Raw genomic sequence first — 230686 nt, forward strand, 5'->3', positions numbered from 1 at the left:
GGTCCTGCAACGTGTACTGATACTGCGCGGCGCTGATACGGCCGCCCACCTGAATATCCTGCCGGACCTGCATCGACAACGAGATGCCCATGACCTTCGCCAACTGCGGCTTTAAACGATTGAGCACCTGCGCAGCACTGTCCTTGCGCTGAGCGAACGGTTTCAGGTTGATCATGACGCGCCCCTGGCTCACGGTCGGGTTAGGACCCATCCAGTAGTAAACGTTGTCGACGGCGGGGTCGGCCTCGATGATATGGCCCACCTGCTGCATCTTCTGCGACATCGAGCGGGGCGAAATATCCGGCGCGGCCTGGGCGACGCCCATGATCAGACCGGAGTCCTCCTGCGGGAAAAATCCCTTGGGGATCACGGCGAACAACGCGCCGGTGGCGACGATCGTCGCCACCGTGACAGCCAGCATCATCTTCTGGCGGTCCAGCACCCTATCGAGGCCACGCTCGTAGCGCCGCTCTACTGCGCTAAACACGGCTTCAAGCCATGCTTCGAGCCTGCGCATCCGGCCGCCGCCATCCGGCTCGGGCAAACGGATCAGCCAGCCGCACAGCATCGGCGTAACGGTCAGCGATACCAGCGCCGACATCACTATCGCGGCGCTCACCGTCACTGCGAATTCGCGGAACAGCCGGCCGACGATGCCGCCCATCAACAGGATCGGGATGAACACGGCGATCAGCGAGATGGTCATCGAAATGATCGTGAAGCGCACTTCCATCGCGCCAAGCAAGGCGGCCTTCATTCTCGGCACGCCCTCTTCGATATGCCGCATGACGTTTTCGATCACGACGATCGCATCGTCCACCACGAAGCCTACCGCGATGGTCAAGCCCATCAGCGACAGATTGTCGAGGCTATAGCCGAGCAGATACATGACGCCGAACGTGGCGACCAGCGACAGCGGAATCGTCAGGCTCGGAATGATGGTCGCCCATACGTTGCGCAGGAACGAGAAGATCACCATGACGACGAGCGCGATCGTCAGCATCAGCGTGAACTGCACGTCGTGCACCGACGCATTGATGGTCTGCGTGCGATCGCCCACCACATGCAGATGCGCGGCCGCGGGCAGCATCGCTTCGAGCGCGGGCAGCTTCGCCTTGATGTTGGCGATCGTCTGCACGACGTTATAGCCGGGCTGCTTGTGAACATCGAGGATGATCGCGCGTTCGTGCTGAAGCCATGCGGCCTGCTGGTTGTCCTCGGCGGCGTTCAGCACGGTGCCGAGATCGGACATGCGAATCGGCGCGCCATTCTTGTACGCGACCACCAGATCGCGATACTGCGAGGCGGTCGTGATCTGGTCGGTCGCGTTGAAGATCACCGAGCGATCCGGGCCGTTCAGGCTGCCCTTCGGTGCATTGACCGTCTGCACGTCGCCGACGATCGAGCGCACGTCTTCCAGCGTCAGACCACGCGCGGTGAGCTTGTCGGGGTCGAGCTGAATACGCACTGCGGGCCGCTGCTGGCCGTGGAAATCAACGAGACCGACGCCGGGCATCTGCGAGATCTGTTGCGCCAGATAGTCTTCGGCGTAGCTGTCGAGTTGCGTGAGCGTGAGTGATGGCGAAGTCAGCGCCAGTGACAACAACGTGAAGTCGGCCGGGTTGACTTTCTGATAGGTCGGCGGGTTCGGCAGGTTCTTCGGCAACGTGCCGCCGGCTGCGTTGATCGCCGTCTGCACATCCTGCGCCGCGCCATTGATGTCGCGCGAGAGATCGAATTGCACGGCAATGCTGGTGTTGCCGAGCGAGCTCGACGACGTCATCTGCGTCACGCCCGCAATCAGCGAAAGTTGCCGCTCCAGTGGTGTCGCCACCGAGGTCGCCATGGTTTCCGCGCTCGCGCCGGGCAACTTGGCGACAACCTGGATGGTCGGAAAATCGACCTGCGGCAGCGGCGCGACCGGCAGCAGAAAATACGCCACCGCGCCGACCAGCAGCACCGCGATCGCCAGAAAACTGGTCGCGATGCGCCGCTTGATGAACAATTCCATGAGGCTCATGACGGATCGTCCTCATTAGTCTGGCTGCCTGCCAAATTCGCGTTGGGCGGCGCTTCGGAACGGGCGGGAACCGGGGTCGCCGTCACATGCACGCCCGGGTTCAAGCGGCTTTGGCCATCGAACACGACGAGATCCGCGGGCGCAATGCCGCTGCGTATCTCCGTCATGCCGTCGACGGTGACCCCGCTTTGCACCGGGCGCATCTGCGCCGTGCCGTTCGCGGCGATCACATAGAGCTGCGTGCCGTTCTGCGAGTTCACCACCGCGCGGCTCGGCACCGCGAGCCGCTGCGTATCGGTGCGCACCAGCACGCGCGCATTCACCAGCTCGCCGGGCCACAGCTTGCGGTCCTGGTTGGTGAACGAAGCCTTGAGCCTGATCTGGCCGGTCGTGGGGTCGACCGTGCTATCGATGAACACCAGCGTGCCGTCGGCGAGCGGCGTGCTGCCGGAACCCGTGGTCACGTTCACCGCCAGCGGCGCTTTCGCCTGATTCGCGAGCAGTTCGGGCAGCACGTCCTGCGGCACGGAGAACAGCACGGTGATCGGCTCCATCTGCGTGACGGTGACGATGCCGGTGGTGTCGGCCGGATGCACGATCGCGCCGATATCGGCTTCGCGTGCGCCGACGCGTCCGGTGAACGGCGCGCTCAACGTGGTGAAGCTCAATTGCAGCCGGTCGCTTTGCACCAGCGCGGCGTCCGCAGCGACGGTCGCGGAGAGCGCTTCGACTTGCGCCTTCGCGGTGTCCACCGCCTGAGTCGTCGCCGCGCCGATGCCGACCAGCTTCGAGTAGCGCGCGAGATCGAGGCGCGCGTTATTGAGCGATGCCTGGTCTTTGCGCTGCGCCGCTTCCGCTTGATGCAGCTGCGCGGTGAGCGGTCCCTGATCGAGTTGCGCGAGCAACTGGCCGGCTTTCACGTCCTGTCCTTCGGTGAATGCGACGCGCTGCAATTGCCCGTCGACACGTACTTTGACGTCCACGGTATTGAGCGCGAGCACCGTGCCCACCGCGGCGACGCGAATCGGAAAGTCGCGGCTCACCGGATGACCGGCGTTGACCGGCACGGCGGTCGCCGCCTTGACCGCCGGGTGCCGCGGCCAGAACCACACCGCCAACATCGCGACAAGGACGGCGAACGCCAGGATGAGCGGCGCGCGGCCGCGTCCGCGGGGCGCCTCGTGGTTCGGAAGGTCTGCAGATTTCATGAGCGGGATGACGTAGAGGTGGAGGCGGTGCTGCTATCACTATCGTTGGTCACGCCGAAGCCGCCGCCGAACGCGCGAAACAGGCTCACGGACGCTTGCAGGCGCGCGAGCCGCGCCTGCACCAGCGTGTCTTCAGACTGATACAGCGTGCGTTGCGCGTCGAGCACGGTCAGAAAGTCGACGGTGCCGAGCTTGTACTGGGCTTGCGCGAGCGTGGCGGCTTTGCGGGCGGCGTCGGCGGCGTTCTGGTCAGCGACTTCCGCGAGCTGCTGCTGTTGCGCCGCCGTGAGCGAGTCCTCCACGTCCTGCAGCGCGGTTATTACGGATTGCCGGTAATCCGCGACGCCCTTCGCTTCGGCCGCCTGGCTCGCGTGCAACTGGCCACGTAGCGCGCCGCCATCGAAGATTGGCGCCGCCAGCGAGGTGGCGAGACTGGCGAACGGGCTCGACAGGAAATGCGACAGCGACTTGCTGCTCAGCCCGCCGTCCGCGGTCAGTACGATGTTCGGCAGAAAGGCCGCGCGCGCCGCGCCGACACTCTGATTCGCCGACTGCAACTGCGCCTCCTTCGAACGGATGTCGGGGCGCGTTTCCAGCAAGCTCGCGGGCAGATTGGGGCGCGGTTGGGGAATCGGGATGTCGGCGAGCGCGGCGTCGCTGACCGTGAATTGTTCAGGCGCGGTGCCCGCCAGCACCGCAAGCGCATGGATGTTGGTATCGAGCTGCTGTTGCAGCGCCGGCACGGCCGCCTGGAAGGTGGCGAGCGCGTTGCGCTGCTGCTGCACCTGCAATTCGGTCGCGACGCCCGCCTGCTGTTGCGCGAGCAGCAGTTGCAGAATGTGCGCGGCATCGTCGGAAATGGAACGCGCAATCACGAGCCGGCGGCGCAGGCTCTGCACCTGAAAATATGTGTCGGTGACCGATGCGGTCAGCGTCAGCGCCACCGTATCGCGATCGAACCCGGAGGCGCGCGCGAGCAGGTCGGCGGCGCTGGCGTTGGCGGCGTTGAAGCCCCAGAAGTCCACCTCGTAACTGGCTTCGGCGAACAGGCTCTGGGTCTTCGTGGTCGAACCACGTCCCTGATGGCTGCGATCGAAGGTGGCGCCGAGCGATAGCGACGGATACTGCGGCGCACCGGCTCTCTCGGCGTTGCCGCGCGCCTGTTCGACGCTCGCAATCGCGGACGCCAGCGTGAAGTTGTTGCGCAGGCTGCGATCGATCAGCGCGTCGAGCGCGGGGTCGTGATACTCGCGCCACCAGCCGCTTCTGACTGGCACGGTAGCGGCGAGCGACTCTCCGGCCGCCCCATCGAAGGATTGCGCCAGCGGCGCGCCCGGCCGTTGATAGGCAGGCACAAGCGAACACCCGGCCAGCAACGCGAGGCCGAGCGCACATAAGGCGGCGCGCAGGCACGATACGCGCGCAGGTGGACTGACGGCGCGCGAAAGCGGCGCCCAACGGGACAGTCCTGACATTGGAGAACGCTCCGGCAACTAGAAGTGTCGCCAGATTAGCCAGCGGGTCCTGTCGGCGCTTTCGCCCATTAATTAAAAAAATTTAATGCGGCGCAACATGACGCGTCGGCGCGCCCGAGCCGGGGCTTACAAGGCTTTCCGCGCGTGTCAGGGCGCCGGGTTCAACACGTATCCCGCGCCGACCACCGTATGAATCAGCGCCATGGGAAAATCACGATCGACCTTTGCCCGCAGCCGATGCATGTGCATATCAATGATGTTGCCTCGCGGCTCGAAATCGTAATTCCAGGCCGCCTCGAGCAGCATGCTGCGTGTCACGACCTGTCCCTCGCGGCGCACCAAACATTCGAGCAAAAGGAATTCGCGGTGCTGCAGGCGCAGATCACGACCGCCGCGGTTTGCGGTCCGCGCCCGCGTGTCGAGTACCAGATCCGCACATTCGAGCCGCTCGCTCATCCTGCTGCGATCGGCGCGCCGCGCGAGCGCCTCGATTCTTGCCAGTGCTTCGACGAACGCATACGGCTTCACGAGATAGTCGTCGCAACCTGCGCGAATCGCCTCCACGCGTTCGTTCAGGCCGCCGACCGCCGACAGCATCAGTACCGGCGTCGTATTCCCACCGGCGCGCAACTGCTGGACGAGGGCCAGGCCGGCGAGTGCCGGTAAGCGCCGATCAGTCACAATCACGTCATAGATGCCCTCGCGCGCATAGGCGAGCCCGGTCGCACCATCGGCCACCGTGTCGACAATCAGACCGCTCTCGCTCAGGCCACGCGCCAGGAACTGGCTGGCGCGCGTATCGTCTTCAATTAGCAGGATTCGCATACGCAATCGGGGCTTACATTAAAATTTTTTCATGTTGGCGCGAAACGCCTGTGCAGCTTCGCGCGGCATACTGCGGACATCGTAGGTACGAGCGTAGTGTAAATCGGCCGGCTAGCGCAGGTTCGACGCTCGCTCATTTCCGGAAAAAAGCATGTCGAACGTATTGGTCGTCGAGGACGACGGGCAGACTCTCGCAGAGATCGTTGAAGCGCTCACCGATCACGGCTGCAATGTCGAAACCGCGAGCACCGGCCGCGACGGTTTGATGCTCGCGGTCGCCAACAGTTATGACGCGATCGTGCTCGATCGCATGTTGCCGGGCGGCCTCGAAGGGCTCGGCATGCTGTCGGCGTTGCGCAGCGCCGGCGTCCTCACGCCGGTGCTGATCCTGAGCGCGCTGTCCGCGGTCAACGAACGTGTGCGCGGTTTGCGCGCCGGCGGAGACGACTATCTGACCAAACCGTTCGAGTTCATCGAACTGACCGCGCGGCTCGATGCATTGATGCGCCGTCGCGAGGCGGCGCCCGGTGTGCAGGAGTACCTCGTCGGCCCGTTGCGTCTGGACCCGCTCAAACGCGAAGTGACCTGCGCCGGCCGCCCGGTACCGCTGCTGCCGCGCGAGTACCGGCTGCTCGAATACCTGATGCAGCACGAAGGCCAGGTGGTGAGCCGCACCATGCTGTTCGAAGCGGTATGGGACTACCGGCTCGACGAGCGGACCAACGTGATCGACGTGCACATCAGCCGTCTCAGAAAGAAGCTCGACCCGGACGGGACGGCTCCGATGATCGATACCGTGCGCGGCTCGGGGTACACGCTACATGCGCCTGACTGAACTGCACCGCACTACCGGCTTTCGCCTCGCCACGCTGTTTCTGATGCTGTTCGGCGTGATCGCGATGCTGCTGTTCGGTTATCTGTACCGCGAGATCACCGGCTTCGAACAGGAGCGCATCGACGACTGGCTGATTCGCGAGCACGCACAATTGAAACGCGAAGCGCCGGACGAACTGGTCGCGCGATTCGAACATCAGAACCGGTTCGATCCGCGCCGCCAGCGCCCGTTCGGCCTGTTCGAAGCCAGCGGCAAACATCTTGCTGGCGGCTATGCGGGCGATCTGCCGGCGATCCCCGTCTTTGACAAGCCGTTTTCGACGCGCCTCGCAAATGTGCCGGGCCACCCGCCTGGTCGATGCATCGCCGCGCACGTGACCGATAGCCGCATCGCTTTGCAATGCCAGAACACCCTCGAGCTCGACCACTTCGACGACGAACTGGTGCAAGCGCTGCTTTCCACCGCAATGATCACGCTCTTGATCGGCCTGATCGGGGCGAGCCTGATTGGCATTTCGGCGATGCGGCGGCTCGATGCGGTGACGGCGTCGATCGAGGAAATCGTCGCCGGCAATCTCAGCAGGCGTTTGCCGGTGCATTCGAAACGCGACGACGTGGATCGCCTGGTCGGCGTCGTGAACGGGATGCTCGACGAAATCGAGCGCCTGATGAACGAGGTCAAAGGCGTGTGCGATGCGATTGCGCACGATCTACGCACGCCGCTCACGCGGGTGCTCGGCCGACTCGAACGTGCGCAACGGCGCGCCAGAACCGAGGCAGAGTATCGCGCGGCCATTGATGAAACCATCGTGGAAACCAGCGGCCTGCTACGCACTTTCAACGCACTGCTGCGCATTTCGGAAATCGAAAGCGGCGTGCGCCGCGCCGGCTTCACCAGCTTCGATCTGGCCGCCGTCGCCGACGACGTGTTCGAGTTCTACGAGCCGACCGCCGAAGACAAGCAGATTGCATTCGAACTGGAGCGCACCGTGTCCGGCCCGCTGGAAATCCAGGGCGATCCGAATCTGCTATTCGAGGCGCTGGCGAATCTGGTGGAGAACGCCGTCAAGTTCGCACCGCATGGCGGAGCCGTGCACATGACGCTGTGGCACGACGGACGAGGGGCCGGCGTGACGGTACGCGACAATGGACCGGGCATCGCACCGACCGAGCGCGATGCCGTCCTGCGCCGTTTCTATCGTGGAGAGGCGAGCCGCCATACGCCCGGCAGCGGCCTGGGGCTCAGTCTTGCCACCGCCGTAGCCGGCATGCACGGCATGATGCTGGCGTTCCACGACACGAACGTCGGTTGCGAGATCAGCCTGTTCAAACCCGCCCAACGTACCCAACGTCATATTGCGGATAGCCGATGATCGATAACCTGCCGGTGCATTGACCTCGCTCCGTAAGGTTCTCGGCGGGCCTAAGCTTCTGCTTCGCGCACTGTTTTTTGTCACATACAGTCTTGCGCGAAAAAAACGCTCAGATTGGCGCCCCATGCACACGCTCACCCTAACCGTCACACGCCAGAGCGCGCAATCTGGAATTCGGCGGGAGCTTTCGTGTGCAGATCATGTGACTCGAGCCGTCGGTCTTATGGAAAGAATTGCACAGGCCGATCATGCTGAGGCAGGGGCTTGCTACCGGATGAGATCCTGGACCCGATGCCGGGTGAGCAAACCTCATAGCGATTGATCCGTTGATGCCGGTGTGGGGCGGATTTCAACGATGTCGGCGGTGACTGCGCTTTTACGTTTATCCACTGTCTGGTCGCCTGGCGCACCGGGCGAAATCTTTATTTGCTCAAGTTCCGCTGGCGTTTGCCGTAATCGTGTCATTGCGAACGGTGAGCGTGAAACCACGACCGGCCCGACGGGGAAACGGATCTGGCATGCGACCCGACGCTCGAGAGATGAGCCGATCTGCCAGGCAGGCAATCAGGTTGCCGCCAGTGGCAGGTTTGAGTGAACTGACGGACCCCATCTGTGAGACTGGCATAAATGAAGCGTTTGACCTTGAACCAGAAGCTCTGGAGCATCCTGGCTCTTCTCTGGTTTGGCCTTGGTGTGCTCGTCGTCACGAGCGCGTGGATGAACCGATCCGATATGCTCGAACAGCGCAAGAGCATGCTGTCGCAGCAGATAGATACCGCGCTGGGCGTGATTTCCTATTACCAGAAGAAGGTCGCCGACAATACTTTATCGATCGCCGAAGCGAAACATCAGGCGCTTGAGAACCTGCGCGGACTTCGCTATGGCGCGCACCGTAGCGGCTATTTTGGCATCTACGACTCGAATGTCACGGCACTCCTCTTGCCGTCCAAGCCACAACTTGAAAGCAAGTCCCTGGCAGACCTGGTTGATTCGAACGGCACCCACATTGCGGTCGAGATCGTCAAAAGCTCATCGCCCGGCGGCAACCACTTCAGCGAATATGTGTGGCCAAAGCCCGGCAGTGACACGCCAGTTCGCAAGATTACCTGCAGTGACTTTGTCGCCGACTGGGACTGGCACGTGTATACGGGTGTCTACGTGGACGATATCGACCATCTGTTCTATGTGACGCTCCTGCGCGATCTGTTGCTCGCAGCGATAGTGACCGCGGTTCTGACAGTCGGGATGCTATTACTGGCGCGCAGTATCCGGACGAGCCTCGGTGGCGAACCTGACTACGCGGCGGGGCTATGCAAGCGGATTGCCAACGGCGATCTCGGTGTGAACGTCGACCTTCGGCCAGGTGACACAAGCAGCCTGATGGCTTCTCTGCGGGCGATGCGTGACAGTCTGTCACGAGTCGTTCTGGAAGTGCGGGAGAACGCCGAAGGGGTGGCGACCGCAAGTGGACAGATTGCGCAGGGCAATCTCGATCTGTCGAGCCGCACCGAAGAGCAGGCAGCGTCGCTCGAGGAAACAGCTTCCAGCATGGAAGAACTGACGGCCACGGTCCGTCACAATACGGACAACGCCCGGCAGGCAGCGACGCTGGCCGGCACGGCATCTGGCGTTGCACGGCGCGGCGGCGAGGTGGTAGGGCGCGTGGTCGAGACGATGCAGGAGATCTCCGGCAGTTCGGCAAAAATGTCCGAGATCATTACTGTGATTGAAGGCATTGCATTCCAGACAAACATTCTTGCGCTCAACGCAGCGGTCGAGGCGGCCCGCGCTGGCGAGCAGGGCCGTGGGTTTGCTGTCGTGGCCGGCGAGGTCCGTACGCTCGCGCAGCGTAGCGCCACCGCTGCAAAGGAGATCAAGGATCTGATCGGCGACTCGGTAAGTCGTGTGGACGCCGGCTCGAAGCTCGTAGGGGAAGCGGGCCGCACCATCAATGAGATCGTCGAGTCGGTCAAACGGGTGGCCGACATCGTTGGTGAAATCTCGTCGGCTTCGGTAGAGCAGAGCACTGGCATCGAGCAGGTGAGTCAGGCGGTCAGCCAGATGGACCAGGTGACCCAGCAAAACGCCGCGCTGGTTGAAGAAGCCTCGGCAGCAGCGCAGTCGATGGCTCAGCAAGCCCGGGCCTTGCGTGAAACGGTGGCCTTTTTCAAGGTTGACGATGCGCGGCCATCAGCGTAACGCGTGATTGACCGGCAGAGCAAGCCGCGCAGGCCGGTCCCGGCACCGAAGGTTCGCACGCCCTGTCTCTAACGCGCGTACCAGCAACTCGCCGCGGTCAGGTTGCTACCGGGGGCACGCGTTGCGATACCGTTCTTACCGTCGACGCATGGGCGGCATGGACGGCATGGGCGGCAATGCTCGGCAATGCACGGCGCGGCAAGCCTGATCGCAGCAGGCCGAGGCGCTCAGATCGATCCGAAATTCCTGCTACCCGGCTGATTAAACGGACCGTTCAATTGGTGCTTGAAGGGCTGTCGCATTGCCCTTGACGATGCGGAGATCCAACGGCGTATCTGTCTCCCACGTGCGACTGGCAGCACTTAGATAGTCGACGCTTGCACGTCGCAGTCGCCTCCTTGTTGATGGCGGCGTAAAACGTACATATGTGACTGCGCCGGGTGCTGCGTGCTTCCAGCGCCCCAGCCTGTCGATGCTGTCGAAGCGAGCATCTGTCGATTCCAATGCTCTTACCGCGACAGAGCGCGACAAAAGCGCGCCGTGCGGGTTCGTCTTGCGAATAGCTAATTACGCAGCGCCTCATCAACGAATGCGTTGGTATAGGTGTGATCGACTTTCACCGCCTCGTAGGCCGGATCGAATTTGGCCAACACGTTCCACTCCTTCACTGCGCCATCGTCCGGCATGCGGCCGTCGGTCGCAAACATCGGTATCTCTTCCTTCAGCACTTTCAGGTAGGCGGCACGGTCCTTACCGGTGATCTCCGGTGGAATGACCGCCAGAATCTCCTCGGGCGTATGAGAATTGATGTATTTGAGGGTTCTGACGAATGCGCTCGCCAAATGCCTCGCGATTTCCGGATGAGAGTTGACGCGCTCGCTCGACATATAGATTGTGCTGGATGGGAAAAGCGCGCCCAATTGCTGACGCGTGCCTTGCACCGTCGTCAGGTCGGCAAACACGGTAGCGACACCTTTCGACTCGTAAAAATCACCATCAGGTGTGGGCGCGACAACAAAATCGGCCGCCCCTTCGCGCAGCGCCGCCACGTTTTTCTCTTTTCCGTCCGTCCCCAACCGTGCATAGTCGCCTACTTCGTGCCCTCCTTCGAGCACCAGAGCGTTCGCCACCGCGCTCTTCGAGGAGCCCGCGCCGCCGGCAATGAAGCGGCTTCCCTTAAGGTCGGCTAGAGTCTTGTATTTCTCCTTGACCTGATTCGCCACGAGGACTTTAGCCCCTGGCGTCACCCCGAGCGTGACGATTGCCTCCGTGTTGATCCCATTTGCCTGATTCACAACGTTGTGGTGATAGTAGGCCACCACTGCATCGACCCGTCCGTCCTTCAGCATATTGACAGTCGGCACGTCGTCGCGGACGTTCATCATGGTCACGGTCATCTTGCCGTCATTCAGATAGCCGAGGCGTTCGGCCAGAACCACCGGAAAATTGCGAATCGCCTTGATCTCGTCGACCAGCAGAACGATACGATGCGTCGACGGGTCGCCGGCGGGGGGAGCGGGCGCAGGCTCGGCCGCCTGCGCATGCCCCGCGAGAGAGAGAACCGATGCAAGAGCAAATGCTAGCGTATTCATAGGAGACCTCATGATGATCAGTTGTTCAGGGATTTGCTGAGACGGCGTCGGCGATGACCACTTGTTCCTCAGTGCGCACACTTTTCTTGCTGTCGCTGATCGCTTTCCAGTCCGGATTGGTCTTCAACCGCTCACGGACCTTCGTCACCACCGCCTCTCGCTCACTAAGTGCGGCTTCATCCTTGTATTGAAGGATCACCATGGCGGTCCATGGCCGCCCAGCCGGAAACTTGCTCGTATACAGCGTATAGCCGGACAGCACGCCCTCTTCCATCCATCCTTTGAATTGCGGAATTACATAGCCGTCGACATATTTCTCATAGTCACTGTCCGAGACGAGCGTCTTATAGGGAATGACCACGTACACGGCATTCGGTGACGGTGTTCCAAGCGCTTCCGCGCGCTTTGCCTCGACCGGGGTCGTATGGACTGCGGTGGTCAGTGCCAAGGCCTTTTCGGATAACGCTGCGGGCTTTGTCCGCTCGACCATGCGCCAGCGAAACAGATCGTCGGGCGTCGAGAATGTCAGCACTGCCATGGCATCCCAGTTGTCGGAATCGGCATAGCGATTGAACAGCAGGCTGTAGTGTTTGACGCGTCCATCGCGCTTCCAACGGTCGAATTCGCGCGTTGCCGACTGCACCAATTCGCGGCGCAAAGCACTCCGGTTAGCCGGCACCGTGTGATAAGTGATGACCAGCGACAAGGCATCCCCGACGGGCGGCTCGGCGGCATCTGTGGTGCCGGCCAGGAGTGCGCTCGCCAATGCGAGAAAGAGCGCGATCGTTGCGCAGAGTGATCGAAGCGAGATTTGTTTCATGTCTGGCATCCGTGACTAACATTTGAGAAAAATATCTGCGAGGTCATTCAAAAATCGATCTTGGCGGCCATTCTCACGCTGCGATCCATCCCCGTGCCGAGCGTCCCGGTCTGCACCGAGTTCCAATAGCGCTTGTTGAACAGGTTGTCCACGCTCACCCTGAGATCGACGCGCTTGCCGGCGATTCGCGTGGCATAGCCGGCTCCGAGCGAATACACGGTATAGCCTGGAATGAACCCCTGATTTTGCGGGTTGACCGGACGTTTGGTGACGAACGACGCGCGCGCCGAAAGCGACAGCCCAGGCAGCCACAGCGGTCGGTACGACACCGAGACGTTGCCGATCCACTTGGGCGTGTTCTCCGGCGGCAGGCCTTTGATCGTCTTGTCGATAGCCGGATTCTGTTCAGCGTGCATGTACTGGACAGCTTCCGAAATCGACCACTGACGTGTGATCTCCTGCGTCAGCACGGCTTCCATGCCCTTGTACTCGATGGTGCCGTCGTTGCCGAAGATCTGGGTGACGGAGTTCGTCACGGCGTTGGCACGGGTAATGTCGAATACCGAGGCGCTGATCGAAAGCCCCTTGAAGTAATGGTCGCGTATGCCTACCTCGACTTGCGTCGAAATGGCCGGCGGCAGTATCTGGTAAGCGTTCTTCGCGTTGACCGGTGCCACACCGCCATCCTCCAAACCCTTCATATAGCTCGCAAAGAGTGTGGTTGTCGGCAGAACGTCATACATGATGCCGAAAGCGGGCGACTTCACCCAGGTCGTGGATTGCTGAACGCCATCGCTCGTTTCCGACTTGCTTTCGCGAAAGCCGACCAGCACTTTCCACTTGGGGCCGAGGCCAACGATGTCGTAGGTATAGACCGCGGTGTCCGCATTGGACTGCTTGGGCAGTGACGTGTTCGGCCTGGTAAACACCGGAGCGGGCAGCGCAATGGGATCGAAGATGTTGACCCTCACCGGCAACACGGTCGAGTTTTGCGCCGGCGTCTCCGCGATCCGTTCGCTGCGCGAAATGCCGATAGTCAAATCGTGCGTGAGGGGTCCCGTATCGAACTTGCCGAGCAACTCCGCGCGCTTGTACTTGTTGAAATAGACCTGGGTGACCGAATTGACGGTAGCAATGCCGTTGGCCCCGGTGGCAACGTTGTAATTTCCGATGCGCGTCGTCAAGCGGGAACGATCGGAGTCGGACTGGCCAATTTCCGCCAGAACCTTCCAATTAGGTGTGAAGGCGTAGTCGGCCCGCGCCTGCACGTTCGTTGTCTTCGCAGAGAACACGGCCCATGGCCCCGATAACAGGTTTCGCGGATTGGGCACGCGCGGCACGGTAATATGCCCGTTCACGGCCGCGGGAAGACTGAGACTGCCTTGCTCAACCACCTCCTTGCGATACGTCTCCACGTCGAACTGGAAGTTCAGGCGGTCCGTGATCTTCCAGTCAGCGCCCACGCTGCCGATCCAGCCGCGCCCGTTCGCGCCTCTCACGCCGTTTTCGAGGTGCGTCTCGGCTGCGTTGACGCGAATCCCGACCTGCTTTTCGCTGCCGAACCGGTGACTGACATCGACCGCGCCGCCGTACTGTCCAAACGAATTTCCCAGCGCCGTCAGTGAAACGATATCTGTCTCCGGCGCGCGCTTGGTCACCATGTTGATGATGCCTGCGGGGCTGGCGACACCGAACATCAACGCGTTCGCTCCCTTCAGCGTCTCCACGCGCTGTTTGTCCTCCGTGGGCACGGTCATCACATTAGCGATCGGCAACCCGCCGTTGAGCCGGTAGTTGGCAAACAGGTTGACCTTGATGCCGCGAATGCTGGCCGCATCGGCAGGACTGCCCGCCGAATTGGTAGGCGCCACGCCGGCCTGGTTCTTGACCGCATCCGTCACGCCATCCTGCGCGCCCTGCAACGCCGAGCTCGACATCACCTCCTTGGTCATCGGCAGCGATTGCTTGTTGCCGAGCGCTTCCTTGTTGAGCCTTGACTCGACCACCGACGTGGCCGGCTGCAACTGGGTTGGCTCGTAGAGCGCACGGGCGTCAGGGATTCGTTTGCTTAGTTCATCCCTCAGTGCTTCGGCCTTTTTCTGCAGCGCGGCCTGGTCTTCGCCGTTCTTGAACGGCAAGACAACCGCCAGCGCGCCAACGGTCTGGCCTGCGGCGTCCTGCAACGGAAGCTCGACTTCCAGGCGATCGCCGTACTTGCCCACTACGATGTTGGGCTTGCCGCTTTCGATGACGCGAAGATCGTCCGCATCCGCGGGCTTACCGATACGCCCGATATTGGACGCGACAATCGGGTAGTCGACTCCCCCGCTGGGGCGCCTGACGTGCATCGCGAGGGCCATCACCTCGGGGTGCCTTGCGATCATGTCGTCGACGAGGGTCTGCGCATAAGGATTGGCAGGTATTCCGGTATTGACGAGCACGGGATCGAACATCTCGTTGCCGTATCTGATCTGACGGCTCAACTCGTCGCGGATCACATCTCCCGCGCGAATCAACGCCTCTTTGTCGAGCCCGGACCCCGGCGGATACGGAAATGTCAGCTCTACTACCCCGATTACCTTGCGTGTCACGTCGAGCAAAGGCAGATGAACTTCGACGTTCTGATCGCCCGTTCGGTTGACCTCGACGAACGGCGTACCGCTCTTGAGCACCCCCAGGTCGTCGGGGTCCGTTTTTTTGCCAATCCTATTGGCGGACTTCGAGGCCACGATCACGCTCTCAGTGGCACCGGGAGCTCGCATGTGAAGGTCCAGCTGAACGAGTTCCGGATGCCTCGCCACGGTCCGTTCCACCAGTTCCTGCGCGTAGATCTTCGCCGACTGGGCTTGCGGCGTTTGTGCGTCGGCGCTGCGTCCCGTCTCCGCTTGCGCATGGAGCGCAGGGGAAAACAAGGCCACGGCAGCCAACGTCACCACCGATTCTTTGAACACAGTCTCCTCCCTGCTTTTATATGGATAACTAATTCCCTTCACGATCGTCGCTTGCGGCCTCGGATCGTCCGGACCTCTTCCGTCTTAAAGGTCCAGCACCAGCAAATCGCTCTTTGCGCGCGAACAGCACGGCGTGAAATGCTTTCCTTGCTCTCGTTGCGCGGAAGTCAGAAAACAGTCGAGGTGCTCGACTTCGCCCGCGATGACTCGCGTGACGCAAGTGCCGCAAACGCCCTGTTCGCACGAAAGCGGAATCCTGATGCCGTGCTCGGCCAGCGATGCGGCGATAGTCTTGTGCTCCGGGATTCGAAAAACCTCGCCCGTACTGGCGAGCTTGACGTTGAAGGCGCGCACGGTCGCCGGGTTCGGACCGTTCGATAAGAAATGCTCACGATGCAATTGATGCTCCGGCCATCCCCGCTGGCGTGCACCGCAGATGGCTGCATTTATGAAGCCGGCGGGTCCGCAGACGTAGAGATGTGTCCCAGGAGGCTGGCGATCGAGCACGGTTTGGAGATCGAATCTCTGAAAAATGGGCCCGTCGCTGAGGTGATGCGCGACACGGCTGGCGTAACGTGCGCGGCCAATGCGCTCGACAAACGCGGTGCGCACAAACGTGCGCGTGCAATAGTGCACTTCGAAATCGGCGTTGATCCGGGCAAGTTGCTCCGCCATGGCGAGAATCGGTGTTATGCCGATTCCGCCCGCCAATAGGAGCGAGCGCGGCGCCGTGCTATCCAGTGCGAAATTATTTCTGGGCGGGCTGATCTCGAGCAGGTCGCCTTCGAGGACGGTATCGTGCAACGCGGTCGAACCGCCGCGCGATGACTCGGTGCGCAATACGCAGATCAAATAGCGATGTCGCTCGCGTGGATCGTTGCAGAGCGAGTATTGGCGTATCAAGCCATTGGCGAGAAACACGTCGATCCGCGCGCCGGCGGTAAACGGCGGCAGCCTCCCGCCAGGACGCACCAGCTCAAAACTGCAAATGCCTTCGGCCTCGGTCGATTTCCTTGCGACGCGCACCCTCAAGCGCCCATCGTTCATCATTGTGCGGCGGCTACGGCGAAGGTAATCGGCGATGCCGGTGTACGCGAGCACCGGCACCGAAAGAGCGCCCAGCAGCAGCAACAATTGCCCGAAGATGCCGCCCACTGCGCCGGTATGCCAGGAAAGTGCCCAGAAATAAAGCTTATGACCCAGGCTGCTTTCGGCATAGGGCGTGAAACGCAGGACTTTGCCTGTGTAGGCATCGAGGAAAAGCATCGTGCGGGCATTCGCATGCGGGGCATCTCGCCCGATCAGGTACATCTCGACCGGACTCCTGCTCTTTTCAGGAATATGCAGCAATGCATCCTGTGGATCAGGCACGAGCGATTGGGCAGTGCGCCAGAAAGTCTCCAGGGGCAGACGCTTCAGCCCACCGGCCGGTACGCTCGACTTGGGAGGAGTGACTGGCGCAGGAGAAGCCGTGATCGTATAGATGCCGTGCGCGTACCAATCGAATGCCCACGGCAGTCCGGTGAGCACGCTTGATAATAGAATCACGCTCGCATAGGGGCCCACTGTGCGATGCAGGTTTCGCGGTTTCGCCGCACTGCGCTTGAGCATGCGTTTCATATCGGCCTTGAGGCCGCCCCGCAACGTACGGGGCCACCAGAGCACGACGCCGCCGATAATCAGCAGGAATCCAAATAAAATTGCGCTCGTGCCCGTTATGAGGCTGCCATGATTCATGAACCGGAAGCGATGGATCTGTTCGATCGTGCCGAGGAGCCCGCCATAGCGAGAGCGCTCACCTAATACCGCACCGGTGCAAGGATTGACGTAGACGGAATATTGGTCAGTGAAACGGACCATGGCAGCCGGCGTCAGTACCGCATCGGGGTTAGCCGCGACGATTCGGATGTAATCAAGCACAGCAGCCGGCCGCGTGGAGGCGGCGTTGGTCACAAGGGTGTCCAGCGGCATACGTTCGGTGCACGCCGGTACGGTCAACAGATCTCGATTGACGACTGGTTCGAGATTCGGGCGGAAGACGATAGCGGCACCGGTAACCGCCATCAGGACGATCACTAGCCCAACGGTCATACCGGTCCAGCGATGAGCCTTCAATACCAGAGTGCGAAAGGCCGGTTTCATGATTTTATCCACGCGACGGCTGATGACGGCCTATTGTTGGTGGATGAACCTGAACGAAAGCTGAATTCAGGCGGTCTGTCGGGTAAGTACCAACGCGACCGGCCTAACGGTATGAGTGCCTCGGGAGCCTACTCAATCGGCAAGCAACGCACGGGAGTGGCTGACTTGCTCCGCCCGCAGCGGTATATAGAGCGCATGATCGAGCACGGTTTGCTGCCCTTCCTTGCTCAGGATATATCGAAGAAACTCGGCCAATACCGGATTCAACGGTTTGCCCGGTGGCTTGTTCGTATTGAAGTAGATGAGTCGGCTCAGCGGATAAGTGGCGAATGCTACGTTCTCGTAGCTGGGCGCGTAGTATGGGCCGGCCGGCTTTTCCGCAAGCGGCAGCATCTTCACCGGCGCATCGATGAAAGCGAGCCCCGCATAGCCAATCCCGTAGCGATCTTTCGCCACGTTCCCCGCAATCGGAAATACGAGCTTGTCGTAATGAATATCGTCCCTCCATTCGCCGCGCTCACCATCGACGCTCAAAATTCTCTGGCGAATGAATTCCTCGAACCCATTCCATGGTTTGATGGCATACACGTGAACGGGCTTGTCCGCCCACTTCCCGGTCAACCCGAGGTCCCCCCACGTCTTTGCCTCTTTGTTGCTGCGCAGGTGGGTCCTGGAGAACAACGCGTCAATCTGCTGATAATCAAGCTGTTCGATCGGATTGCTTTTATTGACGAAGAATCCAATGGCATCGAGAAAGCCGAAGTGACGATACGAGCCGCCGGAAACGGGCACGCTCAAGGGTCCATAGCCGAACTTCGCCTTGAAATCGCTTACGTCGTCGGGCTTCAGCTCCCGCGAAACGAACGCGAAGTCGAGGTCCTGCTTGACCAGTTCCTTCGCACCCAGACTGCCCGCATAGGGCGGTGAGACATCGATGTCCGCATCGGGGTAGTACTTCCTGAATCCGGCCACCCAGCGTTTGACCAGTGCAGGCAGTACGTCGGAGCAGGCGCCCTTGAACGTGCCTGAAAGCTTGATATCCCTGCGCGGCTCATAGTCCGACAGCGCCGGGTCGAGCCGGGGCTGCAAAATTTCAGGCTCCGGCAATGGCCGGCCAGCCTTCATTCCTTCTTTCGCTTCGGCATCGGTTTGTGGCTTCGCTGCAGCCGGCGCCGGTGCGAGCCATTCGACCATCGGCGCGCGGTCTTTTTCAATGACTTGAGCGAGTGGGCCGCCGGACGACATGATGGCAGCCATCACTAGACCGACGCCAAGCGGTGCACGCATCAAACGCGCGGGTAGCCGCCCGGCTCCGGCAACCGCTCGTACCGCACCGCATGACTTAGCGGGCTGCATCATGTGTCTCCTCATCGATGTTCTACGAGCGCGCGCTCTCGATGATCGCATGCGCCAATGTGGGCGCCATGCGGGTTTTCACTATGTCTTTATTCGCACGGCGACAACCTTTCCTGAAGGGAAGTTAACGATCGCTTCAGGATGCGTTTAGCCAGGCGCTTTAGATTGTTCACACTCGCAATCAATGCGCGTACTAGCGAAAAACCTGGGCGGAGGAGACATGCGGATGTTCGGCGGCGAAGTCCTTACCCCAAATCGCAAACCGACAGGCCATTCACGAGCGACGGCGACGGCGCTAAAAGCCCGCGCGCTATGGCACTGTGCATTCCTGGCAGGGTGCCTCGCCGCATCCGCGATTCAGGCGGACGATGCCTGTGCCGCGCCGGCACTCGATGCATCCCTCCCCCCTTACCGCCCCGAACAGAAGGTCGACGGAACGATCAGCAGCATCGGCGATGATGCGATGAAACAGCTCATGGATGCATGGCTGACTGCGTTTGAGCAACGCCAGCCCGGCATTCGCCGAGGACGACATTGGAATCACATAAGCAGCGCCAAAGCATTCGGCGCCTTGATGTTCGGCAAGGCCGACATCGCCCCCCTCGCACGCGAGCCATGGCCAACTGAATTGCAGCCGTATGCACACCAGTTCGCCGGTGACATGATGAGCTCGCCGCTGCTCGTGCGCGTCGTGAACCGGGCGGGACAGCCCGCGTACATCGCCGTGAACAAGCGCGCCGGCGCGCCGCTGCCTCAAAAGACGAAGGAATTCCTGATGTTCGTGCTAAGCCTTGAAGGCCAGGCGATCGCCGGCCGGCAAACGCCGTTCGAACCGCTCGATGCCGACGCGTCAGCGGCCGAGCGACTGAGGCTGCAAGGATTCCTCGCGCCGCTCGATCCAGCGCTGCCCGTTTATCAGCCGCGCCATCGCGTCCATGGCGCGATCGACAGCATCGGCAGTGACGGCATGAAATCGCTGATGGATACCTGGATGGAGGATTTCCAACGGTGGCAGCCCGGCGTGCTTAAAGGTTCGCGCTGGGAGCATCTCGGTACGTTGAACGGCTTCCATGCCTTACTCGTCGACGATACCGACATCGCGCCGATGGGCCGCGAACTCTGGCCGCAAGAGCGTGACGCGTATGCGGCTACTCATGAGAGGCCAATGCTGGAGATTCGGGTTGCGCGCGGCGGGTTCAACACACCGCAACGCACCACGGCGCAGGCGGTTTTTGTCAATGAAAGCAATCCGCTCGCGCAGATTACGGTCAAGCAACTGGCGGCCATGCTCGGCCATGCGCCGGGGACGCCGTCCATCACGCGCTGGGGGCAACTCGGACTGACAGGCGACTGGGCCGATCGCCCTATCAAGATCTACATTCCTCCGCATGTCGCGCCGAATGCCATGTCGATGCAAATCATGGTGCTCGGCGGTGGCGAGTGGAATAGCGCCATTCACGAAGGCACCATCGCCGAGACCGCAGCGGCCATTGCGCGTGAGCCTGACGCGATCGGCTTCGGCGGTCTCGAGGAAGGCGGCCCCAGGCTCAAAGCTCTAGCGGTCGGCAAGACGGATGGCGGCCCGTTCTACATGCTCAACGCCGAAAACGCCGCAAGCGGCCGCTATCCGCTCACACGCTACATGTACATACGCTTGAGGCAGCCAGTATCGGCACCGGTGAAAGAATTCTTGCGCTACATTCTGAGCCGCGCCGGCCAGGATCCCATCCGCTGTTCCGGCTATTTCCCGCTGAGCGCCGCAGAGGCCCGGCAGGAGCTATCGAAGCTGCAGTGAGACCCGGCGGCGCACCTGTACAAGGCCTTCGTACAGTCGATTCATGTTCGATTCAGCCTGGCTTTAAGGTTGCCGTTTATCACTCGGCTCCGGCGTTCGTTGCGGCAGCCAAAGCGCGGTAATCCGAAGCCTGTGGGAGTCAGGGAACGGAGCGGCATGCGTGTAATGGAAAACCCTCTCCCGCGACTGGCGGAATTGCGTTGTTACCGCTGGCCTGCTGCACTAAGCTGGATTGCGGCGTTGAGCCGAAGCGACGGAACTCCTGTGCCATGAAAATACTCATCGTCGAAGACCAGCGCAAGCTTGGACAATTCCTGAAACAGGCGCTCACGGAGCGCTCCTATACCGCCACCTGGGTGGCCACCTGCGCTGAAGCTCGCCACGCACTCTGTGAAACGAGCTACGACGTGATCGTGCTGGACCTTGGCCTGCCTGATGGCGACGGCCTCGACCTGCTGCGGGAATGGCGCAGCAGCGGCTTCAATGAACCGGTGATGATCCTGAGCGCGCGCGATGCCGTGCAAGATCGCGTCAAGGGGCTCGACGTCGGCGCGGACGATTATCTGCCTAAACCATTCAGCATCGAGGAGTTGCTCGCGCGCATGCGCTCGCTGCTGCGGCGCCAATCGTCCGTCAAGGAAACGACCTTGCAGCACGACGGTATCAAGCTTGATCTGCTGAACCGTACCGTCCATCTGAACGGACGGGCGATCGACCTCACGAGCCGCGAGTTCGCCCTGCTCGAAATCTTCATGCAGAACCCCGGCCGCATCATGACGCGCACGCTGATCTCCGAAAAGATCTGGGAATCGCACTACGATGTCGACACCAATCTACTCGACGTCTACATGAGCCGGTTGCGCGGCAAGCTCGAGACCGCATTGGGCAAGCCGCTCTTTAAGACCGTGCGCGGCGTCGGCTACCAACTCCTATGAAATCGATCGGCGTGCGGCTCGCCGTCTGGTACATGGTCGCCTCGACTGCAACGTTTGCGGCGCTATTTCTGGTAGGCCGCTACTTTGTTGAACGGCACGCTATCCAGGCACTCGAGTTGCTCAACGAATCGGAATTCGAGCAAATCAAGGCACGCCTTGGTCCCATCGTGGCCACGCCGTCGCCCGATGCACTGCGCGAGCGGGTGCGCGACTCAAGGCTTGATGAGCTGAGCCTTGGTTACGTCGAAGTCCGGGCAAACGGTGAAGCGCTGTTCCTTTCGCCTGGCCTGTACGGACACTCGATCATGCCGGCCGTACCCGGCAAGAAAATCTACAACGTGAGCATACCCGGACTCGATGAATTGCGAGTGGGGAGGTTTCAGGACGGAATATTGGATATCGCAGTCGGCACGTCAAAGCGCCACGTGCGCGACGTCATGGTCGGCTATGAGCATACCTTTTACGGCTTGCTAGTCGTGATGATCGGCATCAGCAGTGTGCTCGGCTATGGCTTCAGCCGCATGGCATTGCATCCGGTTCGACTCATCCAGGAAACGGCCAACCGGATTCGCTCGGACAACTTGAGCGAACGCATCCCTGTGGCCGCGGAGAAAGACGAAATTTCGGACCTCTCACGATTGCTGAATAGTGTGTTCGATCGTCTCGAGTACGCGTTTGATCAGATACGCCGTTTCACCGCGGAGGCTTCGCATGAGTTGAAGACACCGCTCACGCTCGTGCGCTTGCAGGCCGAAAAACTGCTGGTCGAGGGCAATCTCACGCCCGCTCAGGAGCAGGCGGTTCAGATGCAGATCAATGAGCTCGGTCAACTGAACAGAATCATCGACGAACTGCTGTTTTTGTCGCGCGCCGATGCGCAAGCGATCAAGCTAGAGCTCAAGCCTCAGGACCCCGCGGCGTTCCTCGAGAACTTCTCGCAAGACGCTCAGGTGCTCGCGGACCATCACGGGCGTCGATTTTCCTATACGCATGACGGCGTTGGGTACGTGGCCTTTGAGCAGAAATGGCTGCGTCAGGTACTGCTCAATCTATTGGCCAATGCCATCAACGCGTCGCCTCCCGATGGGCGCATCGTGCTTGGCTCCGAAGTGTTCGACACCGTCTGGCGGGTAAGCGTGGAAGACGAGGGCCCGGGCGTGCCGTCCGAGCAACGCGAGCGCATCTTCGAGCGGTTCGTGCGCATCGTTCGGCCCGGCACGGAAGGCAAAGGCAGCGGCCTTGGTCTCGCGATCTGCCGAAGCATCATCGAATTGCACGGTGGGCGCATCTTCGCGGAAGCCGGAGTCACTGGCCGAGGGCTGCGCGTGGTCTTCGAGATCCCAGCAGTTGAGGCACCACCCGCGAAACTGGCCGCCTGAAGCGGCTCAATCACACACCGAGGCACGGCTAAAACCGCGTCTGCAAGCCGAGAAAATACGACAACACGTTTGTCTCGCGCGCATGAGTAATGCCCCGCCCCGCCGCGGCAAGAATGCTCATATTTTTCGCCACGTCGTAAACAGCGCCGATGTTCATGCCGACCGATGAAGGCTCTGTAGTGCTCACGGCCCCGTTGTAAAACAGTTCACCGCCCACTTGCAGCTTGTCCGAGACCTTGCGTAGCAGTGCCCAACCGGCAATCCAGAAATTTTTGTCTGCACCGTGTTTGTGGAGCACGTAGCCGCCGCCGCCGTACGTCGTCCATTCCCCGAACGATTTCTCCAGCCATAACGGCAGAACAAAGCGCTTATGCCCATCGCCGAGGCCGCGCCTCGCGTCGCCGCTTGCCAGTGTCACGCTCGGGGCAAAGCTCGCCTGCGGTCGCCATCCCGCTTCGTCTTCCGACATGAACCGATATTTGATGCCCAGTTCGGTATCGCCGAAGCCGTAGTGAAGCCCGTCGCCTGCTTGATGATCGAACGCCATGGCGGCTTTAACGCCTACCTGCAGATCGGGGAGCAGGCCGTAATTGAGCTCGGCGCTCGGCAATGCGCCGCTCTGCTCGCCATGACGATGTTGCCCTTCCAACGCGGGGATGAATTCGAAATGCCGATATTCAACGGGCTCGGGATCGTCCGTCACGAACGGCGGACCCGCGAAAACCGGGGTTGCGGCGGCTGTGGCACAAACGACGACGAACGCGTGGGCCGCACGCATTGGGCGTCTCCACATCAAAAACCTCCTCTTTTCGTATATGCACGTGTTTAGGTATGCAAGCTATATTGCCTATCTCGGCGGCGGGCAGCAGGCCTGCATTTTGTCAACCGTTCACGCGAACCGCATCAAGCGACAAACCGGCATTGCGACACTGGCGTCCGCGTGTCCATATTACGTCCGCGATTCAGGTGGTCGTCGATTTCCGCGGCGCAGCCGATCATGCGGGGGTAAAGGAAAATCGTGAACGCGGCGGTCTCGAGCTCTGCCTCGCTGACCTGCCCTCGGCGAAGCGGCTGCCACAACATCTTGAGCAGCAGAGCGGCGATCACCGCATCGACGTTTACGCAATAGATGTTGCGGGAGACGCCCGCTTCGAAAAGAGCCTGCACCAGGGCGCGGTAATACGCATGAAACGCGTTGTACTCGCCGCGCTTTTCGTACAGATCAGCGACGAACAGCTCGCGTGGATCATGGTTGACAGGCCTGCCCTTGAATACCGGGTGATTCACGCCAGGCAACTTGATGATGTCCAGGCTCCCCGCTTTCTTTTGCCGCGACTTGTACTGCGCATACTGCTGCGCGGAGCGCTCGGCGAGCCATTGCAAGTCCACGCCATGGTTGGGATTCGATGGGTCATCAAGGCCACTGTCCCGGAACGCGTCATTGAGCAATGCAATGCCTTCGTAGCCGTTGCCGCCGTGTGTATAGCCGGTGTGCGAAAGGAACCCGATAAGCGCCTTGTTCAACTGGACCCGTTCGGGGCTTTCCGGACCGTCGGCCGATACGGCGCCTTTGGCACCCTGCGCTGAAATGGCACCCGGGCCATTGGTGAGCAACAAGCCGGCGAGGGTCTTGAAAGCGAAGAGGTCATCAGCACCAGGCCTCACCTTGAACAATGCGGCAAAACCTATCTCCGTCAGGCTTCGCTCGCCAAGCAGTTCTTCGACGGCCAAGCCGCAGAACCCGTCAGGTCCGTGGCACGACGCGTCCGTCGATGCACCAATCAGCGTGCCGAAGAGCTTCGTCCACCACGGCAAACACTCCGCTGTCAGCCGTGATATCCGCTTGCGTTTCAATGGTCCCCAGGCGAGCGTCGTGGTGATTGCGGCAAGAACTGCCTCAGCCGTGGGGTGGCCCGCGTGCGAGAGCAGCCATCGGACGAACGTGGATTGGGCACCACGCGCACCGAGGCCGGCAAGCATCGCTTCGGCCCGGGGATCGCGAGAGCTGGCGCGCAGCGATTCGCACCCCTTGGCATCGACCCGAAAGACATCGAACGTGTCGTCAAATGCATCGGCCAGGTCCACATCAGCGAACCGATCGATCAGCAACTTCACAGCCTCGCGCGCCGCTTGCTGGCGAATAGGGCCGACAATTGCAACCGCCGCCGACACCACTGCATTCGGTGCGTTCCCCGCCTCCCTGGCGGCCTGCGCGGCTGCGAGTTCGGGGGTCCCGTAAAGGTTGACGTGTGCTGCAATCGCGACGTTGATCAGCTTTTCTTCGTTCGCACCGCCGAACTCACGCAACAACGCGAGACTGACGTTGGCTTCGAGCGAGTGCGTTGCCGCATCGAGCATCGATGTACCGTGCAGACTGCTGACTTGCGTTTTCGCGTTCATCTGCGACACGCCCGATGCATCCTTTAACGGCTGCCGAGGAGGGATTGCTCCAATCTGGCGATTGACCTGCGACACTTGCTCGTTATACGGAGCAACCGCTTCCACGACGGGTATGGCGAGGTCAGTGGGCAGTGTGATGCCCTGATCGGATCCGAACCACGGCTTGAGCGCAAGGCTGCCCTCCGGAGCAAAATCCGGCATGGTCGCATTGACGCGCATGACGGCAGTAAGGGCGGCCGGAATGTGAGCGATGTTCGTGACGACAGCGCCTTTTGCCGAGCAACACGGCTCGTTCGGGGTGAAAAGAGCGTCCACGCCGAATTTGTCCATGAACCAGCGTTCCTTGGCACGCGCATCATCGGCGCCGCCAGCCATCGCACCCGCGTGCCCCACCGCGCGCGTCAGTTGGCTCTTCCAGCGGCCCACTACGCAAGCGACGACCGGTTTGGTAAACGTCGCGTCGCACTCGTAGTAGCCGCCCGGTTCGCAATACAGTACCGCGCCCTTGCTCCGCGCATCGTTTTCGAGTGCGAACGCGAATTCCGGCGCGGCGTAATGAATATAGATGTCCTTTCCGCTCGAGATGACGGTCGATGTCCCCCATCCGCTCATCCGCAAATATTGCGCAATGGTGGTGCTAAAGCCGCCGGAATTGGAGAAGATGGCAATCGAGCCTTTGCGCAAAGCGTCCCCCGGATTGTCGCCGCCAAGCGCGCCGCCAATTCTCACGCGATTCCACGAATCGATGACGCCAAGCCCGTTCGCCCCGAAAACGTCGATTCCCGCTTGCTGACCCATGGCGCGGATTTCCCGGGCGTCGTGAACGGCGATCTTTTCGGTGACGATGAAGACCTTTTTGAGATCGGGGTTGACACGAATCAACTCCGCCACGCCGTCACGCGCCGCGGGGGGCGGTAGATACACGACGCCGCACGTGAACCGGTGTCCCGCTTCGAGGCCCTCGCGGACGTTGTTGTAGACGGGAATATCGCCTATCGGCGTGGCAAGAACCTGTCCCCGCTTGCCCGGTGCCGTGCCGAATACGATATTGCCTCCAGAAAACGTATGGCTGACCGGTGTCACATCCGACGATTCCCCACCCAGTATATTAAGCACACAGACACGATCTTCACGCGTGGCAATCTGAGCGAGAGACTTGATGCCGACAAAATATTTAAACGGGCCGCTGCCTTGTTTATGCATGGTGCTCTCCTGATGCCCCGACCGTTGCGCGCGCACCCATTCGCGCGGCAACTTCGGCCCGGCCGCTCGTCTTCATCCATAGGTCAGCCCGCTTCGCGTATTGAATGACCTCACTGATGTCGGAGTCGAAACCGAAGAGCCGATAGGGCAGACCGAGTGAGTCGCATGTGTCTCTCAGGGCGGCCATGCCTCGCACGAGGTTGGGCCCTCCGCGGCCGAGCACCACATAGAGCGGCGTGGGACCGTGCTCGCTGAAATGTTCGCGCAGGGCATCCGCCATCGCACGCAGCGTCTCGAAGATGTCGGTATTGTTGGACTTTCCGCCGATGATGAAAAGCACGTTCGCCTGCTTCAGCCAGTGCCCGAAGCAGATGCGCGCGACCTCTTTCATTTTTTGGTAAGGCGGGTTCCCGCCGAAATCGGAGGAAATGATTGCTGCGTCTCCAAGCATTTCGGTGACGAGAGAATTGGCACCTCCGCCGAAGGTGGGCGCGAGAATCGTTCCTTTCTCGTTGATCACATAGACATCGCTCTGCCCTTGATGCGTGCGCAATTGATTGATCTCCTGCTCGAAATCGGAGTAATCGGCAGCAAACAGATGAGACGGCAGTCCAAGACGCGCCCAGCGCGGATCATCGCGATCGAAGCCGCACTTGAAGTCGCAGGCAACCGGTGTGAGGCGTCCTGTCTTGTCCTCGCGCATGCGAAGCGGATTCAACTCGAGTGTCGTCATGCCGAAGTCATGGAACAGTTCCCAAAGTTTCGGCAACTGCTGGACGAGGGGAGAAATGATTTCTTTGGGCGCGCCGATCTCGCTTAGCGCATTCGCTACGACAAAGGCTTTGAGTCCCGTCAAAGCATCGAACGGCACCATCGCCACGTGCTTCGGGTCCACTTCCTCGATATCCATGCCGCCTCTATGTGAGAGCGTCATGGTCGGCGCACGGAAGCGGGTGGAGTCGGTAATCGAAAAGTAGACCTCATGTTTGGCGGGAACGCCGGCCTCGAACGTCACGCCGTTTGCCTTGGCCTTGATGTGGCCAACGGTGTGCTCGGCAAAATACAGGCGTTCCTTTTCCGCAAGCGCGGTCTTCAGATCGGTCGCTCGTCCGAGCAGACCTGCCTTGCCCTTTTTGCCGACTCCGCCTTTGAAGACTGGCTTGATGAAAATCTGACCGTGGCGATCGATCAGGGCCCTGATTTCCTCCTCGCTGGCGCTCGGTCCGAGTATCTCGCTGGCCTGGAATCCGACGAATTCCAACAAGCGCGCGCCGTGCAACATGCCCGTGATCTGCATGGGACTGCCTCCTGAAGGCGATGCGACGTAAAGAGAGGGTGACAGCCACGCACTGCCGGCCGCCAATGCGCCGCCTATTGCCTGGCGATTGCACCGGCCGCCGCGTTCGGCAGCAGTTCGAAGTGCAACAGCGCGCCGCCCGTGCGGCCTTCGCCCGGTGATACGGCTACATACAGCCGGTTCAACTGCGGCACGAGAATCGCCGTCTTGGCACCCTTCGCAGTCGGCACGGGCGCGAGTTGCTCATAATGGTCGGCATCTATCTGTTGAATCACGCCGAGATAATCATCACCGGCCAGATAGACCCGATGGTTGGCCTCATCAAAGACAACCTCGTTAGTGCGTTGAGGCGCGTTGAAGCTGGCCAGTGTTGCGCCGTTTTCGGTACTGAGCACAAGCAGCTTGAATGGTTTGCGCGTGCCGACAAACAAGCGTTGGTGAGCTTCGTCGAATGCCATCGGCGCATTGAGTTGCGCGCCTTGAATCGGCCATCTCGCGATGATGTTGCGCGTCGGTTTGTCCACCACGGCGATGGTGCTCTGGCCGGTCAGGTTGACGAACAGACGATGGCCGTGCTGCTCAGCGGCCATCGACTCTATAAAGTCGGTATCGAAGGTCATGTCGCCGATCAGGCAGCCGGTCGCCGGATCGATCTCCGAGACGATTGTCTTCGGCAGCTTGGGCTCGGCGTTCTTCCCGCCGGCGACGACGTAGAGGTGCTTGCGCGACGCATCGTAACGAATCGAGTCCGCGCCCCGCGTAAGCGGAATCGAACCGATGATCCGGTAATGGGCGGCGTCGACGATCTTTGTCATGGTCGCGCCGCTGTCGGACACGATCAGCCGGTCGAGTTCGGGCAGGTACAGGATGCCGTGGGGCTGATCAAAGCCTTTGATGGTCTGCAAATGGCGATCGTTGACCAGGTCGAATACTTCAACGGTGCCCTGGTCCTCCCCTGCGAGAAACAGCCGCTTGCCTGCCAGGTCGACCGCAAAGTGATCGAAATCCCCGCTGTACGCAGGCAGTTCGGTGCGGCCGACGAGATGCAGCGCCGCGTTCGAACGAGCAATTGCAACGGATGCTGGCTGGGATCCGGCGGCGGTGACAGCCGAAGGCAATGTCGCGCATTGCACGGCGGCGGCAAACGCTGTCAACGAAAGGATCGTGGAAATTCGCAAACGCATTTGATGTTTCCCGAGTTGAATGAATTCATGCGTAGGAGAAGCCCGCCGCCCCAAGGAAAGCTTGGTGGTCGTCAGCTACCGGACGCCCAAAGGCCGTCAGGCACTTCAACGTCGGACCCTCGTCCGCAGGCGGGAACACACACCAGACACCGTCGTCATGGAGGAAGAAATAAATGGCCAAGGGGCCTTCCGGCCGCCGTGTCTCGACGCGTACATAACGTCGCTGATTCGAGGGCATGCGACCGAACCGGGTTACCCGGGCCGGCATCGAGGGGGTCGGCGCAAGCCATTTGTCGACCAGCCAATGCAAAGAACTGTTTACCGTACCCATCGATGTCTCCTTCCACTTCGCTTCTCGCTTCAAGCATCCAGCGCCAGCTAACGATGACTGCCGCGGCGAAAAGCTCCGTACGCGAGTCGATGACTCGTATGCTTAGTGAGCCGGCGCGAACAGCGCGGCATAGCTCGGGATCTGGCGTTGCAATGAATCGCGCAAGGCGGTCGAGGCCATGAAAAAGTCCTTCTCGCCCTTCGCGTCGGTGCCGTCGTTCTTGTATGCCAGTACTATTTCGCCGACGTTTTCGCCTGCTGCATTACGCAGCGGCAGCATCATCACGAACTTCTTCACCGTGTCATGCGGTCGATGCCAGCGCGGGTCGACGATGGTGATGCCCTTTGTCGAAATGTCGATGTCGTCCGGGTCGTCGGCGTTGCCGATGCGATCGAGGTAAGAACCGGCAAACATCGTATAGGCATCCTTCATTCCCGGAGGGACCCCATGGAAAGTCACGCTTAGCAGTTCGGGGTGCTGTGCCATGATCTGCTCCGAAAGAACTTGTGCGTAGATCTTCTCGCTCGGAGGTGTCCAATTCCTGGGATGGGGCGGCGCGGCAGGGGTCGCGGCGTCGGCCACGTTCAATGACGCCACGGACACGACGCTCAGCGTCGCGACGAGCAAGGTCTTGGTCAAGGTTCTCATGTCTCTCCTCTGATTGCCCTATGGGCGTTGTGATGCTGCCTTGTATTGAATGTACGCGCCGTATCTTGAACGAGCGTGAACGGATGCTGAAAATCCGTTCAGCCAACGGCGCACGATCGAGTTGCGCTGTCAGTCGGCGTTCTCCAGCTTCGCCAGTTCCTGCTTGACGACGTCCGGCGTCAGAGGAATGTAGACTCCCTCCTTCGCCACCACATCCTGGCCCTGCGCGCTCAATACCGCCTTCAGGAATTCTTTCACCTTGGGCTGCAGCGGTTCACCTGGCTTCTTGTTCACGAAGATGTAGACGTACCGCGACAACGGGTATTTGTGCGTGTAGACGTTCTGCACCGTTGGCATCAGGAATGGCTCGCCCTCCTTCTCCGCCAGCGGTAAAACTTTCACATTGGGTGTGACATTGGCGAGCAGGGCATAGGTCAGCCCGCCCGGGTGCGTCGCCATATCTTCGGCCGCCACCGTGAATGCGTGCGTAAATCCCTTGCCCTTTACGAATTCGATGTTGTCCTTGTAGGCACCGCCTTCCAGTACGTTCAGCTTCAGGTAATACTCGATGCCGTTGACGGGCTTCAGGCCATAAAGGTGGATCGGGCGATCGGCCCAATCGCCCCCAAGTCCCAGGTCGCCCCACCTGGTGATATCGGCGTGGCCGCGGTTGCGCGTCTTCGAATAAATCGCGTCGAGCTGTGCAAGCGTCAACCCTTTGAGCGGATTGTCCTTGTCGACAAGCACGACAGAAGCCGCTGTCTTGCCGAGCGAGCCGACACTGCCCGTCGCCACGCGAATCGCCATCGGCTTGTAGCCGAACTTATCGACGAACGCCTTCTCTTCGGCCGGCAACAGTTCGCGTCCGACGGGTGCAAGGTCAGCCGCGCCATTCGTCAGGGCCGGTCCGCCCGTTCCCGATGCCTTCGCCTCCATCGTCACGCTCATGCGCGGGTAGGCCTTGCGGTACAGCTTGATCCAGCCAAGCGTGATCTCATCCATCACATCGGCACCAACGAGGCGCAACTGCTCTTCGGGCTCAACCTGCACCTCACCGGGCTTCCACGCGGAAATCGACGGGTCGATCCTGAGATGATGTTCCACGGGCGCATACTTCAGTGCAAACGCCGGCATGGACGTCAGCGCCCCCACCGACAAGACGGCCATCATTGTCGCGGCCATCGCCGTAGCTTTGCGCGTTGAGCGAACCTGCTGTCTTCCTTTCATGGGTGTCTCCTGGTTGAAACTGGTGATGGCTTGCTATCCGATGCCTTCTCGCCGGATGCCCGCTCCGGTACGACTACTTTGCGTTCCCAAACAAAGCCGCAAGCGAAGGTATGCCCGCGGCAAGCTCGTCATGGACTCGTTGAGACTCGCGCATGAGCCGCTCACGGTCGGCTCCAACCGGCGCGCGGAAAGTCGATCCGATCACGCCAATCGGCCTGCCGAGCGCGTCATGCATGACAACCTCCACCGACATGTCACCGGTCTTCGTCGATTCCACACGGGGCTTGCCGCTCATGAGTACGGCCAGATCGTCGGCGTCAGCCGGCTTGCCGATGCGCCCGATATTCGACGCGATGATGATGTTGTCGGGGAAGTTCGGCGGCGTTACGTGCAATGCGAGCACGGTCAACTCGGGGTGAGCCGCGAGCGTCGTATCGACCAGATGCTGGGCGTACGGTGCTGCCGGCGTTTGGGCGCACAGGGTCCTCGCCGCCAGCGCCAGTAGCGCTGCGGCAAACATGGTCCGTTTCATGTTCTCCTCTCTACTCGGCGCGTGTCCGAAGGACTGGGTATCAGTTGGCGAGCATCACCCGCGAAGTGTCCACCTGCGATGCACGCAGCGGCACATACATGCCATGGTCGATGACCGACTGCTGCCCTTGCTTGCTGAGGATGTAGCGCAAGAATTCGCCGATGACCGGGTCGAGCGGCTTGCGGGGATCTTTGTTGGTGTTGAAGTAGATCAGGCGGCTCAGCGGATACCTGGCGAGCGCGACATTCTCATAGGTAGGTGCGATGAATGGGCCAGCGCTGGATTCTCCGAGCGGCAGCATCTTGACGGGCGCGTCGATGTAGGCAATCCCCGAGAAGCCGATGCCGTATGGGTCGTCCGCCACACGCCTGGCGAGCGGGAATACCAGCTTGTCATAGTGAAGATCGTCGCGCCATTCGCCGCGCCGGCCGTCGGCACTCAATACACGCTGCCGGATGAACTCCTCGAAGCCGTTCCAAGGCTTGATCGCGTAGACGTGTATCGGCTTGTCGGCCCATTCCCCCTTGAGCCCGAGGTCGCCCCACGTCTTGGCTGGCTTGCCGCCGCGCAAGTGCGTACTTGAAAAGAGCGCGTCGATCTGAGCAAAACTCAGCTTGTCGGCGGGGTTCGCCTTGTTGACGAAAAAGCCGATTGCATCGAGGAATCCGAAATGACGGTATGACCCACCGGAAATCGGTACGCTCAGCGGCTCATAGCCGAATTTAGCCTTGAAGTCCGTCACGTCGTCAGGCTTGAGTTCACGGGAAACGAACACGAAGGAGAGCTTTTCCTTGACCAGCTCCTTGGCACCGAGGCTCCCTGCGTAAGGCGGGGAAATCCGAATATCGACGTCCGGATAGTATTTCTTGAACCCCGCGATCCAGCGATTGACCAGCGACGGCAACACATCGGAGGCAGCCCCGTCGAAAGTGCCTGACAGCTTGAGATCGTTTCGTGGCTGGTAGTCCGGCAACGCCGCGTCGAGTGTCGGCTGAAGCACTTCAGGCTCGATGAGCGGGCGACCGAGCTTCATGCCCTCATCGGCCTGCTCCTTGGTCTGCGGTGCGACAGTTGGCAGCGAGGGCACGAGCCATTCAACCATCGCCGCATTGGCGCCGGGTGTCGTGTCAGCCAATGCCACGCCGCCCCCCCCTAACGCCGCGGTGACCAAGGCAACAGCCGTAGGCAAGCGCATCCATTTCGGCCCGCCACATCTCCTGGCCGAACTGACAATGAAACGTGATTCGATCTGGTTCACGAAATGTCTCCTTCCTGTTTTTTGACGGCAAATCGAAAGGCCTGCTCTCGATGAGGTCTTCGCGCCTGTCTGCCCTTCCTTTCTCCCTTGCACCGCTAAGTCGGACTCCCACGCCACGAACAGTAAGCTCGCCGGATGAATGCAATCTGAAGCCTTCGTTAAAAATAATTCAGGGATGGTTCAGGGTAGTTTTAATGCGCACGCGTACCGTGGACCCGTTGGCTGCTCGAAACTGGTATCTCCCCTGAACATAGATTCATTTTCCGTTCAGCCTGGTTTTAAAGTCACCCCGTATAACGGAAACCATTCCGAATGGGCGAACAGTCCACCGACGGAAGTCGATGCTGCCCGCACTGGAAGGGGCAAGCCGTTCACACCAATACATGAGGAGATAGTCTGATGAAAACCACAGCCGTGCGTGTTGCTATCGGTGCGTTGATGTTTGGCAGCTTGCTTTCAGCCGCCCATGCTGGCGAGAAAATCACGCTGATGGTCGGCGGCATGGAAAAGCAGATTTACCTGCCCGCGAAGCTCGCCGAGCGGCTCGGCTATTTCAAGGAGCAAGGCCTCGATGTTGAACTGGTCAACGAAGCCGCCGGGGTGGATGCCGAAAATGAACTGATCGCGGGCGCGGTTCAAGGCGTCGTCGGCTTCTACGATCACACCATCGATCTGCAGGCCAAGGGCAAATACATCGAGTCCGTCGTGCAGTTCAGCCATACGCCCGGAGAGGTCGAACTGATCTCGTCAAAGCTGGCCGACAAGATCAAGACGCCGGCCGATTTCGGCGGCAAGACGCTGGGCGTCACCGGCCTTGGGTCGTCAACCAATTTCCTCACGCAGTATCTGGCCGTGTCGCATGGCGTGCCTGTCAGCGAAGTCACATCGTTAGCGGTCGGCGCAGGCAACACGTTCATCGCGGCGCTCAAGCAGGGCAAGATCGACGGCGGCATGACGACAGAGCCCACCGTGTCACGCCTGATCGATACGGGCGCCGCCAAGGTGCTCGTCGATCTGCGCTCGCCCGCAAGTACGCAGAAGTGGCTAGGTGGGCTTTATCCGGCCGCCAGCCTCTACATGCAGAACGACTGGGTGAATTCGCACAAGGCGACCGTTCAAAAGCTCAGCAATGCATTCGTCAAGACGCTGCGCTACGTCTGCACGCACAGTGCCGATGAAATCGCGGCGCAGATGCCCGCCGACTACTACGCCGGCGACAAAGCGATGTACGTCAAGGCGCTCAGCGTCGGCAAGGTGTCCTTCATTGCCGACGGCCGCATGCCGGAATCCGGCCCGGCCACTGTGCTGAAAGTGTTGTCGTCGTTCGACAAGGCAGTCACCGGCCACAAGATCGACCTGTCGAAAACCTATACCACTGAGTTCGTCTCCGCGGCACAAGTCAAATAACACCGCCCGCCGCCGCATGGCCACAAGGTCGGAAACTTTCAACCCGGATTCAGGAGGTAGCATCCTATGACATTAGAACCGGCAACCACGCCAATTCCGATCCGCGCCCAGAAGCCGGAAACGGCGATCCAACTCGATCGTGTCAGCCGCCGCTTCGTGAGCCCGGAAGGCAAGGCGATCATGGCGCTGCAAAACTTCTCGATGAGCATTGCGAAAGGCGAGTTCTGTGCGGTAGTCGGGCCGACCGGCTGCGGCAAGTCAACAACACTGAGCCTCATCACCGGTCTTGCGAAGCCTAGCGCGGGTACAGTCAGGATCTGGGGCAAGCCGGTTGACGGCATCGACCGGCGCATCGGCTTTGTGTTTCAGAGCGATGCGGTCTTTCCATGGAAGAGCGTGCTTGCGAACGTGGCGGCGGGCCCCTTGTACCGCGGGGTGCCTAAAGCGGAAGCGAACGAGCGCGCCATGGAATGGATACGCCGCGTCGGGCTTGCCCGCTTCGAGCATCACTACCCTCACCAACTCTCCGGCGGTATGCGCAAGCGAGTCGCGCTTGCACAAACGTTCATCAACGAGCCCGAGATCTTGCTCATGGACGAACCGTTTTCCGCACTCGATGTTCAGACGCGAACACTGATGCAGGATGAGCTCCTGCGCCTGTGGAGCGTCAATGGCGCGTCGGTCGTATTCGTGACGCACGATATCGAAGAAGCCATTGCGTTGGCCGATAGAGTCTTCGTCCTCACGGCGGGCCCTGCGACTGTCAAGAAAAGCTATGAAATAGACCTGCCACGCCCGCGCGATGTGTCAGAAGCGCGCTACAGCCCCCGCTTTATCGAACTGTCCCGGCAGATCTGGAACGATCTGCGCGACGAAGTCCATATTTGAGCGCCGGTTGGCGCCTCGAGGCATCCCATGAATACTTCCATGACTGGTACTGCGGCGCAGGAAATGGAGCTGCGCCACGTAGAACAAAAAGCGCATGCGCGTATGCGCCGGAGACAAACGCTTGTGCATGCGCTGCGCTTGTCGGTCTTGATCCTTACGCTGGGCGGCTGGGAATTGGCCGGCCGCGTCGGATTGATCGATCCATTCTTCTTTTCGACGCCTTCGATGATCGCAGTCCAGCTTTGGCAATGGCTGACCGAGGGAACGTCTCAAGGCCCATTATGGGTACAGGTACTCGTGACGCTGGAAGAAACCGGGCTCGGCTTCCTGATCGGCGGTGTCGGTGGTGTTATCGCCGGGATCGCGCTGGGACGCAATAGGCTGCTCGCCGATGTGTTCAGTGTATACATCAAGATTGCCAACTCGATACCGCGGGTGGTGCTCGGTTCTGTATTCATCATTGCGCTTGGGCTTGGCATGGCGTCGAAGGTAGCGCTGGCTGTCGTCATGGTCTTCTTCGTGGTGTTCGCCAATGCATTCCAGGGCGTACGCGAGGCCGACCGGAACCTCATCGCCAATGCGCATATCCTCGGCGCATCGAAGCGTCAGGTGACACTGACCGTCGTGCTGCCCGCGGCAATGACGTGGATTCTGGCCAGCTTGCATGTCAGTTTTGGCTTTGCGCTGGTGGGCGCTGTCGTCGGCGAGTTCCTCGGCTCCCGGCAAGGCATCGGACTGCTGATCTCGACCGCGCAAGGCGCCTTCAATGCGGCCGGCGTATTCGCCGCGATGATCGTGCTTGCCGTCGTCGCACTTGGTGCTGAGTTCCTGCTCACTCAGTTGGAGAACAGTCTGCTTAAGTGGCGGCCGCCGCAGTTCTCCGATGGCGGCCATTGACGGCTCTTTGACTGCTTTAGGGCACTGCAAGAAGGGGCGCGGAAAGCGCCTCTTCATTTTGTGCAATAAGTGTTCACGAGAAATTGATTCGAAATTCGGACCCGTAGGCGTTGTGAGCCTATGGCCGAGCTAAGTCAGCCTGGTCAGACTGATGGGCAATCCCTTTCACTTCGGCAGGAGAACGCCATGAACAAATTGCCCGCGCCCCGATTAAGTGACTGTCTCAACAAAGTCCCGGAAGTCACACTGTCGTTCTGGATCATCAAGATCATGTCCACAACGGTGGGCGAAACGGGGGCCGACTTCCTGGCGGTCAATGCGGGGTGGGGCCAGGGAATTACCCGCTCGGTCATGGCCACCCTGCTGGCGGTCGCCTTGCTCGCGCAGGTGCGCACCCGCCGCTACACCCCATGGATTTACTGGCTGACGGTCGTGCTGGTCAGCGTAGTCGGCACCCAGATCACTGACCTGCTAACCGATGCCTTGGGGGTCAGTCTGTATGTCAGTACCGCCGTGTTCGCGGTGGCGCTCGTCGCGATCTTCTCCGTCTGGTATCGGGTCGAACGCACCCTGTCTATGCACGACATCGTGACGCGCAGCCGGGAGCTGTTTTACTGGGCCGCCATCCTATGCACCTTCGCGCTGGGGACGGCGGCCGGTGATCTGGCGACCGAGGCGTTGCGCCTGGGCTTCACCTGGGGCGCGGTCGCGTTCGGTGCGTTGATCGGCGTTACCTATGCCGCCTGGCGCTTGGGCGGCAACGCCGTGCTGACCTTCTGGATCGGCTACATCCTGACTCGCCCGTTCGGTGCCGCGCTGGGCGATCTACTGACGCAGGCCAAGACTTACGGCGGCCTCGGCATGGGAGCCATGGGGACCAGCGCCCTGTTCCTCGTGGTGATCGTCATGCTGGTGGCCGTCGCGCAGTTCGGCGTGAATGCAGGCCGATCCGCACAAGTTACCGAGTAACCCTCTTTCCACTTCTCAAGGAGAAACCATGCCCACTCAGCACCCAGTCGCCCGTCCTGGCGCCGCCGTATCGGCGGCCGTTCTCCTGGCCCTGGCAGCCGGTTGTTCCAGGTCCGCCGACCAAGGTGGCCCGGGCACAGCGCCGGCCGCATCTGCGCAGACTCCCACGGCATCGCCGGGCAAAGTCGTCTCCAAGCTCGGCGACCTGTCGGCGTTGCGCAGCATCGCCACCGACGTGGCAGCCATCGTGAACAAGGGCGATCTGCCCGCAGCCAAGGTCCGCATCAAGGATTTGGAGGTGGCCTGGGACTCGGCGGAGGCTGGGCTGAAATCACGGGCTGCGGATGACTGGCACGTTCTCGACAAGGCCATCGACAAGGCCTTGGCAGTACTGCGCGCCGATACGCCGAGCCGGGAGGATTGCAAGGCAGCCATGGGCAACCTGCTGAAAACGTTTGACACACTCCAAGCTAAGGTCTGACCAGCGAGCACATCCCATGAAAACATCCACTGAACACGCGCTGGCCAAAGTCCCCGAAGTAACGCTGGGGTTCTGGCTCATCAAGATCGCCGCTACGACGCTCGGCGAAACCGGTGGCGATGCCGTCTCGATGTCCATGAATCTGGGCTATCTGGTCGGAACCGGCATCTTCGCGGCAATCTTCCTGGTCGCCGTGATCGCGCAGATCAAGGCCAAAGGGTTCCATCCCTTCCTTTACTGGACCACCATCATCGCCACCACCACGGTTGGCACGACGCTAGCCGATTTTGCGGATCGCTCGCTCGGAATCGGGTACGCTGGCGGTTCGAGTTTGCTGCTAGCCATGCTGCTCGGGTCGCTCTTTGTTTGGCATCGCACCCTGGGCTCCGTGTCGGTGAGCACCATCAGTTCGCCCAAAGCTGAAGCCTTCTACTGGGTGACGATTATGTTCTCCCAGACCCTGGGCACGGCGCTGGGCGACTGGACGGCCGATACGGCGGGTCTGGGCTACACCGGCGCGGCCATCGTGTTCGGCGGGCTGCTTGCCTTGGTCGTGACCGCCTACTACCGGACCAGCGTGTCCCGCACGCTGCTATTCTGGGCTGCGTTCATCTTGACCCGCCCGTTGGGCGCTGTGGTCGGTGATCTTCTGGACAAGCCGCTGAGCGCTGGTGGTCTGGCCTTGAGTCGCTATTCGGCGTCGGCCGCACTGCTTGCCTTCATGCTGACGGCTATCCTGCTCTTCAGACAGCGGGCAGCCAGGACGGCACATTGAACGACGATTGAACGAAGGGGGAATGCGGGTATTGCTGGTCGAAGACGACCCCATGATCGGTGAAGCGATCCAAGGTGCATTCAACTGGTTGCGAGTTTCGGTTGAAGCGATCTGGCGGCGGTCAACGGAATCAGCAAGCGGGCGAGACCAGGCGCGTCGAGGTCGGCGACGAGGCAGTTTTGCGTTGTCATGGATGTACTTCGGCAGGGTGAGGACGAAGGGGATCACGGCGCGCTGCGCCGGACATGAAACATGGGCCTCGACTGCCAGATCAACTATCGCAATAGTGCCGTAGATTGATCATCGTGTAGGCTATGGTCTTGAATGCGTAGTGCAACTGACTGATACGTTCGAAGCGAAGTAATAGGCGGTGGAATTTGTCCTCCCACGCGAACACGTGCTCGATCGTACGAAACCGCTCGTTAAAAATGGTCCGATCGAACAGCGGCTTGCGACCTCGCTTCGTGCGTTTCCTGCCGCGCGGGTTCGGATTGATGTTGGGCACCATCGCGCGGTTGAATATCGCCTTGCGGTTGGCGCGACAATCGTAGACGCCGTCCAGGCTGACCACGCCGTCACGCAGGTCCAGGTTTGCTTCACGGGCAATCTGTATCACCCGCGGCAGCGCGTCACGCAGCAGTGGCGATTCGTTGCGATTGCCTGGTGCCGGCACGAACGGGGCAATCACATTGCAGTTCCGGTCGCGGAAGGCAACGACCTTGTCACCCTTCATGTGCTTGTGGCCGCTGAAGCCAATGTTGTCACCGCCTTTTTTCGCCGCCGTCGTGGTACCGTCGCCATGGATGATGCTGGTGTCCAGCAACTGGTCGTGGCTAAGCCGTACGACCGACGCGAGGAAGACAGCGTCAAAACATTCGCATGCCTGCCAGCGGCGAAAGGCCCGATAGATGCTCGTGTAGTGGATCTCCGGCCTGCCGTGCCGATCCATTGCAATCGGCAGCGCCTTCCATTGGCAACCCAGGTAAAGCAGTTTCAGGATGTAGTTGAAGATCGCGTGCGCGGTCAGTTTGGATGCCGGTCCCCGGCTTCCTGCCGTGAGGTGCGGCAAGACAAATTGTTCGAACTGGCCGAGGCTCAATTCCGTTGGAATCCGTTGCCATTGCTGGCTTTGCGCCATTATCGACCACCAAAGATCGGGAATTCTAGCGGATCCGGCAGAAATCGGCGAAAGTCATACCCACAAAGGACTTCAGACAAATTCAGCAGCCTTGAGAAACCCGCAACCAGTTGCCAGTGACTTTCATTTGACGTCGGCGCGTCGCTCGAAGCGAAACTCGATTGCACCGGCTTCACACTGACCGCCGCGACGACGCCGCGCAAACGCCTGGTCTCGCGCCCGGCAACCGGTGGTGGCAGAAATGCCGGCGTACGCGTGAAATGTGATCGTTGCGCATACGCCTCACGCAACGCATTAAAAACAATGTCGGTGATGACTTCATTTTTGAAAAACGCCCACTACGGCTTGACGAATGAGAGCGTACAGCGCTTCAGGTTGTTACAAAAAATTCACGCAACGTCCTTTGCTACGATCTAAAGTGGATTGCATCCATCTCATAAATGATCGTCATCGCAAAGAGTCTGGGTCATTAAAAGAGTGGCGAAAATTCCGACGGGCACTACAGTAAAGAACTGGCTGGTAATCCGTAATGAAGTCGTGACCGACGCGCTGGCGGTGATCAGCGCTGGCGGTCTGTGGCAGTCAAAGCGGTAGTGAGTGTGGCGAGCGGATAATGGCGGAAAGAAGGCGCGCCGACGATGCCATCGTTGAGCCCTCGGGCGAGAAGGTGCAATGCCGCTCCTGTACTTTCGCAACTGCCAGCACGCTATTGTGGGCTGTTGCAGGCCGCAATGGAGAAGGAGCCTTCCATGCGTTGCAACAAGCCTCGCGCACTTTTGAGCGGCATTCCGCTCGCTGTTGTCCTCGCAACAAGCATTACAACCAGTCGGGCTGCGCCCGTCCTGGTCTCCGGTCCTAGTCTCTTTGCCGCTTGCACCATAGGCGGCCCCGGCACGAACTATGTGAATGCCGAGGTGGAACCTTGGGTCGCCGTGAACCCGAAAAATCCTTCGAACCTTATCGGCGTATGGCAGCAGGACCGATGGGACAACGGCGGCGCCCACGGCCTAGTTGGCGCCTCGTCGTTCGATGGCGGTTTAACGTGGACCACGCCAACGGCACTGCCTTTTAGTGCATGCGCAGGCGCGCTCGGCTACGAACGCGCCTCCGATCCGTGGGTGTCGATCGGCCCCGATGGCACGGCGTACGCTGTGTCTATCTCCTTCAATCAATCTAACAACAGCAATGCGGTGGCCGCTGCGGTTTCGAACGACGGCGGCCAGACGTGGGGGAAGCCGAGCATCGTCATCGCCAACAACGAACCGACGCTGCAATTCTTCAACGACAAGGAATCGGTGACGGCGAATCCTATCAAGGCAGGTGCCGCCTATGCCGTGTGGGACAGGCTGGAACTGCCGAACGGCAATCCGTACGCCAACAGGCATACGGCCGCATTCCGAGGGCCATCGATGTTCTCAAGGACCATCGACGGCGGCAAGACATGGAGTCCGCCATCCGTCATCGTGACGGTGCCTTCGCGGCAGCAGACGATCGGCAATCAGATCGTGGTCAACTCGCAGGACGGAACGCTCTATGACTTCTTCAACCTGATCACTCCGCCGTTCTCCAAAGCGGCCGGCAAGGTGGCGTTCATCAAATCGACCGATGACGGCGCAACGTGGACGGAGCCGAAAATCATCTCGGGTCTGCAGACTGTATCGGTCACGGATCCGAACACCGGCGAAGCGGTGCGTTCCGGAGACATCATTCCCGAGCCCGCGATCGATCCGGCGACCGGGCAGCTCTATGTCGTGTGGCAGGATTCGCGCTTCAACGGTGGGCACTACGATGAGATCGCGCTTTCCACTTCAAAAGACGGTGGCAAGACCTGGAGCGCACCGATCCGAGTCAATAAGCCCACGGGACGGCCGGCATTCAATCCGAGCATTAGCGTCAATTCGTCGAAGATCGTTGCAGTAACGTACTACGATTTCCGCAATCTAGCGGATGGTATCACCGCGACACTACCGACGGATATCTGGCAAACGACATCGACGGACACGGGAATGACGTTCGCCAATGAAGTACATCTGGCGGGGTCGTTCGACCTCAAGACCGCGCCGAAAGCCGAGGGTTTCTTCGTCGGGGACTATCAAGGGTTGGGCGCGATCGGCTCGACGTTCGTGCCGTTCTTCGTGCAAACGAACTCGGGAAATCTGATAAATCGCACGGACGTATTCGCTCAGCCGTAATTGGCATTCATTCAGTCGACGTTTGCCTCTTTCCAGAGGTTCTGGTGCAAATAGGGAAAGCGAGTCGGTCAACGTATTGGGGTTGACCGATTCGAGAACCCACTATGAGCTAGCGAGAGAACCTCGAGGGGCTTTGTCAGGTTAGCGCGACTGCGGCGCGCGTAAAATGAACTGATGAAGAAGACGAAGAAATCGCTCTTCTATGGGGTATTGAAAGTCAAGCCCTGTTGAATGGAAAAATTCTGTTATGTGAAAGAAATCTCCCAGGACTGCCGGTTGTCTACTGGCCGGCCTGCGGCGTCGCCTGCTACAACCAGACGTAGGCCGGCCAGTAGACAACCCGGAAAGCGCAGAGGCCGGGCTGATGGCATACACCCTTTTGCAAGTTAGCATGTCGATGTTATGTCATGTCATTCAGGTCAGAGTGTCTGGCGGACCCGGCCTGTGAGCTAAAGTCGAAAGTAATGGGATGGACGCCCCCACCCGAAGCGGCATCAATGTGCCAAAGTGGAAGTGTCGAAGCAACCACCTGACCGAGGGGAGCGTCCATCATGAAGATTACGACAGTTGGCATCGATCTGGCGAAGAACGTTTTTGCCGTTCATGGTGTAAATGAGCATGGCCGAACGGTGCTGAAGAAAGTGCTCAAGCGGAATCACGTTGCGGAGTTCTTCGCCAACCTCCCCGCTTGCGTGATCGGGATGGAAGCGTGCGCCAGCGCGCACTATTGGGCCCGCAAGCTGCAGGCCATGGGCCATACGGTCCGACTGATTGCACCGCAGTTTGTCAAACCGTACGTCAAGACGAACAAGAATGACGCGGCGGATGCCGAAGCAATCTGCGAGGCAGTCGCGCGCCCGAACATGCGCTTTGTGCCGGTCAAGAGCATCGAGCAGCAATCGGTGTTGTCGCTGCATCGCGTACGCGAGGGTTTTGTGCGGGCGCGAACCGCGCAGGCCAACCAGATTCGCGGACTGCTGGCCGAATTCGGGATCGTTATTCCCAAGGGAATTGGGCATCTCGAGCGCCAGGTACCCGAACTGATCGAAGATGCAGAGAACGAACTAACGTCAAGACACACCGCGCCGCGTCGCTCTATTGGGGCAGCCGCTGTCGTCAGTCATTCTGCCTGCACCCAGCAGCCATGAAAGCTCAATGGGAGCGTGTGCGTGAGCCACACCTTTGCAATGGGGCCGTCCTCGATGCGGTTTGCGTGAAACACTGCCAGGCAGTTCTGCTGAAGCCGGCTATCGAGAACCTCGACGAGCAGCCAGCCCTCATCCTGCAGCGAGTCGGCCTTGTCCGGCCCTGCGGCGAAAATGGGCTCCGCGCAGTACTGCCCCGGCTGGAACGTGAACTGTTGGCGCCTGCCACCCAGCATATCCATGCGGACGATTGCATTCCAGAAGCCGGTATCGTCGGTGCCCAAACCGAAATAGCCGTACCGGTTCTGTCGCAACGCGTGCGCGGGATTGATGGTGGGAAACTCGTGGCTCCCAGTGTCCAGCGTTTCCATACGCGCCCGCCGCTGGTCTGGCGCAATGACGAAGCGTCGTATGGCGCCCGGCGCGCCTACCACTCCCTGCTGGTCGTTCATGACCGCGCGCCAGCTCGCCTCCGGACCCACAAAAGTACTGGGATTGTCGTACGCGACGCAGTCTGCAACGATTTCGCCGCCCCGCTCGTAAGCGTTGACGCCATGCCACATCCATACCGCTTCGGTCTCGATTTGTATGGGGTTTTCGCTGCCGCCCCGGTGCACGACGAGCAGCAGGCCGCCTGCTTCGAGTCGCCACTGAATGCATCCCAATAGACTGGTTTGACCAGCCTGCCAGCTTGCCACGTCCATGAAAGCCGGATGCAGGTGCAGCACGATGTAGCGCTCAGTCACGAAGAAGTCATGCACGTACACGTAGCGCGGCGCTTGCAGTACCCGGTGCCAGTTCAGCTTGCCCTCCCGATCAAATTCCGTCAGGTGTATCTGCAGCGTCGGCCCGTACTGCGTACCGAAATGGATCCATGCACCACTCACAGGATCTTCCTTGGGATGTGCCGAATAAACAGTCAGTCCGCTCGGCAGCCCCAGCAGCGTTACGCCGCGCGTCAACAGCGATTGCGGCTCGAGTTGGTAGGGTTGAAATGACTCGTCGAACGCATAGAGCTGGTTGTTACGCCACCGTACCGATATGCCTGCCTGGCCGCCGTGAAAGTCGGGACGCGCGTTACGAGCCGGTCCGCCCGGAAGCTGGGAGGCCCACGTCGAGTAGAGGTATTGTCCGGCCTTCGATTCGTCGAGATATTTGGTGGTGCGGACAAAACGATTCTGAAACGTCACCCCGTCTGAAGCGATCCGGTAGCAGCGAATCATCCCGTCGCCGTCCAGGATGTGTTGCTTGCGCCAACCCGCTCGCTCGAACCGACCTGGTCCGTCGCGAAACAGCGTGCCTCGCAGGTTGTGTGGCATCTGCCCCTCGACTCGTGCGGCGTAGTTCAACTCCTGGTCCATCGAGTTCGCCAGTGCAAACCAGGGAAGCGGTGGCGCCGATGCAACGGTCTGAGCGAGGCCACGCGCGCCGGTGAAAGCGTCGAGCGTGCTTAAGACGCCCAGCTTGAGCAGGTCCCTTCTTTGCATGTCGTTCCTCCGGTGAGTGATGGCCGCGCGATGCGAGACCTTCTGGAGACACCGTAGGAGCTCAGCGGCGCAGATCCCAGACTGACCGGCGCGAACGCGGGAATTGGCGTGCGAACGGTGCAATTGCGGCGGCGAACGCGCAGCGCAAAACGGCCGCGTGCGAAACAGCCGGCCGCTTCGTTCGCAACCCACGTTTACGCGTTCGACGCCAAAATCCGGCGCTCAGCCCGACGAGCATGCAAACCGTAACGGTTTGGCGCAAACTTGAGCGGCAGCACGCGAGGCAGCCTCGAATCTGGACACTCATGGACGCACAGCTCAATCCGGCGACGCTATTGGGACAGCTCATCGGCTACGGACTCAGCTTGATGCTGGCGGTTTTGCTGGCAGCGCTCGCGTGGCGGTCTCCTGGCGAAGGCCGTCATGCACGTGCGCTCAACGCCGCGTGCGGAGCCGTATGGAGCATGGGCGGGCTGACTCGATTCAGCCTGCTCGCTGCAGGTGTTCCTTCGCAGTCGACGGCCGTACTGTGGGTCAACAGCCTGTCTTTCTGTGCCCCTGCCGCGTGGCCGATCTGCCTGTTGCTGTTCTGGAACACCAGCCCCGCGACCACGTCGCGCAGGAAAGCAGGAGACTGGCTCGTACGCTGCACACTCGCCCTGGCCGTACTCCAGATGATCGGTCTCGCAGTTGCGCCACGCGCGTTTCCCCAATGGCTCGATGCACTGCACTGGATGACCGGATATAGCGCGCTGGCTGTCCTGTTCTGCGCACTCGTCCTGCTTCGTCCGCACATTTCGTCGGCTGCAGAGCGGGTCGGGCTCGCGCTGATCCTGTTGGGTCCGTCGCTGAGCATGGCCGCGCACTGGATGCGAATGTTGAGCGTCTTGTCCACGCGTTGGGATCCGCCGCTCGATATATTGGCGAAGCAGAGCATCGTCCTGACCATGCTCGGTGGGCTGCTCTATCTCGGCCAATTCCGGGCTGCCGACTGTTTCGCCAAACTTGGCTTGCGCGTCGTACTCGCGTGCACGCTGGGCGTGTCGCTCGCATGGATCGCCATGTGGTCGTCGGGCGGAGGCTTCGCGCTGCGCACTGCGTCCGACGCGGCGGGCGCCGCCCTCTTCTGCGCGGCGGCGACCGCTGCGCTGCTGCTAACAGGCTGGATCGCAAGCGCAGGTGACCGCCTTGTCGACCAGCGCGTCTTCGGTCGTGACGATCCGCAGGCGGCACTCGCCGAATTGCGCGAGCGCCTCGCCCAGCAGGAGACACAAGCGGCCGTTTTTCACTGCGCCGAGCACTTTCTGCACGACATGCTGAACATCGAAGTGCGCGTGTCGCGACGCACGGCAGAAGCGGTCCCATCAAATGATCTTGTCGCGGTCCCCGTGGGCGATGTCGAGCTCTTCGAGCTATCGGCGCGCCATGACATGCGCCGCCGAGCACTGCTGAGCGGGGAACTGGACATTCTTCGGCAGGCGGGATATGTGGTCGGGCGACGGCTCGAAGCGCTCGAACGCGAACGAGAGCGCATCGAGACAGCGCAGCGCGAGGCGAGTCTGTTGCACCAGGTGGTCGAGGCTGAACTACGGACGCTGCGCGCACAGATCAATCCGCATTTCCTGTTCAATTCGCTCAATACCATCGCCGCCATGGTGCATCAGGCGCCCGAGATCGCTGAAACGATGACGCTGCGTCTGGCCGGTATTTTTCGTCACGTTCTGCACCAAAGCGCGCAATCATTCGTCCCGCTGCACGAGGAGACTGCGTTCCTGAAGGCCTATCTGGAGATCGAGCAAATCCGCTTCGGACAGCGCCTGCGAGTGGACTTCCGCATCGCCGACCAGACAGCCGACTGTCCGATTCCTTCGCTCATCCTGCAGCCGCTTGTGGAGAATGCGATCAAGCACGGCTTTGCACCGAAGCTCGGCGAGTGCCAACTGGTGGTCAGCGCGGAACGGGTAGGAGCCGAGCTCATACTGAGCGTCGCGGACAACGGAGGCGGAACACGTATTGCCAGTGCGAACGACGCGTCGAACGAAGGGGTCGGGATGCGCAACGTGCGTGATCGGCTGAAAGCAGCCTATGGTAGCCACGCACGTTTTACGTTCAATAGCGAACCACGGCGAGGCAGCCGTGCGACAGTGACAATCCCGCTGCAGGCGGAGCAGGTATGAGCGTCGAGTTGCGCACACTGCTGATCGACGACGAGCAGGCCTCGCGGCTGCGTTTGCGCAGGCTGCTGGAGAGCCGGCCGGAAGTCGACATCATCGGCGAGGCGCGCGACGGGCTTGAAGCGACAGAACTCATCGAGCGCTTGCGGCCCGACCTAACTTTCCTCGACGTGCAGATGCCCGGGCTCGACGGATTCGAAGTGCTGCGCGCCATTGAGCCGACTACGCCTCTTCCGTTGGTGATCTTCGTCACCGGCTATGATGAACATGCGCTGCGCGCTTTCCAGGCCCAGGCGCTGGCCTATCTGCTCAAGCCGGTAGAAGCGGAGGTTCTCGATGCGATGGTCGAGCGTGCGTATGGAATTCAAAGCTATCGCGAGCGGCGCGCCGAGCATGACGACAAGGTGCGCGGCGCGTTGAACCAGATGCCGCGTGCGGCCCGGCACATCGTTGCCCGCAAGGCCGGGCACCTGCTGTTGCTGGAACCGTCGGATATCTGCTACTTCTGGATGGATGCGGGCATTCTGCGCGTTCAGACGGAAGCCGGGCACTACTGGGTCAACTATGCGATTGGAGAACTGGAAGCGACACTATCCGAGAGCGGTTTCTTTCGCGCCCATCGCGGCGTGCTGGTGAATCTGCACAAGGTTCTGGAGATTCGCCCGACCGCCCGCAGTTCGTTCCAGTTCGTCATGAACGACCGTAATCGGACAGTGATCGATGTCAGCGAGCGCCAGGGGCGGGCCCTGAGGTCCCGCATTCCCGGTCTTTGACAGCCTGTTGAGCCGACTGAAAAATTGCGGTTCTGTCGCGATAACGATTACAGCTTGAACAAAGCGTGATATCAGTAGGACTACTTACGCAGCCAACGAATTGAATTGCTCGGCTGCAGTTTTGATGCCGCGCTCGTCCTGCATCTGCCCTTTGCGAATCATGTGCATCAACTCGATGCAGGACAAAATAATGCGCGCGCACCGGAAACTCTTGAAACCCATCATCGGCTTGACAATGCGTTTGACGGCACCCCTGGCGAACGCAGCCACGGTAGACTCCCAGTCACTGACATTCCCTTCGGAAGCGGCAAAGGAAAAGCCAAGCGCCTCCTGCTCCTTCAGCCATCTTTCCCGCCGGGGAGAGTTGGGTCCACAACCGGCGACGACCGTGAATCCGTCCTTGAACAACCGCTGAGAAATTTCTGTACCAATTCCACCCATGCCGCCGGTGACATAAGCGATTCGCTTTGACATGTTCTTCCCTCGGTGTTATTGCGGTTAAGGATTGGAAACTTGTGGTTCGCCTGCAGGTATGCGGCTCACGCTGCTTGACGCGCGTTGGCCGCCAGTAAGGCCGTACCTTTCAGCTTCCGGGCGGCAGGTTTGCGAGCAGACACAGGTACTGGCGGCGCGCTGGGTACCTCCTCTGGCAAACGGCCGCGCTCAATAAAGTGCTGGAGCACCTTGCCCGCCAGCGGCCTCCCGCGCTGCTCCAGTCTTCTGAGAAGGGCGTGCGCAAATGCCTTCAGGTCGTCGCGTCCGTGCGAGGCCTCGAACTCCAGAATGGTTTCCGAGACCGCAGCGAGCATGCTTTCCTCGTACAGCGTGCTCGCGATATGCGAGGCGCCTCGCGACAACTCCATCTCGTACTGATTGAGGCGCGGTGCCTGGCCGAACGCCGCATCTTGTTTAACTGCCTTCACATCGATTCCCTCCGGATTTGCGGAAGAGACGCCTGCTGTGCCGCATCCGAAATGCGTACAACTGCATCATTGCGAGTGCGATGCCGACGGGGCTGCGAACTTCAGAACGTACGGGAATCCACGGAGGACAAACGCCCCTGGCCCGCGATTCCCGCGAACTGCGAATCAGGTGACCGGAGGCTGCCCCGTGCAAAGCCAGTGAACATCGAGATGGAGGGCGGCGGCGAGGCGCGTACAAGCGTTCAGCGGCGGCACGGTGATTCCGCGTCGCCAATATTGCACGTCATATTCGCTCACACCCAGCCACTTCGCTGCGCGTGCCGAACTGATGCCGGCGCGTGTCAATGCCCTGTCGAGGCGTGCGGCCAAGGCGCGCGTCAGGCGGTCATTGCCGACACTGCGCTCGAGATGACCGATACTATGTCGATTCATTTGTCTAACTTCTCTCAGATTATATTTTTTGCAATTCAACACCGGTTATTTCGGTGCCGGCCGAATCTACGTACTTGTCATGACGGCCTCATGACGCCATGTTGCCTTTTCGACGGCACGCCGGATGCCACTGTGGTTGGCGTTGTAGTTGCGAGTACAACTATTCCTTCGCGTGTGCAGTGGCGCCAACCAATAAGTAAATGTTCACGTTTGCCGTTGCACACGTACGACAAAAATGTCGTCCAGACCATCCGGACGAGCACAACCCTGGCTTGCGTTAAGCTCGGGTATTGGGGTGAGCGCATCTGACAGCAAAGCGATGCCTAGGCGGCCAGGAGAGCGCTCACGTCACCATTGCTTTGAGCATCCTCAATCACTTGCAAAAGTGCCTCGAGGGAGAATGGCTTCTGCAGACAGACATCGAAAAGCCGCGTGAATTCGGTGTCCTCACTGTCTCCAGTCATGGAGACAATGAAGGGCCGGTCAGCGAAAGTATTGACAATCGACAGTGCGACCGCACTTCCTTTAATTCCGGGCAGGTTCTCGTCAAGCAGGACAAGTTCGAAAGCGCGGCAGCACAGCAGCGAGAGCGCGCTTTCTCCGTCTTCCACCACGGTGGCGCGGTGACCGTAGCAGTCAAGCAGGAAAGCCAGACTGTCCGCGACTACCTCATTATCTTCGACGACCAGCACGTCCATTCAATGTCTCCTTAAATTCCAAAACCTCGGGTTAACATTGGTTCGTATTATTATATTATCCTAATTGATTTGGATGGCTTACGTATGTTAAATGGTTAAGCCCAACTGCACTAGGTGTTTAGTTTAAAAATAGCAGCACGAACGTCCGTGAGTTTGACGACTGCCCTGCCCGAATTATTATGTATGCGTCGTTGACGCGCGTCTGTAACCAGCACTATTTAGGCGCGCGCACTGATGACACGCCTTTCACATGATGGAAACTTCATTCGACGAACCGTCTCTTTCTGCTGAACAACCGCTATCATTCAGGTTTCCTCGCCCCGGCGGACGGTGGAACGCGTACGCGCGGTGCGAAGGTGTAGCCATCGTAACGACGGAGCAATGCGATGGAGAACACCAGTGCTCAGCGCGACAAAGGACGCGGCGAGTGCCCGCACGCATGCGCACCCGGCGCGGTGGCCGCTTCATCTTCCGGCTCCGCGGACAGATCCCGCTTGAAAGTCTCGGCGAGGAAAAACGCGCACACCAGGCTCAGCAACCCCGTCGCCGCGATATAGATCGAAATGGGCAGCGTCTGGCCATATGTGGCGAACAGATAAGTGGCGATCAATGGCGTCGGCCCTGACGTGATGATGCCGGCGATCTGATAGGGCAGCGACGCACCCGTATAGCGCACCCGCGTACCGAACAGCTCCGCAAACCACGTCGATTGCACGCCGTACACGGACGCCTGGCTTAACGCGATACCGCAGACGTACGCCACGAGAATCAAGGTCGGATTGCGTGTCTCGAGCAACGGAAAGAACGCGAATCCGTAGATCGCCACGAACACCGCCCCGAACATGAAGACGGTCCGGCGACCGATCAGATCCGACAGTTTGCCGAACAATGGCAGCGTGATCAGCGCGAGGGCGCAGCCGAGAATGATGGCGTTCAGCAGGAGTCCGCGCGGCAGGCCGAGCCGCGTCGTGCCATAGACCAGCACAAACACATTGATCACGTTGAAGGTGATGTCGACCGCGAAGCGCGTGCCGATCGTCAGCACGAGGTCTTTCGGATGCCGGCGCAGCAATTCGATCAGCGGCGCCTTGACGACCCGCTTGCTCGCCTTGATCTGTTCGAATACCGGCGATTCCATGACGCGCAGCCGGATAAACAGGCCGATCGCGATCAGCGCGACGCTCAGCAGGAACGGCAGGCGCCATCCCCAGGAATAGAACGCGTCCGACGGCAGACTCGACACGGCTTTGAACACCGCGGTCGAGAGCATCAGCCCGAGCGGCACGCCCAATTGCGGGAACGCGCCGAAGAAGCCACGCTTGCTGGCCGGCGCCGTTTCGACCACCATCAGCACCGCGCCACCCCATTCACCGCCGACGCCGAGCCCTTGCAGGAAGCGCATCGCCACCAGCAGGATCGGCGCCCAGACGCCGATCGAAGCGTAAGTCGGCAGCAAACCGATCACGAAGGTGCCGACGCCCATGATTGTCAGCGTCGCGACGAGCGTCGCCTTACGTCCGATGCGGTCGCCAAAGTGCCCGAAAAACACCGCGCCGAAAGGCCGTGCGAGATAGCCGACCGCAAAACTCCCGAACGCCGCGATGGTGCCGACCACCGGATCGAACGAGGGGAAGAACAGTTTTGCGAAGACCAGCGCCGAAGCGGTGGCATAGAGAAAAAAGTCGTACCACTCGATGGCGGTCCCGACCACCGAAGCGACCAGCACACGGTTGACGGCCGAGCGGCTGATAACCGGCGAGTTGCCGGCTGAAACGGGCGATGTATTCATGTCTCCTCCCTTCTCTGGGAATCCATGTTTTGAACTGCTGCGTGTCAGCGGCGCGGGTGCGCCGGCACGTTACGATAAATTCACTGTGCTCACCAGTGCAGTTCCATCGGGAACTGGTCGAGCGTTTCGACGCCGCCCGAGGTCAACCGCACGATACGTTCCGTGCGCAAGCCACCGACGTTCGGTACCGTGATGGTCGCCTTCAGGGTAAAGACCATGTTTTCCTGCAGCACGGTCCTGTTGCCCGGCCCGATCCATGGCGCTTCTTCTTCCGGGTCCATGCCGGTGCCGTGACCGGTGCCATGGCCGCGCGCTTCGCTCGAGTATTGCTCGTAGTTCGATTTCACCAGCGCCTGCTGGATCACCGCGTTCAGTTCCATGGCGGCCATGCCGAGACGCGCGGCGGCAAGCCCCGCTTCGACCGCGCGCGCCGCCGCCGCGACGATCGCCATCTTCTCGGGATTCGCCGGACCGTAGGTAAAACCGCGTCCGCCATCGGCCACGTACCCACGATAACGCGCGCCGATGTCGGTCATGATCAGGTCGCCCGGTTGCAGGATGCGGTCGGTGGGGCGCGCCAGGTTATACGCCGAGCGCGGACCGGATTGCACCATCGAATCAAACGCGGTCCGGTCCGCTCCTCCTGCGAGCATCGCGCGGTCAGCGATTAGAGCGAGTTCACGCTCGGTGTAGGGACGGCGGTCGGCGAGCGCGTCGCGAATCGCTGCCATCGCCGAATCGGTCAAGGCGGCGGCTTTGCGCATCAGCGCCACTTCGGCGTCGCTCTTGATCGCCTTGATTTCGGCCAGCACCATCGTCGGTTCAAGTTTCAGTTCGCCGAGACCGGCGTTCAGGCGCTGCAACAGGTCCGCGGGGATATAGGCGGCGCCGGCGAGGCCCACCGTGCCGCTGCGATGCCGCGCCGAAAATGCCTGCACCTGCTGCGTGACTTCACGTAGGCTGCGCACTTCGAAGGCGGTCACGCTCGTCGCGTAGTCGAAGCATTGATCCGACACGAACAGCACGGGGTCGCCGTCCACGGGCAGCAGCAGGATCGCGTTGGCGATGTCCGATACGCCGTCGAGCGGACGGAATTCGGTAAAGTAGCCGATGTTCGCGCCACGCCAGCAATCGCCGAAGGCAAGCAGGCCGACCAGTTCCGCCTTGTCGAGTGCGCTGCGGACCTTGGCGACGCGGCCGAGGAACTCGTCGGTGGTGATGCCTTCCGGCGGGATGTCTGTGGTACGAGTGTTCATTACTTCTTCGTCTCCTGTGTGGCTGCAGAATGCAGCGCGCCTCGATGCCCATGAAGGGAATTCGCCCCGCCTTGGAATGCAGGCCGTCCTCTGCATAGTAGAATCGATCGATATGCTTTTATAATGAAAAATAACGCAAAACCTATATCGATACGGAATACATGGAGGCAACATCGTGACCTCGGCAATTCATCCGGACAACGGCGCGGCGGCCATCGCGACGGGCCGCTTCGACCCCACGCGCCTGAAGACGCGCCAATTGGCCCTGATCGTTCAGCTCGACACCCATCGCTCGGTATTGCGCGCGGCGGACGCCGCGCACATGACCCAACCCGGGGCGACCAAGTTGCTGCGGGAACTGGAAGAGACGATGGGTGTGCCATTGTTCGAACGGCATCCGCGCGGTGTCGAGCCCACCTGGTACGGCGAGGTGCTGGTCCGCCATGCGCGCAGCGTGCTGGAGGAGTTGCGGCACGCGTACGACGAAGTGTCCGCGCTCAAAGCCGGCCTGACCGGGCAGGCGATGATCGGCACCGAGGTCACGGCGGCCACCAACCTCGTGCCGCAAGCCGTGGCGCTACTCAAGAAGCGCTTTCCGCAGATTCGCGTCAGCATCGAGATGGAGTTCAGCGAGGTGCTCGTGCAGCGTCTGCAGGAAGGCAAGCTGGATATGATCGTCGCGCGAATCCGCAATCCGGACGATCTGGCGGAACTGCACTACGCCCCGCTCGCAGAAGCACAGCACGCGCTGTTCGCACGCGTTGGCCATCCGCTCGTCAAGTGCAAGACTCTGAGCTGGAACGAACTGGCGCCGCAAACGTGGATCTTGCCGCCGAAAGGCAACGTGATGCGCAATCAGTTCACGCAACTTTTTCTCGAACGGCAGCTCGCGTTGCCGACGGATGTGGTCGAGAGCTCATCGCTGCCTGTCATCACGAGTCTGCTGCAAATGAGCGATATGATCGCGCCGCTTGCGCGCGAGCCGGTGCGGCCGTATTGCATTGCCGGCGCGCTCGAACCGCTACCGTTCGAACTCGATCTGAAGCTCGGACCGGCGGGCATCGTCACACGGCGCGGCGACAGGCTCTCGCCGGGCGCGCGGGCGATGCTGCAAGCGCTGCGCGAGGCCGCCGGATTCGACACCCAAGGCCCCGACGCCGACAGCGATTGACTTACCGCAACGGGACTCAGCGCGCGCCGTCCACCGCGACCCTTGCGCCGGGTTGTAGTAGCCATTCATGAGCCGGCTCGTTATGCACGTGCCAGGCGCGGCGCGGACCGGCCATCACATTCAGGTAGTAGAGGTCATAGCCGTGCGCGGCGGCAACCGGGTGATAGCCGCGCGGCACCAGCACGACATGCTTGTCGTACGCCGCGAGCGTTTCGTCGAGACTGCGGTCGTCGGTATAGACGCGCTGAATCGCGAAGCCCTGCGGCGGCGAGACGCGGTGGTAATAGGTTTCCTCGAGATAGGTCTGCTGCTCGCCATTGTCGGTATCGTGCCGATGCGGCGGGTAGCTCGACCAGTTGCCTGCGGGCGTCACCGATTCCACCACCAGCAAGCTCTCCGCCGGCTCGGTTTCCGGAAGGATGTGGCGCACGTGACGCAGATTGGCGCCAGCGCCACGGGTTTCCTGCCTGACCTCGTCAGGTGCAATGAAGCGCGGCGGCAGGCCGACCTTCGCGGGCGCGGAGCAGATGCCGAGTTCGACGTCGTCCGTGGCCACGATCGTGTAGCGCGTATGCGGCGGCACATACATGGACCACGGCGCGCCATCGAACGGCGACATCCGTGCACCGATCGCGCGGCTCGCGAGCCCTTCGCAACCGGCTGTTGCGTGCCCCTTGACAAGCACGACCACGACTTCGCGATCGCCCGTCTCCCGAGTGACCGTGGCGCCGACCCTCAGGTCGAAAACATCGAAGCCGACGTATTTCCAGCCGGCGCTCGCCGGCGTGATATGGATGATCTGGCCGTCTTCGGCATGCTTTGACGGTCTGACGAGCAGGTCGCTCATGTCTTCCTCCAGTTATTCAGGGCTGCTCTCTGCAGAACGTGGCGATCGCTGCGGCTAGGTGCATGGCCGTGAAGCGGTACAAGCGTCCATGGCTTTGACGACGCCTTGTGCGCGAATCGCCTCCAGATGGCGTGCGACCTGCGCGACGAAGCGCGGCTGTGCGCGCAGATCGCATCCGAAAATCGACTCGATTTTGAACAGTGTTTGTACCGCATCAACGGCATCCGCGTGCAAGGTCGAGCGAACCGCCTCGGCCAGTGTGTCGGCGAGCGGATCCGCGATGGCGTAGGTGCGGCCTGTCTCGTCCTGACCGCTGAGGTACGCGATCCAGCCGGCCAGCGCAAACGCGAGACGTTCGGTCGGCGCGCCGCTTTTCAGGTTGGCGCGCACGCTTTCCAGCCAGCGCTGCGGCAGTTTCTGCGAGCCGTCGGTCGCGATCTGTTGCAAGCGGTGATCGAGCGCAGTGTTGCGAAAACGCGTGAACAGTTCAGCGCGATAGCTGGCCAAAGCGGGGCGCGACAGCGTCGGCTCCACCTCGTCGCGCAACATGCTTTCGACAAAGTTCAGCACGGCCGGCGCGCCGATCGCCTGATCAACGGTGTCATAGCCGATCAGCGACCCGAGGTATGCGAGCGCCGAATGCGCGCCGTTCAACATCCGCAATTTGGCCTGCTCATAGGGACGCGCGTCATCCACGAGCGTCGCGCCTGCGCGCTCCCACGCCGGCCGTGGTCCCGCGAAGCAGTCCTCGATTACCCATTGCGAGAACGGCTCGGTCATCACCGGCCAGGCATCGTCGGCACCGAGTTGCTTCGCTACGCGCATGCGATCGGCGTCGGTGGTGAGCGGCACGATCCGATCTACCATCGTGTTGGGAAACGCGCCCTCTCGCTCGATCCAGTCGGCCAGCGCAGGATCCGCTTCGCGCGCGAACGCCAGCGTCAACGCGCGCATCGTGTCGCCGTTGCACGGCAGGTTGTCGCACGACAGCACGGTAAACGGGCGCAAACCGGCCGCGCGGCGCAGCGCCAGCGCGCGCAGGACGAAGCCGATCGCACTACGCGGCGCGGCGGCGTCGTGCAGATCATGGGCAATCTCGGGATGATCGAACTGCAATGCGCCGCTGGCCGGATTGCGGCAATAGCCTTTCTCGGTGATCGTCAGGCTGACGATATGGCAGCGCGGATCGGTCATTGCATCGAGCACGGCGGCGGGCGACTGCGGCGCGACCAGCGAAGTGATCAGCGCACCGACCACCTGGAACGAATCCGCGGTGCCGTCGCGCACATCTACGGCATACAGATGGTCCTGCGCAGTGAGTGCCTCCGACGTGTCCGCACGCCGCAACGAAACGCCGACGATGCCCCAGCGGTGATCGCCAGCGCGCAATGTGTGCTCGGTGTACACGGCCTGGTGCGCGCGATGAAACGCCCCGAGGCCCAGATGGACGATGCCTGGTGCAAGGCTCGCGCGATCGTAGGCGGGAACGACGACTTCGCCAGCGGCGCGCGCCGCGAGCGAAGCCAGGGCGGCATTACTCAGCCGCATGATAGGCCGGATGTTTGGCGAGGCCTTCCCAGATGCCGTTCAGATAGACCGCACCCAGCGCGCGGTCGAACAGCCCATAGCCGGCGCGGCCCGTTTCGCCCCAGATCATTCGCCCATGGTCCGGCCTTGCATAGCCTTCAAAGCCGGTTTCGAAATAGGCTTTGACGATTTCCGCCATGTCGAGCGAGCCGTCGGCCGAACGATGCGAGGTCTCATGAAAGTCGCCCGCCGCATTGGTTTGCACGTTACGCAGGTGTGCAAAATGAATCCGGCCACGCGCGCCGAACTCGCGCACCAGTGCCGGAATATCGTTCTGCAGGTCCGCGCCCAGGGACCCGGAACACAGCGTCAGGCCGTTGGCGGGATCGTCGACGATCGCCAGCACGCGCTGCAGGTCCGCGCGATTCTTCACGATGCGCGGCAGGCCGAAAATCGGCCGCGGCGGATCGTCGGGGTGGATCGCCATCTTGAGGCCGGCTTCTTTGGCGACCGGAATGATCGCGCGCAGGAAGTAGTCGAGATGGGCCCAGAGACCGGCCTCGTCAAGCGCTTCGTAGTCGCGCAGCAGGGCTCTCAACTGCTCGGGCCGATAGCTCGCGTCCCAGCCGGGCAGTTGGATACCCTGGCTGACGTCGAGCTCGCGGATCGCTCGCGTGTCGAACGCGAGCGTCGTCGATCCATCGGGCAGGTGCATTTCCAGCGAGGTGCGGGTCCAGTCGAAAACCGGCATGAAGTTGTAGCAGACCACCTTTACGCCGCAGGCGCCGAGGTTACGCAGTGTCTGGCCGTAGCTGGCGATGAGCCTGTCGCGCGTCGGCTTGCCGAGCTTGATGTCCTCGTGCACCGGCACGCTTTCGATCACTTCCAGCGTCAGCCCGTGAGCCTCTATCTTCTCCTTCAGCGACAGGATCCTGTCGATCGGCCACACCTCGCCCACAGGCACGTCATAGATCGCCGAGACGATCCCGACCATGCCGGGGATCTGGCGGATATAAGCGAGCGGCACGGGGTCTGCGTCGCCATACCAGCGGAAGGTCATTTTCACGATCGAGTCTCCTCCTCGTACGCTCGCCTCGCCTTCAACGCAGGCGGCGCATCAATGAATGGTCGGTTCGGCCCTTCCGTATTGGCCCAGGGCGGCGAGGCGGCGTCTGGACGCCTTGCGCCTGTCGGGTTCACGCGTCGGGGCGCAGCCAGGAGTCTGCATACTAGCGGCGATCGACATGCCTTTATAATGAAAAATAACGCTTGATCTATACCATTGTGGAATACATTCGGCTGCGCGGGGTTGCTGGCTCTCTGATCGAACGGCGCAAGGTGATTAGCTCGCTACCGACTCACGACGACAGATCCGCCAGCCGCCCTAACCACAGACCTTCAGGCACGTTCCGCTCGAGGAATATGTTGCAGGCGAACTCCGCGCTGCGCTCGGGAAAGTCTTCGCGGTAGTGACCGCCGCGACTCTCACGCCTGGCCAGCGATGCCGAAGCCATCAATTCACCAACCCGGATCAGGTTCGCCAATTCGATGCCCCGCATGAGTTCAGCCGGTGTGCCGATCACCGTGTCCTGAAACAACTGGTCTCGCGTCTCCCTGCAGACCCGCCTGAAAGTCTGAAGTCCGGCTTCCTCGCGCACGATCAGCAAATACCGGTTTGCACACTGCTGAATCCGTGCTTTCAGTTCGTCCAGCGTGTGCCTGCCCTTTCGGCGGAATTGCGTGGCGACCGTGCAGTGGTCGTCCACGGCCCCGGTAGTCGCGCGGTGCGTCATCTTTTTCGCGCGTTCGGCCGCGCCGAGGCCCGCCCGGCGGCCGAAGACCTGGCACGTCAAAGCCATATTGCCGCCGAGACGGTCGGCGCCATGTGGACCCGCTGCCACCTCACCCGCAGCGAACAGACCCTTCAGATTGGACTCAGCGTTTTCGTCGATATATAAACCGCCGTTGATCGCATGCGCGGAACAGGTGATCTGCACTCGGTCCCGATAAAGGTCGACGCCGTGCTCCTTATACCATTGGCAGGTTAGCGGCCACATCCTTGCGATGCTTCGGCTCTTGTCGGCCAGTATCGATTCGAGATCGCACCCGGCGAAGTCGAGAAATACGCCTCCTTCAGCCGTGCCGCGGCCATCGTTGAGTGCCTTCTGAATCGAAATTTCGACGTAGCGTGAGATGTCGCTCGAGCTGAACGGAAAGTGCCGCTCTTTTTGCCTAATGACATCAGCCTGAGCGAGCCCCGCCGGCAGATAGTCAGGGACGAACGCCCTGCCATCGCGGTCGGTAAGATTCGGGTGCGCGTCCCACAGGTAGTTGCCGAACAGGTTGACGAAAGGCGTCAGCACGCTCACCCCGGCCTGCATGAACTCCATGTTGACCAGTCGCGCGCCCGCGCGATAAGCCATTGCATAGCCGTCGCCGGTAATGTCCGATGGATACAGGTTTTGGGCGAACAGCTGACTTGCACCGCCGGTGGTAAGAATAGTCGACTTGGCACGGATCAGCACCGGGTTTCCATCCGAATCGATCGCGTATGCGCCCAGACATTCGCCGTCCTGCGATAGCAGGTCGACGAGCATCAACCGGTCCATGACCTTGATGCCTCGCCGGGACGCTTCGGTCCCCAGCGATTTCACGATTGGTTTGAAGTGCTCGTGAATCACATGCGAGCGCGCCCTGGAAGAAAAGCATGCGCGAAAAACCAGGTAATGGTCGTCCTCGCGCTCAAACTTTACGCCGTACTGTTCGAGGTACCGCAGGGAGTCCTGCGCTTCGTTCGCGAGAATCGCGCTCAAGCGCGGGTCGCCCACGCCTTGAGCGGCATGCAGGATATCGGCGAGAAAAACATCAGGATTATCGCTGGGATCCCCTGCTCCGTCCGGCACATTGAAGGCGCCTACTTCAGCTACGCTATGAAACGTCGCGCCGCTTTTGCGAAATTGGCCTTTGATCACGATCAGCACGTCAGCGCCGCTGGAATCTGCCTCGAGCGCAGCCCGCAGCGCAGCGCCGCCGCTGCCAACGACCAGCACATCCGTAATGACTTCCCTGTATCTGTCACTCATGCCTGCTTCTCCTGTTTCCATCGACACGTGCGGCACGCTCGCCGCATGGACGGCTTCACCCTCGCCTCACGCAACTCCGCCTTTTGCCTCGTCCTCGGCAACAGCCGCGGCGTCCTCGGCAACGCCGATTACGCCGTCCGCCAGCAGCGAGTCGATCATCGGTCGGTTCATTCCCAACCCTGACATGATCTCGATCGTGTGCGCGCCCAATCGTGGCGGCGGCGTGCGGATAGCCGGCGCGCTGCCGTTATAGCGCACCGGGTGATTGACGAGCGTCACGGGGCTGCCGGTTGCACCTTCGACTGTCTCGAAGCTCTTCAAGTGGCGCACCTGCGGATCGGCGACCACCTGCGCATAATCGTTGACGCGCGTGTGCCAGACATGATGCCGTTCGAATAGTGGCAACCAGTGCGCCGTCGTGTCCTGCGCAAGCCGGTCGGAGATTTCCTGCTGCTCGTCGAATGCGCGCTTCGCGGGAATCCGTTCCTTTTCCGGGATCTCGAGGATCTGATAGATGACGTCGAGAGGACTCAGCGACAATGCGATGAAACCGTCCGCAGTTGCGTATATGCCGTACGGTGCGGGGAAGTACCAACCTGATACACGCCCTGCCTGTCGCACGTCGTCATGGCCGTCGCCGTTCAGGAAGCACGTGAGAGACTCCTGTTGCAGATCGAGCGCAGCCGCCAGCAAGCTAACGTCGACCCGGCAACCCTCGCCCGTACGCTCACGGTTGAGCAGTGCTGTCAGGATGCCGTTCGCATAGAGCGCAGCGCCGTGATGATCGACGACGGACACGCCCACCGCGCGCGGACCGTCCTGCCGGGTTCCGGTGATTGTCGCGATACCCGACATGGCCTGAATGATCAGGTCCTGCCCTGGCCGGCTGGCATAGGGGCCGTCCGGACCGAATCCCGAGCCCGACGCATAGATGATGTCCGGCTTGACTGTCCTGAGTGCCTCATAACCCAATCCCAGCTGTTCCATCACACCGGGACGGTAGTTTTCGGCGACGACGTCGACTTGTGGCAGCAATCTCATGACGATATCGATCGCCCGCGCGTCCTTGAGATTGAGCGCCAGACTGCGTTTATTGCGATTACCCATCAGAAGCAGCATCGTCTGTCCATCGATGGCGCGGTTCGCGCCGCCCCATTTGCGCTGAAATGCGCCGTCGACAGGTTCGACCGATATGACTTCGGCCCCGCAATCGGCGAGGTGCTGCACGCCCAAAGGCCCCATCAGAAAATGATTGAAGCTGAGAATGCGGATACCGTTCAGCCCGTTCATGCAATCTCCGTTACGTGGTGAGTCCGGCTATCTGGCGAGGTGGACCAAGGCCCTGCTGAACTCCGCGTTCACCCTGAACGTTCGAGCGACCGCGGCGTGGATACCTGGGTCGACGCCCGTCAAAACTAGAGGTAAGCGTTGCTCATCGCCGTCGAAAGGCGCATGTGCGACGCACCAGTGATCAGCGACCCTTGAAGTGCGGCGGCCGCTTCTCGACGAATGCGCGGTGGCCTTCGGCGCGATCCTCGGTCTTGAACACGTCGAGATTCGCCTGATGCTCCCGCTCCAGGCCTCGTTGAAGGTCGGTCTCGAATGAATCGAGCACCGCGCGCTTGGCCAGTCGGACCGCAAGCGGCGCGCGGGCGGCGATCAGCGACGCGATCTCGATAGCGCGCGCGATGCTGCGTGCCGGTACGACGACCTCGGTCACCAGTCCGTGGCGCTCGGCCTCGGCTGCCGTCAGCGGTTCGCCGGTAAGCACGAGTTTCATCGCCAGTGTCTTGCCGAGCACCCGCGGCAGGCGCTGGGTGGCGCCATCGCCCGGTAGCGCGCCGATGATGATCTCTCGCTGCGAGAAGGTCGCGTCGTCCGCCGCGACGACGATATCGGCCAGCATCACCAGCTCGTGGCCACCCCCGATGGCGAAGCCGTTGACCGCCGCGATCAGCGGCTTCGGAAACGTTTCAATCGCCTTCCAGCTCGCGAGGCGCACCGGGTCCGCGTACGCTGCGACCCCGCGTGCCGCCATGTCGGCAATATCCGCCCCCGCGCTGAAGAAACGTTCGCCGCCGGTGAGCACGACAGCCCTGACGTCGTCGCTGACTTCGGCTGCCGCGAGGACGCGTGCCAGTTCCGCCAGCAGCGGCACGCACAGCGCATTGCGCTTATCGTGATGATTCAACGTGATCGCCCAGACGAACTCAAGTGGTTGTTCCAGCTTCAGGTACTGCAGGTCCTCCCATGCGGCTAGCGGGATCGGCGCCGCGCCGCTTCGGTCGATGTGAGCCGTGTTCATGATGAGCCTCTCGGTAATTCGATCGCCTTGCGCGTGCGAACGATCGACGCATACGGGATCGTGGAGATTGGGCTAATGGCGTGCAGCCGGCGGCCCATCGTCCTCGTGTTATTTGATTGCCAGCAGGTTCGGCAGGAAGCGTGGGATATGCGGGAAGACAATGATCAACAGCAGGTCGACCGCCAGCGCGAAGATGAACGGCAGGATCGCCCGAGTCGCTTTTTCGACGGACACACCGCCGATCGACGCAGCCGTAAAAAGGCAAAAACCGATCGGTGGCAGGTTGATGCCGATGGCCGAGTTGACCAGCACGATGACGCCGAACACCACCGGGTCGATATGCATCTGCACGACGAGCGGCAGGAACACAGGGATCACCACCGCGATACTCGAGATCGTTTCCAGTACCGTATGGGCTACGAGAAGGAAGAGATTGATCAGGATCAGCAACACGAACACGCTGGTCGTCACGGCCAGGAAGCTGTTGGCGACGTGCAACGGGATCTGCGCCTCAATCAGATAGCGGCCGAGCACGAACGCGAGCCCGAGAAGAAACGATACCCGCGTGGTATTGATGGCCGTGCGCGTGAGTATTTCCCTGAATTGCGACAGCTTGAGCGACTTGAAGATGAAGACGCTCACCAGCGTCACGTAGAGCGCCGCGACGACGCCTGCTTCAACCGGCGTGAAGACGCCGCCGAGGATGCCGCCCAGAATGATCACGGGAGTCAGCAATGCCCAGATCGCCTGTCTGAACGTGGTCCACAGCCGCCTGGCGGAGAACGCTTCGACCGCCGTATAGTTCTGGCGCACGGCAGTCACATAGTTCACGAGCATGAAGGAAACGACCACCAGCAGCATCGGCACGATCCCCGCGACGAACATCGTTCCGACCGAAACGTTGGCGGTGTAGGCGTACACCAGCATGCTCATCGACACGGGCGAAAGCAGTCCGAGTGAGCCCGCTGCCGACTGCAGCGCCACTGCGAACGCGCGTGAATATCCCTGCTTGACCATCCCGGGAATCATGACCGAGCCGATCGCTGCGGTGTCAGCAGTCGCCGAGCCGGAGAGGTCGGCGAAGAACATGCTTGCGACGATCGTCACCTGCCCGATGCCGCCGCGCATAAAGCCGACAAGCGCCTGCGAAAAGTCGATGATGCGGCGCGAGACGCCGCCCGCATCCATGATGGCGCCTGTCAACATGAAGAACGGGATAGCCAGCAGGCTGACGTTATTCAGGTTCGAAAACAGCTGCTGCGGAATCACCAGCAGCGGGGTTCCATTCAGCGTCAATGCAATCGTCGCCGCAATGCCGATGCAAATGGCCACCGGTACACCCAAGCCGAGAAACCCGGCCCCTAGAGCGAGTGCCCACATGTTGATTCACCTCAGATATGTTCGGAGACGCCCTGCAACAGAGAGGGCCTCGTTTGCGCGCCGGGCGCGAGATGGGAAACCGCGATTCGCACCGCGGAATGAAAGACCAGCAACGCGCCGCCGACGGGAATCGAGAGGTACGGGTACACCATCGAGATCGGCAGAGAGGTCGCGGTTTCGGTGCCCATCAGTTCCAGCATGTCGCCACCGTACATAACGAACACCACGCCGAGCGCGAGGACTACGCAGTCGGTAAGGTCCGCCAGTGTCTGCGCGAAGGGGGGCGGACAACGGTCGGCCAGTACCCGCACCTCCGGATGCACCCGCAGCTTGGCTCCTGCCGCCGCACCGAGGCACGTGAGCCACACGAACAGATAAGCCGCGAGCTCGTCGGACCACGACAGCGAGTTGTGCAGGATGAAGCGAAAGACCACCCCGAGGCCAGCGACGAGCACCATCATGAGAAGCAGTCCACCGCAGAGGAACAGCGTGGTCTTCAGGACCAGGTCGTCGATAAACAGGAGATTACGGGCAAGCTTTTCCATCGCACTCTCCCTTCATTTCGAAGCGACAGCGGACTTGTCGGCCGCCTTGATTTCCTGGTAAAGCGCCTGGCCATCGGGAATGTCGCTGAGCAGGCCCTGGCGCGCCCTTTCGGTCGCGGCCGCCCACGGCGCCGTGTTTATCTCGGTCACCTGGGTGCCATTCTTCTTCATCGTTGCGAGCGCGTCGTCGTACTCGTGCTTGTATTCCTTCATGTCGTAATCCGCGGCGACGGCGGCGGCGGCCTGAAACGCCTTCTGTTCGTCAGGCGAAAGACGCGTCCAGGCGCTTTTGCTCATTGCCAGCACCACGGGCAAGTAGTTCACGTGGGTCAGGTAGTAATGCTTGGCGACATCGGAAAATTTGTCCTGGATGAACTGCTCCGGTGAGGTATCGCCGCCGTCGACCAGGCCTTGCGAAAGCGCCAGAAATAACTGGTTATAAGGCAGCGGCGTCGGGTTTGCGCCCAGTGCCTTATATCCCGCGATATAGCCGCTGCTCTGCATCACTCGCACTTTCATATCCTTCATGTCACCGAGCGAAGCAACGGGCTTTTTAGCCGTGAACAAATTGCGTTCGCCCACCGACAGCCACGTCAGGCCGATCATATTGACCGCCGGCATCATGTCGAGGAACTTGCGGCCGACCGGTCCTTGCAGAACCCGGTTGGCGTCGTCGATGCTGTTAAAGAGATAAGGCGTATCGAAGATCTGCCACTGCTTGATCGTGTTTCCAATCGGCGCCTGTGCGGAAATCATGAGCTCCTGCGTGCCGGTGCGCAGCGCTTGCGCCATCTGCACTTCGCCGCCGAGCTGTGACTGCGGGAAGATCTCGATCTTGACCTTGCCGTGGGTTCGCTGCGCGACCTCCTTCGCGAACACCTGGGCAGTCAGCTGATAGTGGTTGTCGGGAGCGAGGGTATGCCCCAGCTTCATGACGATCGGGTCGTCGGCACGGGCAACGCTGGCGACAACGACGCCTGCTGCGAGCAGCGTACCTACCATCATGGCGCGTCCTGCGCGGCGCGCGTTAAAGAATGATTTCATTTCGTCTCCTTCCGTACTGGAATGTAATTTTCGCGCCGCGTCAGGTCGATCCGTCTGCAGGCGCTTCAAGTATTCGTGAGTGCACGCAACGGGCGTTAGGACCGGTCGCCCGATTTCTTGTACTTTTTTACGGCGTCCTCGATAGCAAGCGCCTCACAAACTGTGTGGCGACTTATCCAGCGCACACGAGGAAAACCCTTGGCGATATTGACTAATGACTGACCGGAGTCAATTCGCAGGCCGCTTGCGGATCGGCCGAAGACTGCAATCACTGCGTGCGTGCAGTCAAAAAAGTCCAAGCATTCGCCCAAACCGTCCTAACGGTCAGCAACCCGCACTCATTAAATTTGAGTCACGCCCGCCGGCCCCAATCAACAAGGAACAGGCCGGCTCCACAACCGACACTCACCTTCAGAACCACCATGGCCAAACGCCCGCACATGGATTGTTACGCGGTCGGCGACACCGCCGATTTCGCCAAGACCGTAACTGAATTCGATATTTACGGCTTCGCCGGGATCGTCGGCGATTTCTATGCCGTGCATTTGAACGAGGAATTCGCCAAAACCACGCGCTTCGAGAAGCGCATCGCGCAAGGATGTCTGTCGGTCGGCTTCTTATCGACTGTGATGGGCTATATGGCGCAAAAGGCGCCGAGCCCCGGTGCGGTTTCTTACCGCTACGACATCACGTTCAACGCGCCGGTATTTATCGGCGACACGGTCACTGCCCGGCTCACGCTGCGCGAGAAGGACGACGATCGCAACATATGCGTGTTCGGAGCAGAGGTCACGCGCCAGGACGGCACGGTGGTCGCATCTGGCGATACCTATCTGAAGGTGCTGTAACACAGCGCCCCGCCTTCAACCCATCTACCGCTTTTTCACAGAGTCGAACATGCCGCATTGGTTAAACGAACAACACACCGCGATACGCGACGCCGTGCGCCGTTTCGCGGAAAACGAAATCGCTCCTGTCTCGGAAGAGCTTTGGGAAGCGGAAGCCTTTCCTTATGACATCTGGCAACGTGCCGGCGAGCTCGGCTTCGCCGGCCTGCCCTATCCGGAGAGTTGGGGTGGCGGCGGTGGCGAATGGCTTTCCTATGTGATCGTGTTAGAAGAACTGGCACGGGTAGATTGTGCGATCGCCAACTCGCTCATGGCCAATTCGACGGTCGCGAGCCTGCTCTCCAACTATGGCACCGATGAGCAAAAGGACCGCTATTTGCGCCCGATCCTCGACGGCCGCAAGGTCGGCGCGATCGGATTATCGGAGCCCAACGCAGGCTCCGACGCGGCCAACATCGCGACACGTGCGACGCTGGAAGGCGACCGATGGATCATCGATGGATCAAAGACCTTCATTAGCAATTCCGGCACGGAAGTAACCGGACCGGTCGTCATCGCCGCGGTAACGGGCACGCGCCCTGACGGCCGCAGGGAAATTTCCAACTTCATCGTGCCTAACGGCACCCCCGGTTTCAGCTACGGACGCAAGCTGCGCAAGATCGGCTGGCGCGCATCGAGCACCTACGAGTTGTACTTCGAGCGCTGCGCGATCCCGGCCGCCAACCTGCTCGGCGAACGCGGTGCGGGCTTGCGACAGACGCTCGCCCAGATCAGCACGGGCCGAATCCTGATCGGCGCGCTCGCGCTAGGCATCCTGCAGGGCTCACTGGATCGGTCGATAGCGTACATGAAGGAGCGGCGCGCATTCGGCAAGCCAATCGCCGAATTCCAGGCGCTGCAGTTCAAGATCGCTGACATGGCGGCCCACGCGCACGCCGCGCGGCTGATGCTCTACGATGCCGCCGCGCTGAAAGATGCGGGCGTTCGCTTCGATCAGCCAGCGTCGATGGCCAAGCTCTTCGCCACCGAGCGCGCGATGGAGGCGGCTCATCAGGCGTTGCAGATACATGGCGGTTACGGCGTGATGAGCGAGTACCCGGTGTCGCGCGCATTCGGCGACGCCAAGGTGTTGGAGATCGTCGAGGGGACCTCGGAGATTCAAAGAATGATCATTTCGCGAAACCTGCTTGCCTGAGCCCTCAGTCAAACAGATACGGACACGCGGTCAGGAGACAAGTCATGCTAGAAGGCATCAAGGTGCTAAGTTTTACTCACTTCTTGCAGGGCCCCGCCGCCGTGCAGATGTTGGCTGACGTCGGCGCGGACGTAATCAAGATCGAACCGCCGGGCGGCGCGTTCGAGCGCAGTTGGACCGGCTTCGATGCGTATGTCGAAGGGGTGAGCATGTTTTTCCTGCTCGGCAATCGCAATCAGCGCAGCATCTCGCTGGATCTGCGCGACGAGCGCGCGAGAGAGATCGTCTGGCGGCTGATCAAGGAAGCCGATGTCCTGATCGAAAACTACCGCCCAGGCGTCCTGCAGCGCATGGGCTTCGGTTACGACGATGTCCGCGAGATCAATCCGCGGCTCGTGTACTGTTCGTGCACCGGCTACGGGTCATCGGGACCCTATCTCAAGCGGCCAGGGCAGGACCTGCTGCTGCAGGCCATGAGCGGCATGACGATGCTCTCCGGCGAAGCCGATTCCCCGCCCACGCCAGTCGGATCCGCGATCGTCGACCAGCACGCGGCGGCGTTGGCAGCCTTCGGCGTCGTCGCGGCCTTGCAGGCGCGTGAACGTACCGGCAAAGGCACGCTGGTCGAAAGCAACCTGCTCAACGCGGCGCTCGATCTTCAGATCGAGCCGTTCACCTACTACCTGAACAAGGGACCACTCTGGCCGCGCACAAACCCGTCGACCGGCAGCCGGTTCCATCCGGCGCCCTACGGGATTTACCGGACTCTCGACGGCTGGATCGCCGTTTCGCTCACGCCGACCGAGAAGCTGGCGGCGGCCTTGTCTCAACCCATGCTGTCCGCGTTTTCGCACCCAAAGGACAATGTGCGCCGCCGCGACGAATTGAACCGCATCGTGTACGACGCGCTGACCACGCGCACGACGGCCGACTGGATGACGACCTTCGACGAGCACGACATCTGGTACGCGCCCGTGAACGACTACGATCAGGTCGAGGCCGACCCGCAAGTGGCGCACAACCGCATCATCATGGAGGTCGACCATCCGCAGGCCGGGCCGGTTCGTTTGCTCGCGCATCCGGTTCGATACGACGGCGCAGCACCACCGCTCACCCGTCAGCCGCCGCGGCAAGGGGAGCACACCCGCGAGGTGCTCGCCGAACTCGGCTACGAGCCGCACGAAATCAATACGCTGGTCGAAGCCGGCGCGGCGCTGACCGAGCGGAGAACCGCATGAACACTTATCCGAATCAGTGCCACGAGATGCTGCGCTTTGACGATATCCAGATTGGCCGCTGCCAGATCCTGGTGCGTACGATCGCGGAAAGTGACGTGAACGCTTTCGGCCATCTGTCGGGCGACCTGAATCCGTTGCACATGGATCGGCACTTCGCGGCACGCACGCCATTCGGCCAGCGCGTGGCGCACGGGCTGCTGACCGCGGCATTGGTGTCGACGACGCATACCGGGTTGACCGGTCCCGGCTTCGTCTACGTTGGGCAGGAGTTGCGCTTTCTCGGACCCGTCTTCATCGACGATACGATCAAAATCCATGTGACCGTAGTCGAGAAAAAACCCGCCAAGCGCATCCTCGTGATGGACACGATGATTCGCAATCAGGACGGCAAGACGGTGCTGACCGGCCTGTCGGCGCTGAAGGAATTGCGTTTCCAATGAGCTGACAATTAGCAGGCGAGGCCAAACCCGTGCGGGTTTTCGACAACAGCCGTCACGCCGCTTTGCTAATTACAATTACGCCACGTTCGATGCCGAATCGGCGAAGGAGAAACAGCACGCTTGACTTAGCCAGGGAGTGAGCTGGCTGAGCGAGCCAGATAAGTGCGCTGGATGCAGGAGACAAATCAAATGCCTAGCGGTTGTGGATGTGAGTTGCCGGTCTTCAAGATCGCCCACTATGAGTATGGGTCGCGAATCAAGTCGATCGATTTTCATCTCGCGCCTCTCGAAGATATGAAATCGACGTTGCCGTATCCTCATCGGCACGAGTTCTATCACATCGTCTGGGTCGAGTTGGGCAGCGGCCACCACATCATCGACTCGATTCGCTACGAGGTGCGGCCCAATACGCTTTTTTTCATGGCCCCGGGCCAGATCCACGATTTCGCGTTGTCCGAAGACACCGTCGGGCACGCGATCAGTTTCTCGTCCGAATTTTTCGCGTTCAAGGTGCAGAACCGCCATTCGCAGACCGAGATTCCCGTCTACGATTTCGAGCGAATTCCTAACACGGTTTATATGAGCGACGCACAAGCTCAGGACCTTCATCGTGTGCTGGATGGAATCAATGCGGAATATCAGGGTGAAGAGGCAGGCTACGAGGACGTGATCTGGTCATATCTGCGGGTTCTGCTAATCAAGTCCGCGCGCCTGGGCGGCGACGCCGTCACCGAGGTCAATTCGTCGCGTAGCGTGCTGTTGTCCCGACGCTTCAAAAGCCTGCTGGAAAAACATTTCGCCACAATCCACGACGTCGCTCGCTACGCATGCCTGCTGAACGTCACGGAACGCGCGTTGAACGATGCAACGCGCCAGGCGCTCGGCAGCACAGCGGCCAAGCTGATTCGTGAACGCGTGATGCTGGAAGCGAAGCGTCTGTTGCTGCATTCCGAGGTCAATGTGGCGGAGATCGCAACACAGCTTGCCTTCGACGACCCGGCCTACTTCAGCCGATGTTTCCGCAAGCACACGGGCCGCTCGCCAATCGACTTCCGGCGCAGCCTGGAGAAACTGAGCATTTGAAGCAGTGGGACGATAGGAGTCCGGGTGCGACGTAGGAAAGTCCAATATAAGCCGCGCTTCGTCCTAACCGCTGGAACCGCCGCGCTCCTAGAATTTGCGTGCCCCCGTCACTCGGGAAACGCGAAAGTCATTAGGAGACAAAGCCGTGAATGCTTCGTACCAAGACCAAGGACTGTCCTCTGACCGGTCCGCCCTCTTCACCGATATCCTCGATCGCATTGCGACCAAAGTTGCAGAGGACGAGCCGACGCTCGGCGTCGAATTCCCCCAGATCACAGCGCCCGACGGAAAGTGGGTCCGGCTTCCGGCGTCGCTGTCCGCAGGCTACAGCGGTTCAGCGTGGAGCCACGGCAATTGGTTTTGTGGGTTCTGGGTCGGACTTTTGCTGACGTCGTATTTGCACACCGGCAACGACAAATACCTCTCGTGGGCCCGCGAGCGCATGCGTCTCGTCGCGCAGCGCGCGCTGGATCCTAACACGCACGACATCGGCTTTATCTTCGACAGCAGCGCCGTCCCCGGCTACGAAATCACCCGCGACTCGTGGTACGCGCAAATTGCGATGGAAGCCGCGGACAAACTGCGCGCGCGTCTTGTCACCACGCGCAGCGGCGCCTATCTCGCTTCCTGGGGTCCGCTTGACGATCCGCGCGGACGCAGCGCCTCGGCTATCGACACGATGGCTAATCTATCGTTGCTTTACTGGGCGGCGAACCATTCCGGGGACGGCAGTTATCGCCTCGCCGCCGAAGCGCACTCCGTCATGACCGCCAAGGCGTTTATCCGCCCCGACGGTTCGACTTATCACGCGGTGGAGTACGACGTGACAACCGGTGCGCGTCAGCGCGGCTACACGTTTCAAGGCGCATTCGACGAATCGGCGTGGAGCCGGGGCCAGGCGTGGGCCGTCTATGGCTACGTGAACACGGCGCGTGAGACCGGGAAGCGCAACTGGCTAGACCTTGCCGGGCGGCTAGCGGCGTACTATCTGCGCCGGCTCGATGGACGTCCTGTGCCACCGTGGGATTTCGACGCCACTGGCGCGGACGCGGAAATCAAGGACACTGCCGCAGCAGCGGTGATGGCGTCAGCGCTGATCGAGATGGGCCGTCTGCATCCCGACCCTGCTGATGCGGTTCGCTGGCGCGAACACGGACTCGCGATGCTCGAAGCTCTATGTCGTGACGAGTTTGCCTACGAACCTGCGCAGCGGGGACTTTTGAGGAATTCCTGCTATTCGAAGCCGCACAATGAAGGCGTCGATGGCGCGACGATGTTCGGCGATTTCTTCTTCGCGGAAGCACTGAGTCGCGTGATGCTGCCAGGCAGGCTTCGGCCGGCCGACACGCGACGCGTATCGCTCGCTTGAAGCGTGTCTCCCTCGCGGTTCCCAACTCTCGCTAGCCAGGCCGTCCATGATATCGAACGATCTTCCGCATTTTGTACCTACTGACCTATCCGATGCCCTGCTGGTCGGACGCATCTGGCGAAACGCGCCGATAGACGGGCCGTCGGTCGTCGTTGTTCGTGCCGGTCAGGCCTTCGACATCACGGCGTCGGCGCCGACGACCTCCGATCTGTTCGAGCACGTGGACCTCGTTAAGTTTGTGCATCACGTCGAGGGCGAGGCGCTTGGTCCCGTCGAGAACATCGGCCGCGCATTGCTGGCGCCGTGCGATCTTCAGGCCATCAAGGCATGCGGCGTGACCTTTGCCGCGAGCCTGCTCGAACGGGTCATTGAAGAACAGGCTAACGGCGACGCGACTCAAGCCGGCACGGTCCGGGCGACGATCGCGCAACTGATCGGCACTGATCTCTCCAGGATTCGCCCCGGCACGGCAGTTGCCGACTGTCTGAAGCGGGAACTGGAACGGCGCGGCACATGGTCGCAATATATGGAGGTCGGCATTGGGCCGCACGCAGAGGTGTTCACCAAGTCTCAACCGATGTCGGCGGTCGGCTACGGCGCGGACGTTGGGCTGCACCCGGCCTCCCGCTGGAACAATCCCGAGCCAGAAATTGTGCTGGCGGTAAACAGCCGCGGAACGATCGTCGGCGCAACCCTCGGCAACGACGTCAACCTCCGCGACATCGAGGGCCGCAGTGCGTTGCTGCTCGGCAAAGCGAAAGACAACAACGGCTCATGCGCGATCGGTCCTTTTATCCGGTTGTTCGATGAACGCTTCACCATGGACTCGGTGCGGGCGGCCAGCGTGTCGCTCAGGATAGAAGGCGCGGACGACGGATTTATTCTCGAAGGCGTGAGCCACATGCGCGAGATCAGCCGTGACCCAGAGGAACTTGTGGCCCAGACTGCCGGGCCGCATCACCAGTATCCAGACGGCTTCATGCTGTTCCTCGGCACGATGTTCTCTCCAATTGAAGACCGGCATGCTCCGGGCAGCGGCTTCACGCATCACCTCGGGGACAAGGTGACGATTGCAACGCCGGAGCTCGGCGCACTTGTCAACACCGTGCAGTCGTCAACCGAAATCGCGCCCTGGCGATTCGGCGTACGCGCTCTTTACGAGACCCTTGCAAAACGGCGGGCACTTGCCCGCGCCATGGCGTAGGTATCTCGATATCGGAGTTTGCATTATGATCAGGACCGCGAATGCAACAGGCGTGAGCAATCACGGCGCGTGCCGCAGTCAGTGAAGTGCGAGCCCCGCGCTGGTTCAGCAGTAGTGGCGCAGGTTAATCATCGTATAGGCAAGCGTCTTGAACGCGTAGTGAACGTCACTGATGCGTTCAAAGCGCAGCAGCAGACGGCGGAACTTGTCCTCCCAGGCGAAGACCCGTTCAATGGTCCTGAAGCGCTCCTCGAAGATGGCCGGATCGTAGCGCTGCTTGCGGCCCCGCTTCGGTATTTTGCGTCCGCGCGGATTCTCGGGGATGTTCGGGGTCATGCCGCGATTGAAGATCGCCTTGCGGTTGGCCCTGCAGTCGTAAATGCCATCCAGGCTGACGATTGAACCGTGCAGGTCCGCGCCAATGGCGCGGGCCATGGCGGTAAGGCCGGGCAGCGCGTCGCGCAACAGCGGTGATTCGTTGCGGTTGGCGGGAGCGCTGATGAATGGAGCAATGACGTTGCAGTTGCGATCGCACAAGGCCACCACCTTGTCGCCCTTCAGATGCTTGTGCCCGCTATACCCGAGATTGTCGCCGCCTTTCTTCGCCGCCGTCGTGGTGCCGTCGCCGTGGATGACCGAAAGGTCAGGCAGCTGGTCCTGATGAAGTTGCTGCACCGAGCCCGAAAAGATGGCATCGATGCAACCATCGGCCTGCCAGCGACGAAACGTGCGGTAGATGCGCGTATAGTGAATTTCAGGGTGACCTTCTGCATGGTTCTGTCGCGCTAACGATTACAGCTTGAGTAAAGCGTGATATCAGTAGGACTACTTACACTGCCAACGAGTAGAATTGTTCGGCTGTAGTCGAGGCGACGCCATCGTCACACAACTGCCCCTTGCGGATCATGTGTGCGATCTCTATGCCAGACAGGATGATGCGCGCACAGCGGAAAGCCTTGAACCCCAGCATCGGTTTGATGATGCGTTTGATGGCACGGTGATCCTGTTCGACGACGTTGTTCAGGTATTTGTTTTGACGGACCTTGATCGGTGTAAAACGCTCGGCATTGAGCGCTTCAAGCGCAGCCAGATTCGCACCGCTGCAGTCCACGGTGATTGTCTCGGGCTCGCCGTTCTGTTCAATCGCCTTCTCGAAGTAGCGGCGTGCCGCGGCCTTGTCCCGATGGGCGCGCAGCAGGAAATCCACCGTGTTACCTGTCTTGTCGACGGCACGGTACAAGTATTTCCATTGACCTTTGACCTTGACGTAGGTCTCATCGACGCGCCAGCTTTTGCCCACAGGCCGTTTGCGTTTGCGGAATGCTTTTTCAAGCACCGGCAGCAGCTTGATAACCCACCGGTGCACGCTCGAATGATCCACCTCAATACCCCGCTCGGCCATCATTTCCTCGAGGTTACGTAGGCTCAGTGAGTACGCCACGTACCACCGCACGCACAGCAGGATCACGTCCAGCGGGTAGTGCAGCCGCTTCAGTACCTTGCCAATGCCAGCGGGCAGCGTCTTGCGTGGCGCCTTCGTCTTTGCCATCATGCTTCTCATGCGTTGCGGTCGACGGATTTTACTTGACCGCGTTAATGCGACAAAACCGTTTGGCGAGCAGGTTGCGCATACGGGACAGAGCGACGCTGTGTGCGATCGCGTCGACTCGGCGTGAAGACACTATCCAGGTCGGCACGGGCAACCGCAGGGCTCCCAACGGATCGACATGACGCGGTAGCGTAAGGCAATAAGCGGCCGAGGGTGTGTGGAAACTGTTTTCTTATCGCTGAAGGCGAGTTCGCCAGCCTGGCTAATCGGGACTGGTAGATCGGGTTCGCGCTAACGTAACGTCGCAAGTGCAAAAAAGCCCCTCAGGGCCTTAGGTTTCAGCCATCCTCATCGCCTTTATTGTCGCGGCAACCCCAAGTATATTCATGACGCGCTTCAGGTTGTAGGCCAATACCTGAAGACTCATTTCAGTGCTCACCCTCCCGAGCGTCCGGGTCAGGAAGTGCGTGGCACCCATCCATTGCTTGAGCGTACCAAATACATGCTCAACGGTACTCCTGCGCATGGTCATTGCATCTGGCTTCCGCTCGAGCCGACGCTGCATGGCTTCCAGTATGTGTTCGTGCTCCCATCGTCGGATGCGACGATAGTCGCTGGGAGAACATCTCTCCTTGAGATGGCAACGCGGGCAGGCACTGGGCCAGTAGACCTGCAGAGTCATGTCATGCTCAACGGTTGTGAATCGACGAATTGCACGCTCGCCAGCAGGGCATCGATATTCGTCGTTCCTCGCAACGTAGACGAAGTCTCGCTTGGTAAAGAGTCCCTTCTTCCTTGATGCGGAGGTGAGTGGTTTCGGGACATACGTTTTGATCCCGGCAAGTTCGCACGCGAGGATATCCGGACCGCTGTAGTAGCCCCGGTCAGCCAGCACTTTCAGCTTCGGCTTACCCATCGCGTTCTTCGTCGACAAAGCCATCGTGCTGAGTTGCCCCTGATCGCTTCCGATATTAGTCACCTCGTGTTCAACGATCAGATGATGTTTCGTGTCCACGGCGGCCTGCACGTTGTAGCCGACCGTTCCGGTTCTTTTGCCACCACTGGTCATGGAACGGGAGTCTGGATCCGTAAGCGACAACTGTCCGTCCGGTTGTGTCTTCAACTGCTTTTTGATCTGTTCGAGCTCACGCATCCGCTGGCGCAAGCGAGCGATCTTCTCGTACAGACGCACGGTCTTCACATCGAAACCTATCGGATTGGTCCGATCTGCGGTTTCAATCGCGTCGAGGTATCGCTGAACACTTTCCTCAATCTGCTGCTGACGCTTGTCGATCTTGCCAGCCGTGTAGTTCCTGTCACGGCTGTTCACAGCCTTGAACTTGCTGCCATCGATGGCGACCGTGTCGCTGGCGAGCAGCTTGAGTCCGCGACACAGTTCGACGAAACGCCGGCATACATTGCGAATTGCCGTACCATTGTCGCGACGAAAGTCTGCGATCGTCTTGAAGTCCGGTGTCAGACGTCCGGTCAGCCACATCATCTCGACATTGCGCTGGCATTCGCGCTCAAGACGCCGGCTGGATGGTACCCGGTTCAGATATCCGTAGATGTAGATCTTGAGCATCACACCAGGATGGTAGGACGGGCGGCCCGTGATTGCGGGCGTGGTACCGTTGAAACCAGGTTCCGCAAGGTCCAGTTCGTCGACGAAGACATCTACGATCCTGACCGGGTTGTCCTCTCCGATGTAGTCATCGACGCATTCGGGAAGTAGTGCGACCTGCTTGCGGTCATCGCCTTCAACGAATCGCTTCATGAGTCACCCGATCTCAATGCGTTGATTCAGTTTAGGCGATCAATGCGTTTTCACACACCCTCGGCCATGAAGCGCCATTCGCTCCCATCATTGCTCGGCCACTCAGAGAACGGCTCCACCCAATAACCGGCCGTTCCATGCCGCGAAGATGAACTCTGCATCATCGTGGCATTGCTCGCTCAGACGGCGGAGGACAGTGCGCAAGGTGAAGCCTCCCGGAGCAGGGCCGGCGATTCATCAGCGTCGAGCGAAGCGCCGGTCGCGTCCGGTGAGTTCCGCGACCGGCTGATTTGTGAGTCTTCGGCTCGAACTGCAATCTATATCGTCAATGGTCGGCGATGTCGTGCTTCTCGAGTTGCCCGGGGAGCAGCGCGCTGCCGGCTATTGCCCGTTCTGAGCGGACGCTCGTGCCTTCGAGCCGCTTGCCGGGGCGATGATACCGAAGAGTCCATTTGCCTCCTTGTTAGGACCTGCCGAGAAGTACAGCGTGTCCGGGCTCGAATTGCGGCCGCCACCAAGTGTCAGCGTCCACAGGCCGTCGATAGCCAGTGGATTGCCGAACTCATTTTCCAGCTGATCGACGAATGTGCCGTCGTTGTTGAAGACATTGATTCGACCATCGCCGAAGTTGCCAATGAGAATCTTGCCGCTGAAGCGGCCGAACGCAAACGATGCGCGTGCGATACCCCACGGCGAGTCGAGCGGCCCTCGGCTCGCAAAGCGACGCAGCAGGTGGCCGTCGGTATCAAATACGTCGACGAATCCATGACCGCGGCCTGCATCGTCGTCGTGCTTCTGTTTGTCCTGCTTCGCGTAGGTGACGAAAAGGTCCCCCTCGATGTTCGCGATGCCAAACGGGGCGTAGCCAGCCGGGATGTTCGGGTCGGCGAAGCCACCGTCCGTCGCCGCAGGCGTGAACAGGCCGTCCGAACCGTTCGGCCCAAATACATCGATCCGACCCGAGCGGAAGTTCGTCGCAAACAGGAATCCTCCTTGCGCATTCACTCCGAAGACGAGCCCCTTGTAGACCGCCCCGCTGGCGGCGGAGGGATTGGACGAGTTATCGACTGCGATCACGGCGTTGTTCGCCGGATTCAACCCACCGGCCCAAGCGGAAATCGTGCCGTCTTCCGTTGCGAAGATGAATACGGCCGGGATCTTGGTACCTGGCACGAGAAACGCCGACGAAGGATTCCATACAATCCCGGTTGGCGCCGCGGGCGTGGGATTCGGTGGACTCTTGGGAAGGACGGGATGACAGGCGCCGGCCGGTATGACGTTGCCTGGCAGCGGGATGGACACCTGCAGCGTCGTCACCTTTGTCCCCTCGCCGTCATACAGCGTGGAGCAGCCTGTGGCATTGTCGTTGATCCAGAATGGACTTCCTGCCGGACTAAAGGCAATACCCCAGGCGTTCTGCAGTACCCCGTCGACCTTCGGGGCAGCGCCTGCGACGTTGGACGCGAGCGGTGTGACGACATAGGCATCGTCAGCGGCGGCATGCGCGATTGTGAAACCGGCGGCGAGGACAATCATGGCCGCCGCTTTGAGACCCCACGAGATCTGAGACATAACTTTCCTCCTCGTCTGACTGGCGAGAAATCGCCGCAGGCTAAACGAACGCTGTACTTCAAATATTCCCGCCCGGCTCCCAAAAATTCACTGGTCACCCGGTCGACTGGCATGAATGGCCCGCCGGATCACGGTTGGGGCGCGGTACTGGCCGTGGCAGGCATCTTTTTGCCAGGGCAGCTGCTCGTGTTTGCGGCTTTGCCTTCCAGAAGGGCTCAGTTGGGTCGAAAAGAGCGACTCTCGAGGACCGAGACTCCGCCGATACGAACCTCGCGCGATCCTATTCACGGCGCGCCTCCCTGACCCCCTCCGCGGTAGCCGGGAGGAACGATGCTTGCTGCTCCTGCGGCGGATCAACCGAAGGAGCGTGATAGGGCCGAAGGGCACAAGCCGGGCGAGAAGCTTCAGACGTCTGGCATCTACAAGGTGGTGAGAGAGGGCGACGCCGGCTCCGGCTTCAAAGTGACATGCGTCGAAGGCGGCCATTTTCCGCCCACACGCAGCGGCAAGGGTGCGCACTACGAGTTGGTTCACGGCGCGGCGCAGGGAAGGAGACGTTTTCTTCTCTCAATAGCAGCATTTCGTGGCGTAACCTGGGCGATGCGATCTACGCCAGAGAGCTGCTGACGCGGCCGCGCCGATACCGATCAGTCATTCCTGCAGCGCGCCACAGCCACGCAGCCGACGTTTGCCCGGAGCGGCCTGCCTATTTGTGCTTCGCGAAATACCGACTGCGCCTGACGCCTGGTCGTTTTTTCATTTGAGATCGACCGTGACGAAGCTTCGTGTGTGATTGCGCTGGATCAACAACGCTGCCTTCTTGCCAGCCCTTGCCGCAAGTGACGCCAGTTCATCCTGCGACGCGACCAGCGTGCCGTTCAACGACAGCACGACATCGCCCGGCTTGATGCCGGCAGCTGCAGCTGCCCCCGACACGTCATCGACCATCAGGCCTTGAGGAAGGTCCATGCTGCGCCGCTCCTGGTCGGTCAAAGAATGCATCGTGAGGCCAAGATGATCGAGCGCGTGAAACTGCCGCGAGCCTGCGTCAGAGCTTGGGCCTGCCACCCCGCCCGCACCTGCGTTCGCCTGTTGCGACGCTGGCCCGACATTCACCATCACCGTCATCGGCTTGTGATCGCGGATCAGCTTCAGCGGGACTTTCGTTCCGGTCTGCAACGCCGGGTTCTGTCCGGTTAGATCGGCCGCGTGGTCGATAGGCTTGTCGGCGAGTTGCACGATCACGTCGCCCGTTTTCAGATTGCTCGCCGCCGCCGGACTGCCCGGGTCGACCGACGTCACCAGCGCGCCGGCCGCGCGCGGCAGGCCGAACGCGCTCGCCAGATTCGTATCTACGTCCTCTACCTGAATGCCCAGATTGCTGCGCGCATTGTCTTGCGCGCTTAGCTGGCCCTGTTGGGCTTGCTCACCTTGCAACTGCGAGCGCACCTTGTTCGCCATATTGATCGGGATCGCGAACGTCAGGCTCTGCAAGCGATCGCTATCGGCATACACCTGGACGTCGATGCCGACCACTTCGCCCGCGCGGTTGAACACGGGGCCGCCCGAGTTGTCGGGGTTCAGCGACACGTCCGTCTGGAAGAACGGAAACGTGCTGCCATCGGCGAGCGTGCGCGACGTCGCGCTGACGATGCCCGCCGTGACCGTGTTCTGATAGCTGTCTGGCGAACCGATCGTCAGCACCTGCTCGCCGACGCGCACGCGCGCCGAATCGCCGAGCTTGACGGTAGGCAGCTTCGTCGCGTCGATCTGGATCACGGCGATGTCACTTTGCGTATCGACGGCCACGATTTTTGCCTTGAACTCGCGCCGGTCGGTCAGGCGCACGGTCACGTCATCCGACTGATCGACGACATGCGCCGTCGTCAGAATGAGACCGTTCGGGCTCACGATGAAGCCCGATCCGACGCCGGACATCGCGCGCGGCGTAGCGCCCTGGCCGTTTTGCGATTGTGGCAGGGCCTGCTTGAAGAACGAGAAGATGGGATCGTCACCGTCGAGCGCTTCGGCGCTGGGACCCAAAGCGGGCGTCGCACTCGCGGGCGCATTCACCGGCGCTGTCGCGCGGATATTCACAACTGCTGGCCCATAGCGCTCGACGATCGCAGGAAAGTCGATTGGCGCGGGCGTGCTGCCGTTTGCAGCGCGAATTTCTTTCGCTGGCTCGGTGGCAGGCGCCGGTGGTGGCGCTGATGCAGGCGAAACCGCGGAAGCAGCTGCCGGAGAAGTGACGACTGCGGCTGCGTCCGCGCAGGAACAACCGGTCAGACACGCCGTTGTTACGGCGGTGTAAAACCAGATGCGAGACAGGGTTGAGTGGGTCGATTTGGTCAGGTTAAACACAGCGCACCTCCCATGGTGCCTTGCACTGTGAAGAAACTATTTCGCGCGTGTGATAGCGCCGAGCGTTCCAGTGCGCTCGCGCGCAGGGATGCGATCGACCCGATACATGATCTTCGATGGATCAAGGTCGACTTGAGATTCGGCTGCAGCATGTTTGCCAGCAATGGGCCATCAGGACGCGAACGGTTTGCTCGCTCGCCCTGTTTTATTTATAGGGAAGCAGCGAGCAAATTGCAGCGAGTACAAATCCCTGGCGTGCGTCGAAGGGTCGTCGTCGCGCGCGTTCCATGCGGCGGCGCGTCGAATGCTTCGCTCATCATTTGCAAAATACGGAAGACATCAATTTCTGACACAACCACCTTGCTAAACGACGAGGCTCCTTATAGGTGGACAGGCAAGTCAAGGAACGCAAACGTCAAACTTCAAGTCCTTCAGTTATGGCCCCAAATGCGTGACCCTTGGATTCTCCGCGAGGCGCGTAGATGAATTTTTTGTTGCGTTCGAGCCCTAGATACTATGCGGGCAGCACGAGTGAAGCCTCAGGTGTAAAACGGGAGCCACAAACCCTGTTTTCCAAGAGGAGTACGCAAATGAATGCGCCTCGCACGGCTCTTCACGGGCAGGATACAACCATCACCGGTTCGCTGTATGTCGCCTTCGAACTGGGTGACAGGAGCTGGAAACTCTCGCTGGGCGATGGGGTGCGCGCGCCGAGCCGCTGCACAGTGGCCGCTGGCGATACGGCCGCAGTCTTCACGGCGATTTCAAAGGCCAAGGCGCGCTGTCATCTGGCCACCGATGCTCCGGTGCGCAGCTGTTATGAAGCCGGGCGTGACGGCTTCTGGCTGCACCGCTGCCTGGAAGCACATCAGATCACGAACCTGGTGGTGGATTCAGCCAGTATCGAAGTGAACCGGCGCAGACGTCGCGCCAAGACTGATCGGCTTGACAGCGACAAGCTGCTGTCGATGCTGATGCGTTACTACGCTGGTGAACGCCGGGTGTGGGCGGTCGCGCGCATCCCGACTCCCGAACAGGAAGATGAGCGGCGGGTACACCGTGAACTCGAACGCCTGCGCCAGGAGCGCACTGCCCATAGCAACCGCATCCGCTCGCTGCTGGTACTCCACAACCTGCGGCCCGAGCGAATCGGTGGCCGCGCGTGGGCGCACTGGTGGGCCGAGCACACCACTCAGCTGTTGCCAGCCCTGCGCGCCGAGATCGAGCGCGAATGTGAGCGGCTGTCGCTGGCTGCCAGGCAGATCAGGACGCTCGAGGTACAGCAGCAGCATGAGGTGCGCAGCGGTGTGCAACCCGCGATTGCGCGGCTCGCGCACCTCGCGGGTATCGGAACGGGCAGTGCCTGGGTCCTGGTCAGGGAACTGTTCGGCTGGCGACAGTTTCACAACCGCCGTGAAGTGGCCGGCTGCCTGGGTCTGGCCCCGACGCCCTATGCCAGCGGTACCAGTGAAGTTGAGCAGGGCATCAGCAAGATCGGCAACAAGCGAGCCCGATGGCTGATGGTGGAACTGGCGTGGAGCTGGTTGCGCTTCCAGCGCAGCAGCCAGCTAAGCGACTGGTTCAACGAGCGCTTTGCAGGCGGTGGCAAGCGTATGCGACGCATCGGCATTGTGGCACTTGCCAGACGTCTGGCGGTCGCGCTATGGCGCTATCTGGAATTCGGCGAGATTCCCCTCGGGGCAACCCTCAAGCCGCCTGCGAAGAAGGTGACGGCGACCTGAACAGCCAACGTCGAGCGGCAGCAGTGTTTGAAGGTTTGGCGCGCTCGGACAGTAAGAGGGTTACCTTCCGTCAGCACTTCGCATTACCCAGACACCGGATGAACGCATCGTGCCATCGAAACGAACTTGAGGCGCGACTCACCGCCTGACAGCGGTGGACAATTGTCGAAGCCCCAACCGTGAACATTAATGAGCATGCCATACGTTAGCGGCAAAACTCATGCGGTCCACGTCAAGTTGACAACGCCGGAAGGCCCGTTGATCGCACTACTGCGACGCAAACACTCATGTAACAACGCCATCCTGAATATTCCACGCCAATGTGAACAGGGATTCCACGGCAAAAAGAACACGAATTCCACGGCAAAGTTAATGCCGATTCCACGGCAAAAAGAACAGGGTTTCCACGCCATCGCGAACAGGATTTCGGGGTGGCGGCGACGCGGGTCAACGGTGGCACGATCGACGGTTTTGTCGGGAGTGCCGAATGGCAAATGTCAGGTTGACCATGCGCAAACTCAGGGAAGTGCTGCGGCTGCATTTCGAGTGCGACCGCAACCAGAGGGAGATCGCCGACGCGGTCGGCGCCTCGACAACAACGGTGTGGCATTACCTGCGCCGCACGCGGCTGGCAGGGCTGGGCTGGCCGCTGCCAGCGGAACTGCTGACGGACAACGCGGCGCTCGAGGCTAGGCTGTATCCGCCGCCGGCGCGGCGCGAGCCAACGCGCGGCATGCCGGACTGGCCGACGGTGCATCGCGAGATCGGCAGGAAAGGCGTTACGCTTGATCTGCTGTGGCAGGAATACAAGGCGCAGCATCCGGACGGCTGCGGCTACAGCTGGTTCTGCAAGGCCTACCAGGAATGGGCGCAGCGGCTGCCGGTCACGATGCGGCAGACGCACGTGCCGGGCCAGAAGCTGTTCGTCGACTACTCGGGCAAGAAGCTCGGCATCATCAACCCGGACACCGGTGAAATCCGCGAGGCCGAGTTGTTCGTCGCTGCGCTCGGCGTGTCCGGCTTCACCTTCGCGGAACTCACCTGGACCCAGCAGTTGCCAGACTGGATTGGCTCGCACGTGCGCGCCTTCGCGTTCTATGACGGCCTGGTCGAAATCCTGGTGCCTGACAACCTGAAATCGGGCGTCCACAAGCCTGGCTTCTACGATCCGGACATCAATCCGACCTACCAGGAAATGGCCAGGCATTACTCCGTGGCTGTGATCCCGGCTCGCAGTAAAAAACCGCGAGACAAGCCGAAAGCAGAGTTATCGGTTCTCCTGGTGCAGAGATGGGTCCTCGCCCGCCTGCGGAATCAGCGCTTCTTCAGTCTGGACGGGGCCAACCGGGCGGTCGCCGCATTGTTGACCGATCTGAACAACCGGCCCTTCAAGAAATTGCCCGGATCCCGCCGTAGCGTCTTCGACGAGATCGATCGCCCGGCGCTCAGGCCGTTGCCCGAGCGGCCGTATCAGTACGCGGAATGGAAGGTTGCACGCGTCGGCCCGGACTACCACGTTGAGCTCGATCAGCACTACTACTCGGTGCCGTACCGCTACGCGCGCGAGCAGGTCGACATGCGTCACACGGCCAACACCGTCGAAATCTTCCATCGTGGCCAACGCATTGCCGCCCACGGCAAAAGCGCCCGACCTCGCCACCACACCACGATCGACGCGCACATGCCACCCGAGCACCTGGCTGTCGCGAAAGGCTGGGATCCGCAGCGGCTGCGCAACTGGGCCGCCGACGTCGGTCCGCATACGGCGGCCGTCATCCAGCACCTGCTGGGCGCCCGCAAGCACCCGCAGCAATCCTATCGAACCTGCGTGGGCGTGCTGCGCATGGGCAAGGACTACGGGCGCGACCGGCTCGAAGCCGCTTGCCGCCGCGCCATCGATCTGAAAGCGCCGAACTACAAGTTCATTGCCTCGACGCTGAAGAACGGCCTGGACCGGGAGCCCGAAGCGGCTCCCGCCCAAGCTGACCTGCCGCTCATGCACGCCAACGTGCGCGGGCCGTCTTACTATCATTGAAAGGGAGTCGTTATGCTGCAACATCCCACTGTCGACAAACTGCACGCGCTGCGCCTGCCCGGCATGGCGGCGGCGCTTGCCGAACAACAGTCCCAGGACGGCATTGACCGGCTGGGCTTTGAAGAACGTCTGGGGCTGCTGGTCGAGCGTGAATCCAGTGAACGTGACTCGCGACAAACGGCGGCCCGGCTGCGCCGGGCCAGACTTAAGGTCCCCGACGCTTCGCCCGAGGACATCGACTATCGCACCGCCCGCGGCCTGGACCGGGCACTCACCGCCCGACTGCTGACCGGTGAGTGGCTTCGGGAGAGGCAGAACCTGATCGTGGTTGGCCCGACTGGGCTCGGCAAGAGCTGGTTGGGTTGCGCCTTCGCTATCCAGGCGTGCCGTCAGGGGTTCTCCGCCTGCTATCTGCGCGTGCCGAAACTGAACGAGGAACTGGCGATCGCACACGGCAGCGGGCGCTACGCGCGGTGGCTTGCACAACTGGCCAAGACGGATCTTGTGATTCTCGACGATCTGGCAATGGCGCCGCTGACCGATTCCGCGCGGCGCGACCTGCTGGAAGTACTAGATGACCGGCACGGACACCGATCCACGCTGGCCACCAGCCAGATTCCAGTGGATCACTGGCATGAAGCGATCGGCGAGCCGACCGTCGCCGACGCGATCCTCGACCGGCTCGTGCACAACGCACATCGCATCACCCTCGCGGGCGAATCACTGCGCAAGACGCGTAGCCGATTGACCGCGAAGCAGCAGTCCGAGTAAAAAGGCAAAGGTCCCGCGTCGCTGCGCTCAGTTTGTTCGCGATGGTGTGGAATCCTTGTTCTCTTTGCCGTGGAATCACGATTCACTTTGCAGTGGAATGGCTGTTCTCTTTGCGTGGAATACGCACCATCCCACTGCATGCATGACGGCACCGCTGAGCGCGTCACGGTCCGCTGCAGAAAATGGCCGTTAGCAAGAGGGGGACAACTTGATGAATGACAGCGCCGCTGCCGGTCTGGCGCGCGTGCGCTTCTACTGACTCGGTGGGGCCGATTACTACCACCCCATAGGCTGAGTCCGGGACGGGCCGGCCATCTCCGCGTTTGAACAGTGCATCGTCGTGTTCATACCCTAGGACGGCGTAGACGGGAAAGCCAAATGCCGTCAACTTGCTGCCGTGCGCCGGTCGAAATGCGTTGACCGAGTTTGCTTCGACGCGCATCGGATTCGGATCGATATACTGGCTCTTTAGCAGCGGGGCGATGAACGCGTGTGCGTTCGATCTACAGTCGAGTTGCGGATCGAGCGCGTAGGCGTAGGACGAGCCCGAAGCGAGCCCCGCGGCGATAGCAGTAAGCACCGTTACCCATGCGTAGATTGCGGAAACCTTCATCAGTCGCTCCACTCAATCGAGCTTGCTCACGATCCGGAACCAGCATGTCCTGCACCCGCTCCGGTTTCATGGCCAGCGCTCATATGCGCATTCCAGGTCAGCGTGAGGGCCTCCCTGGTGGCGCTCCGGCATCATGTTTTCAGGATGACGAAGATTCCGCGCACAGGCCTCCCCGACACCGAGACCAATCGGACTCGTCACCATTCATCAATGCGGACTCCAACGCATGAACAAAACGCTGAAACGCATCCAGGGTTCCATGGACGCTTCGGTAGTCGGTGCAACCGATCCTGCCATCAAGTACGACCAGCATTCCGGCATTCCCCGCCAGTTCCGGGATGTTCATTGCGTTCTCCTCAGATCGCCCGACTATCGACCCATCGCTCACGCCGCAAGCCGGTAAGCACGCATCGCGGACCTCCCAGCATCCAGCAAGACCGGGTTCCTCAAACAGAAATCGGTCCGACCTGATGCCGGCATTGCCTTGCCAGCAGGATCCGGCCCACGATCTCTACTAGTCTCGATGAACTCCTGGGAACATAGGAAAGTGCCCAGCCGGGAACGCGACGATAAACATGCAGTTCCACGTGTGATAAGCGCAGTGCGCTTCGAATACCTGCTCATTGGACAGGTCCCAAGCTCGTCATACTGCCAGGACCCTCACAACGGCCACCGCCCCCCACTACTCCAACACCTCCCGCACGCCGTTTCATCGCAGTCCCCTCCGAGGCAGGATCTCCTTGGCGCTCGCCATCCGCAAATATGGCGAGCACCAGGCAGCATTTAAGACCGGGCGATTCCAGACGTCCGTAACGCGAAACCGCGGCTTGTACTAAAAATGCGAGCCCGCCGCGTTATCACACGGCCGACCAGGCCGGCCAGACTTCCCGTGCTGACGTGGCAGGTCTGTCTATCCAGTTCATGGGTAGGCATGCATCACTGGCCGCCTGGACGCGGGCGGGAACACGCGCCACGATCCGTCATCGTGCCGAAAGAAGAAAATGGCCAGCGAGCCGGTCGTTCGCAACGACTCCACGCGCACGCAGCGTCTGTGGCTCGAGTTTGCACGACCGTATCGGGTCAGGCGGACCGGCATGGCCGGCGTGGGCGCCAGCCATTTGTCGATCAACCATCGCAAGGACTTCTGATCGGTGTTCATCTGCTGCTCCTTCAACCCCATGGCCGTTGATCGGGCGCGCCCCTTGCCGTGCGCCGTCAGGCCGCCACGTCCTCGAGGACACCGGTGTGCAAGTCGGCCGCCGATTCGTTGCTGACGTGCGATTCGTGCTGATAGATCAGGTCACGAAGTTGCGGATAGATCGCGGTGCGCCAGGCATGGCCCGAGAAAATCCCGTAGTGGCCGCAGCCGCGGGCCGTCACCCGGTGTTTGAGCAACGCGTCGAGTCCCGTGCACAGATCGTGAGCCGCGTGGGTCTGGCCCCGCCCGCAGATGTCGTCCCGCTCACCTTCGACGGTGATTAGTGCAGTGGCCTTGATGGCGCCCGGGCGGACGTGTTCGCCGCGCACCTGCCAGGTGCCGCGCGCCAGGCAGAACTCCTGAAAGACCACCCGAACCGTTTCCAGATAGTATTCGGCCGCCATGTCGAGCACGGCGTTGTACTCGTCGTAGAAGCGGCGATGCGCGTCGGCCGCTTCGCTGTTGCCGGCTGCCACGTCGCAGTAGTAGCGCACGTGCGAATCCAGGTGGCGCTCGGGATTCATCGCCACGAAGGCCGCGTGCTGCAGGAAGCCGGGATACACCTGGCGGCCGGCACCGGCATAGTTACCCGGCACGGTCTCGATCAGTTCGCGTGCGAACCAGTCGAGCGGTTTGCTGACGGCGAATTCGTTGACGGTCGTCGGGCCGCGACGCGCGTCGATCGGGCCGCCGATCAGCGTCATGCTTCTCGGCGTCGTCTCGCCATGAGTCGCCATCAGCGAAATAGCGGCGAGCACCGGCACGGTCGACTGGCAGACCGATACAACATGAACGTCCGGTCCCAGGAAACGCAGAAATTCGCGCAGGTACGCGACGTAGTCGTCCAGGTGAAAGGCGCCCTCGGCGAGCGGAACCGTGCGGGCATCGCGCCAGTCGGTGATGTAGACGTCGAAATCCTGCACCATCGCCGCCACGGTGCCACGCAGCAGCGTCGCGTGATGGCCCGACAGGGGCGCGACGACCAGCGCGACGGGATGCCTGTGGGGCGTGGCGCGCTCGAAATGCAGCAGCCGGCAGAACGGCTGGTCCAGCACGACAGTTTCAGTCACCGCGACCTGCTGACCCTCGACGACGGCGTCGGTCAGGCCGAATTCCGGTTTCGGGTAGCGCTTGCAGAGCCGCGCCAACAGCTCGCAGCCGGCCACGAGCTGACTGGTGGGCAGCGCGGAAGCGGCGTTGCCGGAACCTGCAAGGAAGCTGGCGGTGGCCTGCAGCCAGGGAAGGAACGGCGCCCAGATCGCAGTTTGCAACTCGCGCAGGGGGTAGGACATCAACACGTCAGCTTCTCCTTGACTACGGCAGCCGCCTCGACGCATTCAGCAACCAGAGCTGCTGAAATAGGTCTTATGACCAAATACTAGCGGTCGTTAGACCAATAATCAAGACCAGTAACGAGGGGAGAAATACCAATAAGTACGGGGATTTAGCAACTGCTCGGTTGGTCAGACCCAAGCAATTGGTCGTTAAGCCGGTACTGGGCATTATGTTAACTGTGCTTAATTGGTTTCTTGACCTACCATACTTAGGTCGAATGACAGGAAGGGACGGCTGCTTCCGCTTCCCGGCGGCCCGGAGACACTGACTGAGGAATCACCTCTTGAGCCAAGCGCGAGCTGAGTCGGGCGCACCATTTGGGCGGCCGGAAGGAACTGTCCTGCGGAGAAAACCCGTCACTGAGGAGTTGGGCGCAGATGAAAGAAATGACGATCACATCGGCGGAAATGCTCGGCTCGAGCGCGCCAGCCGAGCCCAGGCGGCGAGGCAACAGAACAACCCGCGTGCCGGAGATCCTCGAGGTCTCGATCAGCGTTTTCGCTACCGAAGGTAACGCGGGGTTCACCCAACGCCGTGTGGCGAGCGATGCGGGTATTCGCCTGAGCACCTTGCAGCACTATTTCGGTACCCGGGAAGACCTGTTGCGAGCCACGATGAGAGCGATGGCCAACCGCTACCTTGAGCTTTATCGAACGCTCGCCAAGGATAAGCTTCGATCGCCGGAAGCCCGCCTCGACGCGATCATCGACGAGGCGTTTGCTGCTCTGACGCGGCCTGGCACCAGCACAAGCGCCTTCGCCCTCGAATCGTGGAGTTTGGCCGAGCATGAGGATTTTGCGCGCGATTTGACGGCGGAAATCACGGGAGAATTCCAGGAAATCTTTGCGGGGCTTGTTGCGAAAATAAACCCCGCGCTGACGTCTGGGGAATGCGCGCTCCGAGGTGCTTTGCTCGTCTCGCACTTGCAGGGCCTGGTCGTTTTTCTCCGTCGAGCTGGAGATAACGCGCCTGATCTGGACGCATTTCGGACCGCCGCAAAAGTCGTTTGGAAAGCGCTGAGTAAAGCGCCTCAATAAGCGCGCTCAATTTCGACCACCTGATACGAGCGGGTCGCCGCGGGCGTCGCTGCCTCGTCCTCTCAACGCGGCAAGCCCTTGAGGTGCGAAGCGCCTGCTGCGCGGACAGCGGTGCCGAAGCTGCGCAACAGTTCCGTCTTCAACCGTTGCGCGAGCGATTGAATCGCACGTGCCGCCGCCTGACGCAGCTTCGCCAGAAGGTCCTCTGCTCAATCGCGGATCCCCTTCGTAGATGCTGTCGAGGTTGTGTTCGACGAGCATGATTTTCCTGGGCTTTCCCGTGAGCCGATCGAGGACTGATCGGCGTTCGGCGCGGCGCGTTCAGCGGATATCAAAAAGTGCAGGTGGCTGGTTACCCCTGCGTATTGTCGCGCGGCATGATTTCCGACTCGATCCGCCGTCCGTGCGCGCGTAGTCGGGTGCTCTCAAGATTCGGTTTTTTCGTACGCCATCCCTCTGGTGGTAGCGGCGGCAACACGCTGACCGTGAACATCAGCAAAAAGGAAGTCGCCGAAGAACTCGCGGCCACTTACCGGGTGCGATTCGATTACGACGCAGCGACCACCCGCCGGGGATACTTGCGGGTAAAGCTGCACGCCGACGGCGCGACGATGTGGATCGGCTGCCCCGCGCAACGGAGTTCTCTCCGGCTGAACCAAGCCATCGGTTCAGATCCGACAGCGCCTTGCAAATCGATGTGCGTGCAGGCATCTCCGTGAGTGCCAATTCAAGCCGGTCCAGCAGTTCCACCAGACCGACTTCCGATGCCCTCGTTCGTGCAAGCTTCCGCTGTCGCATAAGACACCTCCCTTGCTTGTGCCAACCATGCCGTCGTTGGCTTCGAAATCACCCCGCCTCGTTCAGATCCAGCGACAACTGCTTTTTCGCATTTGCGCCTGGCGCTTCACCAGATGCATTCCGTTGTAGCGATGCGGCTTTTAGCACATCAAGATGAAAAACCGCCCCCGCGCCGACGCTGACAATGCCATCGAACTCCTGCGCGGGATGATCGCCGCCTGCGGGGACATCGCTGCGCCCCACCGCTTCCTGAAGCGCCTCGCTCAAGCGACGTCCGCCAGCATCGGCTGGCGACAGTCCGACGCAGAACACCGGCACGCATACTGCGCCCCACGGAGGGATCGAAACCTGCCGCCGCCTTGAAGGCCTCAAGCCCCTTTCTGTAACCCGCACCCATGATCGAATGTGCAGTGGCGAACTGCTCCACCAACTTACGGCTCCTGCCGTCGCCCAGTTTCGCCAGCAGCATGGCGGTCTGCTCGTGGACGGAACGCTCCTGCTGCTCGAAAGCCGCCCATCCGCTCGTGAGCTTCGCGGGGTTCTTGCCGCGCAGCAGAATGTCCTTCCACTCCTGAACCTGCATCTTGAATGTCACCAGTATGCTGGTGACTGCCCGTTCGTTGGCGACGCTATCGCGGACAACGGTGTTGTATGCCGTAATCGACTGATCCTGAGAATGAAGTCCGTACATCGCACCGGCGAACATCAGAAATAGCGAGGCTGCGAACGCCACGGGAAGCTTGATCGTCAGTTTCGTTGATATGGTCAGGTCTGCTACAGAACGGTAGGTGAGCGCGTCATCTTCATGTCCTCAGCGCGGGCTTGACCCACGCGGCTCGACGGTGCAACGACGCATATGCCCCGTTTACGGCCAACCGGCATGCGAAATGAAATCCATCCCTAATTGTTGAACGCACCTCGGCAGTCCTGGCCGCAAATTACGGGAACGATCACGGGGGTTTTGCGCTTCCGTTATGGGTTTCTGAAAGCGCTGTTGCGAAAGTTGGTAAAAAGCGAGGGACGCATCGAACATAATTGTCGAGGAAGGTCGGTTACCTGAGCGAAGCCGACGTTCCAATGTCCACTTGACAGGGGCGCGCAAACGGCCGTGGAGGGCCGGCTAGCGTCAGCTACAGCCATGAATCACGGGGTCCGAAGCCGCCAACGTTCGAGAGGCATAGCTCCGTCCTTCTTCGCTGCTCTGCCGCCCCATGCTGGGACAGGCTCACGGCAATAGGTATAACGGGGTGCCATGGCGGAATAGTCCTCCGACGCAGCACAGCCCCTCGACACTCCCGTGCGGCCTGCTGCATCCTTCGCCCAGGAAGAAGCGTTAAATATTTGATGCTATAATTGATGCGATTCAGCATCAACCGGGAGTCAAAATGCGCACCACTGTTACGATCGACGACAACCTTTACGAGCGCGCTCTTGAGCTCGCCGACCCTGACATGGATAAGGCCGACCTGTTTCGGGTGGCGATGCAGACGTTTGTTCGCGTTCAGGCTGGTAAGCGTCTGGCGTCCCTGGGTGGCACCGAGCCGGGTATGCCCGACATCCCGCGGCGCCGCTCGGAGCCTGCGGCTCAATGAGCGTCCTCATCGATACATCTGTGTGGGTTGATCATTTCCGTCGCGGGAATACGAGACTTGTTCAACTGATCACCAGCGATCAGGCGCTCACACATCCAGTCGTGCTTGTTGAACTCGCCTGCGGCACTCCGCCTGCACCCCGCGCACGTACGCTCCACGACATCGGGCTGCTGCAACATGCGACGCACGCGACATGGACAGAGGTGATGGAGTTGATCGAGGCAAGACAATTTTATGGTCGAGGCTGCGGCAGCAGCGACCTTACGCTGCTTGCGTCAACTTTGATGACTCCCGGTGCGTCACTTTGGACCTTGGACAAACGACTCGCCCAGCTCGCCGGTGAACTCGGCATCGCGCACATGCATGACATGCACTAGGCACGGCATCCACCAGGCACGTCATTCGGCACTTTCCAGGATCAGCGCTATCGTTGTGCAACAACCTGCGGTCTTACAGCTCACCCACCTAAGCAGATCCTCACGACGCTTTTCCGGTCTGCAAGTGGATTTTATATACCGCACGCTACTTAGTTATACTAATGAAAATTCGCCAATACGCGATTACGTTCAATGCCACGCCTCCCTGCATCCTCACCGTGACCTCTGGTGGCATTGGCCTGCATTCGGTGGCATTTGCCGGCGGCACCTTCAATACGACGCCAGAGACCGAACTGATGTTTGTCTACATCGCTTCGCAACTCGGCACGAGCGAGAGCGGTCTGATAGCGGGCTTCCCGACCAACTCACAGTTCCAGGAGGTGCTGGCAAACCCGGCCGACGTGCAGGCTGCGCAATCGGCAGTCGTCACGAATCTACAGCAGCGCTATGCGGTCACGCTGGCGGCACCGGCGTTTCTAACGACATCCTTTACCGTTGGCCAAATAGGTGTCGACAGCGACCTGGGCGCACTAGCGGCAGCAGGGGCTCTCGACGCCAATGGCATGCCCGATCAGGCCGCCGTCTCGCTGCTGTCCGCGGCGGGTCTCGCCCATCCGCTTACAGCGACGTCCGCACCTTTTTCCGGCACTGGCAGTACTGGCAGCAACGGCGGAATGATGTGACGGGCGGCGAGCCCGGGGCCATCGAGTCAGCCCCGGCGCCACAAGACGTTGCGCTCGTCTACCTGGAAGAACACCACCCATCTTCCTGCTGCGCAGCGTGGGCAGTGAGCATCGTGGACTGGAGTCGGCCATCTACGGTCCTCCGCAATTCATTGGCGAATGTCTGCTTAAGAGTTGCCGAGCCGCCGTTTGATCCCGTAATGGAAGCCACTCCTCAGCCCTGGCTGACTCTCTGGTTGAGACTAAGCTCAGGATTTCGCAATGCCCGTTCCACGGCTGACAAACGGGCGTCGATCAGCCAATCGTCTTGGAGATGAAGGTGCGGCTTATCCGGCCAATTTGTACGAATCCTTGCCACTGCTAAGGCGTTGGCGTGCCGATCTATCGTCTGCTACGGCCGGAAGCCCCGCTAGCCGTGCCACGCGTAGCTGCCGGTCAAATTAATGCGGCTCCATCCGGGCGACGGTACCTGCGATGGGCAGGCTTCGGGCGGTTAAATTAGAACTTGACACACGAATACGCACGACTGTATTGTACGCGAATACGTACGACTGTATTCCTATTATGAGCAAACCATCATTTCGTGAAGACATTCTCGCTGCCGGCCTCCAGGTGATGCTTCGGTCGGGATACGAAGGGGCGAGTGTGCGCGATATCTGCGCAGCGGCAGGTGCTCCGCACGGCTCCTTCACCAATCACTTCCGCTCCAAAGAGGCGTTTGCGGAGGAAGTGCTGGACCGCTATTTTGCTCACACCAAGGGATTAGTCAAAGAGGCTTTGAACGACAAGTCACTTACTCCCCGGCAGCGACTGAAGCGGTATCTGGACATCATCAGCCGCGTGCTTGCAGACGACAAATGGAATCGCGGTTGCCTGATCGGCGATTTCAGTCTTGAGACCGCCTCTCAAAGCGAACTCTTGCGCGAAAGGCTCGAGGCGATATTCCAAGAATGGCGTGCTCCATTTGCCTCGTGCATCGCCGAGGCTCAAGCCGCCGGTGAAATCGATTCAACGTTCGATCCGGTGGATCTCGCCGAATTTCTCCTGGCTTCCTGGGAAGGCGCAATTCTTCGCATGAAGGTGGAACGCGGCCCTGCCGCCCTCGATCGCTTCAAGAACATCGTTTTCCAAACCATATTCAAGGAGCAGAAATGATCGTCCTTTCTGACGTTGTATTGCCGCGAGTGAATGTGCTGGGTTCCACCATGGCCTATCGGGAAGCGGGAAATCCCGAAGCACCGGTCGCGCTTTTTCTGCACGGAAACCCAACGTCGTCGTACATATGGCGGAACATCATTCCCCTGGTCTCACCCGTGGCGCACTGCATCGCGCCGGATCTCATCGGGTTTGGTCAATCGGGAAAACCGGACATTGCGTATCGGTTTGCGGATCATGTTCGATACCTGGATGCGTTCCTCGATAACGCTGGAATCTCGTCAACATTTGTCATAGCGCAGGACTGGGGAACCGCACTGGCATTTCACCTGGCTGCCCGAAGGCCGGAGTTTATCCGGGGGCTTGCTTTTATGGAGTTCACCTGGCCAATGCCTACCTGGGAGGATTTTCACGCGGATGCACGCGAAACCTTTCAGAAGTTCAGGACGCCTGGCGTGGGTGAAAAGATGATTCTTGAAGGAAATGCATTCGTAGAGCAGGTTCTTCCCGCTGCAACCGTACGAAAACTGACGGATGAGGAAATGTCGGTTTACAGAGCACCATTTCCAACTCCCGAGTCGCGTCGACCAACCTGGCGTTTCCCGAATGAACTGCCGATCGCTGGAGAACCGGCGGACGTGTACTTAACCTTGGAGAACGCACATCGTGCTCTAGCACAGTCGTCTTATCCGAAGCTGCTTTTCACTGCAAATCCGGGCTCTCTGGTCTCGCCGACCGTCGCCGAGAGTTTTTCGAAGAAACTTAACGACTGCAGAGTAGTTGAGCTTGGCGCTGGAATTCACTACTTGCAGGAGGATCATCCTGAGGTCATCGGCGCCACTATCAATGAGTGGCTGGTCGGACTGGGAGTAAGCTCCAGCCCAAAACAAAGGCTGACATTATAGGCATTCCTCTGATGCTCGGGCCGGAATGAAAAGCCGATGAGCGGATAAGGACCGTCGTCTGTGAGCGTCCGGTCCGTGGAAGCTCAGCGGACATTCGCCGCCAAAGTGCGAGAGAGCGCTCCGGGTCGGGAGTGTGAGTTCGCTGATGCCGGAAGCGGTCGTCCCGCTGCACGACGCCGTCACCGTCGGCGACCCGTCATATTGCTGACGTCCAAGGGAGCCTCGTCGAACGTCGGCAAAGGCCGAAGCGCGCACGTCGTCCATCCGGCAGGACCTCGGCGGCGGATTCAACCGGTCGCGACCCGGGAATGATCGTCCCTTTCACTTCGAGGTTCGGTCACTCGAAAGCCAGATTGGCCCCTAGGCCGACGTAACATCTCATAGTCAGTTGGCGAATCGACGGCGTCGGAAAAGCCGAAGTGACTTTCGCAACGGGGGAATGTGGGCTCCAATCAATTCGCCGTATCCGTGTTCGTGGACGGAACACAATTTGTGTCTTTCCGTATACACAACGGCTTCGGGCCCAGCACGAGTCCTGACGTCAACTCTATTCGGATGTAGACACCCCTGGCGTTGCGGTTCGCGCCCAGCATACGCACGATGGCCTGAGTGATCGCTTCGCCAAACACACGTGTCTCGAGTGACATAGCGCTCGGCGGCAGCGCATCGGCGAGGTTGCCGCTCGCGGGACCGATCCGCAACGAATGAACAACATGCTCGAAATAAGCCGAAAACCCTAACCCGCTGCAGGTCCAGTCGCCTTTGCCGCCATCCGGTCGCCAGCACTGGATCGATGCGTTCGAAAAGTTCTTTTCGGCATCCTTCAGATTGCGTTCGTCGTTTGCTTGCAGGATTTGTTGCCTGTTCTGCTGTTGCTGGGCGTTAAACGCCGCCAACTGCGCGGCATTGGTCTGCCTGGTGCGCTCGGCCATCATGCGATTGAGATCTAATTGCTTCATGCCATTGGTCAGGTTCTCCGAGGCCTTAGCGCCAAGTCGATGCGCCGTTGCCGTGACGCTCGACTCGAAATCGAGTTTTGTCTGCATGGGCCCGAACTTGCGACCGTCTCGAAAGCTGATCCAGTATTGGGCATCAATGGACGCAGGCCATTCCGTTACCCGCGCGACATAGTGAGGCGGCGACAGCGAAAGAGCCTGCTTCCGGTTCAGGAATTCATATGTCACGTCGATCGTGGGCTGCAACGCCCGCAAGTCGGGTGTCATGACAGCCTGGACACTGTTACCGAATGGCGGCGTTGGATTGACGGACAGGTCACCCATCTTGGGATCTGGCGAGTAAGTGACTGCGAACGATACGCGGCCTTGATAGGCGGCGAGCAAGTCACCGGATCCACTGCCGATCGCTGCTGTCGAAAGGGCCATCGGGATGCCCCAGTCGTCGAGTCGAGTTGCGATGGTCGTCATCGGCAGCGCAAAGAGAACGCCGTGCTGCATGTGCACGGGCATGCCGACCAGGCGCCCGAGCGAATCGAAAATCGCACCTCCCGATCCGCCGGCTGCCGCATCGGCCGATTCGATCTGCAGCTCGTTGTTCTCGACAGCCACGACCTTGTCGGTTCTAACGCCCGTCGCCCAGCGCTTGCCCCGCATTGCGCCGACGATCTGCACGGGTGTCGCCTTGCGTGAAGCCACCGCGCCGCCCGCAAGTATGGCGCGATCTGCGGGCAATACCGTGGGCATGTTTGCGCCAGCCGTTCTGTCGATAAATATCACGGCCAGGTCGAGGTCGAAATCGACGTAGTGCTCGTTGAGCTTGCCCGAGAACGTCTCACCGCGAAGTGTTCGGAATTCGATATCGACCTTTGAAGCCATTTCCCCAGTGTCGCGCTTTTGGACAACGTGGAGCGCCGTGACAATCACGGTTCTGACGGGTGTCTCATCTATAACAATGCCCGCGCCGATCTCGCCTTGCGAGTGATCGAACGATGCATCGACCATGACGACGACGTTCTGATACGTAGTGGCTACCGTGTCGAGCGCGCGTACCGGCCACGCACATGCAAGCAGCAACAGCAAACCGAGAAGGCGGCTTATTACTCCAGATGGCTCGCCGATTCGTCGAGGCCAAAGAATCGATGGAGCGCCCGCGCGATCGGTCGGATGACGCCGGCAATCGACAGAAGCAGCCCGACGGCTCCGATGACGACCGCGAAAACGGTAGTGCCTATCACAATCCATGGCATGCCCTTTAGATGGTCGAATCGCGTCGGCATAATCGAGTGCGCGGTGACACCGTCATGGGTCTTCACCACGATCGCGGCCTCTTTGATCTTGCCTGTCGCAAATACCGCAATCCCGCTCTCCTTGAGTTCGAGCGAGGTGAGTTCGGCATCGACATCACCGATTCGCAAGTCCGTGCCGCGATACAGCACGAGCTCGCTCGCCGTATGGTCGAGAAACTGAAATCCGCCATCAAGCAGTCCTGCATCGACGTCGTTGATATCGGGTGTGCCAAATCCCAATTGATCGACCGACATGCGACCGCCCGACATGCGGTGCCCAATATCCTGCGCGCAGATTGCACGCGCGGGCGGCGAAGCTACGGCCTCGTCCTCTTGAATGGCAGTTGCCGTGGACATTGGCGCGCCGCAGGAGGGCAGCGTAAAGTGCAACGCGACGCTGCTTGCGCCGCCGATCTTCCATTCGAGAACCGGATCTGACGTACTGACGGGAGTTTCACGGCCATCGTCTGTGCGGCCGGTAAGCGCGGCATCGCTGGCCGGCTGCACGGAAAAGGTCACCGGCCGTACGGGCAGAGCGATCACGAAGCCGGCTGGGACCCGCGGATCCGTCTGAATTTCTACGACGTCATTCGGGCCGATTGCGATGGTCAGAATGTCAGAGCTTTCCGGTTTGCGCTCGCTCGTCGCTTTACTCGCGACTGAAGACAGGCTGCGACCCCGGGCGTTCGAGGGGCCAATCGTCGCTCTCCATTCGCGTGCATCGACGTTGATATTGAAGGCTGACGTTGCCCGAAATGCGACGAAAGACGTGGTCGCATGAAGACGAAAGTCCGCCTCACCGGCCGGTAGCGCGAGATATATCGCGACGCCGGTCAGGAGCAGGATCAGACCCGCGACGACGAAACCGAATCTTGCCCAGTGAAGCGGGATCCGACGAGCCATTGCGACGCGTGCGCGCGTCGGTTTGCCCTCGGCTTTGCCTGGTAGCTCACCGGTAGCTTTTGCACCGGTATCACGAAATGCTGGTGCCGCGCTTTGATGATCTGCACCTCGCGAGCGTTCATTCATTTTGTTGCCTTGGGTACCACGATCGTGGCAAGCAACGGCGAAAGACGCCGATGGATTTCGGATTCAAACGCCGTCACGATCAAGTGATATTTCCCCGGCTTCGTCTCCTGCGGTAGGCGGAGTTCCGTGATGATGTCCGCATTTAACCCGCCATCGGCGGTAAGCGTGACGGTTGTGCCATCGTCCGATTTCATCAACGCGACAACGTTTTCGGCCGGCACACCGCTTCGAACGAACAAGGCGACGTGATGATCATCCGTATTGGATGATAAGGAACGCACGGGCCAGTACGTGGTGTCGGCTGTATCTGCGCATCGGTTTGAACACGCCGCTACTGCAAGCGTGGAAAGGTCGACCGCCCGGTTTGAAGACTGTTTGACGGCGTTTCGCAATACGCCGGTCGGCCAGTCGATCGGTTGACCCAGCGGAACCACTTCTTCGTCCATCTGATATCGACCGGCGGAGGTGGCACTCAAAGCCCGGATATAAACCGGCCCGGACGCGTCGCCGATCGCTTCTATTTTCAGAGGTGTGTCGCTCTGCACGTCGATCGACAGGTTTCCCGAGTGATATCCGATCAACGAGATGCCATCGGTGAGCCCCACGAAGTTCTTGAGTTCCCCCTCGCATCGCTCACCTCGAATGCTATAGCCACCCCTCCCCGACACGGCCGCGTGAGTGTCCGCGAGGCATCGCGTTTCGGCGGTGGCGACCTGCGCGATCGACTGCACAGACACGCGATCGTTAACAGGATGGCCGACGGAAGGTGCTGACGGGGACTCATCATTGCCCTCGCGCTCAAATGGGGGACGAGTGAAAGCCATCCGGGGTCTATGTCACGAGGCGAAGCACAAGTCTGTTGGGCGGCGCACCCGATAGAGAGACAGAGCGCCAAAACAGCGGCAAGCAAAGCGTAAGTGCTTGATTATAGACCCCCGGTGGCGGGAATCCCAGGGCCGTAGCTGGCAGCGGCACCCGTTTGCGGCCCTAGAAACCGAACACATTGCGGACTTTCGCTGGCGCCACGATTATCGTCTAATGGGTGGTAAGAGATCGGACGAATCATCTCAGGAAAGGCCGTTGTGGCTTGCGACCGGCCATTGTGGGTCCCACGAGGAATGGCAGCTCGGGGTCGAAAGTACGCGTTCGTTGAACTCGGTAGCGGCTGTTCGCCGCCGCTCCTCGATGAACGACCGGCGAGCAGCTGTAAGCAGGCACGTCCGCGTCGACAGACGAACGACAGCTGTGGCCGAAAAGGAGCGCGCGCTTGTGACAATCGGATAGCCGGATGCGTGGCGGAACCGTAGCCTGAACGACCGGCCACCGACGTATGTGAACGGCGGTTCGCGGCCGATCGTACGCGCTCAGTCGGCTTCGCTGCGAGTCGGAACGTTCGCTCATCGCAGCGACGGCTTTGTGCTGTCATGGTTTAACGCCTGCAACTTGCAGTGAACCGTCAGTTGCTTCCTTCACGAGAGACTGACAGAAAGAACCATTCGACCGCAAGCCCAGACTTCGTCCGTTCGGCTCTGAACATTGCCGGGCGAACCGAGACGCGGACGCTGGTTTCGGCCGCCCGTTCCAGTCAGGCGTAGGAACTCAATTGACCATTTTCCGGATATATCCTATGCGACCGTTGACGTCGAAACATCGACGTACGGCAGCAACCCCTAGTTGAAAATGCACTGTATCACCTATGCTGTTTTAAGCAAATCGCTGCAGGTGTGCCAGAGAAACCAATGGGAGATCAAAATGAGAGAAAATACGCGACACGGTGCTGTCAAATCCAAAAGCAAGGAGCATTTCAGTCGCCATCCCATATTTGTTACGATAGTTGGATTCATCCTGACAGGTCTGCTGGGGACGATGCTGACGTTCAAATATAACAGCCTCAGCACAGAGAAAGAACACGCCATTGCACGAATATCTAGCAGGCGACAAAGTGTGATTGAGAACTACAAAGCGCTCCTCGAGTTTCCCGGGGCGGCGACTCATCTTTTAAATGAGTTAGTCAATGACAGTCCGCGCGAAATGCTTCTCAATTCATTTAAACTCTATCAGGAGTCGGCTGCGCACGCGTATTCTGCTATTCCGGGATCTTCATTTTTGATTTACCAAGCGGGTCCGATCGATTCAAGCGGGCATACACGTTACGACCGAAAATCCGATCCTGTTGTTGTTTCGATAAATAGAATTGTTAACGAACGTCTACTACCATTATTGCAGTATTCCGACGCGTGTATCACGACGCGGTTTGCTTACTGGGGTAAACACGGACAAGATGCCGGCTTAAATGATTGCGGCGACGAGATAATCACGCACACCACCTATCCCAATATGCCGAGAACGTTGACAAGTCGCATCCAGGCGTATGCCAACTGTGCGAATACATTTGCTTCGGTGCTATTGGAACTTGGAACAGACCCAGACGAGGAGCTTTATCGCAATGATATCGTCAATGTGGAGATCCTAAAAATAATAGATCAAGACAGCCAGTACTGCCCCTCTCTTGGTACGCCAGTTCCGCCTCATAGTTATTCTCCTTTGGTACAACCTGGTTCGCAATAGTGCGAACGCGAACCCGAACCCGAACCCGAACCCGAACCCGAACTCGATCACGAACTCGAATTCGCCTGGTCGTGAGCTGTTAAGACATGAAGCGACCGGCTGAGGGGTGGCTCCCGGATACCCGCCTTTTCTGGCGCGCTAAGCCGCAGCGCTCGCTACAGAATGGAAGCGGACCAGAGGGTGACGTTGGGTACCGCTTCTAAGACGTGACATTCAAGTGCCCCGCAAGGCATCCACGATTGGCTGCCATCGATTTAGGAAAGGCGTGAACCGCCTGGTGTCGTTCTTGTAGGAGCCGTCGCAAACCTGTCCCAGTTCTTCTTTGCTTAGATTTCGTGTTTCCCAGCACTCCTTCTGCCGAGTCACCCAGAAGTAGCTCTGTATTGTCTCCTTGTTCGGCGCGATGCGCTTGAACCGGCGCGCGAGTTCCTTAGGTTCGGTGATGACAAAGTCATAACTTCTGCTAGTGAACTCGCAGAGGACGAGTACCCAGTAGTCGGCCGTACTTCGAGCGATCTTCTCCGGGTCGATGGTCCACCAGCCGCCGGACTTAATCACATCGGTGGCATATCGATTCCGTCCAGTGGCCAGGTGGTCTTTTGAGAACTTGATCTGCAATGAGACTGCCATGCGATGAGCTTTGTCTGTCACGAGCAAATCCACGCCTTCATCTTTCGAGGGAATCCAAACTCTTAGATCGGGAAAGCGCTGTTCGATGTAGTCTCCAACGATGTATTCGCCCGCATGGATAGTAAAAAGTGGTCGCATTCGGATGCCTAGCGTTGTTGTCGGGCCCAGTGCCGCGGCAGGCGCGGCGCCCCGCGAGGGGGAGCATCATCTGCCATGGCGCCTCGGCGCACGCGAAGGGTTGGTTTTTCATGAAGCCGGAGCAGCAAGTTGTCGTGGCCACGCGGAAGCTGCATAGTATTGCCGAATTCCCTAGCGGTGTGATCTCAGACGTCCGCTGCTGCGAGGCGCAAGCTTCTGGTTTGGGGTCGCCTGCCGCCGCTCCAGCTGGAGGGACGCTGCCGTTCAAACTGCTCGCGCCTGCGACGTCAGCAATGCTGACCATAGCCGCCGGTGGCAGATGGTTGCGCCAGCGGCCGCTATGGCCGAGCTGCTGCCTCTGAGGCGCCGTCATGAACGACCGGTCCATCTTGTTACCTGCGCTTGAACTCCCAACGTCGCACCGGCGGCGATGCGGTCGACGAGACTCGTTCAGCGATAAGGCTAACCTGTTCAACCGAAGGTAACGAGCCGCCTGAGTGTCGCGACGGTGAGTTCGGGATGCCCCGTGAGAAACGGCAATCCATGATCGGCAGTCTGAGCGACGCGCGGAGCCGCATGGGGCGGTAAGCCCTCTAGTCGCGCTCGTGAAATTCCCCGGGATTCATCCTGTCGACAGATACCGGCGCATTGGGTCGGGGCACGACGCCCTTCAGGGCTTGCATTGAGCCATCCGGTGCGGACGGCGGATCGACGCGAAGCCAACGCCCCAGCGTATCGCGGACACACTGCTGGCAAAGGTCAAGGCTCACATGGGCGCCGTCGCCGAAAATCGAGCCAAAGCCGCCACGCCAATCGAGCGACATCTTTTCGTACCACTCCCACTGATCGTCAACCGGCGTCATGCGCCGGCCGCAGCGGTCGCATGTGCATGCCGCGACCTCCTGCACCGTCCTGTCCCGGTATTCGCGCATGACCTATCCTTTTCCCCAGTCCGAATTTTCCCAGTCCGGCGGCACGAGACCAAGCTGCTTCGCAGTGTCGACCGGCAGGCGCAACAGCACCGTGCCCGGGCCGCGCTCCATGTTGCCGAGCATCGTGACCTCAGCGGCTACTCCGTTGAGCTCGAGATACACGACGTCCTCCGGCTCAAAAATCTCGGTGTAGAGATCCCAGCCGGGCTGATCACCCTCTTTCGCCTGGTACCTGATGTGGTTCCTGGTACTCATGAATCCCTGTCCCTTTTGCGAGCGTTTAGCCGATGCCCTGATTGTCGGCGGCCAATCGCTGCAGATACTGGATGCGGTCCGCGGCGTCACTGACAGCCGCCTCTCATTTCACTGTTCATCATGCGATCCCGGTTGGCCAGAAATGTTCGCGAGGTGCTCCGGCATTATCCCTTCTTCCCGATGGAGCAGCCGATCTGAATGCGGCCATGACAGACTCGAGTCGATAACCGCAATATGCTCCAGGGAGCGCCATTGTCGCAATCTCCAATGCCCGGCGTATAGGGTGTATGGCGAGAAGCAGGTTGGCCGAGCGGCCGTGCTGCCTGACGCTTATAAAATTTACAGCGCATTCCAGAACGCCATCATCGCTCATCACTGACCGTGCACCGCACTCGGGTTCCGGAGAGCCTTTCACTACGGGACAATCGATTCCGTTGCTGCAATGGCGGTACAGGAATGGGAGCGAGAGAACGGTGCGTGAGAACTGTCAGGCATCCTGCGGGCAAAATACCCGCTCATCTTCGACGTCAACCCGACAGTCGCTGATGATCTGGATACCGTCCCAACGGTTTTCTCCCTGTGGGGTTTCGAGTGCGGCGACGGCTGGTTCGATCTGATCGACATGTTGTGCGCGAGGCTGCAACTTGCTATAAAGCACGGCGCACCGCTCTGGCATCAGCGCTGGCCGTTGAGAAAGTCGAACCAGTCGTGCGCGAAAGCACAGCCGTGGTCAGGAATGCCCGAACCGGCCAGCTTCCTGTCGAAGTACGTTCTGGCAGGCTCGGGAATCTCATCCAGACGCACGTAACGGTAGCCTGCGTCATTCACGTGAACCGTCACCTGCGGTGGCGCGGGTCGCGGTGGCAGGGCTTCGCGGCCCTGATTCAGCGCAGCGGCGACACAGCGCGCAACGAGATCCCATACGCTGCCCGCCCATCTCGGATAGCCGCGCACCGTGGCCCGCTCGCCGACCTGCCGGAGCACCGCATCGTCCAGGGCCACCCTGTAGTCCGCGAGTGCGCCGCCACTCACGCGCGCGATGTCCGCCGTCGCGATGATCCGCTTTCCGTCTTCCCGTCCACCGGGCAGCAATTCAATGGTGATTCGAAGCTTTCGCCTTTCCTTGTGATCTTGTCATCCGGTGCCGCAGTTGCGCGGACGCGCATCGCGTCGAGGTCCCGAACCTGCGCTGCGATCGCCTGTGCCCCCGGCAAATGCCTCCGTCCGGGTGGACCGCCGCGACGGCAGCATTGCCCCGTCAGGACTTCCTGTACCCGTCGAGGAGAAGCCCCTGCTGCGCCACGCAAGCGTTGTCGCTTTCGATGGCTGGCGCGTTCTCCTTCCGCCATACCCCGCCCTGCCGGGCCGGCGCGAGGCTGGCTACGCCCCTTGCGCCACTTGCGACCTGTTGAAGGCCGGTCGCGTGCCTTCGCAGACGACGTCCGCGGCCAGCGAAGCGTTCGCCGCTTTCGCCGGCCTGCGGGTGCCGGCCATCGCCATGCCAGGATCCGCACCGGTGATCCGCCTGGACAGTATTTCGCCAGCGAATGCCGCAGCGTGCTCCATGGACAGCGAAGGCCCCAACAGGTCACGCATGCGGCCATCAGAAACGGCGGTCGTGAACGAAAAGCCCGCCGCGCCCACCGCCAGCATGTCATCCAGCACCGGAATCCTGAAGGCGAACCCGGCTGCGCGCGCGACCATGCGCGCGACGGTCTGGCGTGCGTGCGACGGATCGATCCCGTATGAGACGGCCACGTCGACCAGTGGCCAGCGATGCGCGCCCACTCCATAGCGGTGGGCCAGCACGTCGGCATCGCGCGCGGCCTTTGCATCCAGCGGCTGCTCCGGTCCGAGCAGATTGCGTCCGCGGGTGGCGAGGCACGCCGCGACGCGATGGATGGCAGCCTCGAGCGTTTCAGTGCCAATCGTCACGCGCCAGCGGCCATCGCCTACCCCGGGATGCGACGCCGGCGGCGCCAGCAGTTGCCCGGGCGCGAGCAGCAGGGCGCGCTCCCAGGCGCGAAGGCGCACCACGGTGAGCGCCCTCGGGAACGTCCCCTTTTCCCACCGCAACAGCGTGGGACGGGACACATGGCAGGCGCGCGCCACCTCCGCGACGGACAGGCCGAGTTCACTGCGCAGCCGCCGCGCGTGAGGGCCGATTTCCCGGCACCGGGACGGGGGAATGCGCGTCTCGCGATCGCCCTCTCCTTCGCGGGCGACGGCATCCGCTGCATTGAACTCGGGGTCCGGCAACGGTTGCGCTTCAGGACCGAGCAGCCATCCCGGCGGCACCTGTAGGGCCGCTTCCAGCGCGTTCACGGTGGCGGGTGCGACGGTGTGGGGCAACCGCCCCTTCTCCCAGTGCACCAGGGCCGGTTTCGCCACCCCCGCCCTGACCGCGAGATCGTCCTGGGTCATCGCTGACGCCTTGCGTCGGGTCCGCAGGCGCTGTGCTATCCGCGGTACATCGGATCGTGGAATCCACACACGCATCCCGGCCATCCTGATCCCCTTCATGAGGTTGTTTCTGTTTGAGCGAAGAAATGCGTCCGCACGTCCGGAAACCGGACGAGGGCCCGGCCGGCAGCCGCCCGGCTTCAACCGGTGCACGCATAGGCATTGGCGCGCGCGTCATGCAGCGCATGGTGCTCGCCGCCATGGCGCGCGTAGTAGGCGGCGCGCCGCTCCGGGTTGCGCGTGCCGGCGATGTTCCCGAGCCGCCAGCCACGCGGCAGCGGGCCGCCCAGCAGGAACCGCAACAGGGCCAGGTCCGTCTCGTAGTCGTAGCACAGCACCGGCCCGGAGTCGCCCGGCACCGCCACGAGCCATGCGCGCAGTGCCTCGCGCAGCCCGTCAAACGGCATCGCGCGCCCCTCGGACTGGCCGAGCTGCGGCAGTACCACGGCGCGGACAAAGTCGCTGCACAGCGCCGGATCGAAATCGGTCCGCTCGCCGTAGAACTCGTACCCGTTCTCGCCCACGAGGGCGAGACTGAGCAGCTGGCACTGCCGGAAGTCGGTGAATTCCGTGTCGAGGAAATACCGGTTGTTCCAGCCGGCCTGCGGCTCGGGTTCAGCCGGCAGTGGCCACCGCATGGCGCCGTGAAAGTGTGTATCCGTCATGTCCGCTACTTCGTCATTTTGCCGTCGGCTCGCCCCGTGTCATCCAACGCGAACCCGCCCGGGGCTGATCAGGGTTTGTCGCCGTCTTCCCTGCGCGCGTCTGACTCAGCCCGCACCTCCGGCACCGACACCATGCGGTGTTCGCGCGCGCCGCGGATCCGCCGCAGCGGCCCGGCGAGCACCGTCACGGGTGCGGGAAACGGGATCGGGACGGCCCCGGTCACGTCGTCGCGGGTCGCACGCACGAAGCGCCACAGCCGCGCGCGCAGCGCTTCGGAGGTTTCGTCTGGAAGCTCGATCGCCCGCTTGCGTCTGCTCATGTCGATCCCTTCTTGAAGCCGCAGCCGATGCGCCGGTGGTGCGCTGGCCGCGATAAGTAGCGGATTATCACCCCACCTCCGGATGTGCATCCACTGCCAGCCCCGGTCAGCGACGGGCGACGGCTGGCGCCTTCGCCCGCCATAACCGCCTGCCGCGCGCAGGGCGCGTCGCCAGCGCGTACGGCACGGAGAACGTGCGTCCTGCCGACGTCGTGAACCGGGTCACCGTCACCAGTCGCTCGCCCTGGCTGTACTGTTCGGGCTCGGTTGCCCTCACCCGGATCTCGCTCAGCGGTTCGAGCGTCCACTGGTCGACCTCCCGTGCCAGCTTCGTGCTCAGCACGGCCGCGTCGCGCAGCACGACATCCCCGCCCGCGAACTGGTCAAGCGACTGCGCGCTTCCGGTCAGGTCCATCATCACAATCGTCGGCACGGCCCGCGAACCCCGCGGCGAGACCCGGAGGATCAGTACATCCCGCGGCATCAATTGCGCGATCACCCCCCACACCCCTGCGCCCTCAGGCTCAAACGGCACTGCCGACGAAGGCAAACGGTTCTTTTCACTTGTCACAAACATTCAACCACAACCTCAAACGCTTTCGCGATAAATCAACCACCTGATGCCGACGTGCGCTTTCTTCGGGAGCACCATCGCTTCGCGCACGTCCGCCGACATCAAAAAAATCACACATCCTTACTGGATAAGGACTTCGCCCACATACCAACCATCTAATTCCCAGTGTACTGGGAAGACAAATTATAGCGCCGATTGGACAGTACTCCCATTTCACTGGGAGAGAAATTTGGAGTTGGCCGAAGTCTTTGGCGCCCTTCTGCGCGAGCGCCGTATTCACGCCGAGCTAACGCAGGAACAGCTCGCCTTCGAGGCCAATATACGTCGCAACTACGTCAGCATGCTGGAACTCGGCCAGCACCAGCCAACGCTGACGATGCTGTTCGCACTGGCAACCGCTTTGAAATGCTCGCCCGCCGAGCTACTCGCCGAGGTAGAACGGAAGCTGAAAAAAGCTCGTCGGTCCAAGAAAAAAACACCGACTGCTATCAAGACGCGCGTGAACGTTCCCGCCGCTCAGAAGAACGCACCAAAGGTCGCCAGGAAGCCGACAAAAGCTTCCAGCAAACAGGTGCCTACCGGTTCAAAAACAGTCAGATCAAATCGGCGTGCACGAGGAGAAATGACGTGAGCTGCTGACGAAATTACGGACGCGTGATGTCATCATTGCCTCGCCTATAATCCGGAAGTCAAACATCAGCGACCGCACGGAGCCCCACTTTATGAGTCAAACCCGCGGACGATATGCGGGAGTTCGGGACAGCCCGCAACGTCAGCCCCGTCACGTGAAAAAATCTCCAGCCAACCGGCAGGGGCAACCGTACGCGAAAGCGCCGCCTCGATACTCCGCACAAACCGCTTCGATTTTCAAAACACGTTCCTTCCAGTTCCTCGTCGATGCTGTGGGTGCTGAGAACATCGCGTTAGGACTTCAATCCAGCATGACGCGAGTGGCTGAACTGACAAAAGGTGAACGGTTCACGCCCGAGACCGCATTTCACATGGAAACCACGCTTGGGCTACCGCACGGCTTCTTTGACCAGCCCCGTCCGGTTCTCTCGGTCGAAACCATAGCGCGCCTGAAGTCGCCGCTTGATTTCGCGAGTCTGGATGATGAGCGGGAAATCGTGACTGAAGAATCCAACACGGTGCTTGCACCGGACGGCGGCCAACCATCATCTACTGAAGATAACCTGTCCAAGGAAACGGAAATGCCGAAGAAAGCAACTGGCGGGTCGCCGGGGAACGCCAGGAGCAGTAGACGCGAAACGACCCTGCAGCTCGACGCCGCTGTACCGCACAAAGCTTCGCGATCGAAACAGAAAGCAGCGTCTGAAGCAATCCAGCAGCAACCGCTGGCGCTGGAAGACGAGGCCACGGTCGCAAAAGTTCGACGGGATAACCTCCACGTTCTCACGGGTCGCAACGGATCGAAAGCAAGGTTGGGTGTGGTGATGTCCATGAGCGGATCGAACATGGCCCATCGACTTTATGGCAAGAAGCGCATGGACAGTGTTGAAGCAAACCGTTTCACTGAGCGGCTTGGCCTGCCCGCTGGCTGGCTGGATACGCCGCGATCCGAAGCGGAGATTCCGGAATCGGTGTCGCGTTTGCTGACCCCTGCTTCGCGCGGTCGCGAGCCTGTTGAACGACAGGAGCCGCTCGCCAACGCATCCAGCGAAAGCCTGCGGGAAAAGGCGGCAGATGCGAAGGCAAAGGTGCGCGGCCCACGCCCGCGCACGGGTGTCGCGAGCGCTCTGGAAAGCGCCTCACCTGTTTCCGCAGATACCGTAGAAGCGAACGGGATGAGTGTCAGCCAGCGAAATCATTCAGGCGATGCCTCCGACGAGCCAGCCGGTCGCAATGCCGCCAACAGCGATAGTGGGCTACCGTCCGTCCCAGCGGCAAAAAGTGAGCCGCCGCCAGTCGCCGCGACGTCGCAGCGAGATCCGGCGACGCAACCCGCTTCCGCGACAAGCCTGGACAATCTTCACGGCATCGCACCAATCGCCGAAGCATTGATCAAGACGCTGGCAGGTAAGGCACGGACGGGTCGACTGGACGAATTGAAGGCGCTGGAACTTTTGCAGCAGGCAGTTCACTTGTAAGTCGATGGTGCGTGCGCCGTGCTGCAAAGGCAACGGGGCTGTGCCGATCATGTCAGACACCTGGTAGTACAAGCAGGCGGCACCGCCGATCTGGATGTCCGTTAATGAGACACTTTCTCCTTGATCCGGAGTCGTACAACCAGCCAGAAATCCACGCCGGACAACAGCGATCGGCAAAGCCGCATCTGGCTTGTACAACTGGACGAAGAACCATCATGCTCACATCAATCTTTCAGGAGATTCGTTATGAATGATCCCGGAGAACTATTGGGCCGCTATTAGTGCCCGTCGGGGAATAACAGCAAGCCCTCCCCATCAGATCATAAACGCGAAAGCTTGATGGAATGATTGCTTGCGGCTCACGTCCAATGTGCGACATTACGGCAACTTCGACGACGAGCGCCGTGTGCAGCGGCGCACGCTTCTCAGAAAAGAAGGAAATCCGATTAGTCTCGCGACATGCTCCACCTTTCCGGGACCTGAAACATCCGCACCCACACTCTCTTATTGCCATGCCGTGAGCTCCGAGGCATGCCCACACGCCCTCACGACTACTCTTCAAGTGCACTGAGCTCCGCGAGCGTTATCGGCTTTAGTGGGGGCCGCACGCGTTGGAAACCAACCGCAGCAACGGAGCGACATTGCGCAGATGCAAGCAAATTAGCAACGGTGTAGCCGCATTGACGACCCTGACACGGGCCCATGCCCGCGCGCGTGAACGCCTTTAGCTGGTTCGGACCCGGCTGGCCGAGCTGCGCGGCCAGCCGTACATCGCCAGCGGTTACCTCTTCGCAGCGACAGACAATCGTCTCATCGGGCGGCGTGAAAATCTCCGTACGCGGCCGATAGATCGAATCAAGCAGAGGCCGCATCGCCAGCTCATGTCCGAGCCGCCGATGCAGCGGCGCTGCAAGCTCGCTTGCGCGCTCGACTGAGAGTGCGCCCGAGGAAAGCGCGACGCCGGTAGCAGCAAGTTCACCGCGTGTGCACGCGGCTTTCGCGCCTCCGATGCCGGCGCCGTCGCCTGCGACATAGAGACCAGTCATGCTGGTTTCACCCCACGTATCAACTTCGGGCTCAAAGCAAAGTTGTGCTTCGTTCCATCGATGGCTGCATCCCATCGCCTGAGTGAAGTGGATAGACGGCACGACGCCTTCATGAACCAGAAGAATGTCGGCAGCCACATCGCCCGACAGCCCGTTCTCGGTGCGATAGACAATCTGTTCAAGACGGCCGATACCGAAAGCGCGAAGGCTACTGACGTTTCGAACAATGGGGAACCCCCTCCCGCGCAATCTTGCCGACCACAGTAGCCCCTTAAGGAGATCATGCCAGCCGTCAACTGCACCACGTAGAGTCGGAAGGCCCCGACGGAGGGCGCCGCGGGGAGTCGTGTCAAGCCAACCTGCAATCCTACCGCCGGCGTCGAGCAGCTGGGTCATGTAGAGCAGTGGCAATGGACCACTACCGGCTATCCAGACGGGTTGATCGGGTATCTGGTGAGCGCTTTTATGCAGAATCTGCGCGGCGCCGACTGTCATTACACCCGGAAGCGTCCAACCTGGGAAAGGCATGGGCCGTTCCTGTGCGCCCGTCGCTAGTAACACATGGCGCGCGCGAATACTTTCGGCGCCATCCGCGCGGCTCAAAAAGACAATCCACTCCGCGGAACCGGCGGGTTTCCCTGGGCTGGGCGCTCGCTCGATCTGCCATACACGGGTCTCCGGCAGGTAGTGCGCACCGCATTCGCGAAAGTTCTGTACCACTGCCGCGCCTGCGCTGTACGCAGCGCCTAACCCTTGATGAACACCACGTCGGACGTTTTCTTCGATGGCGCGCCATATCTGACCGCCCGGTGCTGGCTGTTCGTCTACGAGGATCGTGGTCATTCCAAGACGAGCAGAACGTATTGCGGCGCTCATGCCGGCAGGTCCTGCACCTACAATCAGAATATCGAACGTTCGCATCACAAATGCACCTCACCACTAGGAAGATCGCCACCACCGTCTTCTGACTCAGCGATCGCCTCACTGAGATTGCGGCGACCGTGTTGGCGTTGGATGCGCATCCCGTCGCGCACGATCGTCAGACAGGTCTGCGTGGACGCTACACCATCGACGACAGCAAGGCATTCGAAGCACACACCCATCATGCAAAAAGGTCCGCGTGGACTGCCGCTTCGCGGCGTGGTGCGAGCGACGGGGTTGTCCTCGCGCACGAGGACTGCCGCCACGGATTCGCCTCGCTCGGCGTTCACACGCCTGCCGTCGATCGATACCGTGACCACGGCGTCCTCGGCGGGACTAGATAACTTGCGAAACATCAAAGCGCCTATGATGGAAGAACTCGAAGTTTTCTGGCAGTACGTTGCGCGCGAGAGCATCCGCAACTGGTCCAGCATGAACCGCCGCGAGGGTGATGCCGGAATGACAGAGCGCGATCCAAGCACCAGGATACGTTGAAGATTGTGCGTACACAGGATGCCCGTCCGGGGTGATGATGCGCAGACATGCCCAATGCCTAACAAGGCGAGCCATAGCAAGGTCCGGCAAAATTCGTAGGGCTCGCTTTGTCATCTTGGCGGCGGTGAAGGTAGTAGTACCGAGATCCATACCGACTTCCTCATGACTTACACCTATCATTACTGTACCGTCGCGAGTCTGGCGAATGCCGCTAGCGGGGAGGCGCAGAATTGGGTCGAGCCGTTCAGTGACCAGCAGCTGGCCACGCTGGGGACGCAACGGGACGTCGAGCGCCACCATTGCCCCCAGGGCTGTGGAACCAAGCCCGGCCGCAATGATCAACTGTCCCGTTTCGAAACAACGCGGACCTGTCGAGGTTTGCACATGAACACGAAAACTACCGTCAGGACATGGCTCAATCTTCGACACCGTGTGATTGCCAGCTAGAGTGCCGCCACGTAACTCAATGGCTTGCTGCAGCGCCCGCAACAGCTTAAGCGGATTGCAATGGCCATCGGCAACGCCAATTCCAGCCCCCACCACTTCCCGCCCGAGCCGTGTACCAGGCAGCAGCCTTTCTAATACCGATCGATCGATCATGCGCGAACACGGGTCGATTTTCGGGCTTTGCGCATTCCAGCTCGCGAGGAATTCGGCTTCCTCTTCAAAATCCGCTTCACTTAGGCAAAAGCGCAAGCAGCCATCGTTTTCATACTCGACATCAATGCCAGTTTCATCGTGCAGCGCTGTTGCGAAAACGGACCAAAGTGCGACGCTCTCGCGTGACAGCTGCTGGTAGCGGGGCGCGCCATATCCCTTCCCGTATGCGCCGACAAGACCGAAATTCGCTTTCGACGCGCGCGGGTCGCAATCACCCCCGTCGAGCACAAGCGCACGCTTGCCTCGCCCCAGCATCCCGTGCGCCAATGCGCAGCCGACAACACCGCCGCCAACTATGATGACGTCATGGTTTTCGCGTATCAAGCCCGCCTCTTTTCCTGAATGATTTGGGTTAACTCTATGATCGTCGCAGCAAGGCGTCAAAGTCGAATTTCAAGTACGAGGTATTCTCAGCGGTTATGGTCCAAAACGCGGGCGCCCCCCGGTAGGCGATAGAACTCCACGAAAAAACGGCGAGCGATTTCTCGAGCAACGCTCGCTCACCAGATTCTTCAACGAGGCGGTAGCCATCGCTGAGCGCACGAGCCGACTCTCAGGCAAACAAACCAGCGCGGACGACACGCTAAACCACGCGTGCCCATGGAATTACGAGAATAGAGTGCGACGACCGCTTCCATCACGACAACAATCTCGGCAGCACGGGCGCTCACAGAAGCCCCAAACCCAGCAACGAGACGCCACACTCCATGATTGGTCCCAACGCATAATGCAAGCGTACGGCGTTGTATAATTCGCGCCGACCACACTCGACGCTCGAGTACGTCAGCCGCATGACGTTCGAGAAAACTGGTTCGCCGCCCAAGAGGGGCGAGCCGCGCAAATCTCTCAGCTATGGGATTCGCCAAACAGGGGCAAGGTCATGATTCAATCAGCCACTGCCCGGCCGGCGGTCATGTTTGCCAGGTCTGAGCGCCCTCAATCTGTCTTCTCGCGAACGCTTCGTCTTCATGCCCGCATAAGGCATCCCGCACTATTTGGTGAACTCACCAGTACGATGATCAATCTCAGCGTTCTGCTAGGTTTGCTTTGTCGCCGACTCACCGAATATCTCCGTCCACGCCTCTTCCGCAACCTGTTTAGCGCATCGTTCATACTCCTGAACACGCTCGATGTTTTTCGCCAATCTCGCATGACAGAAATGAAAATACTCGGGAATATCGGGCTTGAACCGCCTGATATCCAAGCGACAGCTCATGTCGATGACAGATAGGGGATGCACCAAGGAAATCCCCAGTCCCGCCGAGACGAATTCACACAGAGTGGGCGTAGTTTCGCTTTCTAACACGACGTTGAGGTCGACGCCGTAGGAACGGATAGCGTCATTGAAAGCACTAGTCGTCCGGTTATCTGCCGCATATCCGATAAAAGGGATTCCCTCAATATGCTCGGGGGTGATAAATTCAAGTTGGCTCAGCGGGTGTCCTTTTGGCATGATGCAAACTAACGGGCTCTCCATGATAGGCGTCACCACCGAATTTGGGCTGCTCATCAAGCTCGTTGTGAATCCAACGTCCATCTGACGCGTGGCGACGCGATCCGACACAATGTTGGACGCTCGCATATGGATCGTCGGACGAACGTCTGGACACCGAGAGAGGAACATCATCGTCGCCCGCCTGATGAATGATCCGGATAATTCCGGAAGCACTCCGATAGCAAAGTGACTCATGTCCTTCCGCCGGATGATTGCGATCGCCTCTTCAATTTGTCTTAGACCAGCAAATACTCGATCGACTTCACCGTACAAGCGCATGCCTTGTGCCGTCGCAGTTAGTCGGCCTTTAACTCGTTCGAACAGTAGAAGACCTGTCTCCTCCTCAAGGTGGACTAGCAGTTTGCTCACGGCAGGTTGGGTCACATGAAGAACCTCGGCCGCTCGACTCACCGTGCCTTGCTCGATGAGAGCTTTAAATGCCTCTATCTGCCGTAGTTGAAGTTGTCTTTTCATATGCCGGCTGCTTTTTCTAATGTCATTCCTAGACTAGGAAAATGCTGATTAATGTGCGGCCCGTTCGGCATGCAGAAGAACAGGCATCGAAATTTCCGGATAACGAATCGAATCGGCGCTCATTTCGGTGAATTTGGCTCGTAAACGAGCCTCTTGGTTTCCTTGCGCTTGTCTACGCCGATGTAGCCCGCGTCGCCGATCTGTCCTTTTGAGGCTGTGAAGAACGCTTGTTCCGACGGTCGCAGCGTTTACCCGGCACCGCTGAGCGTCCCTGCTAGCAGTCACTTCCATATGCAACCCATTTTCGGCTCCTTGGATTCCGGGTGGACAATGCAACTCGCTCGCTGTATGCAACGGTAGCCACAGCTTGCGGACGATCCTCAACAAGCGGAGACATTTTTGTCATTTCTTACATCGATGACCGATGAGTTTCCGAACTACGCGGGCTACACAAATACCGTTCTTAAACGAACTGGATCTCCGACAAGCTTTCCGTCAAACCACGCATGTCGCCTCGTCTGGCGTCCGAAATGGCCCCGACCACAATGTTCTGCTGCTCGGGAGTGGCAACGAAACGCGTGGCCTGTCGAAACTTATCCTCGAGTTTATCCCACGGAAGACCGTTATCCTTCGGGAAGGTAACAGGTGAAACAAAGCGCTGATCCCCGCATGTGACCGTGACACGGGCCGGCAGCATGCCGCTTTCCGCATAGATCTTGTCCAGCTCCGGACTTAGCGAAAGCTCCACCTTGTGTGAAAGCGCAGTGACAGAGGGATTGTTTAGGACATCGCCAGTCAGTGGCAACAGAGCCTCGTGACCGTAGTACGCGACCAACGCGAGACAGTATGGATGACTATACTGAACATCCATTATATCTCGAGGTTCTTTCCAGTTCGAAATGCGTAAGGCCGGTCCGTATGTTTCGACCTCAATCCTGTCGATATTTCGACCCACTAACCGATGTTCTTTGATCAGCTCGATTAATGCATCAAGCGCACCGTGTAGATGCCTGCAACAGCAATACGGCTTAAAGCCCGTCGTGCGAATGTACTGGTAGGAACCGAGGTCTAGATCGTTCGGAAAATTGTAGTAACGCGTTGCGTCCAAGATATTGCGGGCGCCGTGAAATCCGTTCTGCGCTGATGCAAGCGACTCCAAGCCGGTCACGACAGCCCACGTGATGCCCTCCTTGACATGGTTTGGCTCGGGATGCGGTTTTCGGGGAGCGGGAGCGCTCGCCAACGACTGATTGGGTGCACTTTCCCCAGCAATCGCCAAAGCGTGGTCAATCACCTCGCGGGAGGACCGGCGAAGCGCCGCAGCCGTTGCGACGACCGCATAAGGCGCCCACGTACCACTACTTCCGTAGGCGCGCGCAGCGCTAATCGCTGTACCCACTTCATAACCGATGACAATCGCATTTAATAGCTCTCCCAAGGTGGCTTTCGTCTCTTTGGCGACGGCAATGGCTGTTGGAATGACGGCAGCTCCAGGATGGCCCCGAGATGCCGGCGTGTCATCGTCGAGATCTAGCGCAGAACCGGCGGCACTGTTTGCCCAAGCAGCTCCAATGACGGAACTGGTCTCTCCCGTGAACCAAATAGGAATGTCGCCAAGAGGTCGCGTTTCGTGAGCCGTCTTTCGGATCGCAACGGCTCCCGCCTGCCCAACTCCAGCGCCAACAGCACTGAGCAGATCCAGGATACATTTGAGTGCGAATTCCAGCGACTCTTCTGGAGCTCGATTTTCCCGCGCCTCCACGATATAAGCGGAAAATTTTTGGACGATCCCGCCTTGGGGATAACGCTCGTCCTCGATTACATTAGTCGTCATAATGCCTCGATAACATCAATTGAACATTTCGAACTTGATAGTTGGCTGCAAGTGACACTTTAATGCGCAACACCGCAATGTCCGCCCACGATCCAGCTTTGCTGTCGGCCTGCCATAATCGACGCAGCCGGACACTCTTCAAACATCAAGCCGTCGGCCATGAGAAAAAAGCTGTACACAAGGGCCAATTACCCTCGTGTACCCGGACGGAGCCGCCCATAACGGGACAATGTCGGTTCGTGCCGTCAGGCCACTTCTACGTCGTCGAACTGTTGATGCGTTCATGGGCGACGGACACCGTACCGAAGTGCTTAATGCATAGCCGCTGCAGCAGAAGATCCGAACGTGCCGCGATCGCGTCTCTTCGGACTAATCCGCCTTTCGATCATGAATATAACTCTGCTGATAAGAAAGTTCATGCTGAGATATATGCAGCCAGCTATCAAAAATACCTCTAGGGGGCGGTAGCTTTCAGAGATGATTTGCTTAGCCACTCCTGTCACTTCGACTATGGTGATTGTCGACGCAAGTGACGTTGACTTGATCATAATCATAAGTTCACTTCCATAAGCTGGGAGTGCTTGCCGCATTGCAATCGGGAAGACAATTCTGCGGAATAAAAGGACGCTCGACATGCCAATTGACCGCGCCGCTTCAATTTGTCCCCATGGTACTGACTGAACACCACCACGAATGATTTCGCTGGTGTATGCCGCAGTGTTCAGCGACAGAGCTAAAATCGCACAAAACCATGCATCGCGAAATAGCGCCCACAGGCCGAGGTGTTCCAAGACAATTCTAAACTGCCCCGATCCGTAATAAATCAGGAACATTTGCACCAGAAGCGGCGTGGACCGCACTACATATACGTAACCATAACCGAGAGAAGCCAAAATTCTACTGTGTGAAAGCCGAGCCAATGCAACTGGGACCGCAAGCAGAAAACCAACAAAAAGCGACACGGAAGCCAATGCGACGGTCGCAGGAACCGCCGCAAGAAGCTTGGGAAACGACTCATATATCAGCTGAAAATCCATCATCGACTCCTTACGCCGCGGTTAGCCCACTTCTCTGCTCTCAGAAATCCCTGGTTAGAAATCGAAGAAAGCAAAAGGAAAATCACGAAGGCGACCAGATAAAACGTGAACGGTTCTTTGAAAGATCCAGCTCCGATGGCAGCTGTGCGCATGATTTCAACCAACCCAACAACGGAAATGAGCGAGGTATCCTTTAACGCCAGTTGCCAGACATTCCCCAGACCGGGCAAGGCGAATCTCGCGGCCTGTGGGATAAGAATCCGACGAAGTAGCACTGCCCGCTCCAATCCCATTGCCACTGCCGCTTCGATTTGTCCTGTTGGAATGGCTATGACCGCCGCCCGTATGACCTCTGTCGCATAGGCGCCGGCACTGATGCCGATGCAGAGCACACCGACTGCGAACACGGGCAGTTCTATATAACCTTCGAAGCCGAAAACAGCGTTCGCGACATAGCGGAGCAACGTATCCCCACCAAAGAACACCAGAAAAATTATCAGCAGCTCGGGAATTCCGCGTACGACCGTCGTATAGACGTCAGCTAGAAAACGCAGCAAACTGAAGCGAGAGAGTTTTGCCGCGGCAAAAACCGAGCCGAGCAAAATGCCGACGGGAAATGAACACACCGCGACGGCAACGGTCATAAGGGTGCCACGCGCAAATTCATCAACCCACGCTGTGCTTCCCCATGCGAGCACTGAAATATCCACTTTCATTCCCCATCAAATTGAGTTCGGCTATGCATAAACGACCGTATTCACTTACCTATTCCTTCGGCGAATTGTCGAAGCCGAACCACTTGATGGCAAGTCTGCGCAGGCTGCCATCCGAAATTGCTTCCCCGATCGCCTTGTCGAACATCGCACGTAGTTGATCGTCATTTTTGCGAAATCCAACGGCCACTCGGCTGCCGAACGGCCCGTTCGTCATACTAGGGCCAAATGTCCGCAGGTTCTTGCCGTCGGGCTTGTCCATCAACGGCTTGAGGAAATTGAAGGAAACCATTCCCGCATCAATTCTCCCCGCCGTCAAGTCGAGCATCATGTCATCCGTGGTGTCATATGTCGAAACTCTCACGCTCGGCATGAACTTCTTCATGAATGTCTCGAAGTTGCTGCCCACCTGTACCCCAACGGTTTTTCCCTTCAGAGCGGAGGTGATTTTTTTTATCGCTGACTCCTCATCAGCATCAAATTTGTCTAAATTCAGATTTGATGGCGATATTTTGAGAGCGGTTAGATCGCTCGCCGATGTGGTGACGAAAACCATCGGAGTGGTTACGTACGGCCTGGAAAATGAGATAACCTTTTCTCGGGCAGGTGTGATCCCTATTGCAGCCATAATTGAATCGAACCGACCGGACAAGAGAGAGGGAATTAGGCTGTCATAGGCCTGATCGACGATTTCGCAGTGCAATCCCATCCGTCGGCACAAGTCGCTAGCTACATCGATCTCAAAGCCAACCATCTTGCCGCTCTTGTCCTTGAAGGCATACGGGGCATACGACGCTTCGGTACCAATCGTGATTCTCTTGTACTCCTTGGCCATAACAGGGTCGCAGAGCATCAATGCAGCAGACAGCATTCCAATAAGCGCGCCGATTTTCAGGAACTTCATGAGCATCTCCTGGACTATGTCCTATCTTCTTCGTTTTCCGATTCTCGGAATTTCAATATCGCGTTTTAAGTCAGTCAAAGTACACGCGAGAGAAATTCACGACATCTCGGCGATGCTGGATTTTTGAAAACCTCTTCTGGCGTCCCTTCTTCCTCAATGCGTCCCCTTTCAAGAAAGATCATCTTGTTGGAGACATCACGAGCAAAACCCATCTCATGAGTCACGACTATCATCGTGCGCCCCTCTTCCGCCAACTTCCTGATGACTTTCAGCACTTCTCCCACTAATTCGGGATCGAGTGCGGAGGTCGGCTCGTCGAAAAGGAGCGCAGCCGGTTGCATCGCGAGCGCACGCGCGATGCTTACTCGTTGCTGCTGCCCACCAGACAACTCGGATGGGTAACACGCGTGCTTGTCCGCAACGCCAACTTTCCCAAGGAAATCCATTGCCCTATCGCGCGCTTCGTTCTTTGGCAGCTTCAGCACATGGACTGGCCCTTCCATCACATTTTGCAGCACGGTCATATGGGACCACAAATTGAAGCCCTGGAAGACCATACCGAGTTGCGTGCGCATCTGGTCAACTTTCTTGCGATCCATCCCGACGACGCGACCGGTTGCGTCGGTTTCCACGCTGATCTCGCGCTGCCCCACCGCGATGCGGCCTCTGGTAGGGATCTCAAGGAGATTCATGCATCGCAAAAACGTACTTTTTCCCGACCCAGAACTACCAATTAACGAGATCACGTCGCCCCGCTCAGCCTGAAGCGAGACCCCTTTGAGCACTTCGTGAACGCCGTAACTTTTGTATATGCCATCGGCTACGAGAGCCGGTGTTTTATGGCCCACCATGCCGATCGTGGTCCCGCCCGCCTCTGGGGTCATTGACAAGGCGTAACTCGCAGATTGGTACGCCGATCGAAGTGCATTAGCCACCTTCATCTCATCTCCTCATGACTGAACATCTCAGGTTTGACATTTACGTCAACCTGAGAAGAATTATCGTTATAGATATTAATTAAACGTTGTACTGCCTTGCGCTGTCGGACCTGCAATGAACGCGATGGAAGCGCCAAGCACACTCGACGGACGAAAAAAGGCGGCCGGCCGGTCGTTCGCTCGATTTACGCCCGTCTCAGCGCCCAGCGATTGCGGATAAGCTCAGAATACGTATGCCCAAATTGGGTGTCAAAGTCGAGTTGAGACACGATGGTATTCCTCCGGGTTATACCACCTTGCGTTACATCGGGTACGTTTGCGGGTCGCACGAGCGCATGTTGAGGTTGCGCCCCAAGACTTCGGTCGCGTGCCCGTTCTGGATTTGGCACAATTTGCACCGCATACGCAATGCGAGCATTCTGATGTCAAGGAGACCGCCGCACCCCTCCGAAAATGGCCGTCTCCAGGCGCCAACGCATCACAGAACCTTCCGTGATCGAGCCCCTTTTACTCTTCGATCGAATTTAACGATCGCTTGACGGTCGAAATTGTTCCAAGGTTTTCGTTTGCCTTCGGCCGATAGGCAGGGCGCCCGCAATTTGACTACCAATGTCATAAGCGACCAATGATCTCTTGACGGGCGAGGTAGGCGCTGGCTTGCCTCGGCCTGCCAGCGATGCGGCAATAATGCGGCGATGGGCTGGCCCTCGTGGGCAGGCGCGTGAGGATGTCCTTGAGATTGCGTGCGGGTCTTGCCTATTGAGTTGCGCGAAGCGTAGTAAGCCACCGGCCGATACGCGCGTCTCATCACCGAAACGATGATGAGGCTAACCTCAATGCTTGAAGTTATCCCCCCCCAAAAATCATATTACTAGAGCTTCTTAGGCATTCGGCACGCGCAATACTATTTTCGAACGAAGTACTCATACAGGCCTTTAACGGCTCCAAGTCAGCTTTTGAGCGCAGTTCTTCAACCGCGGCGAGCAGTTGCTCCTGCTGCGCACCAGTGGCGTGAAACCGCGTCGCCGCAACGTACTTTGCCTTGAGTTCTTCCCAAGAGAGGGAGTCACCGGCTTCGCCGCGTGGCTCGGTAACCTCCGATACATACCGACGTCCCCCGCACACGATTGTGACTCGCGCGAGTGTTCTGGCAGGGAATTGTTTATCAATTTCGGCGTCGACCGTTAGCGAGACCTTGTTGGCGAGTGCGCTCACTCCCTCGTAAGTTAAGCAGTCTATCGTGAGGGGCAAAAGCGACTCTCGTCCCGCAAGGGCGGCGAGGGCCACGCAATAAGGGATGCTGTACTGAACGTCAACAAGGGTAGCTGGGCAGGTCTGATTCGCGATGCGCAGCGCGCCGCCGTACGTCTCGATGTCGATCGCCTCAATCGCCTTCGCGTCGAGTCGATATTGCTCGATCAGCCTCAGGGTGGCTTCCAAGGGCGGGTGAACGTGCCGGCAGCAGCAATAAAGCTTGTAGTAGGCGTTGCAGATATGCAGAGACTCCCCGAGGGGCGATACGTCGGCAAACCTATAGAGCAGACCGCTGTCAAGTATGTTCCGGGGACCGGTGAACCCGCCTTCTGCGAGATCGAGCGCGAGCATCCCGGTCACTACGGACCATGGTATGCCTTCCTTAATGTCGCTGCTCTCCGGTGTTGGGAAGGAGAGCGGTGGCGCGCTCATGAACGACGAATTGGGCGCGCTTTCGCCTGCGATAGCCAACGCATGCTCGACTACACTACACGAGGCACACCTCAAGGCCGCGGCAGTTGCGACAACTGCGTAGGATGACCACGTACCTGTCGTACCGTATGTTGTACGGGCCGCAGCGATCGATACGCCGACTTCATAACCGATGACAATTGACGCAATCAAATCTTCCAGCCCGGCTCCCATTTCAGCCGCAACCGCAAAGGCCACCGGAATGACCGCCGCGCCCGGGTGCCCGCGCGCGCGTCGATGCCCGTCGTCGAGATCTAGCATCGACGCAGCCGCGCTATTCGCCCACGCAGCACCGACGACCGAACTGCCCGTTCCCGTGAACCACATCGGTATATCGCCCGATCCCAGATATTTACATGCTGTCGCGCGAATCGCGACAGCACCTGGCTCGCTAGCCCCTGCCCCCACCGCGCATAAGAGGTCGAGGATGCGTTTTAGCGCAGATTCCCTGGCAACCCCGGACACCCGCCTACCGCGAGCTTCGACGACATAAGATGCAATACGATGAATCGTGCTTTGCTGCAGAGAAAGCTCGTCATCAGGCGGAGGATTGTTCATGACGTTCCAGAATTATGTGACCGACCAAACGTGCGTAACGCACAAATCCATGTTCAAAATGATTGCACCGCGTGCGACCGCCCAGGGATCCGATGGAAGCCCTTGGTCGTCGCCACGGATACGACGGACGGGTCGTAACGTCTCCAAGGGGACTCGAAGCTTTGTCAATGAGCATGCGAGTACTTGCCGTGAAAAATCGGAATGCCGCTTTTTTTCGCAAGTAACCCGAACCCGACCACCTCTGGCAACATCTACGCCGATCTGCGACGCCCGACCGTCCTTAATAACAATTGTGCGCTGATGCTACTGCCAACCCTCCCGATGCTCACTCGAGTGACGAGACATGTTAGGCGCGTCTCGTCGAAAAATCAAAGTCCGATTTTCAAACGTCAACATTCCAGAAGGTTATAGCGCTGCATTGCTTTCTCCCGAGCATTTAACAAAATGCAGGGTCTATTGGCGAGTACATCGTCTCTGCATAACGCCGGAAAAAGGCGAGGATATGTCGGTGCACTACGGACGGGACGCCGTTTTTGTCCGGGACCGAAGCCCCTTTCCACGCGCAGCGTACCGAATGATGCACTGATCTCGACGTCCAGCGCGGGAGATCACGAAGCTGCAGAGGTTGCTGAAACGATGAAGACAAATGGCTTGGAGCAAAGGTGCGAGGTGAACTGCCTGAGTTGCTCGCTTCCCTAAAGGCAACTCCGCACCCATAACCTCCCAGAATACATCCACGATCAAACCGGACTTTGACACGAGATTTTTGCCTCTCTATTCTGAGCTCCATTAGCTTTGCTTCTCACTGGATAAGACGGAACTTGCCTTTTCTGCCGCAGTTTGATGCAGCCAATAAAAGCCTTTACGAGGACAAACGCTTGTCTTGCAACCGATAGTGTTTTCGCACGTAAGAGCATCGCATTGAGCACCAAAACCCACCACACTCAATGTAGTTTTGCAGATCGATGCTATCTCATATGCGAAGAACGTCTACGTAACGTTTCGTTTGCCCTCTCCTAAAGACGATGGGTTCGGGCTTGGGCTGAGAAATTTAGTACATAACCGCCCAGGTCGTGCACGGCCAGTGGACTATTCCAAGGTAAAAGGTAGATGCAAGTGACAATCGTGGGAGCCGGCGCAATCGCTTTGGGTTATGCGGCGTATCTCATACAGAATGGACATAAACCGAAAGTTTGGTCTCCATCGGGAGCCCGGACTGCAGACTTCGTTGCTGGACTCCCCCTTCACGTGAAGGGAGCGGTCGAGGGAGAGTTCTACTTGGAAGTCTGCGGGAAAGCGGAAGATGTTGGCGACGCCGATGTCATTATTTTGGCATTGCCGGCCTACGGATACCGATTCGTCCTCGACAGCATCATCCCTCATATCCGCGCACACCATAGCGTAATCATCAGCGCTCATCTTTCATTTGCCGCTCTCTACATTTCCCAGCGCCTTGCGGCGCGGGGGCTCGTCATCCCCATAGCAGCGTGGAGCACCACGGTGCTAACGTGCAAGACTCAGTCTGCGAGAGCTATCACGGTAGGCACGATCCGCGCCAAGGTCGACATGGCCGCATTTCCAAGCCGCCACATCCACCGGATTCATACCACTTGCGTTTCACTCTTCGGAGACCGGTTCGCACTGAAGGACGACATGCTGACGCTGACGCTCAGCAACATTAATCCGCAAGATCACATGGGTATTGCGCTAGCCAACTTGACCCGTATTGAGAAGGGCGAAAGCTGGAGCCAAAACTCCAATCTGACACCGACAGTCGGGAGGCTCCTTGAGGCTCTAGACCAAGAGAGACTTACCATCGCAGCAGCATTCGGAAAGTCAGTGAGAACGACCTTTGATCATTGCAGGCTGTCCTTTGGCGTGGTTGGTGACTCACTTTCGGCAATATCGGAGCAACTGGTCCGGCAAGGGAGTGATCCGCTCGGCCCGAGAGACATCGCCACGCGCTACGTGCTCGAAGACGTGCCGTTCGGGTTGGTACCGACGCTTCGACTCGCCGAACTGGCTGGGGTGAGAGCACCCTTGCACGAGGGCGGCGTGGTAATTCTCGGCGCTTGTTACGGTCGGGACTTTGTGGCGGACAACGACATTCTTCCCGAGATTGGACCGCTTCAAATCGACACCCTCAAGAGGCTTGTGGTCGACGGCTATGCCGTTCCAACCTAGATGCCATTACATCCGGCGCGGCGCTCGATGGGCGTCCGAGTCCGACGCCACCGACGCGATAGAAGCAGAAGTACTATGACGCAAATCCGACCTGGAGTTTATGAGAAACCAAAATGAAGACTAAAACGCTGCTGGTCGCCCTGTGCGCAACGTCCATTCCAGTTGCGGCATTCGCGTACGATGGAAAGGAACTTGATTCGGAGTCGACAGCGCTTACCCGCCAATTGAGTCGACAACCTCGAGTGGCGAGCTCGTTGGATTTGACATCGATCTGGGCAGGGTCGTGATTTCGGTTTCGCGCGAGGTCCGGCCGTCCACGACGCCGCCATCTTCGGTCCCGGCGTCAGCATCGGTGTGAGAAAGCGTGACAGGGCCCTGCTCGAAGCAATCAACGGTGCGATCGACAGTCTCCGCAAGGACGGGACGTATAACCGAATTGCAAAGAAGTACTTCACGTTCGACATTTACGGCAGTTAATCGACGTCAACTGCCCAGCAAAACAGACCGCGTGCCCGACCCAGGGTTGCGCATAAAAAAGCATCGAGACCCACAATATAAGGTTTGGAGACCTCAATGAAAATCAAAATTTTTGCAGCTTTCGTGATGTCAGCCGCCGCAGCTCCCGCAATGGCCCAAAGCACGGTGACGCTCTACGGTCTGATCGATGAAGGAATCAACTATACGAATAACGTCGGTGGCGACAAGCTGTTCGAGCTCCAGAGCGGTACGGTCCAAGGGAGTCGTTGGGGCTTGAAGGGAGCGGAGGATCTCGGCGGCGGTCTCAAGGCAGTTTTCCAGTTGGAGAGCGGCTTTAATGTCAATAATGGCAAGCTCGGTCAGGGTGGCCTGATGTTTGGGCGACAGGCGTGGGTCGGCGTCGCATCCAACCAATACGGGACGGTTACTCTCGGTCGACAGTACGACTCCGTCGTCAACTATCTGGCTCAAACGACGGCGAATGGCACATGGGGCGGGGGCATGTTCTCCCATCCGTACGACAATGACAACACGGACAACACCTTCCGTGTCAACAATACTGTCAAGTACACAAGCCCCGAGATTGCCGGCTTTAAATTTGGCGGCACGTACAGCTTTAGCAACGACACCAACTTCGCCAACAATCGCGCGTACAGCATGGGCGTCCAATACGTCATAGGCGGCCTGCTGCTGGAAGCCGCCTATCTGCAGGCGAACAACCAGTCGTCCACCGCCGGTGGTGCAATCGGGAACAATCCCGCTGCGGATGAAAATTTTCTGGGGAACAAGCTGCGCATCTTCGGCGCGGGGGCAACCTACACGTTTGGTTCGGCCAACGTGGGCATCTCGTATTCGAATACCTTCGTCGCCGATCCGGTGTCTTCGGGATACGTCGGCAAGATTACGCCAGCCTCGGGCACGCTTTCCAACCTGCGTTACCAGAATTTCGAAATCAACGGCAAGTACCAGTTCACGCCAGCCTTCTTCGTCGGGGCGATGTATACGTACACCCTGAGCGGTTTCAACGCCACCACTGGAAAGCTACAGCCGAATTACGAAACTGCGGGGCTGATGGCTGATTACTCACTGTCAAAGCGCACGGACGTCTATGTACAGAGTGCGTATCAGCACGTCGGTGGTGACCGTACTGGCAGCGCCCTCGACTTCGCCTTTGTGCCGGTGGCCGATGACGTATCGTCGAATCGCAATCAGGTGGTTGCGCGCGTCGGCCTGCGTCATAAATTCTAAACCGGGCCAGATATCGCTCGATTGGCGTTCGTCCACGTTCCGAGCGAACCTGTTGGGCGGCGCCTTGCGCCAGCCCGGTTCCTACAGAAGCGGAGAGCGTCCTCACAAGCGCACCCACATGCCGGCCCTCCGCGGTGATCTCCTGCGAGTGTGTTTGCGCTTGCACATGTAGGCGCGCGTTCGTCGCATCAGCGCGTGCCTGCGTCGGCCCTTTCTTCGGCGCCCAACTGCCATAGGGTGATGGAACGGCTCAACCATATCCCGCCCCGCCTGACGATGCTGAAGCAAACTACTACCGGCAATTCAACAATACTGTTGCAGCCGGTATCGACTTAAACCAGGCGGCCTCCACGATTCCGAAGGCGATTCAAGTTACCCGATGGATCCGGTCACTTCTTGGTAGCCGAAGCTAACGGCAATCGGAAAGTCGCGCTATCTACGAATCGCAAAAGCTCCGCCTTCGACATGTGGTCTACACCGAGGCGCTTCAGATTACGGCCAGTTTGAAAATAGTTAACGCCGTTGATGGAGGAAGCGATTTCAATCACGGCTTTGATTGCCCGAGACTCTATGCCCACTCTGGCGCCGAGTTCGTACCACGGGACCAGGATATATGGAATATCTTCACATATATATCTATGTTGCATACGATTAGGCGTTTTGACCTTCGTGGAGTTATGAGTTTTCGATTGGAAAGCGAAATCGGAGAAGTTGGCACAATCTCCGCCGTAAAAGCCGATCATTTCCTCGAGGACTGTCGGCAGTCGAAAACCGAAAGCCTCTCCGATTTTCAATCGCTCATTGTCCAACGCCTCTATGACCCTTCCGACAGAGGGTGAGATCCCGTCACGATAGAAGAAAAAATCTCCTTTTGTACTTTCTATCCATCCCGTATTTAAAATACCCCCGACAGGATGGATGACACCATTATTCGACTGCATTCCAATTGCGAAAATGTTATCCCACCACAAGAGCCTTTCCGGAAAGATTGCGGTGATTTGCGATAACTGTTTCTCATCCATGGCGTTCGAAAAAGCAGCAATCGGCAAACAATTCTTAATTCCAGTGATCCGGACTTCGCCGTCCCTGACCGACGACGCATAGGGCGAGGAATTTGTCTCCAGAACTGCCTGCGGGTTTAGCTCTCTTGAACCCATTGGGGAAAAGAAATTGGCATTATTGACTATGATGACATGTCGACTCAAATCGAAACCTTTTAGATCACCAATGAGATCGTCATGCGCGTATGCTGGAACAGCAATCACGAGAAAACGCGAGAAGTTTACGGCCTCATCCATATCAGTAGTTACAGTCGGATAAAACTCACCCGTGATAGCCATGCTAGCCAACAAGCGACCGTTCGCTCGGATCGCATCAATATTACGACGATGATCTGGCTTCCCGTAAAGGAGAACTTCGAATCCACGACTAGCCAAATCGGCCGCGAAAGCGCATCCACAATTTCCGGCACCGATGATTGAAACTGGAAACCTTAATGGCATGTCCTCTCCGCATAAACAAACAGAAGTTTTCTGTGACGCCACCCAATATTGCGACGTCATGCAAGGCTGAACGCCGATCAGTAGTTGTGCGTTAGCACGACGACGGCACGCAACGAACGTGCCACCGCGGAACGAGGCCACCTTTTTAAACGGCTCATATACCGGTTAATGTGGTGAGGAGAACAAGACGCGATTCCTCGTCCAGTGCAGATCATGTCGCGAACGTTACAAATCCAGCATCTTGAGTTAGATCTGTCCGAATCTCGACGTGTTTGTAAGGCAATGCGTATTAACCACCGCTGAACAATCATCTGTGCGGAAAGGTTATAAGGCCAAAACGGTGTTTTGGCACTCGGATCGCGTAGGTATGTTGGTGCGAGCTTCTTACAACACGAGTTCCGCTGACGGATACATCTCAATGATCTTCAATTTGGCGCCCTGGTGCCGTAGGCCCGCGAACACCTCCAATAGAGCCTCCCGCTCTGTACGTAGGGGCGTTCATTCCATTTGTCGTCGCGTAGTAGCCGACGCTGCGCGACTGGGTCATCCGTCGTGAAGTGTTACAGACCCAATCGCGCGCCAGGACGGGACACGAAGGCACCGCTTGCGACAAACCGCGCGCCGTCTGTCGGGAATCCGACGTCGGCCATATCAGCCGAGGCAATTTCGCGAAATGCGCCAAAAGTTCGTTCACCGGGGATTTCGAGCTTTGAGGCCGACATGGTGCGAAAGCTGCATGCAGACAGCTATCCGACCTGGGATTTTTCGACAAACCGCGACGTCCCGTAACGCGGCTCAATTCCGTCCACGCTGAAATGGCCCCGACAGTTAGCCGGTATGCGCCGTGTGGGCTTCGTTACCACACGCGATCGCGCTGGCACTCCTTTTTCGCGGGACCTTCGCAACATGAGAAAACTTTTCGTGATGACGCGCACAACGAAATTCTGCTTTCTGCGGTATGTCGGTTTGAATCGTGTCACGTTAGGAAATCCTCATATAAGTCACGATTCTTTTGAGACATCGGAGCAGTCTGGCTACAAGTTGGCAACCGAAAATCGGCTTTTTCGCACACGATTTAGAAAGCTGCGCGGGATTGCGTTCATGTTCTACGCGATTCTTCTCTTCGCAATAAGCAATGCGGTTGCGAGGCTCATTCCGGCAAGATATCCGGCGAACGAGATGATGTTCTTTCGGATGCTATCCGGATTAATTCCCGCCGCGTTCGTGTTCGGGACTCGCCGCATTCAATGGAAGGAACTCACGATATATCGCTTAGGCGGTCATTTCATCAGAGCCGTCACAGGGCTTGCCGCAGTAGGATTTTTCATTGCCGGCGTGCCATATCTGCCTTTATCAACTGCTGTAACGCTGAAGGAGACAGAAGCAATCTTTGTCTGCTTTTTCGGGATCGTGTTCTTGGGTGAGCGTTTTCGTCTACCTACGGCGATAGCGTCGATGTCCGGATTCGTGGGAGTCGCGGTCGCCTCCTCACCATTTAGCGCCAATGGCGCGTCGCTGCGCGCAATGATTCTAATTCTGCTAAGTGCTATGTTTAGCGCCGGTTCAGTCATCCAAGTCAAGAGACTCTCGCGAACTGACGAGCCAGCGACAATCGTCTTCTATTACACAATCATAGCGACGATTGTTAGCGGAGTGTCACTTCCCGTCGCTTGGGTAACGCCAGATCTAAGGGATTTCGGGTACATGGTTCTATTTGGGCTGACTGCAGGTGTAGCGCAACTTATGCTAACGATCGCAGTCGCGACTGTAGCCACCCCAATCGTCGCCTCATTTGGTTACCTTAGCATTGTATGGGCAATCATTTTCGACTATTTGATTTGGGGGGAGGTCATTTCTCTACAGGTAGCACTCGGAACGGTCATAATCATTGCAAGTGTGCTCTACCTGTCGTGTCGCGCCTAAATGATCCTTTGTGACAGAGCAATCTGCGCATGACCACGACCAGATACTGATATGACTTTCGCAGTCGAGTACCGCAAAGGTGACGACGCGAGCGACAGGACGCGCCGCTCAAGCTCGTCTACTTCCAGATGTTCGACCGACGCCCAGCCCAGTCCTGCCGCTGCGGCAAGCTGAAGATACTGCGTGATCGTCCCCAGACCGACGCTGAGGGCGCCCCGCACGCTGGCGGTGCGTGAGATCGCATGCCCACTTCAGGCGGAGTCCTTCCTTGATTTTGCGCATGGTTGTCCGATGAGCCGGCATCGTCGGTCGCTCCAAAAACGGAGCTCCCTTAACGCCAGCGGATTGGTCTATGCGCTCGAGCGCAACGAGCAGATTTAGATCGAAACCCTTAAAACCCATTTCTCAACATATCCACGCTATAGATGCAAGGCATCAACGCAATCGATTTTACAAATCAATTTTTGTGTTGCACAGTGAAGCCTCTCGTTGCGGAAATCGGAATCGAAGTTGATTGATCGAATACTTCAAATTTATAAGTAGTACGACAATGTTTAGACGTGTCTCCATGATGACCATACATTTAGATGTATCTCTCGACGCGCTACCTAAGCTTACCGGAGCCGTGCCCGTCGCAGCCTTTCGGTTGGGACTATCGACCGCGGATCGGCCTACTGGCTCGATAATTGAACGAAACGGTCCAGAGCTGTGAAGGCCCTCAATTGCGTATCCGAGGCACGCGACGAGTGCCACGATCGCGCCGGATGTCGCGACGTCTACTTAACCTTTGACGACAGTACCAATTCCTTTTTCATACCGAATTTGCTCGATTTACTCGGGCCATTCCGGGTTCCGGCAACATTCTGCGTTATCGGCGCGTACGCAGCGGACCAGCCGAAGCTGATCCGACGGATGATCGCAGAAGGGCACGAGGTCGCAGACCACACGATGACTCATCCGGACCTGTCCAGATGCGAACCCACCGAAGTACAACAGGAAATACTAACGGCAAGCAGGGTCATCAGGATGGCGAGCCCCCATGCTTCGCTGCGGTATATGCGTGCGCCGTATGGCATGTGGACCGAAGCAGTGCTCACTACGTCAGCGAGCGCTGGTCCGGCGCCCCTCCACTGGTCGGTAGACCCGCGAGACTGGTCTCGCCGGCGTGGACGCGATTGTCAGCGCAGTGCTGGCCTCTGTCCGGCCTGGCGCAATTGTGCTCTTGCACGACGGATGTCCTCCCGGCGAGTCAGGACGGTGCAGTCATGCTGGGCTGCGCGACCAAACCCTCATGGCGCATTCCCGCCTGATTCCAGCACTGCATGAGAGCGGATTTGTAATCAGCTCGCTACCCCAACCACACTGAACAAACCGACATCTATGAATGCCATTGCCGCAATCAGCACTGCCCCGGTTTTATTGTATACACTACTCTCGACTGTTTACAAAAGCGCACAGGCCCTCCATGGCCTACCGACGAGTGGTCCGCTGAAGTCGCCCAATGCCGCCGCCCCCAACTTTCTGCTGGACGTGGACGTCATCGTGCCGTGCTTTAACGAGGACCCGCGCACGCTTCGGAGGTGCCTGGAGTCCATCGCGGCTCAAGACTATGCAGGATGCCTGAACGTCTATGTGGTCGACGACGGCTCTGGCAATCTCGACGCCGTGAGGCCGGTATACGATGCCTACACGCGCGACCCGAGGTTCAACTTGATTACGCTTCCCCAAAATATGGGAAAGCGCAAGGCACAGATCGCCGCGATACGCTCTTCATCCGGGGAACTGGTGCTTAACGTCGACTCGGACACGACGCTGGCGCCCGATGTCGTCAAGAAGCTCGTATTGACAATGCGAGACGCGACGATAGGCGCCGCCATGGGGCAGTTGACGGCCAGCAACCGGAGCGACACCTGGTTGACCCGTCTGATCGATATGGAGTACTGGTTAGCTTGCAACGAAGAACGCGCCGCACAGGCTCGCTTCGGCGCTGTTATGTGTTGCTGTGGTCCGTGTACCATGTACCGCCGGTCCGCGCTCCTTTTGCTGCTAGATCAGTACGAGACGCAACTTTTTCGCGGGAAACCAAGCGACTTCGGCGAGGACCGCCATCTCACGATTCTCATGCTGGCGGCAGGTTATCGCACCGAGTACGTTCCGGACGCCATTGCGGCGACAGTGGTTCCGGACAGACTGGGGGCGTATCTGCGCCAACAACTGCGCTGGGCGCGCAGTACGTATCGGGACACGTTGCTTTCGCTGCGCCTACTGCCCTGTCTCGATCGCTACCTTACGCTGGACGTGATCGGACTGAATCTGGGCTCGCTATTTCTCGCCTTATCGGTTCTAGCGGGGCTCGCGCAGCTCGCATTGACAGCGACAGTGCCGTGGTGGACTGCCCTGATAATCGCATCATTGACCATGATCCGCTGTAGCGTGGCTTCGGTTCGCGCTCGCCAGATTCGATTTCTTGGCTTTTCTCTTCACACACCCATCAACCTCTTTCTCTTGCTCCCCCTGAAAGTCTATGCGCTGTGTACATTGAGCAATAGCGATTGGCTGTCCCGTGGCTCTGCAGGCAACGCATCGAACGTTCGTGAAAAACAGGTCGATACTCCGAATCCGGCTACAAAGCCGAACGCGACTTCAGCGTCAAGAGCTGCGACTCCGCACCGTCGGCAGGATCACGCGTGTGATTCTTCAACATTAGCGACGTCTGACGAAGCATTCGATGACAATTAGTTAATCCTACATATAGATCTCGAATATTGCGCCAAACCAGCACCGCCCACCATCGGCACTGGTCCGCTTGAGTGCGATCGTCTCACGCAAAGGCTCGATTGTCGTCTTCCCAACGCCAGTGCATTCACCGAAATCCTGGTACTCCATTGTCAGTAACTCTCTCGCTTGGCAGGCAAGGATCTTCCATCGACCAGGGCGTTTTCGATCGGGCCGCGGCAGCAGAACGGCTTCTTTTTCTCTAAGACGAGTGCGTAATTTTCCTTCTTATCTCCATGTCCAAAGCAGCAATCAGCTTCACCGGCGTAAGGAAGTCATATGGCGACAAGATCGTAGTCGACGGATTGTCGTTCAGCGTCGCGCCTGGAGAGTGCTTCGGTCTGCTAGGGCCAAATGGCGCGGGCAAGAGCACGACGGTGCGTATGGTTCTCGGCATGGCGCCGCCCGACGCAGGCAAGATCATCGTGCTCGGGGAGCCAGTGCCGGCGCGCGCTCGCTCGGCACGTATGAGCATTGGCGTGGTGCCGCAATTCGACAACCTCGAGCCCGGGTTCACCGTGCGCGAGAACCTTCTGGTGTTTGGGCGCTACTTCGGCATGAGCACACGTGAAATTGAAGCGGTCGTGCCGTCGCTGCTCGAATTCGCTTGCCTCGAAAGCAAGGTCGATGCGCGCGTCACCGAACTATCCGGCGGCATGAAGCGGCGGCTGATGCTGGCACGCGCGCTGATCAACGATCCACAGTTGTTGGTCATGGACGAGCCTACAACGGGTCTCGACCCGCATGCGCGCCACCTGATCTGGGAAAGCCTGCGTTCCCTGTTGGCGCGCGGCAAGACGATCCTCTTGACCACCCATTTCATGGAAGAAGCCGAGCGGTTGTGCGACCGACTGTGTGTGCTGGAGGAGGGGCGAAAGATCGCCGAAGGCGGGACTCGCGTGCTGATCGAAGAACAGATCGGGAGCCACGTGGTCGAGGTCCACGGCGGCAATCCGCATGAGCTGCGCGCGTTGATCGCGCCGCACGCGCAGCGTATCGAGGTCAGTGGTGAGACCCTCTTCTGCTATGTGTCCGATCCGGAACGGGTGTGTGTACAGTTGCGCGGGCGCGCGGCGCTGCGCCTTTTACAGCGTCCAGCAAATCTCGAGGATGTCTTTTTGCAGTTAACCGGGCGCGGGATGAAGGAGTAAACGATGAGAGAGTTTTATGCAGCGGCCCTGCCCGCGAACGTGTGGAACTGGGTTGCAGTGTGGCGCCACAACTATCTGGCATGGAAAAAAGTCGCGTTTGCCTCGATTCTCGGTAACCTTGCCGATCCTATGATTTATCTGTTCGGCCTCGGCTTTGGTTTCGGGATAATGGTAGGTCGCGTCGACGGCGCGTCTTATATCGCGTTTCTCGCGGCGGGTATGGTCGCCACGAGCGCGATGACCTCCGCGACCTTCGAAACGATTTACGCAGCTTTCTCTCGCATGCATGTTCAGCGCATGTGGGAAGCGATCCTGTGTACACGGCTCACGCTCGGCGATATCGTTCTCGGTGAACTGGCATGGGCCGCCACCAGGGCCTTTTTTGCCGGCATCGCCGTCATGGTGGTAGCCACCGTGCTGGGTTATGCAGCGTGGTCATCCATTCTCTATGCATTGCCTGCCATCGCCCTGACTGGCCTCGCCTTCGCGAGTCTGGCGATGATCCTCACGGCGCTTGCACCCAGTCACGATTACTTCGTGTTCTATCAAACGCTCGTTCTCACGCCCATGGTGCTCCTGAGCGGCGTGATCTTCCCGATCAGTAAGCTACCTGCCGTTTTTTGCGACGTAGCGCGCTTCTTGCCGCTCGCACATTCCGTCGACCTTATCCGTCCCGCGATGCTCGGACGCCCGGTGGGCAGTGTTGCCGTGCATACTGGCGCTCTCTGCATTTGCACGGTGTTGCCGTTCTTCCTGTCGGTGGCGCTGTTACGTCGACGCCTCATGTCTTAATGCCAGCGATGGTCGGCGAGCCACACCTCGTGGTAGCCGAACGTTTGGGCGGCCGGCGCATTACGCACGGTTTGCGTCAGCGCATCGCGCGCGTCGCCGTCGGGGTTCTCGACGTTGAGGAAAAGGCCGTAGCGTTGTGCGGAATCCGACATGGCAGGCCCTCTCGTGGAAAGGCCACGTCAAAGGCAAGTTTTGCGCCCACATCTCGCGGTACGTAAAGTCATGACGACGTCAGCCATGCCTCAGGCAGAAGCGCGACGCTGCGACCACGCCGCCGTGCGGCTGGGCAGGCCGAGCCCGCAACACGCCCGCGATGAAGCTCGTCACGCTCGACGAACGCAAAGCGGACCACGGCGCGCGGTGACGCGCGCACAATCGCCGCAGCGCGACCAGCGAGTCCGGGTCGATCAGATCCAATGGGCACAGCACCCGGTGGGCGCCTGACAGCAAAGCCTCGAAGCCTTCGGCACGGCTATCGTCGTCGATGGTCCCGGTGTGATGAACGAACTCGCCTCCGGCCGCCTCCACCAGCGCACGCAGCACGGCGTTGATGCTTGGCCGCCCGCCCACATAAACCCATCGACGCCCGCTCAATGCGCGCGTCAATGCGCGGTCGTCGAGCAGCGCCTGCTCAACCGCGAACAACTCGTGCTGCAGGCTCGCGACATGTGCCCGCGCGCGCTCCAGCGACAGGCTCGCACTGCTGTCGGGAAGGCATGTGCCGCGGTTCTGATTCATGACGGGCTGCGCTTCGGATCGCACCGTTACGGCAACGGCAGGCGGCATGGGTCTCATGGAGAGCGCCTCGTGACATGGCCCGCGAACCGTTCGCCCGCTGCCGGGGTGAGAAACCAGCTACGCACAGCGTCGTTCGTGTAGCGCGTCCGGCCGGCATGACGCGCGTGCGGCGCCAGCCGATGCTCGGACAGCGGCTTCGCCCAGCCCCAGAAGTCGGCGCGCAGCGCGGGCGGGAAACCGACGTCGTCGAACGCGTGCCAAAGTTGAATCAGCCAGGGTTCGCGGCCCTCTTCGTCAAGCAGCAACGGCGGCCCGGAGCCCGCCTGCAGATGCGCATGCCGCTCGCCGTAATACAGCAGCCCGCCGCGGGACTCGACCACGAAGTCGGCCACCCGCGACGCGACACAATCGAAGCGGTGACCGACGCGTGCTGCCTACTCCGCTCCAAAGCAAAGCGCGTGGTCCGAACAGACGCCACAACTCGGCGCCTTGCAGATAAACAGGCCCTCGCGCTCGCACAGTTGCTTGTAGAAGAACTTCTTCCACTTCATGTCATGCGTATTCTTCGCGGCCAGCCGCGGAAACCAGTGGCTGATCAATGCGGACAACTCGCGCCGCGACGGCAGAAGCAGGTCTTGCCAAAGGTGGTTTTGCCCGAGGCTCGCGCAGGCCAATGCATGGGCCACGCAGTTCGCCTCGTCTGCCGGGCCGGCGCGCGGATCGGCATGGTGATTGAGCAATGCCACCAGGTCTTCCAGTTCGTCGTCACGCGGCATCGTGGCGGGCGACAAGACGCACGTAAGACCGAGCGCCGGCCCGGCACCCGGGAACCAGCGCGCGAGCATTCGGCGCGTCTGATCGGCGTCCAGTCCGCGCATCGGCAGCACATCGACGCCGTGGTGCTCGAACCCGCTCGACAGCACGCCGGCCAGTGCCAGCACGGTGGGATCGCCCGCATCCACCGCACACGCCATCAGGGTTGCATAGGCGTCCATCGCGGCATCGCTCAGAGAACGGCCGCCGCGTGCGTGTAGCACTTTTTCGGGCAGATCTTCGCGCACGCGGTGCAGCCGACGCACAGTTCCCGATGCACGATAATCATTACCTTCTTCTCGTACTCGTCGTCGTCTTCGTCGTCGCCGTCCAGTGCGATGTGCGCGCCGTCCTCGTTAAGCCCGACGAGTTGCAGCACGCCACGCGGACAGACGCGGAAACAACGTCCGCAACCAATGCATTTTTCTTCGTCGAGCCTGTTGACGAACGTCGGCGTCCAGGTGGCGCCGCTCGGCAGCGTAACGCTGAAGGTCTCGCTCATGATGTGGCTCCATGGCTTCGCTGGTTCAGGCCGCTGCCGCAGCGGCAGCCTTGCGGGCTGCCATCAGCGCGGCGTGGGCGTCATGGCAGCGCTGGGCGACAGCGAGAATGTTCTCCCAGTTGATCGGGAGTTCCTCTGAGAGGTCGTGCAGGTCCAACTTCGCCCGGGTCGCTTGCGCGTTGAGTTTCTTCAGGTGCGCCTTGAGTTCATCGGCATCGGTGCTCATCGTCTCGGTCCCCTCGCGATTCCTTCAGGCGCCGTACTGTGCGACGGCGGGGTACATCCGGATCACCTCGACCGCTTCGTCGAGAAGCTTTGCGCCCGCCTGGGCGAGCTTCTCCAGCGAAGCGAAGCCGAACCGGTGTACGTCGCGCAACTGCGTGTTGACGACAACGAGCCGCCCCGCGATCAACACCATGCGGCCGAAGCCCTCGTGGCTCATCTTCATCATCGGCGAAACCATTTGGCCGGTCTCACGCTCGATCGCCACCGCAATCGCGCTATAGAAAAGCTCGAGCCGCCACAGCGTTTCGGGGTCGGGGTCGCCCATGATCGGAATCGCGCGGCGTTCCTCCGGCGTGTGGATGTACGGCTTGAGCAGTTGCAGGTCGGTCTTTCCGTCCCACACGCCGTGGGTGTCCTGCGCGCGCAACTGCTTGACGAGCTGCTGCACGAACGGTGCGACCAGCAGCATTTCGTCGCTGGCCTTGGACGGAATTGCGGATGTTTCAGCCATGGGATACCTCATCGTCTTCAAAGTCGTATACACGTTCGCCATCCTTCGCCAGCGCCTTGCGCAGCCACGGCGGCGGCGTGCCCTTCAGCACCTGTTGCAACTTGCCGAGAGTCTCCTCGATGGACTCGGGCCGCGGCACCTTGATCGGGTGAATCTTCAGCGCAACCACTCGAGCCGCGGCCGAGCCGCCGATTGCGGCGACGTACAGGATCGCGCAATCCTTGACGGCTTCGAGCTTGGGCGCGAGCTTGTCCTCGTCGCCGTCCTCTTCGAGCTTGCCACCAAAGTCGAACGCCTCGACGAACTGGTAGCCGTCCGGTGTGACGTCGTAGGTGACGATGCTCCTCGCCCAGCCAAAATGCGCATCGACGAACTGCCTGTCCTGGGTGGCGAACGCGATCTTCATGCTGTGTGCTCCTTTAGGTGGGTCAAGCACCGGCCGCGACGACAGGAATGTTCGCTTCGCGCGCCGGATCGCGCGCGGCCAGATCGATAGCGGCCTGCGGCAGCGGCCAGTCGCCCGGATCGTGATGCGGAATCTGCTCGATCATCAGGTTGGCGATCTCAAAGATCAGGTTCATCGTGCCGCGGTAGCCGACGTAGCGTCGATGTGCGTTTCCAACCCGGTCGAAGACCGGAAAACCGATCCGGAAGAGCGGCTTTTGCAGGTGCTCGGCCATCTGCCTGCCGTGCGAATGGGTGATCAGCAGGTCGCAGTCCGCCGCGGCGCGCTCCATGTCTTCGAGATCGCCGATCACGACCTGATCAGCGGGCAGCAACGCGTGCGCGCGCGATCGCGTCGTGCTGATGCAGCAGCGCAACTGCGCGCCCATCTCGTGCAGCATGCTGCCGAGCGCGAACAGCAGATCGGGCTCTGCGCCGATCGCGACCTTGATGCCTCCGGTGTAGAAATGGCCGTCTAGCATCGCATCGAGCAATTGGCTGCGCTGACGCCGGTATTTCGCGGGAACGGGTCGTCCGGAGCGCTGCGCGAGCAATTGCAGCAGACGATCGTTGGGTTCCAGTCCGGTGAGCCGCCCGAACACTTCGAACGGTGTGCCGGCGATAGCATGCAATGCCTCGGCGCCGTCGCGCGTCTGCTCGCCCACGCCGATCGTCAATGCCGATGCACCCGCGGCCCGGATCTCCGCGAGCGTGGTACCGCCCAGTGTGGTGCCGCGCCAGTCCGGCGCGATATGGCCGTCGAGCGAGCCGGAAATGTCGGGCAGCACGATGACGTCGAAGCCGAACGCTTCGATGATCTCGCGCAGTTCGTCGATGTCGCCAGGCGACAGATGGCTGCCGGGCAGCAGCGTCACCTGATTGGCCACCGTTGGCAACGCCTTGACCAGCGCGTTGACGATGCCGGTAATCGCATGCCGGTAGCCGTCTTCGAATGCGCCGACATAGTCGGGGGTCGACACATAGACGATCTCGGTGTCGTTGAGTTCGGGCTTGCGCTTGCGCACGGTAACGAGATAGCCGTCCACGTCGTCGCCCTCGGTCTCGGTGAGACCTGTTGAACAGATCGCGATGACCTTCGGCGCAGCGCGCTTGCGGATGTTGAGCAGCGCGGCCTCGATGTTCTCGTAGCCGCCGAGCACCGCGGTGACTTCGTCCATGGCTGTCGTCTGCAGCGGGATCGCCTCCCTGAAGTGGCGCACCAGCAGCACGAGGCCGAACGACGTGCAGCCCTGCGAGCCGTGCATCACGGGCATGCAGGCATCGAGCCCAAGGAACGCGAGGCTCGCGCCCAGCGGCTGGCTCAGCTTGAGCGGATTGACCGCACAGGCTTTCATAGATTCGACGACATCGGCCATGGCATGTTCTCGAGTTCGGGGGCGTCAGGTCGGTATACCGGGTTCGAGGCTCATCGCCCCTACCCCGCGGCGCTCGACAGCGGGCGGGCGGCTTGCGCCTGGACCACACCGAGCGCTCCCTCGTCGTCGCCCCACGGAGCAGGGATCCGCACCTGTTGCCACACCGGGTTGTAGATCGCGCGGTCGATCTCATGCACCAGCTCGACGATCCCCTCGTAGCCGCCATAAGGGTGGTGGCGTTCCTGATTGATGTCGAGCCACGGTATGCGGGCCTTCAATGCGACGAACTGTGAGCGGCCACCCGACAGCATGATGTCGGCCCGTGCGTCCCTGAGCATCGCGTACATCTCGCGCGGCGTCATGCCGTCGATCATGTGGGCGTCGTCGCCCATGATCTCCTTGATCTTGTCCTTGTCTTCCTTAGTGCTCTTCTTGACGCTGGTGCCGACGATTTCGAGCCCTGCTTCCTGCAGCGCGGAAACCACCGACCAAGACTTCACGCCACCTGTGATGAGCAACACCCGCTTGCCGGTAAGGCGCGCTTTGTAGTGCGCGATGCGCTCCCACGCGCGCGCTTCCTCGGCGGCGATCAGGCGCTCGGTCCGCTCGAGCAGATCGTGCGGCGCGCCCTGCTGCACGAGCAGGCTGGCGATATGGCGCAGCGTGTCGCTCATGTCGCCGATCCCATAGAACGAGCCCTCGAAGTAAGGGATGCCGTAGCGCCGCTGCATCTTTGTCGCGACGTTGATCATCGACTTCGAGCAGACCATCATGTTGACCTTGGCGCGATGCGAACTTGCGATCTCGTTGTAGCGCCCGTCGCCGGAGATGCACGAGAGGATACGGATGCCCAGCGCGTCGAGCAGCGGCTTGGTCTGCCAGAGTTCGCCCGACAGGTTGTATTCGCCAATGACGTTGATGTCATACGGCGTCGTGTACTCGGGCTCGCGCGTGCCGATCACATGGTTGAGGATCGCCTCGCCGCCAAGCTTGTTGCCCAGATTCTTCGGCCCGGCGAAACCGGGAGAAATGACCGGAATCACCGGCTTGCCAAATTGTTCGGTGGCGCGCTTGCAGACTGCCTCGATGTCGTCGCCGATCAGCGCGGTGACGCAGGTCTGGTAGACGAACACTGCGGGCGGATCGTATTTCTCGATGATTTCGCGCACGCTCCTGAACAGGCGCTTCTCGCCGCCGTACACCACGTCGAGTTCGTTGATATCGGTGGTGAAGCCGGTGCGATAGAGTTGCGAACCGGACGAAGCGGCGTGCCGGTTGTCCCACGAGTTACCTTCACAGGCAATCGGCCCGTGCACGAGGTGTGCGACGTCCACTACCGGCTGCAAAGCGATCTTCGCGCCGTCGAACGCGCACCCGCCTGCGGCCGAACCCGGCGAAAGCTGCTTCGTGCAGCCCCTTTTGCGTTCCTTCTCGCTCTTGCCTTGATTCCTGTCGCAACCCGGCTCGTCGAAAACTTCGGTGATTTGGGCATTGAGCGAAGCAGACATGACGTGCTCCTGATGGATGGACGTTTCTCTCAGCGAATGATGTCGTAGCTGTAGTCGGTCTTCGCCACGTCGATCGTGTTGGCGTCGAGCGCTTCGAAGAACTCGTCCAGCAGCGTGACCAGCACCCGCAACGCACCTTCATAGCCCCAGGTCGGGAAGCGATGGTAATGGTGGCGATCGAAGATCGGGAACACCATGCGTATCAACGGCGTTTTGGTATCGCGCTCCAGATATTTGCCGTAGGTGTTGCCGATCAGGAAATCCACCGGCTCGGTAAACAGCAGTGAGCGCATGTGCCACAGATCGCGTTTCGGATACACCTTGCAGCCGGCGCCGTAGGGCGACGCGTCGAACAGCGCCTGCACCTTCGCAGCCCAGGTTTCGTTGCCGTTGGTCGCCAGCACGTGAGCCGGCTCGGCGCCGAGTTCCAGCAGGAACCGCGTGTAGCCCAGCATCTGGTCCGGGTCGCCGTAGAGTGCAAAGCGCTTGCCGTGCAGGTGAGCCTGGCTGTCGGCCATCGCATCGACGAGCTGGCCTCGCTCCTTCTCCAGTTGCGCCGGAATCGGCTTGCCGGTCACGCGCGAGATTTCCATCAGGAACTGATCGGTGCCCGCGACGCCAACCGGCGAGTTCAGCACCACCACTTCCTGGCCATGCTCGCCAATGAACTTGCTGGTCTTCTCGCAGCAGTATTCCTGGAACACGAAGGTCGCCTTCGCGTTCAACGCGCGCTCGACTTCCTCCTTGGTCGTGCCGCCTTCGTACATCCGGAATTCGCCGTCGGTCGGCGTATTCCACGTTTCGGATGGGTCGCAGATGATGTTCACCGTCACGCCGAACAGATCGAAGATGCGGCGAATTTCCTTCATGTTGCCGACCACGTAGCCGTCGAAGCCGCCGATGAAGTTGACGCTCTCGTCGGGCACGCGCTCAAGCGGCGTCGCTGTGCCGGCCTTGCCGTCCCAGAAGTGCCTGAGGATGCCGAGCAGCGCGTTGTCGTAGCCGGTCACGTGGCTGCCGACGAAGGCCGGCGTGTGCGCGAACGGCACGTCATAGTCTTCCGGCACGCTGCCCTTCTGCTTGCTGCTCTTGATGAGCGCGTCGAGGTCATCGCCGATCACTTCCGCCATGCAGGTCGTGGAGACCGCGATCATGTCGGGCTTGTACAGGTTGTACGCATTTGCGAGGCCGTCGATCATGTTGTTCATGCCGCCGAACACCGCCGCGTCCTCGGTCATCGACGAGCTGACGCACGAGGTCGGCTCCTTGAAGTGACGCGAGAAGTGCGAGCGGTAAAACGCTACACAGCCCTGCGAGCCATGCACAAAACTGAGCGTCTTGTGAAAGCCGTTGGCCACGTACACTGCGCCGAGCGGCTGGCAGGCCTTGGCCGGGTTGATGGTGAGCGAGTCGCGTGCAAAGTTCTTTTGCCGGTAGTCTTCGCTCTTGGTCCACTCGACGATCTGCTTGACCTGCTCGTCTGAATGGTTGAACTCGAAATTTTCCTTTTTCGCGCGAAAAATTTTCTGGTACTCGGGCTCACGGAACAGGAGTTCCTGGTCGAGAATCTGGTCTGCGGATTGGGGCACGGGATGCTCCTGATATTCAATTCAATGGCCTGCCGTCCGGTGATCAGTCCGGTGGCCGGCGTTAGGGGTTTTTCTTCCAGGGCGCCTTGGCGAGCCCCCACACCGGGCTGGAAATGGCCATGTCCATGTCGCGCGCGAAAATGGCGTAGCCGTCGTAGCCGTGATATGGACCGGAATAGTCCCAGCTGTGCATCTGGCGAAACGGCACGCCCATCTTCTGGAACACGTACTTTTCCTTGATGCCGGAGCCGACCAGATCGGGCTGGACCTGTTCGACGAACCTCTCAAACTCGTAGCCGGTCACGTCGTCGTAAATCAGTGTGCCGTCCTTCACGTAGTGCGTGGTGCGCTGATAGTCGTCGTTGTGGCCGAATTCGTAGCCGGTGCCGACCACGTTCATGCCGAGGTCTTCGTAGGCGCCGATCACGTGGCGCGGACGCAGGCCCCCAACGAACAGCATCACGGTCTTATCCTGCAGGCGCGCTCTGAACTTCGCGTTCACCGCATCGACCAGGGGACGATACTTGGCGATCACCCTCTCCGCGTTGGCTTTGATGGTGTCGTCGAAGTGGCTGGCGATCTCGCGCAGGCTCTTCTCGATCATCGACGGGCCGAAGAAGTTGTATTCCGCCCACGGAATGCAGTACTTCTCTTCCATGTGCCGGCTGATATAGTTCATCGAGCGGTAGCAATGCAGCAAATTGAGCTTGGCCTTGGGCGTATTCTCGAGCTCGGCGATCGAGCCGTCGCCCGACCATTGCGCGATCACGCGCAGGCCGATCTCTTCGAGCAGAATCCGGCTCGACCAGGCATCGCCGGCGATGTTGTAATCGCCGATGATCGCAACATCATAAGGCGTCGAAACAAATTCGGGCCGCTTGTCCGGATCGGCCTTGTCGAATATCCAGTCTCGAATCGCATCGTTAGCCAGATGGTGGCCCAGCGACTGGCTGACGCCGCGAAAACCTTCGCAGCGCACCGGCAAAATGGTGTGCCCTTCATACTGCGCACTCTTCGTCTTCGAGACGGCCTCGATGTCGTCGCCGATCAGGCCGATCGGGCATTCACTCTGGATCGAGATGCCCTTGTTCAGCGGAAACAGTTCCTGAATCTCGTCGATGATCTTGTCGAGCTTCTTGTCGCCGCCGAAGACGATGTCCTTTTCCTGGAAGTCCGACGTGAACTGCATCGTCACGAAGGTGTCGATACCGGTAGTGCCGATGTAGTAGTTGCGACGCGCGGCCCACGAGTACTGGCCGCAACCGACCGGACCATGACTGATGTGGATCATGTCCTTGATGGGCCCCCAGACCACGCCCTTCGAGCCGGCGTACGCGCAACCGCGAATCGTCATCACGCCCGGCAATGACTTGATGTTTGATTTCACGCCACAGTCGGGCTTGCCGTCCTCGAAGGTGCCCAAATGCTTGGCGCGCCGTTTGGCCATCTTCTCGGGATAGGCCTTCAGCACTTCATCGATCAGGGCCTTGTTCGCGGCCTTGCGCTCTTCAACAGTGACGCTCATGGGAATGCTCCATAGGGTGAGTATCAAGCCTGGCAGCGGGTAGCCGGCACGGCCCGGTTCATCGCGTGAAGAAGAACACCGGGCCGCGCGCAGCGGCGCTCGCTTAGGCGGTCAGTTCCGCTGCAGGCTTGCCGACTTGCGATTCGTCGATGGACGTCATGATTCCGTGCTCCATTAACAGGTCTTCCAGTTGATCCATCGTGATCGGCGTCGGGATCGTGCCGTTGCCCGCGTTGTTGTGCACCTTGGTGGCGAGCTGGCGATACTCTTCCGCCTGTTTGGATTCGGGCGCGAACTCGATCACCGTCATGCGGCGCAGCTCGGCGTGCTGCACGATGTTATCGCGCGGCACGAAGTGGATCAGCTTCGAACCGAGCATCTTCGCCAGCGCTTCGGCGAGTTCGAGTTCCTTGTCGGTCTGACGCTCGTTGCACACGAGCCCGCCGATCCGCACACCGCCGCTGTTCGCGTACTTCAGAATGCCCTTTGAAATGTTGTTGGCCGCATACATGGCCATCATTTCGCCGGACATCACAATGTAGATTTCCTGCGCCTTGTTCTCACGAATCGGCATTGCGAAACCGCCGCACACCACGTCGCCGAGCACGTCGTACGACACGTAGTCCACGCCGTCATAGGCGCCGTTTTCTTCGAGGAAGTTGATCGACGTGATGACGCCACGGCCCGCGCAGCCGACGCCCGGTTCCGGACCGCCGGACTCCACGCAACGGATGTTGCGGTAACCGATCTTCATCACGTCCTCGAGTTCGAGGTCCTCCACCGAGCCGGCTTCGGCCGCTAGCGACAGGATGGTGTCCTGCGCCTTTGCATGCAGGATCAGGCGGGTAGAGTCCGCCTTGGGATCGCAGCCGACGATCAGGATCTTCTGCCCGAGTTCAGTCAGGGCTGCCAGGGTGTTCTGCGAGGTGGTCGACTTGCCGATACCGCCTTTACCGTAGAACGCGATTTGCCGAAGTTTAGACATTGCATTTCTCCATTCAGGAAGAAGGGTTGAAATCAGGGTTGCGTAACCGCGACCATGTCAGCCTGTCGTGCCTGTATGGGTCTTCTTATATCGAGCCACGCATCGGCCGGACCTGTGTCCGCGCTGGACTCCAAACGCAGCTTCTGTGCCACGTCACCAGCGGTACTGCGACGCGTCCGCCCCGCCGCGCTGCGGCGGTTGGTTCGGGACTTTTGCGGACTCCTCTTCTGTCTTGTCGATTTCGCGACAAACCACGCGAACTTCGTCGCCAATGAAACCATTCGGGCGCGTTTGTCGTGCGATTTCTGTCGCATTGGCCTGCGTGCAGCCGGACAATCGCCGGGTTGCGGCCTGGTTCGGTTATTGCGTTGATCGCGCCATGGACACACCAGCCACCCAAGCTTCGCGACCGGTGCCGCGCGAGACGCACTTCGACCGTCTAGGCGGCGAGACCGCCGTCATCCGCCTGGTCGATGCGTTCTATCGGCACATGGATACGCGGGCCGACGCGCAGCGCATTCGCGCGATGCATCACCCGGACCTGTCTTCGACGAAGGCCGTGCTGGTGCTGTATCTGTGCGAATGGCTCGGCGCCGACAAGCGGTACTCGGCACAGCGCGGCCAACCACGGCTGCGCACGCGTCATGCCGCATTCGCGATCGGCACCGCCGAACGGGATGCGTGGCTAGCTTGCATGCGCGCCGCGTTCGACGAGACGGGTGTCGATCCGGTGCTACGCGATGAACTGATGCAGGCGTTTTTCAAAATCGCCGACCGGATGCGCAATACGCAGACGTGAATCCCTCTTCAACGCTGTTTAACCCAAGGATCTGTGATGACCGAAACGCTCGCGCACAAGGAGATCGACGACACCGCGTTCGCCCGTCTCGAACATGAAGGCCGTCTGCTCAACCCGGTTCTCAAGGGGCTGACGAACAAGTTCGGCCGGGTCGGCTTCCGCGGCGAACTTGCGCTGCGGTTTGCCCCAAAGCTCGCCGACGAAGCGCGGCCGCCGGAGCTGACCTGCGATCAGGTGATGGCATGCGCGACGATCGGCCATAAGCACTTGCCGTTCTTCGCAGGGTATCTGTTGAGCTTCGAGCATCTGAAGGACGTGGCCGAGGTGCTCAGCGACACGCTCTCGGCGGATGGCAAGTACTTTCTGTTTTGCGACAACATCGACCTGAGCAAGCGATATCAGGTGCCGTACAAGGGCGCGATGTTCTATGTGCTGCCGATTCTCGAGTCCACCGTCTACAACGAGATGCTCGAACTGCTGTACCTCGAAAAGAACGAATTGAAGAAAAAGGACTCAGGCGGCAAGCTGGATGCGGTAGCGGACGCGGCCATCAAGTTCGACGTGACCTTCGAGACGATCACCTACAGCGAAGGACTTGAATTGATGGGGCCAGTGCGCAACCCCAACGAGAACCGGCCCGTCTGAGGCGCGGGTCCCTGCGGCTGCCGCCCGCGCGGCTGCGCCAACCGATGTTCCCTTGCACCCGAACGCGACCATGATCATGCACACTGACACTGCTTTCGTCGTCCGCGAACGCCTGGCCTCGCGCGTTGTCCGGAACCCCGATGCACAACTCGAAACGATCGTGCCCGCCGCACTTTCCACCTGGCTGGCGTACCACGGCTTCCCTGCTCCCCATTCGCGCTGCGTGAACGGCGAAACGCCGTTGATGCGCGCCGCGCAGCATGGCGAGGACGCGGTGGTCGAAGCGTTGCTCGCACTCGGCGCACGCGCCGACGCGCTCGATGACGACGGCAACCATGCGCTCTGGTTCGCGTGCCTGCACGGCGGCCCCGCGACCATCCTGCGGCTGATCGACGCCGGCGCGCCGATCGACCATGTGAACGACGACGACATCACATGCCTGATGCAGGCAGCCGCGAGCGCTCGCCTCGACGTCCTGCAGATGCTGCTTGCGCATGGGGCGAACGCAGAACTGTGCGCACCGGATGGCCGCAGCGCGCACGACATGGCAGCCGACCTCGGGCTGCAACTGCTGCTTGCTTTCGGATGACAGGCTTTGTTAGCGAGTCTTACCGTAACCGTCAAACGGTGTCGGCATCGGCATCAGATGGGCGCGCTCCTGCTCGAACACGTCGGCGACGCTCAGGTCACGATAGTCCGGATGCTTCACCTGATCCCACAACGACCGGCACCGGGTCGCCAGCCATGCATTCAGATCAGCGAAACTGCCGAAGCGTTGCGCACGCGCCTCAATCCAGATGCGCAGACGGCTGTCCTGCACGTTCTTCTCGACGACGCCTTTCTCCCAGCCACTGGCGACGTTGCAGAAGTCCGGATCGAACAGGTAGTGCGAGCACATCACTGCGAAACGCGGATTTACTGTGCGACCCTTGCCTTTGTGAACCTTGTCTACGGCCGTTTTCATATTGTCGTGGATGCCCCGGCGGGCCATCCCGCCGAAGGCCGCGAACGAGCGCGTATGGGCATCGAACAGCATCTCGTGCCGCTGGCTCGGATAGGCAACCAGCCAGAACGCCCGCGACGCACATAGCTTCATGTGCGACACCTGCAGCTTGCGGTAAATGCCGCCGACAACCAGTCCTTCCTCGGACCGGTCAAACTGGAATGCCTCGCCCAGTTCGAATCGCAACGGCACAAACGCCGATTTCGAAACCGCCTTGCCTTCGCCTTGCCGCCAGCCCCGGATGAAATCGGTCACCCGCGAGTAACAGCCGTCGTAGCCGCCCGCCTTGATCTCCTGAAACAGCATCCAGGCGGTGCGCCGCTCCTTCTTCGACCGCCGCGCGTCGACACTGAGCGCCTGCACCAGCGCCTCATGAAACGGCGTCAACCGGGTCGGCTGGGAGCGCCGCTGATACTTCGGCTCCTCCTGAACATCCATGTTCAGATATTTACTAATCGTGTTGCGCGACAGGCTTGTGAGACGTGCTATCTCGCGTACCGACCTGTTCTGGCGGTGGAACATCCGCCGCACCTTGCCAATCATCGTCATCGGGATCATCCCCAAACACCCTGCCAGAAAAACTAGCAGGATAGGTTGATTGCCCGGCTCAATTTTCAGTCGGCGCGATCCCTACATGTGGCATGTGGCCGAATTTTCGGTCGGCGTAAACACGGTATGTTCACCCCGAGCCCCGGTGGCACGTCTTGAGATGCGTTCAGTATGGCACGCTGGTTGCCACTCATCGGTGGCTTCCGCCACCGATTGAGCAGCGCGAAAGCTTCGAACTATCAGGAAGCGTCGGCCTGTAGAACGCCGAGCATTGCGATACAAGTGGTTAAACGAAGCTCAACGACGAAGGGAGACGGGTCCTGATTGAGATCGTTAATAATCACGGTGAAGTCTGCGGCAGTGTCATCGATCGCGGTCTTCAGATTTGTCAGGTCGCTAAGGCTGGAGGCCTCGGCGGCAGCCAATTGGCCCCGTGCCGCGCCTTCCTGTGCCTGCAATGTCGTCATCTGACTCTGGATAGAGCCTTCGACGTGGGCTAGCTGCGTAACCGACGACGACATGAGAGCCGCGGCAGCGTTCGATTGGGTGAGTAGTGATGTCGCGCTTTGTTGGTACGTACTGATGGTGGCAGCGACGTCCGAGACAGTTTTGGCTATCGAGCCCGGACTTGCACCTTTTTTAAGGTCAGCGAGCGCACCATTCAGCGCGGTGATTGCCGAACCGGTATAGCCGAGCAGGGCCGTCTAAAAAGGAGCGGCGTCCTTCAGAATGCCGATAAGAGAATTGCAGACGGAGTTCTGAATTGGCACCGCGTCGCCGGGCAATCCTTGGATGGACCGCAATTTGGAGACACTACTGTTCAGGGCGGCCAAAGTCTGTGAAAAAGGACCCATGTTGTCTCTTTCCTTCGTTGTGGTATGACGGGGCCGCCTCCGTTGGAATCAATCCCGACGGAGGCCGCACGGGCTAGCGGATCGCGTTACGCCACTCCTGCTGAGGCGGGCAGATTGGCGACCTTCGCGATGAGATCGCTTACGGTCTGTTGCGCGGCGGCCGATTGCACGGTTACGCCAGCCATTTGGCCCTTGACCGTCTGGATGTCCGCCAGGAGCGTCCCAATTTCGCCGTTTGCCGCGTTTATGTACAGGGTGCGGATCTCGTCCGCATTCGAAATCCCGTTGTTCAAATCGGCGATGATGTCGCCCAGATCAGATGTGATGCTTTCCCACGCGTTTGCCATCGCCGATGCTGCAGTAATGGCGCCATTGACCTGCGTAGAAAGTGATGTGTAGCCGCCACTAATCGCCGTAGCGAGCTTTACCTCTTCCTTCAGGTCCGCTTGTTCGGTGAGCAGCGACGCCTTCGCCTTATTCGCTGCGACGAGCCCGGCTGCCGAGCCGGCTTCACCGAGGACTCCCACCAAGACAATGCCAACGCCGCCGATGACTGCACTGGTAGACGCGCCAGCGGTGACAAACTCAGCGATCGCCCCTACGCAGATGACAAATACGCCGCCTACGACAGCCAGCCCGCTCAGAACGATTCCGGCGATTGCGCCGTCGATTTCTGCCTGAAATTTGCTGAGTTCCCCTTTGATGGTGGCGAGAATCCCGTCTGCTCCGCCAACCGCACTATTCATATTGGTAACGGTGGTTGTGAAGTCCGCTGAGTCCGTCGTTAGATTCGCGCCAAGCGTCTGGAGGTTGGTGACAATCTGGTTCGCGGCGCCTTGGTATTTCACCGACTCCTGCTGCACCGCCGTGAGGGCGGCTGCCCACTCAGCAACAGTCGAGCCTGCCGGCAGCGTCGCCGGTAGTGCTTTGTTGAGCTGGTAGTAGTTGTCGATGTTTGCCATGTTTTCGATCAGGCTGGGCTGCAGCGTGTCCAGATAATAGATCGCATGGCCTTTCGCGGTGGTGAGCCCGTCGTTGATTTGTGTCTGGTATTGCGACAGACCGTCGATGCCAGAAAAATCCACCTGGGGCTGTTCGAGAACGCTATTTGCATAGGTTTGAACGGTCAGGGCAGCACCCATTTGCTGAGTGTTGGCATCGCCAATTGCTGTCGCATTTCCGCTGATATCCGGCATTTTTACCCTCGTCATCAAATTCAAATTGCATTGAACGCGACCTGAAGTGGCCGCACGTAACGAACTCAATTAGTAAGAGGAACGTGCGTCGCGCGACCAGCGAAATCGGTCCACTGATCAGTCGAAAAATCGTATAGTTTGCAGCCTCGTGCGGTGTCGAAGTACCAACGCCACGAAAACCGCTGCACGACGATCCGTTCCGGAAGCATCGCTTCGAGGGTTCGCTGAGCACCGACGAGCCCGTATAGAGGGAGACTCATGTCGACGTGATGCGCGGTGTGCTCCATGATGTGATGAAACAGCGCGCCAAAACGCCAGCGAAAGGTCAAGTGCACCGTCGTGGATACGAACGGATCCGAACGCCCCCATTTCGCGCGATCGTCATACCAGCGGATTTGCGGATGCGTGTGGTGCGCGTACACGACGAAACCCACCATCGCGCACCAGAACAGGAACGGCACCCCGAACCCGCATGCGATTGACGGGACCACCCCCCGCTGCGTCGCGCGAGCGATCCACGCGAGCGCGCCGATCCACAGCAGTGCGAACACCGATACCAGCGTGCAGTCACGGAAGAACACGGGGCGCCGCGTCGGCATGGCGGCCCGCGACGGGAAAAGCATCTTCGTCCACCAAATTTCGATCATGTAGTAGAGACCGGGCGCCCAGCCGCTGCGATAGATACGTTCCAGTGCGCGCCGTGGCCCACTCAAGGCGCGATATTCCTGGATCGTCAGCGGTGCCCACACAAAATCGACGCCTTTCAGGTTCGTGTAGCCGTGATGCACCACGTTGTGACCCACTTGCCACAGGCTGTACGGCGTGAGCGACGGCAGGAAGGCGATCCGGCCCAGCCAGCGGTTGAGCGTGCGGTGCCGGGTCAGGCTCTCATGACATGCGTCGTGACCGATGACGAAGAGCCGTCCGATGACGAAGCCCGCCATGCATCCGAATACGGTCTTCAGCACGAACCCGTGCGCGAACACGCTCGCGGCGAGCGCACACAATAGCAAAACGTAGTCGAACACGAGCAGCAGAAGCGCGTAGGCGGTGCGGCGTTCGGCGAACGGTGTCAGCCACGAGCGGATGACCTTGCGATGGGGCAATGGCTCATTGGCGGGAACGGGGTGATTCGGACTGTTCATGAAGAAAGACCGGTAGAGCGGTGCAGCACAACACTACGCACGAGGCCGACGGCTGCATGCCGTGTCCGCGATGATGTGACCAGACCGTTTCGCGCTGGTGGCGAGTCAGCGCGACATCATGTTCATGCTGACATTGTGCATCACCCAGATCGTGCCGAAGATCAGGAACAGCGCGGCGAGCGCGGTGTAGCATAACGCCAGCACGTTCCAGCGCTGGCCGCGCGACAGGTCGAGATGCAGGAACGTCACCAGTTGCACGACGATCTGCACGAACGCCAGCAACGCGAGCGCCATAATCGCGGAGCCGGACGGCAGCAACCGTTGCGTGACGATCGAGAATGAGCCAGCAGTCAGCGCCACGGCAAGCACGAAACCGGTGATATAACCGGCGACGTCACCACGCGAGGCGGTCGTGGACGTCGAGTGTGAATGGACCATTTAGAGCATGCTCCCGAGATAGACAAACGAAAACACGCAGATCCACACGATGTCGAGGAAGTGCCAGAAGAGGCTCAGGCATGTCAGACTCGTGAGGTCGCGACCGGACAGTTCAGGCGAGCGGACGACATGCACGACGAGCACGGCCATCCAGACGAGGCCGGCTGTCACGTGCAGGCCGTGGGTGCCAACCAGCGTGAAGAACGACGACAGGAAGGCGCTGCGACTGGGCCCAGCACCGTCGGCGACCAGGTGCGAGAACTCGCGCAGCTCTAACGCGAGGAACAGCGCGCCAAGCACGAACGTCACGAGGAGCCAGCCGATCACGGCACCACGCCCCTGGCGCTGCGCGCCGAGCATCGCGAAGCCGTAGGTGGTGCTGCTCAGCAGCAGCGCGCCGGTTTGAAGTGCAACACCCGGGATGTCGAACAGGTCCCGTCCGGACGCGCCGCCCGCGAACTGGTGCGCCATCACGGCGAACACGGCGAACAGCGACGCGAACAGCATGCAGTCGGTCATCAGGTACAGCCAGAAGCCGAACACGGTGGGCGTTGGGCCGTGGTCAGCGCTCGACCTGCCGTGATGGACGAGTAATGCAGATTGCGTCATGGGTCAGGTCTCCGCGGATTCGGGTAATTCAAGGGCGGCCGGGGTGGGTGCGCTGCTGCGTCGTGCTTCGATTTCGCGCACGCGCGAGGCCGGAATCACGTAGCCATGGTCGTCGCGGAAGCTACGCGCGATCAGCGCGGCGACGATCGCGACGAAGGCCAGCACGGCGAGCCACGTGATGTGCCAGACGCCGGCGAAGCCGAGCACGATGCTGAATGCGCCGATCAGGAACCCGTCCGCGGTATTCGACGGTAGGTGGATGTCCTCGTAATGCGCCAGTGCGGCATTTGCTGCGCCGCTTTCCTTCATGTGCGCGAACGCGTCGAGCTGGTGGACGACCGGTATGCGCGCGAAGTTGTAGACAGCGGGCGGCGACGCGGTGGCCCATTCGAGCGTGCGGCCGTTCCACGGGTCGCCCGTCAGGTCGCCGTATTCCGGCTCGTTGCGATGGATCACGCTCACGACGACCTGGGCGATCTGGTGCACGACACCGAGTGCGATCAGCACCACGCCGCATGCGGCGACGAACAGCCAGGGATGCCAGGTCGGGTTGTCGTAGTGATTCAGGCGCCGGGTCATGCCCATGAAGCCGAGCACGTAGAGCGGCACGAACGACACGTAGAAGCCGACGAACCAGCACCAGAACGCCCGCTTGCCGAGCTTCTCGTTAAGCTTGAAGCCGAACGCCTTCGGGAACCAGTAATGGAAGCCTGCGAGATAGCCGAACACGACGCCGCCTATGATCGCGTTGTGAAAGTGCGCGATCAGGAACAGGCTGTTGTGCAGCACGAAGTCCGCGCCCGGGATCGCCATCATCACGCCCGTCATGCCGCCGATCGTGAACGTGACCATGAAGCCGATCGTCCACAGCACGGGTGCGGTGAACTCGATGCGACCGCGGTACATCGTGAACAGCCAGTTGAAGACTTTCACGCCCGTGGGGATCGCGATGACCATCGTCATAATGCCGAAGAACGCGTTGACGTCCGCGCCGGAACCCATCGTGAAGAAGTGGTGCGCCCACACGAGGAATGCGAGCACCGTGATCGCGCACGACGCGTAGACCATCGTTCTGTAGCCAAACAGCGGTTTCTTCGCGAAGGTCGCGATCACTTCCGAGTAGATGCCGAACGCGGGCAGCACGAGGATGTACACCTCCGGGTGGCCCCACGCCCAGATCAGGTTCAGGTACAGCATCGCGTTGCCGCCGAGCTCATTGGTGAAAAAGTGCATGCCTGCGTAGCGGTCGAGGCCGAGCAGTGCGAGCGTCACGGTTAGGATCGGGAACGTTGCCATGATCAGCACGTTCGAGCACAGCGCGGTCCACGTGAACACCGGCATCTTCATCAGCGTCATGCCGGGCGCGCGCAGCTTGACGATCGTCACGAAGAAGTTGATCGCGGTAATCAGCGTACCGACGCCGGAGAGCTGCAGACTCCAGATGTAGTAGTCGACCCCGACGCCGGGACTGAACTGCAGCTCCGACAGCGGTGGATACGCGAGCCAGCCGACCTGCGCGAACTCGCCGATCACGAGCGACAGATTGATCAGGATCGCGCTGATCGCCGTCATCCAGAAGCTCAGCGAATTCAGGAACGGGAAGGCGACGTCGCGCGCGCCGATCTGCAGCGGCACGACAAGATTGAAGAGGCCGACCATCAGCGCCATCGCCATGAAGAAGATCATGATGACACCGTGCGCGGTGAATATCTGGTCGTAGTGGTGCGGCGGCAGGTAACCGGGGCCGTGAAACGCGATCGCGAGCTGAAGCCGCATCATTACGGCGTCGACAAAACCGCGCACGAGCATCAGCACCGCGACGATGATGTACATGATGCCGATCTTCTTGTGATCGACGCTTGTCAGCCACTCGGTCCAGAGCCACTTCCAGCGGCCGAGCTTCGTGAGCGTGACGATGACCGCCAGCACGATGAGCGCCATGAACGCGGCCGCGCCCATGATGACCGGCTGATCGAACGGAATCGCGCCGGGCGTGAGTTTTCCAAACATGGCTTACTCCGTGGTCTGCGTGCGACAGGCGGCGTCGCGGAAGGCCGTGACGTTGCCGTTGTTGTATCGGGCAACGATGTTGCGGAACAGGTACTGGTCGATCGATGAGAAGTAGCGTACCGACTGCTTCTCGCTCGGCTTCGCGACTTCGGCGTATTCGTCCATGCTCAGGCGGTCCGGCGAAGCCTTGACCTTCCGCACCCATGCGTCGAAGCCGGTGGCGCTCGTCGCGAGCGTGCGGAACTTCATGTCGGTGAATCCCTTGCCGCTGAAGTTGGCGGACATGCCTTCGAAATTTCCCGGTGCATCCGCGATCAGGTGCAGACGGGTCTGCATGCCGACCATTGCATACACCTGGGTGCCGAGTTGCGGGATGAAGAATGAGTTCATCACCGAGTCCGACGTGATCCGGAAATTCACCGGCGTATCGACTGGCACGGCGAGCTGGTTCACCGACGCAATGCCGAGGTCCGGGTAGATGAAGAGCCACTTCCAGTCGAGCGCGACCACCTCGACGTCGATCGGCTTCACGCTCGACTGCAGCGGCCGGTACGGGTCGAGCTCATGCGTGGTGCGCCACGTCAGGATACCGAGGTACAGGATGATCAGGGCGGGGATAGTCCAGACGACGATCTCGATCGCCGTCGAGTGCGCCCATTTGGGTGCGTAGATCGCGTGACGGTTCGACGCACGGTAGCGCCACGCGAAGAACAGCGTCAGCAGGATCACCGGGATCACGACGATCAGCATCGCCCACGTGGCGGTGGCGATCAGCGACTTCTCGGCCGCGCCGACGCTCCCTTTTGGATCAAGCACAGTCAGATCACATCCCGATAGACAGGCGCTCAATGTCGTGACGATGGCTATCGACCGTTTCCTTAAGGCTTTTCTGTCTGTCATAGTGGTTAAGTCCGGGTTGTGGCACTTTTGACGTGAAGTTGGCTTGACGCATGCGGCATCACACTCGCAGCATCATGGTCCGACAACCGGCCAGCTTTGTGATTGATGTCGATCAAGGACGAACAAAGCGGCGGGGTGCGGTGCACTGACGCAGTGCGCGGGCTAAATCAGGCGACAGTCTGCTGCGACAAACCGTAGATCAGGTCGACCTTAATTGAGAGAAATCCCGCATCGCGTGCGCCGCTGAGTGCGCGTTCCACCACATCGAGTGGCTGGATGCGATTGACAGCCTGCTGAACGTCGGTCGCAAAGTCCTGTACGCCGAAGCTCGCTCGGTTGAAGCCGAGGCGCGCGAGTGGTGAAGGCGTTTTGGTGCTGACGGTTCGCGGATCAATTTCGATGGCAAGTTCTGCGTCGATCGAGAACGCGAAGCGGTTCTGCAGTTGCTGGACAAGCTCTTCGAGTTCGGCAACAGGGAAGAAGGTCGGCATAGCTCAGATATCTAGCGCTGCAGCCATGGTCGTGCGTAATGACCTTGTTGCATGCGCAGAAGTAGCAGAGTGATCTGCGTGCCGTTCGGCGGCTGCAGCCAGTCCGGCAATGGCTGCGAAATCGGTGTCTCCGGGTGCGAGAAACATCCTGGGTACCAGTCAATGCGGGTGAAGGCCAATAGTCAGGCCTCAAGGCTCCCGCTATCTCGACATTCCTACGCGTGACCCGATGTCGCATCTTGACTTCGGGATCGGGACCGGTTGATCCTGCGCAAGGGCAGCCCTGATTTGCGCGTCGACAATTCCCCGCATACGTCAACAAGGGGAAAGCGATGAAGCACATGATTAAGGCCGTCATGATCGTGGCAAGCCTGTGCACTACCGGTTTGTTCGAAGTGCTGGCATACGCGGATGACGTAAGCGCGAACGGAAGCACGATGGCAGGCCAGGTGCCGGCGGATGGGATCCACGCCGGTGACGTGCTCGTGCGTCTGCGTGCCATCTCGATCCAGCCCGAAGTACACACCAGCGGCACGTTGTCGTCGCTCGGCGTGGGTGTCAATAACGCACTCGTGCCGGAGTTGGACCTGACCTATATGATCCGCGACGCGATCGGCATCGAGCTGATTCTCGCCACCTCGCGGCACCACGTGACGTCCGACCTCGGCGATCTCGGTGGCGTGAACGTGCTGCCACCGACGCTGCTGCTGCAATATCACTTCAACCATGCTGGCATGATCCGACCGTATGTCGGCGCGGGGGTCAACTACACGTACTTCTACAACGACGGCCTGAGCGCGGGCCCCGTAGGCATCCAGGTGTCACGCAGCAGCTTCGGTCCGGCGGTGCAGGCTGGCGTCGACGTGCAGATCACGAAGACCGTCTTTCTCAACGCGGACATCAAGAAGATCTGGATGCACACGGACGCCTCGCTCGGCGATAGTTCGTTGGGCCGGCTGGACATCGACCCACTGGTACTGGGAATAGGCGTCGGGATGAAGTTCTAGCGAGCGCGCAATGACGGACCACAGCTCGCACCAACGGGCGATCCGCTGCGCCCCATCCACCTGAAACGGAGATCTGATCACTATGCCCCTGTACGACTACCGCTGCGCGGCCTGCGGCCACGCGTTCGAAACGCTGGTGCGCGCCGGCCACACGCCCGTCTGCCCGCAATGCGGCGGCACCGCGCTGGACAAGCAGGTCAGCGCGCCGGCCTCGCCCGGCAAGAGCCGCGCGATCATCTCCCGCGCGCGGCGTCAGGCGGCGCGCGAAGGGCACCTCAGCAACTATTCGCCGGCCGAGCGTCGCAAGCTGCTGCGCTGAGCCCAACGGGGAATCGCGCTGTCGATGTATATGAACCTCGAGGGCGCCTACGGGATGGCACTCAGTCTCACCGTCTTGATGGCCGGCACGCTGGATCAGGCCACCGCCGACAGCCTGCTGGAACGCGCGAAGGGCATCTGCCCGTATCTCGACGCGTGGCTTCGCAACATTGCGTCAGCACGGCCGCCCTCGCGCTCGAGCGCTTCGATGACCACGACGGAAACGTCCTGCGCATGCAGTACGCGCGCCAGCGCGAGGCCGAGTTGCCTGCAGCAGGGTCGCGCCGGCGGCAACGCCGTAGGTCTTGCCCGAAGGCAGTACGGTCAGTGTGGTCATGACGGCGATCTTGATAAAGGGCTACGGATAAAGAACGATGGATAGCGGCCACGCTTCACGCGGCCAGTGCGGGTTGCATGGCATCCACCAACGCTTCGGCGAACCCGCCCAGCGGCATCGCGATGCACGTGATGCCCTGCTCTTCGGGAAAGCGCGCCTCCATACGCGTCGGTTCGTCGGGCAGCCTCACAGATAAATGGCGGCGCCGGCGCCCACGTTGGTCGCGGTGTCTTTCAGCGTCTTGACGATGTACTTGACCTGGTCGGTGTCGAGTAGCGTGTGCAGCGGCAGCGCCAGCGCGCGATCGCCGATGCGCTCGGTGTCGGGCAACAGGCCGCTCTTGCGGCCGATCGCATCGCCCGCATTCATGTAGTGGAACTGCTGATGCAGCGGATGGCTGTAGGCCACCGTCTCAATGCCGCAAGATTTCATGTCGTCGATCATCTGGGCGCGCGCGCTCTGCGTAAAACGCTTGCCCAAATGCACAACATAGAGCATCCAGTGCACTTCTTCGACGTCCTCGGCCACGTAGGCCGGCTTGATCCCTTCGAAGCTTTGCATCTCCTCGTGATACCAAGTCTCGACCTGCTTTCGCTGCGCGAGGCGCGTGTCGAGTTCGGCCAGTTGCGCGAGACCGAGCGCGGCGGTCAGATCACTGATCCCGGCCTGCAGCGGCACCCGCGAGCCGACCGAGACGGACGTGCGGTCCGTGACGCGCCGCTCGCGCAGATAGCGCAGTTCATGGACGAGTTCGTCATCGTCGGTGACGAGCATGCCGCCCGCTCCTGTGCACAGCGCGGACGGGCTGGAGAAGTCGAACACTGATACGTCGCCGAAACAGCCGACGTTGCGGCCCCGGTAGCGCGAGCCCAACGCCTCAGTACTGTCTTCGATCAGCCGCAAGCGCTGCGCGTCGGCCAGTTCGCGCAGCAGCGCCCACGCGGCCGGGTGGCCGTTGGTATTGCCGGCGAGGATCGCGCGCGTGCGAGGGCCGATCTTCTGCGCGGCTTTTTCGGCGCTCAGACAACCACTCCAGTAGTCGATGTCGGCGAACACCGGCACGGCTCCCGCCAGCGTGATCGCCTGCGCCACCTGATGCCAGGTGTGCGACGCGCAGACCACCTCGTCTCCCGGGCCGATCCCCGTCGCGCGCAACGCAATCCAGGTGGCGAGCGTGCCGCTCGCGACCGCGACCGCATACTCCCGGCCAACCCAGCCCGCAAACGCGCGCTCGAACGAATCAAGCATCGGCCCGTCGCTCCAACGCGAGGATTGCAGCACCGCGTTGACGAGATCGATCTCGCGCGCCGCGCAAGCCGGTTCGCTCAGCGCGATCTCATCGATTTCCATGCGCCTTGTCCTCAGTCAGGATCAACGCATCGGCCTCTTCAGGGCGCTGCGTGATGGTCCTGTAATACCCGGCCGATATCGCGAAATAGATACTGCGCACACTGAACCGGAGCGCTGCTGTCTCGTCGCGCATCACCGTTGCGCTGACATGCATTGTGCGCACCTCGGGATAACGTTCGTGCCATTGCGCGGCAGCGTCGCGTAGCGTCGGTGCCGTGCGGAGCAGGTCCGCCGCGAAGTCCAATTGCTCGGCGTTGAGGCTCATCTCACTCCTCCACGCCAGCAATGCGCCGCGCTTCGACCGTGATGGGCAGTGGCGTATCGTCGGCCATCGCGGGCAATTCGAGCTGCCAGCCGTTCGCGAGCGTGACGAGACCGCCCCACATCCCGGGCTGCGCCATCGCGACTATGGGCTCTTCCAGGTCCTTCTTTGGCACGTAGGCGCTCAGCGCGCCCTTGCTGTCCTTGCGGATCATGACTTTCATGGTTGCGGACTCCGGAGATTGATGACAGGTTCAAACCAGCTTCAAGCGGGATGCGCTGCTTCCTCCAGCAGTGGACGAAGCAACGGCGGTAGATGGGCGAGCACGTACTCAATGTCCTGCGCCGTAGTGATTTCGCCGAGCGACAGCCGCACCGCTGCAACACGACCTCGGCGGGAAGCTCGCCGAAGCGCAGGTAGCTGGTGCCGGGCCGACGCGGTGCCTGCGCCGGCGAAGATCAACTCTGCGGGCTTGCAATCGAGCGCTCGCGCGATCGTCGCGCGGGCCGCAGCGAGCGTGCCCTTCGCCTGCTGCCCGACGGCATGCTGCGACGACGCGTTGCCCCACACATCCGTCAGGATGGACAGCATCGCCTGCCACGGCGGAGGCTGGCGGCATGGTCGCGTTGTGGTCGAGATAGATCGTCGCCCGGCTCCGTTAGTTTGCTTCACGGCCAGAACACGCATTCGCGATCGATGCACAGCGTGTCCAGCAGCTCGGCCAGATCGGTGCTCTCATGCTGGGGCATCCATCGGTGCGACGCATGATCGCGCGCGCTCAGGTGCCACATACCGTCTTCATCGCGCGTGAGCCAGGCTATGTCGATCAGCCCGCCATTCGCGTCGACATTGCGGGAGCAGCACGGGCTCTCGACACGGAACCCCTGCCCGTCGCGCAGCACGCGCGGCAGCACATAGCGGTAGCGGGTACGCTCGCGCAACGCTTGCTCGATCTGGCGCTGGGTCAGGTCGAACGGGCGGCCCGCGCGCAAACCGTCGCGCGGCGGCGCCGCTTCTGGCGCGTTCGCCTGAACCGTCATGACATGGCTCCTTCTTCGGGTAGCAGGCCGGCGGGTGCGGGCGCAATTTCATTCTCCGTGCATCCGACGACACAGTTGCCGAACTCCACCAGATAGACCGGCTCGCCGCTCTCAACCAGCTGCCCGACGTTGACGATTTCGCCGACCGTACCCGCCTCGGCCAGACAATCGTCCTGGCCGCGCTCCGGAAAGCTGCCGTCGTTGCACAGGTCATCCAGCGCGATCACGCGCATGCCCCACTGATAAGCAGGCTGAACCGGTTCGATACTCATGCTGACGGCTCCTGCGGTTGCGACGTTTCCGGCTGGACCCGCGTGCCGATCTTGTGCAGCGCTTCGGCCCGCTCGCCCAAGCCTTGCAGCACGTCGTCCGGCAGGTTGTCGAGCGTGCATAGCTCTTTCGCGCGCATGCCGACACGGTGGCCGCTCTCGACGAAATACACCGCGTAGATATAGAACTGCTGAAGGAAGGTGTCGATGTTGGTGACGTAGCCGATCTCGCCCTTGTTCACCAGCACTTCGCCGATGTCCTTGCCGTTGTAGGTGCCGTCGTTGCGGATCACCGCGCGTGCGATCACGCGCTCGCCGTAGTTGAAGCGCGGGGGAAACGCGACCTCGATCAGGTCGTCGTCGCGGTTGATGTCAGCCATGCTTCACTCCTGCTGATCGTTGCGTCTGTCCGGTGGTCATCAGGTTAGCGACCTCGCCCGACTGCCGGCGCTGCCGCGCGAGCGCGCGCACCTCTTCGCGCACGTTCTGTACGCTCATGGTTGCGTCCCCGTCCAGCCGCGCGTCGGATACGCACTCAGCGCATTCATTACATCGTCGGACCCGACGCCGGTCTCATGACGATCCAAGACTTGCGAGAGCAGCGCGCCCCCCACCCGGTCTTCGGGATCGAGCCGGCGCAATTCGCGCAGTAGCATGCGCGCTTCTTCAAAGTCGCCGAGACGCATGTTGAGGTACGCGAGGCCCTTCAGCGTGAACAGATAAAAACGCGCGGCCGCGTCATAACGCGTGGTCACGATCGCGGCCGCAAGCGGTTCGTCGCCGAAATCTGAGCCCAGCGCGGTGCGGGCGACCGCCAGCGCGTCTTCGCCGATCGCACGCGCCTGCGCCAATTGATGGCCGTAGAAGTAAAAGCGGTACAGCGCGATCAACGGCACCGGATGGCGCGGCGCGGCGGCGCGGGCGCGTTGCAACAGCGCGAGCGCCTCGTCGGGGCGCTCGCGCAACCGACCCGCCTCGGCGATCAATGCATTGACGCCCGACGGCAAGCCGCCGCCAATCGCGCTCTGCGCAAACGCGGTCATTACGTCGTCGAGGGCACGGTCGCCGGACTCCATCGCCATCGCTCCTCTTCAGGAGATCTGACGCGGCAGCGGCGGCCGCCCGCGGCCAATCGCGCTGACATCGATGGTCGCCACGCCCGGCGGCGCCGACTCCGCACTGCTGCTGCAACCACAAGCGGCCTGGTTCGGATTGAAGAAGATCAGGCCGGACTGGGTTGGCGTGTCGGCGAAATCGATCGTTATGCCTTCGAGCATCAGCCGGCTCTCAGCCGGCAGGAATACGCGCAGGCCGTTGATGTCGAGTTCCTGTTCGCCTGGTTGCAGCGCCGGCTCGGCGGTGAATTTCGCGGTATAGCCGGAACAGCCGCCGGCGCTCACCACCAGACGAAAGCCGGCGCCAGCCGGCAGGCCCGAAAAGCGCACGATACGACGCATGAACTTCTCGGCGGCGCTCGTAACAGTTACGTTGGACAGCATGATGCGTAGTCTCCTGATGGATGAATGGCCGGCCCGGCCACGAGCCAGACTCAAACCTGAACGATGCAGCCGTCCACGGGACACACGGCGACGCACTGCGGGTCGTCGAAGTGGCCTTCGCATTCGGTGCATTTCTTGGGGTCGATCGCGAACACGCCGCCTTTGTCGCTGATCGCGACATTGGGGCATTCCGGTTCGCAGGCCGAGCATCCCGTACAGGTGGACGCAATAATCTTCAGAGGCATGGAGGCTCTCCTGTTGTCCTGTCTGGAAGGGTGTGGGGGTGTCACGCCGCTGAGGCTGACGAGGTGTAAGCACCCTGGCGGATCGAAGCATCGCCGCGGTCCCGGTGCACGATGGCGCCGCTGGCGATGCGACTGCGGTAGTCGTTGAACCAGGCAAGCACCGCTGTTTCGATAAATTCGCCGACGTACTGATCGACCGGCTCGATGCCCGCCTGCGCCAGTTCGTCTTTCGGGCAGGCGCCGATCTTCGCGACCAGCACTGCGTGGCAGTCGTGGAGCGCGCGCACGACCGACGGTAGTTGCTCGTCGTCGCCGTAACCGCCCCGGCAATACAGGTCCACCCGGCGATGGCCGACGAACAGCGCTTCGGCCGCCGAGACCTCGAAGATCTGAAACTCCGTGACGTGGCCGAAGTGCTCGTTGACCCGGCCGCCGCCCTTCGTTGCGACCGCGGCCAGCACCTTCATGTCGTCGGCGACGTCGATCTCACGAGAGACAGCCAGCGCTTCCTGCTTCGCGTCGTGCTGCGCCTGACGCTCGGCTTCGACGCGCTGCTGGTATTCACGGCGGCGGTCGAGGTCGTAGACCACTTCCATCTGCTCGATCTTGTCGAGCGTGAAATCCTCGCTGCGGTCCTCGCCCAGCAGGCCAACCGCATCCGCGCGGCACTGGCGGCAATGACGCATCAGGTTGGCGCCGCCCATGCAGGCGTCCTGCACGGCCTTGAGTTCCTGCGCAGTCGGTCCGCGCTGGCCGCTCAGGCCAAAGTGAGTGCCGTGCTCGGGCTCCGAAATCAGCGGCATGATGTTATGCAGGAACGCGCCGCGTTTCTTGACGTCGCGGTTGACCTCGATCAGGTGCTCCTCGTTGATGCCAGGAATCAGCACCGAGTTGATCTTGGTCAGCACGCCGCGTGCGGTGAGCATCTCGAGACCCTTCATCTGCCGGTCATGAAGGATGCGGGCTGCTTCGTAACCGGTCACGCGCTTGTGCTTCCAGAAAATCCACGGATAGATTTTCTCGCCCACCGCCGGGTCGACCATGTTGATAGTGATTGTCACGTGGTCGATGTTGTACTTGCAGATTTCGTCCACGAGGTCGGGCAACGCCAGGCCATTGGTCGACAGGCACAGCTTGATGTCCGGCGCCTGTTCCTGCAGCATCCGGAACGTCTCGAAGGTCTTCTTCGGGCTCGCCAGCGAATCACCGGGACCGGCGATGCCAAGCACCGTCATCTGTGGAATCTCGCTTGCGACCGCCACGACCTTCTTCACTGCCTGTTGCGGCGTTAGCTTCTGAGAGACCACGCCGGGACGCGACTCGTTCGCGCAGTCGTATTTGCGGTTGCAGTAGTTGCACTGGACGTTGCAAGCCGGCGCCACCGCCACATGCATGCGCGCATAGTGATGATGGGCTTCTTCCGAGTAGCATGGGTGATTCTTGACCTTCTCCCAGATGTCCGGCGGCATGTCGTCGAGACTATCCGACGCGCCGCAGCTGGCCTTACCCTCGCCACCGTGCGTGCCGCAGCCGCCACCGGTGGACGGGTCTTCGATCTTCACGCCGAGCGGTTTAATCTGCCCGATGCTGATATAGGCCGCTGCGGGCAAGTCGCTCGCATTTGAACTCGCTTGCATGGATATCTCCTCGCAACCAACGGCGGCCGCGCGCAAGCCATAGAGCCAGATCCATGCCACTCGACAAGAACGCCAGGAATCAACGGGTTAGGATATATTTCGCAGTTCTGTTTGATCCCGGCGCGCGACGTATCCCTACAATCTCGTTGCGTCGTGTCGGTGTTGCGACAAATCTCACACGATCCGGACAGCATGTTCTGAACCAGCGAGATGGACCCGCACAAACCAGATCAATCGTTCGCGTTCACCCTCCGGCTTCCCCGGCTTGCGATGTCGCGAACGTGTAACCGTCCGCTGCTGCTCGTCACGCGAAACACCCGTAGCGCTCAGGCCGCGCAGTTGCCCGTCCGGTTCGGCCAGCACCACAAAGGCGCGCCGCCACTCCATCGTCTGCACAAGATAGTTCAGGGACTCGCGGAAGGCTTTCGCCACATCGAGCGACGAAACCAGCGTCTTGCTCACCTCGTAGACGCCGTCCAACGCTTGCCTGAATGCTCACCGTTGACTTCCCCTTCGTGCGCTGCGCGCTTTCGATGTACCAGCGCAAGGCGCACGATCGACGCAAAGACACAGCGTTTGAAGTAAGCGCATTTCTACGCCTGACGATTCAGCCATCGCGCGTGTCAATCCCGCGCGCGTAACGACAAATCCGACAAAAAGAACGGCGGCAATCCTCACTCGTCGGGCGCATCGACACAAAAACAACAGCGAAACAACAGCGGCCCAGTTGAAAGAGGCCACTAGAGCGTGAAAATCCATTGGCATGGAAGTTGCCCTGAAGGTCGCATTACCCCGCTTTCAGGAGCCTGCGATGTCGGATTTCCAACGCGTGAGTACCGGCCTCCATCCGCGCGTGATCAGACGCATGCTGCCTTACCTGACCGAGATGTACGGCAATCCCGCCAGCCGTTCGCATGCCTATGGCTGGGTCGGCGAAGAAGCGGTGGAACTGGCCCGCGAGCAGGTCAGCTCGCTCGTCAACGGGGACCCGCACGAGATTGTCTGGACCTCGTGGGGCTCCGGACGCGCATGCGGATCGCGTGCCAAATGCACGGCGGCGTCCACGAGTGCGGCATGCGTTCGGGGACGTTGTGCACGCATCAGATCGTCGAGGAACCGCCATTGCCGCCGGTCGAGATCCACTGCTCGATTCTCGCGCCGAGGACGCGATCAAGGCGGCCGTGTCTGACTTTCGCTCGCGCCAGACGATTCGAGGCGCAGCAGCCGACGACCTGTAACTCGCCGAGCAACCGACCTGCTCGTCTAACCCGAAGTGAGTCCATTCAAGCCTGAGAGGAACCTCCATGGAAACGCTCACCCAATCGGCTTCCGCCACACCCGGCGTCATGCCCGGCCTACTCGAATTCACGCCTCAGGCTGCTGCGAAAGTGGCCTCGCTGATCGAGGAAGAAGGCAATCCCAACCTGAAGCTGCGGCTGTACGTGTCCGGCGGCGGCTGTTCGGGCTTCCAGTACAGCTTCGCGTTCGACGACCAGGTGGCGGACGACGACGTGCAGATCGTCACGGACGGCGTCACGCTGCTGGTCGATTCGATGAGCCAGCAATACCTGCCCGGCGCGCGCGTCGACTACGAAGACGGTCTGGAAGGTTCGCGCTTCGTCATTCACAACCCCAATGCGCAGAGCACCTGTGGCTGCGGCAGTTCGTTTTCCGTGTGAGGCAATCATGAAATTTCACTGACTGGCGCCTCCCGACGACGAGGAGAACAACCAGTTCGACAATGCGTGGGGCCTTGGATAGCCGATGGATAGCCAATCCCTACAGCGTTTGCATCGCGCCGACCGCATCCGCACATCCTGGCTGACCACGCCCATCGCATCGCGCATCGCTTTCTGCAGCGCCGTGTTCATCGCTACACCTGGCTGTTCGAAACAGGACATTCGCGACAGGTCTTCGTTGGAACCGCTTCATCACAGCGCCAGCGAACACCGGAAAGCCCCGCGGCAAGCGGCTATTCGCACTAACCGTGCATGGCGCAGTACTTGCAAACCGTATGATCAAATGCCTAAAGGACAACTTCCCGTGTCGAATCCGATCATCAACGACACCACACTGCGCGACGGCGAACAGACCGCTGGCGTCGCATTCACGGTTGCCGAAAAATGCGCGATTGCCGAGGCGCTCTCAAGCGCCGGCGTACCCGAACTGGAAATCGGTATCCCCGCGATGGGTGCCGAGGAAATCGATTGCATCCAGGCCATCGTCGCACAGAATCTCGACGCCGATCTGATGGTCTGGGGCCGTCTCACCGACGCGGACCTGGCGTCGGCCTTGTGCTGCAATCCCGACATCATTCACCTGTCGATTCCCGTGTCCGATATCCAACTTCAACACAAATTGCGCCAGCCGCGCTCGTGGGTGCTCGCGCAGGTGAATCGCGTGATCAGCGCCGCCGTCAAAAGCGGCCGCAAGGTTTCGCTGGGCGCGGAGGATGCCTCGCGCGCGGACCCCTCGTTCCTTGCCGACGTGGCGCGGCACGCGCAACAGTGCGGTGCGCAACGCATCCGCTTTGCGGACACGCTCGGCGTCCTCGATCCTTTTTCGACCTATGAAGCGATTGCGCGATTGCACGACGCGGTCGATCTGGAAATCGAAGTCCACGCGCACAACGACCTCGGGCTCGCGACCGCGAACACCCTTGCCGCACTGCGCGCCGGCGCAACCCACGCCAACACCACTGTCAATGGTCTCGGCGAACGCGCCGGAAATGCCGCGCTGGAGGAGATCGTGATGGGCGTGCGCCATATCATGGGTCGCAACACCGGCGTCGACACGACCGCGCTATTGAGCATCTCGCGACTTGTCGAACGGGCTTCAGGACGCCCGGTCGCGCTTAACAAAAGTATTGTCGGGGCCAGCGTATTCACGCACGAGTCCGGCATCCACACAGACGGGCTCGCGAAGAATGCATCGACCTACGAGAGCTTCGATCCCGTCGAACTCGGTCGCGAACGCTCGGTCGTGCTCGGCAAGCATTCGGGTTCGCAAAGCGTGCGCCGGGCTTATGACGCGCTCGGCCTGGCCGTCAGTGAAAAACTGCTCGTGCTGCTGCTGACCCGGATCCGCCACCATGCCGCCCAGCACAAGCAAACGCCCAGCGCCGCCGACCTGTATCGCTTCCTGATCGAGGTGCGCTACACCGTCGGAGAATTGTCATGAGCGGCGCTGTGGTCGGCTTCACGAGGTGCGTCGCGAAACCCGAACAGTCGGGCACGACGCCGCCGTGCGCCACCAGCGGCGCCTGCGACAAGTACTTCGCCGAGCCGACGCTCTGTCCATACCTATCCTCATCCGCTTGCAAGGAGTAAACGCGATGGAAAGCTTTGTCCAGCAACTCAAGGCGCTGTCCTCAGCCGAGGACTTCCTGCAGTTCTTCGGCATTCCGTTCGACCAGAAGGTCGTCAACGTGAGTCGACTGCACATCCTCAAGCGCTTCTTTCAGTACATCCAGCAACAGGACGCGCTGCCGGAAGGCGACGAGCCCGCCCTGTTCGCGTCATATCACGCGCTGCTGCTGAAGGCTTACGGCGACTTCGTCACCTCCACGCCGGCGCAGGAAAAAGTGTTCAAGGTGTTCCGGGACACCAATGGGCGGCAGCACGTTTCACTCGACAGTCTGCGCGCGTCGCTGCCCGCGCGCACCCTTGCCTGACAGGTGGAGCAAGACCATGCACATCGTTAAGACCATGCACATTGTCGTCTGCATCAAGCAGGTCCCGGACTCGACGCAGATCCGCGTTCATCCGGTCACCAACACGATCATGCGCCAGGGTGTTCCGGCGATCGTCAACCCGTATGACCTGTTTTCACTCGAAGAGGCGCTGCGACTGAAGGACCGCTTCGGCGGCAAGGTCACGTTGCTTTGCATGGGCCCGCCGCAGGCCGAGGAAGCGCTGCGCAAGTGCATCAGCTTCGGCGCGGACGACGCCGTGCTGCTCACCGACCGTGCATTCGCTGGCGCGGATACGCTCGCTACGTCGTACGCGCTGGCAGCGGGTATCCAGCAGATCGCGAAGGAGCAGGCGGTGGACATCGTGTTCACTGGCAAGCAGACGATCGACGGCGACACCGCGCAAGTCGGCCCCGGTATCGCCAAACGCCTCGGGCTGCAACTGCTGACCTACGTGTCGCGCATCGTCGAGACCGCTCTCGATGCGCGCACGATCACCGTCGAGCGCCGCGCCGAGGGCGGCGTGCACGTGCTCAGGACTGCGCTGCCGTGCCTGATCACAATGCTGGAGAACACCAACGAACTGCGCTTTGCGACGCTGCCCGCGATGATTCATGCGGCCGGCTATCCGGTGCACAAATGGAACTGCGAACAGGCCGGCATCGAAGATCTCAGCAAGATCGGCCTGAAGGGCTCACCGACAGTGGTCAGCAAAGTCTTTGGACCGACGCCGCGCAGCGAGAAAGCGGAGATGCTCGACCTCGACGCATCGAGTCTTTGCGACGTGTCGGTGAACCTGCTGCAAAAGATCTTCACGCGCCATCCTACTTTGGAAGCTGACCTGCTGATGAAGGAGGGTTCATGAACGCACCCGCCGCCCCCGCCAAGAAACCCGCCGGCCGCGCAGGACGCAATCTCGAACTGCCGAAACACCTGAAGGCCTACAAAGGCGTCTGGGTCTTTATCGAGCACGACCGTGGACACGTGCACAGCGTCTCGTGGGAACTGCTCGGTGAGGCGCGCAAATTGGCGGACACGCTCGGCAGCCGAGTGGGCATCGCGGTGCTCGGTGGCGCAAATGAACCGCTCGAACAGTTCGCCGCAGAAGCCTTCACTTACGGCGCGGACGATGCGTACATCGTCCGCGACCCGGTCTTGCAAGGCTATCGCAACGAGCCGTTCACGAAAGGGCTGACCGACCTCGTCAACCGGCATCAGCCCGAGATCCTGCTGCTGGGCGCGACGTCGATGGGCCGGGACCTCGCCGGCTCCGTGGCGACGACCCTGTTGACCGGGCTGACCGCCGATTGCACCGAACTCAACATCGATCCCGCGTCGCGGGCGCTGGCGGCGACGCGCCCCACCTTCGGCGGCTCGCTGTTGTGCACGATCATGACGCTCGCGTACCGTCCGCAGATGGCGACGGTGCGCCCGCGCGTGATGCCGATGCCGCTGCGCGACGCCGAACGCACCGGCAACATCGTCCATGGAACGCTGGGGATGATCGAGACGGACATCGTCACGAGGCTGCTCGACTTTATCCCGGATGCGAGCAGCAACCGGATCAACCTGCCCTATGCCGATGTGATTGTGAGCGGCGGCAAGGGGTTGAAGAGTCCGGAAAACTTCCAGCTGGCGTTCGAACTGGCGAACGTGCTCGGCGGCGAAGTGGGTGCGACCCGGCCATGCGTGCAGGCCGGCTGGGTCGAGGGGGAACGCCAGGTGGGACAGACCGGCAAGACGGTGCGGCCCAAGCTCTACATCGCCGCCGGCATATCCGGCGCGATCCAGCACCGCGTGGGCATGGAAAGCGCAGATGTGATCGTGGCGATCAACACCGACCCGAACGCACCCATCTTCGATTTCGCACACTACGGGATTGTCGGCAATGCGTTGCAAGTGTTGCCCGCGCTGAAGCAGGCTTTTGCGGAGCATTTGAGCCGGCGCCGCAAGCAGGCTGCCTGAGGAGAATCACGATGAGAAAACCTTCACAGTTCGATGTGATTGTGGTCGGCGCCGGTCCGTCCGGCAACGCTGCCGCTTACACGATGGCCAAGGCAGGTCTGGAAGTGCTGCAGATCGAGCGCGGCGAATATCCGGGCAGCAAAAACGTTCAGGGTGCGATCCTGTACGCGAAGGCGCTCGAAGAGATCATCCCGGACTTCCGCGACGATGCGCCGCTGGAGCGCCACATCATCGAGCAGCGGATGTGGATGCTCGACGATACGTCGTTTGTCGGTACACATGTGCGCAGCGAGGATTACAACAAGCCGCCCTATAACCGCTACACGATCATCCGCGCGCAGTTCGACAAGTGGTTTTCATCGAAAGTGCGCGAAGCCGGCGCACTGCTGCTCTGCGAGACCACGGTGAAGGAACTGATCATGGACGGCGACGTGGTGGTCGGCGTGCAGTGCGACCGCGAGCACGGCGATGTCTATGCCGACGTGGTGGTGCTCGCCGACGGCGTGAATTCGACGCTCGCGCGCAAGGCGGGCTTTCATGGAGAGATCGGGGCCGGCAACGTTGCGCTCGCCGTCAAGGAGATTCTCTTCATGCCAGAGGAGACGATCCGCCAGCGCTTCAACGTCGGCGAGGACGACGGCGTCGTGATCGAGATGGTCGGCAGGATCACCGACGGCATGTTGGGCACTGGCTTCCTCTATACCAACAAGGAATCGCTCACCATAGGCGTGGGCTGCATGCTGAGCGACTTCAAGAAAAACCCCAACCGCACGAGCCCCTACGTGCTCCTCGAAAAGATGAAGCAGCACCCGTCGATCGCACCGCTGATTGCGGGCGGCGAGATGAAGGAGTATTGCGCGCATCTGATTCCCGAAGGCGGTTTTCACGCAATCCCGCAGGTCTACGGCAACGGCTGGATGATCGTTGGCGATTCAGGCGGTTTCGTGAACGCCGCGCACCGCGAAGGATCGAATCTTGCGATGACCACGGGACGCCTCGCCGCCGAAACGGTGATCCACGCGAAAGCCGCGGGCCACGGCTACCGCGCCGGCACGCTCAAGGCCTACAAGGCCGCGCTCGATCAGAGCTTCGTGATGAAAGACCTGCACAAGTACCGCGACATGCCGGCCTTGCTGCACCAGAATCCGCAGTTCTTCACGACCTACCCCGACCTCATGGCGCGCGCCGCGCGCACGATGATCACGGTCGACGGTAAGGACAAGAAAAGCAAGGAGCGCGAGATTTTTTCGAGCTTCCGCACAGCCCGTTCGCTTTCCGGCATCGTGGGCGACGCCTACAAACTCCTGAGGGCCTTCCGATGAGCACCCTACCCGTCAACGTAGAGGAAAAGCTGTTCCAGAACCGTTATCGCGTCGATGCAGGACGGCCGCACGTCCACATCAAGGATGCCGACGTCTGCCAGAGCGAATGCAGCGCGAAGAGTTGCACCTTCGTCTGCCCGGCCTCGTGCTACAAGGCCGAAGGCAACGGCGCGGTGACGCTGATCACCGACGGCTGCCTCGAATGCGGCAGTTGCCGCATCCTCTGTACCGACCACCAGAATATCGAGTGGGACTACCCGCGCGGTGGTCACGGCATCCTGTTCAAGTTCGGTTGAGGAACATCGTCATTGCCAGACCAGAACGACATGTGTTTGCTTGCGCCGAGAACCGGCCGCCGCCGCATCCGCGGGGCGCCGGGCGGCAAGGGCTCGACCGCGCTGCTGAAGGCCTTCTGGGCGGAACAGCAGAAACGCCAGGCGCCCGATACCGTCGCGGTCACGTATTCGGGCTGCCTCGGCCCGTGCGATCAGGGCGCGCACGTGCTCGTCTATCCTCAGTCGAGATACGGGCCGCCCCCTAAGGTCGAACGTGCTGTTCTCGACGCTTACCGAATTAGCACCGACACGGGGGCCGCTTCCGATCGTGATCGTGCCAAGGTCCGCGCCAAATCCAGATTTGACTTGTCCGAGCCATTCGCCTCAGTCGCGATGTCGCGGCCCCGACACGCCGCAAGTCCGACAGTCCTTTCAGAGACGCTTGATCTCGACACCGTATTTCCTCAGCGCGTAGCCAATCTGGCGCGGCGTCAGTCCAAGCAGCCGCGCCGCTTTTGCCTGCACCCAGCCGGATCTTTCCATGGCGGCGATGAGACGCTCGCGGTTGGTCATCTTCGCATCACTTCCGAGGACTGCGCCGCCAGCCGCTAACGGAGCCCGCTCGCTGCCGACAGGCTGGACCGCAACTGCGCCCGACGTGACAGCCTCAGCCCGCGGCGTAGCCGGCTTCACGGGCACTGGTACGATTGGCCCGGGCTGCAGCGCAAATTCGTCCGATCGGCTCTTCCACAGCATCGCGGACAGGCACTGGCCGTGGCAGCAGGCAAAGTCGTTTCTCACGATCGCTGGTCCCGGCGCCAGGGTCGCGCTCCGCTGCACGCAATTCTCGAGCTCGCGGACATTGCCGGGAAAACCGCAGTTCATCAATACTTCAATCGCGCTCGCATCGAAGGTCAGCGTACGGCCGTTCTCGCTGTTGAAATTCTTGAGAAACTCAACGGCGAGGAGCGGAATATCACTGCGCCTTTCACGCAACGGCGGCAACAGCAAGGGAACCACGCAGAGGCGATAATAAAGGTCGGCACGGAACTCGTTGCTTGCCACCGCCTCTTCCAGGTTTTTATTCGTGGCGGCAATCACGCGAACATCGACCTTAATGGTCTGGTTGCTGCCGACGCGCTCGAATTCTTGCTCCTGCAGGACGCGCAGCAGCTTTGCCTGGAACGAGGCCGAGATCTCGCCGATCTCGTCCAGAAACAGCGTCCCCTTGTCGGCGAGCTCGAAGCGCCCCTTGCGCGAATTGAAGGCGCTGGTAAAGGCACCCTTCTCATGACCGAACAATTCGGATTCCAGCACCGTCTCATGGAGCGCCGCGCAATTGAGCTTGATGAAGGGCCGCTTGGCGCGCGGCGACAGCTCGTGAACGGCCTTGGCGACCAGCTCCTTCCCGGTACCGGATTCGCCGCGCAACAGAACTGTGCTGTTCGATTCGGCTACCACCGCGATCTTCGCGAGCAGCCCGCGCAGCGCCGGGCTGTCGCCAATGATCCCCTCGATCTGAAACTTCTCACGCTCACCTGCAGGGTGCTTGAGCTCGGACAATGGCTTTTGCAGCCCGTCCTTCCCCGCCATCAATCGCTCGCGGTCGCTCTTGAAAAAGCGATGCAGCTTCACCGTCTGCCCCACCAGGTTGGCGACCATGGTAAGCAGCCGCACGTCGTAATCGAGCCGGAAGTTCGACCCATAGTCCAGGATGCGGTCGATGGTCAGCGTGCCTATGACTTTCGCGTCGATGCGAATAGGGACGCCAATGAACGATACTCGCATGTTGTCGGAGGCACCGAGCACGCCCATGTCGGCGGCACTGAAGCCCGAATGCACCGCTATGTTCTCGGCGACGAGCGGCCTGTCCGTCGCCATGATCTGGTCAATTGCCTTCTGCGGCAGGCGCATCCGGTAGTGCTCATCGCTGCCTTCGCTCCAGTCCGCGCCAACGGTAATGTCCGGTACGCCATCATCGTCGAAGAGAGAGACGATACCGAGCCGCATCTGAACAAACGATTGCAGGAGATCGATGACGTTGGCCAACGTGACTTCGAGCCGGTAGGGGGCGGTGAGTACCTTCGATATTTCGAAGATGCCGGTAAGCACGCTCTCGTGCCACTGCACAATAGGAACCGCGTGGTCCGTCTCGGACTTTGAGCCAGGCCTTTCGCGTACGGAAGCGATATGCAGCATGACGACGTCCCCGTTGTGGGGACCGTGCTCCCCGTCACCTTGTTCGGATTTGCGGGCATTGTGTTGCATATCATCCTCGATCTAGCGCCCAATTTCACGGGCTGACTTCAAAAGATAATGCCCTTTCATGGAAGGACGGTGAAACTGTAGTGCCCTGACGTACTTATTTTCTGCTTTTGCGATTTCGCTGCGTGGATTCCGTTAGGAAGGCGAGTTCCATTGATGTCGCTCAAATCAACTGCGATTTGTCTACTCCAGGTGCAGCCGATTACAGGTGTCGTCCATCATTGATTGCTGCCTCGGTGCCCGTGAGATAACTCGCCGCATCCGAGCATAGGACGAAGATGATCTATCTTTGCGACCGCTTCGGGCGTGCCCACCCGGCGCAGCGGGATATTTGGCACAAGAAGCGTTTCCCTGTCGGGCGACAAAATGTCCGTCTTGAACTGGCCGAGGACGTAGGGAAACTGTTTTCAGATCGTTAGATGCGAGCCTATCGGTCCGATCAATCTGGTTTGGTAAGTCATGGCTGCGTTAGCGTAGCGTTTCAAGTGCAAAAAATGCCCCTCCGGGCTCCAGGTGTCAGCCATCCTCACTACCTCTATTGTTTTGGCAACCCCAAGTATCTTCACGACGCGCTTCAGGTTGTAGGCCAACACCTGTAGACTCATTTCGGTGCTGACCCGTCCGAGCGTTCGGGTCAGGAAGTGTGTGGCCCCCAATCCAGTGCTTCAGCGTGCCGAAGACATGTTCGACAGTGCTTCCGCGGATGGTCATTGCGTCCGGCTTGCGCTCTAGCCGACGCTGCATGGCCTCAACTATATGCTCATGTTCCCATCGTCGAATGCGCCGGTAGTCGCTGGGTGACATCGTTCCTTGAGCGGGCAGGCGCTGGGCCAGTAGCCGTCGTACTTGCGCACGTTCTGGCCAAGGAAATCGAAACCGTCTGCAATGTTCGTGATCCGGGTCTTCTCTTCCGAGCGCTCCAGACCTTGAGCGGCAATAAACTGCCTGACCGCCGGAAGCACCTCGAATTCGAGCACTTCTTTCGACATACCGCTCACAATAAAGTCATCGGCGTAGCGAACGACGTTGAGTTGGGCCTTGCTACGTGCCGCCGCGGTGAGATTACGCTCGGTCATCAGAGCATCGAGCACGACGAGCAGATTTAGATCGAGGCCCTTGAAACGCATGATCCCAACTTATCCATAGTGTGGATGCGTTCCATCAAAACAATCGATTTTACGAAATGTACGGCATGGAGGATAGTGTTCCTGGTAAATCCATTTCAATTTCGCAAACCTGCTGGCGCCTTCGTCGTGCCGGGGTAGCGGATGAAGTGTGTCGTAGAACTGAGCGAAGCCGAGGAAATGACGTTGCAGCAGTTGTCGATCAATCACGTGCATCGGGACTCGCGCACGCGAGCGGCGGCCCTGTCGCCGCTCGGACACAGGATCAAGCGCAAGCTCACCGCCGAGCAACTCGGCGTGAGCGGGCAGTCGATCTGTGACTGGCTCACGCATGGCGCAACAGCGGCGTGTCCGGCCCGATGGGCGGCCATAACGGTGGGCACATGAAGCACCACTGGCGACGCTTCATCACCTGGACGAAGGAAATCGCAGATCCCGAACTCGCTGAACTTTCTCGGCGGACATGGCACCAAATTTCAAGTCAATTTCTCGTGGAGGCTCTCATGAATACTGTAGCAAAACGTCGGGCCGGAGAAATAGAATTTGGGCATATCAAGATGGTTGTCGGTCTTTGCCCTGACGCCGAGAAAAATCCTCAGGTGTACGCCGACCATCAACCAAGGCACATGTCCAATGCGGGCACGGTCTTTGGCGGCGTGGGCAAGCTGGATCGCGCCGACACGACGCGACAAGCGTCTGGCAGGTCGCGTAGGCGCTTACTAGCGGCAAAACTTCGCATAGTTCTCCAAACCCTTTCTATATCGGCCGCTTACCTTCGTACAGTTGAGGCAACCCTCGACTTCGGCTGGGCTTCGCGACAAATCGGGAGCAGCCGATTGCAGGTGCCAAATGCTTCAGCGACCCGGCCAAATGGATCTCGTGTCAATCGCGGTCAGATCGTGCGGAAGATGCGGGGGAAGTCTTTGGTAGATCCGGTGCGAAAGGCACGCGCACTCGATGTAATCTCCATCGTGGAAGAGGTTCAATCGGTCCGTGAAGCGTTGACGGAAATACTCTTTTCTTCGGGCTTCATCCCAGAACTGTTCCAGAGTGCAGATGATTTCTTGAAATCGAACCGCTTTCTCAGCAAGTCCTTCGCGTCCGTCAGGTCCACCCTCAAGGGCCGGACGGCGCATAGGAGGCAGTCGTGAATTTGGCCGTGTCCACAGATAGAGGACCTCTCTCCACGCGCTCTCAGGTGCGGTGGAGGCTGGTTTGGGAAAATGAGTTGCGACTCGCCGACCACATCGAACTGTCCGAGTTCTTCCGAAATACCTACGGACCGACCGGGGCGTTTAATGCAAAACCATTCGAAGGCAATCACAGTTGGGCTGGTGCGAGGCCAGAGTTCCGTGCAATCGGCTACGACGCGCGCGGCGTAGCGGCTCATATCGGCGCACTGCGTCGTTTCATCAAGGTTGGCGCAGTCGATCTACTAGTGGCCGAACTAGGATTGTACGCGGTACGTCCGGATCTTGAGGGACTCGGAATCCCTCAATTAATGCGCGTGATGTATCCCGTGTTGCAGGAACTTGGCGTTCCATTTGGCTTCGGCACGGTTCGACACGCGTTGCGGCAACATATTGCAAGGCTGCTCGGCCGACCCGGTCTGGCGACTATTGTGCCTGGAGTTCGCGTGAGGTCGACCCTTCGAGAAGTGCATCTCGACACGCCGCCCACGCGCATCGAGGACGTACTCATTGTCGTCTTACCGATTGGACGGTCAATGAGCGATTGGCCGACCGGAACGATAATTGATCGGAACGGGCCAGAGCTGTGAGGCACTGCTTATCCGAAGCGCGCAGCGAGTGCGCTGATACCACCGGACGTCGCAGCGTTTATTTGACGTTTGACGACGGCCCTAATCCACTTTGCACACCGGACGTCCTCGATGTGCTGGCGGAACACCGGGTGCCAGCGACTTTCTGCGTCATCGGTGCGTACGCAGCGGACCAGCCGAAGCTGATCCGACGGATGATCGCAGAAGGGCACGAGGTCGCAAACCACACGATGACTCATCCGGACCTGTCCAGATGCGAACCCACCGAAGTGCAACAGGAAATACTAACGGCAAGCCGGGTCATCAGGATGGCGAGCCCCCATGCTTCGCTGCGGTATATGCGTGCCCCGTATGGCATGTGGAGTGAAGCAGTGCTCACTACGTCAGCGAGCGCTGGTCTGGCGCCCCTCCACTGGTCGGTAGACCCGCGAGACTGGTCTCGTCCCGGCGTGGACGCGATTGTCAGCGCAGTGCTGGCCTCTGTCCGGCCGGGTGCAATTGTGCTCTTGCACGACGGATGCCCTCCCGATGAGTTGGGACGATGCACTCACGCTGGTCGGCGCGAGCAGACCCTCACGGCGCTTTCCCTCATGATTCCAGCATTGCATGACCGGGGGTTTGCAATCCGATCGCTTCCTCAACCTAACCGGACAAACCAGACACCCTATGAACATGCTTGCCGCAACTAGCACTGTCGCTGTCTCGTTTTATGCGCTGCTCTCGACTGTCTATAAAAGCACGCAGGCGCTTTATGCTCAGCCGACAAACGTGTCATCGCTGTCGGACGGCCTGGTCGACTCCGACACTCTGCCGGGCGTGGATGTCATCGTTCCCTGCTTCAACGAGGACCCGCGCACGCTTTCGGCATGCCTGGAGTCCATTGCAAACCAGGACTACGCCGGAAAACTGCGGGTCTATGTGGTTGATGATGGTTCTGCGAATCTCGATACGCCGCTCGTTAGGAGATTTGGTGCTTAACGTCGACTCGGACACGATAATCGGCTCAGACGAGGTCACGAAGCTTGCATTGAAAATGCAAAATCCAGCGATCGGCGCGGCCATGGGTCAGTTGACCGCCAGCAACCGGAGCGACACCTGGTTGACCGGGTTGATCGAAATCCCTTACCGACTAACGATTTGTGCATCCGTCGACTCCGTGAAAACTGGGAGCTACTGAGCCCTACCGCAAGCAGCTCGGCACTCGCCCACCGCCAGATTTTGCACGGACAGGAAGATTCCCCTGTGAAACGTTGCCGCGCGGCAAAGCGTTCGTACCGCATCCGCATATAAACGTCTCAATCTGATGCACCATTACCTTGGAGGCCTGCAGAAATATTCGAAGGACATCACCCTCTTTCTGGCGCCCCACATCAACTCCTACAAGCGATTCCAGATCGGTACGTTTCCGCCGACCAAGGTCGCACGGAGCCAAGACAATCGGACGGTCGGTTTCCGCCTTTACGGCGAAGGCTCGGACGCCGTCCGCGTGGAGTGCCGCATTGGCGGTGCGGATCTCAATCCGTATCTCGCTTTTGCGGCCCTGATCGCGGCGGGTCTTGCGGGCATCGACGAGAAGCTGGCATTGCCAGACCCGCTTGTCGGCGACGCGTATCGGGATGCCGAGCTACCGGAAATTCCGAAAACGCTGCGGGACGCCACCGACATCAGTTCGACATTCTGTCCGCTAGCGGATGGAACCGATCGAGCCACCTCCAGCGCGGGGCCGCATTGTCCGGAACGTAACATTCGCAACACGAACAATCGGACGATGCACCGCCATAACCCGACATTGTGCCGGTCAACATTCCGCAAATTGTGCTCCGACTGTAGATGCTCGCTTGGCACAACGCTTGCGATCCATCGCCGACAACTCAAGAGACCTGACATGCTCAATCCGATCATCAATGACACGACACTTCGTGACGGCGAACAGACCGCCGGCGTCGCGTTTCGCACCGAGGAAAAATGCGCGATCGCCGCCGCACTGTCGCAAGCCGGCGTGGCCGAACTCGAAATCGGAATTCCTGCCATGGGCGAAGACGAAATGGCGTGCATCGCTGCAATCGTCGACCTGAACCTCGACGCCCGCCTGACGGTTTGGGGGCGCCTCACCGACGAGGATCTCACCGCGGCATTGCGCTGCGATGCCGATATCGTTCATCTCTCGGTTCCCGTTTCGGATATTCATTTGCAACACAAGCTGCGGCAGTCGCGCAGTTGGGTACTAGCGCAGATCGCACGCGTCGTCGACGAGGCAGCGAAAAACCATCCCAAGATTTCCCTCGGCATGGAAGACGCCTCGCGCGCGGATCCCTCATTTCTCATAGAAGTGGCTCAATGCGCGCAGCAGCACGGGGCCCAGCGCGTGCGCTTTGCCGACACTGTCGGTATCCTGGACCCCTTTAAGACCTTCTACGCCATTGCAGCGCTGCGCGTCGCCGTCGATCTGGAGATCGAAATCCATGCGCACGACGACCTCGGGCTCGCCACAGCCAACACACTGGCCGCCCTTGGGGCCGGCGCGACCCATGCGAGCACCACCGTCAACGGGTTGGGTGAGCGCGCCGGCAATGCAGCGCTGGAAGAAGTCGTGATGGGCGCGCGGCACCTGCTGCGACGAGACACTGGCGTCGACACGAGAGCGCTGCCCGACATTTCGTCGTTGGTCGAACAAGCCTCAGGCCGCGCAGTTTCCTTCAACAAGAGCATCATCGGTAGGAGCATCTTTACTCACGAGTCGGGCATTCACACCGACGGCCTCGCGAAGCACCCCACGACCTACGAGGGATTCGATCCAGCAGAGCTCGGCCGGCACCGGTCGACGATACTCGGGAAACATTCTGGATCTCAAAGTGTGCGTGAGGCCTACGACGCTCTAGGCGTGAGCGTGTCGGAGCGGCTCATCCCGCTTCTGCTTGCACGCATCCGCTCTTTCGTCACGCAGCACAAGCAGGCGCCGAATGCAAGCGATCTGCGCCGCTTCCTGACCCAAGCCCACAGCACGCGGGTGAAGATGTCGTGAGTGTGGTGATGGCGGCCAAACTTGTCCAATAGAAATAACGACATGCAAGAAGTTATCGAACAACTGCGTCACCTTTCGTCGGCCGAGGATTTCCTGCAATTCTTCGACATCACATTCGACGAGAAGGTGGTGAACGTGAGCCGCCTGCACATCCTCAAGCGCTTCTTTCAGTATATCGAGCAACAGAAAGAACTGCCGCGTAACAACGCGACGGCCGTGCTCGCCGTCTATCGATGCTTACTGCAGAAGGCCGACAACGACTTCGTTGTATCCACGCCCGCGGAGCAAAAGGTCTTCAAAGCGTCCAGCCTGCGCGACGTGTCGCTGAAACTCGTGCACAAGATATTCGCTCGCCATCCGACATTGGAGGCGGACCTGTTGATGAAGAGGGCCCCATGAACTCGCCCGCTGCCTCGGAAAAGAAGCCGGCCGCGCCGGTCAATCGGGCCGCCGGCCGTAACCTCGATCTGCCCGAACGTCTGAAAGCCTACCAGGGCGTCTGGGTCTTTCTCGAGCACGACCGCGGCCACGTGCATAGCGTGTCGTGGGAGCTGCCCGGTGAGGCGCGCAAGCCCGCCGACAAACTCGGCACTCGTGTCGCTGTGGCCGTGCTCGGCGGTACCGACGAGCCGCTTGAGCAGTTTGCCAGTGAGGCGTTCAGTTTCGGCGCGGACAAAGCGTATGTGATTCCCGACCCTGTGTCGCTCGGCTATCGCAACGAACCGTTCACGAAGGGGCTGACCGACCCGGTCAACAAGTACCGCTCCGAGATTCTGCTGCTCGGTGCAACCTCGATGGCCCGGGATCTCGCCGGATCTGTCGCAACGACTCTCTTGACCGGCCTCACCGCCGACTGCACTGAGCTGAACATTGACCCGTAGTTGCCGCATTCTGTGCACGGACCATCACAACCTCGAATGGGCGTGTCCGCGCGGCGGGCATCGCATCCAGTTCAGGTTCGCGTAGACAAACACATCCATCGTCACATCGGCTTCCGAGCGCCGCAAAAGCGGCCGGACGCCTCACCATATCGGAGCAAATTGATGAATCTCACTACTGGTATCGAATCGACCGATCTGTTCGGCGGCAACGTCCCTCCCCCCTTGCTACAGTTGATCGAGAGAACCCACGGCGGCAGCAATGACGATGTGGCCGCCGCGTTGTGGACTGCGGTCCTGTCGTACCCGCGCTGCCTGCCACCCTACTATCTGCTGTATAAGTTCCATGCGAACCGGGGTGAACTTGGCGAGGCGCAGGAGGTCGCGACCAAGGCTTTGGCAGTCGCCGCCCGGCAAGCGTCGCTCGACAGCGACTGGTGTGCGGTACAGCCGGGCGACACCGACTTCACCATTCCTGGTCCGGGCCGCTTCTGGCTCTTCACACTGAAGGCGCTCGCGTTCATTAGCGTGCGGCGCGGTGAGCGCGCCGTTGCACTGAAGCTGATCGCCAAGCTGCGCAGGCTGGACCCGATCGATTGCATAGGCTTGGACGTCGTGGAAGCCTTGCTCGCACAGTCCGCGTCCCGATAATCGCCGCCGGAAGAGGTCCCTGCGCTATTTCCAGCCATGATCGTTCCTCAGGTGGATGCATCGCCATAAAGGAGAAAATCCATGAAGAATCATGTCGCATCTTCACAAAGTCCATCACCGACTGTTGACCTATTGTATGACTACGCGCCGTTCCTCCAGCTCTGCGAGTCTGAAGGGGGAATCGGCTCCTTTTCATCACGCACCCCAACTCCGCGCGTTGCCATCGTAGGGGCCGGTATCAGCGGTCTTGTGGCGGCCACTGAACTGATGCGGGCAGGCGTAAACGACGTTACGGTCTTTGAGGCCCGCGATCGCATTGGAGGAAGAATATGGTCACAAGTATTTGATCCGCGCTACCCGCACCTTATTGCTGAAATGGGCGCAATGCGGGTCCCTCCGAGTGCAACCGGTCTTTTCCATTATTTGAACAAACACGGCATTTCCACGACCGCGTCTTTCCCCGATCCAGGAGTGGTTGATACCGAATTGCATTATCGCGGCACTCGCCATACCTGGCCGGCGGGGGATTCGCCGCCGCCTTTGTTCAGGCTCGTTCATGAAGGCTGGAGGGCCTTTTTGCAGGATGGGTGCGTGATCAATGGCACATCTCTTGTAGCGCCGGCAGAAATCACGGTCATGTTGAAGTCACATCGCTTTCAGGAAGCGCGTGCGGCATGGCAAACGTGGCTCGATGTCTTCCGTGACAGTTCTTTCTATGCCGCCATTGTCGCGATTTTCACTGGTCCTCGCCCCCCCGGAGGCGTCCCTTGGGAAAGGCCTTATGACTTTGAGCTGTTTGGCTCTCTGGGAATAGGATCCGGCGGTTTCCTACCTGTTTATCAGGCCGGATTCACCGAAATACTGCGCTTGGTCGTTAACGGCTATCTGGATGATCAACGCCTGATTTCCTGCGGAATCTCTACACTGGCTGAGCGCCTGGCGGAAGCGGAGATCGCAGGGCGCTCCGTTGCTGAACGGGTTCGCTTCAATAGCGTGGGTCGCATCTACAAAGAAAATGGAAAGATAAAGCTGGTAACTGATGAAGACGAGGCATTGGTTTTCGACCGAGTAATCGTCACCAGCAACAACAGGGCAATGCAGATGGTTCATTGCCTGACCGACGACGAAACGTTTCTCAGCCGCGACGTCTCACGAGCCGTCAGGGAAACGCATCTTACGGGTTCCTCAAAGCTGTTCATGCTCACCCGCGACAAGTTCTGGATCACGAAAGACCTGCCAGTCACCATCCAGTCTGACAGTTTTGCGAGAGGAGTATATTGCCTTGATTACGAACCCGATAAGCCAGATGGTCAGGGTGTGGTTCTGCTTAGTTACACTTGGGAGGATGACGCTCACAAGCTACTGAGTGTTCCCGACAAAAAACAGCGGTGTGAGTGCTTCGTTGACGACCTTGCAACATTCCATCCAGAACTTGCGCGCCACCTTGTTCCCGCCGATGATGACTATGAACGTAGCGTCCTGCACCATGACTGGCTGACCGATCCGCATTCTTCGGGTGCCTTTAAGCTCAACTATCCGGGCGAAGATGTTTACTCGCAGCGTCTCTTCTTTCAGTTCAAGACCGCGAATGATCCCGCATGGGATTCCGGCCTTTATCTGGCAGGATGTGGCTGCTCTTTTACCGGAGGGTGGATTGAGGGAGCTGTGCAGACGGCTGTGAATAGCGCCTGCGCCGTCATACGCAGCGCAGGAGGAAATCTTTTACCGGGCAATCCTCTTGACGAGATCCGCAGTGCTTATCGTTACTGATATCGCACACGATGACCTCCTATTCGTGGAAATTTTATGTATTCGAAAAACACTGTGGAATCGCTTTGCGGTGGCATACGTACCGGTGCACTTTCTGCGGCTGAAATCCGGGAGCGTGCACTCAGCGCTGATGCGCATCTGAAAAAGCTCAACTGCTTCATCCGTGCTTGCGGCCCGGACGCGCATTTCGCTAAAGCGAATGATGCCCTGAAAGGCGCACCGCTCTACGGCATTCCCTTTTCCTTAAAGGACAATATTTGTGTTAAGGGGCTCCCTGTCACCGCCGGGACACCGGGGATGGAAGGTTGTATAGCCACGCGCGATGCGCTTGTTGTCAGAAAGCTGAGATCGCTCGGTGCTGTCGTTGCCGGCAAGAACAACATGCATGAACTCAGCTTTGGTATCACATCGGTCAATCCTCAATGGGGAACGGTCGGAAATCCAGCGGCTCCAGGGCATTTGGCTGGTGGCAGCAGTGGCGGCTGTGCCGCTGCCGTGGCAGCCGGTATCGTTCCGATGGCGATCGGAACGGACACCGGCGGCTCCGTAAGGATACCGGCCGCCTTCTGTGGTATCACCGGCTTCAGGCCCACAAGTGGTCGCTGGTCTTCGGCCGGAATCATTCCAGTTTCTCGCACGAAGGATTCGCCGGGCCTTCTGACGCGGACGGCGAAAGATGCATTGCTTCTATATGATCTGCTGTCCCCCGATAGCCACCTTCCGACAAAACAGAAAAATACTCGCGGCCGAATAGGCCTTCCGGCCTCCATGTGGACTGACCTGGAGGATGATGTCCGAAAGTATTGCTGGCATGCCGTCAAGCGATTGACCCGCGCTGGTTTCCAGTGCGTTGAACTGGATGACGCGGTTGTTGCTGACCTGAATAGAACCGGAACCTTCACCATTCCGGTTTACGAATTCTTCACGGACTTTCCCCGCACATTGCTTTCCCTAGGATGGGGAAACAGGATAAATGCCGTATTTGATAACATTCGCGACAAAATTGTCCGCGACATCATTCACGCCAATCTTGGTGGACAGCTTATCTCTGCCGCAGATTATTCATCAGCGATCCAGAATATAGGCGTCTTACGTCTACAAATAGACTCGCTGTTCAGCACTCAAGGCATCGATTTTCTCGTGTACCCGACAGTTCCGCGTAGCGTCCCTCATCTGAGCGATGCCAGCAGGCCGGGACTGTTTGCCGAAGTGATACGTAACACCGACCTGGCCAGCAACGCCGCGATACCTTCTATCACCCTTCCAGTTGCTCCCGATGATGCATTACCGGTGGGGTTGAGTATTGACGCCGCGCGGGGTCAGGACCGCCGTCTTCTGGCCGCAGCAACGTCTATAGAAGACATTTTGGCTTCCTGAAAATAAGGCTGCTATTCAACACCGCACAGATGCACGGCACCGAAAACAGCAAACATTCATACGCATTGCCAGGAGGCAGATAGCTAATGCAAATTTCGTTGAAAAGAATAAACGTGCTCTTTGACGCAGATAGTTTTGTTGACCGTCAACCTGCCGCAAAAAGTCATTTCATCTGCGGCGAAGGGACCATAAATTCGGTAAAAACGTTTCTGGTCATGAATCGCGGAGGAGACTGTGAATTTCAGGGAGGCGGACAGTGGCGCACTGCCGAGCAGATCATCAGCACAGTAACTCAGGCCCGGGATAAATGCGCCCCCTTAATCTACATTCAGGACAAGGCAGGAGGGACAGGCAGTTTCGACACCACGAAAGTGCTCTCGCCGGACATGGCCAGACTACTTTTATCCCCATTTGGAATGGGCAGGGTCAGTGCATCCCTCGCCGAATTTGCAGAAGGGAATTTGCTAATTTCCGCCATACTCGGTCCGACCTCAGGTCCACTTGCTTTACCGTTGATGCTCGCAGACCTGGTGTTGATGACTGAGAAAGGCGCTCTATGTATGGGCCGTCCGGATATGGTGAAGGCAATGCTGGCCCAGGAGTCCGATCTCTATTCGCTAGGTGGAACAGACGTTCACAGCAAGGGCTCGGGCTCGGTTCAACTGGTATTCAAAGATGAAGAAGGTTTATTCGAGTGCATAAGAAAATTACTGCACGGAAGTTTCAAAGGCAAGGCACCCCACGGCCTTGAATATGAAGAGCCCGATGCGGCTGATTTTGAAAAATTAATTCCATCAGATCATCGCGCACCCTATGATATGCATCATTTGCTGCATTCCTTTATCGACAAAGGCAGCTTTACGGAAATAAGCGCCGAATACGCGGAGGAAGTGTTGACCGCCTACGCGAGCATCAAAGGAAATTTCGCTGCAATTATTGCCAACAACCCTCGACATAATGGAGGTGCAATTTATCGGAAATCCGCCTCAAAAATGATAAAAATGATAAATATTGCCGCAAAAACCAACATGCCAATCATATTCATTGCCGATATCCCGGGATTTATGATCGGCAGAGAAGCTGAAAATAGTGGCATATTTTCGGCTGCAGCGGAATTATTCAGAGCACATGTTCGATGCAAGGTACCAAAGTTACTGCTCGTTGCCAGAAAAGCGTATACGGGAGGCGTGTACGCCATGTGTGGTCCTGGATTTGACCCTGTGGCAGTACTGGCGTATCCGCAGGCCCACATCGGGGTTTTCAGCCCGGACACGATGAAGAAAGTAATGTCTGAATCTGATGAGACCACCAGATCCATAATGCGAAAACTGACCAATGAGATTGAAAACCCCGAATTGTTGAAAATTAATGGGCTGATTACCGATGTCATCGAGATAGAACATACTCGGGAACAAATTACCAAGTATTTGTTCCCTGTAGGGAGTGAAGCTGGCGCCTGAGTTGAATCGCAAGCGTCTCACTTCCACAGTCCAGCGCAGTCTGCTTGTCGGTAACGCGAAGACATGGCGGGCGGATATCGCCGCGTTAAAGGGCGAAGTTTCGCGGTTTGGCGTCGGCCTGCCGTTGTTGAGGGCTAGCGAGGAGGTGCATGCGGCATCGACTGAAGCCGACGCCGACCGAATCTCGACGAACCAGGTTGCGGCCCCCAGCGAAGCCAGGCTCAACTGCGAGCAGATCCAGAAGGACCGAGAAAATGTTGAAACTAGCGCCCGCTGGCCGTGGAAGTCCGGCGTTAAGTCGTGAGTTCGGTGCACGGAGTGGTGGCAGGCTGCCGAACCATCGCGATCACTCACAACCGTCCGAGAAACCTGTATCACATAACGGCCGCTAGCGTCGACCGGCGACAGTCCCCGTGGCGCACCGCACGCGTACTGTGAGCGATAGACTTCATTAATGATGATCTTCAGCACCCAGCGATCGCGCAGTTGCAGCGTTGTCCATCACCGCGGCGCCATTCAGGCGACAACCAAATTGACACAGCTTGCCGGTCGCGCCGAACCTGCTCGATCAGGCGTTTGCCGTCACCGTGCTGAATCAGGCCTAGTGTGACGATATACGTTATATCGCCACAAAACCCTCGAAACCCCACAAATCCAGGCCGCAAAAACCTTGCTGAAAAATGCCATTTTCTAACTTGGGTGGATTGGTCTTCGCGTGGTCTCACCCGGAGGAATCATGCGTGACGCCTCCTGCAATATTATCTCCCGCATCCAATTGCTTGCCGGATCACTGTTGTGAAGGGCAGACCATTGGACGGCCTCGGTGAATGCGGGAAGTGGCAGCGGAAGTTCGACGATCCGCAGAGGCATCGTTTTTTCGAAATACTTGACCAGCCTCAAGGGCATCGTCCCTATACGATCAGTGTTTAATAGCATAGGCGGGATCATGCTAAAGCTCTGCACGATGACCTCGTCCCGTCTCTTGAGACCGTGCTGACGCAAAAACCATTCCTCGATGGAGGGCTGCCGCGTACGCCCGAACCTGACCACAACGTGCCCCATCGACATATATTTCTCGAATGTAAGCTGCCCTGATAGCTGCTTGTTCGTGCGGCAGCCTACACACACGAGCGTCTCCTCGAACAGCTTCGCTTTAGGGTGCGTGCTCGACATGAACAATTCCGGCAAGATAAGAAAATCGGCTTCGCCGCGCCGGAGAACCTCATCGGGGTCATCGGCAAGTGGCAGCAACTCGAAGCTGACGGCGGGAGCTTCCCGTGCAATACGCTCCACGATCTTTCGAAAAAATACGACTGCCATGAAATCGGAAAGGATGATCCTGAAGCGGCGATCCGATTTGGCTGGGTTGAAGACGTCCTGGGAAATAACGGAGAGCTGGATGTGCACCAGAGCCTCGCGGATTGGAGCAGCGAGCCCTTCTGCACGCGGTGTTGGGACAAATTCCCGGCCCCTCATCGTAAATAGTTCATCGCAAAAATAGGCGCGTAGCCGGGCGACGGCCGCGCTCATGGCCGGCTGGCTCAGGTTGATGCTGCGTGCCGCCGCGGTGAGATTACGCTCGGTCATCAGAGCATCGAGCGCGACGAGGAGATTTAGATCGAGGCCCTTGAAACGCATGATCCCAAGTTATCCATAATGTAGATGTGTTCCATCAAAACAATCGATTTTACGAATTGTACGGCATGGAGGATAGTGTTCCTGGTAGATCCGTTTAAATTTCGCAACCTGCTGGCGCCTTCGTGGTGCCGGGATAGTGGATGAAGTGTGTCGCAGAACTGAGCGAAGCCGAGGAAATGACGTTGCAGCAGTTGTCGATCAATCACATGCATCGGGAGCCCTCCTCGCGAACTCGCCGCATGTTTGGCAACGATTGCGGATTTCCTCGAGGTTCCAGCGCTTCAGCTTTCTGGTCGCGCCATCCTTCAGCGCCAGGAAACGCGACCCTGGACCAAACGGTACAGAATTTTCATGAATTGCGGCGCCATTTTGCAGACGGACCCTACGCGAGATTCTTTGGGCTGGTGACCTCTGACCAGTGTTCGCAGCGGCGAGCGATACCCTACCTTACTTATGTGGTAGGGGTTCGAGTCTTGCCAGTAGGGCCTTCCTACCACGATGAAGGAGAGAAACATGCTGTGCTTAGGAGTGAGCGGCGGGCTAGACAAAGTTCATGAAAATTCACTCGAACTGCCGAACACATTTCTGCACGACGGCGCTGCGGTGCTTGTCCGGGACGGACGCGTAATAGCGGCCGTCGAAGAGGAGCGCCTCAACCGGATCAAGCACTCTAACAAGTTCCCGAGCAGTTCAATTCAATACTGCCTCGCATCCGCAGGGATTCAGCTCAGCGATATCGACCACATCGCGTTTTACGCTACCGAGGCCTATTGCAACGTCATGCTCGAACGCCTGTTCCTGTCCCAGCCGAACATCTCCATTCCGGTGGATGCCAAGCTGTTTCTGCGTAACTTACTAATGCGGGAATTCGGTACCGAGGTCGATCCTTCGCGAGTCTCATTCGTGAGTCACCATCTGGCGCATGCCGTGAGCGCGTTTGCGATGTCTGGATTCGAGCAAAGTCTGATCCTCGCGGTCGATGGCGGCGGTGATTTCCTCTCGGGGCTCTTGGCGCTCGGATCTGGAACCGAAATTACGCAACTCGCGACTTTCGCAGAGCATAATTCTCTAGGGCTGTTTTATCTCGAAACAATCCGGTATCTCGGTTACGGCTTGTTCGACGAATACAAGGTCATGGGGCTTGCACCTTATGGGGATCCCGCTCCCTATCGCGGGCTCTTCGAGCAATTCTATCAACTGTCCGCCAACGGTGAGTACCGCGTCTACCTGGACCGCATCGGTCCGACGTTGCTCCGCAGCATCCAGGTCCGGCGAAAGGGAATGCCATTCACACAGCAGCATCGAGATGTGGGTGCTTCATTGCAGGAAGCGCTGGAGCGGATCGTGTTTCACATTCTCCGCCATCATCGCGAGGTCACCGGTATGAAGCGGCTGTGTATAGCCGGAGGAGTAGCTCATAACTGCACCATGAACGGTAAGCTGCTGTATTCGGGACTTTTCGAAGACATCTTCGTGCAGCCCGCAGCGCATGACGCCGGTTGCGCATTAGGCGCTGCCCTTATGATGTCAAACGACTTCGGTCGGCCCGCACCGCGTGAGCGATTGCAGGAGGTTTATTGGGGGCCCGATCTGGGGAGCGATCTGGTCGTGGAGCAAGAATTGAATGCGTGGGCCGGACACCTCGACGTTGAACGCAGTGATGACGTGGCAGGCAGAGCAGCGGACTGGATGGCCAATGGCGCCGTGATCGGCTGGGTGCAGGGTCGTTCGGAGTTCGGGCCACGCGCGCTTGGCAACCGCAGCATTCTTGCCGATCCCAGGCCGGTGGCAAACAAGGACCGGATCAACGCCATGGTCAAAAAGCGTGAGGGTTACCGACCGTTCGCGCCATCAGTGCTCGAGGACGATGCGCGCGAATTTTTTTGACCTCCCAGAGGGCACCCGCGAATTCCCTTTTATGAATTTTGTAGTTCGCGTGCGCGACTCCAAGCGTGCCTTGCTCGGCGCCATCACGCACATTGACGGTACAGCGCGGCTGCAAACAGTATCGCGCAAGACCAATCCCGCCTACTGGGAGGTTATTAATGCGTTCAAGAAGCGGACAGGAATCCCAATTCTGCTCAATACTTCCTTTAATAACAACGCTGAGCCGATCGTAGATTCGGTTGCAGACGCGATCGCCACATTTCTGACGACAGAGCTCGATGGACTTGTGGTCGGGCCGTTCCTCGTCAAAAAGCGGCCCGCAACGCAGGAACATTGGACTGCGCTCGCGGTTTCACTGCCGCCCTATGCATCGCTCTATCGGGTCCGCGCTCACACAGCGCTGGATCGTCAGGAGACGGTGTGCGAAATTCGCACCGGCGGCTCCAACTATGACAGTGTGCGTATTTCACATGAGTTGTTCGATCTGCTGATGCGGATCGAAGGCGAAGCCGTGCTCGGACATCTTCTCGATTCAATTACGCCTGAGCAGACTCGACGTGAAGCCCTCGTCAAGGAGCTGCGCGGATTGTGGGAACAGCGTCGGGTTCGGCTACATCCCTCACGGGCGTTGTCACGGTAACGACGCGCCTCCAATGAGTTGCTGAAGGTCTGAAACTAGGTAACAGCACTCGCGAGCTATTTTTCCAGAACGTTAAACAATAGCGTTTGGCCGCCGTGCAGTTCTTGTACCAACACGCCGGTTTTCAACGGAGCACCAGTCCCGGCCCAAGGTCCGGACACTCGCAGCGGCGCACCATAAAGGTAGACGGAATTGACACATCAAACGAACTTCGAATTGCTGCGTCGGGAATTGGACGCAGACGATCCATGGCGGCTCGACAGCAATCCCTTTGAGCACGAGCGCCACAGGCAAATGCTTCGGATGGCCCTTTCGCAGGGATCCGTCACAAATGCGCTCGAAGTCGGATGCGCAGGCGGAGCCTTCACGGAAAAATTGGCACCGCACTGCCAACGGCTCACCGTGATCGATATCGTGCCAAGCGCAATTGCCAGGACACGCGAACGCATGATGGACTCACCACACATCAATTGGATCGTCTCCGATGTCCAGCATTTTTCGACTGAGCAACAGTTCGATCTGATCGTGGTGGCGGAGGTTCTCTATTACCTCGACGGCAGCGCCGAGGTGCGCGCGGCTGTCCGCAATTTAGCACGGATGCTTGCGCCCGCTGGACAGCTGGTTTTCGGATCGGCACGTGACGCCAATTGCCGGCGATGGGGCCACATTGCCGGAGCCGAGACGGTCATAGCCATCCTGGAAGAAGAGCTGGTTGAAATCGATCGCTTGAGGTGCGTCGGTCAGTCGTCGAATGAAGACTGTCTGCTCGCCTGTTTTCGAAACGCGGCTTCGCCTTCGTGTGGACCAACTTACCAGCCTTAGGCCGGGAGATATTATGCGCATCTGTGGGATCAAACTGACGCACGACGGAGCGATCGCCCTTGTCGAGGATGGAAAACTGGTTTTTTGCGTGGAGCAGGAAAAGCTAGACAACAATCCGCGGTATCAGGCGATCGACGACCTCGACGCGATCGCGATCGCATTGGCCGAGCATGGTTTCGATGCGCACGATATCGACCAGTTTGTCATCGACGGCTGGGACGGAGTAGTCGAGTCGGAGTTTCGGGTCCTCAGTGGGTCGATTCCCGTCAGCCTGAAAGGAGCCCCTTATGCCGAACGCCGAGCCGATGATCTTCTCGCTTCGCTCGACGGCTCCGGACTGCTTGTCGGCGGCCAGTCCTTTCCTTATAAAAGCTATCCTCACGTGTCAGGCCATGTGGCCTCGGCGTACTGCACCAGTCCCTTTGCCCAAAGCGGGCAATCTGCATTCTGTTTGGTGTGGGATGGTGGCATCGTCCCACGCCTCTATCATGTAGAACGCCACCACGCCCGCCATGTTGACTGCCTTTTCCCCGTGATAGGTCACATCTATGCTGCGGCGGGTCATCACTTTGGTCCTTATAAGAAGCCGGGCGGCGCCCGGTGGGATCTGGGTGTGGCCGGCAAGCTGATGGCTTACATCGCGCTGGGCTCCGTTGACGAAGATATCGTTGAGGTATTTCGCGGGCTTTATCAGGCACGCTTTGCTGGCGACACGGAGTGTGCGCAAGCTTATCGCGAGAACATCCACAGCGCGGACGCGTCACTAGCGGCTGTGGGAGAGTTCTTCGAAGCAAGCGCGCTGCGACTGGAAGCCAAGCCGCCCGAAGACGTACTCGCCTCGTTCCATGTATTCCTCGAGCGTCTTCTCGTTCATGAAATGGGTATCGCGCTGCAGCGCCATTCGATTGCGGGGCCGAAAAATTTGTGCATCGCTGGCGGATGCGGACTCAATATCAAATGGAACAGCGCCCTGCGCGCGAGCGGTTTGTTCGACGCAATCTGGGTGCCGCCGTTTCCCAACGATAGCGGGTCTGCGATTGGCGCCGCTTGTTGCGCGCTGGCAGCCGAGAAGGGCTTCGTGCCGCTGGAGTGGTCGGTATATAGCGGACCGGCCTTAAAAGGTTGCCAAGTACCGCCCGGATGGACGGCGTCTACTTGCTCCATTGCAGAACTCGCCAGCATACTCGCCAGTAGCAAGCCCGTCGTTTTCCTTGCCGGCCGAGCCGAGCTCGGACCACGAGCATTGGGGGGCAGAAGCATTCTGGCCGCCGCGACTTTGCCCACAATGAAGGATCATCTCAACGACATCAAGTTTCGAGAGCACTTCCGTCCCGTGGCGCCAATTTGCCTTGAGGATCGTGCGCCGACCATTTTTAGCCCGGGGAGCCCTGATCCCTATATGTTGTTCGATCATCAGACGCGCGCGGAATGGCGAGAAAAGATCCCTGCCATCGTGCATCTCGACGGATCTGCCCGATTGCAGACCATTTCAAGAACTTCCGAGCATCCGGTGGCGCAACTTCTGGTCGAATACGAAAAACTGACGGGTATTCCGCTGCTCTGCAACACGAGCGCCAACTATCACGGACGAGGTTTCTTCCCGGACGCTGCTTCAGCCTGTGCGTGGGGACGCGTCGAACGTGTGTGGTGCGATGGTTTGTTACTGACCAGGACTGGTCTGTCGCCGTCAGTCGACGAAACACTTTTCGCTACGTCGCCGTTCGAAGATTGCTGACGTTGCAGCTCAGTGGTCAGTACGACGCGGTCAATTGTCCCTGCAGCTCGCTCTATCGCTACGGTCCGAAGACGATCAGCAGGCCGCCCTTGGCTCGATGTTCACAAGCACTTATCCCGGGCGGAGGTTGCTCATCGACCCGCGGAACCTCGATGCCCTCCTCGGAAATTTTGGCTCATTTCAAAATGCAGTGGGTAACGAGGCTTACGCGGCATCCGGGTTGAAGCTGGAGAAATCGAGCTTGCCGGCGATGAGAAAGAGGACGGTGCGCATCGTCGTGAAGCGCGTGTAACCGCGAACCTTGCGCTTGGCAGCTTGAAACAAGCCTTGATGGCCTCGATGAAGCCGTTGGTCTGGCGGGTCTGAGTCCAGGCGACGATGCCATCGAAGTGCCGGCAAATCAGACGTGCCACGTCCTTCATCGGCTCGACTTTCGAGCCCATGACGTTGGTGCACCACTGCCGCAACATCGCGGAAACAACATGGATTTGCTTGCGCTCGAGAATCTCGCGCAGTTGCTCGCGATACAGCTAGGCGCGGGCGGTGCGTTTGGTGGCGTACTGCCTGACCAGCGCCTCGAGGTCGGTCAATTGCGCCAGATTCAGTTTGTTCACGTCCTTGAGCAGCGTCCAGCCCATCCCCTTGAGTTCCGAATCGGCTTTCTGCTGCTGGCGGCGGACCGTATCGAGCGCCTTGGACGCGTGGGCGACGACGTGAAACTTGTCGAATGTCAGCCGCGCATTGGGCAGATGTTCGCCCACGCCCTTGATGAACGCCGGCGACATGTCAACGCTCACCGAAATGACCTGTTCGGGCGTGCACCGCATTAGACTCGACTGCAAGTCTATCCGTCGAACCGGGTCAACTCGAACCGCGCTATCCGGTCGCTGTCACCGCGCGTAAAGGTGGAATTTTTGAGCGGCTTCAGCACGGCAGCAGGCGCTGCCGGCGCCTCGCACCTTAAAGGGCTGCCGCGTATCGACGGGCGACCACGCCGGCAGCTACGCGGCCTTACCAGGTTGTTGAGTTCGATGGCCACGGACAGGTTCCGGCCATAGATAACATCTGGCCGAGTTCAATCCGGAGCGAGCCGTTTAGTTCGTCACCTGGTAAATGCTTCCGGCTTCTCCGATACGCCATCTTCCCCACGATTGCTAACACTGGAAGATTCAGGAGGTCCACTTCGCCCCAACGCCTCGGTCACCAGGCGATGCTGTTCGGCGAGATGTGCGCGAACTGACGAATGTGCACCCGACCTCTGGCATAGGCGGTCTTGACAGAGTTTCGCTCATAGAAGTGTGATCCACCGTCGAGACATACTGCTGCGCCGCCCTCAGGAAATTCATGCGTCGATGCAACAACCTGAAAACCAATGTCGTGACTGACATGCAAAGTCATATCAACACCAACGAACCGCGCAACTGATGATCGCCGCCGGGAAATGAAAGCCGTGGTACGGTGATTTGCTCTTCTTCATCCCGACATTCTATCTGGCAGCGGTCTCAAGTTGACAGTGCCAGCCAGATGGGCTACGAATGCAAACGTCCACACCCGACGTCCGGGTATCTGCATCGATGAAGCGGCTGCAGTAGATGTTCAATCAATTCGACGAAAAGACTGTTTGTGCGGGAGCGAACGAAGCGAAAAAACCGATCGCATCAGGCTTAAGTCTTACTGCATCATATAATTAGTTGTGTATTCTATTTCCGCACAGGAAGAGTGCCATCTTTGTATGAGGCGTAGTCCAAGCAGGATACGCAACGTGGTAACAAATCAGGAACGTGGCGTTGTGCGCGCTGGACTGCCCCGTGGGATGTAATCCGGGGGAAGGACAGGCAGCGTGCGTTCAAGGAAGTTTTTTTATCGCCTTCATCTGATCCCATCCTGAGTCGCTGAGCCATCATAAACCCATATGCAGTGGTACTCAGTCTGGCGTGGTGGTGAAAGCCACGCCAGCCACGCCCCTCGTAGTGACCGAGCCCAAACTCCCGTTTCAGGTCCTGATAGTCGCGCTCGATGCGCCAGCGCATTTGGTCACGAACACAAACTGCTCAAGCCTCGCCTCCTCTGGGGCCGGCTCAGATTGTTGCGTACTGGCCCGACAAACAGTAGCCCTCAAGGACCACCTGAGCGATCACTTAACCAAGAAGAGTTGACCTAGATTAAGGGTACTCAGGGAGACCGCGGATAGTATGAAGGAACACGACGGGCGGATATCGACGTCCGTCACGCCAGTTCACCCACATTACCGATGCGAACGCTGCAGTGCCTACGCCAACGGGAAACCGTTCTGCAGATATCGGGTGACAGCAAGCTCTATACATGAATGCTACTTCAAAGCCCGTGGAAAGGATCTCAGTACACGCGAGCGAGCGGCCGGTTGAATCCGCAGTTGAGACCAGTCATTGAGTCCGCGGGGAGCCCAATAGCGAAATGGGGCGGGAAGTGGCGCCCTTCTCTTGCCTAGACGGTGCTGCCCGTCCACCAACAAACCGCACTATCAATATCATGAGCATGCCAAATTACGACTTACCGAAAGACATAGCAAACCATCTGGTTGATCCGCAGTCCTATACCAACCTCAATCGTCTCCATGAAACCTATACTTGGGCGCGTGCAAACAACCCTGTCGGGCGTGCAATGGCGGACGGACATGATCCGTTCTGGGTGGTCACGAAACACGCCGACGTCTCCATGATCTCACGAGACAATGTCTTGTTCCGCAACGGCGACTATTCTGTCGTCTGCAGGCCAAGAGCGTCGATTGAGCATGTCATTTCCACCACCGGTAGTCCAAACATCGTCCGATCGCTCGTGCACGTCGACGGCGACGAGCACAAGAGTCTACGTGCGCTGACACAGTCGTGGTTCATGCCGAACAGCATTCTCGAGCTTGACGACCGCATTCGATCGCTGGCAAATATGACGATCGCGAAGCTGTTGCATCACAGCGGGCAAGTGATCGATTTTGCGAATGACTTTGCATTGCATTTCCCACTGAACGTGATCATGGATATTCTCGGCGTTCCGCAGGAAGATTCCCTGCGCATGTTGACGCTGACTCAGGAGATGTTCGGAAGCGAGGATGCCGAATACAAGCGCGAAGTGCAGCGCCAAGGCGATGCGGGCGGTGCGATGGGCAAGGCTCTGCTGTCCATTGTGGCCGACTTCAAGGATTATTTCGACCGCCTGACCGAAGACCGCCGGAAGAACCCACGTAACGATATCGCAAGCTTGCTGGCCAACGCGGTGATCAATGGACAGCCTATCGATGAAGCGACCCGTCTCGGCTATTACGTGATCATCGCCGCAGCAGGACATGATACGGTTTCGTCGTCCATATCGGTCGCGATGTGGGCGTTGAGCCGCTTCCCTGAGCTACTGCCGCGACTACAGGCGGATCGTTCGCTGATTCCGCAGTTTATCGACGAAACCCTTCGCTACGCATCGCCGGTGCGTCATTTCATGCGTACAGCGACTGCCGACACCAACGTCCGGGGTCGGACAATCCGCAAGGGCGATTGGCTGATGCTCTGCTATGGCTCGGCAAATCGTGACGAGCAAGTCTTCCCTGAGCCGTTCGCATTCAATATCGACCGCAAACCGAACCGGCATCTCGCTTTCGGCGTCGGCGCCCACGTGTGTTTGGGTCAGCATCTCGCGAACATGGAAATGCGCATCTTGTTTGAGGAACTGGTCCCGAGGTTGCGGCTTATTGAGCCGGCGGGCGAAATCGAATTCGTTGCGTCCAGCTTCGTGAGCGGCCCGAAGCATCTTCCAGTTCGTTGCGTGGTGCATCCGCATTGAGCCACCGGAGCCTGTAGTTGGAGTGAACCCTTGAGGCTCGGCCTTGACGATGAACCGAGCGTCCTCTTTCCACACCTCCGCATGCAGCGTGGGTTGTGGCGGCCGCACAGCATGGTGATTTCGGCGAGCAGTACGTCAGCCAGTCGGAGGCGGCGCAGTGTAAGCGGCATTGAGCGCATCAATCTTGGCATTGCCATCGAGCAGGTCGGCAATGCGGCGCATAGCCAGGCTGGTAAGGATGCGACTAGGACACCAAGGTCAGGAGCGACTGTCACGGACAATGCTTCGATGGTGAGGGTGATCTACGACGAACAAAATTTCACCGAACGTCTTCAGTTCGGAGATGAGTGCACAGCTTGGCCTCATCGTCGGGCCAGCGCTTTGCTGTACCAACGCTTTCGGGTTCGGCCGAGGGCTACGGGGTGATGGTGACCTTTGCCTATGTCAACGCTCATGAATGGGTCGACTAACCGATGTTGTTGGCTTTTCATGCATCGCGGGCTTCGCACGTTGCACGGCTCGGTCTGCAACATCGGCGGCAAGTCTCCGCATTCACGTACTGGATGGCCTAATGATGTTCCGGCTGAACTCCTATTAGCGATCACCTGCCCCGCCAGGCCCGGTGCCCCCCGGCTCACGACTGCAACTTGGAGCATCATGCCGGGCCTGGATTCCCAATTCTCAGTTATCGAGGCGTGAAGATAGTAACGGAGTGCGCATGGCATAGATTTGGCGGTTACTCCATCCAACTCCACTCTCTGTCGGATTTGTTCAATGACCACGATATTGGCTCATCAGAAGCAAAAAGAAATTCGGCTTCCAAATGATAAAATCGGTATACGCAGTGTTGATGGGAGTATTTTTTGGATTAGCGTGCGATTCAAGCCGAGCGCAGAGTGGCGTTACGCTATATGGAGCATTAGATGTTCTCATTGATATCTCAAATCAGGGCAGAGGAACCTTAACTAAAATGTCGAATGGCGGCACGTTCGGATCGCGACTTGGCCTTATGGGTAGCGAAGTCTTCGGTGACGGTTACAAAGCTATTTTCAGACTTGAGAGTGGTTTCGCGCCTAATGCCGGCACCATACAGCAGGGCGGTGCACTTTTCGGCCGGCAAGCGTATATTGGCTTCGAAGGTCCTGAAGGGACTTTAACTTTTGGTCGTCAATACTCGCCAGAGTTTCTTGCTATGAGTGACAACGACGTTTTTTTGGGAGGCTTAGGAGGGAGCATCTGGGGCGTTGATCGCACTTTGCCTAATGGTACCGTCCAAGCTACGCTCCTTACCGAGGTCATTACGTGCCGCGTTAATAATTCCGTTCTTTACTCATCTCCGAAAATTTATGGATTCTCGGTTGGGTTGATGTACGGTCTCGGCGGTGTTGCGAAATCTACAAGTGGCGGAACAACCTTTAGCGGGGCAATCAATTACACCAATGGGCCCGCAACGTTTCATGCCGGATATGTCTATCAGAGAGACGGATTGGATCAGAAATATTACAAAGCATGGGGTGTCGGCGGTAACTATGCGATTGGGCCGGTAAGGGTGTATCTCGGATACACTAAAGATGACTATTCAATCATAACTGGCGCAGCATCGTTGAATAATTCGTTGCGGTATGCAATTGCCAATCTTGGGGCGAGCTACCAAATCACCCATTCGACCGTATTAATGGCACAAGTTATCAAATTGATTGACACCTCGAATGGAATTACTCAGTCAAAAAATTCGTACATTGTAGGACTAGGTGTTTTTTATTCTCTTTTGAAAAACACCAGTATATATATCGGGTACGCACAAACAAAAAATAAAAACGGGTCCGCTTACACGTTGGGGCAAGCCCTATATTACGGGGAACCGGCATACCCCAACTCCACGGCACGCGTGTTTAGATTCGGAATGCGAACGACCTTCTAGATTAAAGTTGAAAATCGGCGGCTAATCAGTCGAGCCTGAACAATCCGGCGAGCCTTATATGGCATGGCTTTGGGGCCGAAATGGTGTCGTTGGAATTGCGGGAACCTGGCATATTGACGCGTAAATCCTGCATTTTTCGACGAGGTGCAGATGCGTCCGAAGACGCCTGTGCCGGAACAAGATTTCTCCGCCAGCCGCTGCGAGAGCAGATCAGCCTGAAGCACCCGTTGGTGCGACAGGCCGACCTGACCAACTGTGAGGTCTGTCGGAATTCGTGGACGCGAACGGGTTAAGCAGCGGTTTTACTCAAATGGAATCGCTGCGTGAAAGCGGCCGGCGACAGATAGTCCAGACGCGCCTGTGTGCGCTGCCGGTTGTAAAAGATTTCGATGTATTCAGTGATCTCGTTGCGGGCCTGGTCGCGGGTCGCGAACTTGCGATGATAGACGAGCTCATTTTTCAGTGAGCCCCAGAATGATTCAATTGGTGCGTTATCAAAACAATTTCCGCGTCTGCTCATTGATGCCTGCATGCCGGACTGTTTGAGGAGCTTCTGATAGGCATGGTCGCAGTACTGACTGCCGCGGTCCGTATACTGAATTAGACCGGCCGGTGATAAGTGCGACGCGACGGCACGAAAAAGCGCACGCATTACCAACTGTTTTGTCATGCGCTCGCTCATCGCATAGCCGACTACTTCTCCGTAAACAGGTCCGTCGCGACCGATGAGGGATGGCTGTATCTGGCCGGCCCCAAGGGGTCGTGCGTTGAATTCGTCGTCGCTGGACACGCCCAGGAAGCGGCACATTAAACGCACTGGATATTGCTGTCGCATCTGTTCAGTTACGCCGTACTTCACCGCGACTCCGTCGCGAAGTACATTGCGAACTTTTTTAACAGATCGCGCTCCATTTTTACTTCGGCCAATTCCCGCTTGACCCGCCCCGGCTCGGCCTCAACCTCTGTCAGTGGTCTCTGATGCTGCCCAACATTCTCCAGCTTGCCGTCCTTTGCAGCAGAATCCAGTTTGCTAACGTCTTCATCGAAATTGACAATCGACACGCGGCTTCGGACACGCCGAGGCCATCGGCTATTACCAGCTTTCCTGCTTCTTCACGAAATTCCTTCGTGTACACAGCCTTGGGATTCGGTCCATCAATGCCTCCATTCCTCAATTTTACGGAATGTTGGCGCCCACTTTTTTCAACCGGCCTCACCGTCGCACGACACGATTGATGACGATCGCCGGAAGCGATGACCACGATAGACCGATTCGATGTTCTGAGTCCCGGATGTTATCCGAAGCACTGAGCAACGTGACAACTCTCTTTGGACTGCGGGTGATCCGGCGTCTGAATCCGACAACGCCGCGTGGACAATTGACGCACCGCAAGGTTTGCGTATGTTCAAAGTGTTCAGCGTCTCAATTCCTCGTATGATTCACTCAGGCGGCCCGAGGTAATGTCAAACCAAGCATAGTGCTGGTCAGAATGCCATTAGGAAGAAAAGCGATCGTCATCTACGGCTTTCGTTTTCCTGCAGCGGGCAACGGCTACGCAGTACGCCGGCACCACCGCCTCAACCTTAGTCCACGGGAATTGCGCTGCACTATATCGGTTGGCCAATTCCCCTCTAACGGCGGAACAAGTTCCTATGGACATGCTAGACGTCATCGGTATTGGTATCGGACCGTTCAATCTAAGCCTCGCGGCGCTCATTCAGCCGACCGGTTTGCGAGCGCTCTTCTTTGAGAAGCGCATAAAATTCTCCTGGCATCCGGGGCTCATGCTGCCCCAAAGTCAACTCCAGGTGTCGCCGCTCAAGGATTGTGTGACCCTGGTGAATCCCACAAGCCCATATTCCTTTCTCAACTATCTCGCTGTACATCGACGCCTGTACAGTTTCGTGAATAAAGGTGGAAACAGCACGTCGCGACGTGAGTTCACCCACTATTACCAATGGGTCGCGCAATGCCTGGACACGCTTCGATTCGGCGAGGAGGTGATCGATATCAGGCCTTGCAATAAGGGCTATTGCGTGACCACTACCGCGCGCACCTATCATGCGCGCGCGGTAGTGGTCGGGGTCGGCGTCGAACCCAAGGTGCCGGCATGTGCGCGGCAGGTGGTTGGCGAGACGGTCTATCACGTAGACGACTACCTTAACCGGAAACCGTTCAGCGAAGACGAACATGTGCTGGTGGTGGGCGGCGGGCAGAGCGGCGCGGAAGTCGTCGAGCACATGCTGACCGAGTCAGGTCCCGACAAGATCACGTGGGCGACGTCGCGCGCCAATCTGTTTGCGATGGACGACAACGCATTTGTCAATGAAGCATACATGCCCAGTTATAGCCAACGCTTTCACACGCTGCCGATCCAGCAGCGCCGGGCCATTGTCGAAAGCGAAAAGCTCACCAGCGACGGCATCTCCGCCAGCCTGTGCAACCGGCTCTATGAAGCGTTGTACGAACGCAGCGTCCATGGCACGCTAGCCGACTGCTTTCGTCTGTTGCCTTCGGTGACAATGGACGAGATCACCCGCCGCAGCGGTCGCTGGCATATCGGGTTGACCTCGCTCGTCACGTCGCAGCGCAACGGCATAAGCGCGGACAGAATCATCCTGGCAACCGGTTTTCAGCCGCGCCATTTGCCATTCGTTCAGAAGCTGCTCGACGGCGCAAGCCGTGAAGACGGTCTGCCAACGCTCGATCCCGATTACGCCGTGCGCTTCGATGCACCAATGCCCGGTCCCGTGTATCTGCAAAACCAAAGCCGCGTGCAGCATGGCCTGCAAAGCGTCAATCTTTCGCTGGTCGCGTACAGGAACAGCCGCATCATCAACAGTCTGCTAGGTCGTGCGTTCTATCCGGATGTTCCGGACCGGCAACTGCTCGACAGCCTTGAGGATCAGGAGACTGAAGCAGGATCGGTACTGTGCGACGCGCCTCAGGCCTCGCGTCAACCGGCAGTGGCGTAAGCGCATGACTGGCTCCTCCATTTATCTATCGACTGGCGAGCGTGCGATCTCACACGCCGAGCACTTGCCGGCATCCCTCCAATTACGGGCGTTCATTCCGTTTCTGATCGCGTCACTGGTGATCGCCGCTTCGTACGGGACGAGTTTTCTCCTGCCCGAGTACCTGCAATCCCTGGGCATGAAGAGCGATGTCGCCGGCGCCGTGATTTCGAGCGGCATGCTCTCGACCATGATCTGCTGCTGCGTGGCTGGGCGCATAGCCCAGCGTATCGGTGTCATGCCGACCATCGCGCTGGCCTCGCTCGTCATGGCGGGCAGCATGCTCTGCTTCGCCGCTGCGCCAATGGACATTCGTGCCGTCTATGCAGGCGGTTTGCTGTTGGGCGCTGGGTGGTCCGTGTTCTTCATACTCGCGCCGCTGCAAATCATCCATCATCTGTGCCCCAACGCGCGTATCCAGTACCTGACCTTCGTCTCCGGCACGCAAATGGCCGGCCTGGGCATGGCGGCGCCTTTGAGCCGCCTGATCGCCCAACATACCGGCTCGATCGCGCTGGCCTACCTTCTGTTCGCTGCGGCATGCGCGGTGGCGGCAGTCTGCGTCAAGATCGCCAGCGAGGCGATGAGGGAGAGGTCCTGTTTGCCGATGACGCGCGTGGCCATTACCGCGACCGACACGTTGGCCCTGCTCAGGGCACGAACAGCAGTGCCGATCGCAATGATCGCACTGGCAGCCTGTGTCTTCGCCGGGCTGGCGACTTACCAGACACCCTATGCCGTCTCGCGTAACCTCAGGCCAGACCTGTTCTTCCTGACGTTCACGATAACCAGCGTGGCACTGCGCTTGTCGCTCGCGAGAACCATGGGACGCATCAAGCCCGCGCGACTGGCGCTCGCATTGTTTTTGCTGACCGGCGCCTCGCTCGTACTGTTCCTGTTGAACCACGGCAGCACGACGCTTTATATGGTCGCTACCGCGCTGTTCGCCACGGGCTACGGACTGAGCTACTCGACCCTGAACGGCATGGCCGTGAACCTCGCCGGAGACCACGCCGTTTCGGTGCCGGTGACTTCGCAAATCTTTACGCTTGCCTATTTCATCGGTCTGTTCGGATGCCCTTCCCTATGTGGCGTTCTGATTCACGTTTTCGGCGCCGATGCAATGCTCGTCGCCCTGCTAGGCGCCGTACTCGCCAATGTCGTGCTACTCGGCGTCATGCGAATGAAGGCGCATTTCGCCGCCTGACTTCTCCTTGAAAACTCCGTTCCTTAACGAGGTGGTTCGTATGCTGAATGAAACGCAAAAATCCAAGTGGCACGAAGATGGATATCTAAAAGTAGAGGGCTTTTTCGATCCGGTCACCCGCGAAAAGATTTCTGCTCTGGTCAACGATGTCTCGCGCTGGGAAATCAGCGACAGCAAATGGATGATGTGGTTCGAGAAGACCGAGGACGACCGCAGGATCGTTTCAAAGGTAGAGAACTTTTTGGACTTCAACAACGAGCTGCGCGATCTGTTGTTGGCCGACAAGCGTATCCAGACGGCTGTCGAATCGCTTCTCGATGAAGATACCCGCATGCTCAAGGAACTGCTCATCTTCAAGTACCCGGACAGCGGCGGCTATCGTCCACATCAGGACATCTATCACATTCCGCACAACATTCCTGAACGCATGGTGCATGCCGTGGTCGCCATCGGCATCGACGATTCCGATCCGGACAACGGCGGCCTGTTCTTCAGTCCGGGCAACCATCAGAAAGGTGTGTTTCCGATGGACGCCGGCGGCGTGATTCATCCGGAAGTGGCCGAGACGTTCAAGTGGGAACCCGTGCCCTGGAAGGCCGGCGACATCTTCGTCTTCGACGACTACGCGCCGCACTATTCGCAGCCCAACAAAAGTAACCGTTCGCGCCGCACGCTCTATCTGGTGTTCCAGCGCGCCTCAACTGGTGGCCCCACGCGTACGGAATACAACAAACTGAAGCGTGCCTACAACCCACCCGAAGGCAAGGAATCGGATATCCACGATCTGAAGCCGCCAAATGGCATTTTCTATCGCACCTAATGTAATTCACCGGAGGATGTGCGTGTACACAAAGCAGATTGACCCATCCATGATGCAGTCGGAATACGGCGTTCTTGTTTGCCGGCTGCTCGAACATCTGCCCGCTGGCCTGACAACAGCGTTCGGCACGTCGATTGTTGAGGTCGTGCCGGCGGGCGCTGTCAATCTGCACTCCCATTCCGAGCATGAACTGTGGGTACTCGTTTCAGGCAAGGGAGTCTTCGAGGTGAATGGTCAGGCGCGGCCAGTCGCAGATTCAACGCTGCTCTATATCGAGCCGAATCAGGAGCACGCGATTCGCAATGCCGATCCGGCGGCGAGCCTGAAATTTCTATCGATATGGTGGGACTAACGTGAACACACGCACTTTTTTCGTTTGCCCCGCACCGCCCTGCCCGAACGGCAAGCTGCATCTCGGCCATATCGGCGGGGTCTATCTGCTCACCGATCTTTTCGTTCGCTTTCAACGCATGAGAGGTCACCGCGCCTACCACGTCACAGGTGCGGACGAGCACGGCACCTATATGGTAGTGAAGGCGCGCAAGCTCGGTCGTCCGATTGACGAAGTCGCGCAGTTGCATATTGACGAGATAGTGGATTGCTTGCGGGCAATGCACATCGAGCCCGATGTCTTCATCAGAACAACGGACGCTACGCACAAGCAGAACAGTCTGAAGATCTTTCGCGAGCTGGAAGCTGCAGGCTACATTGATGTGCGTGATGGCCATCAACTCTACTGCGAAAACTGTGACGAGTTCGTGGCCGATTCGCTTGCCGTCGGCCTCTGCCCCGCGTGCGATGCGTCCACCGACAGCAACTTGTGCGAAAACTGCGGTTTGGCGCAACAGCACTCGAAGTTGCGAGCGCCAGTCCACACGTCGTGCGGCAAACCGCTATCGCTTCGCCCCATCGAACAGGCGGTTTTCGACATCCCTCGCATGGCAGCCATGCTTGACGATGCGATCAAGGGGAGTGAATGGGATCAAACGATCCAGCGTAAAGCGCGTGCATGGTTGCGTGACGAATTGCGGCCGCTGCCTATGTCGCGCATTTTCGACCGGGGTGTGACACTTGAAGCACCCGCGAAGATTGCGGGGCAAACGTTGATGACGTGGTTCGAAGGGCTTTGGTGTTTCGAGACGGGGATCCGCTTGCAGTGCGCGCGCGACGAGGTCAACTACGACACCGTGATGCGCGACCCCGATACACGCCTCCTGTTTTTCATGGGCCAGGATAACCGCTTCTACTACACCATCGGCGTGACTGGCAGCCTGCTTGCGCGCGGCTACCCGCTTCCGGCAAATCATTCGATCCAGGACTTCTATAAATTGGAGGGCGAGAAATTCTCGACCAGCCGCGACCATGCACTCTGGGCAGATGAAGTATCCCGGCAGGTCGACCCGAGTGTGTTGCGCTATGCGCTCGCTCGGATTGCCAAGCCGTTCGGCACCAACAATAACGATTTCCAGATCGGCGAACTGATCCGGTCGGCTTCGCACATCCTTGCGTGGGAAAGCGCCCTCCGCCGCGATTCACTGCACTCGGCGAATGTCGATGGAAGCGGTCTTACGCCGGCGCACGACGACATAGTCCAACGTTATATCACCGCGATGGACCAGGTACGCTTCTGGAACGCCCTCGATCTGATTGACGAATACTTCGTCGCGACGGGCTTCGGCACGAGCCCGGAAACGTGGCAGCCGGTGCACGTATCCGTCTTTCTGAGCATGCTCCATCCCGTGATGCCAGTGCTGGCCGAACGCTATGGAAACGTGTTCTTTGGCGGGAATTGGACACCGGCACTCGGCGCAAACGCCACGCTATTGGCTACGCCTCCCAGAGCGACGGCCGAATTTCCGCCGTTCGGAATGCCGATTGCCGACTCGTTCATCCGCCAATATCAATCGCGCTTCCAGCGCGCCGTCGATGCCGCGTAACCAACGATGGAGCCAGTCATGTCGATGCGCAGTCGCACTTCGCTCAGTTATGGGATATTCGACTACACCTCAGGCAAGGACACAGTCAACTTCGCCTATGGGCTTCCCGATCCTTTGACGTTCGCCCGCCTGCAATGGCCGGACCCGCTTACCGTCGAGACCGGCGTCAGCATCTCCGACGTACCGCAGTACACCGACGCCTATGGCCTTCCCGAACTGCGCGGACAGCTTGGCCAAAGGTACCGGATGGCGCGTGGCAATGTCATTCTGACGAACGGCGCTTCACAAGCCCTGCAACTGCTCGCCGATGCTTTTATCGACCCAGGAGACGTCGTGCTGACCGAGGACCCATCCTATCTCGGCGCGTTGCGCATTTTCTCTATTGCGGGGGCGACGGTGGTTCAAGTAGGTGCGGATTCCTCGGGTGTCGACCTCGATCTGCTCGAACAAGCATTGCTGCACGCAAAGGGGCGAGCCAAGTTGTACTACACCACTCCGGCGTTCCACAATCCGACTGGACGATACTTTGCACACCGGCATATGGTCGAGGTGGAGGCTCTACTGTCCCGCAACGGCGTGGGGCTGGTGCAGGATCTGGTTTATAGCGAGTTGCCCTATGATGGCGCGTCACCCGAGATTCTGCAGGCGGGTGGCAACATCATCAATGTGCATAGCTTCTCCAAAATCTCAGGCCCCGGGCTTCGCGTAGGCTGGGTGCTGGCCGAGCCGGAAATTGTCGACCGCCTAGCCCACCTGAAATGCGATGGAGGTGTGAGTCCCATTGTCAGCAATATGGCGCTCGCCTTATTGCAGTCGTCGTCTTTGGACGCTCACGTCGAACACCTAAGGACGCACTACCGGAGCAAGCGCGACGCAATGCATAGGCTGTTACAGGCCTGCCGATTCTGCAAACCGGATTACGAGATTCCGAGTGGTGGATTTTCGTTCTGGGTCTCGCTTGCCGAAGGCGTCGATTCCGCCGAATTGGTCGGCGAGGTGCGCCGGAAGCACAATGTGAAACTCGTCGAAGGAAAGCACCATGGACCGAGCGGTGCAGCCCGCGTACGCTTAAGCTTCAGTTATCTCCAGCCGCGTTTGATCGAGCGCGGCTTGGCTCAGATAGACGATGCGCATGCGAGCCTTCTGACATCGACGCGCTTGAAGCGGCGTGGCTAGAGAATGCCAAGTACTACGGATAGTCGGTGCGAGATGTACAAGCGTAGGCCGAGCGAAGACATCCACTGCGCCGCCCTCTACCGAAAACAACTCGACGAACGCTTTTCGGCATGGCACTACGTCACTGATTTCGCTCAGGATCCGTTTGTTATATAGGCAGACACCCCCCCTTCGCGCGTGTCTCGGAACCAGTCAATTCCTGTGCGTTCTGTACGATCAGCAGGTCATCGCTCTGCAGCCGATATCAACATCAAGACCTACCCGATGTAAACGGTATGGGATTCCGACCAAAATCGAAACAGGAGAGCAAGTGAAGAAACTGCTGATCGTGTCGATCGCCGTCGTGCTGATAGGCTATCTCTGCATCAGCGGTATCGCGTACATACACGACAAGGACTATGCGGAAAGAGCGGCCGTGAGACTGGCCGCGTCCCCACAAGCGTCCGGCATCCGCGAAGTGTTGGATCGAAACGCGTGCTATTACTGCCACTCGACAAAAACTGTCCTGCCCAACTATGCCGCGCTACCGGGTATTCGTCAGCTAGCCGAGCACGACATACAGACGGGCCTCGCCTACTTCCGCATCGACAGCCTGTACGCGGCGCTCGAAAGTGGGGTACCGGCCCCCGAATCCGATCTTGCAAAGCTGGAAACCGTTGTGAACGAACGCAGCATGCCACCAAAGCTGTTCCGCTTCGTACACTGGACCACCGGCTTGAGCGCCGACGATCAACGCGCGTTTCTCGACTGGATCGCGTCACAGCGACACAGCGCATATGCGACGCCCGGCGTTGCACCAGAGTTCGCTAACGAGCCGGTACAACCGTTGCCACATTCGTTGCCGACTGACGCGGGCAAAGTCGCGCTCGGGAAGCAGCTTTTCAACGATGTCAGACTATCGGTGGACAACACGATATCGTGTGCGAGCTGCCACAAGCTAGCGATCGGCGGCGTAGATGGAAACAAAGTTTCGTCCGGTGTGGGTGGCCAGTTGGGTGCGATCAACGCACCGACAGTGTTCAACTCGGCACTCAACCGCAAGCAGTTCTGGGACGGTCGCGCCGCCACGCTGCAGGAACAGGCCGGCGGCCCACCGCTGAATCCGGTCGAAATGGCGTCCACGTCATGGAGTGAGATCATCGATAAGCTGAAACAGGACTCATCGCTGACGCAACAGTTCTTGCGGGTGTACCGGCACGGTTGGTCAGGCGAGAACATCACAGACGCGATCGCCGAATATGAGACGACACTGCTAACGCCGAGTCGCTTCGATGCTTACCTGCGCGGCGACAGGGATGTGCTGAATAGCGAGGAACTGCGCGGCTACCAGTTATTCAAGGCAAACCATTGCGCGACCTGCCACGTTGGCAAGAATCTGGGCGGGCAGTCGTTCGAACGGATGGGCCTCGCGGCCGACTACTTCGCCGCGCGGGGCTACGCGCGCACCGACGCGGACAACGGCCGCGCCAACTTTACGAAAGATCCGCTCGATCGCCATGCGTTCAAGACGCCGACGCTGCGCAACGTTGAGCTGACCGCGCCCTATTTCCACGACGGTAGCCGCATCGATCTGCGCGAAGCTGTACGTGACATGGCGACATATCAGGTCGGCAAACAATTGGCGGAATCGGACATTGACGCAATCGTCGCGTTCCTGAGGACGCTAACGGGTACGCTTCCTTTCCATGCCATGACCATCTCTCGCCAGACCGCCTCGCCCTGCCGAGGCCGCCGCGTGCCCGTCGATACAGTCTCTCCCGTGGTGTTCTCCAACGCATTGCTCCGTCGTTACGATGGCTACACCTTCGCACCGCGCGTACGTGCGTTCAAGACGGGATGCGCTGACGGATACGGTGCGAGTTCGTGGAGTCCGCACGGGCAAGCTGCCGGCTCCTGAAGGTCCGTACGAAGTAGCTTACTCACTAATAAAGTGCCCGGAAGTGGGTCCCATCCCGCAGGGTTTAACCCTGCTTCGATGTCTGCCCAGGCGTCAGGGTGACCAATCGTCGGCCGCGGTTTCGGGCGTCGGATGAAGTTGCGCGCTGGCCGCGATAAGGGCATTTATCGCGGCAGCCGTGTTTTTAACCACGCGAAGAAGGGTTGTCTTGCGTCAGGCCTGTGCGTAATCGATACTGGAAAGCCCGTCCCTGCGCCGCGTGCGGCGTCTTCGCCCGTCGCCTGGCGCTGGAGTGTCGCCATGGCCCGCCCCGCCGCTGTCACCCCGGATGCGATCCGCACCACCGTCCTCGCGATGCTCGCCGAGGCCGGTGCCCCCGCCCCCGCCTCCGACGCCCGCTTCCGCCGGATCGTGTCGGTCCGCAGGCTGCGCTCGCGCCTCGGCGCCGGCGATCCCGCGACGCTGTCACGGCACCTCAATGTGATCGAGGCGGAACTCGTGCAGGCGGGACTGACCGGCTTCGCGGTGCCCGACGTGCCGCCCGGGATCGCCGCGCAGATGCGCGCGCTGTGGGAAGCCGCGGTCGCCACCCAGCTCGACGGCATCGTGCAGTTGCGATGCGAAACGGAAGCCCGGGTGGAAGCCTCTACCGAGGCGCAGCGCAACGCCGGGCTGAAGGTCGAACTGCTGCGGGTTGAACTCACCGACGTGCGTAGCCAGCTCAGTGCACGCGACGCGGAGCTGGCGGTCGGCCGCGCCGGATTCGAGGCGGCAGAAAAACGGTCCGCCGCCGCCGGGGACGCCGTGGCCACGCTGCGCGCCCAGCTTGAGGCCGTGGAAGCCGCGGCAGCCGAATCCGGGCGCCAGCACATCAGCGAACTGGCCACCGAACGCGCACGCTACGACGGCCTCTCAAAGCAGTTGCTGCGGGAAACCGCGCACCAGCGCGAGACGTTTGTCATCGAACGGCAGCGCCTGGAGGGCGAACTCGCCCGGGCGGCCGAACGCGTGAGCGCGCTGGAGGCCCTGCGCGAGCGGCTGCTGACCGAACTGGCGGAACAGCGCCACGCGCACCAGCAGGCCGCGGCCGAAGCGGCCGCGCTGACGGTGGTGGTCGAGCAGCAACGCCAGACGCTGGCCCTGGTGGGCAGCGCGGCCGCGAAAGGGACCTCCACAGTCGCCCGCCGCCCCGCGCGCCCTGCCGTGAAAACTGCTCAGCTGGCCACGCCGCCGGCCACGCCAGTCCAAAGCCGGCCTCGGCGAGGAGAACGCGATGAACCCGTCCGACTGGCTCGATACCGGCTGCCGGCCGCCGCGGCGTCTGCCCGCCTCCGTCGACGCCGCACTCGAATACCTGGCCCACGTGCTCGGCCACCCCTGTATACCCGCTGGACGCTCGCGGCGCTCAAACGCGGCTGCCCGTCGCTGGCCGACGCGAAGGCGAACACCCCGCCGTGTTCGCGCTGCTGCTCGGGCACGACGCCGCCATCGAGTACTGGGAGCGCGGGCGCCTGCGGGTCGTACCGGAATCCGCGGCCCCCTCGGCCGCCACCGTGCTCGAGCGCGTCCTGCGACAGCACCGGCGGCGCTTCCGCCTGGCCGCATCTGACGATGTGCCCGACGGCACGCAGGTGGCCACCGCCGCCATCACGGAGAATGCCGCCCTGTTGCCTGCTGGCATCGAGGCGGCGTGGCTGGCCCGCGCCGGACGTTTCGCGAATCTGGTGGCGCTGACGAACACGCTGGGATCGCCGATGACGCGCAGGCGGCGAAACTGTTCCTGCGGGAGCGCGCCTCGCACTCCCCGCACACCCTGCGCGCCTACCTGTCCGAACTGCGGCGCCTCGCCGCCTGGTGCACACGCGAGAGACTCGGCCCCTTCTCGGATCTCACCCGGCAGGACCTGATCGCGTACCGTGACGCGCTGCAGGCGCCCCGGCATGACGCGGCAGGCCCCGTCACGCGTGCGGCGCCGGCGAGCGTGTCACGCGCGCTCGCCGCGATCTCGAGCCTGTTCGCCTGGTGGCAGCGCACCGGCTATCTGACCGTCAATCCGGCCGAGGGCCTCGCTGCCGGGCGCCGCGCGCGCCTGACCTGGACCCCGGTGCGGTTCCTGCCGGCCGCCGCGCTCGCCCACTGCGATGCCGTCGCCGCCGGTGACGCGCCGGCCGGGGTCCCGCCGGTTCTCTGGATGCGGCGTCGCGCGATCTGGACGCTTTACCGCTATGGTGGCGTGCGGCTCGCGGAACTCGTCTGGCATGAGGAACAGGCGCTGCCGCACGTTGACGTCGACGAGGCCCGGCAGTGGACGCTGCACGTGCTCGGCAAGGGCCAACGGCTGCGCACGATCCCGCTACCCAGCGCCTGCCTGCCCGCGCTGCGGGCGTACCGGCGCGCCGTGGGACTGCCACCCGATCCACCTGCGGAAGAGCGCCTGCCGCTGATCCACAGCGAGCGCGGCCGGGCACTCGGCGCGAGTGGACTGTACGACGAGGTCCGGGCTGTGTTTGCGCTGGTCGCGACCCGCGTGCCGCAGGAGGACAGCGCGATGCGCGCGGCGCTGGAGCGGGCCTCCACGCACTGGCTGCGGCACGGCTATGCGCGCACGCTGGTGGTCGATCACGGCGTGCCGCTGCCGGTCGCCCAGGCGCTGCTAGGGCACGCGTCGGTGCAGACCACAGCGGCCTATGCGCGCACGGGACAAGCCGAGGCGCGCGCGTTTGTGGAGGGGAGTTTTCCGGACAACGATTAACCCGTCGCGGAAATAACGGAAATACATCTTGATTGCCAGCTCGACCAAGGCTCATCGCTGATCGACTTCCCTACTTCCGCTCGTGACCGTTCTTCGGCCATTCCCGACATTCAGGTATCGCATCTGTCAGGCAGCTACGAGTCGCTTTGCCGACATCGCACTTCGGCGGCGGCGAGCATCTGCTGCCACTGCAACCGAATGCGTACTTGCGACCCTTTGCCGCCGGTGGCCCTGTTGCAGTTCCGAGGGTCGGTATCTGAGCGGAGCGGTCGTTCGAACGACACAGCCTCATTGATTGCGGACGGCGTTCCCAGCCGAATCTGGGAGCTCGTCCGCGTCGCCGATGGATCCGGTTCTCAAGCCGGCGTAGAGGATTGACGTAGCACACGGCCATCTATCGGAAGCACGAGTTGCCGGTCAGTGCACCGGCGCGCTCAAGGGAATGCGCGAGGCGCAGACGACCTTGGGTAAACCACAACTACGGTGCCGATGTTGCTTCCGCCTGACCGTCTTGCTGGCCAATGTTGTCGTCGGTTGAGCGGAAGCGCGCGCGTAGTTTTTCTGCGAAGCAGTTCAATGCAAGTGACACCGCCACGTCGCGCCGCCTCACAAGCAGTGTTTGCGCCTGGCCTTCGTCGTCTGTCAACGCGTGTACCGCGAGCTTGCCATCCTTCGCCAATGGCGCGACCACAGATCGCGGCAAAAGGCTGATCGCAATTCCGGCACGGACGCAGCCGAGTAGGCCGTCGAGCGTGCCCAGCTCCATGCGCCTAATGCTCGTGATGCCGCGCCGGATCAGCAAACGCTCGAGGCGCTCCCGATAGGCGCAGCCATGTCGGAATATCGCAATTTTTGCGTCGCCGCGGAACTCAGCCCATGCGGGTCGGCAGCCGTCCTGCGAATGTCTTATCCACGGGGCCGTGACGACAACGAGTTCTTCGCTCAATACCGGTTCCGCCAACAGATCGATGTGATCGACAGGTGCGCACACCAGCGCCGCTTCGAGACGCCGCTCAAGCACATCCTCGCTTAGGCTCTGCGATGTTCCGGTGCCAAAGGAAATGTCCACGCGAGGATATTCTGTCGCGTATTCGACAAGGACTTCGGGCAAGCGCACGGCCGCCGTGGTTTCCATCGATCCGATGCGCAGCACGCCTCCGGGGACCGAGTTGCTGGCAATTGAACGCTTCGCCTCCGCCATCATGTGATCAATCTGGCTCGCATACGGCAGCAATTGCGCGCCTGCTGGCGTCAGCGTAACGCCACGTCCGTGCCGGTGAAATAGCGACACAGAGAGTTCTTCTTCAAGGCGCCGGATGCGCTGCGTGACATTGGACTGCACGGTATCGAGGAACAGCGCCGCCTTGGTGATGCTACCCATGCGCGCCACCGCCGTGAAATAAATCAGATCGCCCGAATCCATACGTCGTCCTCAGTTGCTGCAACACGTTTGCGCTGCGAAGGCTTATGTGGGGCAACATGCGTGCCACACGCGGGTTTTTCGAAAATCGCAATGGGCGCCGCACTGCCATGGCACATCGGCGCGCCAAATCGAAGCACACATTGGCGCCGGACTGCATTCATGGTGCACGAAAGCCATGCATTACGAGGGTCGCGCATGCTCGTTGAGCGCATGCCGAACCTTCCAATCCCGCTTTCAGGTGAAAACTTCTGCGCGCCATCATCGAACGGAATGTCTCGTATCTCGATGGGTGAACGCTCACTCAAGCGGCATATGCCGTGCATAAAAACACACGTTCCTTCATTCAACCCGATATCTGACACGATCATGGAAAAACGCAGCTTATCCAGCATCGCCGTATCGACTTCCGACCAGGGCGAGCACACGCGGCTCGGCATCGTCCTGACCGCGATTCAGGTGATCGTCTTCTTCTCGTTCGTCTCGCTATGCACGTTTCATCCAGCGCTTCTGCAACAGGATGCGCTCGGTATCGGCGTGCCTCTGTCGTTTCTCGCGGGACTCTCGGTGATCGCGTGCGGGATCGTTTTGACCGCCATCTATGTCGCCGTATCGAACCGTCTTTCGGAGCGTGCCACGTGACTCGTTATCTCATCCCTCTCATGCTGATGTCGCTCGCCTCCCCCGCAATGGCCGTCGATGCGCACGCACCGGCGGCAAGCGGCGTATCGATCGCCCTGTTTCTCGTCATCATCGCCATCACGCTCGGGATTACGTGGTGGGCCGCGCGGCGCACGCGCTCGGCGAGCGACTACTACACCGCAGGCGGCCAGATCACCGGTTTCCAGAACGGTCTGGCGATAGCCGGCGATGCAATGTCCGCCGGCGCGCTGCTCGGTCTCACGGCGCTCGTTTTCTCCAAGGGTTTCGATGGTCTCGTCTATGCAGTCGGCTATACGACGGGCATGCCGATCGTCGTTTTTCTGATGGCGAGTCGCATGCGCAAGATGGGCCGCTTCACGTTCATCGACGTCGTCGGCGCGCGTCTCGACAGCCCGTCGATCCGTATCTTCTCGGCGTGCGCGTCGCTCATCATCGTTCTGTTTTATCTGGTCGCCCAGATGGTGGGGGCGGGTCAGCTCATCGAGGTATTGTTCGGCATCGACTATCTGTATGCCGTGTTGCTGGTTGGCGCCTTGATGGTGCTCTATGTCGCCTTCGGCGGCATGATGGCCACGACGTGGGTGCAGATCGTCAAGGCCGTGCTGATGATTTCCGCCTGCGCACTGCTGTGCGTACTCGTGCTGAATCAGACCGGCTTCAGCTACGGTGCACTGCTCGCGGATGCCGTCAGCGTGCACACGTCGGGCTCCGGGATTCTCGCGCCGACGTCGTTCGCGAAGCAGCCGCTCAACGCGTTTTCGCTCGGGATTGCGCTGATGCTTGGCACGGCCGGTCTGCCGCACGTGCTGATGCGCTTCTTCACGGTGCCGGACGCACGCGCCGCGCGCAGTTCGGTGCTGTGGGCCACCATCCTGATGAACTGCTTTTACGCGATGATTTTCATCATCGGCTTCGGTGCGCTGTATCTGCTGCGCAAGAATCCACAATTCTTTGACGCGCACGGCGCGCTGTTCGGCGGCGGCAATACGGCGGCGCTGCATCTTGCCTACCTTCTTGGCGGCAACGCGCTGTTCGGTTTTCTCGCCGCTGTCGCCTTTGCGACGATTCTCGCGGTCGTGGCGGGCCTTACCTTATCGGGCGCGGCGGCCGTCAGCCACGACATCTACGGCAGTCTGATGCGCAGCCGCCGTCACGGCGGGCTCGACGAACGCACGGAAATGACCGTCATGAAAATCGCCGTCGTGCTGATCGGTGCGCTCGCGGTCGTGCTGAGCCTCGCGTTCAGAACTCAGAACATTGCGTACATGATCAGCCTCGCGTTTTCGATCTCGTGTTCGTCGACGTTCCCGGTGCTGATCCTCGCGATCTACTGGAAGCGCTTCACGACGCTCGGCGCGTTGTGCGGCGGCGGAGTGGGACTCGCTGCCTCGCTGCTGATGACGATTCTCGGCCCATCGATCTGGGTCACGGTACTCGGCCACGCCGCGGCCGCCGTCTCCATCGATCCGCCCGCAATCATCACCGTGCCGCTGGCGTTCGCGGTAAGTATCGTCGTATCGCTGCTGGAACGAAGTCTGGTGCGTGCCCCCGTCAGCAAGCTTTCGTGAAATCACGACAACACCGTCCTAACCGAACAAGGCAGACAAAATGAGTACCAGCAAGAACAACGCATTCACTGAACTGATGACGATACGCGGCGGCCTGCCGCCCGGCGCGGACGAAGTTGAGATCACCGGCGCGGATCCCATGTACGTGTCGCCGTTCAAACTGGGCGAAACTTGCGCAGGCGCGCTGGCCGCACGAGGCGTCGCCGCCAACGATCTCTGGGAATTGCGCACGGGTCACCGTCAGAAAATCAGCATCGACGTTCGCGCGGCGGCGGCGACATCGCGCTATGGTGGCGACATGACCTTGCGCCGCAACGAGCACGGCGAGTACCAACCCATTCCCTACTCCGAGGCGATGAAGCACATGGTGTCGCTCACGCAGCCGTGGCAGGCGCGCGACGGACGCTGGGTATTGCCGCACACGAATCTGCCGCATCTCGAACGACGCGTGCTCGATGTGCTCGACAGCCACAGCACGGTCGATTCGGTCCGCAAGGGCGTCGCGCGCTGGAACTCGGACGCGCTCGAAGACGCCATCGCCGAGGCGCAGGCGTGTGCAGGCAAGGTGCGCACGCCTGAAGAGTGGCTCGCGCATCCGCACGGCGCGTATCTGGCGAGCCGCCCAGTCGTCGAAATCACGAAACTCGCCGACGGCGAACCCGAGCCGCTGCCCCCCGGCACCCGCCCTTTATCAGGTATCCGCGTGCTCGACCTCACGCGCATCCTCGCCGGGCCGACTGCGGCGCTCGGCATGGCTGAACACGGCGCCGACGTATTGATGGTCACTGCACCGCATCTGCCTCAGGTGGCCTCTTTCGTGCGCGACACGAGTCACGGAAAACGTAGCTGCTTTCTCGACATGGATCGTGCAGGTGAAGCCGAACGTCTGCGCGAACTGGTGAGCGAGGCCGACGTGCTGATCGACGGATATCGTCCGAACCGGTTGGCGGCGCATGGTTTTGGAGTCGACGAACTCGTCAAGCTGCGACCGGGCCTGATCCATGTCTCGGTCAATTGCTATGGCTCGGGCGGCCCGTTCGCGGATCGCGCGGGCTGGGACCAGGTCGCGCAGGCTGTCACCGGCATGTGCCACACGCAGGGACACGCGACGGGCGCGGGTCAACCGCAACTGACGCCGGTTTTCACTTGCGATTTTCTGACAGGTTTCCTCGCCACATTCGGCGCGATGATCGCGCTAGCGCGGCGCGTACGCGAAGGTGGAACATATCGTGTGCAGGTGTCTCTGTGCCAGTCCGCGATGCTGCTCCAGCGGCAAGGCTTGCTCGAAGATTTTCGCGATGCCGCCGGCAGCCTGACGTCTGCCGAATTTGAGGCGCTGGCGGTGTGCGATGACGATACGGTTTATGGTGATCTGAAGACGCTGGGGCCGGTTTTACGCATGTCGGAAACGCCATGCACCTGGCTCGGCACCACGCCTGAGCCTGGGAGTAGCAAGGCGGACTGGCTGCGGCGCTGAGAGCGTGTTGCGTTGATGAGTGTCGCCGTTGAGCGCGATGACGGAATCAAGCCTCGAGGCGACCGAGACGGATTGCGCTTCGTAGTCATCCAGCTTACCAGGCGCCAATGACCGATCTCGCCCTGGTGCTGCCCTCCGTTGGCGTTCTAAGGGCCGGTATTAGAGGCGGTCGTCGGAACGGCACCGTCCCAGCGGTGGGGAACGGCGCATTTTGGCCGACTGTACTCATTCACAGAAGGCGCCCGAAAGCAGCCGCCGAAGATTTCAACGGCTGCTCTACAGTACCTTCATTGAACTGACGCTGTCGGCCATCAAGAGACGTTCGTTCGGCCGGCGACCGAGACGCTTCAAAGGCGGCTCCGCACTTGAAACCGGCCACTCAGCCGCACGGCTCCGATGTCGGCCGATCGGCCCAAACGCACAGCGCATTTCGTGCGGGTAAAGGCTAAAAGCGCCGATCCCCCGAAATATCTAGTGAACTGCATATTTCGGGCGTTGGGCGGAAATAGCCATCGTGAAACCGGGGAACCGGCGATCGGCGAAGTGGCCTCGCAAGGGCTAACGCAACTCACCTCGGCATGGAGCATCTGGTGCACCGCAGCATGCGCCACAACCGTGCTGTGGCTTCGCAAATCGCCAGTCGGCATGTTATAAGCCCAAGGCAGTGTTTTCACCATCATGTGGGAAATTGTCATGGAGGCTATCCGATGAGATTGTTCCGCAACAACAAATCGTCCGTGAGCGGACTTGCGCTGGTCGCACTCGTATCTGTTTCAAGCTGTTTTCTGGAAGCGACACCGGCCTTTGCGAAGGCGCCTGCAAAAGCGCAACCGGCCGTTCTCACCGCATCGGCGATCGCGGTTGCAGACAGGTACAGCGCCGATGCTGCGGAGCAAATTTTCAAGGAAGGCGGCAACGCCGTCGATGCGGCAGTCGCGATCGCCTTCACGCTTGCCGTAACGTATCCGGAAGCGGGCAATATCGGCGGTGGCGGTTTCATGACGCTGTATGTCGACGGCAAACCGTACTTCCTCGACTACCGTGAGCGTGCACCGCTGGCAGCGACGAAGAACATGTATCTCGATGACAAGGGCGAAGTCATCAAAGGGATGAGCCTGTTCGGCTATCACGCTGTCGGCGTGCCAGGCACCGTCGACGGAATGTGGCAAGCGCAACGCCGCTTCGGCAAGCTCAAATGGAAGCAGGTGCTCGCGCCGGCGATTCACTATGCACGCGACGGCTTTGAAGTCAGCCAGCAATTGCAGGATCGTCGCGACGAGGCGGCAAAAGACTTCGCCGGCAAGACCAATTTCGACACCTACTTCGGCAATCTGAAGCAGGGCGTCAACTTCAAGCAACCCGATCTCGCCGCGGTGCTCACGCGTATTTCGGATCAAGGCGCGAAAGACTTCTACAGCGGTAAGACGGCTGATCTGATCGCGGCTTCCATGCGCGGTCACGGTCTGATTACGAAGACCGATCTGCAGCAGTACAAGGCAGTGTGGCGTCAGCCGATTCAGGCCGACTGGAACGGTTATCGCGTCTACACTGCACCGCCGCCGAGCTCGGGCGGTATCGGTCTCGTGCAACTGCTGAAGATGAAGGCCGATATTGCACCTGACTTCAAGGACGTCACGCTCAATTCCGCGCAATACGTGCACCTGATCGCGGAAATTGAGAAACGCGTGTTCGCCGATCGCGCGCAGTATCTCGGCGATCCGGACTTCTACAAGGTGCCGGTCGCGCAACTGACCGACGACGCGTACATTGCCAAGCGTGCGGCCGAAGTCAATCCGACCACACCGTCCGATACGAAGAGCGTGCAGCCGGGCCTCGGCACGTCGATGCCGGAGAAAGCGGAAACCACGCACTTCTCGGTGATCGACAAGTGGGGTAACGCGGTGTCGAACACGTACACGATCAACGGCTATTTCGGCTCGGGCGTGGTGGCGGACCGTACCGGCATCGTGCTGAACGACGAGATGGACGACTTCTCCGCGAAGCCGGGCGTTGCCAATATGTTCGGTGTGGTGGGTAGCGACGCGAATTCGATCGAACCAAAGAAGCGCCCGTTGTCGTCGATGAGCCCGACCATCCTGACCAAGGACGGCAAGGTGTCGCTCGTGATCGGCACGCCGGGCGGTTCGCGCATCTTCACGTCGATCTTCCAGGTGATCACCAACATTTACGACTTCAACATGCCGTTGCCGGAAGCCGTGGCCGCCATGCGCTTCCATCACCAGTTGCTGCCGCCGAACACGATCTTCTGGGAGCCGTACAAGCCGATCGAAGGCGAACTCGCCAAGCAGATCGAAGCCAAGGGCTACACGCTGAAGGGGCAGGATTTCAGTGGCGACATCCAAGCAATCAAGGTCAACGCCGATACGCCGGAAGCCGCTGCCGATCCGCGTGGACGAGGTGTGACGCGGGTGATTCAGTGAGCGTTTGAAGTAGCTTTAGCGGCGCGGATTGCAAAACGGAGCGCCAAAAAAAAGAACGCGGGCATTGCGCGAGTCACGCGCGATGCCCGTTTTATTCGCCGACGCAGACCGGTCGTCCCTGTCGATCGGAGAATGGTGGCTCATACCACATTTATAACCTGCCATCGAAGCGCCTCCGGTTCGCGAAGCGGACTGGCCGATAACCACGCCCGGGTCGATACCAGGTCCCCCTTCGGCCGCCCTGCTCGTGTGTGTCGAAGGCTAAAAGCGCCCATCCCCCGAAAAGTGAAAATCACATCGTCGAACGCGCGAAGGGCGATCGCGAAGCGCCTATATAGCCTCGTCGGCAGCTGTGCGGTAGTGTCGGGCACGGAATCGCGGTTATTCCGTAGAGTAATACCCCCCGAACTGTGAACGCAGCGGTAAGTGCGCTGGCCGGTGGGCTTGGACATCCCACGGCAGCAACTGCGGCCTAGCCTTCTGCGGCGTAGGTCGCGGAGCACTCCCAATCGCCATCTCCGTGCGAAACTCTCTCAACTCGGAGGTGCAGACGACCAGGATGGCGGACAAGGGCTGTTGGCCAACTTGACCGCTCGAATGACCGTTCTCAGCCAGCAAGCCGTCGTAAGGTCGCACCAGCTCGAAGGGCAGCTGTGGGTCGAGAGTACGCATTTGGCACTCGCCAGACCTGTCATTCGCGACCGCCCATCTGCGAATGTCGGGAAAGCGGCAGGTAGCTGCCTGACAGATGCCGATACTCGAATGACGGCTCTGGCCGACATCCATGCTTTGAGCATCGGGCGGGTTTCCTTAAGGTTTATTCGACGCCTGCCGACATGCGCGGAGGCAGGCACATTCCTGCGGCCGATCGCAGGCATCGAATAAACCTTAACGCCCAGCAGTCGTCGGCCAGGAACTGTCACTCAAGCTCGCCTCGCGGGTTTCTCGATAGCTGGCGGGGCATCGCAGCGCTACGGGAGCGGATGAAGTTGAAGAAAAACAGCTGTGGCGTTGCGGGCACGTGCCGCGACCTCGCGTGAGTTCGGCCGCTGGGCGACGCCAAGCAGCAGGCTGACCATCAAATTACCCCACAGCAACCCGCTGAACTGTTCGGCAAGTTCGGCAGGACGGCCATTGAGAAGTCCGGACGCCTGAGCCCGGGCCATGATTTGACGCAAGGCGGCACGACTTGTCTCGCGCCCTGCCGAGTCGAGCGCTTGCGCCACCTCGGGCGCGTGGACCGCCTCTGCGATCGCCAGTCGGAAGACCGCAATGACCGTTGGATCGGTGATCTCGCGGACGAGCTGCGTCCCTAGGGAAGTCAGTACGTTCGCGAGTGTCTCTCGGTCGTGCGGCACGGGCAAGTCAGCGGGTACCTGCAGTCTTGTGGCGCGCGCGCTGATGCACGCGACTAGCATTTCCTTCTTGTTGCCCACCAGCGCATACAGTTCTCGTTTCGAAACCCGCGCACGCGTGGCGATCTCAAGCGTGCTGGTCGCCGCGTAGCCACTCGCCATGAACGACGCGAAGGCTGCATCGAGAATGCGCGCGCACACCTCAGTTTCGTCGCGGCCTTCCTGGCGGTCCTTTGACAGCGATACCGTGGTCATCGTCATCTCTCTTGACATTCGGTACCGCATAGTACCATACTGGAACAACCATCTGGTACTGATGAGTACCGCGACTGCTCGGAGGCGATCATGCTTAAGCCAAGGATCCTCGTAACCGGTGCGACCGGGAAGACAGGCAGCGTCGTCGTTGCCGAACTGCTGAAGGCCGGCTATCCCGTACGCGCCATGGTGCACCGGAAAGATGGCCGCAGCGTGCGGCTGAAAGCGCAGGGGGCCGAGATAGCGGTTGCCGACATGAGTGATGTCGAGCGCGTCGCCGACGCGCTAAAAGACGTTCAGCGCGCCTACTTTTGTCCGCCTTTCGATCCCTACATGATTCAGGGCGCTGTCGCGTTCGCCGTCGCCGCCAGGGAATCCGGGCTCGAACACATCGTCAGCCTGACCCAGTGGCTGTCGAGTCCCTCGCATCCCGCCCTCATGACCCGACAACTCTGGCTCGTCGATCAGCTGTTCTCGATGACGCCGGGAATCGCGCATACGATCGTGAGGCCGGGCTTCTTCGCTGACGCCTATCTCGCATTGACCGGATTTGCTGCACACCTCGGAGCATTTCCCTGGATCTTTGGCGATAGCCGTAACGCGCCACCGTCCAACGAGGATATCGCGCGAGTCGCCGTCGCGGCCCTGATGGATCCTGCGCGGCATGCCGGGAAGCGCTACCGCCCCACTGGGCCGGAGCTCCTTGGCGCGGAGGACATGGCCAAGGCGATCGGCCGGGCCGTCCGACGATCGGTCAAGGTTGTGCCAATGCCGATCTGGCTATTCATGAAGGCCGCCCGGATGGGCGGCTTGCCGATCGACCTGATCAGCGGCGTTCGCTACTACATTGACGATCACAAACGCGGGGCTTTTGAGCTGGGCGCTCCGACCACGGACGTCCCCGATGTGACCGGTCAGCCAGCCGAGGACTTCGAGACGATCGCGCGTCGCTACGCGGCGCATCCAGGCAACCGGCGGACGCCTGGCAATTGGCTTCGCCAGTTCGCGCAGTTCGTGATCGCCCCGCTCAGCCCCGGTTTCGATCTCGAGCGCTACGACCGTGAACTACGCCGTCCGTTCCCGTCAGAACCGCAGTTTGCCCCTGAGTCCAAGGTCTGGCTGCGCGAGCATACCCTGGCTCACACGGAGCGAGGCGCTGTGACCGCAGAGCTACGCACGCTGCGCGTTTAAGTTCTCACGGTCGATCGCGGGAATTCGAACCAAAGGAGAGACTCATGCTGCCCCAGCTCTGGTTTTTCGTTAGCATCGCATTCAGCTTCAGCACGTGGGGAATCTTCACCAGGCGATACGTCTGGCCAAAACTCCGCCTCCTGCGACCGGTCGATGCGCTGCGGCCTCTTCTCATCCTGCACAGCTTCCGCTTCATTGGGTTGGCATTCCTTGTCCCAGGCGTCGTGTCGCCCGATCTGCCGTCTGCCTTTGCGTATTGCGCCGCCTATGGGGATCTCGTTGCGGCGACACTCGCGTCGCTATCACTGGTATTGCTGCCACGCGGGGCTGGCATTGTGGTCGCCTGGATCTTCAACTGGTGGGGCCTCGCAGATCTCCTGAACGCGTTCTATCAGGCCAATGATGCCGGGCTCGTGGCGGGGCAGTTGGGCGCGACGTACTTCATTCCGACTCTCGTTGTACCACTACTGCTGATCACGCACGGACTCATCTTCCGAATTCTTCTGCAACATCAAAATCAGCCCGCAATGCGGGAAAGCCGGCAACCCGGCGAAGGGCTCTCAAGTGGAGGACCCACGATCGATGCAACGACCTCCACAGAGCCCCAATCGGTCGGTGCGGCTACCCGGCTAACGAGGTGAGGCACAATCCGCCCAGGAGCGGACATCGCGGCTCCGGTAGCAACATACCGCATAGTGAGCTGTCAGGATCACATTTCGAAGGGTCGGTACGACACGGGCGACTCTCTCGAATGGTGTTGAGTCGGTAGATGGTGGACCAGACGTCTTCGCGCAAAGCCGATCGGCCTCGGTCTCCGCGGAGTGAGTTCTGTGTCGGCAGCAGCGAATCATGGTTTGTAGCGACGACTACATCAGTGTCTGCAGCTGTCTCAATCGATGTCCACTAAGAGCAGAGCAACCTGAAGGCTCTGAGTCGACTGCAGCGGTTCGTCGCGGGGCCTGGCAGGCCTGTGCAGATCGTTATCCCAGCCGTCCGTTGCACATTACGCATCCATCGACACTCGCGGCTTCTACCGATTGATGCCAATCCCTTGCATCCGATATTCTGGCTAAGACCTGCTATCGCGATCGGCGGTTGTGATGAATCTGGATTATCGGCAGGCTGTACCTGAAGACTCGGAATGGCTATTTGACACGTATCGGCGAACGATGAAAGTCTTCGTGACCTCAGCGTATGGCTGGGACGACGACTTGCAACAGGCTGGGTTTGCCAAAAGCCTTCGCCAAGGCTCTTGTCAAATAGTTACATGGGAAGGCAACCAATGCGGATTTGTGCACTGGGACGTCGAACCCGATCTCGTATGGCTGCGGATGCTTTGTGTCGTGCCGGAAATGCAAAACAGGTCAGTTGGCCGTGCAGCGATTGCCAAGGTGATGTCGTTGTCCAGTCACTTACAAAAACCACTGTACTTGAATGTTTTCGTATGCAACCGAGTTGCCTATGACTGGTACAGCAGAATCGGTTTTATCGAAATCGAAAACGATGGCAAGGTCTCCACATTAGTACTTGCTCCTTCGTCTTCGCCGGCCCCTCGGGAACGGCATGCGTAGTCTTCCAGGCATCGCGTTCCCATCGCGAACTTCCGGGTTCGTTGAGGCTCGTTCGACGCCTGCCGGCATGCGCCGAACCACCCTCAACGCTTCCTGACCTCCGGACCGGCACAAAGCTGCCATTCAAACTAATCGCGGGCCGGAGGCCAGTAAAGCACACCATAGCCGCCGTTGCCCGGTGGTCGCACCAGCGGCTGCTATGGCCAAGCTACTTCCATCGGGCGTTCGGTAGGTTAAAAGTGAACCGGCCATTGGAATGACGGCAGTCTGTGTTGCACGAACGTCAACTATTGGCCGGCAGTACGCGTTCACACCACCAACCGGAAAGCCGCCGTTGAGGATTCCAACGTCGGCTCTGTAAAATGTTCATCGAACTGGAGCTATCGGCCATCAAGGGACTTTCGATTGAAGGGTGGCTCGGACATTGAGACGGCAACTCCACTCCGAAAGCAGTCACCAGAGCGCGGAAAGTTCGCGACGCAAATCGATGAAACGGTCAAGGTTTGCCTTTTGAAGCACCGACACTGTTGCATTGCCGCAAGAAACCTCGGTCCATTCTTTACAGCGTGTTGGGTGGCGAACACACCCAAACGTTGGAATCGGGCAAACATATGGGAAGACGGGATGACGGGGTATTAAGCGAGCCGTCGAATAAATAACATAAAACAGACCATGTTGGAAAAAAATGTTCAAAATAATGATTCCAGTAGTGTTGTCGCTTTCCGCGCTCGCTAGCGGATGCACAATGACTGCCACCGATACCGTAAATGCGAGCAACTTTAGGCTTTGCAAAGTCTATTACGCTGCACCTCTTAACGTGAACTATCACAGCCCGGTTCTAAAAGCAGAATTGGACAGGCGATTTGGAGCTAATGCACTTTCCGTTTGCCAGCAATTGATAGCGGAAGACAATGCGACGGCTTTGGGTTTACTCCTGGTAGGAGCGGCTGCTATGGCACCTCGATCCGCACCGGTCTATTACGTGCCGCAACGGGCCGAAGCGCCGATAGCCGTTACCGCGCCATCGGCCGCGCCACCGCCACCTGCTCGAACGTCCGTCAATTGCAACTCCAACGTGCTCGGCAACGCCGTATATACGCATTGCCAGTGAATTTGCGGTAGCACCGTTTTGAAGCGGCCCGAACCAGAGGTAGAGAATGGACTTCGACTCGGATGTCATCGCTTGCATCGCCGATGCTTCCGGTCATCGCGTCGGCGAACCGCTGTCATCGGCCGGGATGCCGGATAGCCCTTACTGAAAACCAACGCTCGTATTGATTCGATAGTGCTCTGGCCGAGCCACAGTTCCAGCCGATCTCGATTTTATGCGCACGTCGGTGAACGACCGTTTTGCCTTGTTCACGGCCCCCCGTTGTCGCTGGTAACGCTTGTCGGTGTAGAGAACAACAATTGGGAAGACCAGGGACAGCGAAACGCGAAGACCTTGATGCAGATCCTCGGCGGCAACGCAATCCAGCCTTGAGCGCCATCAGCCAGCAGCCGGCCAACTAGCGCCGTTCGAGGCCGATAGTCAACGGACGCTCGAACGTCTCTTCTGCCTTCGAATGCTCTCCTGTGACGAGTGAAGAGCGGCGAAGGGTCGCCTCTGTTTCATAGCAATCTAGAACAGCAGGCAAGGTGGCGCACACCAAAGGGCAGAACGTAAGTGGCAAACAACCCGCTCCTGGATCAGCGTTATGCCCGTTGCATAGCGCTCCGACGAGGACAAATGTTGCACTCGCTCGTCGGGCGCCGGTCGGCACAGGAAGTGCCATTCGGCCATGGCGTAGTTCGGCCACTCGGACGTCTGGTGTGCCCATGCAAGAGTGCCGATGACTTGCTGCTGGCATCTGTCAGACTGACGGCCCGCTGACCCGGCTGGCGAAGGAGATAAGCTGGTAGTATGCGCCGGTGTTTGAAGCGATAAAACAAAAATGGTGAACTGATGGCCGTACGAATCACAATCGAAAACCTGCGACACATCCGTCGCTTAGAATTCTCGATTCCGAACACCGGGGTGTGGCTTTTGACCGGGGCCAACGGAACTGGGAAAACGTCTTTGCTGGCATGCCTTCGGCGGATAGGCTACAGCAACGCCTTTCCGACGCATTTTCCTGCATCGCAGAAGTCGGACAGGCTTGATTCCTTCGACGGCTCATCCGTCCGATATGACGTCAATGGCGCGGCTGTGACCTATCGGTACCGCGGCGAGCGCTGGGTTCCGCTACCGAAGGCAAATAGCAAACTACTGAGTCAGGCCGGATTTCCTTCCGTACGTTACATAGCTGCCGACGCAACGCGCATCGAGCCCAACAAGGACGACTTTCAGCCAAGGAGAGTGCGGCCTGCGCACGGGGACATCATTGCTGCCGCGAACAGGATATTCGACACTGGCAAGTTCAATGCTCTCAAAACCATCAATCTTCGGACTGGAGTCGGTAGCGACGCGTTTTTGCTGGAGCTTCCGGCCGTGCCCGGACGAAATGCACGGCATTACATTTCAGAAAAGAATTTGAGTCTCGGAGAGCTCTGTATCCTGAAACTGCTGCGTCTACTGAAAGATTGCCCTCGCGGTTCGCTCGTATTGATCGACGAGCTGGAGCTTGCGCTCCATCCGATGGCTCAAGTGACGCTTCTCCGCTATCTTGATGACATCGCGACTGAAAAGGCTCTAACGATTATCGTATCGACTCATTCCGCGACACTCATTAAGCAGGCTAACGCTAGCCGACTACTACTTCTACAAGAAGACGCGGCTGGAAATATCGTTTGCCAAGATAAGTGCTTCCCCTCCCTCGTGTTGGGCGCACTTGCGTACCGCGAAGAAACTGCTGCCGACGTGATCGTCTATGTCGAAGACGAAGCTGCACAAGTGCTCGTAGAACAATTTGCGTTCAGGTTCATGCAGCACGTTTATCAGAACAATCAGTTGGCCCCGAGCATACAGGTCATTCCCGTTGGTGGAATGACGAACGTCTTGCGATTTTTTGTTCGTCAGCGCCCTTTGCTTCCTGCTATTACCCGTTGCTATGTAATGTTGGACGCTGATGCTGAACAGAGCCTCGACGCAGCGCGAGCAGAGGACATCGTTCGGATCAGAGATAGGGAGAGGGGTGCGATTTCATATCTGCCCGTTACGCCGGAAGTGGGCTTGGCGACTTTTCTGCACGGCAGCATACGGGACGTCCAGGATGCCCTCCGCACGCACTATAGGCTTCAGATTGCTGTGGTTCAACAAGATGTGGGCGCGTTGCCCGCGCCGGATGACCGTGACGCATGCAAGACGCTGGTTGGCCGGGTATGCGATGTTATTGCAGAGCAGCTTCCGAACGTCAGTTCGTCCGATGTGAAAGATACACTTCTCAAATTGCTGGCTGGCCATCTTTACGAGAACGAACGGGCTAGGATCATGCGGCTCATGGGGCCGATCATTCGAGGTTAGGCCTATTAGCTGCGAGCAAAGTATGGGACCGCGAAGACATACGGTGTCTGAGCGGCTTCTGTACACTGGAAACAACCGTTGATTCGCTCAGGTCTGGTTGGCCGAAACGGGTCGTCTGCTGTCCTCCGCTGTCGCCCCCGCCGTTCAGCCCCGAGGAGAACTTCCGGTGAAAGCCGATGAATTTCTCGCTCGGTTGCGGCGCACGGCAGCCGTGGTCGACGAGTGCACCGCGCGCGCCACGCGCTGACTGACTATCACTCGCTCACTGTGCGCTCCGACGGCGAGGAATGGACATTGGACTTCGCCAGCGAAATCGACGGCCCGACAGAAGCGATGGAGCTGCGCGGCATCGATACGAGCCAGGGACTGCCCGCACCAATGCGGCGCGGTAACGACAATGACGCATTTGTTGCCTACTATGCAACGCTCCTTGGCAATCGCCCGCCCGGCACTCTGGCCGAGCTAGACGACTGCATGGTCGCGTATTGGGACGCGAAGGCCCCGTATTAGCGTTCCCGTGGGAGCACAGCAGCGGAACGGTCGACGAGGAACTCAGCCTGGACGAGTACATCTGGGACGAATGGCAATCGACGTTCGAGCGATGGCTGGCGCCGCCGGTCTTTCGTTAAAGGCGGGAAATTTTGCCTTGGCTCGCCCGCGCGGCGCCGCGACAACGGGGTAGCTGAAGGGGCCGCCGCTGGCATGTCGCGCGACCGTGTCGCTCGCCGTCATCTTCGCGCTGCGTATGCTGGGTCTGTTCATGATCATGCCGGTGTTCTCGATCTACGCGAAGACAATCCCCGGCGGCGAAAACGTACTGCTCGTCGGCATCGCGCTTGGCGCCTACGGCGTTACGCAGTCGATGCTCTACATCTTCTACGGCTGGATTTCCGACAAGGTCGGCCGCAAGCCGGTGATCGCGACGGGCCTCTTGATCTTCGCGCTCGGCAGCTTCGTCGCGGCGGCCGCGCACGACATGACCTGGATCATCGTCGGCCGGGTGATTCAGGGGATGGGCGCGGTGTCGTCGGCGGTGATCGCTTTCATCGCCGATCTGACCGCGGAGGAACATCGCACGAAGGCGATGGCGATGGTCGGCGGCAGCATCGGCGTGTCCTTCGCGGTCGCGATCGTCGGCGCGCCGATCGTGTTCCACTGGCTCGGCATGAGCGGGCTGTTCACGCTGGTCGGCGTGTTCGCGATCCTCGCGATCGGCGTCGTGCTGTGGGTCGTGCCCGATGCGCCGAAGCCGGTGCATGTGCGCGCGCCGTTCGCCGAAGTGCTGCACAACGTCGAGCTGCTGCGTTTGAATTTCGGCGTACTCGTGCTGCACGCGACGCAAACCGCGCTGTTCCTCGTCGTGCCGCGCATTCTCGAAGCCGGCGGGCTGCCGGTCGCTTCACACTGGAAGGTGTATCTGCCGGTGATGGGGCTGTCGTTCGTGATGATGGTGCCGGCAATCATCGCCGCCGAGAAGCGCGGCAAGATGAAGATCGTGCTGCTGTCGGCGATCGCTCTTATCCTGATCGGCCAGTTGTTATTGGGCGTTGCTCCGCATACGATTCTGAGTGTGGAACGGCGATCTGTTCGTGTACTTTCTCGGCTTCAATATTCTCGAGGCCTCGCAGCCTTCGCTGGTGTCGAAGCTCGCGCCCGGTACCCGCAAGGGGGCTGCGGCCGGCGTGTACAACACCACGCAGTCGATCGGTCTTGCGCTGGGCGGAATGGTCGGCGGCTGGCTGCTGAAGGTGAACGGCCAGAGCGCGGTTTTCTTCGCCTGCTCCGGGCTGGTATTTTGCTGGCTTATAATCGCTGCAAAGATGAAACAGCCGCCGCGCAAGGGGAAAACCGCTGGCTCAAGACGTGTACTGTGAATTGCTGCGCCGCCCGCAACGGAGTGAACAAGACAAACCCGCCGCATCCGTGAACAAGGTCATTCTCGCCGGCAACTTCGAAGCCAATCCCGAAGTGGGCTCTCTTCCGGGGCGGCAAGGCAGTGGTGAACATCCGCCTTGCGACGACCGACCGCTACAAGGACAAGGCGTCGGGCAAGATGAAGGAAGCCACCGAGTGGCACCGCGTCGCGTTCTTCGGCCGCCTCGCGGAAATCGTGGCGGAATATCTGAAGAAGGGCTCGCCGGTGTATCTGGAGGGCAAAAGTCTGCGAATTCGAGCCACCGCTGGTCCGCTGTGTCTCCGTCCCGCTGGCTCACCACCGGGACCGCGGCTGACATGTGCCGTAGCCTTCGAAAACAATGGCTGGAGCAGGTAATCTGTCGATTGAGCACAGTTGGCGCTCAAATGGAAACGGCGCCGTTGTCAGCGCCGTTTCGAATGGGGAAGGGACTCCGCCCAGGTCCGTGCAAAGATTCGGGCGGGTCCCTTCGGATCACGAACCCACCTTATGGAGGGCACATGACTTCAGCAAACTGGGGGTATTGGCTGCTTGCAGCCAATTACTTCTGCACTTGCTTGGTCTATGTCGCGTTCGCGATGTATCACTGACGCTACGCCGGAAGCGATATAGCAGAGGCTATCCGCAACAAGCATAGCATGTTTCGCCAGCTTAACCTAGCGCGCGGCCTGTCCCTCGCCCGCCAGCCTCCCTGGCTGACGGTGCGAGGCTCTTTTCGCGTCGGCGACAAATTTCCTTTATGGTTTTTGAGCATGATTGCGCAGCAAAATGCGCATCGCCTCGTCTACCGTCGAACGCAGGATGTTCTCGCCAGGTTGGGGCAAAGGCGGCAAACGAACGACTCAGGCTGTACGCGACGCGCCTTGGCAGACGATTTTCTGTAGCGAACGACCGCCACTTGAGAACGGCCAATGAAGGTGCCCCGTCCCGGACGGCGACAAAGGGTCGTCTCCCTGTCCTCCGCTGTAGCAGGTAACGATTGTCGGTGTAGAGAACAACAATTGGGAGGACCAGGGGCAGCGCAACGCGAAGACTCTGATGCAGATCCTCTGTGGCGACGCAATCCAGCCTTGAACGCCAGCAGGCAGCAGTCGGGCCACAAGCGGCCTGCGGCCAACCCACGATGAATGTCTCTTGATAACGGAAGCCCCGCCGTTTGACGACGGTGTATAGAAAGCTTCAGCGACGCCGCAAGCGCGCCGTTATACGATAGGTACCAGTCGAAACTTCGACGGCATTTAACAAAACGGACGAATCATGGACAATCAAGAGAGCGAATTTCTGACGATCGGCCCGAACAGCATCAAGAAACGGCAAATCCGGGAGATTACCGTAAAGAAAATCACCATGGTGGAAGAAGTACTAAAAGGCGGCCCGCTCATGATTCCGCTGAGGCTTGTTCTACGTAAGCTGAAGCCCGCCGACGGCGACCCATTTGAAGTCAATATACTCACCAACCACAACGAAAAATACAATTTTCGCGTGAAAGAAGAGACGGCGGAACGCATTAAACGTGAAATGAAGATTTAGTGCCCTCTGCATGCGGTTCTACGACGGCGCCCCCTCCTCCGAGTGGTGCGCCCGTTATCACGAGCAGGAACGGTCCAGCCAAAGCTCATGAACCCGTGGAGAGATCAGTGCCAGCATTCTTGTTCGTAGCAATCGTTTTGGCCTTCCTGTCGTTTAGCAACAGGAACGTTGCGCGATACCTTCTTGGCAGCGTAGCGAAGAGCGCCTTAACGGTTATTGTTATTCTGGCGACGATAATCCTTGGCGTCATTGTCCTAAGCCGCTTACAGGCACTGTGATCTATACATTCATTGTTACCGACGCTGTTTGTGAACGCTGCGCCTCACTGCGTCGTTGTCGTGCCTGGCACGGGGTGGGCGTCCGGTCTTGTGGCCCCACACCAGTACGCTTCGATCGCGCTAACGGGCCGAAATGGGGTCGCGTGGTGCCGATCGCAGCCTGCCAGGTCGAAGCTGCGTATGCAAACCGCATGAGTCGGCACCCGGCCACTTCCGGCCGTTGAGGGAGGCTTGTTCTCTGCCATTCGAATGTCCGCCTCACGGCCGCCAACGGTCGTTCGAACGTTGGCGGCCGCAAGCCTTGCGTACAAGGGTGCCGCCAGCCGGTCGGTCAACCAAGACTTTGGTGGTAAAGCCTTTGAAGAAGGAGTAGTTTCCAGGTGGGCCGCTCCGACGCTCCGTTTTTCGACCGACCGCCAAATACCGGAGCGGTACGGCGAGCCTCACGCCGACCGCTCAAGCACGGCCACGAACCCCGTCCCCTGCGCGAACAATACTTGCTTCAGCACCAAATTCGACTGTTCGTCAATCAGCTGGTGGACCCTATCCTCGAGCGCCGCCAACGTCGCACCCGTGACGAACTGGTATTTCCCCTTCTTCTCGTGGTGCATTTCCCCGGAACCGTGGCCGGGGTGCTCCGCCTTCCCTTCCCCGGTATGGGCAGCCGGCTTACGCGCAGTCATGGCAGCCTCCTTCATGAACGTCGAATGGTGTACTCGGCCGCACGGTCTCGCAACAACGTTCGATGACTTCGTAACGATACAACACGAATACCCGCTCCAGCCCGCAAGTGCGGCCTGCAAAGGTCAACGTCATCGTATGGTCTGGATGGCAGTTGTCGAGCGGAGCGATACGTATCTCTCCGCTGCCGTGATACAGCCTCGGCCAATCGACGCTGCTCTTGCATTCGATTTCGAGCTCGTCCGGCGAACATTCGCTGTCCGGGTGGTCCACTGTCACTTCGACTAGATGGCTGCCGCGCTCCGCTTCATGCACGCAAGGACACTCCTCGATGCGCGGACATTCCTGCTCGCAGCAATGACCGCTGTCGAAGAGCACGGCCACCTTGTCGACTTTGATCGACGGATCGCCGGGGAGATACGGGAAGAGCCTCCGAGAGATGGGCAGCGTGATGACGCCTCCCGGATGCTCCTCATCTACGCGGCTCCTCCACTCGCCGCGCTGAAGCGCGTTGCGCGAGCGACGCAGCTTCTCCCACGCATCGGGAAAGTCGCGATGCACGTCGAGATAGACCCATCCATTGCCGGGCAGCTTCTCGCGCGCGGCCGCCCGAGCCGCATCGCGCAATGCCGGGCCACCTTCGCGCGACGTATAGTTCAGGTGCAGAATCGTGTCGGTCAGCGTATCGAGGTCGAAGTTGTTGTTCTCCTGCGGCAGTTCAATGCGCCAGCAGCTGACGGCCCCAGCATATTCGAATGGCAAATGCCGATCGTCATGAAAATTCAATTCGAACAACCCGCCATCGTTTCGGCCGCTCGACGTCGCGATCGCCTCGCGCGCCCCATAGAGCTTCACGCCACGTGGATCGCAGCATCCCGCCTCGTAATGCTCGTGCGAGGGATGACGGCATCCGCAGGCGCCCTTCGGCTTGTCACTGCAGCAATGCGTCACGGGGCACGGCAGACACGGGTCGATCCGCGTCCAGCTGTGCAAGAGCGTCAGCTTGCAGTGCACGCCCGTATAGGGTCCGGTTACACACGGTATCGTCACGCTCACATTCTTGAGGCGCCGCATGTACTGCCCCGGATAGTCCATGTCGAACATCCACTCGGGTATTTCGATTTCGCAGTATCCGGTCAACCTGAGCTGCAAGAACTGCAATGGAAAATGCAACGCGAGCGACACATGCTTGGTTAGCTCGTACTCGCGCTGATGGCAACGCAGATACTCCTTTTCCATCCGGTCGAGCGCGAGTTGGAGCTTGTCACCCGCGAGCAGACCTTCGTGCAGGCCGTTCCAGCTTTCGCACGGCAGGAAATTGCGACCCGTGAAACCGAGCTCGAAATTGAAAGCCCGCTGCGCCTCACGCACGACATGCTGCGCCAGCTCGTACATTTGCCAGTACATGGCCATGCCTTCTTTCTGCAGATATAGCCATAGCTCGTGACTCGTGAACTTGTCGCGCAGGAGGTTCAGCCTCTCGCGCGATTGCTCGAGCGACTGCTGATGCAGATTCAGTTCGAGCAAGCTCTCGTTGGCCTTTCTCTCCGCGGCGAGGATCTGGATCTCCATCTGTTCGATTTCAAGATCAAGTACCTCGACTTGATGCACCCACTCGTCAAGCCTGCGCTGCCAGCCCCCTTGCGTCAGATCAAGCTGCGCATTGAGGCCGGCGATCTCGCCGATCTCGTTCGTAATGCGGGCGATCGTCTTGAACATGCCGGCGAGCTTGGTGCCAAGCGGAAGCCAGGTTTCCTCGCACGGGAAACCGACGAAAAGGTCTGGAATCAGCTCCATTGCCTCCGCCACGGCCTCGATCTCGGTCGCGGTGCTGCGCAGGCCGATCTCGTTGTTCATATTATCCTGATAGTCGAGTTCCCCGTTGATCAAGCCGACATCGATCAGTCGCTTGGTGTACCGACGGTTCGTCTGCTGCACTTCCTTTCCCTTGCGCAGCGCCTGCACCTGCCAGTCCGCCTCGCGCCATTGCTGCTGCCGGATATCGACCGTCATGTCGGCTAGCTCGGTCTCGTGCCGCGCGTGCATCTGCGCCAAATACTCGCCGTCGCCGCGTTCGAATGCGCTCAAGAGCGCCGCGCCCATTTCGCGCAGGCGACCCACGGATTCTCGTGCTTTTTGCATCAACACGACGAAGCGATACTGCGTGGGCGGGTGACACCAGTCCCAGTCCTCGCAACAAACCGGTTCGTCGCACGGCCGGTGGGGCGCTGCATCGCAGCAGCAAGGATCCTGCCCCCAGTACGGCGAGCCGCACGAACCCGCCACATCCGGATTGCGCAACCGCTTGTCGCTCAGGCAACGATGCACGAGCGAAAGGCCGTCTCGCACATGACAGTACAACTGCATTAGCTGTGGATTGAGCGGCGGGTTCAACGGCACGAACGTCGCGACGGTTCGCTTGCCCGACTGCTTTACATGATTGCGCACGGTCGGCGGACAGGGGCCGAGAATAGTCGAAGCGGTATCGAGAACAAGCCGCGCCTGCTGCGCCGACTCGCGCGAATTCTTGCGCATCAGCGCACGCGCCCATTCGACGAGCGTTTCCACGTAAGCGAGCACGATCGCACGATCGCGCGCCGTCTGTGCTGAGATCTTCGTACTGTCGCAGCACATGTCGACTGGCACCTGTCCCTGGCCGGGCACATCCGCGCTGTCGGTCGAGGGCAGATGCGTCGCCGCCGCCGGTTGCTCCGCCACCGCGACGTCCGCCGGTCGGCCGGCAACATCGACAGTTCCGACGGTGCCGCCACCTGGCCGGCTGTCGGTGCCGCAATGCATCCACATATTGTCGGATTGCAGCGGATTACGCACGAGCTCGTACCATTTTAGGGCCGGCTCGAAATGACAATGGCAGCGCAGCGCATCGGCAATGGCGATCGACGGACTGAACATCGATTCGATAAAAAGCCGCTCGCCAGGCTCGACGAAAACAAAATAGGGATAGGCTGGCAACCGCGCAGGGTAGGGACTCTTGACGGGCGTCGGATCCTGCACGAGCGGCAGCGTCACGCAACTCTCCACGGCCATGTCGTAACGAAAGCCCGGGGCGTCTGCGCCGTTGTAACCGGCAGGCGTCGGCGGAATGCCTCCGGTTACAGCGAAGGTCAGCGAGTCGTCCAGCCTCCCGACGTAGGTCAGGTCGGGCGTCGCGCCGACAGACAGCTTGACCAGTCCACTGGAATGACGCGGCTGCTTGAATTCGCCGTTATGCACTCGGCACCACGCGAGACGCACGGCGGATTCCGGCTTCCAGTCGAGA

The 230686-nt window shown here is 59.8% G+C and carries 200 protein-coding genes and 20 pseudogenes (2 of these 220 running past the window's edge); 104 read left to right on the forward strand and 116 right to left on the reverse strand.

Annotated features, from left to right (window positions below; all coding sequences use genetic code 11):
- The 4 genes from OKW29_RS01590 to OKW29_RS01605 all read right to left on the reverse strand — a co-directional run.
- A protein-coding gene (locus OKW29_RS01590) for an efflux RND transporter permease subunit (RefSeq protein ID WP_429289711.1) crosses the window boundary here: on the reverse strand, positions 1-2020 show its 5' portion. Its footprint begins 1097 nt before the window's first position; only the first 2020 of its 3117 coding nucleotides appear in the window; its start codon is at positions 2018-2020; its stop codon lies beyond the left edge, outside the window.
- Complete coding sequence (locus OKW29_RS01595; RefSeq protein ID WP_429289712.1) at positions 2017-3228, reverse strand: efflux RND transporter periplasmic adaptor subunit; 1212 nt, start codon at positions 3226-3228, stop codon at positions 2017-2019. The genes OKW29_RS01590 and OKW29_RS01595 overlap by 4 nt, the downstream gene beginning before the upstream one ends.
- The gene (locus OKW29_RS01600) at positions 3225-4703 is read right to left on the reverse strand and encodes an efflux transporter outer membrane subunit (protein ID WP_429289713.1); all 1479 of its coding nucleotides are present in this window, start codon (positions 4701-4703) and stop codon (positions 3225-3227) included. The genes OKW29_RS01595 and OKW29_RS01600 overlap by 4 nt, the downstream gene beginning before the upstream one ends.
- 147 nt (positions 4704-4850) lie before the next feature.
- Positions 4851-5528: a response regulator transcription factor gene (locus tag OKW29_RS01605; protein WP_429289714.1), complete on the reverse strand. Its 678-nt coding sequence runs from the start codon at positions 5526-5528 to the stop codon at positions 4851-4853.
- A gap of 151 nt (positions 5529-5679) precedes the next feature.
- Here OKW29_RS01605 and OKW29_RS01610 point away from each other — a divergent pair, with 151 nt between their 5' ends.
- From OKW29_RS01610 to OKW29_RS01620, 3 genes are all read left to right on the forward strand, one after another.
- Positions 5680-6363 carry a response regulator transcription factor gene (locus tag OKW29_RS01610; protein WP_429289715.1) on the forward strand — a complete coding sequence of 228 codons (684 nt, stop codon included), beginning with the start codon at positions 5680-5682 and terminating at the stop codon, positions 6361-6363.
- Positions 6350-7735, forward strand: coding sequence for a sensor histidine kinase (locus OKW29_RS01615; RefSeq protein ID WP_429289716.1), 1386 nt, complete (start codon positions 6350-6352; stop codon positions 7733-7735). Before OKW29_RS01610 ends, OKW29_RS01615 begins: the two co-directional genes overlap by 14 nt.
- Before the next feature lie 627 nt (positions 7736-8362).
- Positions 8363-9934: a methyl-accepting chemotaxis protein gene (locus OKW29_RS01620; protein WP_429289717.1), complete on the forward strand. Its 1572-nt coding sequence runs from the start codon at positions 8363-8365 to the stop codon at positions 9932-9934.
- 563 nt (positions 9935-10497) lie between these two features.
- Here the strand turns inward: OKW29_RS01620 and OKW29_RS01625 are convergent.
- The 5 genes from OKW29_RS01625 to OKW29_RS01645 all read right to left on the reverse strand — a co-directional run bounded on the left by OKW29_RS01625 (position 10498) and on the right by OKW29_RS01645 (position 18798).
- A complete protein-coding gene (locus OKW29_RS01625) occupies positions 10498-11526 on the reverse strand; it encodes an ABC transporter substrate-binding protein (RefSeq protein WP_429289718.1) in 1029 nt (342 codons plus the stop codon).
- A gap of 25 nt (positions 11527-11551) precedes the next feature.
- Positions 11552-12346, reverse strand: coding sequence for a hypothetical protein (locus tag OKW29_RS01630; protein WP_429289719.1), 795 nt, complete (start codon positions 12344-12346; stop codon positions 11552-11554).
- A 47-nt stretch (positions 12347-12393) separates the two neighbouring features.
- On the reverse strand, positions 12394-15297 hold the full coding sequence (locus OKW29_RS01635) for a TonB-dependent siderophore receptor (RefSeq protein WP_429289720.1): 2904 nt from the start codon (positions 15295-15297) through the stop codon (positions 12394-12396).
- Between the two features lie 84 nt (positions 15298-15381).
- On the reverse strand, positions 15382-17439 hold the full coding sequence (locus OKW29_RS01640; RefSeq protein WP_429289721.1) for a PepSY domain-containing protein: 2058 nt from the start codon (positions 17437-17439) through the stop codon (positions 15382-15384).
- A gap of 132 nt (positions 17440-17571) precedes the next feature.
- Positions 17572-18798 carry a PstS family phosphate ABC transporter substrate-binding protein gene (locus OKW29_RS01645; RefSeq protein ID WP_429289722.1) on the reverse strand — a complete coding sequence of 409 codons (1227 nt, stop codon included), beginning with the start codon at positions 18796-18798 and terminating at the stop codon, positions 17572-17574.
- 460 nt (positions 18799-19258) lie between these two features.
- Here OKW29_RS01645 and OKW29_RS01650 point away from each other — a divergent pair, with 460 nt between their 5' ends.
- The 3 genes from OKW29_RS01650 (at position 19259) to OKW29_RS01660 (ending at position 22904) form a co-directional block, all read left to right on the forward strand.
- A complete protein-coding gene (locus OKW29_RS01650; protein ID WP_429289723.1) occupies positions 19259-20590 on the forward strand; it encodes a PstS family phosphate ABC transporter substrate-binding protein in 1332 nt (443 codons plus the stop codon).
- 269 nt (positions 20591-20859) lie between these two features.
- A complete protein-coding gene (locus OKW29_RS01655; protein WP_429289724.1) occupies positions 20860-21525 on the forward strand; it encodes a response regulator in 666 nt (221 codons plus the stop codon).
- A complete protein-coding gene (locus OKW29_RS01660) occupies positions 21522-22904 on the forward strand; it encodes an ATP-binding protein (protein ID WP_429289725.1) in 1383 nt (460 codons plus the stop codon). Before OKW29_RS01655 ends, OKW29_RS01660 begins: the two co-directional genes overlap by 4 nt.
- A gap of 28 nt (positions 22905-22932) precedes the next feature.
- Here OKW29_RS01660 and OKW29_RS01665 read toward each other — a convergent pair whose 3' ends face one another.
- The 9 genes from OKW29_RS01665 to OKW29_RS01705 form a co-directional block, all read right to left on the reverse strand.
- Positions 22933-23682: a transporter gene (locus OKW29_RS01665; RefSeq protein WP_429289726.1), complete on the reverse strand. Its 750-nt coding sequence runs from the start codon at positions 23680-23682 to the stop codon at positions 22933-22935.
- Between the two features lie 125 nt (positions 23683-23807).
- Entirely contained in the window at positions 23808-26507 is a 2700-nt protein-coding gene (locus OKW29_RS01670; protein WP_429289727.1) for a CoA-binding protein, read from the reverse strand.
- On the reverse strand, positions 26500-27804 hold the full coding sequence (locus OKW29_RS01675) for an ATP-grasp domain-containing protein (RefSeq protein ID WP_429289728.1): 1305 nt from the start codon (positions 27802-27804) through the stop codon (positions 26500-26502). The genes OKW29_RS01670 and OKW29_RS01675 overlap by 8 nt, the downstream gene beginning before the upstream one ends.
- 74 nt (positions 27805-27878) lie before the next feature.
- A complete protein-coding gene (locus OKW29_RS01680; protein WP_429289729.1) occupies positions 27879-28988 on the reverse strand; it encodes a YncE family protein in 1110 nt (369 codons plus the stop codon).
- A 25-nt stretch (positions 28989-29013) separates the two neighbouring features.
- The gene (locus OKW29_RS01685) at positions 29014-29319 is read right to left on the reverse strand and encodes a hypothetical protein (RefSeq protein WP_429289730.1); all 306 of its coding nucleotides are present in this window, start codon (positions 29317-29319) and stop codon (positions 29014-29016) included.
- A 102-nt stretch (positions 29320-29421) separates the two neighbouring features.
- Positions 29422-29967, reverse strand: a complete 546-nt coding sequence (locus OKW29_RS01690) for a hypothetical protein (protein ID WP_429289731.1) — start codon at positions 29965-29967, stop codon at positions 29422-29424.
- 129 nt (positions 29968-30096) lie between these two features.
- On the reverse strand, positions 30097-31194 hold the full coding sequence (locus OKW29_RS01695; protein ID WP_429289732.1) for a PstS family phosphate ABC transporter substrate-binding protein: 1098 nt from the start codon (positions 31192-31194) through the stop codon (positions 30097-30099).
- Positions 31195-31267: 73 nt separating this feature from the next.
- On the reverse strand, positions 31268-31726 hold the full coding sequence (locus OKW29_RS01700; protein ID WP_429289733.1) for a hypothetical protein: 459 nt from the start codon (positions 31724-31726) through the stop codon (positions 31268-31270).
- A gap of 40 nt (positions 31727-31766) precedes the next feature.
- A complete protein-coding gene (locus OKW29_RS01705) occupies positions 31767-32984 on the reverse strand; it encodes a PstS family phosphate ABC transporter substrate-binding protein (protein ID WP_429289734.1) in 1218 nt (405 codons plus the stop codon).
- Between the two features lie 399 nt (positions 32985-33383).
- On the opposite strand from OKW29_RS01705, the gene OKW29_RS01710 reads away from it, so the two are divergent.
- The 6 genes from OKW29_RS01710 (at position 33384) to OKW29_RS01735 (ending at position 38401) form a co-directional block, all read left to right on the forward strand.
- Complete coding sequence (locus OKW29_RS01710) at positions 33384-34391, forward strand: ABC transporter substrate-binding protein (RefSeq protein WP_429289735.1); 1008 nt, start codon at positions 33384-33386, stop codon at positions 34389-34391.
- A 66-nt stretch (positions 34392-34457) separates the two neighbouring features.
- Positions 34458-35279 (forward strand): ABC transporter ATP-binding protein, encoded by an 822-nt coding sequence (locus OKW29_RS01715; RefSeq protein WP_429289736.1) that lies wholly within the window; start codon positions 34458-34460, stop codon positions 35277-35279.
- A 63-nt stretch (positions 35280-35342) separates the two neighbouring features.
- Positions 35343-36176, forward strand: a complete 834-nt coding sequence (locus OKW29_RS01720) for an ABC transporter permease (protein ID WP_429289904.1) — start codon at positions 35343-35345, stop codon at positions 36174-36176.
- Positions 36177-36362: 186 nt separating this feature from the next.
- Positions 36363-37145, forward strand: coding sequence for a COG4705 family protein (locus OKW29_RS01725; protein ID WP_429289737.1), 783 nt, complete (start codon positions 36363-36365; stop codon positions 37143-37145).
- 28 nt (positions 37146-37173) lie between these two features.
- The gene (locus tag OKW29_RS01730; RefSeq protein ID WP_429289738.1) at positions 37174-37626 is read left to right on the forward strand and encodes a hypothetical protein; all 453 of its coding nucleotides are present in this window, start codon (positions 37174-37176) and stop codon (positions 37624-37626) included.
- Positions 37627-37642: 16 nt separating this feature from the next.
- Positions 37643-38401: a COG4705 family protein gene (locus OKW29_RS01735; protein ID WP_429289739.1), complete on the forward strand. Its 759-nt coding sequence runs from the start codon at positions 37643-37645 to the stop codon at positions 38399-38401.
- A 271-nt stretch (positions 38402-38672) separates the two neighbouring features.
- Here OKW29_RS01735 and OKW29_RS01740 read toward each other — a convergent pair whose 3' ends face one another.
- Positions 38673-39539, reverse strand: a complete 867-nt coding sequence (locus OKW29_RS01740; RefSeq protein WP_429289740.1) for a transposase — start codon at positions 39537-39539, stop codon at positions 38673-38675.
- A gap of 129 nt (positions 39540-39668) precedes the next feature.
- On the opposite strand from OKW29_RS01740, the pseudogene OKW29_RS01745 reads away from it, so the two are divergent.
- The 3 genes and pseudogenes from OKW29_RS01745 to OKW29_RS01755 all read left to right on the forward strand — a co-directional run.
- A pseudogene (locus OKW29_RS01745) lies at positions 39669-39798 on the forward strand (polyamine ABC transporter ATP-binding protein); the annotation flags it as partial.
- Between the two features lie 490 nt (positions 39799-40288).
- Positions 40289-41731: an exo-alpha-sialidase gene (locus tag OKW29_RS01750; RefSeq protein WP_429289741.1), complete on the forward strand. Its 1443-nt coding sequence runs from the start codon at positions 40289-40291 to the stop codon at positions 41729-41731.
- Positions 41732-42282: 551 nt separating this feature from the next.
- Positions 42283-42801: pseudogene (locus OKW29_RS01755) on the forward strand (IS110 family transposase); the annotation flags it as partial.
- A 50-nt stretch (positions 42802-42851) separates the two neighbouring features.
- Here the strand turns inward: OKW29_RS01755 and OKW29_RS01760 are convergent.
- Positions 42852-44237, reverse strand: a complete 1386-nt coding sequence (locus OKW29_RS01760) for a carotenoid oxygenase family protein (RefSeq protein WP_429289742.1) — start codon at positions 44235-44237, stop codon at positions 42852-42854.
- A gap of 431 nt (positions 44238-44668) precedes the next feature.
- On the opposite strand from OKW29_RS01760, the gene OKW29_RS01765 reads away from it, so the two are divergent.
- Together OKW29_RS01765 and OKW29_RS01770 are read left to right on the forward strand one after the other, a co-directional pair.
- Positions 44669-46540, forward strand: a complete 1872-nt coding sequence (locus tag OKW29_RS01765; protein ID WP_429289743.1) for a sensor histidine kinase — start codon at positions 44669-44671, stop codon at positions 46538-46540.
- A complete protein-coding gene (locus OKW29_RS01770; RefSeq protein WP_429289744.1) occupies positions 46537-47310 on the forward strand; it encodes a LytR/AlgR family response regulator transcription factor in 774 nt (257 codons plus the stop codon). The genes OKW29_RS01765 and OKW29_RS01770 overlap by 4 nt, the downstream gene beginning before the upstream one ends.
- Positions 47311-47568: 258 nt before the next feature.
- Here OKW29_RS01770 and OKW29_RS01775 read toward each other — a convergent pair.
- The 6 genes and pseudogenes from OKW29_RS01775 to OKW29_RS01800 all read right to left on the reverse strand — a co-directional run.
- Positions 47569-47784 (reverse strand): annotated as a pseudogene (locus tag OKW29_RS01775) (SDR family NAD(P)-dependent oxidoreductase); the annotation flags it as partial.
- Positions 47785-47849: 65 nt separating this feature from the next.
- Positions 47850-48233 carry a hypothetical protein gene (locus OKW29_RS01780; RefSeq protein WP_429289745.1) on the reverse strand — a complete coding sequence of 128 codons (384 nt, stop codon included), beginning with the start codon at positions 48231-48233 and terminating at the stop codon, positions 47850-47852.
- 165 nt (positions 48234-48398) lie between these two features.
- Entirely contained in the window at positions 48399-48665 is a 267-nt protein-coding gene (locus tag OKW29_RS01785; protein ID WP_429289746.1) for a helix-turn-helix domain-containing protein, read from the reverse strand.
- A gap of 323 nt (positions 48666-48988) precedes the next feature.
- The gene (locus tag OKW29_RS01790; protein WP_429289747.1) at positions 48989-49363 is read right to left on the reverse strand and encodes a response regulator; all 375 of its coding nucleotides are present in this window, start codon (positions 49361-49363) and stop codon (positions 48989-48991) included.
- A 403-nt stretch (positions 49364-49766) separates the two neighbouring features.
- Positions 49767-51152, reverse strand: coding sequence for an MFS transporter (locus OKW29_RS01795; RefSeq protein ID WP_429289748.1), 1386 nt, complete (start codon positions 51150-51152; stop codon positions 49767-49769).
- A gap of 89 nt (positions 51153-51241) precedes the next feature.
- Positions 51242-52408 (reverse strand): M24 family metallopeptidase, encoded by a 1167-nt coding sequence (locus OKW29_RS01800; protein WP_429289749.1) that lies wholly within the window; start codon positions 52406-52408, stop codon positions 51242-51244.
- Between the two features lie 175 nt (positions 52409-52583).
- Here OKW29_RS01800 and OKW29_RS01805 point away from each other — a divergent pair, with 175 nt between their 5' ends.
- Entirely contained in the window at positions 52584-53579 is a 996-nt protein-coding gene (locus tag OKW29_RS01805; protein ID WP_429289750.1) for a LysR substrate-binding domain-containing protein, read from the forward strand.
- Positions 53580-53595: 16 nt separating this feature from the next.
- Here OKW29_RS01805 and iolB read toward each other — a convergent pair whose 3' ends face one another.
- From iolB to OKW29_RS01850, 9 genes are all read right to left on the reverse strand, one after another.
- Positions 53596-54426 carry a 5-deoxy-glucuronate isomerase gene (iolB, locus tag OKW29_RS01810; protein WP_429289751.1) on the reverse strand — a complete coding sequence of 277 codons (831 nt, stop codon included), beginning with the start codon at positions 54424-54426 and terminating at the stop codon, positions 53596-53598.
- 54 nt (positions 54427-54480) lie between these two features.
- Positions 54481-55974 (reverse strand): mannitol dehydrogenase family protein, encoded by a 1494-nt coding sequence (locus OKW29_RS01815; protein ID WP_429289752.1) that lies wholly within the window; start codon positions 55972-55974, stop codon positions 54481-54483.
- Positions 55961-57019 carry a mannonate dehydratase gene (gene uxuA, locus OKW29_RS01820; RefSeq protein ID WP_429289753.1) on the reverse strand — a complete coding sequence of 353 codons (1059 nt, stop codon included), beginning with the start codon at positions 57017-57019 and terminating at the stop codon, positions 55961-55963. Before uxuA ends, OKW29_RS01815 begins: the two co-directional genes overlap by 14 nt.
- A 292-nt stretch (positions 57020-57311) precedes the next feature.
- A complete protein-coding gene (locus OKW29_RS01825; protein WP_429289754.1) occupies positions 57312-59057 on the reverse strand; it encodes an FAD-binding protein in 1746 nt (581 codons plus the stop codon).
- Positions 59058-59102: 45 nt separating this feature from the next.
- The gene (locus OKW29_RS01830; protein WP_429289755.1) at positions 59103-60326 is read right to left on the reverse strand and encodes a CaiB/BaiF CoA transferase family protein; all 1224 of its coding nucleotides are present in this window, start codon (positions 60324-60326) and stop codon (positions 59103-59105) included.
- A 181-nt stretch (positions 60327-60507) separates the two neighbouring features.
- Positions 60508-61341 carry an enoyl-CoA hydratase-related protein gene (locus tag OKW29_RS01835; protein ID WP_429289756.1) on the reverse strand — a complete coding sequence of 278 codons (834 nt, stop codon included), beginning with the start codon at positions 61339-61341 and terminating at the stop codon, positions 60508-60510.
- Between the two features lie 108 nt (positions 61342-61449).
- A complete protein-coding gene (locus tag OKW29_RS01840; protein WP_429289757.1) occupies positions 61450-62721 on the reverse strand; it encodes a TRAP transporter large permease in 1272 nt (423 codons plus the stop codon).
- Between the two features lie 11 nt (positions 62722-62732).
- On the reverse strand, positions 62733-63266 hold the full coding sequence (locus OKW29_RS01845) for a TRAP transporter small permease (protein ID WP_429289758.1): 534 nt from the start codon (positions 63264-63266) through the stop codon (positions 62733-62735).
- A gap of 12 nt (positions 63267-63278) precedes the next feature.
- Positions 63279-64379, reverse strand: a complete 1101-nt coding sequence (locus OKW29_RS01850) for a TRAP transporter substrate-binding protein (protein ID WP_262421703.1) — start codon at positions 64377-64379, stop codon at positions 63279-63281.
- Between the two features lie 206 nt (positions 64380-64585).
- Between OKW29_RS01850 and OKW29_RS01855 the strand changes: the two genes are divergently transcribed.
- The 7 genes from OKW29_RS01855 to OKW29_RS01885 all read left to right on the forward strand — a co-directional run bounded on the left by OKW29_RS01855 (position 64586) and on the right by OKW29_RS01885 (position 71687).
- Positions 64586-65158, forward strand: a complete 573-nt coding sequence (locus OKW29_RS01855) for a MaoC family dehydratase (RefSeq protein ID WP_429289759.1) — start codon at positions 64586-64588, stop codon at positions 65156-65158.
- Positions 65159-65207: 49 nt separating this feature from the next.
- Complete coding sequence (locus OKW29_RS01860) at positions 65208-66353, forward strand: acyl-CoA dehydrogenase family protein (protein ID WP_429289760.1); 1146 nt, start codon at positions 65208-65210, stop codon at positions 66351-66353.
- 44 nt (positions 66354-66397) lie between these two features.
- Positions 66398-67591: a CaiB/BaiF CoA transferase family protein gene (locus tag OKW29_RS01865; protein ID WP_429289761.1), complete on the forward strand. Its 1194-nt coding sequence runs from the start codon at positions 66398-66400 to the stop codon at positions 67589-67591.
- Complete coding sequence (locus OKW29_RS01870) at positions 67588-68031, forward strand: MaoC family dehydratase (protein WP_429289762.1); 444 nt, start codon at positions 67588-67590, stop codon at positions 68029-68031. The genes OKW29_RS01865 and OKW29_RS01870 overlap by 4 nt, the downstream gene beginning before the upstream one ends.
- 189 nt (positions 68032-68220) lie before the next feature.
- Positions 68221-69114, forward strand: a complete 894-nt coding sequence (locus tag OKW29_RS01875; protein WP_187631447.1) for a helix-turn-helix domain-containing protein — start codon at positions 68221-68223, stop codon at positions 69112-69114.
- 145 nt (positions 69115-69259) lie between these two features.
- On the forward strand, positions 69260-70483 hold the full coding sequence (locus tag OKW29_RS01880; RefSeq protein WP_429289763.1) for a glycoside hydrolase family 88 protein: 1224 nt from the start codon (positions 69260-69262) through the stop codon (positions 70481-70483).
- Positions 70484-70529: 46 nt separating this feature from the next.
- Positions 70530-71687, forward strand: a complete 1158-nt coding sequence (locus OKW29_RS01885; protein ID WP_429289764.1) for a fumarylacetoacetate hydrolase family protein — start codon at positions 70530-70532, stop codon at positions 71685-71687.
- Positions 71688-71792: 105 nt separating this feature from the next.
- Here OKW29_RS01885 and OKW29_RS01890 read toward each other — a convergent pair whose 3' ends face one another.
- The 4 genes from OKW29_RS01890 to OKW29_RS01905 form a co-directional block, all read right to left on the reverse strand.
- Complete coding sequence (locus OKW29_RS01890) at positions 71793-72362, reverse strand: transposase (protein WP_429289765.1); 570 nt, start codon at positions 72360-72362, stop codon at positions 71793-71795.
- A 154-nt stretch (positions 72363-72516) separates the two neighbouring features.
- The gene (locus OKW29_RS01895) at positions 72517-73239 is read right to left on the reverse strand and encodes an IS6 family transposase (RefSeq protein WP_429289766.1); all 723 of its coding nucleotides are present in this window, start codon (positions 73237-73239) and stop codon (positions 72517-72519) included.
- A gap of 328 nt (positions 73240-73567) precedes the next feature.
- The gene (locus OKW29_RS01900) at positions 73568-75013 is read right to left on the reverse strand and encodes an IS1182 family transposase (protein ID WP_429289767.1); all 1446 of its coding nucleotides are present in this window, start codon (positions 75011-75013) and stop codon (positions 73568-73570) included.
- 381 nt (positions 75014-75394) lie between these two features.
- On the reverse strand, positions 75395-76585 hold the full coding sequence (locus OKW29_RS01905; protein WP_429289768.1) for a TIGR03118 family protein: 1191 nt from the start codon (positions 76583-76585) through the stop codon (positions 75395-75397).
- Between the two features lie 330 nt (positions 76586-76915).
- Here OKW29_RS01905 and OKW29_RS01910 point away from each other — a divergent pair, with 330 nt between their 5' ends.
- Complete coding sequence (locus OKW29_RS01910; RefSeq protein WP_429289769.1) at positions 76916-77212, forward strand: hypothetical protein; 297 nt, start codon at positions 76916-76918, stop codon at positions 77210-77212.
- 129 nt (positions 77213-77341) lie between these two features.
- Here the strand turns inward: OKW29_RS01910 and OKW29_RS01915 are convergent, their stop codons facing one another.
- On the reverse strand, positions 77342-78940 hold the full coding sequence (locus OKW29_RS01915; protein ID WP_429289905.1) for a trypsin-like peptidase domain-containing protein: 1599 nt from the start codon (positions 78938-78940) through the stop codon (positions 77342-77344).
- 599 nt (positions 78941-79539) lie between these two features.
- Here OKW29_RS01915 and OKW29_RS01920 point away from each other — a divergent pair.
- From OKW29_RS01920 to istB, 3 genes are all read left to right on the forward strand, one after another.
- Positions 79540-80691 carry an IS110 family transposase gene (locus tag OKW29_RS01920; protein ID WP_429289770.1) on the forward strand — a complete coding sequence of 384 codons (1152 nt, stop codon included), beginning with the start codon at positions 79540-79542 and terminating at the stop codon, positions 80689-80691.
- Between the two features lie 487 nt (positions 80692-81178).
- Complete coding sequence (gene istA / locus OKW29_RS01925) at positions 81179-82726, forward strand: IS21 family transposase (RefSeq protein ID WP_429289771.1); 1548 nt, start codon at positions 81179-81181, stop codon at positions 82724-82726.
- A gap of 12 nt (positions 82727-82738) precedes the next feature.
- On the forward strand, positions 82739-83497 hold the full coding sequence (istB, locus tag OKW29_RS01930) for an IS21-like element helper ATPase IstB (RefSeq protein WP_342960893.1): 759 nt from the start codon (positions 82739-82741) through the stop codon (positions 83495-83497).
- Between the two features lie 163 nt (positions 83498-83660).
- Here istB and OKW29_RS01935 read toward each other — a convergent pair whose 3' ends face one another.
- Positions 83661-84110, reverse strand: coding sequence for a hypothetical protein (locus OKW29_RS01935; protein ID WP_429289772.1), 450 nt, complete (start codon positions 84108-84110; stop codon positions 83661-83663).
- A gap of 226 nt (positions 84111-84336) precedes the next feature.
- Here OKW29_RS01935 and OKW29_RS01940 point away from each other — a divergent pair, with 226 nt between their 5' ends.
- Complete coding sequence (locus tag OKW29_RS01940; protein WP_429289773.1) at positions 84337-84513, forward strand: hypothetical protein; 177 nt, start codon at positions 84337-84339, stop codon at positions 84511-84513.
- Between the two features lie 516 nt (positions 84514-85029).
- Here the strand turns inward: OKW29_RS01940 and OKW29_RS01945 are convergent.
- A complete protein-coding gene (locus tag OKW29_RS01945) occupies positions 85030-85269 on the reverse strand; it encodes a hypothetical protein (protein ID WP_090812650.1) in 240 nt (79 codons plus the stop codon).
- A 56-nt stretch (positions 85270-85325) separates the two neighbouring features.
- Entirely contained in the window at positions 85326-86600 is a 1275-nt protein-coding gene (locus tag OKW29_RS01950; protein ID WP_429289906.1) for a polyhydroxyalkanoate depolymerase, read from the reverse strand.
- Positions 86601-87020: 420 nt separating this feature from the next.
- On the opposite strand from OKW29_RS01950, the gene OKW29_RS01955 reads away from it, so the two are divergent.
- Together OKW29_RS01955 and OKW29_RS01960 are read left to right on the forward strand one after the other, a co-directional pair.
- Entirely contained in the window at positions 87021-87680 is a 660-nt protein-coding gene (locus OKW29_RS01955) for a TetR/AcrR family transcriptional regulator (RefSeq protein ID WP_429289774.1), read from the forward strand.
- 377 nt (positions 87681-88057) lie between these two features.
- A complete protein-coding gene (locus OKW29_RS01960) occupies positions 88058-88399 on the forward strand; it encodes a hypothetical protein (protein WP_429289775.1) in 342 nt (113 codons plus the stop codon).
- Between the two features lie 127 nt (positions 88400-88526).
- On the opposite strand, the gene OKW29_RS01965 is transcribed toward OKW29_RS01960, so the two are convergent.
- The gene (locus OKW29_RS01965; protein WP_429289776.1) at positions 88527-88745 is read right to left on the reverse strand and encodes a hypothetical protein; all 219 of its coding nucleotides are present in this window, start codon (positions 88743-88745) and stop codon (positions 88527-88529) included.
- A 1118-nt stretch (positions 88746-89863) separates the two neighbouring features.
- Between OKW29_RS01965 and OKW29_RS01970 the strand changes: the two genes are divergently transcribed.
- From OKW29_RS01970 to OKW29_RS01990, 5 genes and pseudogenes are all read left to right on the forward strand, one after another.
- Complete coding sequence (locus tag OKW29_RS01970) at positions 89864-90070, forward strand: type II toxin-antitoxin system VapB family antitoxin (RefSeq protein WP_018420240.1); 207 nt, start codon at positions 89864-89866, stop codon at positions 90068-90070.
- Positions 90067-90447 carry a type II toxin-antitoxin system VapC family toxin gene (locus tag OKW29_RS01975; protein ID WP_429289777.1) on the forward strand — a complete coding sequence of 127 codons (381 nt, stop codon included), beginning with the start codon at positions 90067-90069 and terminating at the stop codon, positions 90445-90447. Before OKW29_RS01970 ends, OKW29_RS01975 begins: the two co-directional genes overlap by 4 nt.
- 176 nt (positions 90448-90623) lie before the next feature.
- Positions 90624-91130 (forward strand): annotated as a pseudogene (locus OKW29_RS01980) (hypothetical protein); the annotation flags it as partial.
- Between the two features lie 564 nt (positions 91131-91694).
- Positions 91695-92285 carry a TetR/AcrR family transcriptional regulator gene (locus OKW29_RS01985; RefSeq protein WP_184040704.1) on the forward strand — a complete coding sequence of 197 codons (591 nt, stop codon included), beginning with the start codon at positions 91695-91697 and terminating at the stop codon, positions 92283-92285.
- Complete coding sequence (locus OKW29_RS01990; RefSeq protein WP_429289778.1) at positions 92282-93190, forward strand: haloalkane dehalogenase; 909 nt, start codon at positions 92282-92284, stop codon at positions 93188-93190. The genes OKW29_RS01985 and OKW29_RS01990 overlap by 4 nt, the downstream gene beginning before the upstream one ends.
- A gap of 452 nt (positions 93191-93642) precedes the next feature.
- On the opposite strand, the gene OKW29_RS01995 is transcribed toward OKW29_RS01990, so the two are convergent.
- Genes OKW29_RS01995 through OKW29_RS02005 form a run of 3 tightly spaced genes read right to left on the reverse strand, consistent with a single transcriptional unit; the run spans position 93643 to position 97285 of the window.
- Positions 93643-95226: a S1 family peptidase gene (locus OKW29_RS01995; RefSeq protein WP_429289779.1), complete on the reverse strand. Its 1584-nt coding sequence runs from the start codon at positions 95224-95226 to the stop codon at positions 93643-93645.
- A gap of 17 nt (positions 95227-95243) precedes the next feature.
- Complete coding sequence (locus OKW29_RS02000; RefSeq protein ID WP_429289780.1) at positions 95244-96461, reverse strand: hypothetical protein; 1218 nt, start codon at positions 96459-96461, stop codon at positions 95244-95246.
- A complete protein-coding gene (locus OKW29_RS02005) occupies positions 96458-97285 on the reverse strand; it encodes a hypothetical protein (RefSeq protein ID WP_429289781.1) in 828 nt (275 codons plus the stop codon). Before OKW29_RS02005 ends, OKW29_RS02000 begins: the two co-directional genes overlap by 4 nt.
- A 928-nt stretch (positions 97286-98213) precedes the next feature.
- Between OKW29_RS02005 and OKW29_RS02010 the strand changes: the two genes are divergently transcribed.
- Positions 98214-99029: a hypothetical protein gene (locus tag OKW29_RS02010; RefSeq protein WP_429289782.1), complete on the forward strand. Its 816-nt coding sequence runs from the start codon at positions 98214-98216 to the stop codon at positions 99027-99029.
- Between the two features lie 213 nt (positions 99030-99242).
- Here OKW29_RS02010 and OKW29_RS02015 read toward each other — a convergent pair whose 3' ends face one another.
- From OKW29_RS02015 to OKW29_RS02055, 9 genes are all read right to left on the reverse strand, one after another.
- Complete coding sequence (locus OKW29_RS02015) at positions 99243-99797, reverse strand: hypothetical protein (protein ID WP_429289783.1); 555 nt, start codon at positions 99795-99797, stop codon at positions 99243-99245.
- Between the two features lie 593 nt (positions 99798-100390).
- Positions 100391-100660 (reverse strand): hypothetical protein, encoded by a 270-nt coding sequence (locus tag OKW29_RS02020; RefSeq protein WP_429289784.1) that lies wholly within the window; start codon positions 100658-100660, stop codon positions 100391-100393.
- Between the two features lie 72 nt (positions 100661-100732).
- The gene (locus OKW29_RS02025) at positions 100733-100984 is read right to left on the reverse strand and encodes a hypothetical protein (RefSeq protein ID WP_429289785.1); all 252 of its coding nucleotides are present in this window, start codon (positions 100982-100984) and stop codon (positions 100733-100735) included.
- 675 nt (positions 100985-101659) lie between these two features.
- A complete protein-coding gene (locus OKW29_RS02030) occupies positions 101660-102088 on the reverse strand; it encodes a hypothetical protein (RefSeq protein ID WP_429289907.1) in 429 nt (142 codons plus the stop codon).
- 154 nt (positions 102089-102242) lie between these two features.
- The gene (locus tag OKW29_RS02035; RefSeq protein WP_429289908.1) at positions 102243-102419 is read right to left on the reverse strand and encodes a type II toxin-antitoxin system CcdA family antitoxin; all 177 of its coding nucleotides are present in this window, start codon (positions 102417-102419) and stop codon (positions 102243-102245) included.
- Positions 102365-103507 (reverse strand): helix-turn-helix domain-containing protein, encoded by a 1143-nt coding sequence (locus OKW29_RS02040; RefSeq protein ID WP_429289786.1) that lies wholly within the window; start codon positions 103505-103507, stop codon positions 102365-102367. Before OKW29_RS02040 ends, OKW29_RS02035 begins: the two co-directional genes overlap by 55 nt.
- Positions 103508-103587: 80 nt before the next feature.
- Positions 103588-104112, reverse strand: coding sequence for a hypothetical protein (locus OKW29_RS02045; RefSeq protein ID WP_429289787.1), 525 nt, complete (start codon positions 104110-104112; stop codon positions 103588-103590).
- A gap of 68 nt (positions 104113-104180) precedes the next feature.
- Positions 104181-104432, reverse strand: coding sequence for a hypothetical protein (locus tag OKW29_RS02050; RefSeq protein ID WP_429289788.1), 252 nt, complete (start codon positions 104430-104432; stop codon positions 104181-104183).
- Between the two features lie 106 nt (positions 104433-104538).
- A complete protein-coding gene (locus OKW29_RS02055) occupies positions 104539-105009 on the reverse strand; it encodes a hypothetical protein (protein ID WP_429289789.1) in 471 nt (156 codons plus the stop codon).
- Positions 105010-105235: 226 nt separating this feature from the next.
- On the opposite strand from OKW29_RS02055, the gene OKW29_RS02060 reads away from it, so the two are divergent.
- A complete protein-coding gene (locus OKW29_RS02060; protein WP_260330703.1) occupies positions 105236-105637 on the forward strand; it encodes a helix-turn-helix domain-containing protein in 402 nt (133 codons plus the stop codon).
- Between the two features lie 91 nt (positions 105638-105728).
- Positions 105729-107114 (forward strand): hypothetical protein, encoded by a 1386-nt coding sequence (locus OKW29_RS02065; protein ID WP_429289790.1) that lies wholly within the window; start codon positions 105729-105731, stop codon positions 107112-107114.
- Between the two features lie 551 nt (positions 107115-107665).
- On the opposite strand, the gene OKW29_RS02070 is transcribed toward OKW29_RS02065, so the two are convergent.
- From OKW29_RS02070 to OKW29_RS02115, 10 genes are all read right to left on the reverse strand, one after another.
- Positions 107666-109081, reverse strand: a complete 1416-nt coding sequence (locus OKW29_RS02070) for an FAD-dependent oxidoreductase (RefSeq protein WP_429289791.1) — start codon at positions 109079-109081, stop codon at positions 107666-107668.
- Positions 109081-109437, reverse strand: a complete 357-nt coding sequence (locus OKW29_RS02075) for a (2Fe-2S)-binding protein (protein ID WP_429289792.1) — start codon at positions 109435-109437, stop codon at positions 109081-109083. The genes OKW29_RS02070 and OKW29_RS02075 overlap by 1 nt, the downstream gene beginning before the upstream one ends.
- On the reverse strand, positions 109418-110560 hold the full coding sequence (locus OKW29_RS02080; RefSeq protein WP_429289793.1) for an NAD(P)/FAD-dependent oxidoreductase: 1143 nt from the start codon (positions 110558-110560) through the stop codon (positions 109418-109420). Before OKW29_RS02080 ends, OKW29_RS02075 begins: the two co-directional genes overlap by 20 nt.
- Positions 110561-111272: 712 nt before the next feature.
- Positions 111273-112205 carry a LysR substrate-binding domain-containing protein gene (locus tag OKW29_RS02085; RefSeq protein WP_184072381.1) on the reverse strand — a complete coding sequence of 311 codons (933 nt, stop codon included), beginning with the start codon at positions 112203-112205 and terminating at the stop codon, positions 111273-111275.
- Between the two features lie 463 nt (positions 112206-112668).
- The gene (locus OKW29_RS02090; RefSeq protein ID WP_429289794.1) at positions 112669-114039 is read right to left on the reverse strand and encodes an MmgE/PrpD family protein; all 1371 of its coding nucleotides are present in this window, start codon (positions 114037-114039) and stop codon (positions 112669-112671) included.
- Between the two features lie 311 nt (positions 114040-114350).
- Complete coding sequence (locus OKW29_RS02095) at positions 114351-115076, reverse strand: ABC transporter permease (protein ID WP_187614243.1); 726 nt, start codon at positions 115074-115076, stop codon at positions 114351-114353.
- Positions 115076-115792 carry an ABC transporter permease gene (locus OKW29_RS02100; RefSeq protein WP_221307892.1) on the reverse strand — a complete coding sequence of 239 codons (717 nt, stop codon included), beginning with the start codon at positions 115790-115792 and terminating at the stop codon, positions 115076-115078. The genes OKW29_RS02095 and OKW29_RS02100 overlap by 1 nt, the downstream gene beginning before the upstream one ends.
- A gap of 49 nt (positions 115793-115841) precedes the next feature.
- Positions 115842-116693, reverse strand: coding sequence for a transporter substrate-binding domain-containing protein (locus OKW29_RS02105; RefSeq protein ID WP_429289795.1), 852 nt, complete (start codon positions 116691-116693; stop codon positions 115842-115844).
- Between the two features lie 74 nt (positions 116694-116767).
- A complete protein-coding gene (locus OKW29_RS02110) occupies positions 116768-117544 on the reverse strand; it encodes an ABC transporter ATP-binding protein (protein WP_184072406.1) in 777 nt (258 codons plus the stop codon).
- 933 nt (positions 117545-118477) lie between these two features.
- Positions 118478-119914 (reverse strand): MmgE/PrpD family protein, encoded by a 1437-nt coding sequence (locus tag OKW29_RS02115; protein ID WP_429289796.1) that lies wholly within the window; start codon positions 119912-119914, stop codon positions 118478-118480.
- Between the two features lie 1110 nt (positions 119915-121024).
- Between OKW29_RS02115 and OKW29_RS02120 the strand changes: the two genes are divergently transcribed.
- From OKW29_RS02120 to OKW29_RS02130, 3 genes are all read left to right on the forward strand, one after another.
- The gene (locus OKW29_RS02120) at positions 121025-122098 is read left to right on the forward strand and encodes an NAD/NADP octopine/nopaline dehydrogenase family protein (protein ID WP_429289797.1); all 1074 of its coding nucleotides are present in this window, start codon (positions 121025-121027) and stop codon (positions 122096-122098) included.
- A 327-nt stretch (positions 122099-122425) separates the two neighbouring features.
- Positions 122426-122575 carry a transporter substrate-binding domain-containing protein gene (locus OKW29_RS02125; RefSeq protein WP_184072404.1) on the forward strand — a complete coding sequence of 50 codons (150 nt, stop codon included), beginning with the start codon at positions 122426-122428 and terminating at the stop codon, positions 122573-122575.
- A gap of 96 nt (positions 122576-122671) precedes the next feature.
- Positions 122672-123823: a porin gene (locus OKW29_RS02130; RefSeq protein WP_429289798.1), complete on the forward strand. Its 1152-nt coding sequence runs from the start codon at positions 122672-122674 to the stop codon at positions 123821-123823.
- A gap of 389 nt (positions 123824-124212) precedes the next feature.
- On the opposite strand, the gene OKW29_RS02135 is transcribed toward OKW29_RS02130, so the two are convergent.
- Positions 124213-125325 (reverse strand): NAD/NADP-dependent octopine/nopaline dehydrogenase family protein, encoded by a 1113-nt coding sequence (locus OKW29_RS02135; RefSeq protein WP_184072370.1) that lies wholly within the window; start codon positions 125323-125325, stop codon positions 124213-124215.
- A 906-nt stretch (positions 125326-126231) separates the two neighbouring features.
- On the opposite strand from OKW29_RS02135, the gene OKW29_RS02140 reads away from it, so the two are divergent.
- The 5 genes from OKW29_RS02140 (at position 126232) to OKW29_RS02160 (ending at position 131966) form a co-directional block, all read left to right on the forward strand.
- On the forward strand, positions 126232-127248 hold the full coding sequence (locus OKW29_RS02140; protein ID WP_429289799.1) for a DMT family transporter: 1017 nt from the start codon (positions 126232-126234) through the stop codon (positions 127246-127248).
- 708 nt (positions 127249-127956) lie between these two features.
- Entirely contained in the window at positions 127957-128574 is a 618-nt protein-coding gene (locus OKW29_RS02145; protein WP_429289800.1) for a polysaccharide deacetylase family protein, read from the forward strand.
- A 54-nt stretch (positions 128575-128628) separates the two neighbouring features.
- The gene (gene nodC / locus OKW29_RS02150) at positions 128629-129987 is read left to right on the forward strand and encodes a chitooligosaccharide synthase NodC (RefSeq protein WP_184072366.1); all 1359 of its coding nucleotides are present in this window, start codon (positions 128629-128631) and stop codon (positions 129985-129987) included.
- Between the two features lie 272 nt (positions 129988-130259).
- On the forward strand, positions 130260-131174 hold the full coding sequence (gene nodI / locus OKW29_RS02155) for a nodulation factor ABC transporter ATP-binding protein NodI (RefSeq protein ID WP_184072400.1): 915 nt from the start codon (positions 130260-130262) through the stop codon (positions 131172-131174).
- A gap of 3 nt (positions 131175-131177) precedes the next feature.
- A complete protein-coding gene (locus OKW29_RS02160) occupies positions 131178-131966 on the forward strand; it encodes an ABC transporter permease (RefSeq protein WP_187629730.1) in 789 nt (262 codons plus the stop codon).
- Here OKW29_RS02160 and OKW29_RS02165 read toward each other — a convergent pair.
- From OKW29_RS02165 to nifH, 13 genes and pseudogenes are all read right to left on the reverse strand, one after another.
- Entirely contained in the window at positions 131963-132118 is a 156-nt protein-coding gene (locus tag OKW29_RS02165) for a hypothetical protein (RefSeq protein ID WP_429289801.1), read from the reverse strand. The two genes, OKW29_RS02160 and OKW29_RS02165, sit on opposite strands and share 4 nt — an antisense overlap.
- A 79-nt stretch (positions 132119-132197) precedes the next feature.
- Positions 132198-132704: a DUF2325 domain-containing protein gene (locus OKW29_RS02170; protein ID WP_260336626.1), complete on the reverse strand. Its 507-nt coding sequence runs from the start codon at positions 132702-132704 to the stop codon at positions 132198-132200.
- A gap of 53 nt (positions 132705-132757) precedes the next feature.
- Positions 132758-133135, reverse strand: a pseudogene (locus OKW29_RS02175) (hypothetical protein); the annotation flags it as partial.
- Between the two features lie 3 nt (positions 133136-133138).
- Positions 133139-133699 (reverse strand): nitrogen fixation protein NifQ, encoded by a 561-nt coding sequence (locus OKW29_RS02180; protein WP_429289802.1) that lies wholly within the window; start codon positions 133697-133699, stop codon positions 133139-133141.
- 11 nt (positions 133700-133710) lie between these two features.
- Positions 133711-134019, reverse strand: a complete 309-nt coding sequence (gene fdxB, locus OKW29_RS02185; RefSeq protein ID WP_184072360.1) for a ferredoxin III, nif-specific — start codon at positions 134017-134019, stop codon at positions 133711-133713.
- Between the two features lie 25 nt (positions 134020-134044).
- A complete protein-coding gene (locus OKW29_RS02190) occupies positions 134045-134245 on the reverse strand; it encodes a CCE_0567 family metalloprotein (protein ID WP_184038032.1) in 201 nt (66 codons plus the stop codon).
- A gap of 24 nt (positions 134246-134269) precedes the next feature.
- Entirely contained in the window at positions 134270-134755 is a 486-nt protein-coding gene (locus OKW29_RS02195; protein WP_184072358.1) for a NifX-associated nitrogen fixation protein, read from the reverse strand.
- The gene (gene nifX, locus OKW29_RS02200) at positions 134748-135161 is read right to left on the reverse strand and encodes a nitrogen fixation protein NifX (RefSeq protein WP_184072356.1); all 414 of its coding nucleotides are present in this window, start codon (positions 135159-135161) and stop codon (positions 134748-134750) included. The genes OKW29_RS02195 and nifX overlap by 8 nt, the downstream gene beginning before the upstream one ends.
- Positions 135162-135183: 22 nt before the next feature.
- Entirely contained in the window at positions 135184-136575 is a 1392-nt protein-coding gene (nifN, locus tag OKW29_RS02205; RefSeq protein WP_429289803.1) for a nitrogenase iron-molybdenum cofactor biosynthesis protein NifN, read from the reverse strand.
- A 59-nt stretch (positions 136576-136634) separates the two neighbouring features.
- Positions 136635-138083, reverse strand: a complete 1449-nt coding sequence (gene nifE / locus OKW29_RS02210) for a nitrogenase iron-molybdenum cofactor biosynthesis protein NifE (protein WP_429289804.1) — start codon at positions 138081-138083, stop codon at positions 136635-136637.
- A gap of 29 nt (positions 138084-138112) precedes the next feature.
- On the reverse strand, positions 138113-139672 hold the full coding sequence (gene nifK / locus OKW29_RS02215) for a nitrogenase molybdenum-iron protein subunit beta (protein WP_429289805.1): 1560 nt from the start codon (positions 139670-139672) through the stop codon (positions 138113-138115).
- Between the two features lie 61 nt (positions 139673-139733).
- Complete coding sequence (gene nifD / locus OKW29_RS02220) at positions 139734-141197, reverse strand: nitrogenase molybdenum-iron protein alpha chain (protein WP_133667172.1); 1464 nt, start codon at positions 141195-141197, stop codon at positions 139734-139736.
- A gap of 103 nt (positions 141198-141300) precedes the next feature.
- Complete coding sequence (gene nifH / locus OKW29_RS02225) at positions 141301-142182, reverse strand: nitrogenase iron protein (RefSeq protein WP_018423167.1); 882 nt, start codon at positions 142180-142182, stop codon at positions 141301-141303.
- A gap of 379 nt (positions 142183-142561) precedes the next feature.
- Between nifH and OKW29_RS02230 the strand changes: the two genes are divergently transcribed.
- The 3 genes from OKW29_RS02230 to OKW29_RS02240 all read left to right on the forward strand — a co-directional run bounded on the left by OKW29_RS02230 (position 142562) and on the right by OKW29_RS02240 (position 144215).
- Positions 142562-142981 (forward strand): group II truncated hemoglobin, encoded by a 420-nt coding sequence (locus OKW29_RS02230; protein ID WP_026226291.1) that lies wholly within the window; start codon positions 142562-142564, stop codon positions 142979-142981.
- Between the two features lie 36 nt (positions 142982-143017).
- On the forward strand, positions 143018-143626 hold the full coding sequence (locus tag OKW29_RS02235; protein WP_184072344.1) for a hypothetical protein: 609 nt from the start codon (positions 143018-143020) through the stop codon (positions 143624-143626).
- A gap of 70 nt (positions 143627-143696) precedes the next feature.
- Positions 143697-144215: an ankyrin repeat domain-containing protein gene (locus OKW29_RS02240; RefSeq protein WP_184072342.1), complete on the forward strand. Its 519-nt coding sequence runs from the start codon at positions 143697-143699 to the stop codon at positions 144213-144215.
- 24 nt (positions 144216-144239) lie between these two features.
- Here the strand turns inward: OKW29_RS02240 and istA (OKW29_RS02245) are convergent.
- From istA (OKW29_RS02245) to OKW29_RS02285, 9 genes and pseudogenes are all read right to left on the reverse strand, one after another.
- Positions 144240-145178 (reverse strand): annotated as a pseudogene (gene istA, locus OKW29_RS02245) (IS21 family transposase); the annotation flags it as partial.
- A gap of 239 nt (positions 145179-145417) precedes the next feature.
- Positions 145418-145645: a hypothetical protein gene (locus OKW29_RS02250; protein WP_184072340.1), complete on the reverse strand. Its 228-nt coding sequence runs from the start codon at positions 145643-145645 to the stop codon at positions 145418-145420.
- Between the two features lie 473 nt (positions 145646-146118).
- Positions 146119-147228 (reverse strand): HBL/NHE enterotoxin family protein, encoded by a 1110-nt coding sequence (locus OKW29_RS02255; protein ID WP_429289806.1) that lies wholly within the window; start codon positions 147226-147228, stop codon positions 146119-146121.
- A 65-nt stretch (positions 147229-147293) separates the two neighbouring features.
- A complete protein-coding gene (locus tag OKW29_RS02260) occupies positions 147294-148373 on the reverse strand; it encodes a fatty acid desaturase (protein ID WP_429289807.1) in 1080 nt (359 codons plus the stop codon).
- Positions 148374-148478: 105 nt separating this feature from the next.
- Positions 148479-148811, reverse strand: coding sequence for a cytochrome o ubiquinol oxidase subunit IV (cyoD, locus tag OKW29_RS02265; RefSeq protein ID WP_121325257.1), 333 nt, complete (start codon positions 148809-148811; stop codon positions 148479-148481).
- Positions 148812-149420 (reverse strand): cytochrome o ubiquinol oxidase subunit III, encoded by a 609-nt coding sequence (gene cyoC, locus OKW29_RS02270; RefSeq protein ID WP_184072334.1) that lies wholly within the window; start codon positions 149418-149420, stop codon positions 148812-148814. It lies immediately after the preceding gene.
- Between the two features lie 3 nt (positions 149421-149423).
- Positions 149424-151430, reverse strand: a complete 2007-nt coding sequence (gene cyoB, locus OKW29_RS02275) for a cytochrome o ubiquinol oxidase subunit I (RefSeq protein ID WP_429289808.1) — start codon at positions 151428-151430, stop codon at positions 149424-149426.
- Positions 151431-151433: 3 nt separating this feature from the next.
- Positions 151434-152330 carry a ubiquinol oxidase subunit II gene (gene cyoA / locus OKW29_RS02280; RefSeq protein ID WP_429289809.1) on the reverse strand — a complete coding sequence of 299 codons (897 nt, stop codon included), beginning with the start codon at positions 152328-152330 and terminating at the stop codon, positions 151434-151436.
- Between the two features lie 167 nt (positions 152331-152497).
- Entirely contained in the window at positions 152498-152821 is a 324-nt protein-coding gene (locus OKW29_RS02285; RefSeq protein ID WP_429289810.1) for a hypothetical protein, read from the reverse strand.
- A 332-nt stretch (positions 152822-153153) separates the two neighbouring features.
- On the opposite strand from OKW29_RS02285, the gene OKW29_RS02290 reads away from it, so the two are divergent.
- The 3 genes from OKW29_RS02290 to OKW29_RS02300 all read left to right on the forward strand — a co-directional run bounded on the left by OKW29_RS02290 (position 153154) and on the right by OKW29_RS02300 (position 154528).
- A complete protein-coding gene (locus OKW29_RS02290) occupies positions 153154-153828 on the forward strand; it encodes an OmpW/AlkL family protein (RefSeq protein ID WP_184072330.1) in 675 nt (224 codons plus the stop codon).
- Positions 153829-153910: 82 nt separating this feature from the next.
- A complete protein-coding gene (locus tag OKW29_RS02295; protein ID WP_090811320.1) occupies positions 153911-154147 on the forward strand; it encodes an FmdB family zinc ribbon protein in 237 nt (78 codons plus the stop codon).
- A gap of 24 nt (positions 154148-154171) precedes the next feature.
- Positions 154172-154528: a hypothetical protein gene (locus OKW29_RS02300; RefSeq protein ID WP_184072328.1), complete on the forward strand. Its 357-nt coding sequence runs from the start codon at positions 154172-154174 to the stop codon at positions 154526-154528.
- A 10-nt stretch (positions 154529-154538) separates the two neighbouring features.
- Here the strand turns inward: OKW29_RS02300 and OKW29_RS02305 are convergent.
- The 14 genes and pseudogenes from OKW29_RS02305 to OKW29_RS02370 all read right to left on the reverse strand — a co-directional run.
- Positions 154539-154667, reverse strand: a pseudogene (locus OKW29_RS02305) (SIR2 family protein); the annotation flags it as partial.
- A gap of 2 nt (positions 154668-154669) precedes the next feature.
- Positions 154670-155833, reverse strand: coding sequence for a DegT/DnrJ/EryC1/StrS family aminotransferase (locus OKW29_RS02310; protein WP_429289811.1), 1164 nt, complete (start codon positions 155831-155833; stop codon positions 154670-154672).
- On the reverse strand, positions 155820-156098 hold the full coding sequence (locus OKW29_RS02315) for a hypothetical protein (RefSeq protein ID WP_187629744.1): 279 nt from the start codon (positions 156096-156098) through the stop codon (positions 155820-155822). Before OKW29_RS02315 ends, OKW29_RS02310 begins: the two co-directional genes overlap by 14 nt.
- Position 156099: 1 nt before the next feature.
- Positions 156100-156318, reverse strand: coding sequence for a putative nitrogen fixation protein NifT (nifT, locus tag OKW29_RS02320; RefSeq protein WP_007177241.1), 219 nt, complete (start codon positions 156316-156318; stop codon positions 156100-156102).
- A 41-nt stretch (positions 156319-156359) separates the two neighbouring features.
- Complete coding sequence (locus OKW29_RS02325) at positions 156360-156686, reverse strand: hypothetical protein (RefSeq protein WP_262413377.1); 327 nt, start codon at positions 156684-156686, stop codon at positions 156360-156362.
- A 77-nt stretch (positions 156687-156763) separates the two neighbouring features.
- Positions 156764-157135, reverse strand: a complete 372-nt coding sequence (locus OKW29_RS02330; RefSeq protein ID WP_429289812.1) for a hypothetical protein — start codon at positions 157133-157135, stop codon at positions 156764-156766.
- Positions 157132-157407 carry a nitrogen fixation protein NifZ gene (locus tag OKW29_RS02335; RefSeq protein WP_429289813.1) on the reverse strand — a complete coding sequence of 92 codons (276 nt, stop codon included), beginning with the start codon at positions 157405-157407 and terminating at the stop codon, positions 157132-157134. Before OKW29_RS02335 ends, OKW29_RS02330 begins: the two co-directional genes overlap by 4 nt.
- On the reverse strand, positions 157404-157784 hold the full coding sequence (locus OKW29_RS02340) for a nitrogen fixation protein NifZ (RefSeq protein ID WP_429289814.1): 381 nt from the start codon (positions 157782-157784) through the stop codon (positions 157404-157406). Before OKW29_RS02340 ends, OKW29_RS02335 begins: the two co-directional genes overlap by 4 nt.
- Positions 157777-157902 (reverse strand): hypothetical protein, encoded by a 126-nt coding sequence (locus OKW29_RS02345; protein WP_260336622.1) that lies wholly within the window; start codon positions 157900-157902, stop codon positions 157777-157779. Before OKW29_RS02345 ends, OKW29_RS02340 begins: the two co-directional genes overlap by 8 nt.
- Positions 157899-158480, reverse strand: coding sequence for a hypothetical protein (locus tag OKW29_RS02350; RefSeq protein ID WP_184072317.1), 582 nt, complete (start codon positions 158478-158480; stop codon positions 157899-157901). Before OKW29_RS02350 ends, OKW29_RS02345 begins: the two co-directional genes overlap by 4 nt.
- Before the next feature lie 15 nt (positions 158481-158495).
- Positions 158496-158903 carry a HesB/IscA family protein gene (locus tag OKW29_RS02355; protein ID WP_116117469.1) on the reverse strand — a complete coding sequence of 136 codons (408 nt, stop codon included), beginning with the start codon at positions 158901-158903 and terminating at the stop codon, positions 158496-158498.
- Positions 158904-158953: 50 nt separating this feature from the next.
- The gene (locus OKW29_RS02360; protein WP_090811334.1) at positions 158954-159148 is read right to left on the reverse strand and encodes a 4Fe-4S binding protein; all 195 of its coding nucleotides are present in this window, start codon (positions 159146-159148) and stop codon (positions 158954-158956) included.
- Positions 159149-159189: 41 nt separating this feature from the next.
- Entirely contained in the window at positions 159190-160785 is a 1596-nt protein-coding gene (gene nifB / locus OKW29_RS02365; RefSeq protein WP_429289815.1) for a nitrogenase cofactor biosynthesis protein NifB, read from the reverse strand.
- A 291-nt stretch (positions 160786-161076) separates the two neighbouring features.
- A pseudogene (locus tag OKW29_RS02370) lies at positions 161077-161265 on the reverse strand (nif-specific transcriptional activator NifA); the annotation flags it as partial.
- A gap of 331 nt (positions 161266-161596) precedes the next feature.
- Here OKW29_RS02370 and OKW29_RS02375 point away from each other — a divergent pair.
- The 8 genes and pseudogenes from OKW29_RS02375 to OKW29_RS02410 form a co-directional block, all read left to right on the forward strand.
- Positions 161597-161797, forward strand: a pseudogene (locus tag OKW29_RS02375) (aminotransferase class V-fold PLP-dependent enzyme); the annotation flags it as partial.
- A 292-nt stretch (positions 161798-162089) separates the two neighbouring features.
- Positions 162090-162464, forward strand: coding sequence for an iron-sulfur cluster insertion protein ErpA (erpA, locus tag OKW29_RS02380; RefSeq protein WP_429289816.1), 375 nt, complete (start codon positions 162090-162092; stop codon positions 162462-162464).
- A gap of 364 nt (positions 162465-162828) precedes the next feature.
- Positions 162829-163965: a homocitrate synthase gene (nifV, locus tag OKW29_RS02385; protein ID WP_187629748.1), complete on the forward strand. Its 1137-nt coding sequence runs from the start codon at positions 162829-162831 to the stop codon at positions 163963-163965.
- Between the two features lie 154 nt (positions 163966-164119).
- Positions 164120-164458, forward strand: coding sequence for a nitrogenase stabilizing/protective protein NifW (gene nifW, locus OKW29_RS02390; protein WP_184072306.1), 339 nt, complete (start codon positions 164120-164122; stop codon positions 164456-164458).
- Between the two features lie 34 nt (positions 164459-164492).
- A complete protein-coding gene (locus tag OKW29_RS02395; protein ID WP_184072391.1) occupies positions 164493-165341 on the forward strand; it encodes an electron transfer flavoprotein subunit beta/FixA family protein in 849 nt (282 codons plus the stop codon).
- Entirely contained in the window at positions 165338-166441 is a 1104-nt protein-coding gene (locus OKW29_RS02400; RefSeq protein WP_429289817.1) for an electron transfer flavoprotein subunit alpha/FixB family protein, read from the forward strand. Before OKW29_RS02395 ends, OKW29_RS02400 begins: the two co-directional genes overlap by 4 nt.
- A gap of 11 nt (positions 166442-166452) precedes the next feature.
- Complete coding sequence (locus tag OKW29_RS02405) at positions 166453-167763, forward strand: FAD-dependent oxidoreductase (protein ID WP_429289818.1); 1311 nt, start codon at positions 166453-166455, stop codon at positions 167761-167763.
- Complete coding sequence (locus tag OKW29_RS02410; protein ID WP_018423212.1) at positions 167760-168059, forward strand: ferredoxin family protein; 300 nt, start codon at positions 167760-167762, stop codon at positions 168057-168059. The genes OKW29_RS02405 and OKW29_RS02410 overlap by 4 nt, the downstream gene beginning before the upstream one ends.
- Before the next feature lie 411 nt (positions 168060-168470).
- Here OKW29_RS02410 and nifA read toward each other — a convergent pair whose 3' ends face one another.
- The gene (gene nifA / locus OKW29_RS02415) at positions 168471-170306 is read right to left on the reverse strand and encodes a nif-specific transcriptional activator NifA (protein WP_429289819.1); all 1836 of its coding nucleotides are present in this window, start codon (positions 170304-170306) and stop codon (positions 168471-168473) included.
- Between the two features lie 404 nt (positions 170307-170710).
- Positions 170711-171352 (reverse strand): annotated as a pseudogene (locus tag OKW29_RS02420) (transposase); the annotation flags it as partial.
- Between the two features lie 219 nt (positions 171353-171571).
- Here OKW29_RS02420 and OKW29_RS02425 point away from each other — a divergent pair.
- The 14 genes and pseudogenes from OKW29_RS02425 to OKW29_RS02490 all read left to right on the forward strand — a co-directional run bounded on the left by OKW29_RS02425 (position 171572) and on the right by OKW29_RS02490 (position 182669).
- A complete protein-coding gene (locus OKW29_RS02425; protein ID WP_184072298.1) occupies positions 171572-171814 on the forward strand; it encodes a hypothetical protein in 243 nt (80 codons plus the stop codon).
- The gene (locus OKW29_RS02430; protein ID WP_184072296.1) at positions 171811-172578 is read left to right on the forward strand and encodes a hypothetical protein; all 768 of its coding nucleotides are present in this window, start codon (positions 171811-171813) and stop codon (positions 172576-172578) included. Before OKW29_RS02425 ends, OKW29_RS02430 begins: the two co-directional genes overlap by 4 nt.
- Positions 172579-172625: 47 nt before the next feature.
- On the forward strand, positions 172626-173207 hold the full coding sequence (locus OKW29_RS02435; RefSeq protein WP_429289909.1) for a NodA family N-acyltransferase: 582 nt from the start codon (positions 172626-172628) through the stop codon (positions 173205-173207).
- Positions 173204-173896 (forward strand): chitooligosaccharide deacetylase NodB, encoded by a 693-nt coding sequence (gene nodB, locus OKW29_RS02440; RefSeq protein ID WP_184072291.1) that lies wholly within the window; start codon positions 173204-173206, stop codon positions 173894-173896. The genes OKW29_RS02435 and nodB overlap by 4 nt, the downstream gene beginning before the upstream one ends.
- On the forward strand, positions 173874-174185 hold the full coding sequence (locus tag OKW29_RS02445; RefSeq protein WP_260336621.1) for a glycosyltransferase: 312 nt from the start codon (positions 173874-173876) through the stop codon (positions 174183-174185). Before nodB ends, OKW29_RS02445 begins: the two co-directional genes overlap by 23 nt.
- 325 nt (positions 174186-174510) lie before the next feature.
- Positions 174511-174858 (forward strand): annotated as a pseudogene (locus tag OKW29_RS02450) (glutamine synthetase); the annotation flags it as partial.
- A 234-nt stretch (positions 174859-175092) separates the two neighbouring features.
- Positions 175093-176229, forward strand: a complete 1137-nt coding sequence (nifV, locus tag OKW29_RS02455; protein ID WP_221307894.1) for a homocitrate synthase — start codon at positions 175093-175095, stop codon at positions 176227-176229.
- Positions 176230-176271: 42 nt separating this feature from the next.
- A complete protein-coding gene (nifW, locus tag OKW29_RS02460; protein WP_260336620.1) occupies positions 176272-176628 on the forward strand; it encodes a nitrogenase-stabilizing/protective protein NifW in 357 nt (118 codons plus the stop codon).
- A pseudogene (locus OKW29_RS02465) lies at positions 176625-177107 on the forward strand (electron transfer flavoprotein subunit alpha/FixB family protein); the annotation flags it as partial. The gene nifW (OKW29_RS02460) and the pseudogene OKW29_RS02465, both read left to right, overlap by 4 nt.
- Positions 177108-177272: 165 nt before the next feature.
- Positions 177273-177758, forward strand: coding sequence for a hypothetical protein (locus OKW29_RS02470; RefSeq protein WP_184072288.1), 486 nt, complete (start codon positions 177273-177275; stop codon positions 177756-177758).
- An 81-nt stretch (positions 177759-177839) separates the two neighbouring features.
- Positions 177840-179528 carry an NAD(P)/FAD-dependent oxidoreductase gene (locus OKW29_RS02475; RefSeq protein ID WP_187615835.1) on the forward strand — a complete coding sequence of 563 codons (1689 nt, stop codon included), beginning with the start codon at positions 177840-177842 and terminating at the stop codon, positions 179526-179528.
- Positions 179529-179564: 36 nt separating this feature from the next.
- Positions 179565-180905 (forward strand): amidase family protein, encoded by a 1341-nt coding sequence (locus OKW29_RS02480; protein ID WP_184072284.1) that lies wholly within the window; start codon positions 179565-179567, stop codon positions 180903-180905.
- Positions 180906-180991: 86 nt separating this feature from the next.
- Entirely contained in the window at positions 180992-182365 is a 1374-nt protein-coding gene (locus tag OKW29_RS02485; protein WP_429289820.1) for a carboxyl transferase domain-containing protein, read from the forward strand.
- Between the two features lies 1 nt (position 182366).
- Complete coding sequence (locus OKW29_RS02490; protein ID WP_429289821.1) at positions 182367-182669, forward strand: hypothetical protein; 303 nt, start codon at positions 182367-182369, stop codon at positions 182667-182669.
- A 386-nt stretch (positions 182670-183055) separates the two neighbouring features.
- Here the strand turns inward: OKW29_RS02490 and OKW29_RS02495 are convergent, their stop codons facing one another.
- Positions 183056-184003, reverse strand: coding sequence for a LysR family transcriptional regulator (locus OKW29_RS02495; RefSeq protein ID WP_429289822.1), 948 nt, complete (start codon positions 184001-184003; stop codon positions 183056-183058).
- A 513-nt stretch (positions 184004-184516) separates the two neighbouring features.
- Here OKW29_RS02495 and OKW29_RS02500 point away from each other — a divergent pair.
- The 4 genes from OKW29_RS02500 (at position 184517) to nodU (ending at position 189087) form a co-directional block, all read left to right on the forward strand.
- Complete coding sequence (locus tag OKW29_RS02500; protein ID WP_429289823.1) at positions 184517-185890, forward strand: carbamoyltransferase N-terminal domain-containing protein; 1374 nt, start codon at positions 184517-184519, stop codon at positions 185888-185890.
- On the forward strand, positions 185871-186530 hold the full coding sequence (locus OKW29_RS02505; RefSeq protein WP_429289824.1) for a carbamoyltransferase C-terminal domain-containing protein: 660 nt from the start codon (positions 185871-185873) through the stop codon (positions 186528-186530). The genes OKW29_RS02500 and OKW29_RS02505 overlap by 20 nt, the downstream gene beginning before the upstream one ends.
- 192 nt (positions 186531-186722) lie before the next feature.
- Positions 186723-187352: a nodulation methyltransferase NodS gene (gene nodS / locus OKW29_RS02510; RefSeq protein ID WP_184072273.1), complete on the forward strand. Its 630-nt coding sequence runs from the start codon at positions 186723-186725 to the stop codon at positions 187350-187352.
- A 13-nt stretch (positions 187353-187365) separates the two neighbouring features.
- Positions 187366-189087 (forward strand): nodulation protein NodU, encoded by a 1722-nt coding sequence (nodU, locus tag OKW29_RS02515; RefSeq protein ID WP_429289825.1) that lies wholly within the window; start codon positions 187366-187368, stop codon positions 189085-189087.
- Positions 189088-189291: 204 nt separating this feature from the next.
- Here nodU and OKW29_RS02520 read toward each other — a convergent pair.
- Positions 189292-189902 (reverse strand): annotated as a pseudogene (locus tag OKW29_RS02520) (transposase); the annotation flags it as partial.
- 30 nt (positions 189903-189932) lie between these two features.
- On the opposite strand from OKW29_RS02520, the pseudogene OKW29_RS02525 reads away from it, so the two are divergent.
- Positions 189933-190126, forward strand: a pseudogene (locus OKW29_RS02525) (hypothetical protein); the annotation flags it as partial.
- A 161-nt stretch (positions 190127-190287) separates the two neighbouring features.
- Here the strand turns inward: OKW29_RS02525 and OKW29_RS02530 are convergent.
- The 3 genes and pseudogenes from OKW29_RS02530 to OKW29_RS02540 all read right to left on the reverse strand — a co-directional run.
- Positions 190288-190485: a hypothetical protein gene (locus tag OKW29_RS02530; RefSeq protein ID WP_429289826.1), complete on the reverse strand. Its 198-nt coding sequence runs from the start codon at positions 190483-190485 to the stop codon at positions 190288-190290.
- A gap of 7 nt (positions 190486-190492) precedes the next feature.
- Positions 190493-190564: pseudogene (locus tag OKW29_RS02535) on the reverse strand (IS6 family transposase); the annotation flags it as partial.
- 296 nt (positions 190565-190860) lie between these two features.
- A pseudogene (locus OKW29_RS02540) lies at positions 190861-191120 on the reverse strand (IS701 family transposase); the annotation flags it as partial.
- 475 nt (positions 191121-191595) lie between these two features.
- On the opposite strand from OKW29_RS02540, the gene OKW29_RS02545 reads away from it, so the two are divergent.
- Complete coding sequence (locus tag OKW29_RS02545; RefSeq protein ID WP_429289827.1) at positions 191596-192894, forward strand: cytochrome P450; 1299 nt, start codon at positions 191596-191598, stop codon at positions 192892-192894.
- Between the two features lie 101 nt (positions 192895-192995).
- Here the strand turns inward: OKW29_RS02545 and OKW29_RS02550 are convergent.
- Positions 192996-193446 (reverse strand): annotated as a pseudogene (locus OKW29_RS02550) (IS110 family transposase); the annotation flags it as partial.
- Positions 193447-193744: 298 nt separating this feature from the next.
- Between OKW29_RS02550 and OKW29_RS02555 the strand changes: the two are divergent.
- Complete coding sequence (locus tag OKW29_RS02555) at positions 193745-194815, forward strand: porin (RefSeq protein ID WP_429289828.1); 1071 nt, start codon at positions 193745-193747, stop codon at positions 194813-194815.
- Positions 194816-195104: 289 nt separating this feature from the next.
- Here OKW29_RS02555 and OKW29_RS02560 read toward each other — a convergent pair.
- Positions 195105-195975 (reverse strand): annotated as a pseudogene (locus OKW29_RS02560) (IS3 family transposase).
- A gap of 493 nt (positions 195976-196468) precedes the next feature.
- Between OKW29_RS02560 and OKW29_RS02565 the strand changes: the two are divergent.
- From OKW29_RS02565 to OKW29_RS02605, 9 genes are all read left to right on the forward strand, one after another.
- Positions 196469-197791, forward strand: coding sequence for a lysine N(6)-hydroxylase/L-ornithine N(5)-oxygenase family protein (locus OKW29_RS02565; RefSeq protein ID WP_429289829.1), 1323 nt, complete (start codon positions 196469-196471; stop codon positions 197789-197791).
- A gap of 4 nt (positions 197792-197795) precedes the next feature.
- Entirely contained in the window at positions 197796-199037 is a 1242-nt protein-coding gene (locus OKW29_RS02570; protein WP_429289830.1) for an MFS transporter, read from the forward strand.
- Between the two features lie 40 nt (positions 199038-199077).
- Positions 199078-199857: a phytanoyl-CoA dioxygenase family protein gene (locus tag OKW29_RS02575; protein ID WP_184072262.1), complete on the forward strand. Its 780-nt coding sequence runs from the start codon at positions 199078-199080 to the stop codon at positions 199855-199857.
- Positions 199835-200209 (forward strand): cupin domain-containing protein, encoded by a 375-nt coding sequence (locus OKW29_RS02580; RefSeq protein ID WP_429289831.1) that lies wholly within the window; start codon positions 199835-199837, stop codon positions 200207-200209. The genes OKW29_RS02575 and OKW29_RS02580 overlap by 23 nt, the downstream gene beginning before the upstream one ends.
- A gap of 1 nt (position 200210) precedes the next feature.
- Positions 200211-201794 (forward strand): class I tRNA ligase family protein, encoded by a 1584-nt coding sequence (locus OKW29_RS02585; protein ID WP_429289832.1) that lies wholly within the window; start codon positions 200211-200213, stop codon positions 201792-201794.
- Positions 201795-201812: 18 nt separating this feature from the next.
- The gene (locus OKW29_RS02590; RefSeq protein ID WP_429289833.1) at positions 201813-202970 is read left to right on the forward strand and encodes a PLP-dependent aminotransferase family protein; all 1158 of its coding nucleotides are present in this window, start codon (positions 201813-201815) and stop codon (positions 202968-202970) included.
- Between the two features lie 310 nt (positions 202971-203280).
- The gene (locus OKW29_RS02595) at positions 203281-204867 is read left to right on the forward strand and encodes a cytochrome c peroxidase (protein WP_429289834.1); all 1587 of its coding nucleotides are present in this window, start codon (positions 203281-203283) and stop codon (positions 204865-204867) included.
- A gap of 300 nt (positions 204868-205167) precedes the next feature.
- Complete coding sequence (locus tag OKW29_RS02600) at positions 205168-206601, forward strand: DNA-binding protein (RefSeq protein ID WP_429289835.1); 1434 nt, start codon at positions 205168-205170, stop codon at positions 206599-206601.
- Positions 206558-207619 carry a tyrosine-type recombinase/integrase gene (locus OKW29_RS02605; protein ID WP_429289836.1) on the forward strand — a complete coding sequence of 354 codons (1062 nt, stop codon included), beginning with the start codon at positions 206558-206560 and terminating at the stop codon, positions 207617-207619. The genes OKW29_RS02600 and OKW29_RS02605 overlap by 44 nt, the downstream gene beginning before the upstream one ends.
- 478 nt (positions 207620-208097) lie before the next feature.
- Here the strand turns inward: OKW29_RS02605 and OKW29_RS02610 are convergent, their stop codons facing one another.
- Positions 208098-209042 carry a LysR family transcriptional regulator gene (locus OKW29_RS02610; protein ID WP_429289837.1) on the reverse strand — a complete coding sequence of 315 codons (945 nt, stop codon included), beginning with the start codon at positions 209040-209042 and terminating at the stop codon, positions 208098-208100.
- A gap of 90 nt (positions 209043-209132) precedes the next feature.
- Between OKW29_RS02610 and OKW29_RS02615 the strand changes: the two genes are divergently transcribed.
- The 4 genes from OKW29_RS02615 (at position 209133) to ggt (ending at position 215188) form a co-directional block, all read left to right on the forward strand.
- Positions 209133-209681, forward strand: coding sequence for a DUF485 domain-containing protein (locus tag OKW29_RS02615; protein WP_429289838.1), 549 nt, complete (start codon positions 209133-209135; stop codon positions 209679-209681).
- Entirely contained in the window at positions 209678-211270 is a 1593-nt protein-coding gene (locus OKW29_RS02620) for a sodium:solute symporter family transporter (protein ID WP_429289839.1), read from the forward strand. The genes OKW29_RS02615 and OKW29_RS02620 overlap by 4 nt, the downstream gene beginning before the upstream one ends.
- A 40-nt stretch (positions 211271-211310) precedes the next feature.
- Entirely contained in the window at positions 211311-212747 is a 1437-nt protein-coding gene (locus tag OKW29_RS02625) for a CoA transferase (RefSeq protein ID WP_429289840.1), read from the forward strand.
- A 707-nt stretch (positions 212748-213454) separates the two neighbouring features.
- The gene (gene ggt / locus OKW29_RS02630; RefSeq protein ID WP_429289841.1) at positions 213455-215188 is read left to right on the forward strand and encodes a gamma-glutamyltransferase; all 1734 of its coding nucleotides are present in this window, start codon (positions 213455-213457) and stop codon (positions 215186-215188) included.
- A gap of 971 nt (positions 215189-216159) precedes the next feature.
- Here ggt and OKW29_RS02635 read toward each other — a convergent pair.
- On the reverse strand, positions 216160-216798 hold the full coding sequence (locus tag OKW29_RS02635) for a TetR/AcrR family transcriptional regulator (protein WP_429289842.1): 639 nt from the start codon (positions 216796-216798) through the stop codon (positions 216160-216162).
- A gap of 90 nt (positions 216799-216888) precedes the next feature.
- On the opposite strand from OKW29_RS02635, the gene OKW29_RS02640 reads away from it, so the two are divergent.
- The 8 genes and pseudogenes from OKW29_RS02640 to OKW29_RS02675 all read left to right on the forward strand — a co-directional run bounded on the left by OKW29_RS02640 (position 216889) and on the right by OKW29_RS02675 (position 226447).
- A complete protein-coding gene (locus OKW29_RS02640; protein ID WP_429289843.1) occupies positions 216889-217989 on the forward strand; it encodes an NmrA family NAD(P)-binding protein in 1101 nt (366 codons plus the stop codon).
- Between the two features lie 44 nt (positions 217990-218033).
- On the forward strand, positions 218034-218630 hold the full coding sequence (locus OKW29_RS02645) for a hypothetical protein (RefSeq protein ID WP_429289844.1): 597 nt from the start codon (positions 218034-218036) through the stop codon (positions 218628-218630).
- A gap of 459 nt (positions 218631-219089) precedes the next feature.
- A complete protein-coding gene (locus OKW29_RS02650; RefSeq protein ID WP_429289845.1) occupies positions 219090-219560 on the forward strand; it encodes a GNAT family N-acetyltransferase in 471 nt (156 codons plus the stop codon).
- A gap of 1945 nt (positions 219561-221505) precedes the next feature.
- A complete protein-coding gene (locus tag OKW29_RS02655; protein WP_429289846.1) occupies positions 221506-223002 on the forward strand; it encodes an ATP-dependent nuclease in 1497 nt (498 codons plus the stop codon).
- A 294-nt stretch (positions 223003-223296) separates the two neighbouring features.
- A complete protein-coding gene (locus OKW29_RS02660; RefSeq protein WP_429289847.1) occupies positions 223297-223512 on the forward strand; it encodes a hypothetical protein in 216 nt (71 codons plus the stop codon).
- A gap of 235 nt (positions 223513-223747) precedes the next feature.
- Positions 223748-224876, forward strand: a pseudogene (locus OKW29_RS02665) (MFS transporter).
- Positions 224877-224880: 4 nt separating this feature from the next.
- A pseudogene (gene ssb, locus OKW29_RS02670) lies at positions 224881-225160 on the forward strand (single-stranded DNA-binding protein); the annotation flags it as partial.
- A gap of 1014 nt (positions 225161-226174) precedes the next feature.
- Positions 226175-226447, forward strand: coding sequence for a hypothetical protein (locus OKW29_RS02675; RefSeq protein ID WP_429289848.1), 273 nt, complete (start codon positions 226175-226177; stop codon positions 226445-226447).
- Between the two features lie 721 nt (positions 226448-227168).
- On the opposite strand, the gene OKW29_RS02680 is transcribed toward OKW29_RS02675, so the two are convergent.
- A complete protein-coding gene (locus OKW29_RS02680) occupies positions 227169-227408 on the reverse strand; it encodes a hypothetical protein (protein WP_429289849.1) in 240 nt (79 codons plus the stop codon).
- Positions 227395-230686, reverse strand: the 3' portion of a protein-coding gene (locus OKW29_RS02685; protein WP_429289850.1) for a neuraminidase-like domain-containing protein. It continues 7160 nt past the right edge of the window; 3292 of the gene's 10452 nt are visible here — the last part of the coding sequence; the start codon falls outside the window, past its right edge — the gene reads right to left on this strand; the stop codon is at positions 227395-227397. Before OKW29_RS02685 ends, OKW29_RS02680 begins: the two co-directional genes overlap by 14 nt.

The organism is Paraburkholderia sp. CI3 (assembly GCF_050436505.1).
Classification (GTDB): domain Bacteria; phylum Pseudomonadota; class Gammaproteobacteria; order Burkholderiales; family Burkholderiaceae; genus Paraburkholderia; species Paraburkholderia tuberum.

Excerpts from the sequence above, each read along its gene's own strand:
- OKW29_RS01595 (WP_429289712.1), bottom strand. The coding sequence starts at position 3,228 with ATGAAATCTGCAGACCTTCCGAACCACGAGGCGCCCCGCGGACGCGGC.
- OKW29_RS01600 (WP_429289713.1), bottom strand. The coding sequence starts at position 4,703 with ATGTCAGGACTGTCCCGTTGGGCGCCGCTTTCGCGCGCCGTCAGTCCA.
- OKW29_RS01605 (WP_429289714.1), bottom strand. The coding sequence starts at position 5,528 with ATGCGAATCCTGCTAATTGAAGACGATACGCGCGCCAGCCAGTTCCTG.
- OKW29_RS01610 (WP_429289715.1), top strand. The coding sequence starts at position 5,680 with ATGTCGAACGTATTGGTCGTCGAGGACGACGGGCAGACTCTCGCAGAG.
- OKW29_RS01615 (WP_429289716.1), top strand. The coding sequence starts at position 6,350 with ATGCGCCTGACTGAACTGCACCGCACTACCGGCTTTCGCCTCGCCACG.
- OKW29_RS01620 (WP_429289717.1), top strand. The coding sequence starts at position 8,363 with ATGAAGCGTTTGACCTTGAACCAGAAGCTCTGGAGCATCCTGGCTCTT.
- OKW29_RS01625 (WP_429289718.1), bottom strand. The coding sequence starts at position 11,526 with ATGAATACGCTAGCATTTGCTCTTGCATCGGTTCTCTCTCTCGCGGGG.
- OKW29_RS01630 (WP_429289719.1), bottom strand. The coding sequence starts at position 12,346 with ATGAAACAAATCTCGCTTCGATCACTCTGCGCAACGATCGCGCTCTTT.
- OKW29_RS01640 (WP_429289721.1), bottom strand. The coding sequence starts at position 17,439 with ATGAAACCGGCCTTTCGCACTCTGGTATTGAAGGCTCATCGCTGGACC.
- OKW29_RS01645 (WP_429289722.1), bottom strand. The coding sequence starts at position 18,798 with ATGATGCAGCCCGCTAAGTCATGCGGTGCGGTACGAGCGGTTGCCGGA.
- OKW29_RS01650 (WP_429289723.1), top strand. The coding sequence starts at position 19,259 with ATGAAACAGCTCATGGATGCATGGCTGACTGCGTTTGAGCAACGCCAG.
- OKW29_RS01655 (WP_429289724.1), top strand. The coding sequence starts at position 20,860 with ATGAAAATACTCATCGTCGAAGACCAGCGCAAGCTTGGACAATTCCTG.
- OKW29_RS01660 (WP_429289725.1), top strand. The coding sequence starts at position 21,522 with ATGAAATCGATCGGCGTGCGGCTCGCCGTCTGGTACATGGTCGCCTCG.
- OKW29_RS01665 (WP_429289726.1), bottom strand. The coding sequence starts at position 23,682 with ATGCGTGCGGCCCACGCGTTCGTCGTCGTTTGTGCCACAGCCGCCGCA.
- OKW29_RS01670 (WP_429289727.1), bottom strand. The coding sequence starts at position 26,507 with ATGCATAAACAAGGCAGCGGCCCGTTTAAATATTTTGTCGGCATCAAG.
- OKW29_RS01675 (WP_429289728.1), bottom strand. The coding sequence starts at position 27,804 with ATGCAGATCACGGGCATGTTGCACGGCGCGCGCTTGTTGGAATTCGTC.
- OKW29_RS01680 (WP_429289729.1), bottom strand. The coding sequence starts at position 28,988 with ATGCGTTTGCGAATTTCCACGATCCTTTCGTTGACAGCGTTTGCCGCC.
- OKW29_RS01685 (WP_429289730.1), bottom strand. The coding sequence starts at position 29,319 with ATGGGTACGGTAAACAGTTCTTTGCATTGGCTGGTCGACAAATGGCTT.
- OKW29_RS01690 (WP_429289731.1), bottom strand. The coding sequence starts at position 29,967 with ATGAGAACCTTGACCAAGACCTTGCTCGTCGCGACGCTGAGCGTCGTG.
- OKW29_RS01695 (WP_429289732.1), bottom strand. The coding sequence starts at position 31,194 with ATGAAAGGAAGACAGCAGGTTCGCTCAACGCGCAAAGCTACGGCGATG.
- OKW29_RS01700 (WP_429289733.1), bottom strand. The coding sequence starts at position 31,726 with ATGAAACGGACCATGTTTGCCGCAGCGCTACTGGCGCTGGCGGCGAGG.
- OKW29_RS01710 (WP_429289735.1), top strand. The coding sequence starts at position 33,384 with ATGAAAACCACAGCCGTGCGTGTTGCTATCGGTGCGTTGATGTTTGGC.
- OKW29_RS01715 (WP_429289736.1), top strand. The coding sequence starts at position 34,458 with ATGACATTAGAACCGGCAACCACGCCAATTCCGATCCGCGCCCAGAAG.
- OKW29_RS01720 (WP_429289904.1), top strand. The coding sequence starts at position 35,343 with ATGGAGCTGCGCCACGTAGAACAAAAAGCGCATGCGCGTATGCGCCGG.
- OKW29_RS01725 (WP_429289737.1), top strand. The coding sequence starts at position 36,363 with ATGAACAAATTGCCCGCGCCCCGATTAAGTGACTGTCTCAACAAAGTC.
- OKW29_RS01730 (WP_429289738.1), top strand. The coding sequence starts at position 37,174 with ATGCCCACTCAGCACCCAGTCGCCCGTCCTGGCGCCGCCGTATCGGCG.
- OKW29_RS01735 (WP_429289739.1), top strand. The coding sequence starts at position 37,643 with ATGAAAACATCCACTGAACACGCGCTGGCCAAAGTCCCCGAAGTAACG.
- OKW29_RS01740 (WP_429289740.1), bottom strand. The coding sequence starts at position 39,539 with ATGGCGCAAAGCCAGCAATGGCAACGGATTCCAACGGAATTGAGCCTC.
- OKW29_RS01750 (WP_429289741.1), top strand. The coding sequence starts at position 40,289 with ATGCGTTGCAACAAGCCTCGCGCACTTTTGAGCGGCATTCCGCTCGCT.
- OKW29_RS01760 (WP_429289742.1), bottom strand. The coding sequence starts at position 44,237 with ATGGACCAGGAGTTGAACTACGCCGCACGAGTCGAGGGGCAGATGCCA.
- OKW29_RS01765 (WP_429289743.1), top strand. The coding sequence starts at position 44,669 with ATGGACGCACAGCTCAATCCGGCGACGCTATTGGGACAGCTCATCGGC.
- OKW29_RS01770 (WP_429289744.1), top strand. The coding sequence starts at position 46,537 with ATGAGCGTCGAGTTGCGCACACTGCTGATCGACGACGAGCAGGCCTCG.
- OKW29_RS01785 (WP_429289746.1), bottom strand. The coding sequence starts at position 48,665 with ATGAATCGACATAGTATCGGTCATCTCGAGCGCAGTGTCGGCAATGAC.
- OKW29_RS01790 (WP_429289747.1), bottom strand. The coding sequence starts at position 49,363 with ATGGACGTGCTGGTCGTCGAAGATAATGAGGTAGTCGCGGACAGTCTG.
- OKW29_RS01795 (WP_429289748.1), bottom strand. The coding sequence starts at position 51,152 with ATGAATACATCGCCCGTTTCAGCCGGCAACTCGCCGGTTATCAGCCGC.
- OKW29_RS01800 (WP_429289749.1), bottom strand. The coding sequence starts at position 52,408 with ATGAACACTCGTACCACAGACATCCCGCCGGAAGGCATCACCACCGAC.
- iolB (WP_429289751.1), bottom strand. The coding sequence starts at position 54,426 with ATGAGCGACCTGCTCGTCAGACCGTCAAAGCATGCCGAAGACGGCCAG.
- OKW29_RS01815 (WP_429289752.1), bottom strand. The coding sequence starts at position 55,974 with ATGCGGCTGAGTAATGCCGCCCTGGCTTCGCTCGCGGCGCGCGCCGCT.
- OKW29_RS01825 (WP_429289754.1), bottom strand. The coding sequence starts at position 59,057 with ATGGAAACAGGAGAAGCAGGCATGAGTGACAGATACAGGGAAGTCATT.
- OKW29_RS01830 (WP_429289755.1), bottom strand. The coding sequence starts at position 60,326 with ATGAACGGGCTGAACGGTATCCGCATTCTCAGCTTCAATCATTTTCTG.
- OKW29_RS01835 (WP_429289756.1), bottom strand. The coding sequence starts at position 61,341 with ATGAACACGGCTCACATCGACCGAAGCGGCGCGGCGCCGATCCCGCTA.
- OKW29_RS01840 (WP_429289757.1), bottom strand. The coding sequence starts at position 62,721 with ATGTGGGCACTCGCTCTAGGGGCCGGGTTTCTCGGCTTGGGTGTACCG.
- OKW29_RS01845 (WP_429289758.1), bottom strand. The coding sequence starts at position 63,266 with ATGGAAAAGCTTGCCCGTAATCTCCTGTTTATCGACGACCTGGTCCTG.
- OKW29_RS01860 (WP_429289760.1), top strand. The coding sequence starts at position 65,208 with ATGCCGCATTGGTTAAACGAACAACACACCGCGATACGCGACGCCGTG.
- OKW29_RS01865 (WP_429289761.1), top strand. The coding sequence starts at position 66,398 with ATGCTAGAAGGCATCAAGGTGCTAAGTTTTACTCACTTCTTGCAGGGC.
- OKW29_RS01870 (WP_429289762.1), top strand. The coding sequence starts at position 67,588 with ATGAACACTTATCCGAATCAGTGCCACGAGATGCTGCGCTTTGACGAT.
- OKW29_RS01875 (WP_187631447.1), top strand. The coding sequence starts at position 68,221 with ATGCCTAGCGGTTGTGGATGTGAGTTGCCGGTCTTCAAGATCGCCCAC.
- OKW29_RS01885 (WP_429289764.1), top strand. The coding sequence starts at position 70,530 with ATGATATCGAACGATCTTCCGCATTTTGTACCTACTGACCTATCCGAT.
- OKW29_RS01895 (WP_429289766.1), bottom strand. The coding sequence starts at position 73,239 with ATGATGGCAAAGACGAAGGCGCCACGCAAGACGCTGCCCGCTGGCATT.
- OKW29_RS01900 (WP_429289767.1), bottom strand. The coding sequence starts at position 75,013 with ATGAAGCGATTCGTTGAAGGCGATGACCGCAAGCAGGTCGCACTACTT.
- OKW29_RS01905 (WP_429289768.1), bottom strand. The coding sequence starts at position 76,585 with ATGTCTCAGATCTCGTGGGGTCTCAAAGCGGCGGCCATGATTGTCCTC.
- OKW29_RS01910 (WP_429289769.1), top strand. The coding sequence starts at position 76,916 with ATGCTTGCTGCTCCTGCGGCGGATCAACCGAAGGAGCGTGATAGGGCC.
- OKW29_RS01920 (WP_429289770.1), top strand. The coding sequence starts at position 79,540 with ATGAATGCGCCTCGCACGGCTCTTCACGGGCAGGATACAACCATCACC.
- istA (WP_429289771.1), top strand. The coding sequence starts at position 81,179 with ATGGCAAATGTCAGGTTGACCATGCGCAAACTCAGGGAAGTGCTGCGG.
- istB (WP_342960893.1), top strand. The coding sequence starts at position 82,739 with ATGCTGCAACATCCCACTGTCGACAAACTGCACGCGCTGCGCCTGCCC.
- OKW29_RS01935 (WP_429289772.1), bottom strand. The coding sequence starts at position 84,110 with ATGAAGGTTTCCGCAATCTACGCATGGGTAACGGTGCTTACTGCTATC.
- OKW29_RS01940 (WP_429289773.1), top strand. The coding sequence starts at position 84,337 with ATGAACAAAACGCTGAAACGCATCCAGGGTTCCATGGACGCTTCGGTA.
- OKW29_RS01945 (WP_090812650.1), bottom strand. The coding sequence starts at position 85,269 with ATGAACACCGATCAGAAGTCCTTGCGATGGTTGATCGACAAATGGCTG.
- OKW29_RS01950 (WP_429289906.1), bottom strand. The coding sequence starts at position 86,600 with ATGTCCTACCCCCTGCGCGAGTTGCAAACTGCGATCTGGGCGCCGTTC.
- OKW29_RS01955 (WP_429289774.1), top strand. The coding sequence starts at position 87,021 with ATGAAAGAAATGACGATCACATCGGCGGAAATGCTCGGCTCGAGCGCG.
- OKW29_RS01960 (WP_429289775.1), top strand. The coding sequence starts at position 88,058 with ATGATTTCCGACTCGATCCGCCGTCCGTGCGCGCGTAGTCGGGTGCTC.
- OKW29_RS01970 (WP_018420240.1), top strand. The coding sequence starts at position 89,864 with ATGCGCACCACTGTTACGATCGACGACAACCTTTACGAGCGCGCTCTT.
- OKW29_RS01975 (WP_429289777.1), top strand. The coding sequence starts at position 90,067 with ATGAGCGTCCTCATCGATACATCTGTGTGGGTTGATCATTTCCGTCGC.
- OKW29_RS01985 (WP_184040704.1), top strand. The coding sequence starts at position 91,695 with ATGAGCAAACCATCATTTCGTGAAGACATTCTCGCTGCCGGCCTCCAG.
- OKW29_RS01990 (WP_429289778.1), top strand. The coding sequence starts at position 92,282 with ATGATCGTCCTTTCTGACGTTGTATTGCCGCGAGTGAATGTGCTGGGT.
- OKW29_RS02000 (WP_429289780.1), bottom strand. The coding sequence starts at position 96,461 with ATGAATGAACGCTCGCGAGGTGCAGATCATCAAAGCGCGGCACCAGCA.
- OKW29_RS02005 (WP_429289781.1), bottom strand. The coding sequence starts at position 97,285 with ATGGCTTTCACTCGTCCCCCATTTGAGCGCGAGGGCAATGATGAGTCC.
- OKW29_RS02010 (WP_429289782.1), top strand. The coding sequence starts at position 98,214 with ATGAGAGAAAATACGCGACACGGTGCTGTCAAATCCAAAAGCAAGGAG.
- OKW29_RS02015 (WP_429289783.1), bottom strand. The coding sequence starts at position 99,797 with ATGCGACCACTTTTTACTATCCATGCGGGCGAATACATCGTTGGAGAC.
- OKW29_RS02020 (WP_429289784.1), bottom strand. The coding sequence starts at position 100,660 with ATGACGCCGGTTGACGATCAGTGGGAGTGGTACGAAAAGATGTCGCTC.
- OKW29_RS02025 (WP_429289785.1), bottom strand. The coding sequence starts at position 100,984 with ATGAGTACCAGGAACCACATCAGGTACCAGGCGAAAGAGGGTGATCAG.
- OKW29_RS02040 (WP_429289786.1), bottom strand. The coding sequence starts at position 103,507 with ATGAAGGGGATCAGGATGGCCGGGATGCGTGTGTGGATTCCACGATCC.
- OKW29_RS02045 (WP_429289787.1), bottom strand. The coding sequence starts at position 104,112 with ATGACGGATACACACTTTCACGGCGCCATGCGGTGGCCACTGCCGGCT.
- OKW29_RS02050 (WP_429289788.1), bottom strand. The coding sequence starts at position 104,432 with ATGAGCAGACGCAAGCGGGCGATCGAGCTTCCAGACGAAACCTCCGAA.
- OKW29_RS02055 (WP_429289789.1), bottom strand. The coding sequence starts at position 105,009 with ATGTTTGTGACAAGTGAAAAGAACCGTTTGCCTTCGTCGGCAGTGCCG.
- OKW29_RS02065 (WP_429289790.1), top strand. The coding sequence starts at position 105,729 with ATGAGTCAAACCCGCGGACGATATGCGGGAGTTCGGGACAGCCCGCAA.
- OKW29_RS02070 (WP_429289791.1), bottom strand. The coding sequence starts at position 109,081 with ATGCGAACGTTCGATATTCTGATTGTAGGTGCAGGACCTGCCGGCATG.
- OKW29_RS02075 (WP_429289792.1), bottom strand. The coding sequence starts at position 109,437 with ATGTTTCGCAAGTTATCTAGTCCCGCCGAGGACGCCGTGGTCACGGTA.
- OKW29_RS02085 (WP_184072381.1), bottom strand. The coding sequence starts at position 112,205 with ATGAAAAGACAACTTCAACTACGGCAGATAGAGGCATTTAAAGCTCTC.
- OKW29_RS02090 (WP_429289794.1), bottom strand. The coding sequence starts at position 114,039 with ATGACGACTAATGTAATCGAGGACGAGCGTTATCCCCAAGGCGGGATC.
- OKW29_RS02095 (WP_187614243.1), bottom strand. The coding sequence starts at position 115,076 with ATGGATTTTCAGCTGATATATGAGTCGTTTCCCAAGCTTCTTGCGGCG.
- OKW29_RS02100 (WP_221307892.1), bottom strand. The coding sequence starts at position 115,792 with ATGAAAGTGGATATTTCAGTGCTCGCATGGGGAAGCACAGCGTGGGTT.
- OKW29_RS02105 (WP_429289795.1), bottom strand. The coding sequence starts at position 116,693 with ATGAAGTTCCTGAAAATCGGCGCGCTTATTGGAATGCTGTCTGCTGCA.
- OKW29_RS02110 (WP_184072406.1), bottom strand. The coding sequence starts at position 117,544 with ATGGTGGGCCATAAAACACCGGCTCTCGTAGCCGATGGCATATACAAA.
- OKW29_RS02115 (WP_429289796.1), bottom strand. The coding sequence starts at position 119,914 with ATGAACAATCCTCCGCCTGATGACGAGCTTTCTCTGCAGCAAAGCACG.
- OKW29_RS02120 (WP_429289797.1), top strand. The coding sequence starts at position 121,025 with ATGCAAGTGACAATCGTGGGAGCCGGCGCAATCGCTTTGGGTTATGCG.
- OKW29_RS02130 (WP_429289798.1), top strand. The coding sequence starts at position 122,672 with ATGAAAATCAAAATTTTTGCAGCTTTCGTGATGTCAGCCGCCGCAGCT.
- OKW29_RS02135 (WP_184072370.1), bottom strand. The coding sequence starts at position 125,325 with ATGCCATTAAGGTTTCCAGTTTCAATCATCGGTGCCGGAAATTGTGGA.
- OKW29_RS02140 (WP_429289799.1), top strand. The coding sequence starts at position 126,232 with ATGAGAAAACTTTTCGTGATGACGCGCACAACGAAATTCTGCTTTCTG.
- nodC (WP_184072366.1), top strand. The coding sequence starts at position 128,629 with ATGAATGCCATTGCCGCAATCAGCACTGCCCCGGTTTTATTGTATACA.
- nodI (WP_184072400.1), top strand. The coding sequence starts at position 130,260 with ATGTCCAAAGCAGCAATCAGCTTCACCGGCGTAAGGAAGTCATATGGC.
- OKW29_RS02160 (WP_187629730.1), top strand. The coding sequence starts at position 131,178 with ATGAGAGAGTTTTATGCAGCGGCCCTGCCCGCGAACGTGTGGAACTGG.
- OKW29_RS02165 (WP_429289801.1), bottom strand. The coding sequence starts at position 132,118 with ATGTCGGATTCCGCACAACGCTACGGCCTTTTCCTCAACGTCGAGAAC.
- OKW29_RS02170 (WP_260336626.1), bottom strand. The coding sequence starts at position 132,704 with ATGAATCAGAACCGCGGCACATGCCTTCCCGACAGCAGTGCGAGCCTG.
- OKW29_RS02180 (WP_429289802.1), bottom strand. The coding sequence starts at position 133,699 with ATGGACGCCTATGCAACCCTGATGGCGTGTGCGGTGGATGCGGGCGAT.
- fdxB (WP_184072360.1), bottom strand. The coding sequence starts at position 134,019 with ATGAGCGAGACCTTCAGCGTTACGCTGCCGAGCGGCGCCACCTGGACG.
- OKW29_RS02190 (WP_184038032.1), bottom strand. The coding sequence starts at position 134,245 with ATGAGCACCGATGCCGATGAACTCAAGGCGCACCTGAAGAAACTCAAC.
- OKW29_RS02195 (WP_184072358.1), bottom strand. The coding sequence starts at position 134,755 with ATGGCTGAAACATCCGCAATTCCGTCCAAGGCCAGCGACGAAATGCTG.
- nifX (WP_184072356.1), bottom strand. The coding sequence starts at position 135,161 with ATGAAGATCGCGTTCGCCACCCAGGACAGGCAGTTCGTCGATGCGCAT.
- nifN (WP_429289803.1), bottom strand. The coding sequence starts at position 136,575 with ATGGCCGATGTCGTCGAATCTATGAAAGCCTGTGCGGTCAATCCGCTC.
- nifE (WP_429289804.1), bottom strand. The coding sequence starts at position 138,083 with ATGTCTGCTTCGCTCAATGCCCAAATCACCGAAGTTTTCGACGAGCCG.
- nifD (WP_133667172.1), bottom strand. The coding sequence starts at position 141,197 with ATGAGCGTCACTGTTGAAGAGCGCAAGGCCGCGAACAAGGCCCTGATC.
- nifH (WP_018423167.1), bottom strand. The coding sequence starts at position 142,182 with ATGTCTAAACTTCGGCAAATCGCGTTCTACGGTAAAGGCGGTATCGGC.
- OKW29_RS02230 (WP_026226291.1), top strand. The coding sequence starts at position 142,562 with ATGGACACACCAGCCACCCAAGCTTCGCGACCGGTGCCGCGCGAGACG.
- OKW29_RS02235 (WP_184072344.1), top strand. The coding sequence starts at position 143,018 with ATGACCGAAACGCTCGCGCACAAGGAGATCGACGACACCGCGTTCGCC.
- OKW29_RS02240 (WP_184072342.1), top strand. The coding sequence starts at position 143,697 with ATGATCATGCACACTGACACTGCTTTCGTCGTCCGCGAACGCCTGGCC.
- OKW29_RS02250 (WP_184072340.1), bottom strand. The coding sequence starts at position 145,645 with ATGACGACATTGCAGGCACAGGAAGGCGCGGCACGGGGCCAATTGGCT.
- OKW29_RS02255 (WP_429289806.1), bottom strand. The coding sequence starts at position 147,228 with ATGCCGGATATCAGCGGAAATGCGACAGCAATTGGCGATGCCAACACT.
- OKW29_RS02260 (WP_429289807.1), bottom strand. The coding sequence starts at position 148,373 with ATGAACAGTCCGAATCACCCCGTTCCCGCCAATGAGCCATTGCCCCAT.
- cyoD (WP_121325257.1), bottom strand. The coding sequence starts at position 148,811 with ATGGTCCATTCACACTCGACGTCCACGACCGCCTCGCGTGGTGACGTC.
- cyoC (WP_184072334.1), bottom strand. The coding sequence starts at position 149,420 with ATGACGCAATCTGCATTACTCGTCCATCACGGCAGGTCGAGCGCTGAC.
- cyoB (WP_429289808.1), bottom strand. The coding sequence starts at position 151,430 with ATGTTTGGAAAACTCACGCCCGGCGCGATTCCGTTCGATCAGCCGGTC.
- cyoA (WP_429289809.1), bottom strand. The coding sequence starts at position 152,330 with ATGACAGACAGAAAAGCCTTAAGGAAACGGTCGATAGCCATCGTCACG.
- OKW29_RS02285 (WP_429289810.1), bottom strand. The coding sequence starts at position 152,821 with ATGCCGACCTTCTTCCCTGTTGCCGAACTCGAAGAGCTTGTCCAGCAA.
- OKW29_RS02290 (WP_184072330.1), top strand. The coding sequence starts at position 153,154 with ATGAAGCACATGATTAAGGCCGTCATGATCGTGGCAAGCCTGTGCACT.
- OKW29_RS02295 (WP_090811320.1), top strand. The coding sequence starts at position 153,911 with ATGCCCCTGTACGACTACCGCTGCGCGGCCTGCGGCCACGCGTTCGAA.
- OKW29_RS02300 (WP_184072328.1), top strand. The coding sequence starts at position 154,172 with ATGTATATGAACCTCGAGGGCGCCTACGGGATGGCACTCAGTCTCACC.
- OKW29_RS02310 (WP_429289811.1), bottom strand. The coding sequence starts at position 155,833 with ATGGAAATCGATGAGATCGCGCTGAGCGAACCGGCTTGCGCGGCGCGC.
- OKW29_RS02315 (WP_187629744.1), bottom strand. The coding sequence starts at position 156,098 with ATGAGCCTCAACGCCGAGCAATTGGACTTCGCGGCGGACCTGCTCCGC.
- nifT (WP_007177241.1), bottom strand. The coding sequence starts at position 156,318 with ATGAAAGTCATGATCCGCAAGGACAGCAAGGGCGCGCTGAGCGCCTAC.
- OKW29_RS02325 (WP_262413377.1), bottom strand. The coding sequence starts at position 156,686 with ATGCTGTCCATCCTGACGGATGTGTGGGGCAACGCGTCGTCGCAGCAT.
- OKW29_RS02330 (WP_429289812.1), bottom strand. The coding sequence starts at position 157,135 with ATGACGGTTCAGGCGAACGCGCCAGAAGCGGCGCCGCCGCGCGACGGT.
- OKW29_RS02335 (WP_429289813.1), bottom strand. The coding sequence starts at position 157,407 with ATGAGTATCGAACCGGTTCAGCCTGCTTATCAGTGGGGCATGCGCGTG.
- OKW29_RS02340 (WP_429289814.1), bottom strand. The coding sequence starts at position 157,784 with ATGGCTGACATCAACCGCGACGACGACCTGATCGAGGTCGCGTTTCCC.
- OKW29_RS02345 (WP_260336622.1), bottom strand. The coding sequence starts at position 157,902 with ATGAGCGTACAGAACGTGCGCGAAGAGGTGCGCGCGCTCGCGCGGCAG.
- OKW29_RS02350 (WP_184072317.1), bottom strand. The coding sequence starts at position 158,480 with ATGGAGTCCGGCGACCGTGCCCTCGACGACGTAATGACCGCGTTTGCG.
- OKW29_RS02355 (WP_116117469.1), bottom strand. The coding sequence starts at position 158,903 with ATGCTGTCCAACGTAACTGTTACGAGCGCCGCCGAGAAGTTCATGCGT.
- OKW29_RS02360 (WP_090811334.1), bottom strand. The coding sequence starts at position 159,148 with ATGCCTCTGAAGATTATTGCGTCCACCTGTACGGGATGCTCGGCCTGC.
- nifB (WP_429289815.1), bottom strand. The coding sequence starts at position 160,785 with ATGCAAGCGAGTTCAAATGCGAGCGACTTGCCCGCAGCGGCCTATATC.
- erpA (WP_429289816.1), top strand. The coding sequence starts at position 162,090 with ATGGAAACGCTCACCCAATCGGCTTCCGCCACACCCGGCGTCATGCCC.
- nifW (WP_184072306.1), top strand. The coding sequence starts at position 164,120 with ATGGAAAGCTTTGTCCAGCAACTCAAGGCGCTGTCCTCAGCCGAGGAC.
- OKW29_RS02395 (WP_184072391.1), top strand. The coding sequence starts at position 164,493 with ATGCACATTGTCGTCTGCATCAAGCAGGTCCCGGACTCGACGCAGATC.
- OKW29_RS02400 (WP_429289817.1), top strand. The coding sequence starts at position 165,338 with ATGAACGCACCCGCCGCCCCCGCCAAGAAACCCGCCGGCCGCGCAGGA.
- OKW29_RS02405 (WP_429289818.1), top strand. The coding sequence starts at position 166,453 with ATGAGAAAACCTTCACAGTTCGATGTGATTGTGGTCGGCGCCGGTCCG.
- OKW29_RS02410 (WP_018423212.1), top strand. The coding sequence starts at position 167,760 with ATGAGCACCCTACCCGTCAACGTAGAGGAAAAGCTGTTCCAGAACCGT.
- nifA (WP_429289819.1), bottom strand. The coding sequence starts at position 170,306 with ATGCAACACAATGCCCGCAAATCCGAACAAGGTGACGGGGAGCACGGT.
- OKW29_RS02425 (WP_184072298.1), top strand. The coding sequence starts at position 171,572 with ATGAAGTGTGTCGTAGAACTGAGCGAAGCCGAGGAAATGACGTTGCAG.
- OKW29_RS02430 (WP_184072296.1), top strand. The coding sequence starts at position 171,811 with ATGAAGCACCACTGGCGACGCTTCATCACCTGGACGAAGGAAATCGCA.
- OKW29_RS02445 (WP_260336621.1), top strand. The coding sequence starts at position 173,874 with ATGAACATGCTTGCCGCAACTAGCACTGTCGCTGTCTCGTTTTATGCG.
- nifV (WP_221307894.1), top strand. The coding sequence starts at position 175,093 with ATGCTCAATCCGATCATCAATGACACGACACTTCGTGACGGCGAACAG.
- nifW (WP_260336620.1), top strand. The coding sequence starts at position 176,272 with ATGCAAGAAGTTATCGAACAACTGCGTCACCTTTCGTCGGCCGAGGAT.
- OKW29_RS02470 (WP_184072288.1), top strand. The coding sequence starts at position 177,273 with ATGAATCTCACTACTGGTATCGAATCGACCGATCTGTTCGGCGGCAAC.
- OKW29_RS02475 (WP_187615835.1), top strand. The coding sequence starts at position 177,840 with ATGAAGAATCATGTCGCATCTTCACAAAGTCCATCACCGACTGTTGAC.
- OKW29_RS02480 (WP_184072284.1), top strand. The coding sequence starts at position 179,565 with ATGTATTCGAAAAACACTGTGGAATCGCTTTGCGGTGGCATACGTACC.
- OKW29_RS02485 (WP_429289820.1), top strand. The coding sequence starts at position 180,992 with ATGCAAATTTCGTTGAAAAGAATAAACGTGCTCTTTGACGCAGATAGT.
- OKW29_RS02495 (WP_429289822.1), bottom strand. The coding sequence starts at position 184,003 with ATGCGTTTCAAGGGCCTCGATCTAAATCTCCTCGTCGCGCTCGATGCT.
- OKW29_RS02500 (WP_429289823.1), top strand. The coding sequence starts at position 184,517 with ATGCTGTGCTTAGGAGTGAGCGGCGGGCTAGACAAAGTTCATGAAAAT.
- OKW29_RS02505 (WP_429289824.1), top strand. The coding sequence starts at position 185,871 with ATGCGCGCGAATTTTTTTGACCTCCCAGAGGGCACCCGCGAATTCCCT.
- nodU (WP_429289825.1), top strand. The coding sequence starts at position 187,366 with ATGCGCATCTGTGGGATCAAACTGACGCACGACGGAGCGATCGCCCTT.
- OKW29_RS02530 (WP_429289826.1), bottom strand. The coding sequence starts at position 190,485 with ATGACTTTGCATGTCAGTCACGACATTGGTTTTCAGGTTGTTGCATCG.
- OKW29_RS02545 (WP_429289827.1), top strand. The coding sequence starts at position 191,596 with ATGAGCATGCCAAATTACGACTTACCGAAAGACATAGCAAACCATCTG.
- OKW29_RS02555 (WP_429289828.1), top strand. The coding sequence starts at position 193,745 with ATGGGAGTATTTTTTGGATTAGCGTGCGATTCAAGCCGAGCGCAGAGT.
- OKW29_RS02565 (WP_429289829.1), top strand. The coding sequence starts at position 196,469 with ATGGACATGCTAGACGTCATCGGTATTGGTATCGGACCGTTCAATCTA.
- OKW29_RS02570 (WP_429289830.1), top strand. The coding sequence starts at position 197,796 with ATGACTGGCTCCTCCATTTATCTATCGACTGGCGAGCGTGCGATCTCA.
- OKW29_RS02575 (WP_184072262.1), top strand. The coding sequence starts at position 199,078 with ATGCTGAATGAAACGCAAAAATCCAAGTGGCACGAAGATGGATATCTA.
- OKW29_RS02580 (WP_429289831.1), top strand. The coding sequence starts at position 199,835 with ATGGCATTTTCTATCGCACCTAATGTAATTCACCGGAGGATGTGCGTG.
- OKW29_RS02590 (WP_429289833.1), top strand. The coding sequence starts at position 201,813 with ATGTCGATGCGCAGTCGCACTTCGCTCAGTTATGGGATATTCGACTAC.
- OKW29_RS02600 (WP_429289835.1), top strand. The coding sequence starts at position 205,168 with ATGGCCCGCCCCGCCGCTGTCACCCCGGATGCGATCCGCACCACCGTC.
- OKW29_RS02610 (WP_429289837.1), bottom strand. The coding sequence starts at position 209,042 with ATGGATTCGGGCGATCTGATTTATTTCACGGCGGTGGCGCGCATGGGT.
- OKW29_RS02615 (WP_429289838.1), top strand. The coding sequence starts at position 209,133 with ATGGGCGCCGCACTGCCATGGCACATCGGCGCGCCAAATCGAAGCACA.
- OKW29_RS02625 (WP_429289840.1), top strand. The coding sequence starts at position 211,311 with ATGAGTACCAGCAAGAACAACGCATTCACTGAACTGATGACGATACGC.
- ggt (WP_429289841.1), top strand. The coding sequence starts at position 213,455 with ATGAGATTGTTCCGCAACAACAAATCGTCCGTGAGCGGACTTGCGCTG.
- OKW29_RS02635 (WP_429289842.1), bottom strand. The coding sequence starts at position 216,798 with ATGACCACGGTATCGCTGTCAAAGGACCGCCAGGAAGGCCGCGACGAA.
- OKW29_RS02640 (WP_429289843.1), top strand. The coding sequence starts at position 216,889 with ATGCTTAAGCCAAGGATCCTCGTAACCGGTGCGACCGGGAAGACAGGC.
- OKW29_RS02645 (WP_429289844.1), top strand. The coding sequence starts at position 218,034 with ATGCTGCCCCAGCTCTGGTTTTTCGTTAGCATCGCATTCAGCTTCAGC.
- OKW29_RS02650 (WP_429289845.1), top strand. The coding sequence starts at position 219,090 with ATGAATCTGGATTATCGGCAGGCTGTACCTGAAGACTCGGAATGGCTA.
- OKW29_RS02655 (WP_429289846.1), top strand. The coding sequence starts at position 221,506 with ATGGCCGTACGAATCACAATCGAAAACCTGCGACACATCCGTCGCTTA.
- OKW29_RS02675 (WP_429289848.1), top strand. The coding sequence starts at position 226,175 with ATGGACAATCAAGAGAGCGAATTTCTGACGATCGGCCCGAACAGCATC.
- OKW29_RS02680 (WP_429289849.1), bottom strand. The coding sequence starts at position 227,408 with ATGACTGCGCGTAAGCCGGCTGCCCATACCGGGGAAGGGAAGGCGGAG.